The sequence below is a fragment of the Sphingobacterium sp. 18053 genome (assembly GCF_902706145.1).
Lineage (GTDB): Bacteria > Bacteroidota > Bacteroidia > Sphingobacteriales > Sphingobacteriaceae > Sphingobacterium > Sphingobacterium paramultivorum.
The window spans coordinates 115,344-346,029 of sequence record NZ_CACSJW010000007.1; the positions used below are offsets into that span (position 1 = coordinate 115,344).

A 230,686-nucleotide genomic window follows, 5' to 3' on the forward strand; every position below is an offset into this window, starting at 1 on the left:
CAAAGAATCTGTGAAGAACAGCATCTTCGCTTCTGCTGAACGTTTGAACAATTACCTGGAGACCCCTAACGCTGAAATTTTAGCCAATGACCCATTGTATAAACTTTCTTCGGCCTTACTTAACAGATACCGTCAAGTAGATCCTAGCTGGAAAACACAAGATGACAAATTTGAAGGTGCTTATCGTAAATATGTCGCTGGGGTATTGGCTTCGAATCCAAAAGGCAAATTCTATCCAGATGCGAACAGTACGTTACGTTTAAGTTACGGTTCGATCAAGGGCCTACCACAAGATCCCCGTAACGATGCAGACAAAAACTTTTACACAACGTTAAAAGGTACTATTGCGAAGTACAAAAAGGGCGACGAAGAGTTTGATTTACCACAACGTTTGATGGATCTGTACAATAATAAGGACTATGGTCGTTATGCAGACAAGAAAGGATATCTACCAGTGAACTTCCTAAGTGACAACGACATAACAGGCGGAAACTCAGGTTCACCCGTAATAAATGGCAACGGTGAATTAATTGGCCTAGCTTTTGATGGTAATATTGAAGCTATGGCTGGTGATGTGATCTTCGACCACAAGCTACAACGTACAATTTCAGTTGATATCCGATATGTGTTATTTATCATCGATAAATTTGCAGGAGCAACCAACATTATTGACGAACTTAAGATTGTTGAATAGTTTTTTTTAAGCTTTTTCGATAAAAAAAAACGAAATTTATTTTCTATTTGATTCGTTTTTGTATATTTAAGGAGTGTTTAGGAAAAACCATAAAAACTAAAATTATAATTATAAAAAAATGGAAAACTACGTAAAATTAAAAGAGTTAGTAGCTTCTATCGAAGCTGATGCAGACAAGTTCTTCAACAATGGTAATTCTGCAGCTGGTACACGTGTACGTAAAGGATTACAAGAAATCAAAACCTTAGCACAAGAACTTCGTAACGAAGTTACTTCTAAGAAAAACGACGGAAAATAGTTTTTTCGAAGTTAAACATAAAAAAGGCCTTTCAAATGAAAGGCCTTTTTTGTTGGTTTTTACAGAAATGTACAGGCTATCACCAAATTGTAAATCTTAATACCCAGGTAATCACCGAAAGAGGCCTTCAGTTTATCATAAACCTGCTGCCTTGTCAAGGGTCTATCTTTCTTCTTTAACAAGGTAGCCGATGAAGGGTTTACGGCTCCCAACTCCACCTTCGTTGCAAACATATTGTAATGCAGCTCTGGAACCGCCAAACCAAGAATCATCCCCGGTAGTCCATTAAAGGCCGAAGGACCTCCCGAAACAGGGATTTGATCCGTATAAAAAGCAACGGCATAGATGGAATCCAATACAAGTCCATTGGCCCTACGGCAGGGGTAACCTGCGATTTCACGGTATTCATTCGTGATTTTCCACTTGATCTTTAATGTCGAATCTGCCACGACAACCCGTTCCCCCCCTAACTCAAAGACAGAATTAAATGCTTTACTCTTCAAATTTTGGTAGCCACTTATCCCAGACTCAAAAATACCAGACCGCATCAGCCCGCTAACAACGTCCGAATACTCTTCAGCAATATGCTCATAGAGGACCTCATCATTGGAAAATGTCAGTTTCTTTTTCAACACCTGGTTTTCGGGAATCTGCCCGATCATTTCTTTGATGGAGTTACGTGTATCCTCGTCTTTTGCATATGTTGCATAGCGTTTGAGCAGGTTTTTAAGAAACACGGTTTTGTCATAGGTAATTGTTCCTTGCGTAGGAAAATAAGCATATTGTCCAAAAGCTGTGGCTCCCCAGAAAAAGAACAGCAATAGGACGAGTAAATTTTTGATATCTTTCATTTTATTTCGATTTTACGAGCATTTTATTTATTTCCCAAGTGAGCTTAACCATATAATATCTGCTGATTGTGTTGTATCGGCGTTCGGTCAGTAGTGTCCCGTTTTGACTTCTGTCAAAACCCACATTCTGTTTGAGGAGGTCATTAACCATAAAGGTCAATTCAAGCTTTTCATCTTTTCGGAATTTTTTTGATAATGCGGGACTCAGCACAAATCGTTCAAATTTTTTACTGTACACCGCTGTAGGAGCCTGATAATTGTAGCTAAAATCTGCCCGCACAATAAATTTAGCCGGAAGAAAGTACTTTAGGTTTCCCTCAGATGAAAACGTAAATCCCTTACTATCTTCCATTGCACCAATGGAATTGTCTTGTATAAGATAGCCTGGAGACAATTCAATACCAAAGTCCAAGCCTTTGGTTGTCGATCGCTGTAGACTATAATTCATCCCATAACGCTGCACTTTGGCATTCGCCAAAACAGTATTGACATAGTTATAATTGTTGCTGAAAGATACCGATGGACCGCCACCATGTCTCAATTGAATTTTTTTCCATAATTTGCCGTAATACATTGGCCTGATGCTAATTTGATTATTGCTATTATGATTCAAATTTCCCCAAACAAATGTCGTCTTACCCAATGAATCAATCGTTGTATTTTGCACTAAAGCATTGTTTGTACGTGATGCACTTAAAAAGATACCTATAAACTTATCTTCCAATACGGAATACGTTCTAAAGCTTAGATTCAAATTATTGGTGTAGGATGGTTTCAAATTTTCGTTACCTAGATATTCATTCAAAGGGTCCAAATTCGACCGGAGTGGCTGGATCTGATTTAAAGAGGGCAAACCATTGGTACCCTGATATTCTAGATTGATCGATTTATTTTTCTGTATTTCATAATTAACATCAACCACCGGATTATACACAAAAAATGATCGTGAGAGTCTCGAATTCTCCATGCGGTTTAATTGCGACAGATTACTGTTCTCGAACTTATTCGAGACATTGACCACCAACTTTTCCAGAGGCTTGTAATTAATAGCAAGATTATACGTGTTTTTTGTCGTTTTGTATAAGAAATCATTGCTATACAAACTATCTAGTCTATCAAAACTACCGGTATTCTGATTTTTATCGAAAGACCTAACTGCGTTGTTATTTCTGTTGAAATTCAATCCATATTCGAAAGAAAGGATAATCTTTTTTGAAATCGGTTCGGAATAAGCAAATTCACCCCCCGTGGAAAAAGAGCTATTTTTCACAAATTTCTTCTGGTCGAGAGTCGAATCTCTTTCAACATTCCCTAATTTGTAAAATCTAAGTTTAGAAAACAAATCTTGCTCACCATCCTGTTTATTGCCCGATGTAAAATAGTTGAATGATAACGAACGGCCTTTCTTTTTAAAACGTCTTACATAGAGTGCAGAGGCATTATACTGTTCGGATCTAGAATCGTTCTTAAACTTTCGCATGTTATCGTTGATCTTTTGATCAAATTGATTTACAGTAGTTGATTGTGTCTCTGAAGAACTATTATCATGTCTTTTGTTTGCACCTGCCCAAACCGTTAAATCCGACATGGAATCGACCTTAAATTCATATTTCAAACCAATATTATGCTTTCTGTTCTCATTTGACGCCAATGTGCTGCTATTGCTAGTCAATATCGTGTCGCGTGCCGCATTTCGCGTGAACACGTTGCGATCCAAATCAACATCAGACCGGATATGCTTATAGTCGATCCGCCAAGCATGTTTTTTGTTAGCGGTTTTATCTGAATATAGAAATCCCGTATTCAAGGACTTAGGAATACCTTCACCATTAAAATTATCGCCTCTATCGTAATCACCCCCCATGCTTGATACCTCCTCATAACTGAGCCCGCTCTTGCCGGTATTACTTGCAATCAAATAAGCCGAAGCTTTAAACGATTGATTAAAATAGTTCAAAAAGCCCTGTCCAGCGTAGAACTTATCACTACCTCCACCGACATCTACTTTGCCGAATATTCCGCGTCTCGCTTCCTCTTTTAGCTTCACGTTGATTGTCTGTGTACGTTCACCATCATCAATTCCTGTTTTCTCAGCCTTATCAGACTTCTTTTCATAGACCTGAATTTTATCAACCATATCAGAACGAATATTCCGGCTTACTAAAATGGGATCGTCACCAAAGAACTCCTCCCCGTCAACAAGCATTTTCTTTACTGTTTTTCCTTGGGCAGTAATTTTTCCAGAGGCATCGACGGTAATCCCAGGTAAGACTTTCAACAAATCTTCAACTTTAGCGTTTTTTTCCACTTTAAAACTTCCGGCATCATATTCCGTTGTATCGCCCTTGATACTAATAGGCACCCGTCCCATAACAATGACTTCCTCCAGCAAGGTTGTGCTGCTGGTCATTCCAATAGACATGTTATTGTAATGCTGCCCTGGCAAGATCTCCGCGTAATATTCACCATACTTCGGATAGGTGACAATGATAAAATATTGTCCAGTATCAGGCCGCTCAAGAGAGAACTTACCATTTTCATCCGAACGGGCAAAATTGGTCAAAATGGAATCTTTGGCTGTTAACAACATAATTGTTGCATTATGCAGCTTAAGCTGATCTTTTACATCACTGATTTTTCCTTCAATCCGGGATTGAGCATGAACTATTCCGCATAAACAGAATAAAATAAGTAAAAGTAGTTGCCCCACTCTTTTCATAATATGGTTTGGATAGTATATAATTATATAAATAATAACATTCGTGCACAAAACTAATATTTTGTTTCAGTTAATTTAAGTTTATCTCAAAAAAAATACACGTAATAAAAAGACATTAAAAAACAACACAAAAAACTGTTTAACAGCACAATACAAATTAAAAACCATAAAAAAAGCTCTTCTTTTGAAGAGCTTTTTTATCTAAACAGTTAGAAATACACAACATATTGTGTGAACAGCATGCTGTGATTTTTATAAATTGCCAAGTTCCATAATAAATTGAACAGTTTCTTTATTCATGTGTTGAGACAGCACACCTGTAATCTGATCTGTCATGGCCTTTCTTGTCATTCGTTTTACCTTTGTATTCTCAAATTTCTTTTTGTCCATCACAACTGTGTTGCTGAGTTCGACTTTTGTTGCAAAATAGGAAACGTGCTGACTAGGTACGACCAAGCCTAAAATCATTCCCGGAAGACCATTGATGGACTCTGGGCCACCACTAATAGGAATTTCATTGCAGTAATATCCAATGACATAAATGGAGTCCGGTGTAATACCATTGGCTCTCCTGCAATTGTAGCCAGCGATCTCACGGTATTCATCTGTGATTTTCCATTTGACACGTTTCATGGAATCCTGAACGATAATTTTTTCACCTACAATATCATTGTATCTCAAAAAAGATCGGTTAGACATATTTGAAAGTGTTGCTGCATCAAAGTCTAGCGCAAGCATCATAATATACTGCTTAATCTCTGCATCCAGGCTCTCGTCTTTTACCGACTCGAACAAAGTCTCCGTGGTATTGAATTTCATTGACTTCTTTAACACGGCACTTTCTGGTAATCTCGGTATTATACGCTCAAAAAACTGTTTTGAGTTATCATCGGCCTTAGCGATGAATTTTTTACTTACGATGTTCTTCATATACATCGTCTTATCGTAGGAAATAGTTCCCGATCGACCAAACAACGTATACTGTGCTTTAAGACCTAAGGCTGAACAACAGAAGAAGATAAAAAAGATATATTTTAACATTGTATTTCGCTTAATATTTTATAAAAACATTTTTGTAAAATCCCATGATAGTTTAAGCATATAATATCTGCGTATCGTATCATATCGACGTTGCGTAAAGACAGAAGTCGATGCCGAACGACTAAAGCCTTTGTTTTGGTTAAGAACATCGTTGATCATAAAATCCAACACCAACGATTCATTTTTCAGGAATTTCTTGCTTACACCCGGATGCAACAAAAACTGCTCAAACTTCTCATCAAAAGCTTTGGTGGCCGCCTCGTAGGAGTAGGTATAATTGGTATAAACCTTAAATGTTTTGTTGAAAAAATACTCCACACTTCCGTTGGAAGCGAATACAAAACCATTACTGTTGGTATTGCGTTCCAAACTTGATTTCATCAAACGATATTGTGGACTAAAGTTCAGGTCAAAATTTAAACCTGTCTTGGTATCTCTTTTGAAATTATACGTAAAATTAAAGTTCGTCGTATTTACTTTATTCAACTGGTGATTGAACATATTATAATTATCACTCATATTCACATAAAACTGTGGCGAGTTGGAAAGGCCAAGTTTTTTGCTCAGCTTGAAATAAACTCCAGACCATACGTTCAGGGAAGTATTTGTCTTACCATCAACATTATTCCAAGTATATGTATTGATTCCTTTTAGGGTATCAATATTCTGCGTAATCGGGTTCTTTTCGGTAGAAATATTACCGCCGACATAAACGTAATTCCCGGTCAAAACACGGAACGAATTATAGTTCAGATTTAATGAGTTTCTAAACGATGGTTTTAAGTTTTCATTTCCCAAATAGCGATTAATCTGGTCTGAGTTATCCAAGATCGGTTGGATCTGGCTCAAAGAAGGCAATTGATTTTTGCCGGTATAGTTCATCCATAACCCCTTAGTTTTTGTAAAGGAATAGCCTGCACTTACATTTGGATTATACGTAAAGTAACTTCTTGTAATCCCCTCGCTTGTATAGTTATTGAACTGTTTCAATTTGTCATTATTGAAATTATTAGCCACAGTGAACTTAAATTTTTCAGTTGTATGAACTATGGCCAATTTGTACCTATTGCTGCTTCTATCAAAATCATAGTTATTACTGAAACGACGATCCAATTGAGTATAATTTCCCTCTCCATCAATATTGAAAGACTCCACAATGGAACTACTATTACTTTGCTCAATTCCTGTTCCCACAACAAGGTTCCAAATTTTGGATAAGGGTTCGGTATAGGAAATTGAAGCGCTTAGCACATCACTTGTATTGTTACGTACCTTACTTTGATCTGTAGTTGAATCTGTTTTTAAGCTATAATTTCGCAGGTCGGAATTCAAATGTCCAGTACCTTTCATCTCATTTCTTTTCCATTGACCATCAAATGTAAAAGAACGTCCCTTTTTCTTGAATTTATGCGTAAAATAAGTACTAAAATTGAACTCGTTGATGTTATTTTTCACCAATTCGCGTGTATTCTCAGCAATGGTTGTATCTGATTTTTGGCCAAATTGGTAAGCTTCACGCTTGTTATCTGACCAAAGATTCTTTCTTGATGCCCCCCCTCGTATGGTTAAGAGATTTAACGAATCTAATTTCAGATCATATTTCAGATTGGCACGATGCTGGTCATTTTCAGAATCTACATTCTTCACTGATTTGTTATTGATCAAACCGGTCATAATCGTTTCATCATTTCCATCACTGCTCAATCTTCCATATTTATAGTTAATGTTGACTGTATGTTTATCTTTATCAAATTTATCCGAGAAGTTAACGCCCGAATTTATAGCCTTAGGTACACCGATAACCCCTTGCCCAGAAAAAGGATCCGTAAAATTAGACCAGCTCATCGATCCATCATCACCATAGGACACACCTGAATCACCACCATACTTTTGTGCATCCTGCCAGTTCATGCTCGTGGTACCATTATTACCGAAAAGCCCATAAACTGATATTTTCTGCGATCCCTTAAACTTGTTCAACATCAATTGCCCCATATAGTAGTCGTCGGTTCCACCGCCAAGAAGCGCTTTTCCGAACATGCCATTTTTAGAGCCTTCTTTTAGCTTTACATTGATCGTTTGCTCACGCTGACCATCATCCACTCCTGTTCGCTCTGCCTGCTCAGATTTTTTCTCGTAAACCTGAACTTTATCCACCATATCCGATCGGATATTTCGTGTCACCAGTGTCGGATCATCACCGAAAAATTCCTCACCGTCTACCAATACTTTTTTGACTGTTTTACCTTGTGCAGTAATCTTTCCAGATGCATCAACCGTGATGCCAGGCAAAGCTTTCAACAGGTCTTCAACCTTGGCATTCTTCTCAACTTTAAAACTGCCGGCATCATATTCTGTGGTATCACCTTTAATTGTAATTGGGATGCGTCCAGTAACGATGACTTCTTGTAATAATGTGGCTGTATTTGTTAGACCAATAGCCAATTTGGAGTAATCCACACCAGATTGAATCTCCGTATAAAAATCGCCATACTTGGGATAACTCACAATCAGCACGTAAGCTCCTGTATCGGGCTTGGCTAAGGAAAACAGACCATTTTCGTCAGATCTCGTAAAGCCTGTTAATATGGAATCTTTAGCGGTCAACAGCATAACTGTTGCGTCTGATAACTTTAGTTGGTCCTTTACATCACTTATTTTTCCAGCAATCTTGGATTGACCCGAAGCCAAACCAGGAATAGCAAAAATGAAAAATAAGAGAATTTGTAAAACTCTTTTCATAAAATTGTTGGATAGTAAATTAATATCAATATAACATTAGTAGATAAAGCCAATGTTTTGTTACAGTAAATTTAATTTTATTTCTTAAAAAACGGATTTTGGTTCATAGTTCCCCATTCGAGCAAAATAAGAGGTCCTTTTTACAGAAGCTCAGATCCGATGTATTCATACAAAAGATCTTCACTATGCTTGATAGTCCCTCTTCTGTTGCATATTGATCAAACGCCACAACTGAAGACAGAAAAAGCATATCAAAACAGCAAAAGATAACTGGCCACCAATCGCACTATAATTTTTAAGATCCGGGGCTATGTCTGCAACTTGAATTTTGGCCATCAGATAATTATTGAACATCATGCCACAAACAGTCCCAAGAAGAAAAAATGTAATCGCATACTTTTTATTTGACAGGGCTTTCTCTTTATCTTTCTCGAGCGCAGCGATACCGTTCATGATACGTTGTTCAAAATCGTCAAATGGCATTTCTATTTTACTCATTTGCATAACTTTTTTGAATTTTTCCTGTTCCTTATCCATAATACTCCGCTTTTTTAATTAACTGACTTAAAATGATCTGCATATTTTTACGGGCCCGGTGCAAGATCACTTTTGTATTCGCTAATGTCCAGCCCATAATTTCTTTAATTTCATCCATCGACTGTTCTTCGAGATAGAACAACCGTAATGCAACAGACTCGCGAGCGGGCAAAATAGTGAGTGCATCGTTGATCATTTCTTTTCTTTCGTGATCGATTATCTCATCCAATACGGAATCTTCATGCGACATGTCATGGTGGGATAGATCAAAATTGACCAACTCCAGTTTCTTATGACGAATGGCATTAAAAGCAACATGTACAACAATTCGGTAAAACCAGGTACTAAATTTCGATTTCCCTTTAAAGGAAGACAGCGATTGATAGCATTTTATAAATGCATCCTGAACGACATCTTCTGCCAAATGCTCTTCCTTTACAATAGAAAGAGCGACAGAAAATGCCATATCCCTATACGTTTTTATAAAATAACGATAGGATTCCACATCGCCTGATAGAACTTTTCGAATATAGATTTCATCCATTGGCGGGTTAAATATCGCGTTTTTTATCCAATCGGTTAGCAATTATCATTGCAACACCCGCAGAAATAATCAAAATTGAGACGGCAAGTGAATCTGGCAAATCAGTATTCATGTAGTTATCCAAAATTCCCACAATGAATAATCCTATTCCTATACCAAGCACCAAAATCCCAGGCTTTTGCCAATCTAGTGACTCTCTTTTCTTATTTTCACCCGGAATCTGTACAGCCATACTCCGATACCGCATAATAAAATAAACACACAAGGTGATACATGTAAATAGTCCGATTCCTAAAATGGCTCCTACTGATTGCTTTTCCATAATTATTTGAATTAGTTTTTACATTAGTCACAGCCATTCCTGAAAAGGTTACAACAAATTGAGTTAAATGTCTCGATTTGTGTAAATTTGTTTCAAACACAAACAATATGCAAAACATTAAAGAATATGTAGAAGCAAACAAGCAACGTTTTTTGGATGAGTTGTTTGATTTATTGCGTTTACCATCAGTAAGTGCCGATCTTAAATTTAAAGGAGATGTTGAAAAGACTGCTGAATTTGTTGCTCAGAAATTGCGTGAAGCCGGAGCCGACAATGTAGAAGTTTGTCCTACCGCTGGTAATCCAATCGTTTATGGAGAAAAAATTATCGATCCGGCACTTCCTACAGTGTTGACATATGGTCATTATGACGTACAACCTGCTGATCCATACGAATTGTGGGATACCCCTCCTTTCGAACCGACGGTCCGTGATGGCAAAATTTATGCACGTGGTTCTGCCGATGATAAAGGTCAGTTTTATATGCATGTAAAAGCCTTCGAATACATGATTAAAAATGATGCATTAGCATGCAACATCAAATTTATGATTGAAGGTGAAGAGGAAGTGGGCTCAGTCAATTTGGGTACATTTGTTAAAGAAAATACTGAAAGACTGAAAGCTGATGTTATTGTTATTTCTGACACATCGATGATCAGCATGGCTCAACCATCGTTAGAAACTGGCTTACGTGGACTTTCTTATGTTGAAGTTGAAGTTACGGGGCCTAATAGAGATTTACACTCCGGCGTATATGGTGGAGCAGTAGCCAATCCGGCGACGATATTAGCAAAACTGATTGCATCATTACATGACGAAAACAATCATATCGCTATCCCTGGATTTTATGATGATGTTGTCGAATTGACTGCTGAAGAACGTAAAGCATTAAATGAAGCACCTTTTGATATTGAAGAATACAAAACAGACCTGGGCATCCAAAATATCTGGGGGGAAAAAGGATTCACGACATTAGAACGCACCGGTATTCGCCCAACCTTGGAAGTAAATGGTATATGGGGTGGTTATATCGGTGAAGGCGCCAAAACGGTATTACCTTCAAAAGCGAATGCAAAAATTTCAATGCGTCTTGTACCAAACCAAAACTCTCACCGTATTACGGAGCTTTTCAAAAAACATTTTGAATCTATTGCACCAGATTATGTGAAAGTAGAAGTTAAACCTCATCATGGTGGTGAACCTGTCGTCACACCGACCGACAGTGTTGCTTACAAAGCAGCAGAAAAAGCCCTCCATGACACCTTTGGTGTTAAGCCTATCCCAACGCGTGGTGGTGGTTCAATCCCAATCGTCGCTCTTTTTGAAGAAGTATTGGGTTTAAAGACTGTACTTCTAGGCTTCGGTCTGGATAGTGACAACCTACACTCTCCAAATGAAAAGTATGGTATTGAGAATTACCTTATGGGAATATCAACAATTCCTTTATTTCATAAATATTACGCGGAACTAAGCAAATAATTTAGTTTTTCATTAGATAAAGGGTTATTTTTAAATTTTAGAAATAACCCTTTATCGTTTTATGGATTTTGATTTTCGTTTAATTGTATTTTACACTGCGGCTCAGCACCTTAATTTCACCAAAACGGCCTCGGCCCTTTTCATCTCACAACCAGCCGTAAGCAAAAACATCCAAGAACTAGAAAAGAAACTTGGCGTACCACTCTTCGAAAGAAAGGGCAACAATCTTAATTTAACTGATTCAGGTCAGATTCTCTATAAATATGCCCAACAGATTATCAATCTATATAATCAGGCGGGTCAAGAAATACAGGAATTGCAGGAAGGGCGAAAAGGAAATCTCGTTTTAGGAGCCAGTACAACCATCTCCCAATATGTTTTACCCGCTCTACTTGCCGATTTTCTATCCCAATATCCCAACAACCGTATCCAGTCTTTTCAATCCAATAGCCGCAGTATTGAGGAGCAGCTTGTCGACAAAACATTGGATTTAGGTATCACCGAGGGGTCTACCGACAACCGGGCGCTGAAATACATTCCTTTTATGAAGGATGAGTTAGTTTTGGTCACAAATAGCCAAAACCCACTATTAGCTCAATTAAAAAATCCAATACTATCCGATATCACGCGCTTACCTTTGGTACTACGTGAGCAGGGATCGGGTACACGAACAATTATTGAGAATGCACTAAAAGATAACAGCATTAATCTATCCGAAGTACAGATAGAAATGATCTTGCCTTCAACAGAGAGTATCAAAGGCTACCTTGCACGTCGCAACAGCTTTGCTTTTTTATCTATTCATACGGTGCAAAAAGAAGTGTTAAATAATCTATTGACCATTGTTGATATTCCACAATTGACAATAGAACGTTATTTCTATTTTACCCATTTATATGGAGGACTTGCCGGTACGCCCAACCAGTTTCTGCAATTCTGTCTGCGGCAAAACTTCAAGTTATAACCAAATGTTATATCTCATAAACAAACTTCGTTTTAATTCCAGATTTGAGGCGGCTAGATTTGTACAAATGAATTAGCGTAATGGAATATAAAAAACTAACAGATTATTTAAAGGCACTCAGCTGGATCATTGTAGCATTGGTTATTACATGTACGACCTTATGTGTATTTCCACTAAAACATGAGGAAAACAAAAAGCAAACAGATTCTCTTGAAATGCGCAACGACTCGCTTATTACGCACGTTTCGCAATTTAAGGAAATCTCATTCAAAGATAATCCCGAAGGTGAAATGGCCAGTTATGGTGAAAAGCTAATCAAAAATACATACGATTATTTCTATGATGGGGAGGTCAAAATCGGCAACAAGCTTGCCTGTAGCAGCTGCCATCTCAATGGAGGCACAAAGGCTTTTGCTGCTCCCTACGTCGGGCTCACCAATGTCTTTCCAACCTATATTGGACGAGAAAATAAGGTTGAATCACTTGAAGAGCGCATCAATGGTTGTTTTGAGAGAAGCATGAACGGCCGAGCCATTCCTGAAAATAGCAAGGAAATGAGAGCCATTATCACCTATATTAAAAACATCAGCATAAATACAGTTAATAAAGGTCGGTTGGCAGGCCAAGGATTTATAAAAATGGATATTCCCAACCGTTCGGCGGACTTGAAACATGGTCAATTGGTCTTTGAGAACAAATGTACAAGTTGTCATGGAAAAGATGGTCAGGGGCTACTACAAACAGCGGGAAAAGGATATCAATATCCACCCTTATGGGGAAAAGACAGCTACAATGACGGCGCTGGAATGGCACGATTACTGACCGCCACACGTTTTATCAAAGCTAATATGCCTTTGGGCGCAACTTATGATTCACCTCAATTGAAAGACGACGAGGCCTATGATGTCGCAGCATACATCAATTCTTTCGATAGACCTCAAAAAACAAACAAGCAATTGGACTATCCTAATCTAAGCAAAAAACCCAAAGATAGCCCCTATCCACCTTATGCCGATAACGTTAGTATAGAACAACATAAACTCGGACCTTTTAATTTTTAAACATAAATACCCCATTAAATCAATAATAAATATGAAAAAACAATTTACAATCGCTTGCATTTTAGTAGCGATAACGACTATTCAAGCGAAAGCACAGGACAATAAATTGTTGCTCAATAACCATCAATACAGCGGTGCTGTTGCTAAGAAAAAAGCGTATAAAGCCATCTATCAGCTGGACAGCAATGATCCAAAAACAATTGAAAAAGCAATCCGTAATATTAACAATGTCTTGAAAGACCCACGGTTAAAAGGACACTTACAGGTTGAGTTGGTTGCATTTTCCGGTGGTACCGAAGCTTACCTAAAAAAGAACAGCCAATACGAGAAACCTTTGAAAGACCTCGTCGAGAAAGGCGTTATCGTAGCGCAATGCCTGAATACGTTGGAAGAGAAACATATTGCCAAAGAAGAACTATTTGATTTTATAGGCTATGTTCCTAGCGGAAATGGTGAATTAATCTTAAGAGCAAATGAAGGTTGGGTTATCGTTAAACCATAAGTATAATGAAGAATTTTCTACTGCTTGGTCTAACAATAGCATTATTGGGAGCCCAGGAAATTAAGGCACAAGAACATCGTTTTGACCCACCCTGGAATAATCCACCAGAATCGGCTCTAAATTTTACGGTACCCGGGATAGACAATATTCCAGATTTATATGGTGATATCGAGAATCCGCAGCTTACCGTTTTTTTCGCGGGCAATCAATTTATGGTTGTCGATGATCTACTTGCATCATTCAAAAAAGAATACCCACAATACGAACGTATTTTTGTTGAAACCCTGCCGCCAGGCATTTTAGCTAAACAGATTAAAGGCGGATCAATCACGATAGGCAATCTACGCATTACGCATAAGCCCGATATTTACACAGCGAGTAAACGAGCGATCAACGAGATGGCAGATTACTTCAGTCATACACAGGTTTATTGCTACAACAATATCTGTTTGATGATTCCAAAAGGAAATCCAGGTAATATCAGAACATTGAATGATCTGGGGAATGACAAAGTTCGTATCAGCATGCCTAATCCCCAATGGGAAGGAATTGGGGAGCAAATCAAAGCATCCTATAGAAAAGCCGGGGGCGAACAACTCGTCAAGAAAATCATGGATGATAAGGTCAAAGATGGCAGCACTTATCTGACCAAGATCCACCATAGGGAGAGCCCCATGCGTATATTGTATGGACAGGCAGACGCAGCTCCGGTTTGGGCTTCTGAAGTCGTTTACCAAAAACTAATTGGCCATCCAGTTGAAGGGATCACCATTCCTGATGCACAAAATACAACTGCAACTTACGTTGCTGCAAAGCTTAAAAACGCACCCCATGCGCAGGCTGCAGATGACTTTTTAAAATTCATGGACTCGCCAACAGCCAAGAATATTTACAAGAAATATGGTTTCACAGTAGACTAAAAAAGAAAATGGATAATTAATTATCCATTTTCTTTCTTTACTTTAGGTCAAAATTAGTTGACTTGTATGATCCTATTGCTCAAAAAACTCCATCGGTATTGGTATTTTATCAGCGTTCTACTTGTTTTTCTTCTGTTTTTCCCTTATATCTATTTTTTAGCACGGCGTCCCGAAAAAAACTATGCTAGAATCGCCCGTATGCGACGCTGGGTATCAGTTGGTGGTTCGGCCCTAGCTGGTGTATTTTTTAAGGTGAGCTATGAATCAAAAATAGATTGGAACCGTTCCATGGTATTGTGTCCCAATCATACTTCGGTCTTGGATATAACAGCCCTCACCTATTTGTGCCCAGCTCCTTTTTCATTTATCGGAAAAGCTTCATTGCTTAAAAATCCGGTTACACGTATTTTTTTCAAAACAATAGATATCCCGGTCACAAGAAGAAGTAAAGTCTCTTCTTTCAAGGCCTTCCAACGTGCCAATGAACTCGTCCGAAATGGCACAAGTGTCGTTATCTTTCCAGAAGGAAAAATCGATGATGGTTTCCCTCCACAGATTCACGCATTTAAATCCGGAGCCTTTCGAATCGCTATTCAGAATGACGTTCCCACAGTACCCATTATCATAGAAAATGCCTGGGATATCTTTTTCGATGACGGCTCGAAAAGAGGATCTCGGCCGGGAATAGTTAAAATACATGTATTCAACCCGATAGAGACTAAAGATTTTAACGATGATAATGCATCAGAACTAGAAAAAGTTGTATATGACAAAATGCATTCCTATTGGATTATGAAGAATAAATCGTATTTTCATAACCTAGAGAACCTCCAAAAAATATGTCAGGAAAGATCTTAATCGAAATCAAGGATATTGCTAGAGAATACCAAATTGGTGCGGAAACAATTCATGCCTTAAGCTCCGTTACACTCAACATCCATAAAGGAGAATTTGTTGCCTTAATGGGGCCATCAGGATCAGGCAAATCCACGTTAATGAACATTCTCGGTTGCTTGGATACACCAAGCCGAGGAGAATACATCCTCAATGGGATTAATGTGAGTGACATGACTGACGATGAACTCGCCGAAGTAAGGAACAAAGAAATTGGGTTTGTCTTTCAAACTTTTAACCTATTACCAAAGAATACAGCACTTGAAAATGTTGCACTTCCCCTAATTTACGCGGGCTATAATAAAGTTAAACGAGAGGAAAAAGCCACTGCAGCGTTGGAAAGTGTCGGCTTAGGGCATCGTATGGATCATAGACCTAACGAACTCTCGGGAGGACAACGACAACGCGTTGCTGTTGCAAGAGCATTGATCAACGATCCTTCCATTATACTTGCCGATGAGCCAACAGGAAACCTTGACACCAAAACGTCCATTGAAATTATGGGCCTACTGGAAGAAATTCACTCCAAGGGCAATACCATTATTCTAGTGACACATGAAGAGGATATCGCATTACATGCACACCGTATTGTACGCATGCGAGATGGCTTGATCGAAAATGATTATCCAAACCCTGAAATCAAATCAGTGTCACCAAGACTTGATGCGTTAAACGAAAAGGGGAGTGATTTTGAGAATATCTAAAAATATTATAACTCTAAAAATCAATAACTTACATTAATACAGCAAAAATAACACGTGATTTACTTGCTTAAGTTAAATTAAATCATAGTTTTGCGAAAATAGAGAACTTAAATTGTTTTTATATGTATTGGACATTAGAATTAGCTTCGCATCTAGAAGATGCACCATGGCCAGCAACAAAAGATGAATTAATCGATTACGCTATTCGTTCGGGTGCACCTGTTGAGGTGATTGAAAACTTACAATCTCTTGAGGACGATGGTGAGCCATATGAAAATATCGAAGAAATTTGGCCCGACTATCCAACAAAAGACGATTTCTTCTTCAATGAAGATGAATACTAAAAAATAAAAAACGCCTTTATTCAAAGGCGTTTTTTATTGAAGGCATCGCCCTCTTTTCGGAGACAACTCGATACGGATTATACCGATTAGCTCCCGAAGGTTTTTATTCCCTAGTTTTAATCTATTTTGATGAAGCTAAGTCTTACAGATATGAAGATAAAATTAAAGCTATTGTTGTTTATGTTTATTGGCTGTATAGTCAGCCAAAGCCTATTTGCTCAGGAACAACAAACTTCCAATGAATATATTGTTGTTTTAAAAAGGTTTGTTCAACGTTTACATGATCCGAATCTAGCTACTGATATTATGCTAAGTCAAGATCTAATAACATCAAAAAAACTGGATGAAGATTTACAGGAATACCTATTGGCAAGCATCGATGAAATCAGGATAAATGTACAGAGCAAGGATATCAACCAACTGGAATATCTTAGCTTTGCTCAAGCAGGAAGAAAAGAAACAAGTGATATCGATCTCGAAGGTATTGATCCACAACAAGTCTACTTTGTCAAATACCTCAAGCGTTTTGTATTTGCGGCAGTCATTCGTGATAGAAAAATTGCTTCTTTTACATTAGTCTCCAAAGGTAATAATAAGGCCCATTTTGTATTCTATTAGTTTTCATCGCCCCTATTTTATCAGACGCCGGCTCTTAGAATCCTTAAATATCACGCTTAGTCTTACATAAATGCACGCTCATCAGGTTTTATTTTACAGTATATTTATGAGCAATATTAAGCCAATGATGCTTTCTTAAAAATTTTTCAATAAAAACACTTGCATTTTATAATTCTATCAACCATATTTGTATTAATAAAAATAACAATGATAACAACTGTATCAAATAAAGCTTGGTGGTGGCACAACGAATAACGTTGTGGCAAACTCCTATTGCATTATTTGATTGATACGTCAAGATATGATGGGCTTGCCTAAATAAGGTAAGCCCTTTTTTTATTTAAATTACCATGAAAGAAATTTTAGCGCATTTATTTGAATACAAGACATTTTCTCGGCAAGAGGCCTACGAGATTCTAACCAACATTGCCATGGGCAAATATGACAGTCACCAAATTGCGGCATTTATGACGGCTTATGGTATGCGCAGTATTCGCGTTGAAGAGCTTGGAGGGTTTAGAGATGCGATGTATGATTTATGCCTCAAGCTGGATTTTAACGGTTATGATTTAATTGACCTTTGCGGTACAGGTGGGGATGGTAAAAATACCTTCAATATCTCGACAATAGCATCTTTTATCACTGCTGGGGCTGGTTACCATGTCGCAAAACACGGTAATATCGGGGTATCTTCGAGCTGTGGTTCATCCAATGTCATGGAATATTTAGGCTATCAATTCAGCAACGATAAGTCTGAACTACAACGCCAGCTTGATGAAGCCAATATCTGTTTCCTACATGCACCATTGTTTCACCCTGCCATGAAAACCGTTGCTCCGATACGTCGTGCATTGGGTGTTAAGACTTTCTTTAACATGCTGGGACCATTGACAAATCCTTCCAATCCTAGATTTCAGTCTGTTGGTGTATTTAGTTTAGAATTAGCAAGACTGTACGGTTACCTATACCAAAATACCAACAAACAATATTCCATTATTCATGCTTTGGACGGTTACGATGAGATATCCATGACCGGTGATTTTAAGGTAATCAACAACCAAGGAGAGAATTACTACAACATGGAAGAGCTTGGTTTTACCCCAGTCTCAGCTCAGGAGTTAACGGGAGGTGAAACTATAGCAGATGCCGCCCAGACATTCTTATCTATATTGAACAATCAGGGTACAGATGTGCAGAACAATGTTGTTTTGACCAATGCCGCATTTGCAATTAAGACCTTTAATCCCGAAAAATCTTTTGGCGACTGTTTTTATGAAGCTGAAAGTTCATTAATGGGAGGTAAAGCTTTGCGCAGTTTCCAAAAACTAATCAAAAAATAAAATGGCGATCAAAGTAAAAGTTTGTGGCATGAAATATCCCGACAATATAACCGCTGTAGCCTCATTGGGCATCGATTATATGGGATTTATATTTTATGATCAATCCAAACGTTATGTTGGTCAAAGCTCCTCCTCATACATTAAGGATCTTGACAGCCTAAGTAAGGTCGGAGTTTTCGTCAATGCCAGCCTTTCAGAAATTCTAGATAAAATAACTGAATTCCAACTAAATGCAATTCAACTGCATGGAAATGAATCTGCAGAATTCTGTCTTGAATTGAAAGAAAAATCAGCAATTACCCTCGTAAAAGCCTTCGGAATCGATCAAAACTTTGACTGGATACAGCTGGATCCTTACGCTAAAATTGTGGACTACTTTTTATTTGATACCAAAAGTAGTTACTATGGTGGTACAGGAGTACAATTTGACTGGTCCCTATTGGACCAATACAAACTTACTACCCCCTATTTTCTCAGCGGCGGTTTAGATCCCGAAAATATCAAAACAGCGCTAGAAAGAAATGATCCACGGCTATATGCACTGGATTTAAATTCAAAATTTGAAGTAGAACCCGGCTTAAAAGATATTGAGCTATTAAGTCACAGTATAAATACTATTAAAAAATGAGTATATATCAAGTCAATGAAAAAGGATATTATGGTCCCTTTGGAGGAGCCTATATCCCTGAGATGCTCTATCCAAATGTGAAAGAGCTACGTGAAGAATATCTCAAAATTATCGAAGAAGAGAGCTTTCAGGAGGAATTTAACCAACTGCTCAGCGATTATGTCGGACGCCCTTCTCCATTATATCATGCCAAGCGTCTTTCTGAAAAATATGGAACTACGATTTACTTAAAACGGGAGGATCTTAACCATACCGGAGCGCATAAAATCAACAATACCATTGGCCAAATTCTATTGGCGGAACGCTTGGGTAAAAAGCGCATCATTGCCGAGACAGGCGCAGGACAGCATGGCGTTGCCACAGCTACCGTTTGTGCGCTGAAAGGTATACAATGTGCGGTGTACATGGGAGAAGTTGATATTCAACGTCAAGCTCCAAATGTAGCACGGATGAAAATGATGGGTGCCGAAGTTATTCCCGCAACATCGGGCTCCAAAACGCTAAAAGATGCGACCAATGAAGCTTTGCGAGATTGGATCAACAATCCTGTCGACACCCATTATATCATTGGGTCTGTTGTGGGACCACACCCTTATCCCGATATGGTTGCTCGCTTTCAGTCTATTATTTCTGAAGAAACGAAAAAACAACTATTAGCAAAAACAGGAAGAGAAAATCCAGATATAGTATTGGCTTGTGTCGGTGGAGGCTCCAATGCGGCAGGTATGTTCTATCATTACCTCGATGAAGAATCGGTTCAATTATATGCAGTAGAGGCAGCTGGCCACGGTGTTGATTCAGGCGAATCCGCTGCTACAACAGCATTAGGAAAAGAGGGCGTTTTACATGGAAGCCGATCTATACTGATGCAAACAGCGGATGGCCAGGTCATAGAACCTTACTCCATATCCGCAGGACTCGATTACCCCGGTATTGGCCCTCAACACGCTTGGTTATTCAAATCCGGTAGAGGGAACTATGTCAGTGTGACTGACGACGAAGCGATGCATGCAGGTCTTGAGCTTACCCGACTAGAAGGTATCATACCGGCTATTGAGAGTTCTCATGCCCTGGCTTATTTGGGAAAAATACCTTTTAAAGGTGATGAGACTGTCGTTGTCTGTCTTTCTGGACGTGGTGACAAGGATCTAGATAATTATATGAAATACTTTGATTTTTAAGGCATGAATACAATTGAAAAAAAAGAAGGTACTCCCCTTTTATCGATATATTTTACAGCTGGATATCCAACATTGGACAGCACAATAAGTATTGCCAAGAAATTGGAAGAAGCTGGCGCGGACTTTTTGGAAATCGGTTTTCCTTACTCCGACCCAGTGGCAGATGGGCCTGTCATTCAGCACAGTTCAGAAGTCTCTTTGGCAAATGGCATGACCGTAAAAAAGTTGTTCGATCAATTGATTGACCTCCGTAAACATGTTAGCATTCCCGTATTTTTGATGGGCTACTTTAACCCTGTGCTCCAATTTGGTGTTGAAAGATTCTGTGAAGAATGTAAAAATGTAGGTGTAAACGGTGTCATTATACCTGACCTACCCATGGATGAATACGAAGAACTTTACAAAGAGACGTTCGAGAAAAATGGGATTGCAAATATATTCATTGTAACACCGCAGACTTCTGAAGAACGAATCAGAAAAATAGACAGCCTTTCCAGGAGCTTTATTTATTTACTTTCTTCCAATGCAACGACGGGTAAAACACTTGATGTTGGAGACGATACAGCTGCTTACTTCAAGCGGATACATGATCTCCAATTAAAAAACCCATTGATCGTTGGTTTCGGTATCTCCGATAAACCTACCTTTCAAAAAGCAAGTAAGCATACGGCGGGTGCCATTATAGGTACAGCATTTGTCAAACGGCTAAAAGAACCGGATTATCTTACACAGATTCCAGCATTTATCGCGTCTATCAAAGCTTAATATGTCGGCTAGAAATTAGCAAAGCGTTAATTTTTTAATAAGAGTTCGGTCTAAAGTCTTTTTTCTTGGATCGAACTCTTATTTTTAAGACAGTTTTCGAAAATGTGTTTTTTCGAAAGAAAAGAACTTTGCGGCCTTGATCAACCAAGCAATAGGCAGCCAATCAAATCAATACTGATATAACCATGGATACTCGAAGAGATTTTTTAAAGAAAGCGGCTATGCTTGCTGGGGGAGCTTCTATCTCCCATGTTATTCCATCCGCTATTGCGAAAGCGATGGCTATTAATCCAGCATTGGGCAGCACGTTTTATGATGCCGAACACGTTGTTTTATTAATGCAGGAAAACCGTTCATTTGATCATGCCTTTGGAACACTGCGTGGTGTAAGAGGCTTCAATGATCCTAGAGCTATCCGTCAACCCAATCGGAATAAAGTCTGGTTTCAGACACAAAAATCCGGTGAAACATTTGCTCCCTTCCGATTGGATATCAAAGATTCAAAAGTCACCTGGATGGGTTGTCTCCCGCACAACTGGACCGATCAAACAGATGCTCGCAATAAAGGCAAGATGAACAAATGGTTGGATGTAAAACATTCCGGATTTAAAGAATTTTCGAATCTACCGTTGACTATGGGACATTATAGTCGCGAAGATATTCCATTTTACTATTCTCTCGCGGACTCTTTCACAATCTGTGACCAACACTTTTGTTCGAGCATCACCGGCACAAATCCGAATAGGCTTTATTTTTGGACAGCCAATATCCGGGAAAATCTTACAGGAAAGGCCTTAGTTTGGAATGGAGACTCCGAGTTTAGCGGGAAAGCAACATGGACAACTTTCCCCGAACGCCTTTCGGAACTAGGCGTAGACTGGAAAATCTATCAAAATGAAATTTCTTCGAGTAGCGCTGGCTATAGTGGTGAGGCAAACAGCTGGCTCGCCAATTTTGGTTGTAATCCGATGGAGTACTTCCCCCAATATCAAGTCAAATATCATCCACGCTATCGTCAGCTCCTGACATTAAAAAAAGAAGATCTCGAGCGCAAAATTAGCGAAACAACAGCTGCCGAAGCACTTGAAAATTTAAAGAAAAATCTCAAGCATATTCAAGAAGAATTACAGCTATATACAGCCGAGAACTTTGAAAAGCTCGATGAGCGGACAAAAGATATTCATCGCCGTGCTTTTGTTAACAACAGTGCACAACCCGATTATATGGAATTAGAAACAATGCATTATCAAGAAGGGGGGCAACAGCGCGAGTTACAGATCCCTAAAGGAGATGTCCTGTATCAATTCCGAAAAGATGTCGAGGAAGGTAAACTTCCAACCGTATCATGGCTGGCTCCACCGCAGCTTTTTTCTGACCATCCTGATTCCCCTTGGTTTGGCGCATGGTATGTTAGCGAAATCATGGACATTCTTACCCAAAATCCAGAAGTTTGGAAAAAAACAATTTTTATCCTTACATATGACGAGAACGACGGGTATTTTGACCACTTTGCACCCTTTACAGCTCCAAATCCGGATGATACAGAAAGCGGAAAAGTATCAGCGGGAATCAACCCTGGGTTAGAATATGTACGCCGTGATGAGCAATATTATCCTGAAAGCGGAAGAGAAAGCAATATCGGTCTTGGCTATCGTGTACCGATGATCATTGCTTCACCATGGACCAGAGGCGGTTGGGTCAATTCGCAAGTGTTTGACCATACCTCCAGTTTACAATTCCTAGAGAAGTTTATTAACCACAAAATCAAGAAAGATATAAAAGAAACCAACATCAGCAGTTGGCGGCGTACAGTTTGTGGAGATTTAACTTCGGCATTTAGGCCTTACCATGGCGAAACCATGAACAAACCTATTGTACTAGAACGGGAGCCTTTTATCCAAGAGATTCACCAAGCCAAGTTCAAAGGCCTTCCCATGGGCTTCAAAGCGCTCAGCGCAATGGAGATCAAACAAATAGAGCAAGACCCCAGCAGTTCACCCTATTTCCCAAAACAAGAAAAAGGGCTCCGGGATTCATGTATCCTTCCCTATGAACTTTATGTGCATGGCGAATATCAATCCGAAGGGGATTACTTGGTCACATTTGAAGCTTCAAATAAAATTTTTGGCAAACACGCTTCGGGTTCACCTTTTACAGTCTACCATGCTGCTAGCTACAAAGGAGAAGTTGGAACCTCAAGAAATTATGCTATTTCTCCTGGAGATCGTGTAACGGACCAATGGTCGCTAGACGCCTTCGACAAAAAAATGTACCACCTCGAAATCTATGGCCCAAATGGATTTTATCGAGCGTTTAAAGGTGACACAAACAACCCAGAGTTAAAGATCCGCTGTACCTATGAAAAAAGTAAAAATGAATCAGCGTTTACTGGGCGTTTATCTTTTTCATGTACAAACAATGGGAAAACAACTCAGCAACTTGTTTTTGAGGATATCAGTTATGGAAAAGAAAAAAAGAGTCTGCAACTTAAAGGTGGACAATCCATTAGGATACATTTTGATTTGGCTAAGCAAAATTTTTGGTATGATTTCCGCCTCACCTGCACTGGTTTTCTAAACTTTGAGGAACAATATGCGGGTCGTATCGAGATTGGAAATGCGGGAAAAAGTGACCCTCTATTAAGCCGATAAACAAAACGAATGGGAGCATTTAAAAAATGTTCCCATTCTTATAATGTCTTCCTTATAACATCTTCCTGGAATAGGTAAATTTCAGGAATTAAATTACATATGCTGTTATCCGATAAAGTCCTCCGAAAAAGATCGAACACACTGTACTATTCCTGTATACGACGAACCAGATGATAGAATCCCTTGTACAATAGAATTGCCCCAACAATTAAAAAGATAGCTAACAAATACGAGCTGACCGGATTGATAAATAATAAATACATAACTCTGGTAATTTTTGGTTTTTCATTTGTTACTACAAGTTATAACATTTATCCAAAATATTACAAAAAAAAATTACATATTTTCTTTATTTTTGCTTCGATGAAGAAAATTGCACTATTTATTGGCTTATTTTTCTATTTGCTCGCAGCAAGTGGTGCCTCACTGCATCTTCATTTTTGCCAAGGGGAAACAAAAAGTGTATCATTATCGGAAAGCCATAATATGGCCTGCCCTCTTTGTGCCAAGTCTGCAAAAAAACAGCAGAACCACTGTCATGAAACAGGAAGCTGTAAAGATGTTAAGATCGAAGCACAAAAGGTTGATCACTTCAGCCGAGTAACACAAAATCTTGATTTTAACACTTTTTCTCCCGCAATAGTTACGCTTCATTGGATACTTAATTATTATCATTTCTCTGGGGAGGAGGACGATTTTTCTAAACTAAAGTATACCGATTTTGCGAGCGACAATAGACAGAACCCGCCTGTTTTTATTCTCAATCAAAATTTTAGAATTTAATATCACCTCTTTTCACCGAACACAGTTCATTTTCTTGAATTGACCAAAGTCCAGTATAGTTTTTATATTTCGTGAGAACGGCAGACCGTCATTCCCAGCATTGATCTTTCCGTAGCTTGTCACGGAACAAAAAACAGTGGATTTTAAATCATTCAGCAAAAATAGTAGAACTGAAAAAATAAATCCGTACCCCTTGAATGTGGTTGCGCGGTATCATGAAGGTAAAAATTAAATGCTAGTTGAAGCGAATACTCTTAATTAAAATGATGAATCAAATTTTCAAAAAAATATATACGACAACCATTCTATGCTTATTTTTTCTGGCATTTGTACAGGCACAGACCGACAGTACGAGGACTCTTACCGTGGCTGGAAATTGTGCCATGTGTAAAAAACGTATTGAAACTGCCGCAAAAATGCATGGCGTAGAAACGGCTGTTTGGAATGCGGGAGACAATTTATTGCAAATCAAATATAACCCCAAAAAAGTTCAACTGGAGGCAATCAAGAAAAATATTGCTCAAGTTGGTCATGATGTAGACAACTTGGTTGCCACTGATGAATCCTATGCTAAACTCCATGAATGTTGTATGTATCCGCGATTGGAAAATGGCAAAATACCCGAAAAGAAAATTGTAACAACCGATAACCATGACCATCCACATACAGTTACCGGTGTTGTAGTTGAAGAAAACGAAAAGGGGGATCTTAAACCCATTATTGGTGCCAATTTACACTGGGCCAACCTTCCAACAAAAAACACAAGGACAAACGAAAATGGTGTTTTTAAATTGGACCATAAAGAAGGGTTCAACAAATTAGTTGTAAGTTATGTAGGAATGAAACCTGACACCATCACGGTCAAAGATCTTCATGAAGTCATCATGATTACAGCAAAGGGAAATGTGTTGATGGAAGTCGAGGTTAAAGGAACACGACGCTCAAATTACATCGACCGTATGACACCTGCACGACTGGAAGTTCTTACAGGAAAAGAGTTATTCAAAGCGGCATGCTGTGATTTAAGCGAGAGCTTTGAAACCAATGCCTCCGTCGATGTCGTCAGTGCTGATGCTGTAACAGGCAGCAAACAGATTCAAATGCTAGGCCTTAGTGGTATTTATACCCAATTAACCGTTGAAAATTTACCCGGACCTCGTGGGCTCGCTTCTCCTTTAGGGTTAAATTCTATTGCAGGAACATGGATTGAATCAATTCAAATCGCGAAAGGTATCGGTTCCGTAGCCAACGGTTTCGAAAACATGGCCGGGCAGATCAACGTCGAATTGAAAAAACCTCAAAATTCAGAAAGATTGTTTTTTAATGCCTATGCTAACAACATGGGACGCACAGATGTCAACTTAAATCTTTCACAAAAAATTGGCCAGCATTGGTCCACTGCTGTTCTGTTGCACGACAATTTCATGTACAACAAATCCATGAACTTTAGTCACAACGGGTTTAGAGATGTGCCTGTTGGCAATTTATTCTCTGGTGTCAACCGTTGGTTTTATGAAAATGGAAAAGGACTTATGGTACAATTTGGGGTAAAATATCTCAATGACGACCGTACAGGCGGGCAGATTGATTTTAAAGAAAAGACAGATAAGGGTACAACGAATCGCTATGGTTTGGGGTTTGATATTGAACGTGTAGAAGGTTTCGCTAAAATTGGTTATGTGTTCCCCGAAAATAAGCACCGCAGCATAGGTCTCCAGCTTGCAGGATCAAATTACAATCAAAAAAGCTATTTTGGACTCAATAACTACAATTCGGACCAACAAAATGGGTATGCTAACCTCTTATTTCAAGATATTATCGGCACAGTCGCTCATAAGTATCGCGTTGGTGCCTCCATTAATTATGACAATTACAATGAGTGGTATTTAAAAGATCAAAACTTCAAAAGGAAAGAAGTGGTTTCGGGAGCATTTGCAGAATATACCTATAGTCCATCAGAAAAATTTGATGCCATTCTTGGTCTCCGTCAAGACTACAATTCCCTATATGGTTGGTTTACAACACCACGCATCCATTTACGTTATGCACCGATTGTGGGAACAACGGTTCGAGCTAGCTCAGGAAGAGGTCAACGTACAGCAAATATATTTGCAGAGAATACGGCCGTCTTGGCAAGCAGTAGAAAATTGGTTATTCAATCGCCTAATATATACGATAAAGCTTATGGCCTACAACCTGAAGTCTCCTGGAATAGCGGAATAGCGATAGACCAAAGTATGCGGATCTTTGGACGTGAGGCTTCGGCATCCGTTGAATTTTTCCACAACAGCTTCTCTAACCAGGTCGTGGTCGATTACGAAAATCCCCGAGAGATCAATTTTTACAATTTGAATGGGAAGTCTTTCTCCAATAGCTTGCAAACAGAATTTCGCTTTATGCCAGCACCACATTTTGAAACGAGATTGGCCTATCGCTTACTTGATGTCCAAACTGATTTTGAAAGTGGCAGAAAGACCAAACCGCTATTGGCCAAACACCGTGGTTTTGTGAACCTAGCTTATAATCACCATTCTGGCTGGAGTGTAGACTATACGTTGAATGTTGTTGGACAAAAACGCATTCCGTCAACAGCAGAGAACCCCGTTGAATATCAAATGCCTACAGCATCAAAAGCTTATGCGACCATGAATGCGCAGATTAGCAAAACTTTTGGGAAAGAGAAAAACTTCACTGTATATGTGGGCGGAGAAAATCTGTCTAATTATTTCCAAAATATGCCAATACTTGCAGCGGATCAACCCTTTGGAAACTATTTTGATACTTCAATGCTTTGGGGACCATTAACAGGACGCATGTTCTACACTGGGGTTCGTTATTTCATCAAATAACAGCTCAGCTAAAAAAATCAAGGAATAATAAAAAAGCGGCTTTTGCCGCTTTTTTTACATTAACTTTTTCAATTCTTGATAAAGCTTTGCCGTCGGCAATCCGACCACATTATTATATTCTCCCTCTATTTTTTTTACGGCGATTAAACCGATCCATTCCTGTATTCCATAAGAACCCGCTTTATCTAATGGTGAAAATTTAGTAACATAATGATCGATTTCATCCGCATCTAATTCGTAAAAATAAACAGTTGTCGTTTCGACGAAAGTACTAATCTTACCCTCCCATGAGATCGCTACAGCAGTCAACACCAAATGTTTCTTACCAGACAAGTTTGTTAGCGTTGCTCTGGCTTCCTGTTCATCTTTGGGTTTACCTAAAATTTCGCCCTTATCCGATACGACAATAGTATCAGCACAGATAACCAAACAATCGTCTTTATCCCCAAATGCCTCCGCTTTACAAATAGCGATTTGGCGAACGACCTCAGCAGCGGATAAATTCGGATCCACGTATTCTGCCGTTTCCCGAACGTCGACTTCAAATGTCAGCCCAAGCCCTGCTAACAGCTGTTTTCTCCGTGGAGATTGAGACCCTAATATAATTGTTCTATTTTTTAGATTTTTCAACATCCTTATATACTTTTTACTGTTTCATCCTCATACCAATTGCCTTGTACTTTCATGACCTTTTCGATCAATTCACGCACAACTCCCTTTCCGCCACAAAAACCAGACACATAATGTGAAATTTTCTTGATCTCTTCTACTGCATCTGCCGGAGAAACAGCTACTCCAACAGACTTCATACAGCTAAAATCAGGGATATCGTCACCGATGTACATCAACTGATTTAATTCAAGCTTGTAATCATAAGCAAGTTCTTTCATTTTAGACAGCTTGTCAGTAACTTTTGAATACACTTCTTTGATTCCCAAACCTTTCATCCGCTGCTCGACCCCCTTCGAACCTCCCCCTGTGATAATAAAAATAGGATAGCCTTTCTTGATCGCCAACTGCATAGCATAGCCATCTTTTATATTAAATGTACGTAACTGATGCCCTTCTTCATTAACTTGTACAGTACCATCAGTCAATACACCATCTACATCCAATACAAATGCTCTTATCGATTTAAATTCGGTCAATACCATAAAAATTTATTTTTGTAAAAGTAAGGCATTTCGAGTAATAATTCGCGTAGCGATACTGATCTAATTGACAGGGCCGTCAGATAATTATTCAGTTAAGCCAAAATATCATTTGTGTGTCACAACATAGTTGTATTAGCAACTTATTCTCAAAAATATTTGGATGCTACTGTATATTTACCGTATCTTTGTAGAAGATAATTAAAGGTTATCTCGCTATGAAACACTAACAGCAAGCAGTCAGAAGAGTTATTTACTTGAAGCTTGCATAAGATTTAAAAAAACAATCATTTTTAGTTTTCACGGCACAACACGGCAACTAATTTAGTTTAGAAGCCCTTAAAAAGTCTTTTCATAATTTAGGTTTATAATTGGTTAGTAACGAACCCTGGTGCCCATCATCAGGGTTTTGTTTTTATAAGCATTTTTTCTTCTTCTATTTAATAGACTTGACCGAACCATCTCCCTACCAACATATAGCTAAGAACAATTTTCAATCAATTTTTAGACAGTGATCAGTCACTGATTATTCAGTCTACACTGAGTTATCACTGAACAATCACTGAACAAACACTGAACAAGTACTGTTAAAAGGCCTAATTTGATCACTGCTTGATCCCTACTTGCTGCAACTCAGAATTAAAAGACAAAAAATGCTATGAGCTACGCTTACGTAACAAAAAATCGCTATTGCGCGGTAATCGATTATTTTAGGATGCCCCTTGACTGTTTATAGGTTTGTTTCTATTCTGACTTTTGATTATTTTAGGAATAGCAAGTTTTTTTGTTATTTTACATATATCTTTTTCCCCAGGTACCATCGAAACACAATACCTACAGAAAAGTAAACGATAAACTCATTCTAACATGGATCGAAAAAATTATAGAAAGCAAATTACCATAGGAGTGATAATTTCTTTTTCGCTTATCTTCCTTTCAGCCCTATATTTTTTCATATCGCTGCATCATAACTTAAATAACGAGCGAAGTATTGTTCGTGTTGCCGAAAATAGATTCAATATCATTAATGAAATTAAATCAAGTGTAGACGAGGTAAATGACATCAAACTTGATTACCTGAATAAGAAAGACGCTTCGCTATTTATTCCTTATAAAATGGAATTAAAAAAAATGGATGAACTGTTACGATCTTTAAGTCTGAAAGATGATTTTTACCATGTTCAACCAAATAGCACTGAAAACATCCGTAAAGATATTGTTGCATTTTATGACTTTGAGCAGGATATCGATCATACAAAGGAAACTCAATCCATATCCCATAATATTCACGAGCGAAAGGCCTCAATATTAAATCAGATCGATCTAATGTCGAGAGACCTATTAGACCAACGGGCAAAAAGGTTAGAACAGTCTCGAAATGAACTGCAACTTGCCCAGTACATTACTTACCTTTTCATCGCCATTGGCTTAAGTGGGTTCTTCTATATTCTCGCTAAAATTTCCTCAATCTCTAGATTTCTGAGGTCTACAGTGAAAAGTCAACAAGAATCCAATAACCGCCTCCAACTATTGCAAGACCAGACTAACAGTGATAACTGGATTTTGAATGCTATTAACGGTATCGACGAACAGTTACGCGGTGATTATACAGACAAGAAAATTGCTGAAATAAGCCTACATGCTATTGCTTCCACGACAAAAGCATTAGGTGGGACTATTTATATTTTCGATGATAACTATCAGGAATATCAGCTATGCCACAAAATTGGCATTTCCTCCACACAGTATATCAAACGAACGTTTAAGGAAAACGATGGTATTTTGGGCGAAGTCGCAAACAATCATAAAGTCGTTAAAATAAAAGATATTGACCACAAGCACCTTATCTTAGAGACCTCATTATCTGATCACTTAGAAGCTGAGATTTATATTGTACCCTTCTCTTATGAAAGCCATTGTGTCGGTGTTATGGAGATTTGTTGCCCCATTATCAATGAGAAGGACGAGCAACTGCGATTTAACTTCTTGGATAAAGCAAAAGATAACATTGCCGTTATCATCAAAGTAGCCCAAACTCATGGAAAGCTTGCCGATCTTTATGAGGAACTTCAACAACAAACGGAGGAATTAGAGACTCAACAGGAGGAATTGAGAACAACTAATGAAGAGTTAATCCATAAGACACATTTGTTGGAGGCTTCTGAGGAAGAGCTTCGAGTACAGCAGGAAGAACTTATCCAAACCAATAATGAGCTGGACGAGAAGGCAAAATTGCTCTTTGCACAAAATGAAGATCTGGAAAAAGCCCGTCAGGCCATAGCCCAAAAAATAGAGGAAGTAGAGCTTTCTAGCAAATATAAATCTGAATTTATGGCCAATATGAGCCATGAATTGCGGACACCACTTAATAGTATTCTCATTCTTGCCAAATTACTTCAGGATAACAAAAAGAAAAACCTCAGTGAGGACCAAATAAAATATGCTTCTGTTATTCATAGTGCCGGCTCAGATCTACTACATTTAATTAACGAATTGTTGGATCTGGCAAAAATTGAATCGGGCAAAGTCGACGTCCAAAAAGAACGTATCAACACGAACTATCTTGTCAATTATATTAAAGATTTTTTCAGTGATACCGCAGCGTCGAAAAATATTCACTTCTTACTCGATGTCGACGTAAATGCACCGCAGGAATTCATTGGTGATGAACATCGTATACAACAAGTCCTCAAGAATTTATTATCGAATGCGTTTAAATTTACGGGTGAAAAGGGCGAGGTCTCTTTAGCAATAAAAGCTGAAGCAGAAAATCTTCTTTTTACGGTTGAAGATAGCGGTATTGGCATTGCTCCTGAAAAACAAGAGCTAATCTTTGATGCTTTTAAACAGGAAGATGGTTCAACTAGCCGTAAATATGGTGGCACTGGTCTCGGCCTATCAATATGCCGTGAAATTGCTAGCTTATTAAAAGGGAAAATAACCTTATCCAGTAAGGTTGGTGAAGGTAGTATCTTCACCTTCAGTATCCCGCTAGAACAGGAGATTCAAATTTCAGTCCCGAAAGTAACATCTATCGAAAAAGAAAGTAATCCGCCAACGCAAATTCCGAAGGAAAATCCTATAGTCGAAAAAACGAAGTCGATCGACAACGATGGAAAACACAATAAACTTCTCATTATTGAGGATGATTTTATTTTTGCAGATATTCTAAAAGACTACGCCGAACAAAATGGCTACGATGTATACATCAGTTATGATGGGCAAGATGGTTTACAAAAAGCACAAAATTTACGACCTGCCGCAATTATCTTAGATATTATGTTGCCTAAAATGGATGGTTGGGAAGTTCTTCGTAACCTCAAAAAAATTGACAGCACCAAAGAGATCCCCGTGCACATGATGTCGGCAGGAACATTTTTACATGATGAACCTATTTCTGCAGGAGCCATCGGGTTTATGGCTAAACCTGTGTCAGAAGACTCTTTGGCTGAAACATTCTTAAAAATAAAAGCATCGACTAGTCATCCATTGAAAAAAATTCTGCTGGTGGAAGATCAGGAAATTCAAAGCGATTTTATCAAACAATCTTTAGAAGAACAACATATTCAGATATTTCAGGCTTTCAATGCGAGACAAGCCCTCGATTTATTAGATCAAGAGAAATTGTTTGACTGCATCATTATGGATCTGAATCTCCCTGACAAATCAGGCATTGAACTCCTGAATGAAATCAAATCGAACAATCAATTTAAGGATTTACCCATTATCATCAATACGGCAATGGAACTCACAACAGAGCAGACTTCCGAAATTTTGCATCACAGCCAAGCGATGGTCCTTAAGTCAGCTAAATCAAATAATCGTCTGATTGATGAAGTTAATTTATTCTTAAATAAAATTCGCGGCAATAAGCACGAATACACGATGTTCAATCACTCAGGATCCTCTGTAATTGCGGAAAACAATTTAGCTTTCAAAACAGTATTACTGGCAGATGACGATATGCGGAATATTTTTGCCCTTAGCACGGCGTTTGAAAGCTATGATATGAACATTGAAATTGCCAACAATGGTCAGGAAGCTTTAGATATTCTTGAACGGAATAAACAGATTGACCTTGTTTTAATGGATATCATGATGCCCGTTATGGATGGTTATGAGGCTATCGAAAAAATTAGGGCAAACAAGAAATTTGCAAACCTTCCTATTATTGCTGTGACAGCGAAAGCAATGAAAGGTGATAGAGAAAAAACAATTGCTGTTGGAGCAAACGATTATATTAGTAAACCGGTTGATGTTGACAAATTAATATCCCTAATGCGCGTATGGCTGAGTTAACCGATAAAATAGTAGCAATGATAAGTTTTGAAGAGTTGGAAGAAGTTATTGATATAGTAAAAAATCTCCACGGCTATGATGTGTCCGGCTATACAAGAGCTTCTTTAAAAAGACGTGTGACTAGAATAATGGAACTTAACAAGCTCAATCTACAGGAGCTAAAGTCCAATTTGATCAATCAGCCCGGATTCAGCACCTATTTCCTACAGGAAATTACAGTCAATGTGACTGAAATGTTTAGGGATCCCGATTTTTATAAAGCTGTAAAAACGGATGTATTTCCCTATCTCGCAACTTATCCACATATAAAACTCTGGAGTGCAGGCTGTTCTACTGGCGAAGAAGTTTATTCGCTGGCCATATTGTTAGAAGAAGCAAATCTTTACCAACGTGCGTTTATTTATGGTACCGACATTAACAGCAAAGTGTTAGAAAAGGCAAAACGCGGTATCTATTCTCTTGCAAAAGTTAAAGAATACTCGGAAAATTTTATTAAAACAGAACCAAAATACTCATTGTCGGATTATTATACAGCGATGTACAACGCCGCTACCATTAATAATAGTCTGAAAAAAAATGTCCTTTTCTCCATGCATAGCTTGGTGTCCGATGGCGTTTTTAATGAATTTCAACTGATTACCTGCCGTAATGTATTGATCTATTTTGATACTGAACTGCAAAATAAAGTCCTGGATTTATTCTATCATTCTCTTTGCCATCTGGGCTTCTTATGTTTGGGAGCGAAAGAATCTTTAATCAACTATAAAGACGCTGCTAAATTTAAGATCGTAAACAAAAAACAGAATATTTACCAAAAAATTGGGTAGTAGGTGATGGAAAGAAAAATTCTTTTGTTAGCGGGGTCTGCAGGTGGGTTTAGTGTCATTCTAAATATATTAAAGTCATTGGAACGACCAATCCGCATACCCGTTATTGTCATTGTACATAGAAACCCTAAATATGCTTCTAGTATTGAGGACACGCTTTCCAAAGCGCTTGTTCAAAAAATAAAAACTGCAGATGATAAGGAAGCGATAGAAGATGGGACTATTTATTTTGCCCCTGCTGGCTATCATCTTTTAGTTGAACCAGACTATAGCTTTTCTTTGGATATCTCGGAACCTGTTCAATACTCAAGACCATCAATTGATGTGACTTTTGAATCCGTGGCCGAAATATATAAAGAAAATTGTACGGCTATCTTATTCTCTGGAGCGAATCAGGATGGTGCACAGGGATTATTAATGATAAAAAGATACGGCGGGACGACTTTTGTACAAGACCCTGCGACGGCTGAAGTTCCCATTATGCCTGAAGCAGCTATTCAACTCGATGCACAGGAACGCATTTTGAGCATTCAAGAAATTAAAGACTACATCAAGCAATTGACTTAAAATTGTATTTAGATTTGCTATAATGAAGAAGATAAATATATTGATTGTCGATGATAAAATTGAAAATATTATCAGTCTTACAGCACTGCTGGAGGATATCGAAAATATAAATATAGTGACGAGCACAGATCCCAACGAAGCTTTAAAAATCTGTTGGAAAGAGGATATTGACTTAGCGCTCGTTGACGTGCAGATGCCAGAAATCAATGGTTTTGAATTTGTTTCCTTCCTAAAGAAGAATCCAAAAACAAACCATATTATCCCCATTATGGTAACAGCGATTTCAAAAGAAGACAAATACCTCATTCAGGGACTTAATAGCGGAGCTGTGGATTATCTATATAAACCGCTTAACCCGGAAGCAACCATCGCGAAAGTAAAATCTTTTGTCCAACAATTATTGATACAGCAGGAAATTAAAGAGAAAAACATTGCTTTAGAAGAATCAAAACAGGCCATTCTCAAAGCTAAAGAAGAGGCCGATCTTGCCAGAAAGTCGAAAGAAACCTTTTTAGCCAATATGAGCCATGAGATTCGTACGCCTATTAATGGCATTATGGGCATTACACAGATGCTAAAAAACTCCCAGCTCACTTTTGAACAAGAAAACTGGATCAATAAACTGGATTCTGCCTCACAAAATCTGCTGACCATTATCAACGACATATTGGATCTCTCAAAAGTTGATTCGGGCATGATGAAGCTTAATATGGAGTCGACATCAGTGCACGATATTACAGATGATCTAAACAATCTCTTTATTGATAAAGCCAACTATAAAGGGCTCAATTTTTCAATTGATGTAGACGATCGGATCACAAGTTATTTTCTGACAGATCCATTACGGTTGAAACAGATATTGACCAACTTTATTTCCAATAGTTTTAAATTCACCTCCGAAGGTTCTGTTGTATTAAAAATTCAGCTCCTAACAGAAGATAACCATAACATCTGTTTACGGTTTCAGGTTATAGATACAGGGATCGGCATCGTAGAAGACGCCCTGGAAAAAATATTTATTGCGTTTGAACAGGGAGAAGATAGTATCACCAAAAAATTTGGCGGTACAGGATTAGGTCTTGCGATTGTAAAACGTATTGCTGCACTGCTCAACGGTCGGGTTTTTGCTTCAAGTGAATATGGTAAAGGAAGTATATTTTCCTTTGAATGTACTTTCGACAAAATCAAAGACAAACCGGTAGAGAAAGCAACGCAGGTACTCTATACAGAATTACCCAAGTTCAACTTTCCGATGATCCTGATTGCTGAAGACAATGAATTAAACAGTTTTATGCTGGCAAATATCCTGAAGAGCTGGAATTGCGAAATCACTTTGGCGACCAATGGCCTCATTGCATTAGAAGAAATCAATAAGAAAAAAATTGATCTGGTGTTTATGGATGCCCATATGCCACTCATGAGTGGTTTTGAAGCGATCAAGGAAATACGTCGAAACACTAATCCGTTAATCGCAAACATGCCGATTATTTCCATTTCAGCCTCTGTGCTCCAAGCCGAACAACAGGAAGCGCTCGATGCCGGAGCCAATGAAGTTGTCGGAAAGCCATTCGATCCTATCAAATTATATAAAACAATTGATACTTTATTGTCAAAATTGAAATGATAGTTTCAATTTATCAATGAAATCATTAATTTTAGAACATAAACAAGATGTTTTGATGTTATTTCTCATGAACGCGCATCCAGAAAGGAATTACGTTCGTCATAACTTCATCACTAAACCGCTAAAGGCTGCGGAAATGCCTACAATAAATAAAAGATAAACAAACAATCATTCAAATGAAAAAACTTTTTATGATACCAGCAGTTGCAGTTGCTTTATCAATTGCGTCTTGTGGTGGAAACAGTGACAAGTCTGAAAAATCAACTAGTACAGAAGCGACAACTTCAACCGAAAGCCAAGCAACAGAAACAGTGCCTGGTATTGAAAACGTAGCTATTTCCAACAGCTTATCTTTAGAAGGTAACGATCAAATGAAATATAATAAGGATTTATTCCGTGTAAAAGCGGGTGAGCCAGTAGAATTATCTTTCAAAAATGCAGGTACTATGCCAAAAGAGTCCATGGGACATAACGTAGTTATCCTAAAACCAGGTGTTGACCTTCCAACTTTTGGTGCTGAGGCTGCTGCAGCTGCTGCAGACGAATATATTCCAAAATCAGCTTTATCTTCAATTGTTTCCCACACAAAATTATTGGGACCTGGAGAAACTGATAAAATCACTTTTACACTTGAAAAAGGAGTTTATACGTTTATTTGTAGCTTCCCTGGTCACTATGGTGTCATGCAAGGAAAAATTGTTGCAGAATAACAAATAAGTAAAAAAGGATATTCAAAATATGAATATCCTTTTTTCGATTTATACCCCACTAGCACCGATTCATTGTTCCACAAGGTGCATAATTTCCATTCTTTTATCAAAAAAATGTAAAGTAAGGATCTTTGGTCACAAATCTTAAGTTTTGATTTCCTATCCCATTAATAATCATTAAATTTGTGGTACAAAAAAATAAAACGTAATCAATGCAATACGACGTAATTGTAATCGGAAGTGGTCCAGGCGGATATGTAGGAGCTATCCGTTGTGCCCAATTAGGATTAAAAACAGCTGTTATTGAAAAATATAGCACATTTGGTGGTACTTGTCTTAACGTTGGATGTATTCCTTCAAAAGCGCTTTTAGATTCTTCGGAGCATTACCACAATGCTGCGCACAATTTTGATGCATTCGGCATCAGCTTGAAAGACCTGAAAGTAGACATGGCAAAAATGATTGCTCGTAAAGACGATGTCATTGGCCAAAATACTGCTGGTATCACCTTCTTATTCAAGAAGAATAAAATTGACAGTTTTCAGGGTGTGGGTTCATTTGTGGACAAAAACACCATCAAAATAACGAAAGCAGATGGTTCTACAGAGCAGATCACTGGTAAAAATGTAATTATCGCAACGGGATCGAAACCGACTTCATTGCCTTTCTTACCTGTTGATAAAAAAAGAATCATTACCTCAACCGAAGCACTTAACCTAAAAGAGATACCTAAACACCTTATTGTCATTGGTGGCGGTGTTATTGGTTTGGAATTAGGCTCAGTTTATGCTCGTTTGGGTTCAAAAGTTTCAGTTGTTGAATTTGCAAAATCTATCATCGGTACAATGGATGGTGGCTTAGGAAAAGAACTACAACGTGTTTTGAAAAAATCGTTGGGCATGGAGTTCTATTTAGGTCATAAAGTGACTGGAGCTTCCGCGAAAGGTAAAGTTGTAAAAGTAACTGCTGAAGATCCAAAAGGACAAGAAGTAACTTTAGAAGGTGATTATTGTATCGTAGCCGTTGGTCGTACCGCATATTCTGAAGGCTTAGGATTAGAAAATATCGGCATCACAGTAGAAGAAAGAGGTAAGAAGATCCCAGTTAATGCCCATCTGGAAACAGCTGTACAAGGTGTATTTGCAATTGGTGATGTGATCACTGGAGCAATGTTGGCACACAAAGCTGAGGACGAAGGTGTATATGTTGCTGAATATATCGCAGGTCAAAAACCACATATTGATTATAATTTGATTCCAGGTGTTGTTTATACTTGGCCTGAAGTTGCTTCTGTTGGAAAGACTGAAGAGCAACTTAAAGAGGCAGGTGTAAAATACAAAGCTGGATCATTCTCTTTCAAAGCTTCTGGTCGTGCAAAAGCATCTGGTGACACCGATGGTTTTGTAAAAGTACTGGCAGACGCGACAACTGACGAAGTATTAGGTGTACATATGATTGGTCCTCGTGCAGCAGATATGATTGGTGAGGCAACCGTAGCCATGGAATACCGTGCATCTGCAGAAGATATCGCACGTATTTGTCATGCACACCCAACCTATACTGAAGCAATCAAAGAGGCGGCACTAGCAGCTACAGCAAACAGAGCAATACACGCTTAGGCGATAAATATCGAATATTCAAGGGGGAAAAGGAAACTTTTCCCCCTTGTCATAAATACCTATATACGATGAATTTTTATACAAGAAAATGGGTCAAACCCGAAGACCTAAATCCCAATGGAACATTATTTGGAGGAACACTACTGCGATGGATTGATGAAGAAGCGGTCATTTATGCTATCGTTCAATTAGGAAATCCCAAAGTGGTTACGAAATTTATTTCAGAAATAAACTTTGTAAGCTCAGCCAAGCAAGGCGATATTCTCGAACTGGGTATTGAAGCGATTAATTTTGGAACAACATCGTTAACGATGCGCTGCGAGGTCCGCAATAAAATATCCAGGAAAACAATTCTATCGATCGATAAATTGGTCTTTGTAAACCTGGATGAGGATGGTAACTCCGCTCCTCACGGAAAAGATAGCATTACCTATGCTTATATGGGGATTGAGAAGACAGGTAGAGATGATTAAACATCTCCCCTGTCTTTATAAATTTAGTATATCCACTCATTAGCGACGGAAACACTTATTCGTCTTATATACTGGTATTCTTTTAATCTATCCTCTACCCAATTCCTTGCGGAAATTCAGCTATTAGAATTTTAGAGAAAAAGACTAAGATTTTTGTCTTTTTCCCTCGATCTCTTTTTTAAGATCTAATTCCACCCAAAAGCCAAAAATAGGGATCAAAGAAGCCAAGAAATATTTCACGGCCTTTAATATAGGCCACTTGTATTCTACAGTTGACATGATCAGCATGACGACGAAGATAACGACAAAGAAGCCATGAATGGAACCGGCTATTTTGACTGCTTCGGGGATTCCCGCAAAATACTTCAACGGCATAGCAATAAAAAACAAGCAAATGGTGGAGATTGCTTCCCACAGAGCGATCTGTCTGAATATTCTTAACATAATGATAAACTGTGTATTGTGAATTTCAAAAATAAGACTCTAAATACGGTTTATCTATTATTTTTCCCCCTTTTACCAAGATGTGACATTGACCTAGAAACAGCGACAGTGTTTTATCAGAAACCGCCAATTTTACAATAAATAGTTCATATTCATCAGAAAAAATGCGTACTTTTGAATGAATATATGCTTCACATATTTTGTCATTTGAAGCTATAACACTCAACTACAGAATATTTATTTATATGAATTACGACATCATTGTAATCGGTAGTGGTCCAGGCGGGTATGTTGCTGCCATTAGAGCCGCTCAGTTAGGGTTCAAAACAGCGATTATTGAACGCGAATCATTAGGCGGAATCTGTCTAAACTGGGGCTGTATCCCTACAAAAGCATTATTGAAAAGTGCTCAGGTATTTGAATATTTAAACCATGCCGCTGATTACGGCATCAATGTTCAAGGTGGTGAGGCTGATTTTGACGCTATTGTCAAAAGAAGTCGCGGGGTTGCTGAAGGAATGAGTAAAGGTATTCAGTTCTTGATGAAAAAGAATAAAATCGACGTCATCAATGGAACTGCAAAAATTAAAAAAGGTGGTAAAATCGATGTGAAAGCAGCAGACGGTTCTACTAAAGAATATTCGGCAAAACATACCATCCTAGCGACTGGTGCACGTTCACGTGAATTGCCTAATTTACCTCAAGATGGTAAAAAAATTATCGGCTACCGTCAAGCAATGACACTTCCTAAACAACCAAAATCTCTAGTTGTTGTTGGTTCAGGTGCTATCGGTGTTGAATTTGCTTATTTCTATAATGCAATCGGAACAAAAGTAACTATCGTAGAATTTATGGATAGAATCGTTCCTGTTGAAGATGAAGAAATTTCAAAACAATTAGAGAAAAGCTTAAAGAAACAAGGTATCACCATCTTAACGAAGTCTGAAGTTCAATCCGTTGACACAACAGGTGAGTTGAGCAAAGTTTCTATCAAAACAGAAAAAGGCATTGAAGTTATCGAAGCAGAGATTGTATTATCGGCTGTTGGTATCGCTCCAAATATCGAAAATATCGGCTTGGAAGAGGTTGGTGTAAAAACTGATCGCGGCCGCGTTGTTGTAGATGATTTCTACAAAACAAACATCGAAGGTGTATATGCTATCGGTGACATCGTTAAAGGCCAAGCCTTGGCTCACGTTGCCTCAGCAGAAGGGATCACTTGTGTTGAAAAAATCAAAGGTCTACATGTTGAACCTATTGACTACAATAATATCCCTGGCTGTACATATTGCTCCCCAGAAATTGCTTCTGTAGGTTATACCGAAAAAGCGGCGAAAGAAGCCGGCTATGAAATTAAAGTTGGTAAATTCCCATTCTCAGCTTCAGGAAAAGCTTCAGCTGCTGGTGCGAAAGATGGCTTTGTTAAAGTTATCTTTGACGCTAAATATGGTGAGTTTCTAGGCGCACACCTTATCGGAGCCAATGTTACAGAAATGATTGCAGAAGTTGTTGTTGCCCGCAAACTGGAAACAACAGGTCATGAAATGATTAAAACGATCCATCCTCACCCAACAATGAGTGAAGCGATTATGGAAGCTTGTGCTGATGCTTACGGTGAAGTCATTCACTTGTAGTATTAAAACAAATAAAAGTAAAAAGGGGAAAATCTAACGATTTTCCCCTTTTTACTTTTATGACCGAATGGATAATAGCGATTACATAACCAATCGCGACTTAAAGACGATTTGTTGATCGACAATTTCGGTGTTGTCAATGCGTTCAAATAAAATTTCAGCCGCTTTACGCGCTTGCATTCCCGGAAATTGCTCTATGCGTCCCATTGGCGGATTTTCCATATATTGCCATAACGGATAGTTCGCATAACTAATAAAGAAAATATCTTGATTTAAGACAAGCCCCTTTTGTCTGGCCGCTTTCATCAAATCAAGTGTAACAAAGTCATTAAAAGATATAATTGCAGAAGGTCGCTCAGACATTGCGAATATACTATCCATAGCCTTTTCATTTCCTTCCGTACTCAGGTCTGTTTCGATGATATTCTTTTCTAGAATATCCATCCCATTCCTTTTCATGGCAGATAAATAAGCTACTTTTCGATCTTCACTAGCCGGCAAGGTTTTCGGCCCATTTACAAGTGCAATAACTTTATGTCCACGCGCTACGAAAGCATCCACAGCTTCGTTCATACCCGTAGAAAGATCGCTTTGTACTTTATTGATATTGGGTAAACTAGGCACACAGTCAAAGAAGACAATCGGGATACCAGACGCTTCCAATTTCTCAATGAATTCTAAATTGGTCGTCTTTTTACCTATAGACATCAAAATCCCATCGACACGATGGTTTTTAAATGTTTTTAAGATCTGCTCTTCACGCTCGGGGTCATCCAGTGATTGTCCCATCAGCACAGTATATCGATGTTCTGATGCAACATTTTCAATTTCACTAATGGCGAAAGAAAAAAACGGTTCAGACAGACTCGGTAAAATAACAGCAATCGTAAATGTTTTACGCTGCTTGAAGAATATAGCCGTTTGATTGGGTTCATAATTCAATTCTTCGGCCATTTTTTTTACGCGCATTGTTGTTACCAATCCAATACTAGGATGATCATTCAATGCTCTAGAAACCGTCGAAGGACTGATTTTCAGCTTCTTGGCAATTTCTTTAATCGTGGCAGGCTTGTTCACTTTATTCATAAATCCAAGGGCTTTATATAAAAATAGGGCTTTTATATCCCTAATCATAATTTTTTTTCAACAATATTGACGACGATTTTAATGACAATTATTGTTGGTAGATTAAACAAAGATACTTACTGTAAACTTAGTCTACAAATTGAATTGCGGTCGTTTCTACGGTAAACTCATGGGCAAGGAACTCCAGTGGTTCAATTCCCCTAAAAACGAGTTCATCCAGAAAGTAAACTTTTATCTCATCCCCATATTCACCCCAATCCACAAATTTAACTTTATTGAGTTGTTCTAGCGGATTTCCTTTCGTCAAAATACAAACATGTTTATCTGCGGCTTTTAACTGCCTAAACAGCGTATTAATATGATCAAACAAATGTAACCGTAGCGGCAAAATTGCATTGACATGAAGCCGCTCAAAATTCTCCTTATATTTTTGATCAAATCCAAAAGTTTGCTGCGCATGTTCGAACAATAAATTCTCACCCTGATGCTCAAGGTGATTTTTCATAAATTGAACCAAATGTGCTTGAGCCGGAACAGTCTCTGTAAATTCTATAAAATTAGCAAAAAGATAATATACTTGAAGTAAGTAATCCCTTTTAGGAAAAACAACATCATCTAATTCAAAAACATATACCTTTTTTTCTTCTGGGAACATCATGATATGTAAAAGCTTAAAATTAAGAGCTGTGTCGACATTGTTAAAACCTTAATGACACTGGCCACAAAAATAAGATTCTATTTGGATACACAGATTAACGCTAAATCCTCGCCTGAATCCGAAGCAACAAACAAGCCATCCAATGATCTTTCGAAAGTCGCCGAATCCAATAAACTGTTGCCCTTTGACAGGAGTCTATAAGGCAAATCAGCAGGCGGATTTTCCATAACAGGAATAGTTTCAAGCAGATCTTTATCGGGGACAAGAACTGAAATCTGATATTCCTCAAATAAAACTTTGGCTGTGGACAATGGTTCCAGCTCAAAACCACCTAAAGGCAGCACATAATCAACCTCTTGGTCTAAACTTAATTTGAGTATCTCATGTGCAAAAGTAGGAAGAAGACCTTTTGGAATTTTGGCATATTTCCCTGATGCTAAAAGCAATTCGGGAATATCTTCTGAACTTGCATATAATATTTCGAAATCAGCCCCAAGTCTTTTAGCGATACGCATCGCCAAAGGTCTGGTTCCGAAAGTTATTAGTATTTTCTTCATTAAAAATATAATTATAATCTGGATTACTGTTACACAACTAACCCATCGCGCATATGAATCGTTCGGTCCGAAATTCGGGCAAGCTCCTCATTATGGGTAACGATAATAAAGGTCTGCTGAAATTTATGTCTAAGATCAAAAAACAATTGATGTAAAGCCGCTGCATTCTCTGAGTCAAGATTACCCGAAGGTTCATCTGCCAAAATAATGGAAGGATCGTTGATCAAAGCACGAGCCACAGAAACACGTTGTTGTTCGCCGCCAGACATTTCAGCAGGCTTGTGGTCAATGCGATGAGAAACCCCCAATAATTCAAGCAATTCTTTTGCTTTAGCTTCCGCCTCGGACCTCCCCTTTCCCTGAATAAAAGCTGGAATACATACGTTTTCCAAGGCAGTAAATTCAGGCAGCAAATGGTGAAATTGAAAAACAAAACCAATATGTTCATTTCGGAAAGCACTGAGCTTTTTAGCATTCAATTTTTGAACATCAACACCATTGATGGAAACCGTTCCCTGATCTGGCTTATCCAAGGTACCAATGATGTGCAACAGTGTACTTTTACCAGCTCCTGAGGCACCAACAATACTGACGATTTCCCCTTTTTCAACAGCGATATCAACACCTTTCAAAATCGGTAATGACCCATAAGCTTTGTGAATTCCTTTGGCATGTAACATCATAGGACAAAGATAAATAAATTTACGATACCACGTGTTTGAATAAATAAGCTGTTATTTCTCTATTCCAGCCATTTTATTTTGTCTAAATGTCAAAAAATAGATAAAAGAGCAACTTATCCCTTGTCTTATCCCCCAAAAAATTATATTTTTACGCCAAATATTTTTGCAAATGAACATTCACGAATATCAAGGAAAGCAAATACTAAAGAGCTTTGGTGTGCGCGTACAGGAAGGTATCGTAGCAGATACTCCAGAGCAAGCTGTGGAAGCGGCCAAAAAAATGAAAGAAGACTACAATTCTGATTGGGTTGTTGTTAAAGCTCAAATTCACGCTGGTGGCCGTGGTAAAGGTGGTGGTGTCAAGTTAGCTAAGAACTTAGATGAAGTCAAACAAAGAGCAACTGACATCATTGGTATGCAATTAGTAACGCCTCAAACTGGACCTGAAGGTAAAAAAGTAAACAAAGTTTTGGTAGCTCAAGACGTTTATTATCCAGGCGAGAGCGAAACAAAAGAATTCTACATGTCTGTATTATTAGACCGTGCTAAAGGACGTAACATCGTTATGTACTCTACAGAAGGTGGTATGGACATTGAAGAAGTGGCAGAAAAAACACCACACTTGATTTTCAAAGAAGAAATCGATCCAAAAGTAGGCTTACAAGGATTCCAAGCACGTAAAATTGCTTTCAATCTTGGTCTTTCTGGTGCTGCACACAAAGAAATGGTAAAATTTGTTGCCGCTCTTTACAAAGCATACGATTCTACAGACTCTTCTATGTTTGAGATCAATCCGGTATTAAAAACTTCAGACGACAAGATCTTAGCAGTTGATGCGAAAGTAAATCTTGATGAGAACGCATTGTACCGTCACCCAGATTACGCTGCTATGCGTGATGTAACTGAGGAAGATCCAACGGAAGTTGAAGCTGGTGAATCAAACCTAAACTATGTTAAATTAGATGGTAACGTAGGTTGTATGGTAAATGGTGCTGGTTTAGCAATGGCTACAATGGATATTATCAAAATAGCTGGTGGTGAACCTGCAAATTTCTTGGACGTAGGTGGTACTGCAAATGCTGAAACTGTAAAAGCTGGTTTCAATATCATTTTAAAGGACCCTAACGTAAAAGCGATCTTAATTAATATCTTCGGTGGTATTGTTCGTTGTGACCGTGTTGCTCAAGGTGTAATTGATGCTTACAGCGAAATCGGTAACATCCCTGTTCCAATCATCGTTCGCCTTCAAGGTACGAATGCTGAAGAAGCGAAAAAATTAATTGATGAGTCCGGTTTACAAGTTTATTCTGCAATCTTATTGAAAGAAGCTGCTGAATTGGTAACGAAAGTATTAAAAGGTTAATTCCTTTAATCATCATAACAAAAAGCGCGGATTAGAAATAATCTGCGCTTTTTGTTTCTACTCCTCCTATCGTTCGCCACACAGACAAAAAGTTCTCTTCTTAGCAAACCTATATTCATCGCAAAACGAGCTGTGTGCCATTTCCCAATCTTTGAGTTTTCACCTGTCTTTATTTCAAAATATATCTCCTCTATGCGCTATAATGAACCATCATGAAGTGAATTAAATCAACATTTATAACCAATAAACCAACAGAATAGCTTATTTTTGTATTGCTTTTTTGACAAAGCATCTTTTACAAGTCAATCTCCAAAAATTAAGATGGAACACACAAGAATAAAGGAACTATTGAATGCCACAGAATTTGGCAAAGAGGTCGTTGTTAAAGGTTGGGTAAGAACTTTCCGCAACAATCAGTTTATAGCAATCAATGACGGTTCGTCAATCAATAATATTCAAGCAGTTGTCGATTTTGAAAATACACCTGAGGATATCTTAAAACGTATCACCACTGGAGCAGCAGTTCGCGTAAAAGGTCAGTTGATAGAATCACTGGGTAAAGGACAAAAAGTTGAGGTTAAAGCTACTGAAGTAAGTATTATTGGCGACTCTGACCCCGAAAAATATCCATTACAACCCAAAAAGCATAGCTTAGAATTTTTACGTGAAATTGCGCATTTGCGTTTCCGTACCGGAACATTCAATGCGGTATTCAAAGTGCGTAATGCTTTGGCATTTGCTGTACACAAGTTTTTTCAGGAAAACGACTTTGTCTATATGCATACGCCAATCATCACAGGTTCGGATGCGGAAGGTGCCGGAGAAATGTTTCAGGTTACAACCCTGGATTTAAAGAATCCTCCACGCAAAGAAAATGGAGATATCGATTTCAAAGAAGACTTCTTTGGAAAACCGACGAACCTTACTGTATCGGGCCAATTGGAAGGGGAACTTGGTGCCATGGCATTTGGAAACATCTATACGTTCGGTCCAACATTTAGAGCGGAAAACTCAAATACAACACGTCACTTAGCCGAATTTTGGATGATCGAACCTGAAATGGCTTTCTATGAATTAGAAGACAATATGGACTTGGCCGAAGCTTTGCTGAAATATGTGATTAAATACGCTTTGGAAACCTGTCCAGAAGAAATTGAGTTCTTAACCAATCGTTTATTGGAAGAAGAGAAATCTAAGCCTGCTGCAGAACGCTCAGAATTAAATCTTGTTGAGAAATTAAACTTCGTATTAACAAACGATTTTGAACGCGTTACCTACACAGATGCCGTTGAAATATTAAAGCGTAGCAAACCAAACCAAAAGAAACAATTCAAATATTTAATTGATGATTGGGGCGCTGATTTACAATCTGAACACGAACGCTATTTGGTTGAAAAACACTTCAAGAAACCTGTTATCTTAACAGACTATCCGCGCGAAATCAAGTCCTTCTATATGAAGCAAAATGAGCCGGATGCGCAAGGAAGAAACACCGTACGTGCCATGGATATTCTTTTCCCAGGTATTGGTGAGATGGTCGGTGGTTCACAGCGTGAAGAAAATCTTGATCGCTTACTCGATCGCATGGCTGAAGTTGGTATTCCTGCTGAAGAAATGGAGTGGTTCTTGGATACGCGCCGATTTGGATCGGTACCACATTCAGGATTTGGCGTAGGTTTCGAACGCCTCGTTTTATTCACGACGGGAATGACCAATATCCGCGACGTCATTCCATTCCCACGTACGCCGAAAAACGCAGAATTTTAATATAAAGAACAACAGCCAAAACAAAATATTTTGGCTGTTGTTCTTTTAGATATAGCGTATCTGAATGCAGATAATAACCATTGCCCTATTGACATCCTACAACAGGGCCTGAGATTAGACCTAATTCAGGTACTTAACAAAAATAGAAAATGCTCATTAAAATATATAACGACAATCCCAACCCCAAGGCAATAGAACAGGCGGTTGATATTCTTCGCCGTGGTGGTGTAATTATCTACCCTACCGATACTGTATATGGTATTGGCTGTGATATCACGCAACAAAAAGCCATAGAACGAGTATGTGAAATTAGAGGTCTAAAACCAGAAAAGGCTAATCTATCATTTATATGCTATGATTTAACAGATATTTCGCAATACACAAAATCCTTCGATACCTCCGTATTCCGTGTATTAAAAAAAGCCCTGCCTGGACCCTTTACTTTTATTTTTAACGCAACAACTAAAGTCCCTAAGCTGCTAAGTTCCAAAAAGAAGACTGTGGGTATCCGTGTGCCAGACAATAATATTGTTCGTGAAATTGTTAAACAATTAGGCAACCCTATTGTGACAACCTCCATTCACGATGAAGATGAAATTATTGAATATTCTACTGATCCCGAATTAATTCACGAAAAATACGAAGATCTAGTTGATGCTGTTATAGATGGCGGTTATGGCGATAATGTCGCATCTACCGTGGTTGATCTTACAGAAGGAACTTTTGATGTTATTCGTGAAGGAAAAGGTGATTTGGAGCAATTCCTATAAAAACCAACTTTCAATAGAAATTCCCCATATTAACCTATTTGCAAAATTCCCTCCAGCAGCATTGTTGGTAATTTGTGCATAAATTACTCCCACCAACATACTTATTAACAAAACAAGCCACTTATTAACACAATAAATGTTAATAAGTGACTTGTTGACATATGCATATTAGCATAAAATGTGTATAAGTAGCCACTTATCAACACCATATTGTTAATAACACAAAGCGAAAGGATTCAAAAAAATAACAAATTGTGTAAAACTAGGGGGTTATACACATAAAAATGTGTATAAGATGGCATTCATCGACAAATCCGTTAAATAGCATGTTTATAAAAAAACTATACTAACAGATCCCTGTGGAAAGTTAAGAACCATACTCCACCCGCCTTTTTATCGCCATGTTGAAAAGGTCAAATCCGCGCTTTGTTTCTATAAGGAGTTTTCCCAGAAAAGGAACCAACAATCCAGAAAACAATTCACCTTGGACAAATCTAACTTGTGTAGCGCCCACTTGCTCTAACCTAAAATAATGCTCACCATCAAAAATACCTGGAAAGAATAAATCTCCTTTCCAGCGCAGCTCGTTATTCTGTTCAATAGAAAGGAATTTTGGATTCATTTTGATCTTAAATCCGTTTGGTTGTTCTAAAAGCACTTTGCAGCGTTTTCCTACTACCGGTTGCTTTTCAAACCGTTTGATTGTTGGGCTCCATTGGGAATAAGCCTTAAATTCACTTAATACCTGCCAAACCTCTTCTGCTGTTGCATCAATGAGAATACTCGTTTCAATCTTTTTCATTTGTCTTCTTTTTATCGTTGAAACGACAAAATAGCTCAAACTCCTTCACCTGTCTTCAAATAACGATAAAGCGTATGTGATGCTATTCTAGTTTCGTCTTAATTTCAATTATTACAACTGCAAACAAACTACTCCAAGCTTAATATGAACCGTGTAAATGTATAAATACATAAATTTTTGGTTACGTGCTCCATTAAGCAAACTGTTCGTTAACAGCTACAGGACAAAACTAGAAAAAGACAGACAGCTCGCTCTTGACTTTTATCAAGAACTTATTTTTGCTCGAATACGACTCAGGGTTTCTGGGCTCATACCCAATACGGAGGCGATATATTGAAGGGGAACTTGTTGGAATAATAATTTATGTTGTTCAAAATATTGGACATATCTTTCTTCAGCAGTTAGGCAAATAAAATCCGAGATTCGCTGTTCCATGGTGCAAAAGCATTTTGCTAAAAAAGCCTTCTCAAATTTATTCCATTCCACAATTTCCGATTCCATTTTCTGGTAATCGGACTTTGACAAACGGTATACCGTACAATCGCTAATGCATTGGAAATTCCATATGGAAGCCCTGTCAAAAATGAAAGAAGCAAGATCTGTCACAAAATGATTCCTTGTACCTATCCATTGCGTAAACTCTCCTTTTTTTGACCAAGCATATTGACGGATTAATCCGGATTCTATCACAAACAGATTGGAAGAGTAATCGCCCGCCTTGATCAGATATTCACCTCGTTTTAATTCAATACGCTCGAAGTTTGAGAAAAGTTTTAAGGCACTAGCCTCAGAAATAGGGAAAAAATCTCGAAAGAGTTGATCTAACATGAAAGGAGGATTTATAAAATCACGACTTCTTCAATAATGACGTGACCTACATATTCATTTACCCTTCCTAGAATTTGTCTTCGCATAAGCGCCAATTCATTCTTAATAACAGCAGACTCTACACGTACGAACAGTTTTTTATCACGAACATATAGCTGCTGCGTGCGATTAGCAATAGCTTTACCAATCAATTGAGGCCAAACAGATGCGATCGAAGTTTCATCAAATTTCCTTCGTAGTTTATAAGCTTCAAGAAGACGCTCAACCCCCTCCTTAATCGTCATATCGTCGCTTGACCGAATGAATTCTAGGCTTTTTTTAGTTTGCTTCTTATACATTGACTTGTCCTCCTTCAATATCAAATATACGAACAGGTCGGCTGATTTCGTCAAAGATTCGCTGAATTCTCATGGAATCTGTATCCGTCAGGAAAATCTGTCCAAAATCATCTTCTGAAACCATCTGCATCAATTTATGTGTACGGCGATCATCAAGTTTATCAAAGATGTCATCCAAAAGAAGTAAGGGCTTAAAACCCTTTTTCTGCTGGAGATAAGAATATTGTGCAAGCTTCAGAGCAATTAGAAAAGATTTTTGTTGGCCCTGAGAACCAAACTTCTTCAAGGGCATTCCACCGTGAATGGTAAAGATCAGATCATCTTTATGTATTCCTTGCGTTGTGCGTTCCAGCATACGGTCACGTTCCAAATTCTTCTCTAAAATATTTAGAAACGAATCTGTCATTAAAGGCGATTCATATTGTAATTGAACAGACTCTGCATCCTCGGTGAGGAACTGATAGTGTCGGTCAAACTCCGGCTGAAATTCCTCCATAAAAGACCTTCTTTTTTGAAAAATAATATTTCCAACTTCTTCAAGTTGAAAATTGAGAATTTCGATTAGGCCAAGATCCAATACACTGGTTTGACGTGCTTGTTTAAGGAGACTGTTACGTTGGGCTAAAAACTTATTATAAATAATTAGGGTATCTAAATATTTATTATCTGTCTGGGAAATCACATTATCCACAAATTTTCTGCGCTCTTCACTCCCATCTGTTACGATGATGCTATCATTTGGGGATACCATGACCAAAGGAAATAAGCCGATATGATCAGCCAGTCGGGGATAATCCTTTTTATTTTTTTTAAATTGCTTTTTCTGATTTTTTTTAAGACTACAAGAAATGAAATCACTAATTGATTCTTTATCAAATTCACCCTGTACCATAAACCAGTCATTGCCTGATTTGATATGCTGCGAATCAATTGGATTGAAATAACTTTTACAGAGTGATAAATAGTGAATCGCATCCAAAAGATTGGTTTTACCAACACCATTATTCCCTGTAAACGCATTTACCTCGGGGAGAAATTCCAAAGATGATTCCGAGTAATTCTTGAAATTTAGAACAGAAAGTTGCTTCAGCCACATAGCACAAAGATACGCTATTTGGATTGCTAAAAATTATTTTATTTCCTCAAAATCCACAAACTCACCTGCGGTTTCAGTCCCTTTGCGTTCAGGGCTTTCTTTCGGTGGAATGTAATCGACATGTACCTTCCCTTCGGGCTGAGACCTTTTACTTTCCTGTTGTCCTTGACCATTAAATTCATAATAAAATGTACCGCCTGATCCTTGGCTACCGTATGCTCCACCTTGCTGCTGCGCTTTTTTCATCAACTTTTCAGCTGCTTTACGCATTGCAAATGGTAAAAATAATCTAAATAAGAATCTTACTACAAAGTAAACAGCGAATGTAATAAGTATAAATTTTAAAAATGCCATAGTTAATTCGTTGCTATTTTCTCAAATTTAACCAATAACTCGATAAACTGTTGTCTTTAAATTGTCAGATAAGAATTTATTAACAAATTTTAAGACTTTCCTAATCGCCCTTTTGTTTCCAAAATAATTCGATAGAGCTCTTCCTGGCGCTGTGTTCCCAACACATAGGTAAGACCATCTTTATCTGTTAAAAAAACAGCATTTTTACCTCCAGCGAAGAATTTAATCTTTCCTTTTGTATGCAGATTATAAACAGGATTATTGAAAAAGAATGTGCTATAAGGCGCCTTTTCTATTTTTGTAATAGAGGCAAGATCGATTTTGACGACCCGAGTAGACCATAGTCCACTAATAAGTATATGGTCTTGAAATACTTCCGTACGGAATAATACCATATACATCATGACAATAGACGTGATGATAATACCTACTCCTACAATAAAGAACAATTGGCTCGATATCAAATGGTCTAAATTCAAATAAAATGCCGTAAAGCAAAAAAGTACGAGCACTAAACGCACGCTTATCCAAACACGGTCACGACCTAAATATTGATTTTCCGAATAGAGTACACCTTCTTTCATTTACTTAAGATTTAGCTATTAATTTGGAGACTTCGCACCATTGTTTCTTACTATTTGAACTCATCAATAGTATCATTTTTGCTTTTACAGATTTTGCATCACCCAGGATCCTTCCTTCATTTTTAGCATCAACAATTTTTCTTGCTAATCAGTTCTGCAAACTAAAGTAAGGACTTTTTTTGTATTGGTGGTAATTTTATAACGATTGTCCATGCGATAATTGGCTACCCATAGAATATCTCCATTTCCATTTACCACGATCGGAATATTTTCCTTTTCAAATAAGCTGATCTTCTTATTGATAAAAAAATCACTCAACTTCTTGCGCCCTTCCATACCTAAAGGATAAAAGCTATCACCAACTTTCCAGGATCGAATCGTGAGCGGGAAAACTAAAACATCATAATCCAGCTTTGCAACCTCACTCGCTTTGACAATAGCTAGATCTGCAGAAACATCGGCATGAAAACAATAGTGTTTCCACTCCACAGTCGAGGTTTCGGAGGTGATTAAAGCCTCATCGGGAGAAATAAATTCCTTTTCACGAATAAAAAGTTCATTTCTATCCAAGAGCATATGGTAGGCATCGGATTGAAAAATACGCCCAGACTCTCTTGACCAAGCTTGTTGAAGATCACTTAGTACCGGCTTTGAGAAATTAAAAGCCGAAAACAACTCATAGAGCAAAGGCAGATTATCCATATAGGGTTCCAGATCTTCTTTCCGAACTCCCCAACCCTCATCTATAGGATAAAACAGTTTTCTCCGAATGGGCTCCACAAATTGCTGCAACAGCTGGTAAGATTCCTTAAAATGATTGATATTCTGCTCGAAGACCATCTCAAAATCTGGCTGAAGTTTTTTAAAATGTGGGATGATATCAATCCTTATTTTATTACGCGCATATTTTGTTGAAAAGTTGGATTGATCGTCTCGATAAGCAATCCCATACATATTAACAAAATGTTCAATTTCGCTTGCCTTCAGAAAAAGTAGTGGCCGAATGATGCGTTCTCTGATAGGAAAAATACCCTGGAGTCCTTGGAGACCGGTTCCACGTGAAAGGTTCAGGAGTACCGTTTCGATATGATCGTTCAGATGCTGAGCTACTGCAATTCGATCGAACTGCAGCTCATGTCGCAATTTCTCAAACCAAGCATAACGAAGTTCCCGTGCAGCCATTTGAATCGAAATCTGATGGTCCTTTGCGTAAACTTTCGTATCAAAGTGCTTCACGTATATTGGAACATTATTTTCCGTTGCAAATTTTCGAACTAACGCTTCATCCTCGTCAGATTCTGCCCCCCTTAATTGAAAATTACAATGTGCAATAGCAATCGTATACCCTGCTTTCGCAAATAAATGTGCCATTAACATCGAGTCCTTTCCCCCACTCACCGTAAGCAATATTTTATCACGAGGCATCAACAAATGCTCCTTTTCAATATAGCCCATTAGTCTTTCCAGCACATTCATATAACAAAGTTACGGTATATTTTGTCCGAATGATAAATTCAAGTCTTAAAATTTGTGAAATCCAGTGAAGTAGCAATTAAAATCCATATTTTTGCCCTTGTGAAACAATACATTTATACACTTATTGTATTTATTTTAACTGGCTTGTCGGTCCAAGCACAGAAACAGGATGAGCTAAAGCTTCTTTCATCATCCCATATTATTACTGGAAAAGATGGCAATATCCTCTTTTACCGTCCGGTCTATGAACATGTGGGCTCAACGCTATCATCAGATAGTGGCTATTTACATAAAGACAACATTGGCCGACAATTTTTTGAAGCCTTTGGAAATGTGATCATTACTCAACCCGACGGTACGCAGATATTTTCCAATAAATTACACTATGAAGCGGCCATGCAGCTCGCTACACTTACGGGCGCTGTACGAATGGTCAGCACCAGTGGCTCTATACTGACAACCGATCACCTTGTCTATAATATGCGAAGTAAAATTGGTAATTATTACAGCGGTGGGCGTATTCTATCAGGAAGCGATACAATTACAAGCCAGCGAGCTACTTATTTCGAAAATACAGGGGAATCTTATTTCAATCAAAAAGTTGTCGTCCGATCAACCAATGTAAAAGTCTACACGGACTCCATGAAATATAATGGTAATACACGCATTACTGATTTCTATGGGCCTACCAATATCAAGGGAAATAAAGGGGAAAACCTGTATACTGAAAAAGGCCGATACCATATGGCAACGGGCCAGGCTTATTTCTCTAAAAACAACCTCTACACAGAAGGAACAAAGTTTCTTAAGGGAGACAGTCTTTTCTACGATAGACAAGTGGGAATCGGTAAAGCCGTAAAAAATGTGGTCTTTGTTGATACCTTAGACAAATTTTACGCCTATGGTGGATTTGGTTTGTACAACGGGGGGAACGAATCCATTACAATGACGGACAAACCCCTGATCATTTCGGTCGTCAAAAAAGATTCAACACAGAAAGATTCTGTATCTTCTTTGTCCCCTGTCCAACAAAAATCGGAGAAAGAGCTAAAAAATGAAGCTAAAGAATTGAAGAAGATTGAAAAAGAACAACACAAAGATGACCTCAAATCAAATAAAACCACATCCGAAGTTGTTCTAGAAGGAAAGGAACATCCAGATAAAAATATCAAAAGCGGCAATAATAAACCACTTAAGGCTGATTCACAGGTAGATTCTGTTTTTATGACAGCCGACACTCTCTTCTCACAGATGATATTTCGTAGAGATTATATTGCAAAAGATTTTAAATTGAATCGTGAAGGTGGGGCTATTGAGGATGACAATGAGGTCGACTATGGTGACCAGGATTCCAGCTCAACAACAGTTGATTCCACGGGTACATTAGAAAACATAAAAGATAACCTTCAAAAGGGAATAGACAGTTTGCCTAAAAAAGACAGCGGCAAACCTGTTCTTGAAAAGAGCATTAAAAAAGTACAGGATACACTTACAAATAAGAAACCGATTGCAGCAAAGAAAACACCAGCTATTATCGGTGATCAAAACAAGATAGAGATTGAAAAAAACCTCAAGGCCGATAGTGTATTGCGTAAAAAAGCGATCATCCCGAAAGGCGGTGAATCCGATAAACTGATGGGAGCAGCTTTAAAAAATGCCCAACAGGGTAAACGGGATTCTCTCGCTCAGGATACGGCCAAAACACGGATTATAAAGGCATACTATAATGCCCGATTATTTAAATCGGACTTGCAAGCTGTAGCAGATTCTATGTATTATGGTATGCAAGATTCCATGTTCAGACTGATGGGAAAACCAATGATGTGGGCCGAAAACTCACAAATATCCGGAGATACCATATTCTTACAGGTAAAGAATCAAAAATTGGACAATTCGCTGCTCGTCGGTAACGCTTTCATGGTAAACGCAACAAGCGACTCATTGAAATTCAATCAGATTAAAGGTCGGAAGATTACCAGCTTTTTCACCAATAATCGTATGGAACGTCTGTTTGTTGATGGCAATGCTGAAAATATCTTCTACAATATTGATGAAAAGACCAATATAACCACTGAACTTATCCATGATCGAAGCAGCCGCTTCAAGATCTTAATGGAAGATAATAAGCTGAAGGAATATGTATCTATTCGGAAAGTGGATGGCAAAGTCTATCCTATTGCTGAAGTCACGGCCGACAAGGAGTTTCTTCCGAATTTCACCTGGCGCCCCGAAGATCGACCTAAATCAAAAGATGATTTATTAAATCGAAAAAGGGATCTTTCAAAAGCGTCATTTACGGTTCCGGCGGCACCAGAAGGTGAAGAATCTGGAACAATGAAGTCTATTAAGAAAGGCGATAAAACAACTACCCCTCAAAAAGGTGCCGCCAAGAGAGCTGATTCGAACGAAACGATCGAGAAAGAAAAAGAGGTGGACGCTACAAACAATAAATCAAGCGCTGTCACCAAAACAGCTAAGCCATCTGAAACAACGGATAAAGCTAACGCTACGAAAACAAGTGTAAAGACCGCAACTGACAAAGTAGCTGCAAATTCCGACTCAACAACTAGTAAATCAGCGATAATACCTGCTCAAGATAGTACCCAAACAAAGGTAAAAGCTAAATAATAGCAGAAGTCAACAAAAAAGGAAGCGCAAAACAGATTGTTTTGCGCTTCCTTTTTTATTCAAGGCTTCAGCCGATCCTATCAGATTACGATCCCTCCCGAGTAAATCGGAAGCTCCTGCTTCTAATCTAATTGAAAGAAATATTAACCTATTTTGTTTTTAAGTATTCAGCGAGTTTGCCTACAGCAATCGCTCGATGGCTAATGCTATTTTTTTCCGCAGCTGTCATTTCGGCAAACGTTCTATCATAACCATTCGGAATAAAAATGGGATCATAACCAAAACCATCAATACCCTTACGCTCTTCAATAATTTTCCCCTCGATACTTCCTTCAAAAAAGTGCTGCTGCTCATTCAAATATAATGAAATAACTGTTTTGAATCTCGCTGTACGATTGGGGTTATCGCCTAAATTTTCAAGGACAAGATCAATATTCTTTTCCATGTCCCTCGATCCGGAATAACGTGCTGAATAAACTCCAGGTTCACCATTTAATGCATCAATTTCCAAGCCTGAGTCATCTCCAAAACAATAAAGACCATATTTGTTCACCAAATAGTCCGTTTTCTGCTGGGCATTTTCCTCAAAGGTCACTCCTGTCTCTGGAATATCATCGTTACAGTCAATATCATTTAAACTTTTAATTATAAAAGCACTCCCCACGATCGCTTGGACTTCCTCCAATTTATGGGCATTATTGGTTGCAAATACAAGTTCTAGCATCTTCTTCAAATTTAGTTTTTTGTTGTTCTTTCGCTTTATCGACAGTACTCCTCACTTTGCAGCGGGCTACGATCTTTGCATGAAGTCACACCCCCAAAAATAAGCATTACGATATATATATTCTGTAATAAAACTTATATTTGGCAGCTATTAACCCAATAAAAAATAATGAAAGAGTTTTCTTTAGCAGTTCGTCTACTGCTTACCTTAGCGATGGTGTCGCCAAGCAGTTCATTTGCACAAAAAATGAAAGCTCTTTCTGGAGATTTTGATTTCGTCGGGATACCCAATTCCAATGACAGAATAGCTGAGGGTTACGCTAAAACTGCAAAGTCCCTTGCCAAATTAATAACAAAGAAGATTAAATAATAGATGGGGTTTAAGAGCTTACATTCCCTCTTAAATCCCAATTTTTATTCATAACAAGTATCTGATAAAAATCAAGAAACAATAAAGGTCTTAAATTCGTTCCAGAACAGCTTCTTTTTATTCACATCGACAAACATCTCTTCAAAACTGAACGTATTAAAAACTGTTGCAATACGGCCTTTCATGTAGGCATTATGTTCAATAAATGGAAGTTTCAAAGACGCGGGTTCCACACCCAACAATATAATCTTAGTTGGTTGGAAAAACTGCATAATGCGCTTAAAATCATTCGGGTTATGGGAATTTGCCAAATTGAGTACCGCAACGGTCTCTTTGGTCAATTTCAAGGCACCAATTGTTTTTTCAAAAGCGTCCAATGCAGCTGGAGAAAAGTAGGGATATTGCTCGTAGCGTAAAATAAAAAGTACTCCCTGATCCTTATTTCCTTGATATATAAATTCACCACCCAATACCTCCAGATGGTTAACAGTATCGCCGTCCCTGCCGGTCTCAATAGCCACAGCGGCCTGCTCCGCACCTACCCCTACTGCCACATACGAGGTATCCTTCGTTGTCGATGATGCTTGTACAACAGCTGTTTGTGCATGAGCACTGTTCTCCTCCTGTAAAGGATGTGCAGACAGATCGGCTTGAAAATCAAAACCATTTCCAAAGATTGTTTCATCCATTAAGGTCTGAAGTGCAACGGGATTATCTGTTGTAAGATTGCTCATCGGGAAAAGAAATATTAGACAGTAAAGATAAAGAAGAAAAAGAGAAAAGAAAAAGGAGCGAAGAATCGCTCCTTTCTATATGTCAAAAAGATTAATGACCTAAGATATACGAGAAAATTAATGGCGCAACGATCGTCGCGTCAGATTCTACGATAAATTTAGGTGTATCAATATCTAATTTGCCCCAAGTGATTTTCTCGTTTGGAACAGCACCAGAGTAAGAACCATACGAAGTTGTTGAATCCGAAATTTGACAGAAATAAGCCCAGAAAGGTACTTCTTCCCATTCAAGATCTTGATACATCATCGGAACTACACAGATTGGAAAGTCGCCAGAGATACCACCTGCGATTTGGAAAAATCCAACACCCTTACCTGCCGAGTTGTTACGGTACCATTCTGTCAAGTAAATCATGTACTCGATACCCGATTTTACTGTACTTGCCTTCAATTTACCTTTGATCACATTGGAAGCGAAGATATTACCTGTCGTTGAATCTTCCCATCCCGGACATACAATCGGCAAATTTTTCTCAGCCGCTGCAACAATCCAAGAATCTTTCGGGTCGATCTCATAATATTGTTCTAATATGCCTGAATTAACAACCTGATAAAGAAATTCATGTGGTAAGTAACGCTCGCCTTTAACCTCAGCAGCATGCCAAACATCTTCAAGATGTTTTTGCAAACGACGAAAAGCTTCCTCTTCCGGAATACAAGTATCTGTAACACGATTATAGTGATTATCCAACAGCTCTCTTTCTTGCTCAGCTGTCAAATCTCTATAATTCGGGATTCTTTTGTAATGTGAGTGTGCGACAAGGTTCATCACGTCCTCTTCCAAATTAGCACCAGTACAAGAAATAAAGTGTACTTTATCTTGACGGATCATTTCTGCCAAAGAAACACCCAATTCAGCAGTAGACATTGCACCTCCCAAAGAGATCAACATTTTTCCACCATCTAATAGATGTTCCTCGTAACCTTTTGCAGCGTCTACTAATGCAGCTGCGTTAAAGTGACGGTAATTATGCTCAATAAATTGAGAAATAGGTCCTTTTTGAGTACTCATGATATTTTCTAACTTTTATAAAATAATAAGTACCGCAAAGGTACTGAATATAATCTATTTTCGTCCCAATAGAGATTCAAAACGCGTATAGACCACATTTTTTTAACAAATGTAAAAAGAATGGTATTCCAATGCTGCGATTATAAACGTGACACTTCTCCTTCAATTGAAGTCTGTTTGACCTTTTGCTTTTTATAAAGGCCAAATGTATAGTTAAAATTTAGGCCAATAATTCTTGAATCGACCATTGTTTTAGAATAAATGTTGAATCCCTGTCCCAAAATCTCTCGTTTCAAAACACGGCTATGAAACAGATCCCGTACTGTCAGCGTAAGACTTAACGCATTCGAAAATTGCTTATTGACCGCCAGATGCATTTCATATAAAGGTTTTATAACTGTCTGTGCATAAAGCACATTAGTTCGGTATGAGTTTATCCAATTTACAGTCATTTGATAAGGTAAATTTAACTGCATCATAAGATTACTCTGAAAGGACCAAATCCCCCGATTGATCAGAAGATCATTCAACTCCGTTGGTATATTTTTATAATGTATATATTGAATCTGACCAAAACCATAGAGCATCAAATTTTTAACAATGGATTTTCCCATATTCATCGAGATAGCAGCACTCTTAACACCGGCAATATTCTGATAGGTTTGCGTATAATTTTGCTCACTAAGCTGATGGACCATGGAGATATAATTTCGATGATTGATCAAAGAAAGTCCAATATTCCATTTTTGACCATGAACATATTTAAGATCCATATTATCTGACAATTGAGCAGAAAGCTGCGCATTACCCTGATAGGTTGTGCTTGGATCGAAAAAGAAAATGGAAGGGTTCAGATCTTGATAATTAGGCCGTGATATTCTTCGCCCATACGCGACCTGTACCGCTTGACCATTATTTTCAGCTATTCGATAAATACCAAAAACGGTCGGGAATAGATTGAACATTTGCTTCCTTCCACTCGCTTTTCGATCTATGTAGTCAATTTTCGTCTGAAATTGTGCGTATTCAGCACGTACACCTAATTTAATCTCCCATTGCGCAAGTTTTAGTTGAAAATCCGTATAAATCGCTTCCAGGTATTCGGTTTGTTTAAAAGTATTTTCTAGGCTATCATCGTCGGCCATTACATACTCTTTTTCCCCTTTTTGATAATGTCCATACGATTGACGTTGGGACCGACTCGCCTGAAAGCCTGCTTCCATAGAAAAGGACCCGCTAAGTTTCCGTTGAAAATCACCCCTAATACCAAAAAGATCAACAGAGAACGGGTTATTTGAGCGCAAAAATTGCTGCTGCTCTTGCTGGTCAGAAAAAAAAGGTACTGTCCTTGTCTTCAAGTCCTGTTTCCTAATGCTGCTGTAACGCAAATAATCAAAATCGAACTGAAGCGCTTTATTCTTATTTTCCCCAGCAAAATCATAGTGAAGATTTATACTATTTCTATGCAGCGGATTTCTCAGGTTACTCGTTGAAGCAGTGGATTGCTTCAATGTTCCATCGGCTGAAAAATCATTTTGATAGACACCTATCTCTTTATAATTATTACGAAGATAATTCCAGTTCAGTTCAACAGACGACTGCTTGTCGATCCGATAATTCATGCCCAAACGACCATTTAATTCCTGTGTGTTATTCGTTTCCTTATTCAGCTGTCCGATCACATAATGAACATTTTCACTATACGCAAGTTCACGCTTGCGGTCAACATCAAAATAATTCGAAGAGCGTGCAACGGAAAAACTGGAGTTTAAGGACCATCTCTTCATTCCATACTGAAGGCTCACGCCATTATTATACTTCCAAAGCCTACCCTTTGATGCACCTAAAAAAACATTTCCTTTTAGACCTTTCAGTACATCCTTTTTTAAACGAATATCAACTACCCCACCAGCCCCCTCCGCACTCCATTTCGCAGGTGGTATAGTCATGAGATCAATGCTCTCTAAAGAGCTTGCCGGTATAGATTTTAAATAGCCGACCAAGGAAGTTCCGGTTAGATAGGTCTGCTTGCCATTGATGGTAATCAATACGCCCGTTTTTCCCTGTAACGACAAGTTACCTAATTCGTCTACCTCTATACTCGGAATGGCATTTAAAACAGCGAAAGTATTTCCATTCAATAAAACGGGGTTGCTGCCTGGTCGAATACGGACCCGGTCCAAAAGCTGCTGTTCGAGAGGCCTTGCCCCCTCTACAAGCACTGTGTCTATCCGTCTTGAATCGGATCCATTATTCCGCAGCATCGTACTGTCAGTTAATTGTTGTTTAGTTTTGGGAACCATTTGCGCCAATAACAGACATGGCAATGCCATGGATAACCATAAGAGTATCCTAAACTTCATGATATAAACGAAAATTAGTGCTTAGTATTCGAAACTTTGATCTATAGCGTGGGCTAGTTTATTGACAAAGTCAGGTTTCACATTTTTATCAATAGCATTGATGTTATCCAGCTCAAGGAGAAGCGCCGGTATTTTAGCACAACGTAAAATCGCTAGCTTTGTATTTATCGCCGGAGCACTCGCAGCCAGTCCATTCTGTTGCAACATTTGTCCCAAACTAAACGCAAATTTGCGGTTAAGCTCTTCTAGCATCGTATGATTAACCCCCGACTGATATAATATTCGAATAGGAAGAGATTCTTTGTCTTTTACATTGTCGAAATGGATCGATAACAATAAATCCCCTTCAAAGTTCGATCGGTCTCTGAGTAATTTATATTCATCAGCAGTCCTTGACAACACTACTTTGTACCCTTTGCGCTCCAGCTCCTGTTTCAAAAGCAAACAGGTTTCCCAGGTCAATGATTTTTCTTCCAATCCGAAAGATGAAATCCCCCCAGTGTCTTTCCCGCCGTGTCCGGGGTCAAGGATGATCGTTTTAGACGGATTCTTTTTCCCATTTAAAGATGCGGAAAACCAAACACTCTTCGGGGGATTAATAAAAGAGTAAAATAGCAGTAAAAGGCCTAATAAAGGAACGGTCAATACATATTGCCATCTATTCTTTTTAGAGGAAGGTTTTGCCATCATGGCCTGAACCCGTTCGACCAGCTCATGCCTATTGTTAAATAAACTGCTCTGCAATCCAGCAGGACAGGCCTGCTGTGTTAAAGTCAGTAGAAAACGGGCATAGCTGCTGTTACCATATCGATTGGCCAACACCTCATCAACCTGATATTCATGCACCAAATACAGCTGTCTACGCATCCAATAAACAAATGGATTTAGCCAAAAAAGGCAACGAAAAATTTCTATAAACAATTTATCCCAACGATGTTTAAAAACAATATGCTGGCTCTCATGTTCAAAAATTAATTTTCCATCTGGCGTATCAAGCTGATCTTCTTCCATAACAATTACATGCTGAACTGAACAATTTGCATAATGTCCAAAGGGAGCAACCATCGTAAATCCTTCAAATTTATACTGACTCAGCTGTCCAATACGACGGCCTAAGCGGATATAGCGTAACGCAAATCGGCATAACAAAACAAAAGATACAAGTAGATAACCATAAGCAATGCCAGATCCAATCGAAAAGGAATGCCAGTAAGAATCGACCATTTCTGTTTCAGATACGAGATCACCCGAAGCTCCTATCGAATGAGCAACTGTGTTCGATTGTTCAAAAGCGAGCACTGGACTTGTCGGCGAAAGAAATAGTTCGCCCAAACGTACAGTTCCAAATGGCAGAAGCAGACTCAACAAACATAAACCCAGGATAAAATAACGGTTCCATTGAAAAAATGAAAGCTGTCTGAATACCAGAAAATAAAGAACTGCCCCGATTACCAGACTGCAGTTAACTTCTAATAAATAATAAAGTAAGCTATTCATGATCTTCGTGTTTTTTGATGAGTTGTTCTATTTTCTGAATATCCTCCGCCGAAAGCTTCTTTTCTTTTACCATAAAAGACAGTAAGTTTTCAACCGAATCATCAAAATAATGATCGAGCACTCTTGAGAATGATAACTTTCGGTATTGCATCTTCGAAATCAAAGGATAATATTGATAAGTCTTTCCGAAGGCTCTATAACCTACATACCCTTTCTTTTCCAATATTCTTACAATCGAGGAGATTGTATTATAGGGTATGGAACTACTTGGATCCAAATACTCAATAATATCTTTGACAAAGACCTCTTTGAGCTTCCAGATCACCTGCATGACTTCCTCTTCTTTTTTTGTTAATTCTTCCATAATTCGATACGTTGTTTATACTAACATAAAGTTATAACTTATTTTTCAGTTTTACAACTTAAAAATAAGTTATAAAACTGAAAAATAAGTTTACAGAAGATATTCAATCAAAAAAAAGCTATTAAAACCTACTTTTTCAACAACTTAGAGAAAAACAAATAGGCCGCCACCAAAAAAATAACGATAATAATCAGGACAATAATCTCTTGTGTCCCTATTCCCCAGTTCATACTATTCATAATTTTTTTTCCAATTTAAATGATCCATTTCTCGCATTGATCTAAAAAAGTTTGGTCTATATCTGCGCCGATTCCAATGTGGTCTGAGATATGTATTTTGTATCCGTCATATTGAATACCGCCGATAACAGGATCCTCCAGATGGCCAACCATACAAGTGTCTAGATCAAAAAACTTGACATTCGGGGCAGCGTAAGCGAAATGTACTTTAGCAGCCAAAGCCAAGCGAGATTCCAGCATCCCTCCGATCATACAAGTAATGCCGTATTCCGCGGCAATATGATTAATTTTTAAGGCCTCTTGAATACCTCCTGATTTCGAAAATTTAATATTGATATAATCGCAAGCATCAGCTTTACAGAGACGCTCTGCGTCATGGTGAGAATAAACAGATTCATCCGCCATCACGGGAACAATAGTTTCTGTGCGCAATTGTGGTAAATATTCGTCATCCCAAGTACGCATTGGTTGCTCACAAAATTGTATCTTAAAAGGTTCCAGCCCCTGCAAAGCTTCTATTGCCCCTGCATAAGACCAGCCTTGATTTGCATCAACTCGAATAGGCATTTCGAATCCAACAGCCTTACGTATTTCACGAATACGGGCAATATCCGTTTTTGGCTCCTTCCCCAGTTTAACTTTAAACATGACCGCACCTTCCTCCTGTAAACGCTTTGCCTTCAGCGCCATCTCTTCCGGAGATGCAATTCCTAAAGTGATATCTGTCGTAATCTCTCGTTTTGTTCCCTTTAGAAACTGATAAAGCGGCAGACCAGCATGTTTGGCGGCCAAATCATGCAAGGCCATATCAAAAGCCGATTTGATCGTTTTGTTACCGGCAATATACAAATCCAATTCAGCCAAACGCTCTTCTATGGCCAAAGGATCGCGCCCCTTCCAGATCTTTGCAAAATCTCTTGCCAGAACTAAGCAAGTATCTTGTGTTTCTCCAACGATCATCGGAAAGGCAGAACATTCACCCACACCATATATATTGGCATCGGTATATATACGTATAAAAGTATTTTGCGCATAGTCCATTGTCCCTGTCGCAATGACAAAAGGTTCCATAGGAATGCTTAATCGATAAATTTCAATTTCAGTTATTTTCATCTCATTCTCTTTAGTTAAGCCATGTCGATACAGCATAAAAGGATATGCAATACTTTGCCTAATTTATATATATTCTCGCAATCTTGGGATGCTTTTTCCATATCCCACAAAAAAATATTGCCAAATGTTGCATTATTCAGCTACGCATCAAACTGTATTAACAGCCACGAATACCAAATACAATATCAGCAACAAAACACTTCAAAAGAAATGATAAAATCAAATTAAACACATTTTCATTAGAATATTTACAATATTTACGTTTTTTATTCCTATATTAGCAATGTATAATATTTGAAAAGGAAAGATGATTCAACAAAGACCGAAAACGGAGGGCCTCTACGACCCTAATTTTGAGCATGACGCCTGTGGGGTAGGCTTTGTCGCCCATATAAAAGGGAATAAATCACACGCACAAGTAAAAGATGCATTGACCATGCTGGAAAATATGGAGCACCGCGGTGCTTGTGGCTGTGACCCAGAAAGTGGTGACGGAGCAGGTATCATGATCCAGCTTCCCCATGAATTTTTATGGGAAGAATGTATCAACTTGGGTATACAACTGGAAGAGCCAGGTTATTATGGCACAGGTATGGTCTTTCTTCCTAAAGAAGAAGACATGAACAAAATATGTCGGGATTTGATTGAGGAAGCGGCAGCAGAAAGGGGTATGAAATTCCTTGGCTACCGTCCAGTACCAGTCAATCGTGAAGGTATTGGACCAACAGCGCTCAGTGCAGAACCTGAAATTGTCCAATTTTTTGTCAGCAGACCGGACGGCGTTTCAAACACTGAAGAATTTGAACGCAAACTTTTTGTACTACGTCGCCTGATCATTCAAAAAGTTAAACAACAACAAGAATATCCTCTCCCTCTTTACTTTGCATCGCTTTCTTGCAAAACAATTATTTACAAAGGTCAATTAACAACATACCAGGTCGGAACTTATTATCTTGACTTACGCGATCCTCGTGTGGTATCTGCTTTTGGCTTAGTTCACTCGCGCTTTTCCACCAATACCTTCCCTTCATGGTCGCTCGCTCAGCCATTCCGTATGCTGGCACACAATGGCGAGATCAATACGTTGACAGGTAACCTGAATTGGTTTTATGCAGGTATGCGCGCTTTATCATCACCCTATTTTACGGAAGAAGAGATGGAAATCTTACTTCCAATCGTTGACCGTGGTCAGTCCGATTCGGCCTGCCTCGACAATGTAGCGGAACTTCTTTTACACAGCGGCCGTAGTCTCACCCACGTCATGTTGATGTTGGTCCCTGAAGCTTGGGATGGCAATACACAAATGGACCCTTCAAAACGTGCTTTCTACGAATACCATGCAACGTTGATGGAGCCTTGGGATGGTCCTGCAGCACTCTGCTTCACCGATGGTAAGCATATTGGCGCTACATTAGACCGCAACGGCTTACGTCCACTACGTTATGCCGTAACCTCAGACGACCGCGTCGTTGTTGCTTCTGAAGCGGGAGCACTTCCGATCGAGGAGTCTACCATCATCAAAAAGGGCCGTCAACAAGCAGGCAAGATTTTTCTTGTCGACATGGAGCAGGGCCGTATCCTTACCGATAACGAAGTAAAAGATCAGCTGATCAACCAGCAGCCCTACAGCGATTGGTTGGACAATTACAAAATCAAACTGGAAGAACTGGAAGAACCTCGTGTAACCTACACCTATCTTTCCAAAGATTCCGTTTTCAAATATCAAAAGACATTTGGTTTCTCCCGCGAGGACCTGGAAACCATCCTGACTCCAATGGCATTGACAGGGTACGAACCGACAGGCTCAATGGGGTCCGATGTTCCGCTGGCCATTCTGTCTGATCAACCACAGCATATTTCAAGTTATTTTAAGCAATTTTTTGCCCAGGTAACCAACCCACCAATCGATCCGATTCGCGAACGCTTGGTCATGAGTTTAGCAACATTCATCGGTAATGCAGGCAATATCCTGATCGAAGACAAAAAATTCTGTCACTGTGTGACTTTGCCGCATCCGATCCTGACCTCCAAAGAACTGGAGAAATTGCGCTCGATCGATACAGGATTGTTCCAAGCAAAAACCATTCAGTCTTATTTCCGCTCAGATGGTAAACCTGGATCATTGGAAGCAGGTCTGGAACGCTTGTGCCGTTATGCGGATGATGCCGTACGTGATGGTTTTGAAGTCTTAATTCTTTCAGATCGTGCGATCGACTCCAAACATGCAGCTATACCTTCATTACTTGCTGTTTCAGCGGTCCATCACCACTTGATCAAAACAGGTAACCGTGGTGCTGTAGGTCTCGTGGTCGAAGCCGGTGATGCTTGGGAAGTGCACCATTTTGCCTGCCTATTGGCATTCGGTGCCACTGCGATCAACCCTTATATGGCATTGGCGAGCATCCGTACGATGAAGGAACAAAATACCTTAGATACAGAGCTCACTTGGCCAGAATTATCCAAAAACTACGTCAAGGCCGTCAATAATGGTTTGTTGAAAATTTTCTCCAAAATGGGGATCTCCACATTGCAATCCTACCACGGAGCACAGATCTTCGAGGTACTCGGCATTGACAAATCTGTCGTTGATAAATTTTTCTGCGGAGCAGTCTCACGTATCGGCGGCATGACATTAGATGATCTTGCCAAAGAAGCCCTCTCAAAACACTGGCGTGGATTTGAAAAAAGCCGTACACCGCAAAATCTATTGCCAGAAGGCGGTATTTACCAATGGAAACGCCGCGGTGAAGGCCACCTTTGGAATCCCGACACGATTCACCTATTGCAACAAGCCTGTCGCACAGGAGACTACGCAACCTATAAAAAATATGCGCAGAAAATCAATGAGCAGAAAGAACATATGTTTACTCTTCGTGGATTGTTGGACTTTGCAAAACATCGCAATTCTATTCCATTGGAGCAAGTAGAACCTGCTAGTGAAATTCTAAAACGTTTCGCAACCGGAGCGATGTCCTTTGGATCAATTTCCCACGAAGCACATAGTACCCTTGCCATCGCCATGAACCGCATCGGTGCAAAATCGAACACTGGTGAAGGTGGAGAAGATGAATTGCGTTATCAACCGCTTCCAAATGGAGATTCGATGCGCTCAGCAATTAAACAGGTTGCCTCGGCTCGTTTTGGTGTCACGTCCAATTATCTGACACAAGCGGACGAACTACAGATCAAAATGGCCCAAGGTGCCAAACCGGGAGAAGGAGGTCAATTACCTGGTCCCAAAGTGGATGCCTGGATTGCAAAAACCAGACACTCTACACCGGGTGTCGGTCTGATTTCGCCACCACCCCACCACGATATTTACTCCATCGAAGATTTAGCCCAGCTGATCTTTGACCTAAAGAATGCTAACCGTCAAGCAAGAATCAACGTAAAGTTGGTCTCTAAAGCAGGTGTTGGTACCATTGCTGCCGGAGTTGCGAAGGCCCATGCCGATGTCATTCTTATTGCAGGTTTTGATGGCGGTACAGGTGCATCTCCAATCAGTTCAATCAAACATGCTGGACTGCCTTGGGAATTAGGCCTTGCAGAAGCGCATCAGACACTTGTTAAAAACAAATTGCGCAGTCGTGTCGTGTTACAAGCGGACGGCCAGGTAAAAACAGGTCGCGACATCATCATCGCTACACTATTGGGCGCTGAGGAATGGGGCGTATCTACAGCAGCATTGGTTGCCGGCGGCTGTATCATGATGCGTAAATGCCACCTGAATACATGTCCTGTAGGTGTTGCAACCCAAGATCCAGAACTGCGCAAATTATTCTCTGGAAAACCAGAAGATATTGTCAACTTATTTACCTTCCTCGCGGAGGAAGTCCGGGAAACAATGGCTTATCTAGGCTTCCGTACCATCAACGAAATGGTGGGAAGAGCTCAATTCTTGAAAAAACGCGAGAATATAAACCATTGGAAAGCTAAGAAAATTGATTTCACAGACATTCTATATGTGGAACGCAACGAGCCTGGACAATCGTTATACAATACCGAAGAGCAGGATCACGGTATGGCCATGATTTTGGATTGGGGCCTTCTAAAACAGTCAAAATTGGCTTTAGACAGCAAAACTCCTGTATTTGGCACCTTTAAGGTCAAAAATACAGACCGTACGATCGGAACAATGTTGTCCAATGAAATTTCAAAACTCTATGGTTCTGAAGGCCTACCTGACAATACCATCAATTTTAAATTTGAAGGTTCGGCCGGACAAAGTTTCGGTGCATTTTCAACAAAGGGTCTTTCATTTGAATTACAAGGTGAAGCCAATGATTATGTTGGAAAAGGACTATCAGGAGCTCAGTTAGCAATCTATCCAGTTGCAGAAAGTGCTCTTGTACCGGAAGATAATATCATTATCGGTAACGTTGCGCTATTTGGAGCAACATCCGGACATCTATTCGTCAACGGACAGGCCGGTGAACGCTTTGCCGTACGTAACTCAGGTGCAACAGCTGTAGTTGAAGGTGTTGGTGACCATGGCTGTGAGTACATGACTGGGGGCCGTGCGCTGATCTTAGGGGCAACGGGTCGTAACTTTGCGGCCGGAATGAGCGGTGGTATCGCATGGATCTACGACATTAACGAAGATTTCCGCGAAAACTGTAATCAGGAAATGGTCGACCTTGATCCATTGGAAAGTGAAGACGAAACCGCAATTATCGCCTTACTGAAACGTCATATCTTGCTCACCAATAGTCGTAGAGCAGATTTCATTCTACAAAACTGGTCAAGAGAAAAAAATAAATTCATTAAGGTATTCCCAAGAGAATACAAAAATGTCATTCGTCAAAAATTAGTTGAAGCATAATATAGGAAGCACAGATCATGGGAAAAATTACAGGTTTTAAAGAATTTGAGCGCGTGCTTCCAACAAAAGAAGCTGTGGAAGGTCGCGTACAGCACTTTAAGGAATTCAATAAAGGGTATTCGGAGAACGAGCTCAATAAGCAGGCCGCGCGCTGCATGGACTGCGGCATTCCATTTTGTCATTCAGGTTGTCCACTGGGCAATGTCATCCCCGAGTTTAACGATGCCGTATACGATGGAAAATGGGAAGAGGCCTATCAGATTTTGTCCTCCACCAATAACTTCCCTGAATTTACAGGTAGAATATGTCCGGCACCATGCGAATCAGCCTGTGTACTTGGCATACATAGTACTCCGATCACTATTGAGGAGATCGAAAAACATATTATTGAGATTGCTTTTAAAAAGGGTTATGTCAAAGCGCATAAAAGCTATTTAAAGACAGGCAAACGCGTCGCTGTAGTGGGCTCTGGTCCAGCAGGACTAGCGGCTGCCGCTCAGCTCAATAAGGCTGGTCACGATGTTATCGTCTTCGAACGTGATGACCAGGTTGGAGGTTTACTCCGCTATGGTATTCCGGATTTTAAATTAGAAAAATCAGTGATCGATCGCCGTGTCAATCTCATGAAAGAATCGGGAATAGAATTCAAGGTTAATACAGAAGTTGGCAGAGACATAAGCTTTTATGAATTAAAAGCTTATGATGCAGTTATATTGGCCACTGGCTCAACCGTTCCTTGGCACATGCAATTACCGGGACATGAAGCTAAAGGCATCCATTTTGCCATGGACTTTTTGACCCAACAGAATAAAGAAGTAAGTGGAATTGCGGTCGAACAAGACCGTATCTTGGCAACAGACAAACATGTTGTTGTCATCGGTGACGGTGATACCGGATCAGACTGTATTGGTACATCCAATCGTCATCGTGCAAAAAGTATCACACAGATTGCCCGCAAACCTACACCATCTAAACAACGTCTAAAGAACAATCCTTGGCCGATGGACAAGCTCACATTCGGAACCTCCTCTTCCCAAGAAGAAGGCTGTGAAAGACTTTGGGCTACGGAAACGCAAGAATTTATTAAAGATGAAGATGGCCATATCAAAGCTATAAAAATCAAAGAGGTTCAATACGAAGTTGATGAATTTGGAAAAAGAACCCGCTTAGGAGAATCCGAGATCCGTGAAATACCGGCAGACCTCGTATTATTGGCTATTGGTTATCAACATACTGAACATATGCTCTTAGAACAGTTAGGTGTTCGTGTAGATGAAAAAGGAAATATCCTTGCAAATGACAAAGACTACCAAACGACAATTGATAATATCTTCACTGCCGGAGACTGCCGCAAAGGCCAGTCGCTTGTTGTTTGGGCCATCTCCGAAGGACGCGAATGTGCTCGAAAAGTCGATGAATACCTAATGGGGTATTCAGAGCTTGAAAGTAAAGACTTCCTGACGACAATAAATGCATAAAAGTAGGTCGCACTCAACAGAGAGGTCGTACCAGTGATACGCCAAGCCACCGTTTAATCTTTAATAATAAGGAGAAAAGCTTGGACAGTATAAAATCATAAAAAGGGTCCGCTGAGAATTCAACGGACCTTTTTTATAGTCAGTAATTAGTCCCTATTTCAATGGGTCCTTAAGCTGAACAAAATAAATACTGTTTTTGTCTACAGTCTTTATATAAGGCAATATTTTCGACTCATAGAAGCCTTTTCCAGTCACCCCAAAATCATCATCATTACATACCGCGATCATGAACGGATTAATGACAGCCAAGCCCCCTGCTTTATCATGCGGATACAATTCCTTGATGTCAGTCATTAAATCGGCAACCAATGTCTTATTGACTGGTTTAATATTATATTTTGCCAATGTAGCTGCGTCTTTGAGTTCCTCGACAGTTTTACCGTCAAATAATTTCCCAGTTGCGGTATTATTCGCATCCGAGATATCTGTTGCGCCAGAAAGATCAATTTTATAAATTTTCTTAAATACAGTAGAGCGAGTTGCTTCTGTCGCGTATTCCCCATCATGTTCCAATACAATAAATGTTGAATTGCTCACGGCAGCAATTTCACTTACAGCCTGCAAATCGGTACGCTCCATCATATAGACATACTGTTTCGTGGCGCCACTCGCAATATCGAGCGTAACAATACGGATTGCCAACGAATTTTTAATCGCATCTTTAGATGGATTATACAGCGGAAATTGCATGATTCCGACCAGTGTTTTACCGTCAGGCGTAAGCGTCAATCCTTCCATTCCGCGATTAGGACGACGTTTGGCAAATACCAAAGGCAACTTTTTACCCGTAGACCAAGGGTTAATCCGTTCGATTTCTTTTCCCGAAGCGTCAAAATGAACGATATGTGGTCCGTATTCGTCACTGACCCACCAAGAACCATCCGCCGCTCTCGCTAGCCCCTCTGAATCGATTCCATCCTCACTTTTTCCTAGATCTTTACCATCAACCCCCAATGCTTTTTCTCCAGAACCACCCTTCCCTTCAGGATTTGGCAGGCCATTCAATTTCACACCATCTTTATTTTTCAATTCGATAACAGATTCCAATGTTAGCGTATTTTCCTTTAATCTGAATTTACCAATCTGTGGTGCAAATGCCGGAGTAGCAAATACTTTACTATCACTTTCTGTCCCATCAATATTTGGTCCCCTATCAGTTAAAAGATAAAATATAGATTTATCAGTAGGATCTTGGACCATCGAAGACCCATAGCCTCCATTATACACTTTTACACCATTAATATCACTTAATACTTTTGGGTCTGTTGCTATTGCCTTTTGCGGATAGGTCAGTTCTATCGGGTCAGTAATCTGCGACACATCATCTTTACTACATGAAGCACACAATAGGGCCATTCCGAGTACACTATATATTTTTTTCATCTGTACAAATTTTTCAAATAATGTTTACTGCTGTTCAGGTTTATTCGAATAGCCAAATTTTATTCCTGTCGCCTTGCATATCTGATAAAACAGTACGGTTAGTTTAAACAATCTATGCTTGGTTGGCTGTCCGAATACTGATGCAAACATAATTGCCAGATATTAGCCAATCATTAACATAAGTTTAAATAAACTGCATCTCTCGTAAAAAAACATCCTATAAAAATTAAATACCCTCGGTTATGGAATTTTGAATTTTCCTGCATCACTAGAAAAATAAATAGCTAATTGTGCAGCGAATCAACAGTACATTCTCTGCCCTCACCTACTAAATATAGAAAGATGAAAAAGATCATAGTTGCCCTTTGCATAATTTTGGTATTTTCTAATGTGGATACGAAATCTCAGATCAGAACTACACGCGAAATACCCAGCTTAAAAATTAAAAATGACGATGGCCAGCAAAACAAGGTGATGTTGGCAGACCTAAAAGTAGATGTCGTCATCTTCGGAAATATAGCCAAAACGACGATGACAATGGTCTTCGACAATAAGACCAATCGCGATCTCGAGGGCGAGTTGACATTCCCTATGCCCGAAGGTGTCTCCGTGAGCGGCTACGCCTTAGATATAAACGGCAAATTACGCCAAGCAGTTCCAGTCGATAAAAATAAAGGAACCGAAATATTTGAAAGTATAGAAACACGCCGGGCCGATCCGGGTCTATTGGAAAAAGTCGAAGGAAATAATTTCCGAACTCGAATTTACCCATTACCAGCGAATGGGAAGCGCACCGTTCAGATTAGCTATTCGGAAAATCTGACAACAGAATCCGATCAGGCTCGTTACTATCTTCTACCCTTAAACTATACGTCCCCCATTGAAAATTTCGCCTTGGATATCCATGTCTTTCAAGACACACATAAGCCAGATTTCACAGAAAAACCAGACGGTTCTTTGGCATTCTCACAACATAACAGCAATTACACAGCTTCTTTACATAAACAACAGTTTAAATCCCAACGAAATTTAGTTATTCAACTGCCGACAGACAACAGGGAAGCATCAGGCCTATTTCAAGCAAATGGCGATAAAACCTTCTACTTTCTTGCCAATGCAACGGTAAACTCTACAAAACCTGCTCAGAAAAAATGGGGACACAGCATTGGAATTATATGGGACCGTTCGCTCAGCAGTAAAAATAGAGATATAGAAAAGGAACTCACACTATTAGATCTCTTTTTTAAAGAAAACCCCAATATGACTGTTGATCTGGGCTTATTGGACATCCGCTTTGTAAAAGGGCATACGTTTCAGGTAAGACAAGGTAATTGGAATGATCTCAAAAACTACATCAAAGGAATTGATTACGATGGCGGTACAGACTATAGCCAAATAAAGGCAGGTGTAATACAGGCCAGCAATTACCTGCTGTTTAGCGACGGCCTTTCTACATTTAGTCAAAGTAAAATGAGCCTTGACAATCCAGTCTATTGCATTACTTCATCCAGTGGATCGGACTATGGTGTTCTAAAACAAATTGCCCAAAAACATATTGGAAAGATGATCAATTTAGCCAATACCTCAATAACTGAAGCTTATCATAAGCTAAATACGATAAACCTGATTTACCTGGGGATAAAAGAAAAAAATGATTTTGAGGAAGTTTATCCTCAAAAAGGCTCCGCAATACAAGCCAATTTTTCTATCGCAGGCTTAGGGAAACGCCCCGGATTGAAGCAGCTCACAGTACTTGTAGGAGATGGGCAACAAGCACCACAAGAGATTAGTATAGCTCTGCAGCCTGACCATGGTGAAATTGACCTACAGCAGATCTGGGCACAAAAGAAAATTGAAGCGCTGGATCTTCAATACGAAGACAATCGTGAAGAAATTGAAACCCTTGGTAAACAGTTCGGTATTGTTACCCGAAATACCAGCTTAATTGTACTGGAAACTGTAGAAGATTACATACGTTATGCAATAACTCCACCTGCCGAATTGCTTTCCGAATTCAATCGGCTCATAAAAGAAGAAAGCATAGCAAAGGAAGAACGTGTAGCAGACTTGTTGGATCAGGCTCAAGACATTACCAAACAGCTTCAGTCCTGGTGGAATACCGATTTTCAGCAAAAAAAGAAATACCCAAAACGGAATAAGTCGCTTCAATCTGCAGATTATATGGCTGTCGAAGAAGAACTCGCTCCAAATGTTGTTGTTCCACCCATTCCGTCGCGCCCCACAGCTAGTCCTGCAGCTCCCACGCTAGCCTTAGAATCGCGTTCATCTGACGGAACCTTAGCGAAAAGCATCTCGGCAACTAGCAATTCAAGCACTGCCCATGCAGCAACCAGCGAATTGGCGAGGGCGGCCGCATCTGAGGACGTTCTTCAGGAATTCGCTGTTGTTCAATCCTTAGAAGGACGTATAGCTGGCCTACAAACGGCAAGCAGCATTAACAACATACGTGGAAAAATCAGCATCCCCGAAATTAAAGAAGACCAGGCCTATTTACAGGACCTTATTCAATCCAAAGATCCTTACAAAAGCTATCTCCAACTTCGGAATCAGTATATGGGAACGCCAACTTTTTATTTTGATGTCGCAAACTTTTTTTTCAAAAGAGGAGATCGAGACAAAGCCTTACTCATTTTAAGTGCACTTGCAGACTTACAAATTGAAAATGCAGATCTCTACAAAACCATCTCTTATAAGTTACGGGAATGGGGCGATTACGACAATGCACTATTCATTACAGCTAAGGTATTAAAATGGCGTCCAATGGATCCACAAAGCCACCGCGATTATGCCCTTGTCTTACAAGACAAAGGTATGTTCAAGGAAGCACTAGAACAATTATATGGGATTTTGACCCAGAGCTACTCCCCGGAAGCCGCCGACCGCGATGACGGTATTGAAGAAACATTGGTTATGGAAATCAATAATCTCATTAAAGCAAACAAAGCTGCAAGCTCCACAGTTACCGTGAACAAAAAATTAATTGCGGATCTACCCGTTGACATTCGTGTTGTCGTCAATTGGAATTCACAAAACACCGATATAGACCTTTGGGTAACTGATCCAAATCAAGAAAAATGCTTTTATAGTAATCCAGCCACAGGGATTGGGGGTCGACTCAGCAATGACTTTACTGGCGGCTATGGCCCTGAACAATTTTTATTGAAAAAAGCACTAAAAGGAAAATATAAAATTGAAGTTGATTTCTTTAACGATGGTTCCCTGACGCTAGCAGGTCCAGCGGCTGTTATGGCTGAAATCTATACCTACTATAGTAGTGGAAAGCAAGAACGAAAAATCGTTACAATCTATCTTGACCGCAATAAGGAGCGCAATATTGGGATTGGCGAATTTTCATTCCAGTAGATTACCAGAGACAGTGAAGTCAATAAATTGACTTCACTGTCTCAATTAATGCAATTTACGAATAACCAGATCCTTTTGTCTATTCTCTAATTTGGTTTTTACATAAGGGTAAGTAAATACTGCTCCTAAAACGATACAGGCTCCAAGATAAAATCCGCCGCTCATGGTCTCCTTTTGCCCAAATATCAACATCGCCAACAGAATACCATAAACAGGCTCCAGGTTGGTTGTCAGCGCAACAGTAAAAGCAGATAATTCCTTCATGACAGCAACCCCCATAACATAGGCCACCGCCGTGCAAACCACACCTAACAACAGCAGATAAATTAAATCTTGCTGCCCCAATTTCATTTCAGCATTGAAATCTCCTGTAAACAACATCAATATGCTGATCCAGAAGCATGCCCCCATCATTTCATAGAACGTAATCAGGGTTGGGCTCGATTTTTTAACCATGCGCGCATTAGCTATAGAAAATATACTCGCGCAAAACGCACAACCAAGCCCCGCCAATAGACCAACGAGGTAATGTGTTTCAAAAGAAAAGATCGTATAAATACCGATGATAATTACCAAACCAACTACAATATCCAACAGCGCAATGCGCTTTTTATTCACAATAGGCTCCAATATCGCAGTAAATAAAGTCACCGAGGATAGTGTAACCAATGTCACTGATACGGTAGATACTTTGATTGAATAAAAAAATAATACCCAATGCAGCCCAACAACGGCCCCCACCATAAAAAATTGGAGAAATTGTTTCCTCGAAACTACAATCGATTGTTTGGTTACCAAGAAATAGATCAGCAGCGTGATAGACGCTATTGCAACACGATACCACACTAAATGAAGGGCAGATACGGAAATTAGGCTACCCAAAATTCCGGTAAATCCCCAAATAAGTATTGTTAAATGCAGAATTAGAATATTCCGATTTAATTGAATTTTAGTCATATTCTCTAGAATACATTTGTATAGAAATGATGAGCACTACCTATTATTTCCCTTTATAAGGCAAGCTCACTGAAGTTATTGAAAACTGAACAAAAAATTATTTTGGCGCTTTTATCGCCAGGTATAATGCTACCAAAAAGAAGGTAACATTCGGAATTAATACGGCTATCAACGGTGGCAGTCCCCCTTTCAAAGAAAACATAGTTGCAAACTGTATAAAGACGATATACGTAAAACTTAACGCGATACCAATACCAAGACTCAATCCTATCCCCCCACGTACTTTCTTGGATGACAGTGCAACGCCCATCAAGGTCAGTACAAAAGCTGAAAATGGATACACATAACGCTTATATTTCTCAAGTAATAAATCGTTCATAACTCCGGTTCCCCTGATCTCCTCCTTATGGATACGAATATTTAATTCGCGTGTATCCATGGCGGTAAACATATTATCACGCACCTCAAAATCCGAAGGTTTCATATCCAAGGTTGTGTCTTTAACGGCTCCTTTGTCCATGCGTTCATGTAGTCCATTAATAATACGATTGGTATACCCTTCGATCTTCCATTTTGTCGCCACCGAGTCCCACGTAATACGGTCAGCCATCATTTTCTCCTTGAGGGTATCCCCTTTGAAAATTTCAAGTACAAAGCCGTATCCTGTTTTGGTTGTATTATCAAAATTGTCTATATAAACATAGCTGTTTTTGTCCAATTGCATGTGGGTAGAAACCCTCGAGTTATCCTTGGGTGGCTTTACGTAGATATTTTCAAAATCAACCTTCATCTTATTGGTATTCGGAATAATAAAGATGTTGAATACCAAAGAAATGCCAAAGATTAGGGTTGCTGCTATCATGTAGGGACGAAGCAAACGGTTAAAGCTATACCCGGCGCTTAGAATCGGGACAATTTCAGTTTGATCCGCCATCTTGGATGTAAAGAAAATAACCGCAATAAAGTTGATCAGCGGACAAAGAAAGTTTAAGTAAAAGGGAATAAATCCAGCATAATACTCAAAAATAATCTTATCGAGGGGTGCATGATATTTTAAAAAATCATCCAATCGTTCGGACACGTCAAAAACCACCATGACAACAGTAAATATCGCCATAGTGAATAAAAAAGTACTTAGATACTTTTTGATAATGTAACGATCGATTAACGACAGCATTTTTTTACTTGAGCTATTTAGTTTTACAAACGTTGATCCAATATTTTCACCATTTTGTTTTTCCAATCGTAGAAAGTTCCATCAATGATTCGCTCCCTAGCCTGATTAACCAACCAAAGGTAAAAATGTAAATTATGTAAAGAAGCAATTTGTGCCCCAAGAATTTCTTGCGATTTAATCAAATGCCTTAGATAGGCTTTCGAATAAAATTGATCTGCATGCAGATCACTCTCCGCTTCTATTGGTGAAAAATCGTCTTTCCACTTTTCATTTTTGATATTGATAATACCATTTTGTGTGAAAAGCATACCATTTCTAGCATTACGGGTTGGCATAACGCAATCGAACATATCCACCCCTAAAGCAATATTTTCAAGAATATTTACCGGTGTTCCTACCCCCATAAGATAACGTGGTTTGTCATACGGTAAGATATCACAGACAACTTCGGTCATAGCATACATTTCTTCCGCAGGTTCGCCTACCGATAATCCACCTATCGCATTTCCTTCGCGGTTAAACGAAGCAATAGTCTCCGCAGATTTTATTCTTAAATCTTTGTAAACAGATCCTTGAACAATTGGAAACAAAGTCTGATCATACCCATAAAGCGGATCTGTGCTATCAAAACGATCTACACAGCGTTTCAGCCAACGATGGGTCATATCCAAAGAACGACGTGCATACCCATAATCACATGGATAAGGCGTACATTCGTCAAATGCCATAATGATATCCGCACCAATAATACGTTGCGTATCCATTACATTCTCTGGTGTAAATAGATGTTTCGACCCATCGATATGGGAACGAAAAGTAACTCCCTCTTCTTTGATCTTACGTACTTCTGTCAACGAATACACCTGATAACCACCAGAATCTGTTAAAATAGGTCGATCCCAACCATTGAATTTATGCAATCCGCCGGCTTTATTCAACACATTCAACCCTGGACGTAAATAGAGGTGGTACGTATTACCCAGAATAATCTGCGCTTCAATATCGTTCTTCAATTCATGTTGATGAATTGCTTTCACTGTACCTGCCGTACCAACAGGCATAAAAATAGGTGTTTGAATGGGACCATGTGCAGTTTCGACAACACCTGCACGTGCTTTTGATAACTTATCTTGTGCTTGTAGCGTAAATTTCATTAATATTTTTCCTCTGAGACTATTTCTATTTTAAAGGATGATTTGCCATGGACATGGCGATATCGGCATTTGGAGTAAAAAAAATTAAAAACTCATTTTCAACTAGTTGCAACTTAAAAAGTCGTTATAGCTTTCCTAATTTCCACCCAAGCTCGGATTCATCCCTAGAATACGTTGCAAAAATACTATAAAAAGATTTGCAAACAGGATGTTTCAAAAATAAATTATCATTTTTCCCCTATAAAAAAGTTACGGAAAGCACTTATCTTTGTGAGCTATGCTTGACCTTCACGTATTTTTGGCCAATCTTCCATATATTGCTTTCGGAGTATTGGGTCTTTTCCTATTGATACAATTGTACTACATCTTATTTGTATATAGTAAATTGAGTAGTTATCAAATTGAACCTGTACAAGAAGGAACTGAATTCCCACCGCTATCCGTTATTATTTGTGCGCACAATGAACAGGATAATATTCCTGAATTCCTTCCGAGTATACTGAATCAAGACTATCCCAATTTTGAAGTAATTGTTGTCAATGACTTCTCGACAGACAATACGCCTTGGATATTGCATGATTTCGAAGCAAAATATCCCCATTTAAAAATTGTGGATATCAAAGAGCATATTCGCTTGAAACATGGTAAAAAGTTTGCCGTTAGTATGGGTATCAAAGCATCAAAGCACCAGACACTGGTGTTTACCGATGCGGATTGTGCGCCACAATCCGATCAATGGCTCAAAGAAATTGCAGCAGCTTTCAGACCAGAAACAGAAATTGTACTAGGCTATTCTCCTTATTTTAAGAAAAAGAGCTTGCTAAATCTATTGATTCGATTTGAAACCAGCCATACCGCCATGAGTTATTTCTCCTATGCACTAAAGGGAGATGCCTATATGGGAGTAGGGCGTAACATGGCTTACAAAAAAGACCTTTTCTTTCGTAACAAAGGATTTGCTGCCCATATGCATATTAAATCGGGTGATGATGATCTATTTGTCAACCAAAATGCAAATCCGACCAACGTTAACATTGCACTGGCAGCCGAATCCATTGTCTATTCGGAACCCAAAGCGACCTGGAGGAGCTATTACAAGCAAAAAGCAAGACACTCAGGAGCCTCTACTATTTACAAAAAGCGACATCAGCGCATGCTGGGCACCCAGCTGGTATCGGCAGTCTTCTTTTACATAGCACTTATCGCAACAGCGATTGCCTTTCCAATGTACTGGTATGTTCCTGTTACAGCCTACCTCCTAAGGCTGATTGCACAATGGATAATATTTGCCAACATCTATAAAAAACTAGAAGTAAAGGAACTGATTTGGTGGCTGCCTTTGGTAGACTTCATCTACTATTTCTATATTTGCATCAATGGCATCTTCAGCAGAAAAAAGAAAAAAATAAGCTGGAAATAATTCACTTTTAAAACATGAAGCTTTGAATCCAACAGTTAATATCATCTATAACTATTTTCCAAAATTAACGGATATTCAAAAAGAACAGTTTGCAAAACTTGCCGACCTCTATACATTTTGGAATAGCCAAATCAATGTCATTTCACGTAAAGACATTGATAGCCTCTACCTGCACCATGTGTTACACTCGCTAGGTATCGCTAAATTTGTCCAAGAGCTTACGCCAGGAACACAAATTTTGGATGTGGGGACCGGAGGAGGCTTTCCAGGTATCCCAATGGCCATTATGTTTCCTGAAGTCAAATTCCATTTGGTCGATTCTATCGGCAAAAAAATTAAAGTCGTACGCGAAGTTGCGGCTGGGCTCGGTCTCCAAAATGTCGAAGCAGATCATATTCGCGCAGAACAACTCGACGACAAATATGATTTTGTCATATCACGTGCGGTGACAAGACTTGGAGAATTTACGCCTTGGATACAGAATAAATTCGCAAAAAAAGATAAAAACGGTATCCCTAATGGAATTCTTTACTTAAAAGGCGGAGATCTCTCCGAAGAGATCAAAGAATCTAAGCTCAAAGCAGAATTACACCCGCTTTCGGGTTACTTTAAAGAAGATTTCTTTGATACAAAATACCTGGTATACGTACCTATGTAGTTAAAGTTTGGCATTACCCATAGGAAACTGAAGTCGCCTATGGATAATGTCTACAGAATCGAGGTAGTTCGTTAAACACTTATGGATATAAGCGATCTTCTCATAACGATCATTCTCACGAAGCCACTTTAAGGAAGGCTCATAGTATATCCTAAATTTGCGCAAAGAATCTCCCGACAGCTTACTGTATTCCCCTGTCAAAGGATACCATTCCTCGCGAATCAGATCCTGTTGGTATTCTTTTTCAAACTGACGTTGAAGCTTCCTCGAATTTCGTCCCTTTCGACTGAATTTATTGTAAAGCTTGTTCAGATTAACAGCAATTCCCCCCTGATGAGGCAAGGTCACCATATTTTTCGTATCACCCCAGAAAAAGATCGACTTATACTCCTCCTTTTTTTCTTCCCATTTATCCGCTGCTGATTTACGTTTGATCGAAACAGTATCCAAACGTAAAGTATCGTTTTGACTTCCTTTTTTCCCAATGGTATCCTGATGATAAAATTCCGCTGGATGGGCAAAAAGTCCCTGCCGATAAAATGAAAAGTAGACACAGAAAAACAATAAAGATAGAAATCCGATACGTACCATATTTATAATTGATAAACCAAAATAACCAACTATAAATAAAATTAAAAAGTATTTAACTATCTTTAACTTAAGGAACTAAAGACCTAATTCCTTTTTAATTTCTAGGCCAATTAGATTGACTTCTTCATCCATACCGAACATAGGAAGTTCCGTTTCTGGATTCAGTTTCAACCAGTTTGTATCATTGTCTTTAATAATCTTTACGTATTCCACACCATCCTTAAAAATAACATACGTATCTTCTTCCTCAGGGAAAACAGAATAAACTATATCCCCCAATTCGATATCAAAAGGTTCTTTCATTTCCATAGTTAAAATATCATTAATCGTTCAAAGTTACCAATTCCTCTTCTTTCTTTCCAAAATTGACCAATATTTCATCCCACGCGATCTCAAATAAGCTCGGGAAAATTGCATTCATTCCATAACAATCCGCGGGTATTCCAGCAAGCACGTGATCTCCTCCGATTAAGAACTTCGCAATTCTACTAAAAATACAAGAAGCCTGAGCAATTCTAACAAAAAGTACAACAGCTAGTTATATTTTTCATATATTTAGATAAACCCAATTATGAAACTAATTTATCCCATAGCTTTGACGAAAATCAAGGGGATTGGCCCTAGAACAGCGCGTCACATCATTGACCAAGGTCACGATTTAGCGGACTTATTTGCGTACTCAAAAAAAGATTTGATGCAAATTCTTGGGATACGTGAGCCAATCGCCGAAGCAATATACAATAAAAGCTATATGTCCGCCTGTGAAAAAGAACTCGCTTTTATCGAAAAACATCAGATACAAGCGTTATGGCTGGAAGACGAAAATTACCCCAAAAGGCTGCGGCAATGTGAAGACGCTCCGCTTGTTGTCTATTATAAAGGGAACCAACCACTCAACAGCGCAAAAGTTATTAGTATCGTTGGCACTAGACATGCGACCTATTATGGCCAGAAAATATGCGAAGATTTGCTAGAAGCCATGAATTGTACCAAAGACACCTTGATTGTTAGTGGTCTTGCTTATGGTATTGACGCTTTAGCACATCGCAACGCACTAAAAAATAATATTCCAACCGTTGCTGTATTAGGGCATGGTCTCGATCGAATTTACCCTGCATCTCATCGCGAACTTGCCACAAAAATGCTAGACCAAGGCGGTTTATTGACAGAATTTACATCCAACACATTACCTGAGCGCAGTAACTTTCCTATGCGCAATCGCATCATAGCCGGTATGGCAGATGTCACCATTGTCGTAGAAGCTGCAATTAAAGGGGGCGCATTAATTACCGCTGAAATTGCCAACAGCTACAATCGCGATGTATGCGCCTTTCCAGGAGCCGTTTATGAAAAAAGTTCTGAAGGCACAAACTACCTCATCAAAACCAACCGTGCTCATATGATTAGAGGTCTTCAGGATCTCGAATACCTCATGAATTGGGAAATCAGCACAAAAGCCGTTGACCAACAGCTTAGCCTTCCTTTGACACTGACAAAAGACCAACAACTCCTTTTTACACTCATTCAGCAAAAGGGACAATTAGAAATAGACCACATGATTGACCTCACAAAATGGCCACAAAGTAAATTGGCCTTAATCCTATTGGAACTTGAAATGCAGTCACTCATTCACGCCCTACCTGGAAAACGGTATAAAACTGCCGGACAGACGGAAATTCAAAAAAATTAGCTCATTTCATAGCATGCACCAGCGCCGAAATGCTATTCGGAGCGCAATAAAAATTCACAATTATACCCAACCAAAAACCAAGAATTAATGAACGAAAACAATACAAAAAGTATCTGGAAAGTCATCGGAGCTTCCTCCATGGGAACACTAATCGAATGGTATGACTTTTTCATTTTTGGCAGCCTATCCATTGTAATTTCCACCAAATTCTTTCCAGCTGAAAATCCAACAGCAGCTTTTCTTTCAACCCTAGCCACATTTGCCGCAGGGTTTGTTGTCCGACCATTTGGCGCCCTATTTTTTGGGCGACTAGGTGATATTATCGGTCGAAAATATACGTTTATGGTTACTTTAATGCTCATGGGCGGAGCAACATTTCTCATAGGTTGCATCCCCAGCTATGAAAGTATTGGTTTTTGGGCACCGCTGCTCGTGTTGATCCTTCGTCTCTTGCAAGGTCTTGCCCTAGGAGGAGAATATGGCGGTGCAGCAACTTACGTCGCCGAACATGCCCCATTGGGCCAGCGGGGCTATTGGACATCATGGATACAAACAACAGCTACTTTTGGCCTTTTCATATCACTCGTTGTCATCCTCCTTACTAAAGGCTTTCTCAGTGAATCACAATTTGATTCTTGGGGATGGCGGGTTCCTTTCCTCCTATCTTTAGTCATGGTATATGTTTCCTATCTTATTCGTAAGAAGATGAAGGAATCACCCGAATTTAGCAAGGCCAAAGCGGAAGGAAAAACAAGTACAAATCCGCTAAAAGAAAGCTTTGGCAACCGCTACAACCTCAAATTTGTGCTGCTCGCACTTTTTGGTGCAGCCATGGGACAGGGCGTTGTTTGGTACACCGGACAGTTTTACTCGATGAGTTTCATGAAAACGGTCATGCACCTTCAATCTGACCAGGCCGATACCATCCTCGGCATCGCATTACTCTTGGGAACTCCATTTTTTGTTGTATTTGGGTGGCTAAGTGACAAAATTGGACGAAAATGGATTATGCTCGGTGGGATGTTACTTGCCGTATTGACTTACCGCCCGATTTACGAATCCATGTATCAACTTTCCAATACAGAACAGAAAGTCAAGGTGAACGAAACAACGGAGGTCCCCCTTGGACCGCAAACAACAGAAATCATTTCGATCATCAAGACTCAATATGAGGACCAGACGGAAGTTACTAGAGCCAGCATGATACATCAGTCAGGAAAACTCAAAGGACAGCCAATGACCAAAACCACAGTCCATCTTGCAGGCAAGAACTATATGCTGCTCGTCTTTCTGATCTTTATACAAGTGATTTATATTACAATGGTGTACGGGCCCATCGCGGCATTTCTTGTTGAACTATTCCCTGTAAAGATCCGGTACACATCCATGTCCTTACCCTATCATGTTGGAAATGGAATATTCGGCGGGCTCCTTCCTGCGGTATCGACATACTTAACGACAAATGCTGAAGCATCCAATACCCCACAATTCTATCTTGCAGGTTTGTGGTACCCTATTATCATTGCCATTGTATGTTTTATCATTGGTAGTATCTATATCAACAACAAATCAACTCCCGCAACACATGAATAATCTCAAAAAATTCCTCGGCATACTTTGGATCGTTTTAGCATTGTTTACTGCTTATTTCTCCATTTTTGAACTGGCCCTGCCAAAGATTTCAACGGGACATCAGGAAGATCTCGTTTTTGGCATCATTATCCTGTGCATCTTGACACCCATAATCTCCATTGGACTCGGCTTATTCGGCTATTATTCCCTATTGGGCGAATACAATCAAGAAAAAATGTAGTCCAAAAAATGAGATCGCCTTTGAATAAGGGAAATTAGACTATTAAGCCTATTCAAAGTCGATCTCATATACGCCAGATTATTCTACTTCCGACGTTTTCAAAAGAACAATTACAGCCAATGGACTTCGTCAAGCACTTATTTTACGCCATTTTTAGCTGGTTTACACTGATACCAACTATTTTTCACCATAAAACAGTACGATGAGCAGCTACTAAATACAATTTATTACGATGATAATCAGCAGCATAAGATAAAATAGCATTTTTTCTTTCCTAAAACTGTTTTTTTTTCTACTTTTGTGGCGGGTAAGTCTTCTACGACCAGCTCCCATTGACTCCCCCAGGTTGGGAACAAAGCAAGGGTATTTGGTTGAGCGGTGCGATAGGAGTAGCTTACCCTTTTTTTATGCCCATTTTTTTGACTAATCCTCCGGTCAAAAATTCAATTCTAACCTAATAATCAGCTAAATATCTTATATATCCCAATTGTTACCCGCATTTCCCTTATTTATAGAAGCCCTGTTACACAAGGAGTTTTAATCGCTTGGCATGTACATTCAACACAATTATAATTGTATATAAAAGCAAATTTATATAAGTTTGTAATCGAATAAGAACTATCGTATGAGTTGGTTTAAAAGAGAAAAAGCTGGTATTAGCACAGCTACCGCTAATAAAAAAGAAGCACCTGATGGTATGTGGAACAAATGTCCCACATGTAAAAAACCATTGTTGCATCTTGAACAAGTAGAAAACGACTATGTTTGTCAATATTGTGGGCACCACTTAAGAATTGGCTCCAAAGAATATTTTTCAATTTTATTTGACAATAACGAATTTACAGAACTATTTCCTAATCTAAATTCTGGTGATCCATTAGAATTTTTCGATTCAAAGCCATACCCTGAACGTTTAAAGGAAAGTCAAGCCAAAACAGGCCTGAAAGATGCTTTACGTTCTGGCCATGGAAAAATGAATGGTCAAGACATCGTTATTGCTTGTATGGACTTTAGTTTCATCGGCGGATCAATGGGATCTGTCGTTGGTGAAAAAATCGCGCGTTCGATAGATTACTGTATTGAGCATAAAATTCCATTTATGCTAATCTCCAAATCAGGAGGTGCACGTATGATGGAAGCCGCATTTTCATTAATGCAAATGGCTAAAACTTCGGCTAAGTTAGCGTTATTGGCAAAGGCAGGACTTCCTTACGTTTGTTTATTGACAGACCCTACCACCGGAGGAGTTACAGCATCTTACGCGATGTTAGGTGATGTAAATATCGCAGAACCGGGAGCATTAATCGGATTTGCAGGACCGCGTGTCATTAAAGAAACAATTAAAAAGGATCTTCCAAAAGGATTCCAGACTTCAGAATTTGTTCTTGAGCATGGATTTTTGGATTTCATTGTCGACCGTAGACAGTTAAAAGACAAAGTAGCTACTTATCTTAAATTAGTGGGATAATCGCCTTCAAAATAGAAAAGAAAGCGGTGCCAGGAATATTCTTGGCACCGCTTTCTTTTTTGAAAGTGTCTATTTTATCGGCTAGAAAGCATCTTCAATTCAGCTCATAATTGTTGTGCCTGTGACCTTATAAGGCTTTTATGGCAGGGTTGAATAGGCCATCTTTTTAAAGATATCGCCAAAAAGCCCATATTTTTCTTTTGGACAAATAATCTGTTTCGCCCTCCCTGTCATACGCTTCCCGCTCAAAAGAAATACGCCGGTAGGCTTTATCAAAATCTCCAAATTGAATAAAATGAACGGCAAATTCAATGAGATACCATATATAAAAAAAGAGAATACCTAATTCAAGCGCCTGTCGCAAATGTATACGCTCATGACGAATCAAGTCGTCCTGCTGTTTAAAGAAGGTATTTTTCAGAAAGATAAAAGGATAAATAGTAATTGCATTGGCTTTTCCAAAAGAGAAGAAATTCGTCCAAAATTTGCTAACTATAATCATATATGATGTCTAGACCGTTTTCAAACTAGTCAAACTTAGAAAAATTTACCTTTATACACAATTATTATTGGCTTCTCATGAATTGCACGATATCCCTCTCGTTCAGTCCCTAATCAGATAAGAGATCGCAAAAATTTCTTTTTGAATTGGAATTTTTATTAAGTTTGCTATAGATTAATCGTGAAGATATGCCGTACAAAGAGCGTGAAATAAATAAATTGTATTATACAATGGGAGAAGTTACAGAAATGTTTGATGTAAATGCGTCCCAAATACGTTTTTATGAGCGTGAATTTGACATTCTACAACCTAAGAAAAATAAAAAAGGCAATCGCTTATTTACGCAAGAAGATATTGCCAATTTAAAGATCATCTTCAATTTGGTTAAAGATAAAGGTTATACACTACAGGGTGCACGTGATTACCTGCGTGACAACAAATCTGAGGCAAAAGAAAATCAACGTGTTGTAGATTCATTGGAGCGGTTGAAGAACTTTCTTCTTGAAGTTCGTGATTCACTATAGTACCTGAGAAACTTCTTTTTAAAACTCCTGCAATAGGAAACTTTCCATCGTTTTGACCAACTTCTTCCCGTCTATCCGAGGGGGAAATTCTTTCGATTTATAGAAGAAATAAGATAACGAGCTGACACATTTTACAGCTGAAAATCATATATTTATTTTAATATCAGTAATAGCGTTATTTTATAAATATAGCCATGAAAGCCCCCCATCACCTTACATACCCACGCCCTGATCTTACAGACCTATTTACAGGACCTTTATCAAAAATATATTAGCAACAACAGATAATAGCACAATGACCATGCAGACAGCATCTATTTTTCAAAACGTCACATTTCAGGACAAAAAACCCAAAATGGACCTCCTGCTAGAAACCAATGGCAGCAAAGAATATCGCTTGGCTTTTGCAGAAGGGCAATATCTAAAGGAGCATAAAACAGCTGCATCAATTATTGTAGAAATTGTCGAAGGCAATATTGATTTTGGCGTTAACGGAAGCAAAATCAGTCTAACAAAAGGCATGTTAGTGACATTAGAGCCGAATGTACCGCACGATCTCTTTGCCATTACCCAAAGTATAGTCCGGCTGTCTATTCATAAAAAAGACTAAAGAAGAGTCTTAGGTGACTTAACGGTCTTTGAGTTCAATAACCTCCAGGTTCTCAATTTTATCTTTATTGATATCAAACCGCATTAATGTCCTTACTTTGTGCCAGCCCTGCTTACCTGCCGCCCCAGGGTTGAGATGGAGACAATGGATCTTGGGGTCGAAGATAACCTTTAGGATATGTGAATGTCCGGTAATAAATAATTTAGGTGGATTTTTCATCAATTCCCCTTTTATGCGTGCAGCATATTTCCCTGGATAACCACCAATATGTGTCATAAAGACGTCCACTTCCTCACACCTAAACCTCAAATCTTCTGGAAATTGTAAACGAATTTCTTGACCATCAATGTTTCCGTATACTCCGCGCAGTGGCTTAAAAGCTGCTAACCGATCCGCAACATCAGGATCACCAAAATCGCCCACATGCCATATCTCGTCGCAGGCTGCAAAATGAGTAAATACAGCTTCATCTAAAAAAGAATGTGTATCTGAGAGTAATCCGATCTTTGTCATCACTTAAAAAGCTAAAAAATAAGGTGCCAAGGCATTTCGATAAGCTTCTGAATAAATACCCTTGGCGGCATAAATAACAAACGCCCGTTTAGCGGGTAGTTCGACATGTAAGCGTTCAAATGTAACGATTTTCCGAATGGCCGGTTCCCCTTCAAAGGAGCTTATTTGTACTTCACTGGAACAGTATAATCCCCTTTCCGCTGAAATTTTAGTCAACGTTTCCGCTAATGCCGTTGGAAGGATCAGCACTAATTTTCCCCGATCCGATAAGCGTAAAGCAGCGAAATCCAACAGTTCAGCAAAAAAATCCAGATCGGTATGACGCGCCAGCTTCTTGCGTTCATCCGGATTATGTAATGAATCTGTATAAAAGGGTGGATTTGATACGATCAGATCATAATGCCCTTGTACATCCATTTGTTGAAAGGAGGTAGCATGCAGCTCTAAACGTTCCTGGAAAATGGAGTTACGGAAGTTTCTGTCTGCCATCGCAGCAGCCAAAGGGTCAATTTCGACAGCCTCTACCCTACTGTCTACGAGCCGTTGAGCCAACATCAATGCAATGACTCCAGTACCTGTACCTACATCCAGTACCCGGTCCACAGGTTCTACTTCCAGCAAGGAAGCCAGCAGTACGCCATCTGTGTTAATTTTCATTGCACAGTCAGACTGATCAACCTCAAACTGTTTAAACCGAAATATCGACGCCATACGTCAAAGATAAAACTTTTAGAACCTTTGGTACAAACAAACCAGTGTATCCTGCAATTTATTTGCTAATTTAGTCAGCAACAAATCTATATAAGCCATGAATATCCGTCAGCTTGCTCTTATGATATTGATCATCATTGGTGTGCTTCCTACAAAACTATTGCATGCACAAGAGAATTGTGACCGGCATACAGCTGAAATACTTCCCTTATTAACAAAAACATTGAACAACAATGACTTTGACAAAATTGATCCTTTACTCAATAGTATACAAGCTAGCTGTGGTACCAACGAGTTTGTACAGCGTTTACGTATTCTTATATACATCATTGAAAAAAAGAATACCTCAACAGAGATCAAACATTATGTAGACAATCAATTCGATAAAAATTTTCTACAAAGACTGGATGCGGCAGACCAGGACGATTTTTCAACACAATACGAACAGCATAAGGAAAAATACAATTTCGTGCCATTAAGGCATCCACTGGACGGCCTCATAAAAGTAAGAGCCAAAGCCCTGCTTGCTTCCGATAGTTATACGTTAACCGATCAGGAAAAAACTATTTTAGAGCTTTTTTCAGATACTGAAGTTGCCAATGCCGTACAAGACCAACAAGCTAACGAACAAGATAATCAACAGCGGTTTCCAGCCCCCAAAGTGTATAGAGATAGACAGAAAGCCAAACTGGGCTATGTTCCGTCAATCGGCGTAGTCACCCCACTTGGCGGAGCCAACAAAATTTTCGGAACCAACATAAACTTTGGATTTATGCTGATGAGCTCGCTGGAAAGAAAATTTATTTTCGAAGGTGGCTTCAAGGTGCGCATCAACTCAAACGACCGCAATATTGATTACAATTACGAGGGCTCCAATGTTTCGGTCAATTCTTCAGCGACAGCATTTATGGGCGGTACTGTAGGTTACAAAGTTTTTGACAACGACAAATTTATACTGATTCCAAAAGGTATTCTCGGCATAGATATTACAGATACCGGCATCACAGAAAGTGCCTATTCCTCTGGTTATTATGATCCGGATGGTTATTATTATGATGGTGGATACACCGATCGTATGGTAACCATCAATAATGTGCACCTAGGACTTGGTCTCGCATCCCTATTTCGCATGAAAAACCAAAAGTACATTGGTTTCGAACTCGGCTATCATTACACGCCTTATGATGCAAGCAGTAAGGTATTGATCCCGATACAGGCAAATTACGGAAGCTTGGAGCTATTCTTCAGATTTTAAGCAAATAGCCCTCAAAAACCTGATGACTTCGCAGACACCAACAGTAATAAAAGCGAGCTGAAGGTTCTTTCTGACCAATAAGATCAGACACTTTCAGAAAAAAAATACGCCAGATGATGTCTGTATTAAAAAACATCATCTGGCGTATGTAAATCGAAAAAACAAATTCCGCTTGAGATCAATTGCCCAAGCCCAAGGGAAGATTTAATTCTTTAAAAGGCGTTGTATCTCATCCAATTTCATTAATGCTTCAACCGGAGTAAGCGAATTAACATCCAGGTTATTCAGCATATCCCTGATCTTATTCAAGACAGGATCATCAATAGAAAACATCTGCAATTGGTAGGCCTGTTTCTGGATTTTGCGCATGCTATCTTTAATCTGCTCACCACCTGTGCGCTCCTGCTCCAGCCTTTTCAAAATTTGATTGGCCCGATTAAGCAACTTTTGCGGCATTCCAGCGAGCTTTGCCACATGGATTCCGAAACTATGCTCTGAGCCTCCTGGAACAAGTTTACGTAAGAAAATAACTTTGTTATTAACCTCCTTCACCGTTACATTATAGTTTTTTATACGATCCAGCGAAGTAGTCAGCTCGTTTAATTCATGGTAATGCGTGGCAAACAAGGTTTTTGCCTTAGCAGCAGGATGATTATGCAAAAACTCAGCAATAGCCCAGGCAATAGAAATACCGTCATAAGTGCTTGTACCACGACCGATTTCATCCAAAAGAATAAGACTGCGGTCCGACAAATTATTCATGATGCTCGCGGTTTCATTCATCTCCACCATAAACGTAGATTCACCCGAAGAAAGATTGTCCGAAGCGCCTACACGGGTGAAAATTTTGTCAACCAAGCCGATTTTAGCCTCTTTTGCCGGTACGAAGCAACCAATTTGCGCCATTAACACGATCAATCCAGTCTGACGGAGCAACGCTGATTTACCCGCCATGTTAGGGCCCGTAATAATAATAATCTGTTGTGTTTTCGGATCTAAAAAAGTATCATTGGTAATATAATCCTCACCTATTGGCAGGTTTCTTTCGATGACAGGGTGTCTTCCACCTTTAATATCCAAAATCTTGCTCTCGCTGACTTCGGGTTTTACATAATAGTTTTTCTCCGCTACAACAGCAAAGTTAAGCAGCACATCCAACTTAGCTATGAGCTGGGCGTTGAGCTGAATAGGTTTGATGTATTCAGCAATGGCAACCAATAGTTCAGCATATAATCTATTCTCAAGCGCTTGGATCTTCTCCTCAGCACCGAGAATCTGTTCTTCATATTCTTTAAGTTCCTCCGTAATGTAACGTTCAGCATTCACCAGTGTCTGTTTACGGATCCACGTCGTCGGAACCTTATCTTTGTGTGTATTTGTGACCTCCAGATAATAACCGAAAACATTATTGAACGCTATTTTTAAAGAAGGAATCCCTGTTAGCTCCGCTTCCCTTTTTTGGATCTCAAGCAGATAATCTTTACCACCAAAAGCGATCTTCCGCAAGCGATCCAATTCAGGGTCCACCCCTTCCGCGATTACACTCCCCTTATTGATTGCGACAGGAGGTTCCGCCTGAACCTGTTGCTCGATTTTTTCACGTATAACAGCACATGCATCTAACTGATCTGAGATTGTCCGAAGAGCATCAGCATCTTTACGATCTGTAAGTTCCTTCAATTTCTCAATAGCATATAATGCGCGCTTCAATTGCACAATTTCCCGCGGATTCGCTTTTTGCAGTCCGATCTTGGAAATTAAACGTTCCAGATCTCCCACCTGCTTGATCTGACCAATCAGTTCATCCCGTAAATCACGGTTAGTGAAAAAGAAATCGACCACATTCAATCGCTCCTGAATACTCTTTTTGTCTTTCAGCGGCATCACGATCCAGCGCTTGAGCAGACGCGCTCCCATTGGACTGGACGTTTGATCCAATACATCGGATAGCGTAACCGCATTTTCATTCAACGAACCGATTAATTCCAAATTACGAATCGTAAAACGATCCAGCCACATAAAACGGTCCTCTTCAATACGGGAAAGCGTAGAAATGTGCTGTAGATTACGGTGCTCGGTTTCATTGAGGTAATGCAATGCTACACCAGCAGCAACAACTCCTGCTGTCATGCGGTCCACGCCAAATCCTTTCATCGAGGAGACTTCAAAATGCTTCAATAGCGTTTCAGTGGCATAATCACCCGTATAAGGCCACTCGTCAAGAAAATAGGTGTAATATTGTGATCCAAACTGCTCTGTAAACTCCTTGCTCTGTTTTTTTGAAAGAATAATTTCTCTCGGTTTAAAGCCCTGAAGCAATTTATCTATATAGGCCACGCTACCTTGAGCAATCAGAAATTCTCCTGTTGAAATATCTAGGAAAGAAATACCGATTCGCTCCTTTTCGATAAAAATTGATGCTAAATAATTATTCGATTTCTGTTGAACAATATTGTCACTGTAGGAGACTCCGGGCGTCACTAGCTCGGTCACACCACGCTTAACGATTGTTTTTGTCGTCTTCGGATCCTCCAGCTGATCACAGATTGCCACCCGTTGGCCTGCACGCACCAGTTTCGGAAGATAGGTTTCCAAGGAATGATGGGGAAAACCAGCCAATGCAGTTTCCGATTCCGAGCCATTGCCACGCTTCGTCAAAACGATGCCCAAAATCTGGGCAGCTTTGATCGCATCCTCACCAAATGTTTCGTAAAAATCGCCAACACGGAACAACAACAACGCTCCAGGATACTTAATCTTGATCGCATTGTACTGTTGCATCAATGGGGTCACTTTCTTTTCTTTTGCCAACTTTTAAAATCAATTTTTATGAAGCGTAAAAATAGGATAATATCGTCGCTTTGGCAAACGATACACTCAACTTCTCGACAAAATCATTTCCATTAAACAAGAATATAAGCTAAGTTTGTATCCGAAAAAAATTAGTCATGGCCATCAAAAGATCTGGTAAACAAAATACGTCCAGCAAACAACAAAATACCTTCAAAAAAACATCCTTCAACCCATTGAAGTACATAAAATCTCCTATCCTGCGCATTGCGACACGGGTAGTCCTCTATTTTATTGGTATTTCACTCTTTTGGGTCATTAGCCTGCGGTTTATTAATCCTCCCATCACTTGGTTGATGATTCAACGTGGGTTTGAGCTAAAAGAACAGGGCAAGGGATTTAAACTGGAAAAAAACTGGCTGGATTACGATGAACTTTCGGACAACCTAAAGTTAGCAGCCATCGCAGGAGAAGATGCTCACTTTATGACACACTGGGGATTCGACATGCAAGGAATTCAGAATGCCATTAAAAAAAATGCACAGGGAAAGAAATTACGCGGCGGAAGTACAATCAGTCAGCAGGTAGCCAAAAATGTTTTTTTATGGCCTGGCCGCTCCTGGTTAAGAAAAGGCTTCGAGACCTACTTTACCATTCTTATCGAAACATTCTGGAGCAAGAAACGCATCCTTGAAGTTTATCTCAATGTGATTGAAATGGGACAGGGAGTTTATGGTGCCGATGCGGCAGCTTCGTATTACTTTAGCAAAACAGGCAGCAATCTTTCCAAAAAACAAGCCGCCTTGATCATAGCCATATTGCCAAACCCAAGAGAATGGGATGCGCGTAACCCTTCTGCTTATGTCAATAGACGTGCAAATGCGATAGCAAAATATATGCATCATTATACTATTCCTGAATAAGCGAAACTATCGCTGTTCGGCGGATCGATCAGAAGAGAAGCAATACAGATCTATAGATCAAAAAGAAAGGCCATATGTAACTATGGCCTTTCTTATATAAAATGGTTTTACAACCTATCTAAAAAGTCGTTTATGCCAGCTTTGATGGAAGGGTATTACCCAAGCGTCTTCCATTTGATGCTCATGGGTAATGGTATTATCAAATACTAAGGTATTATCGTTGATGGTACCGTCTGCCAATAACTTCTCAAATCCGTCACGGTTAACCACGCCTATTCCCTGATCCGCTTTATAAGCAAATTGCATTCGATCAAATAGTTGAATACCGTACTTGGATTCAACTCCTTTTAAAAATCGAACCGAACTATCAATAGAACAACCTGATGCAGCCGCGACCTCCTCATCCACCTTAAGGATAATAAAAAGATTATCCCGCAATTCTGCGGAAGCAGAAAGTGGCTTTCCATGTACTTTCCACTGTTCGGCAAAAGCTTCCAGGTCAGTAACAATCTCCTGTCCCTCTGTCGCCGTTAACAGGCGATCTGCCTGATAAATCCAGATACGCTTCATATGTGAATGATTTTTTACAGATCCATCTAGCCGATACGAATCAACTGATTAATCCTATACTGTTTATACTCCCAGATACATGGAATATAGTCTCCATCGCATCCAATTTCATTTAAATATTAAACCAGATTCAACAAATCGAATCCGGCGTGCCATTGTACTTGATCACAATACCCTGACCCTCAACTCTTATCACTAACCAATATAATACGGAGAGATCATTAAATAAACGATCACCCCAGTAACAGCCACATAAAGCCACATGGGATAAGTGATACGGGCAAGCTTTTTATGACGCTCATAAGAACCCGATATACCTCTAACAAATGTAAAGAGTACAAAAGGGATGATGATAATGGAAAGCAAGATATGCGTGATCAAGATAAAGAAATAGATCGGTCTCATAATTCCTTCACCGCCATATTTCGTTTCTATTGAAGTCATGTGATAAGCGACATACATCGCCAGAAAAGCTAAGGAACAAGCAATACACATTTTGATCAAACGCTCATGCAAGGGCTTATTGCCCCTTTTTATCGCAGCCACGGCCCAAAAAAGCAATACAGCCGTAATCCCATTGATAGCCGCGTAGATAGGAGGCAAAAATGTTAGCGGTTTTACATCATAACCCAGCTTTTGTAAATTCACCGTAAAAAGGATAGCAACCACTATCGGTATAACAATCGATAGCAACCAAATCCATTTACTATACTTTTTTTCCTTGTTAAGACTCTCTTCCATGATATAATTACCTCTTTTGTTCTATTGTAGCTGGATGGTTTCGGATTTCCTCGACCAATAATAATTTAATTTCATCCTCAAGGCGGTCAACATCTGTTTTGACATTGATGTCATACATCCCTCTTATCCGTCCTTTTGTATCGAGTAAAAGATAACTAGACCCAATAATAAATGGTTTGCTGCCTTCATTGTTGACAAGTGCATCCTGTAACAAACTCTCTCGGGCAAATTTAAAGATATCAACAGAAGGATCTGTCACAAAAAACCAAGATTTGGTCCAAGGTTTGTAAACTTTCGAGTATTTGGCTAACACTTCTGGTGTATCGTATGCCGTATCAACCGTAATTGAATACAAGCGGACCTTCTTATTCTGAATAAATCGATTAGCGATTTGATCTAAACGCTTAATCATCGTCCTCGATAATGAAGCATCTCTAGAATACATCAGATGGACGACAGAAAGTGTTGTATCATTGTCCAATAGATGTACCTTATTACCATCGTAATTCACAAAATCAACCGGGGGTACAGTATGGTAGATGGTGTCGGGAATATCACGTCCCCATTTACGATGAGTGGTTCCCGGAACCTCTTTCTTCCCAAAAATTGGCAAAGAAGCGTAGCTATTCGAGCCACTTTTATTTAGTATAAAATATAAAAATCCTGGCAGTAAAAGAATTACAGCCAGGATCAATATAGTTTTAATACCTTTCTTTTGTCCAGTATTATTATCCATTCACTTTATCTATTTATTTGGAAATATTTGATGTTCTTGGAATGCAGAAGCTAAATGGCCTCCTTCAACTAGCATCAAAACAATAAAATAAATAATAAAAATAAAGACGATTCCTACAGTGACAATGAAGCTCGATTTCTCGAATTTCAAGTGCATAAAGAATGCAATGATATAATAGGCTTTAACTAAAGTAAGTATAATGTAAATTGAATTAACCAATACCCCTTTAGACAGAATTTGCCAGTGGTGAACGAAGCCTAATGCGATTAAGAACTCTAGGCAAGTAAGGGCCAAAAGTACTCCAAACACTCTCCATATAGCCTTTTTATCCAACCCACCTTCGTGAGCGTGCTCTCCGTGAGCGATATTATCTTGATATTGTGACATAGCTTTTGTAATTAAATTGTTTTACTAAACAAGGTAGAAAAGTGTAAACACGAATACCCACACTAAATCCACAAAGTGCCAATATAGACCTACTTTTTCAATCATTAAATATGACCCTCTTTTTTCAAAAGTATTATTTAAAGTCATGCACAAAATAATGATGTTCAAAATAATACCAACAGTTACGTGGAAACCGTGGAAACCAGTAATTGTAAAGAATAGGTTTGCAAACTGAAGTGCTGATGTATACGACACATCTCCCGTAAAGAAATGGCTCAATTTTTCAACAACATTTCCGCCTTCCATATGTGTAGCAATATCAGTAGCAGGATTACGTCCGAACCAAAAGCCTTCGTGGTGCAAATGCGTCCACTCTAATGCCTGACAACCAACGAAACAAAGACCACCTAAGATTGTCCATAACATCCATTTAACAACCTCATGCTTCGAATTACGATGTCCAGCTTCAACCGCCAACACCATAGTTACTGAAGACATAATCAAAATAAATGTCATCAAACCGACAAATACTAAGGGTTGTCCCCCGTCAGTAATTCCTGGAATAGATTGAAAAACCTTATCAGGATCCGGCCATACAGCGTGTGAAAATCGTTGTGCGCCATAATAAACCAAAAATGCAGAAAATGTGAAGGCATCCCCTACCAAGAAAAACCACATCATGATTTTTCCATACTCTAAGTTCCAAGGTGATTTTCCACCATTCCATGGACCAGTTTTTACCTTATCCAATTGCGATACTGTTGTACTCATTGTTTACTATTATTGATTCAAAAGTAAGAAAACATATATATAAATCCATAAAAGATCGAGAAAATGCCAAAAAATACTGGCAAGATCCATGCGGAAAAGATTGCCGTCTTTAGGAAGTTTGTTAATTCCTATAATCGCGCCAATCAAAACGATCAACCCCGCAATAATATGCGCCAAGTGCATCCAGATAAAAACGTAAATAAAAGATTGCGATGCATTGTTATTCACAAAATAAACACCCCTATCGATCAATACATTCCAAGCATGAACTTGCAAGGCAAAAAATACAACTCCCAAAATAAAAGTTGCTATCAAAAACAACCGCTGTTTGGAAGACTCGCCATTTTTAGCCGCTCTATGTGCTAAAAACATCGTTAGACTACTAACCACAATCACCAAGGTACTATATAAAAGTGCATTTGGCAATAGGGTCTTAATCCCTTTGTCCACGCCGCTCGCTGTATATACAATGAAACCACTGGATAACGCAGCAAACATCATGAACATACCCAACATACCCAACCACAGGTTGAACTTTTGGGCTTTTCTCTGTACTAACTTCTCGTCAGTTTGTGCTTGTATATCTAACATTATTTCAACGGAATAAAGTTAAGCAATAATACGAGTTGTGTCACAGGCAAATAGATAAATGAGGTAAACATCACTTTCTTCGCTGAAGGAATATCACAATTCTTAAACAGCAAATAACCGTAATAACCAAACATTATTCCACCGACCACGGATACAATCGTAAACCAAATCCCACCAAAGCCAAAATGATAAGGTATAAAACCTGCAGGTATCATAAACAAACCTGAAATGAATACCATAAAAGCAGATATCTTATCACGTTTTGTCGTCGGCAATAAGCGAAAACCTGCTAATTTATAGTCATCATCCACAACCCAGGCAATTGCCCAGAAATGCGGAAACTGCCATAAAAACTGAATAGCAAACAACACAAAGGGAATAATAATAATTGCCGCTTCGTTATGTCCACTATAGTAGGCTAAATCGTCTTGCGAAAAGGCTGCATAATATCCAATTAATGGCGGAAATGCACCCGGAAACGCGCCGACAAACACTGCTATTGGTGATTTTCTTTTTAATGGTGTATAGATAAATGCGTAAAGAAGGATACAGAAAACAGACAGCAGACCAGCGACAAAATTTAAACGAACAAGCACCAAGGTTCCTAAGATGCCCATAAAGACACTCAATACCAAAGCCTGTCCTGTTGTCATGCGGCCTGATGGCAACGGTCTGTCCTCCGTACGTTTCATCAGTTTATCCAAATCCTTTTCAATGATCTCATTAAAACCATTAGCGGAACCTGTCACCAGAAAACCACCTATAGTCAACAATAACCAATTGAACCAGAATATATCACCCTGTTGTTTTGATCCTATCAGAAAAGCAATTGACGCAGAAAATACGACCGTCAACGTAAGTCTCAACTTAACAAGCTTTTTGAAATCTGAAATAAATTCTTTCATAACTAAAAGAGACCTCCTACTATCAGTGTAATTAAACACGTACTTTTAAACATAAACATCCCGAATTCCAAGATTAGTGCCTTTGCTTGTTTAACAATAACAACAGGTAGAACTGTGCCCCAAATAGAAGCGTCGCTACCACCAAATGCGTTGTCTGTGCAAATGCAGGTATTGCAAATCGAGCTAAGATAATTCCTGATAGCATTTGGATACCCACTAGAATCAATGCGATTAAAGCAAATTTATATTGCTTAGAACCCGTATTAAAACTCGTGCGGACCAAAAAGAATAATACAATAACTAAAATCAAAGAACAATATGCCAACCAGCGATGTAACTCAAACTGTTGACCAATAGTTGTTATAAAATCAGTCCGGGCTATCGTTGAACCGGTTAATAAATCAACCTCCTCACGAACTCCCGTTCCGACAATTACTTGTGTTAGCATCAATAAAATTGAAGCAATGGCAAGTCCTTTTAATATACCCAAAGAACGATTGACCAGTAAGGTCTTGTTTCGCAAAGTAACTGCTTTGAAATATGTATAAATACTAATACAAACAATTACAATGGCTAAGAGCATATGTACCGTAATAATCCAGGGCATCAAATTGGTCGATACAACGATCGATCCCAGCCAAGCCTGAAGTACTACAACAAAAAGATTAATCACTGACCAAACAACGATCGAGCTTTTTGATTTTAAATAGGTGAAAGAATAAATAGCTGTAAATAACAAACAGAATCCGGAAACAACGCCTACCAACCGATTGATATATTCCGTCCAAGTTTTCGCAACATTAAACTCTTCATGCTGCAAAATACTCTTATCGGTACGGAGCTTGTAAGCCATTTCCTTATCCCCGAAAAATTCTACAATTTTCGCGAAACGTTCGTTCTTCTTTGCTCTTCCTTCAATATAATGCTGTTCATATCCTTGAGGTAATTGGGAGATATCTGTTGGAGGAATAATACGGTTAAAACATCTAGGCCAATCTGGACATCCCATTCCTGACCCTGTACTCCGAACAACTCCCCCAGCAATAATGACCAAAAACAATACAATTATCGTTATAAAATTGGTCTTTATAAATCGCTTCTCAGCTGCTGGAAACATAATACTACCCCTACCTCTTAAAATACAAACTTCTATAAAATAGAGTAGGAATCCCTACTCTATTTTATAAGATTTTATTAGTCTTTTCTACCATTTTGAGCATTCCATTCTGCCTGGATACGCTCAGCTTCCTCGTCTCCTTCGAAATCATGAGGCAAATTAGAGCTCATTGTTTCAGAGAAAGGAACACTTTGAGGAATAAAATCCTCACCATGACCTGGCTTACTGTAATCGTAAGGCCAACGGTGTACAGTTGGAATCTCTCCTGGCCAGTTACCATGGATATGCTCTACCGGAGTAGTCCATTCCAACGTGTTTGACTGCCAAGGGTTTTGTGGTGCTTTTTTACCGAAGAAAATCGATGTAAAGAAGTTCCACAAGAAAGCTATCTGACCTAAAGCGGCGATGATTGCAGCCCAAGTTACCAATTTGTTTACAGAAACCCATTTCGCCATGAAAGCAAACTCAGTAAATGCATAGTAACGGCGAGGCACACCATCGATACCCATAAAGTGCATTGGGAAGAATACCATGTAAGCACCAACGAAAGTCAACCAGAAGTGTAAATAACCCAATTTTGTGTTCATCATACGACCGAACATCTTAGGATACCAGTGGTAAACACCACAAAGCATACCGAAGATTGACGCCGATCCCATTACCAAGTGGAAGTGGGCAACAACAAAATAGGTATCGTGTAAGTTGATATCTAAAGCCGCATTACCTAAGAACAATCCTGTCAAACCACCAGAGATAAAGAATGATACCAAACCGATAGCAAACATCATCGCTGGAGTGAAACGGATATTACCTTTCCACAACGTTGCAAGATAGTTAAACGCTTTTACAGCAGAAGGAACCGCGATAATCAATGTTGTAATCATAAATACACCACCCAAGAACGGGTTCATACCTGTTACAAACATGTGGTGACCCCATACGATAAACGATAATACGGTGATACCGATCAACGAATAAACCATCGCGTGGTAACCAAAGATTGGTTTACGTGAGTTGGTTGCAATAACCTCAGAAGTTAAACCTAAAGCAGGCATAACAACGATATATACCTCAGGGTGACCTAAGAACCAGAACAAGTGTTGGAACAAAATTGGAGAACCACCTTCGTTAGGTAAAATTTGTCCTTGAACAACAAGATCCGACAAATAGAATGACGTACCAGCAGCACGGTCAAAAATCAAAAGAACAACCGCCGAAACCAATACTGGGAATGACAACATACCCACGATAGCAGTTAAGAAGAACGCCCAGATTGTCAAAGGCATTTTCCATAAGTCCATTCCTTTTGTACGCATGTTCAAAATTGTACTTACATAGTTAATACCACCGATCAACTGTGAAGCAACAAATAGAACCATACTCACCAACCACAACGTCATACCTGTTGCAGATCCAGCGATTGCTGTAGGTACAGCCGATAGTGGCGGGTAGATCGTCCAACCAGCAGAAGCAGGTCCACTTTCTACAAAGAACGATGCAACCATAATCACTGATGCTACAAAGAACAACCAGTAAGATAACATGTTCATAAAAGGAGATGCCATATCGCGTGCTCCGATTTGATATGGAATCAATAAGTTACTAAAAGTACCTGATAGACCAGCCGTTAACACGAAGAATACCATAACGGTACCGTGAATGGTTACCAAGGAAAGGAAAAACTCCGGTTTTATACGACCACCTTCAGCCCATTTACCCAAGAATACTTCTAATATAGGGAACTCTTTATCCGGCCATGCTAATTGGATACGGAATAATACTGATAAAAGCATCGCAAAAACTGCCATGATGATACCAGTGATCAAGAATTGCTTAGCAATCATCTTGTGGTCACCCGAGAAGATATACTTTCTGATGAACGACTCCTCGTGATGATGGCCGTGCGAATCGTGATGTTCAGCGCTATGCGATATTACTGTACTTGACATATTCGATTTTATATTCAAAAATTCTTAATTAGTTCAAAGATGCTGTAACTTGTACGCTATCCTTTTTTACGTTAGCTGTTTTACCGCTGAACTCTTTTTGCAAATCCTCAGTAAAATATTTGTTTTGCTTAGCTAACCATTCTTTATATTTTTCCTCAGTTACGACAACCACTTTCTTTTGCATATTGTAGTGACCAGATCCACAGATCTTGTTACACAACATCACAAAGTCATAATTATAATCACCCAAACGATCACGCATCTCTTCTGTTGTTACAGTAGGTGTGAATTGGAAATAGTTGGTCATCCCCGGTACCGCATTGATTTGAACACGGAAATCTGGAATAAAGAAAGAGTGAATAATATCTTTTGAAACGATATGGAAACGTACAGGTTTATTTACAGGTAACCAGATTTCAGATCCTTGAATATCATCCCAAGAATTTTTATCATTAAAGTCAATACCGTACGGGTTCGTTGGCGTAGTCATTTTATAATTACGTTTACCAATAATACCGTCCGAACCAGCATAACGTACATTCCATTGGAACTGCTCGCCCAGTACTTCAATTTGTAATGCTGATTTTTGAAGATCCTCAGGAATATTTGTGATTGATCTCCATGTAAAGAAACCGAACAATACCAATACTGTCAAAACAACAGCAGGAACGATTGTCCATAATTTCTCGATCGCATTATTATGTGGGTAATAATAAGCTTGGCGTTTTGCACGCATGCGGTACAAGAATGTAAATGTCATCAACAAGATGTGTGTGATAACCAATACAAATGTTGTAATTGCTGTGGTAATGATAAACATTGTATCAATACGCTCACCGTGCTCAGTTACTGCCGATCTCCAATAAGCGGCTCCCCAGTGTACATATGACCAATATACACCGTAAAGGAATACAACCAAGAAAATGAATAACAATGCAGATTGAAACGTGTTATTCGCAAACGGATTGTATTTACCGTTCATCTTTCTTGTCAATTCATAGATCGAAAGTACTTTACCGATAACGGCAACAACTGTACATATAACCAAGAATAACAAGACATAATATGTGAAGTTTTTATAAACCTGAGGGTCTATTTGCTTCACTTCTTCAACAGCAGGAGCAGCAGCACTAGCTTCAGTAGAAGAACTAGCAGATGCAACAGCAGCAGTACCTGCTGCCGCTGTTGTATCTTTTGCAACCGAATCCGTTGCTGCAGGGGCAGCTACTGCTGTAGTCGCCGCTTTAGCAGAATCAGATGCTACTGTATCTTGTTGACTTGCAAGGATAGGAGTCGCAAAAAGCAATCCTAGTGCAAGCACAAAACCCGAGATGGATTTGAATCTATTATTTAATTTAAAGCTCATTTCTTTTATAACGTTTTTACGTAACCTTCCTTTAAAAGTGAAACTATATCTGGTGATGCAAACTCTCATCCAAGAAAGGATGATTTTTAGGCACCAATGCTTGTTTGCTCAATTTACTCATCACTAAAAAGATGAACAAACCTAAGAAACCAAGTGCAGTTCCGATTTCAATGATACCAAATCCTCTATGTTCAGCAACAGTACCAGGCATGATCATGATATAATAATCTAGCCAGTGACCAGCCAATAATAGAATCGCTACGAACAACATCACGTTTTGTTTACGTTTTGCATCGCGATCCACTAATAGTAACAATGGTGCCACAAAGTTAATGATAATACTCAACCAAAACCAAGGTTTGTATTCAGGTTCCCAACGTTTGTAGAAATAAACTGTTTCCTCTGGAATATTTGAATACCAAATCAACATGAATTGTGCAAACCAAACGTAAGTCCAAAAGATGGAGAAACCGAACATCAATTTACCCAAATCGTGTAAATGATTTTCGTTTACCCAGTTCATATAACCAGCTTTCTTCAATACAACAACGATGATCGTGATACATGAAATACCGCTTACCCACATTGCTGCAAAGTTATACCAACCGAACATTGTCGAAAACCAGTGTGCCTCTAAAGACATTATTGTATCGAAAGACCAGATAGGTGTAGTAAAACCGAAGATAACTAAGAAGATCGCCGACAATTTGAATGACTTTTTATAAGAAGTCAATCCGCCTTCCAAATCTTCTTTATAAGAAAGTTTCGCAAAAATAACGGCAAAAATGCTATATGTACCCATAAATACGACCTGACGGATCAAGAAGAATGGAACATTTAAATAAGCAGATTTACCTGCGATAATAGGGTCAAAATTTGTACTATGCGGATCAGTGATACCGTCTGCATTCCAGTGATGATATAAGTTATGTGTGGTTAAACCTAAACCTACAATAACCAATAAAATCAATGAAGCAATTGGTAAAACACCCGCCATAGCCTGAGGTATACGTACCAAACCTGCAGACCATGCAGATTGTGTTACATATTGCAAGGCAACAAAGAATGTTCCAGCTGCGCATACACATGTAAAGTAATAACCCATCAATAACAAGTTGGCATAAGTACGCTCTACAGTAACGTGATCGCCCGAAAGCAACCCGAAAGCTACAGCAGCTACGCCTAGTACAACAGCGACAATACTGAACATTTTAGCTTTGCCAGCAAACTCGTATCGCTCGTTGAAATTATAATCGTGATGATGACTGTGAGTTCCCATTTATATATCTGATGTTAGATTATTTCTTTTGTAATTCGTGAACATACATAACAACTTTCCATCTCTCCTCTGGAGACAATTGAGATGCATGTGATCCCATGGAGTTGTGTCCGTAATAAATTGTATGGTAAATTTTACCATCAGTCAAGTCAGCCATCAAACCACCTCTTGAAGAGCTCGCCGCATCTGTTCTATGATAAGATGGTGGCGGAGGAAAGTTCTCTAATTGACGAGTGCCCCTTGAATCAGTCACGCTACGATCTTTCGTGATAGGACCATCACCTTTACCTTCTACTCCATGGCATATAGAGCAATAAGTTGTGAACAAAGCTTTACCTTTTTCAAGATTCTCGGCATTTACGACCAAAGGACTTTTTGCTTCTCTTCCTGCGCGTTCATAATCCTCTAATGTATTGGCGTACTCAAAACGAGTGAAACCAATTGGATCTGTACCTTTAGGAGGTGCCTGTGCTGTTTTTCCATCAGCAAAATTCGCATTAGGTTGATCCGGATTGAAAGCAAGCGGATCGTACATGTTACGAGAAAACTCTAAACCTGTACTACGAGTTGTTTTGTCACCACAAGAAGAAACAAGTGCTGTCAATGCCACAGCTGCGCATAGCGTTCCAAGTAAATTCTTCTTATTCATAGCTAACATATTTTCTATCATTGTACTTAACTTCAACAGCGCCAGCTTCTTTCAATAAGCTATCGATCAAAGCGTGATCTGTATTTTCATTGGCATCTACTGCAAGGATGAAACGATCATCTGTTGCTCTCAAGTCCATTACACGAGGTGCACGTCCTGGAAATAAGTGGTTACGGAAGAAAAACGTAGCAACCATACCCAAGGCACACAATAAGATAGTAACCTCAAATGTAACCGGAACAAAGTTTGGCATACCAAATGATGGTTTACCACCGATATTCATCGGCCAATCGTATGCCATTGTATAATACAACAAACTAAAACCCAATGTCGTTCCTAATGCTCCAAAGCAAAATGCTGCGATAGGCAAGCGAGAAGGTTTCACACCTAACTTCGCTTCGATGCCGTGAATAGGCATCGGAGTAAAGCAGTCGTAAATACTTATATTATTTGCTTGCAATTTGTCGATCCCATGCATCATTTCATCGGGATCCGCAAAACTACCTATTATATATTTTGTATTGCTCATTGCTGATTATTTTCTAACTGATAATTCTTTAATCTCTTCTTCTGTCACTGAATCATATTTCTCTAATGACTCTTGGAAGTACTTAACTTGTTCCTCAGGGAATGCGCCTTCTTGAGCCAATTTAGTTTTATGTTGTAATGAAGATGATTTCAACAACAATTTCACTTCGGCGATAGCGATACCCGGTAAGAAACGTAAGAACAATAAGAATAACGTAAAGAATAATCCAATTGAACCTACAAAGATACCTACGTCTGTCCAAGTTGGGTAGAACATTGCCCAAGATGAAGGCAAGTAATCACGGTGCAATGAAGTCACGATAATTACAAAACGCTCAAACCACATACCGATGTTTACAACAATCGATAAGATCCATGAGATTGGAATACTTGTACGGATTTTTTTGAACCAGAATAACTGTGGAGAAATTACGTTACAAGTCATCATTGACCAGTAAGCCCAAGCGTACGGACCCAACATACGGTTCTCGAAAGCATACATTTCGTATTCTGAACGAGAGTACATTGCGATAAACAACTCAGTCAAATAAGCTACACCCACGATAGAACCTGTCGTCATGATAATGATATTCATCGACTCAATGTGGAACATCGTGATGTAGTTCTCAAAGTTCATTACTTTACGTAAGATCAACAATAAAGTCTGTACCATCGCGAAACCAGAGAAGATCGCACCCGCCACGAAATATGGAGGGAAGATCGTCGTATGCCATCCAGGAATAACCGAAGTTGCAAAGTCCATGGATACGATCGTGTGTACAGAAAGTACCAGCGGAGTAGAAATACCTGCCAAGATCAATGACACGATTTCAAAACGTTGCCAAGTCTTAACTGAACCATTCCATCCGAATGATAATACAGAATAGATTTTTTGTTTTAATCCAGTAGCACGGTCACGAATTGTCGCGATATCCGGCAACAAACCACAGTACCAGAATACCAAGGATACTGTAAAGTAAGTTGAGATCGCAAACGCATCCCATACCAAAGGAGAGTTGAAGTTTACCCAAAGTGATCCAAATTGATTTGGAAGTGGGAAAATCCAATAAGCCAACCAAGGACGACCCATGTGAGCTACAACGTATGTAGCCGCACAGATTACCGCAAAGATCGTCATCGCCTCTGCAGAACGGTTGATTGAATTACGCCAGTTCTGGCGGAAGATTAATAATACAGCTGAAATCAACGTACCCGCGTGACCGATACCTACCCACCATACGAAGTCGGTGATATCCCAAGCCCAGCCTACAGTTTTATTCAGACCCCAAGCGCCGATACCTGTCCAAAAGGTATAACTAACGCTAACTACCCATAATAAAGCACCTAATACAGCAACGGTAAAACCAATCCACCATGCTTTATTCGGTTTATTTTCAACCGGTAGTAAGATATCATCCGTAATTTTTGCATACGTAATGTCCTTACCGGTCATTAATGGTTCTCTTAATATTGATTCGTTATGCGATGACATAGTATTTTTATTTCAAATATTGTACAAGATTACGCCTCAAAAGTGTTTCTAACTTTTGTCATATAACCGATACCCGGTTGAACATTGATTTCCTCAAGTACGTAATAAACACGCTCGTTGCGTAATGCTTTAGATACTTCTGATTCTGGATCATTTGCATCTCCAAAGATGATTGCATTTGCAGAACATGCTTGTTGACAAGCCATTTGGATATCGCCATCTTTAACTTTGCGATTTTGAATCTTAGCTTGCAATTTACCTGCTTGAATACGTTGGATACACATTGAACATTTCTCCATTACCCCACGTGAACGAGTAACAACATCTGGATTCAATACCAATTGTGTGAACTCATTGTTCAAGTAGTTGTCAAAACGTGAATCATTCCAGTATGCAAACCAGTTGAAACGACGAACTTTGAAAGGACAGTTGTTCGCACAGTAACGTGTACCAAAACAACGGTTATATGCCATATGGTTCAAACCTTCTGAAGAGTGTACTGTCGCCAATACTGGACAAACCGTTTCACAAGGTGCGTGACCACAGTGTTGACACAACATCGGTTGGTGAACAACAGTGATATCTTCGAAATCTAAATCAGCCGAAGCTCTTGCAATTTCTTTCTCTTTTGTAAGATCTTGATCTTTTCCTTCGATCGTATAGTAACGGTCAATACGTAACCAGTGCATTTCACGACGACGGCGAACCTCATCACGACCTACAACAGGAATATTATTTTCAACGTTACAAGCAACGATACAAGCACCACAACCTGTACATGCGTTCAAGTCGATCGCCATCACCCATTTGTGACCAGGTTGCTCATATTTGTTCCACAAATCGTATGTTTTGTGATTATCTGAAAAACGTCCTGCCTCAGAGTTAGGATCTTTCAAATAATTCGCAAATGTCGTTTCACGGATAACGTTACGACCCTCGATCGTGTGGTGTGTTTGTGTTTGTGCCAATTGGTAAGTACCAGACGCTTTCGCTACAGTTGCTTTAGCAACACCTTGTACTGTACCATTGATGATAGAAGCAAAAGGGAATGCGTTTTTACCAACTTCATTACCTGCTTTACCAACTTTTGTACGGCCGTAACCTACAGCAACTGAAACTGTTCCTTGTGCTTGACCTGGTTGTTGTACAACTGGCAATTCCAATTCAACACCATTTGCTTTTACAGTTACTTTACCATCTTCACCCAAACCTAATTTCTCAGCATCTTTCGGGTTAAGAGCAGCATAGTTATCCCAAGTTACTTTAGAAACCGGGTCAGGCAATTCCTGCAAGTAAGCATTGTTTCCATAACGACCATCGCGAAGTGCAGAAGGCTCGTAAAGTTTCAACTCAAACTCACCGGTAATTGCTTTGCTTGATGCTTCAATTGCCGAAGCTGCTGCTGCAGCATTTCCTGTAAATGCAGGAGCTGTTGCCGCTTTAGCACCTTTATATTCAAAACCAGTTTGCAATATAGCATCCCAGTTTTTCGTAGAACCCGCTAAGATTTGTGTAGACCACAAGTTCTTAACGAAGTTGTACATATCTGTATCATTTCCTGCCCAAGTCAACAAGCTTTGTTCAACTTGACGTGTTTTGAAAACAGGATTGATTGTTGGTTGAACGATAGAGAACAAACCTTCTTTTGGATTCGCATCACCCCAAGATTCCAAGAACGTACTTGCTGGAGCAATCGCTGTCAATTCAGAAGCTGTTTCATCCGCACGTTGCGAAAATGATAAGGTGAAAGGAACTTGTTTCAACGCTGCTTTTACATCATCTGCTTTGAAGTAGTCATACACCGGGTTGCTATTCAAGAAGAATGCAACACCAACTTGACCTGATTTCGCTGCTGCTAAGAAAGCTTGGAACGAAGAATCCGAACCTTGGTATTGTTTAGAATAGTTATCCAAATCGATGATTGTACCGTAAGCACCTAATGCAACGTTGATTGCATTAACTAATACCTGTACATTGACATCGTTAGAACCAGCAACAACAACTGCTGCGCCTTTGTTGTTTACCAATTCTTTCGCCGCTAGAGCGACACCTTTTTGTGCCTTTTTGTTTGCAGTAGCACCAGCCAAAGACTGACCAGTGATCGCATTATATAAAGCAACCAATGTAGCTCCTTCTTCCGAAGGTTTGATTGCAATACGTGCATCCGCATTTGTACCAGTCATGGAAAGACCAGACTCAAATTGCACGTGACGTGACATTTTTCCGTTTTTCAACGATTTATAATCACGGTTTTTAGCGTATTGTTGTGTATGCTCCTCACCTGCTAACCAAGTTCCTAAGAAATCAGCTGCAACTGAAACAATCACATTTGCTTTTTCAAAATTATATGAAGGTACAACAGCTTTACCAAATGAAGCTTTATTCGCCTCAATAATACCGCTGTAAGAAACAGCATCGTATTGTACATGGTTAACTGTTGGGAATTTCGTTGCAAAAGCAGCGATAGCCGCCAACGTCGAAGGACTGTTTACGGTGTTAGAAACGATCGTAATTTGTTTACCAGAAGATGCTGCTGCATTCAAAGCTTTAACAACTTCCCCATCCAATTTAGACCACTCAACATCTTGACCTTTCAATTGTGCCTGTTTCAATTTGGACTCATCATATAAATCCAATACAGAAGCAGCAGTTGTTGAATCCAAACCTTGGTTCAAACCAATTGCATTCGGGTTAGGCTCAACATTGATCGGACGACCTTCACGAGTTTTAACCAAGATACTTTGACCGTTGAACGTCGAAGCATAATAGTTAGGGATACCTGGAGTTACCTCTTCAGGTTTAATCAAATAAGGAACTGCCTTATGCACAGGAGTACGGTTACAAGCCGCTAAAGAAACAGCACCCAAACCAAATCCTAATGCTTTCAAGAAGTCACGGCGAGGAGTTTTAGTACTCAAGCCAGCTTCGTTTAATACATCTTCTACAGGAATAGATTCGGCAAACTCACCCTTGCTTCCTTCAACGAAAGCAGGAGTTTGATTTAACTCTTCCAAACCTTTCCAATATTTTTTATTGCTATCCATTTAAGCTGTATATAAGATTGCGTATTTCAAATAATTATTAATAGTGACACTTACCACACTCAAGACCACCGATCATGGCTGCAGTCATTTTCTCACCTTTCTTAATTCTTTCGTGTGCTTTAATCAAATCTTCATAGTATTTATTGTCCGATTTGATATCTGTCTTTTTGTGACAATCAACACACCATTTCATCGTCAATGGAGAGTATTGGTATACTTCTTCCATATTTTGGATTGGACCGTGACAAGTTTGACACTCAACACCAGCTACCACAACGTGTTGTGAGTGGTTGAAGTAAGCAAAGTCAGGTAAGTTGTGAATACGAACCCATTGAATTGGTTTCGGATTGTTACCGTAAGTACGCGTATCAGGATTCCAATCCAATGCACGATAGATTTTAGCAATTTCCGGAGAAATTTCACCATCATAATGCTCTGAAGCAGTGATTGTATTGTGACAGTTCATACATACGTTGGCCGATGGAATAGACGCATTTTTAGATTTAAATGCTCCACCGTGACAGTATTGACACTCAATTTTGTTAACACCAGCGTGGATTTGATGAGAGAACTTAATTGGTTGAACCGGCTGATAGCCTTGGTGAACACCAACGTTCCACATGGTCTTCCAACCACCTACAGCTAATAATGCAACCAACATCAAGACTGTAAAGCCAACCAACTTCTTGTTTTTAACGAATGCTTTCGCAAACTTCACAAAACGTTGGCTATCTTCTGGCTCTTGTTGCGCAGCAATAGCTTCTTGGTTTTTAGCAATAACATTTTCTAAGGTACGGATCACACGATTCAACACCACGATAACCACTACAGCCAAAACAACAACTGCGATCAAGCCCAAAATCATGAACATAGATGCGTTATCATCTTTAGCAGCGGCACCATCTTTGTTTGGATCTTTCGGTTTCTCCTTAGAAGCATCTGTGATATACGCTAATACCGACTTGATCTGATCGTCAGATAAATCAGTAAAAGAAGTCATCACAAGCTTGTTGTTCTCTTCGAAGATTTTAACTGCATCAGCATCGCCAGACGCAATTAAAGCCTGAGAGTTCTTGACCCACTTGATTAACCAAGCTTCGTCTTTCGTCTCTGGAATCCCCTTTAAAGCAGGACCAACCACTTTTCTGTCAATGGCGTGACAGGATGTACACTTAGATTTGAAGATTTTTTCACCTTCCTTGACATCTTGCGCATGCAACGTCGTAACGGCAAATAATAGCATCAAACTCGTTGACACCACCCTCGCAAGGCTTCCCAAAACGGATGAGATAGTTCTCATATTTAGCACTTTATACTATTTATTTGTGAATGTAAAAAATTAACTCCCATGGTTAAAGGAGCCACTACCCCCCTAACAATGCCACAAAAGTATGATTTATTAACAAATCGCTGACAATTTTGTGACCTTTAATATCAATTTATAATCATTCTAAACAAATGGGTTTAAACTAGGATAAAACAACATTAAACTATTAAAGTGGTCCCATCGCTACAACTTTTCATTTGGATAGCTATTCAAATATAAGACAATTCCATGACAATTTAAAATACCTAAATTCGACTATCACTATGGACACAAAAAATTTTTTTTCGTCTTTATTTCCGTAACTTTATCAAGATGAATGGAGCCCCGTCCAGGATCGAGTCCCGGACCAAAAATTAAAGGGCCAAGACTAAACACACGACAATCATGGAAACAAACAAAGAATACAACCCATTAAGTAAAGAAGAGGAGTACATTATTATACATAAGGGAACTGAACGCCCTTTTACCGGTGAACTTTTGGACAATAAGCTCAAAGGAACTTATATCTGCCGTCGTTGTGATAGCCCACTATACCGTTCGGAGTCGAAATTTGAATCTGGCTGTGGCTGGCCAAGTTTTGATGATGAAATTCCCGGGGCAATTACAAGGATCACGGATGCCGATGGTCGCCGCACTGAAATCCTGTGTAGTAAATGTGGCGCGCATTTAGGCCATGTATTCCTGGGAGAAGGCTTTACGACAAAAAACACGCGTCACTGCGTTAATTCTATTTCAATGAAATTTGTAGCCGATACTACGAAGTAACTTTCACTTTAGTCGACTCACGAACTTTCAGTTCACAAGGCAACACCATTCTACGTGTTGCTTTTATTTTACCCTGAAGACGCAGCAACAAAATATTGATCAGATTCTCAGCAATATCCTTGATCGGCTGCGAAACAACCGTAATAGAAGGTTCGACCAGCTTAAAAACCGTATGGTCGTCAAAAGCAATCACCGCCGGCATCGTAAAATTAAATTTTTTGGAAGCCTTCAAACCCGAAATCGCCAGATAGTTCGTAGAGAACAAAACGGCATCCAGCCTATTTTCACAGATAAACTCCCGCAAAGATTCCATTGCTTCCTCATCCGAAGCATCCATCTGAATCTTTTGAATAAAACTTTGCTGCTTATTATTATCCATAGCCTTCATATAGCCATCTGAACGCTCCTTCATTTGAGTCTGATCCGAATAGAGCGATACAAATCCGATACGTCTATAGCCCTGTTGACACAAATGGTTACTGGCATCAAAGGCCCCTTGAAAATTATCCGCACCAACATAGTCTGTTTCAAGATCCGGAAAATAACGGTCGAAGAGCACAACCGGAATATTATTCTGTTGCAACTGCTTTACTGTATCTTCCAAACCATCGGAAGGTGTAATAATAAAACCATCTACCTGCCGATCGTAAAACATCTGGATTAACTCCTTCGCTTTTTCCACATCATTGTTGGTACTACAATAAATAATACGATAGCCCTGCTCATAGACCTTACTTTCGATCAGACGTGCTATATTCCCAAAAAAAGGATTGGAAATATCTTCGATAATCAAACCCAAAATCTTCGTCTTCCCTGTGCGGAGACTTTTCGCCAATTCGTTGGGCTTATAGCCGACCTTTTTGACATAGTCCAAAACCCGCTTAGTCAAAGCCTCACTAATACGCTTTTCTTTTGCCTTATCATTTAAAATAAAGGACACAGTAGTTACAGAAATCCCCAACGCCTTTGCGATATCACTGATCAGAATACGTTTCTTCATGTAGTAGTAGTAGGTTTGTTAAGTTTTTTATTACGAAGATTACTAAAGTAAAAAATTTAACGACAATTTACTAAAATAATAATAAAATTGCGCTAAAAGGTTTTATTTACTAATTTTAAGCAGTTTTCAAATACCCGAACAAAACCTATGACAGGAAATAAACTACTCAAAACAGTGTTGGGCACACTAATTTTGCCATTTTGTGCGCAAGCCCAGCAAAATCTTACGCAATATGTCAACCCCTTTATTGGGTCAGCGGATCATGGTCACGTCTTTGTTGGTGCAAATGTACCTTTAGGTGCTGTACAATTGGGACCTACCCAAATTCCACAGATTTGGGACAAGTTCAACGGATGGGATTGGTGCAGTGGATACAATTACAAAAGCCAGGAAATTTTGGGTTTTACCCATACCCACCTGAGCGGAACAGGTATCGGTGACCTCAACGACCTCATGATTGTTCCAGCCAACGGAAAATTACAATTAACGCCAGCGGAATTCAATAAAATGAATACAGGTTATGGTTCTTCCTTCAAAAAGGAAAATGAGGTTGCCAAGCCAGGATTCTATAGCGCTTATTTAGATGACTATCAGGTACAGGCCAATTTGACGGCTACCGAACGTGTTGGCTATCATCAATATCGCTATGAAAAAACAGATAATGCACATATTTTAGTGGACTTAGGTTACCATATCAATTGGGATAAACCGACAGACACCTACATTAAACAGGTTAACGACTCGACCTTTGTTGGTTACCGCTTTTCAACAGGATGGGCAACTGACCAAAAATTGTATTTTGCGATCAGAACTTCCCAGCCGATACAAAAAGTAAGATTTTTCGACGGTAAAGAAGAAAAATTAGGCCAAACAACATTTAAAGGACAGGCGATCAAAGCAGCTTTATTCTTTGATGCTGTTAAAAACAAAACCATCGAACTCAAAGTTGGTATCTCTCCCGTAAGCTCGACCAATGCCCTGAATAATATCAATGCAGAGATTCCAAGCTGGAATTTTGAAAAAGTAAAGCAAGAAGCCGATCAACGTTGGAACAAAACCTTAAATAAGATTCAATTTGAAGCCGACAAAGATACGAAGACCATCTTCTATACCGCATTATACCATACCTACTTCGCTCCTACCATCTTTAACGATGCAAATGGCGATTATTTAGGAACTGACAAACAAGTATACGAAAAACAGGATTTTGTCAACCATACCGTATTTTCGCTTTGGGACACCTACCGTGGGCTTCACCCTTTGATGACCATCTTGGAGGACCGTAAAATCAACCAGGATTTTATCAAGACGATGTTGGCTATCTATCAACAACAAGGTAAATTGCCAATGTGGCACTTACAAGGCAATGAAACCAATACCATGGTGGGCCTGCCTGCGATTCCAGTGATTGCAGACGCTTTCTTAAAAGGAATTATTGACGAGAAAGATTATCCTTTGGTTTGGGAAGCTGTTAAGACCACAGCTATGGGCAATGATCACGGCTTGAAATATGCCCGTGAGCTGACTTACATTCCTATCGACAGCATGCCTAATGAGTCTGTAGCATGGGCATTAGAGTATGCGATTGCCGACTTTGGTGCTTATAAAATTGCTGAAAAGCTAGGTAAAACAGAAGACGCTACCTATTTCAAAAAACGCTACAAACTATATGAGCAGTATTTTGACAAAGAAGTAGGTCATTTCGTCGGTAAAAAAGCCAATGGCGAGTTCCGCAGACCTTTCGACCCGCTAATGGCCAAACACCGCGAAAATGATTATTGCGAAGGAAATGCATGGCAATATACCTGGTTAGTACCTCAAGATGTCAAAGGTCTGATCAATCTTTTCGGTGGTGAGGAGAAATTTTTGAAAAAACTGGATTATTTTACGACCATGTCATCGGATCTTGGTGGTGAAGCTTCTCCAGATATTTCAGGACTAATCGGCCAATATGCGCAAGGTAACGAACCAAATCACCATATCCCTTACTTATATGCTTATGCTGGACAACCTTGGAAAGGTGCAGCCTTAGTACGTAAAGCGATGACGGAGTTTTACACAAACAGTCCAGCTGGTCTATGTGGCAATGATGACGTCGGACAAATGAGCGCATGGTATGTGTTCTCAGCAATGGGCTTCTATCCACTGAATGCAATGAGTGGTGTTTATGTCTTCGGCTCTCCGATGATGCAACATGCGAACATCAATTTACCAAATGGCAAAACTTTAGCTATCGATGTTAAAAATCAAAGCAAAGCAAATCAATACATTAAATCGATCAAATTGAATGGTAAACCTTATGCTAAATCGTTCATTACACATGCACAGCTTTTAGAAGGCGGACAGATGGAAATCGAGATGAGTGCTACGCCAAACAAAAACTTTGGTAAAAACAAAGCCGATTGGCCATCAAGCATTGACAATAATTAACTGAAAAATTGTCAGTAAAACATTACTGGATTAATATTTGTTAATACCTTAATAACATATTTAAGGAGAAACAAAACATGGCAGATTACAAAAACATCAATATACAAGATATCCCCGATGGAGGTGATAATCCAAAAGACTTCTATGAAACTTTCAAAGAGCGCTTAGAAGACTTAGAAACATTTCCAAAGGACTATACGTATAAATTTATCTTACCAAAAGATCAGGACCACTTCAATCAAATCCAGAGCATATTTGATGAAACAGGTGCTCAGTTTGATTTTAAGGATTCCAAAACAGGTAAGTATACTTCAATTACGGTAAACTTGAACGTAAAAGACGCCGATCAGGTGATCTACTTCTACAAAGAAGTAGCGAAGATAAAAGGTGTTATCATGTTATAAAACCACAAAATCAGGCTGTCAATTCGACAGCCTGATTTGTTTTATCCCCCTTTCAAGATTAATTCAGACTCTACTATACAAATATTACTTTTTATAATAGAGAGGTTCTCTAAGAATTATTTCTACAGTTCCCCCCTCAATACAGATCTTTACCTTTGAAAAATCACGCCGATTGTCCAAGACACTATGATATATCATCTGCTTCTTGTAAAAGATCAACATAGAAGCATTATATACTTGGCCCCCTAATAAACTGTATGTGACCGATTGTCTTACCTTATTCAATTAACTTTGATAAAAAATTTGTGAAACGCCCGCAAAGCAGTATATTTATCCTCTTAGTTTATTATATTTTATGAAAAGAATTTTATCGGCTATCCTATTATTGGGAGCAGCTCGAATTGCCTATGCGCAGACCTCACTTGACAAGGACGTCGAAGGCGTTAAATCTAGAAAAGGTAGTTTTGTTACTGAATTGAACTTCAATCCATTTAAAGGAAATCTGAGTCTAAACAATGCACTAAATCAGATCAAAGGGCGGTATTTTGTTCAGGATGACCTTGCTTTACGTTTGGGAATTGGAATCAATGTGCTCGATTCTGCAGCGAATTATGGAAATCCCTACGGCACAAATGGTTATTTTAACTCCAACACAAAAAAAAGTACAGGATTTGATGTCAATTTTGGTATTGAAAAACATTTTAAAGGAAGTTCCAGACTGTCTCCTTACATTGGATTTGACCTCTCCATCGGCTCTAAAAGTAGTAAACAGGAACTATCTACCAGCGCATATACGATGAACCTAAAGAATGCCTGGATGGAAGTTATCTATCAGCAGACCAACAATGGCTATTATTCTTCTATGCAATTAGTCCCAAATGCTTATACAAGATTTGGTGCCTATGCCGTTGCCGGATTTGACTTTTATGTTTCCAAAGGCCTGTTTGTTGGCTATGAGTTTAATTTAGGTTATTTACAGACAAAGTATAAAAAGCCTGATATCACAGTAACGGGAACTGACCCTGGTTATGGCTCTTATATCTCGGAAAACAAAACCAAGACGTTTAAGAGCTCATTGGTGAATGGTCTGAGAGTAGGATACGCATTTTAAAAACAATAAACTTACTGATCATTATGAAAGGGATTAAAATACTGTGTATTGTTTTTATTTCATTATTTGGACTATTTTCATCGTGTAAGAAGGATGACTTTACGCCTCCAGCTATTCAGACATTGTCGGTTAAAGCTCAATCGTCGACTTCATTTGAAGTTGTTGGTAATATCGCTAAAACGGGGAGTGAAGGGATAGAGGATTATGGATTTATTTATAATACTAGCCAGGAAATAGGAGAAAACAAGGGCATAAGAGTTTCCTTGGGAAAAGATGCTAAAGAAGGAGAATTTCGTAAACAGATTAGGGTTGACGGCACATTACCGTACTCCTACAACAATACGGTTTGGGTACGCTCCTATTTACGGGACTCCAGGGGCACTGTTTTTGGCACAATGCTTAGTGTCAATCTTCCTAGCCCTTCTATGGGAGACATTACACCGAAAACGGCCATGTCGGGCGAAGTCGTAAAAATCACAGGTACTTTTTTCGATGCGACAGCAAACAATACCGTTGTTACGATTGGTAATATCAAAGCAAAGACTATTTCAGTAAGTCCAACTGAAATAAGTGCAGAGGTACCAAGTGGTATACAAGCCAGCCACGGAAATTCTGTCAATGTTTCTATTCAGATTGGATCTACTCCAGCCGGCAATAGCTCTTTCCAGATATTCGCGAATTTTAAGGATTTTTCTCCTAAATCCGGGACTGTGGGCTCAGAATTAAAATTCACAGGCGATAATTTACCTGATTATTTTGGCAATTCAAATATCCAGGTTGAAATGGGAAATCAACTCATTAATCCTTCGTACTATTACGGAACCATAAATGTACCCTTCACAGCCAAGGAAAACTCAGATCTTGCGATAACCATTAATGGAAAGAAAAAAGTGCTGGGAACATTTAAAGTAACTCCACCAGTAATCAGCGAAATATCACCCGAATCCGTTTATCCAGGACAATCTATTATGCTTCGTGGGACGAACTTCCCGCCAATTAATGACGGCGGCGAAGGCCGCCCTTTAGTGAAATTAGGTGCAGGAAGCTATGGTGATGTATATTTCTATGATAAAGGAACATACACTTACAATGTTCCAGATAATATAGCAGAAGGAGATTATTCCCTTTACCTAAAGATGGGGCCGCACGAAGTACAAGCTCCTAAAAAGTTGAAAATTTTGGGCTATTCAGCCACGAACTTTTCTCCTAAGTCTGGTAGTTCGCTTCAGCTGATCAATATCTCCGGAAATTTTATTGCCGGAAATTGGTATACGGTGTATTTTGGTTCTGTACAAGCCGGTGGAACTGCAACTTCTCCGACGAATTTACAGGTAACTGTTCCTTATGGAATGAGCGAAGGTAATGTTAAGATTAGCGTTGAATTCCCAAATAAAAAAGTAACCATTCCTGGCGATTTTGAGATCGTTGGCCCTTCGTTTACTTCCTTTAGTCCGACATCTGCGGTACCAGGAACCGTGTTAACGATCAAAGGTTCGGGCTTTGTTCAAGCTTACGACACCATCGTGAAATTCGGTTCAGTTGCTGTAGCTCCTAATAGCGTAACGTCGAATACAATCTTAGTTACCGTACCTTCAAATGTATCTCCAGGTGCAATGAAGCTAACGGTAGTAACAGCAGGGCAATCTGTTGCACATAAAGATAATTTTACGCTATTGGACAAATAGCATTCGATTTAGGAATTCCCTACTATTAACTCGGATCATTATAAAAACGAGTAGATCAGAAAGCAAATCAGGCTGTCAATTCGATAGTCTGATTTGTTTATTGGTCTAACAGTTCCTGCTTCACTAGATCTTCTCTGTCAACCAACTTCTCAACTGCTACCTGATCAAATAATTCTTTGGGAACTTTCAGTTTCAAAAGATAATATATTGGACGCCCCGAGCGAATACCCGGCTTCCATTTCTGCTGCTTTCTTAAAAAATCAAACAATACAAGATCTCTTGCAGCATCTTCCTTCTCCACTAGGGATCCGTCTTTTACCACAAGCACCTCAAATACATGGTCAGCATATAACGTTTTCTTCAGCTTTCCTTCGTTCATAGTTTCTTTCAAATAGTTTAGCCAACGAATCTTAAAGCCGCTCATTCCATCCCTTGGCTCTAGAAAAATATCAACCGCGCTAAAAATTTTTGACGTATCGCTTATTTTTGGCACCTGTGCCGCAACAGGAACAGATAGCAGAAGTGTGAAAAGGAAAGAATATAATCGGATCGAATTTAAGAGCATATAATTAAGTTAATCAAATTTAATTTAGGATACAAAAAAAGCCCGCTTAAAGCGGGCTTTTCGTATCATTTGAAAAGATAAACTTATTCTTGGCCAGCACCAGCTACAGGAGCTTCACCGGTAGGTTTATCCTGCTTTGGTTTGTCTTCTTTTGGAGGACGAGGTAATAACGCTTTACGCGAAAGCTTCATTTTACCTTGTTTGTCGATATCCAACAATTTAACCGTTACTTTATCACCTTCTTTAAAGATACCGTCCATTGTTTCAAGACGTTTCCAGTCGATTTCAGAGATGTGCAATAAACCATCTTTACCAGGCATGATTTCAACGAAAGCACCGAATGGCATAATTGATTTCACTTTACCTTCGTAAGTTTCACCAATCTCTGGTTTAGAAGCGATTGCTTTAATACGACCTACTGCATCATCGATAGCCGCTTTATTATCTGCGAATACTTGAACAACACCTTTGTTATCAACTTCTTCGATCGAAATTGTAGCGCCTGTCTCACGTTGCATCTCTTGGATAATTTTACCACCCGGTCCGATTACAGCACCAATAAATTCTTTATCGATCAACAATTGAACGATACGAGGTGCATGTGGTTTGTAGTCTTCACGTGGAGCAGAAATTGTTTTCTTCATCTCACCTAAGATGTGTAAACGCGCTTCTTTTGCTTGATCCAAAGCTTGCGTCAACACTTCCCATTTCAAACCATTGATTTTTAAGTCCATTTGACAAGCAACGATACCATTTTCTGTACCAGTTACTTTAAAGTCCATATCACCTAAATGATCTTCATCACCTAAGATATCCGATAAGATCGCATATTTACCAGTTTTCTCATCAGAAATCAATCCCATGGCAATACCTGAAACTGGCGCTTTCAATTTTACACCGGCATCCAAAAGTGCTAATGTACCAGCACATACAGTTGCCATAGAAGAAGAACCATTTGATTCAAGGATATCAGAAACAACACGGATAGTATATGGATTCTCACTGTCTGCAGGAAGTACCTGTTTCAATGAACGCATTGCTAAGTTACCGTGACCAACTTCACGACGGCCTGGACCTCTATTAGGTCTTACCTCACCTGTAGAGAATGCAGGGAAGTTGTAGTGAAGAATAAATTTGTTATAACCGTTGATAAAAGCACCATCGATCATTTGCTCATCGTCTTTAGCACCTAAAGTAACCGAAGTCAATGCTTGTGTTTCACCACGTGTAAATACAGCCGAACCGTGTGCAGCAGGCAAGTAATCCACTTCAGACCAGATCGGACGTACAGTACGTACATCACGTCCATCTAAACGCATACCTTCATCCAAAACTAGGTTACGGACAGCATCATACTGAACATCGTGGAAATATTTTTTAAATAAGAATGCCGTGTCATCATCCAATTCCTCTGGCATTGTTGCTCTGTACTCTTCTGCGATTTTTGCGAAGTTTTCAGAACGGTCATGTTTTGCAGAAGCAGATTTTGCAATAGCGTAAACCTTATCGTAAGTAGCTGCAAAAATAGCATCTCTCAATTCAAGGTTTTCAGGCTCATGGTTATACTCACGCTTCACAGTTTTGCCAACTAAGTTAGCCAATTCTACTTGAGCAGCAACTTGTTTTTTGATGGCTTCATGAGCAAAAGCAATCGCTTCTACCATCTCAGCTTCAGAAATTTCTTTCGCTTCACCTTCAACCATACCGATATCTTGTGCAGAACCAGCAACAATAAATTCTAAAGTTGCTTTTTCAAGTTCAGATAATTTTGGATTGATCACCAGTTGACCATCAATCTTTGCTACGCGAACTTCAGAAATTGGTCCATTGAAAGGAATATCAGAAACAGCAATAGCTGCAGAAGCAGCCAAACCTGCTAAAGCGTCAGGCATAATATCTTTATCTGCAGAGATCAAGCTGATTGCCACTTGTGTATCTGCGTGATAGTTTTCAGGGAACAAAGGACGTAATGCGCGGTCTACCAAACGCGAGATCAATACCTCATAATCCGATAGTCTAGCTTCACGACGTAAGAAACCTCCTGGAATACGGCCTGTTGCCGCATATTTTTCTTGATAATCTACAGAAAGGGGTAAAAAATCAACGCCAGATTTCGCTTCTTTAGCTGAAACAACTGTTGCAAGCAACATCGTATCACCTTGTTTTAATACTACAGCCCCATCAGCCTGTTTTGCCAATTTCCCTGTAGACAATTCGATCTGGGTGCCATTACCCATATCGATGGTCGTTTTAATTTCGTTGTAATTCATTTAATCTTGTTTGCGACATGCTTTTCATCTTGTTGGCAGCATGCCAATATTTTAAATACATTAGATTTCAGCACAAAGGTAAATTAAAATATTAAGATTAATGCAATTAACAGCAGGCTAAATCATCAAACCATCGGAATACGGCAGCAACTGCCTTAATCTGTCAAGCAATGAATCGATTGAAGTTCCCTCAAGTTCTCTTATCTCTCGAAAAAGGCTTACAAAGACCTATCAGTTGTAACGGTGGATTTAACCTATTGCGCAGTATAAGACAATAAAAACAAGTATAAGACATAGTTATCATTTTCGGAGATTCCTCGGAGCTTCTTCGGTACTTCTTCGGTACTTCTTCGGTTGGTAGCGAAGAAATAGCGAACAAGCTCCGAGGAAAAAGCGATTAAATAACGACTAAATAGTGAAACTGAAGTAAGGGACAACTAGCCCAATCTCGTCCGCTAACCTAAGGAAGTCCTGAACTACGACAAAAGCCATGACGAACAGAAAACGACCATGCTGATGCGAAAAGTCCTATAACAATTCGGGCACGATAAGCACAATAAAAAAAGCCATCCAAAAATTGGATGGCTTTCTTAACACCTTTGTATTAAAGCTTATTTGATAATATCACGTAAACCTAGACCTTTAATGATCGCACGGTAACGGTTGATATCTTTTTTGTAAAGATAAGCTAATAATGAACGACGTTTACCTACTAACATTTGTAGGGCACGTTGTGTACCGAAATCTTTTCTGTTTTTTTTCAAGTGCTCAGTTAAGTGAGCAATTCTCTTAGTGAATAAAGCAACTTGACCTTCAGTAGATCCTGTGTTTGTAGCTGATCCAGCAAATTCTGCGAAGATTCCAGCTTTGTACTCTTTACTTAAATACATTTCCTGAATAATATTAAAGCGTTAAAAATTTTATTAATTGGCTGCAAAGATAGTAAAAATCTTTGAGTGCCAAAATAATTTAACAAGCAAAGATCCAGCTGATGCTACACCTTTACATAAATTTTCTTTTTATCCAACCAATAGCAGATTACCCACATCAACGTCAGGAAACATAAGGAATATACAAAAGAGCCTACTTCCGGTATCCCGGGGGCTTTCGCACAAACGTATTTATAGAACCAGGCAAAAGCGTCGAGGTATTTTTGCGTGCCATCCTCTTTTACACCATCAGGAATACGGAACAATCCCAAAAAGCGTGGTAGAATACCGCTCAAGACAAAGATGAATAACGGATTTTTACCAAAAACATCAAAAAACTGTGTCAATTTATTTTTGACACCCTGCACTTCAATAAACCAGATCATACCACCGAGTGTCATGGTTGCCAAACCTGTTGTATAGAGCACGTAGGAACTTGTCCATATTTTTTTGTTGATCGGAAAACCCAAGGCCCATATCCAAGCCAATACGACCAAAATAAATCCGGTCACAAACATCCCTGCCAGCAATTTAAAATGGGGCTCATGCGAGGCCGGCACTTTGGACCAAAGCCAATCCACCTGACCTTGCTTTTTTATAAATACACCAACTAAATAGCCAAAGACGACCTGAACAATTGTCGGTAATGTGCTCATCAGCCCTTCTGGATCAAATGGCACCCCTTCCCCTTTGTAAACATGCGGTAAACCTAGGATTGCTATATCATACTTTGTACCGAACCAGCCCTCCAAGCTATAGGGATCTGTTCCTCCGGCTATTGCACAGATTGCCCAATATAACAACAGTATGATTGCCGAGATCCAAATAATCGTTTTCTCTTTAAAATAATAAGCTAAAATCGAAGCAAAACAGTATGCAACTGCGATGCGTTGGAGTACACCGAAAATCCGAATTCCCCGGCTCGGATCAGTGCCATCAACCCATTGTTTAAAAATAAGCTCCGCACCATCCCATTTCACAAAAGGCCACCAATTGATGAAAAGTCCAATCGCAAAAATCAAGATCGTCCGTTTAATTACTTTTTGCCAAAATACTGTAGGCCCCGCCTCCTGTAAACGAGGTATAACAAAAGACATGGCATTACCCACTGCGAAAAGAAAGAAAGGAAAAACCAGGTCTGTAGGTGAACATCCATGCCATTCTGCATGTTTTAGCGGTGCAAACATATGAGCCCATGTCCCCGGATTATTCACCATAATCATCAGTGCCACAGTAGCTCCACGAAAGACATCCAAGGAGTAATAGCGTTGTTTCATAATCAGATTGTATAATTAAAAGGTAAATATAACGTATTTGCCCTTCATTTTTATGCGTAATCCACAATTTAATGGCATAAACAGGAAAACTTAACGACAACTTTGTTACAATAACAAACGTTTGCATTGGCTTATTAGTCAAAAAAGGGATACTTTTTAAAATTGTTTAAAAAGTATTTGGAACTTACTTTTTTTTTAATATATCTTTAACAAAAGTTTAACCAACTTTATGAATTGTACCAAATACCAATGGAAAAAGATATACTGAAGAACCTCTATTTTGATTCAACGCTGTCCATAGCAGAGTTGGTAAAAAAGCTTTCGAAAAGTACGCCATCCATTACCAAGGTGATCAATCGTCTTTTGGAAGAAAAGATCATTGTTGAATGTGGATTTGCAGAATCTACTGGCGGAAGACGACCTATTCAATTTGCGCTCAACCCGTCCTTGGATTTCTATATATTAACGATCTCTTGTGACCAGCATTTTTCGACATGCACAATTACCGATTTAACTCAAAAGATAATATTAGAGCATAGGGATATACCGTTAGACTTAAATTCCGAAGAGTCTTCAGAGCTCCTTTTATCCGAAATTGACCGAATTTTAGCATCTTCAACAATTTCATTAGATCGGATTATAGGTATTGGAATTAGTATGCCTGGTTTTGTTAATTCAGAATTGGGCGTCAATGAATCATATATCAATACGCATCCTTTGTATGAAATAAAAAGCAGGATTGAAAAAAAATATAAACTGACAACAATCATAGAGAATGATTCTCGCTGCATAGCCATTGCAGAGAAAGAATTTGGGGCTGCGAAATACATTGAGCACTCACTTATTATTAATCTAAACTGGGGAGTTGGATTGGGAATTATCATTAATGGAACTGTTTTTAAGGGCGAATCAGGTTTTGCTGGAGAATTTAGCCATATCCCTCTTTCCGACAACAACACCTTATGCTCCTGTGGTAAACGGGGATGCCTTGAAGTTGAAGCATCATTGGATGCAGCCATTCGAAGTACGGAGAACGATATTCAAAACAATGAGTATTCGATTTATAGTACGTTTGTAAAGAGTAATCTAAACAAAATAGATGCGCTGATCGAAGCGACTCATGTTGGAGACCAGATTGCGATTAACAATATCGGAAAAATAGGTTACATGCTCGGTAAAGGCATATCAACGCTCATCCATATTCTTAATCCAAAACAAATCATTGTCAGCGGAAGAGGAGCGGAATTGGGTCGTATTCTGAATCCTCAAATACAAATTGCCATTAATGAATTTTGCATCCCCGAAATTGCAAAGACAACACAGATTCAAATGTCGGAATTAAACAAACATGCTCAAATAAAGGGTACTGCCGCTATCGTCGTGGAAAACCATATCAACAGAATCCTAACTAAATAATTATTTATAAATTAAACACTTAAAAATGAGTCTATTCTACAAAAAAACAGCTGGATTAGCTTTGTGCACACTCTTCAGTGCAACATCGCTATTTGCACAGCAAGGCATTTCTGGAACAGTTTCAGATGCCAAGGGGCCAATTGCAGGTGCTACTATTTCCGTAAAGGGAACAAATAGAGCTACCCAATCGACTGCAAGTGGGGCATTTAATATACAAGCTGCACAAGGCGAAACATTACGTATTTCACTAATAGGCTATAAACCTCAGGAAATTGTGGTTGGAACAACTAAAACGATTAACGTATCCTTGACAAGCGATGAATCAACTTTGGGAGAAGTGGTCGTTACAGCAATGGGAGTTAAACGTGAAAAAAGAAGTCTTGGTTATTCATTTCAAGATATACAAGGTACTGCATTGACAGATGCCAGAGAAAATAACATAGCCAATGCACTAGCGGGCAAGGTTTCCAGTCTTCAGGTTGTTAAAGGTTCAAACGGACCTTCATCATCTTCGAAAATTATTCTTCGCGGATTCAACTCCATTACCGGAGACAACCAACCGTTAATTGTTGTCGATGGGGTGCCGATGGATAATTTTGCAGGCGCTAAAAACAATGATTTCTGGAATCCGTCAGCAGATATGGGAAGTGGATTAGGAGACTTAAATCCGGAAGATATCGAGAGCATGTCTGTCTTGAAAGGCGGTGCTGCTTCTGCGCTTTATGGATCACGTGCATCTAATGGGGTTATTTTAATTACAACCAAAAGTGGTAAAGCAAAAGATGGCGTAGGAATTTCCTATTCAACCATTACGGGCATCGAAAATATCTTTATGACGCCAAAATTACAGAGTGACTTCTCTCAGGGGGATGGCGGTGTCTACGGTAAATTAGCCACAGGATCTTGGGGAGAAAAAATAACTGGGCAGGAAGTTGAGTTATGGAATGGAACGAAAACAAATTTAAAAGCCTACGATAATATCGGTAATTTCTTTAAAACAGGATTCAATACCACCCAAAACATCAATTTTCAACAGGCTGTTTCCGATAAAGTCAATGTATATTCATCAGCGACTTATTTGCATGATAACAGCAAATCTCCCGGCCAAAAACTAAACCGCCTAAATTTAATTAATAGAGTAAATGCCAAATTTGGTCAGCGCAATCAGTGGACTACCGACGTAAAGGTACAATACATGCGCAATATGGCCTATAATCGTGCAGTTGGTGGTGTGAATGGTGGTAATTATTATTCACAGTTATTAACTTTCCCAAGAAGTTTGGACATTACGCAATTTAAACCTGGAATGGATGAATTGGGTGTGAAACAAAGTTGGTATTTGGAAGATTCAGGAATTAACCCTTATTGGGCGGCCAACAATAAATTAAGTCGTGATACCCGTGATCGTTATTTGATGAACGCTACTGTAAAGTACGACTTTAATGATTGGTTAAGTGCTGATGTACGTGTGGGTTCTGATAACTACTCGACAAAATACGAAGATAAAACATATACAGGATCTCATATAAACAATTCGTATGGTACAGGTACAGACAAGTTTTATGAGAACAATTATATCGCAAGTTTACAGGCAAGAAAAGACAATCTATTCGGTAAATGGGGTGGTAGTGCCGCAATTTATGGACAGATCATGGACCGTAGCCGTACTTCCTTAAGCGCTAGTGCAGGCAATTTAAGGGTACCTAATCTATTTACTATTGGTAACAATATTGGCAATCCTGGTATTACTGAAAGTATCAATAGAAAACAGATTAATTCCATTTATGGTAACATTGACATCAATTATGATAATATTTGGTATGTTAGTTTCACAGGAAGAAATGACTGGACATCGACTTTACACCCAAATCATAACAGTTATTTTTACCCTTCTGTAAGCACCTCATTTGTCCTCTCCGACCTGATCAATAAATCTGGAAGCATGCCTTCTTGGTTCAACTTTGCAAAGGTGAGAGCATCTTATGCAAGAACAGGTCGCGACATGGACGCATACCAATTATATAATACTTATATCATTGGTAATGACCCTAATAATAATACAACTGCATCCAAACGAGATGTTCTTTATGATGAGAACGTAGTTAATGAACTTCAAAAATCAATTGAAGTAGGTTTAGAGACTAAATTTTTCAACAATCGAGTTGGCTTGGATTTAACATATTATAAAAACAACTCAACAAATCAATTGATTGATATCCCAATGAACAACCTATCTGGATACAGAGCTTTCAAAGCCAATGCAGGTAATATTCTTAACGAGGGATTTGAAATCACATTAAACGCCGATGTAATCAGAAAAGAGAATTTTAGATGGAACCTGAATGCCAATGTTTCTCGCAATTTCAATAAAATTCTTGAATTACACCCTGAATCCAAACGAATGACATTGGGCGGCTATGACAATTTCGCAATATATGCAGCTGAAAATCAAAGATATGGTGCTATATTCGGAACAAAATTCCTGCGCGTTGAAGATGCAAACAGCCCTTATAATGGACAACTTATCCTAAGCGGTACAGGTTTACCACAAGCGAAATCTAATGAAGCAGAGCTTCTGGGTGATCAGACTGCACGTGCCCTCGCTGGTATCACCAACTCTTTCACTTATAAAAACTTCGGATTAAGCTTTCAAATCGATGGCAGATTTGGTGGAAAATTCTTCTCAGGAACACAGCGTGCACTACAAGCTAGCGGTTCTTCTGCCGAAACAGTTGTTAACGGAAGTCGGGATAAATTTGTTGTTGATGGAGTTATCCTAAAAAATGGTGCATACGAAAAAAGTACAGTCGCAGTTACGCCACAAGATTATTGGACAACTGTATCTGGAGCTAGCGGCAACTTAGGTATTACTGAACAAAATTTATACAATGCAACCAATGTTAGGATTAGAAATTTGCAATTAAATTACTCTATCCCTAAAAATCTATTGAAATCATCCATTGTTAAAAATGCAAAAGTAGGTGTATCAGTCAATAACTTAGCAATGCTAAAAAGTTACGCAAATGGGGTAGATCCAGAATCCACTTATGCGATGAGTTCAAACGCTGTTGGATTTGAAAATTTATCATTTCCAACCTCACGTTCTTATTTCTTAAACCTATCTATTGGCTTCTAATCTGAATTATCATGAAAAATACACTATCAAAAATAGCGCTAGCAATATTATTAGGAAGCGCAGCTACCTCTTGTACAAAGCTTGAGGATATTAATATAGACCAAACTGCTGCAAATGATCAGCAAGTCAAACCAGAATATTTTTTGAACAACTCCATTATCGGAGCGCAACAAGATCCCGGATTAGCTGAACGTTTATTTATTTACTCCTGGAAAACCGCTGCACACCAGCAATACTTTAATTTTATCAATATTGGACAACAAAGTGATGACTTTAATTCACTCTATTGGTCAAGTATTTCAGGTTGGTTGAATAATGCCAATGCAACCATCGAAATTGCAGATAAGAAAACACAAAATGGTACTGCTGCAGTTTACAATCAAAACATGGTCCAAGTGGCCAGGATATGGCGGGCATACTTATTAAGTGAGTTGAGCGACAATTTTGGACCAATACCGACTAAAGGGTTTCAAGGAGTTAATCCACAGTTTGATTCTGTAAAAGACGTTTATTATTATCTATTGACTGAATTAAAAGATGCTCAATCGAAAATCGATCCAGCTGTCAGCAATTCGGGTATTGAAAACTATGATGCCGCTTACGGTTTCAAATGGGACAATTGGATCCGCTATGCGAACTCAATGCGTATGCGTTTGGCAATGCGCTTATCAGAGGTTGATGCAACGAAAGCAAAAACTGAATTTGAGGATGCTGTTAAAACGAATAAATACATTGAAACAGCTGCACAAAACTTCGGCGTGCAGGAAAAAGACGGTTGGGATCCACTAACGGGTGTAATGAGCCGTTCATGGAATACACAACTACTATCTGCTACATTAAACAATATATTTATTGGGTTGGGTGGCATCAAAACTGCTGATCAGTTTACAGAAACCGAAGTTTTAAGCAAAATCAAAAACGAAGACGATTTTGGTATCCGTTACCTGGATAACTTCTCAACTATGTCAAATGACCCAAGCCAAGGTTATTACCTAGATGGGATTCCAAATAAAATGGATCCAAGAGCATACAAAGCTTTCTTTATTCCAGGTCATACATCCGATCCACAATATTGGACCGATGCTAGCAATCAGGATGCCCAAATCAAAAAACCGGACGGCACTACACTGAATTTTAAAACTTCATACACATGGAATGCGTTTACGTCAGGTACATGGGGAGCTAAATCGTCGAATATTGTGCTTAGAGCACAAAATGGTCGTATTCCAGGCATGATCAAAAAGTTCAGAACAAGCACGCAAAAACGTTTATTCTTCGCTTCATGGGAAAGTTATTTTTTGATTGCCGAAGCGGCTTTGAGAGGCTGGAACACCCCTATATCTGACAAAGTTGCCTATGAAAAAGGTATTTCAGAAAACTTTAACTACTGGGAAGTATCTTCTTACCTCGGTCAATACTTAGCATCAGAAAATTACAACCGTGTGGGAACTTCAGTAAAATATGATCATACAACGGAGCCTGCTGCGACATTCAATGTCAAGTACAAAGACGGTTATACTAATGCTACAGGAACTGCCGCAATCAAGTATCCCGAAAATACGATCTATAAAAATGGAGCAATCAAGAATGATAAGTTAACAAAAATTATCACGCAAAAATATATTGCCTCATTTCCATACTTATGCCTTGAGGCATGGAATGACCAACGTCGTTTAGGCCTTCCTTTCTTTGAAAACCCTGCTGTCGAAACAGCCATCGCAACAATGCCACAATTGACAAGTGCAAATTATACAAAAAACCAAGTAGATTTCTTTCCACAAAGAACGAGCTATCCTTCATCATTTAGAAATGCTGATCAGGCAAATTATGATAAAGCGGTATCCTTATTAGGTGGATCAGATGGCGTATTTACACCTCTATGGTGGGCCAAACAAAAATAATTTCTTTATAAAGATAGAAAAGCCGGCCTTGAGCCGGCTTTTCTAGTTTACAACAATATTGATCAGTATATTTGTTACAATTACACTTATTATTAATTCAAAAGAAGCGCCCCATTCCCTTAAAAATAAAGAATCTATCAAATTCTTTTTAAATTTTTTAAAAAGAATTTGGAACTTAAAATAAAGTATCTATATCTTTATTTATAAACTAAAAATAAACACAGAAAAACTCAACTGCTGCACACCTAAATTAAGTAGAGCAATTGAGCTAAAAACCAACTACCAATGATATTAAAAAGTACAATATCATTATTGAAAACATTAAAAACCAAATAATTACTCATTAATGAAGCTTAAGTAGAAATGGTCGTAGAGATTTTAAGGAATTTGTATTATCGGCCTATGCAACCGATTGCAGACATTGCGAACTCACTTTCACGAAGTATACCTTCCGTCACCAAACAAATCAACGAACTTCTTTCAAAGAATATCGTAGTTGAGAAAGGTTATGCTGCATCGACAGGTGGAAGAAAGGCTATGCAGTATATGATTAATGAAGATTTAAGCTATACAATCGTCAGCCTATCTATCGATCAATTCTATACAGCAATTACCTTATCAAACCTTAAAGGGGATATCATCTCATCGTTAGAAAATCTTCCGGTCGATCTTAGAGATCCTGATGCGGCAAACGTACTATTAAAAACCGCAGATCGTTTTGTTTCTACAAATAACATTGATTTAAAACAAGTTATCGGCATAGGGATTAGCATGCCGGGATTTGTCAATTCAGAAACAGGGCTAAATGAATCCTACAACAGTGATTCCCCTTTATATAACATAAAGGAACTCATCGAACAAAAATTTAACGTGCCAGCAGTAATTGACAACGATTCACGCTGTGTTGCCTGGGCTGAAAAAAAATTTGGAAATGCACAAGATTCCTCGCACTCCCTTGTCATTAACCTTAATTGGGGGGTAGGTTTGGGTATTCTTATTAATGACGACATCTTTAAAGGAACTTCTGGTTTTGCTGGCGAGTTCAGTCACATCCCTCTTTCCGACGAATTAACACTATGCTCTTGCGGAAAGAGAGGCTGCTTAGAAGTGGAAGCTTCTGTTAGCGCTGCCATCCGTAATATTGAAAAGGATATAAAGAACGGCGAATACTCTATATATGAAAAACTTGTAGAAGAATATGACAACAAAGCTGAAGCTCTTATTGAATCCGTTCACATTGGTGATCAGATAGCAATCAATAATATCGGAAAAATTGGGTACTTACTAGGTAAAGGAATATCAACGTTGATACATATTCTCAATCCGAACAAAATTATCATCAGTGGTCGTGGAGCGGAAATCGGTTATATCCTTGCGCCTCATATTCAAGTTGCAGTAAATGAATATAGCATTCCTAAAATATCGAAGAAAACAAGCATTGAGATGTCCGACCTCCACAAAAGAGCGCAGCAACTCGGCACAACAGCATTAGTCATAGAAAAATACATCACAAACATTATTAACTAACGTTTTACACAAATACCTAAAACATGAGTCTATTTTACAAAAAAACTGCAGGATTGGCGTTATGTACACTTTTCAGTGCTACATCGCTTTATGCGCAGCAAAGCATTTCTGGAATAGTTTCAGATGCTAATGGACCAGTCTCTGGCGCAACAGTTTCCGTTAAGGGAACAACCAGAGGTACTCAAACAGGCGCCAATGGGTCTTTTACAATTCAAGCTTCACAAGGTGAGGTCTTACGTGTATCCATTGTCGGATACAAGTCCCAAGAAATAGTGGTTGGTACCTCAAAAACAATAAACATAAAATTAACAGAAGATGCTTCTGCTTTGGAAGAGGTTGTCGTAACAGCAATGGGTATCAAGCGTGCCCCAAAAGAGCTGGGTTACGCAATGAGTACCGTTGACTCAAAAGAATTAACAAAGACCGGATCTCCCAACTTTGCTGGAGCATTATATGGAAAAGCACCAGGAGTCCGCATTTCTGCAGCACCGGGGGGAGCAACTTCGGGTATTAACATCAACATTCGTGGTACAAACTCCATTACTGGAAACTCCCAACCTTTGGTCATTATTGACGGAGTTCCGATGCGACAAACGTCTTTCAACAATTCAGATTATTGGGGTGACCAACGTGCTAGAGGAAATGGTCTAGAAGACCTCAACCCTGAGGATATCGAAAACATTAGTATTTTAAAAGGTGCTTCCGCAGCAGCTTTATATGGCTCTGAAGCGATGAATGGGGTTGTATTGGTAACGACCAAATCTGGAAAAGCTGGAAAGGGATTTACAATTGATTTCAATGCGACCTACACGCATGATCAAATAGCTTATTTACCTAATTTCCAAGATGTAAGAGGCCCAGGATATTCAAAGGCTTACCAAGATGACAAGCAATCCGACGATATGTTTCAATATTATGGAAATAATCTTGCTGTAAATGGTGTCAATAGAGGTGTAATGAATTCAACGGTCAACTTCGGACCTTTATTCGATGGTAAAGATATTATCTCTTGGGATGGTAAAGTTCGTCCATATTCTGCTCAAAACTCCTATAATAAATTTTTCAACAATCCCAATAATAGCATTTTCAATTTAGCAATTGGCAATACATCAGAAAACTCAAATATTAGGTTCTCTTTGACTCGTCAAGACAACCAAATGACCGCGTTAGAATCTTATAATAAGAAAAACATCGCCAATTTAAATGCAAGTTTCACCTTGTGGAAAAATTTCAAAAATGATGTTGTCGTAAATTTCATTAATCAGCATACGCATAATAGACCATTTTTGACCGACCGTCTAATTAACAACTTTGGTGGGATGATTTCCACATTTGACAATCCAGAGTGGTACTTCGGTAAATATCAGACTAGCTTAGGATATAAATATGTAATTGATGCAGCAGATGCTCAAAGCCTAACTCCAGCGGAAAATATACGTTATAATGGATACCGTGGCGATGTTTTGGAATATGTCTGGAATTCTAAAGCAAAACAATATGATGAATACTCAAATCGCTTAATTGGATCATATACTGCAACTTGGAATGTCACCAATGATCTATCATTACGAGCACGTGTTTCAGCAGACGTCACCTCCTTAAAGACCGAAGATAAGCAGCCTAACGAAAAACCGCTATTATTTGGCAACTCTGGATTCTTCTCATTAGGAAATCAAAATGCAAATATCTATTATACCGATTTATTAGCTACTTATAACAAAAATATAAATAAAGACATCAAAATCGGTGTCGTTGGTGGTTATACAGCTACAAGGTCAGAAGATGTCTATGTTCAAAATCAAACAGAAGGTGGATTGACGGTGAGAAATTGGTATGATGTCAATGCAACTTTAAATTTAGCAACGAGAAACGACAAGTACAATTATAGAAATCGCATGCTAAGAGATGCATTATTTGGAACTGTCAATTTCAATCTTAAAGAATTTTGGAATGTGGAAGGAACAATACGTAGAGAGCGAATTTCAACTATGCGCCCAGATAATAATGTGCTCTATTATCCGTCAGTAAATTCAAGTTTTATTCTTTCTGACGCCTTCCATTTACCAGAGTTTTTCAACTATGCAAAGCTTCGTGGTTCTTGGGGGATTGTAGGTAACTATCCGGATATCTATAAGAGCGCATTGTCTTACACACAAAAGACTTTGGGATCACAAGTTGACGGTGGCGCATCTGTTATCTACACAACAGTGCCGACAACAGAATTTGGAAATGAAAACATCAAACCAGAAACTAAAAATGAGATAGAATTTGGTTTGGAAACTAGAATGTTGAATGGACGATTAGGATTTGACATAACCTATTATAATGGGTTGATCAAAGATCAAATTTTGAATTATACATTACCAATCAGCACAGGCTCTAACTCAATCCTTGCCAATGTGGGTACATTAAGAAATACAGGTTGGGAGTTTGCAATCAATGGAACTCCGATTCAAAAAGAGAATTTCAAATGGTCTACTACGTTGAATTTCTCTATGAATAAAAATGTCGTCAAAGAATTGCCTGGCAATACAGGAACATTATTATTGAGAGATTATGATGGTAATGCTGCTCAGCTTGTAGCCAACGTAGGACAGTCGATGGGTGATATTATGGTTCGTCCTATTAAAACAGATGAAAACGGCAACAAAATTGTATCTGCTAATGGTATGTACGAAATCGATGGAGACCGTTGGATAAAGGCTGGAAATGCTATGCCAAAAGCAGTAGGAGGATTCATAAATAACTTCAGCTATAAAAATTTCAATTTAGATGTTTTGATGGATTTTAGACTTGGAGGTAGTGTCATGCCTACTGGTATAAACTGGATGACAAGTAGAGGTCTAACAGAAGAAAGTTTAAATTACATGGATGCTGCACATGGTGGGCTAAGCTACTATCAGACAAAAGATGCAAGTGGCAATATCATCGGGGTAGCTACGAGTGGCAATACTGGACCTAATGGTGAAACTGTTTACCACGATGGTATGTTGATGGACGGAAAACTCGCTGATGGAACAAACAACAGCAATATTATCTCTCAAGCAACCTACTATAATGGCACTTACAACTGGGGAGGTCCTCAATACTCTCAATCGAGATACGAACTTTATGTCAAAAAAAATAATTACATAAAAATGCGTGAGATTTCGCTAGGCTATCGTCTACCTGCCTCTGTAGCTTCCAAATTAAAAGCAAAAAATATACAGCTCTCAGCATTTGGACGGAATCTATTCTTCATTTATAGATCGATCAAAGATATAGATCCTGAACAAATGACAGGTGGTTCTAACTGGATCAATAACGTTTCTAATGCAGGTACATCGCCAGCAACTAGAACCTATGGTTTAATGCTACGCGCTAGCTTCTAAATTTTACGACAATGAAAAAACAACTTTTTATTTGTGGCCTATTGGCAGCATCCATATCGACAATAACATCTTGCAAAAAAGATTCATTTGGAGAATATTATGAAAATCCGGGAAAAGTTTCTGAGTCTACGCCAGAAAAGCAATTTACAGGAATGATCTATGACTTTAGAGCATTAATCATTCCAACATATGGAAATTATTTTATCACATTACGCCCTACAATTAATTTATATATACAGAATCTAGGATCCATAAATCAAGCGAATCAATTAGTTCCGGGCTCTGCAGCAATCGAAGAACGTTGGAATAAATATTACGCAGGCTTAGCACAATATAAAGAATTTGTTCGCCTATATGAGGCATTGAGTGATGAAGACAAAACTCAAAAACGTTCAATGGCGTTGGCAGCAAAGATTCTATTTTACGACCAAACACAACAAATGGTAGATTTGGTCGGTGATATTCCGTGGACGGAAGCTGGTAAATTGATGGGCAATGGGGGAGATTATACAATTTCCTATCCAAAATATGATAAAGCAGAGGATATCTACACAACGATGTTGGATGACTTAAAAGCGATTAGTACAGAACTTAATTCCATAACTGTTCCACAAACTTTTGCATCGACCTTTAAAACGCAGGATCTAATTAATAATGGTGATCTTACGTTATGGAAAAAACACTGTAATTCACTTCGTTTGAGGATGTTGACGCGCGTATCTGAAAATTCTCAATTTTCTGCTAGAGCGGCAACGGAACTAGCTCAAATCGTAGAAAACCAAACAACTTTTCCACTTATTCTAACAAATAGTGAAAATGCACAATTGGATATTTTCAATACAAGTTCAGATATTAAGTCCGAGGATATTAAAGGTGCTTTTGAAACTGATGGTTGGTATTCGAACATAGCAAGTAAATATATGATCGATGAAATGAATAAAATCAGCGATCCAAGACGTCAGCTATTATTTGAAACAGGATCAACAGCGAATGGTGTATACATCGGTCTTGATCAAAGTGCCCCCTCTGCAGAACAAAATATTTTAGTTAGAGGAACAACTTTAAGCTTCTTACATCGTAACACTATTTCACGTAACAGATTTCTTCCCGGTCTGTTGGTCACTGCATCGGAAGTTAATTTTCTCTTAGCAGAATACTATAGCAGACACAATAACAATGCTGCAGCTAAAACTGTATTCGAAACAGCACTCAAAGAATCTGTCGATCTGTATACAAAAATTAGTCAGAAAAGTGATGATGCCACTATCGCTAAGGCTGCGGTACCTACTGCAACACAAATTACTGATTTCGTAACCGCTGTAAATTGGGATAATACTACGAATAAAATCCAATTGATCGCTACGCAAAAATGGCTACATTTCAACCTTTTTCAGGCTGTACAAAACTGGTCAGAGCAACGTCGTTTGGACTATCCGAAGTTTACAATCCCTACATTTACTACCGATAGACAGAAAACTGTTCCTGTTAGGTTGACTTTGCCACAAACAGAAGCAACATACAATGCAAAAAATTATGAGGAAGTAAAAAGTAAAGATACGCCAGACACCAAACTTTTCTGGGACGTTAATTAACGTATAAACTACATCTATCTATAAGAAGGCCACCTAAGGTGGCCTTCTTTTTATCATTTTCACTATCTTTATCCATGCAAAAACTAAAAACCATTATATCCACTGCGCTGATTGCTTCAAGCGCAACACTAGCGTTTGGCCAGGCACACAACGTATCTAATGGCTATCAAAAACCGACTGATCCCTTAGTAATTGAAAATCTCGAACAATGGCAAGATATGAAGTTTGGTCTTTTCATGCACTGGGGTACCTATAGTCAATGGGGAATCGTTGAAAGCTGGAGTATCTGTCCTGAAGATGAAGGCTGGACCCAACGCAAACCCGAACATGGTAAAACTTATTTTGAATACCTCAAGAACTACGAAAATCTACAGACCACCTTTAATCCTACGGATTTCAATCCACAAAAATGGGCCGATGCCGCGAAAGCTGCCGGCATGAAATATGTCGTCTTTACAACAAAACATCACGATGGATTTGCCATGTTCGATACCAAAGAATCGGATTATAAAATTACATCCTCCAAAACGCCATTTTCCACAAATCCAAAGGCAAATGTGACCAAAGAAATCTTCAATACCTTCCGCAATGACGGTTTTAAAATTGGGGCCTATTTCTCCAAACCGGACTGGCACTCCGATTACTACTGGTGGTCATACTTTCCGCCAAAAGACAGAAATGTAAATTATGACCCTAAAAAATATCCGGATCGTTGGCAAAAATTCAAAGACTTTACCTACAATCAAATCAACGAGCTGACCTCAGAATATGGCAAAGTCGATATCCTCTGGTTGGATGGTGGCCAGGTGCGCCCCTTAGAAACCGTTGACAAATCTGTTGACTGGCAGCAAACAATCAAAATGGATCAGAATATTGACATGGACCGCATTGGTGGCATGGCAAGGAAAAATCAACCCGGCATTATCGTTGTCGACCGTACAGTACCTGGAAACTGGGAAAATTATGTTACACCTGAACAAGCGATCCCTGAACATCCCTTGGATATTCCATGGGAAAGTTGTATCACCATGGGTAATTCGTTCAGCTATGTGCCCAACGATCAATACAAGCCGACAAAAAAGATTGTTGAAACATTGGTAAAAATTATTTCCCGCGGTGGAAACTACCTATTGAACATAGCCCCTGGCCCAACAGGAGATTATGACCAGGCAGCATACGATCGCTTGAACGAACTGGCAGCCTGGATGAAAATCAATCAAACGGCAGTGTTTGCAACACGTACGATTGCTCCATATCACCAAGGTGACTATTACTACACAAGAAGCAAAGACAGTAAAGTGGTCAATGTATTCCATCTTTCTGAAGGTGATACTTACCAACAACCCAATGAATACGTCTTTCAAGTACCTGATAATTTTAGCGTAAAGAAAATCGCTATTTTGGGTCATAAAGGTAAATTGGACTGGTCTCAACGTGGTAACCAAATTACCTTAAGAAGCCCCAGTACACGATTTAGTTATGCTACTGCAATTCAATTGCAAAGCAAATAATATAAAATTCCGTTGGATATAATCCAACGGAATTTTATCATTTAACAAGGTCATTATTTACCGATCACCGCCTGAATATCTCAATATTCCCAAAGCCTCTGCTCAGGAATAAGAAAATAAGTCATCAACAAACTATGGGGTTTTTAGAACCTTAAATTCCAATGAAAAAAATCAACCTATTTCCACTATTTATCCTTCTTTTTCTATCCTCATGTACAACGTATAAACCTCAGATCCTGGTATCAGAGCAAATTTTTAAAACAGGCCAGGTTCCATTCCAACAATGCCATGCTTCCACGATTCAAGTCATCGGAAAAGACAGTTTATTGGCAGCCTGGTTTGGTGGTACACATGAATCTAACCCCGATGTTGTCATATGGAGTTCACTATATAGCCATGGACAATGGCAGCGTCCTGTACAGATTGCAGATGGAATCCTTGCTGACAACCGCTTTCCAACATGGAATCCTGTCTTCTATCAATACCCGCACAGTGACACCCTATCTTTGTATTATAAAATAGGACCCAACCCCAGAGAATGGAAAGGCTATGTCAAACATTCGCTGGATAAAGGAACGACCTGGTCTGCAGCGCAGCAATTGCCTGAAGGTATATTGGGGCCAATCAAGAATAAACCACTCACCTTGACAAACGGACTGATTCTCTCCCCTTCCAGCACGGAGTCCAAAGAAGAAATTTGGAAAGCACATCTGGAAATCAGCAGCGATCATGGCCGCTCCTGGTCCGTCAGCGCAATACGCCCCGATACCAGTATCCAGGTTATTCAGCCAAGTGTGATCCAACATACAGATGGACGCATTCAGGTGCTCTGTCGAAGTAAAGAAAATAAGGTGATGGCAGCATTCTCAACAGATCAAGGCCTTACCTGGGGATCCTGGCAAGCCACAAACCTGCTCAATCCCAATTCAGCTACCGACGCCATTCGTTTAAATAATGGTTTATTTATTATCGTCTTCAATCCGGCCATCGCTGGCAACGACTGGTGGGAAGGACGCACAAAACTGCATGTCGCCATATCAAAGGATGGCTTACAGTGGAAAGATGTCCTAACCCTTGAAAATGGGGTAAAGAACGATGAGTATTCTTATCCGACAATTATTCAGGACACAAACGGTCTTATCCACATCACCTATACCTGGAATAGGAAAAGTATCAAGCATATTGTGCTCAGGTAGCTTTCTTGAACAGAAACAGCGCCAGTAGATCCGACTAAGACACCATGCTATCGGTACAGTAAAAAAGAGATTGTCTAGCATTTAATATAAATCGCTGTGGGTCCAATATTCAAAATAATACAGCAGTTTGAAATGATACAGTAGGTGGTTTCAACTCGCAAGATAAAAAATGGGGCGGTCCAAAAAAACTGGACCGCCCCATTTCATATTTTTGTCAAGGATTAATAATCCTTTGTTAAAACCGTTTCTCCCTTCAACCGGATATCATCGGAAGATGCGCCGACCAAAAGTTTAAACCTGCCTTTTTCTGTCTTCCATTCGTTACCTGCATTCCAAAGTTTGAGGTCCTCCTTGGTCAATTGAAAAGAATAACGTTCTTTCTTTCCTGCGGCAATGTTTTTACGCTCAAACCGCTTCAACTGCATAACAGGTGTCACGACCGAACTTACTTCGTCCACAACATATAACTGAGCGACCTCATCGCCCGCCAATTTGCCGTTATTTGCCACGTCGAACGTCACCATACATACAAAATCATTGCCATTCTCCTTCAGAGAGACCTGTAAATTGGAGTAATCAAAACTACTGTAGCTCAACCCATAACCAAAACCATACAATGGTTTGGCCGACATTTCCACATAATCGTGATGTTTGGGTTTTGTATGATTGTAATGTACAGGAAGCTGGCCGACCGAACGAGGTACCGAAATCGGTAATCTTCCAGCCGGATTATAGTCACCGAACAATACATCGGCAATAGCCAGGCCGCCTTCTTGTCCCGGATACCAGGCATTCACGATCGCAGGCACATGTTCAGCTGCCCAATTTAAGTTCAATGGTCTTCCCATAATCGTAACAAGTACAACTGGCTTTCCCGTCGCCTGTATCGCTTTCAGCAACTTGATCTGATCGCCCATCATATCCAGAGAAACGCGATCAAATCCTTCTCCGCTCTCCATATCACTTACCGTATTCGGATCAACATTGGCTGCTCCAGTTGCTTGATACGACGTTTTAAAATCACGTGCACTCGAACCACCCAGGACTAAAACCACCGCATCGGCCTGCTTTGCAGCTGCGACGGCGGCAGCAATATCGGAATTGCTTGTATCACGGATCGCACAACCTTTCACATAATCAACCTTGGTACTGTTACCAACTGCCGCCCGTATTCCGGTCAAGAGGGTCTGAACTTTTCCCTCAGCTTGTGGAGCAGTATAATCGCCCAGCTGATTATAGGCATTGTCGGCATTCGGTCCTATAACGGCTATTCGTTTCAACGATTTACTTAAGGGTAAGATATGCTGATCGTTTTTAAGCAAAACAATTGACTCGCGGGCCACCTGTCTTGCCACCGTTTTATTTTGTGCCGTAGCGACTTTTTGGGCTATCAACTTTTCATCCACATAGGGATGATCAAAAAGCCCCAGATTGAACTTCATTCGCAGTACACGGGCCACTGCTGTATCAAGAACTGCAGGTTCAACGAGCCCCTGTTGGACAGCCTTAAGCAGATTTGAACCGTAACCAGTCCCGCTTAGATCGACATCCAATCCGGCATGTATACTTTGTGAAGCCGCTTCTTCTGCAGTCTCTGCAGTTGCGTGCCCTCCATTGAGTCCTGATATACTCAATAGATCCGATACGACAAACCCCGTAAATCCCCAGTCTTTACGTAGAATGTCATTCAGCAACCAGGGATTGGCAGAACAAGGAATACCATCAATACTGTTATATGCTGTCATTACCGACCCAGCTCCTGATTTTACAGCACGCTCAAAAGGCGGCAGAAAATACTGTCTCAGGCTTCGTTCTCCAAACGATACGGACTCACCATTGTGGCCGCCATCTGGAGCAGCATAGGCTACAAAATGCTTTAAAGTTCCTATTATTTTATCGCGCTCACCTAACTTCTCACCCTGAAAACCACGGATCATTGCAGTTCCCATCTGACCGATCAGATAGGGATCCTCCCCATAGGTCTCTTCAGTACGCGACCAACGTGGATCTCGTGCTAAATCTAATACAGGACCGTAGCCGTTTTTACCACCCACAGCATAAGTCTCCATGGCGATTGTTGATGCCATATCCTGAATCAACTGTGGGTTCCATGTACTCGCTTGTCCGATCGCCGTAGGGAATACTGTTGCACCAATCGCCATATGTCCATGTGGCGCCTCCTCAGACAACAGCAATGGAATCCCTAGTCGAGTACTATCCACCATATAACGTTGGATCGCATTTGTAGCACGCGCAGCTTCTACAGGGCTCAGGCCATTCAGCAAGGTTTTCTGTGTCCAAGGATCGGCACGTAAGGTTGCCCATAATAATCCGATATGCTGTTCTTTTACTGCCTTTCGCAATTTATTGCTGATTGTAACCTGCTTTCCGTTTTTACTATACATTTCCCAGCCCAGCAATTTGCTCAATTGCCCGACTTTCTCTTCCACAGTCATTCTTCCCAATAGATCACTTACCCGTTTTTCAATTGGTAACGTACTGTTCTTATAGGGCAATTGCTGGGCTTGAAGTTGTGGGCAGAGCAATGTCGTCATTGCCGCCATAAGTAATATACGGACTTTCATAAGTGGATTATTATTTATCTAGTTTTCTTCATTAATTGGATCCGGTTTTATTATTTCACATTATCTATGCAACCGGTTTCCAAACCACTAAATTAACGATTTAGCCTAAATAATCAAGTTAAATTTTGATTCCTAATTCTTTTAATAATCATAGGGCGGCAGCATTGGTTTGAACAGCGTTCATCTAAGCAACCTAACATAGGGTCTACTTTATGTACTGAAGTAGAGGAGAGCAAATGGCAAACATCCACGAAATTCATTCTTGCACGTTGGGCAACAACAAAACAGCTAGACAAAGAAAAAATTAATGTGAAATATTCAATTGCAACTTCATCAAAACAGAATTGAACAAAAAAATAAAGACGGCAAGCCGTCTTTATTTTGAATGTTAAAGGAAATATACTACTTATTTTGTTGCAGCCGTTCGCTTACCTTGAAAATAGAATTCAATTGGTAGTACGTATGCTGCTGGATTATTATTGCGCGAAATTAATATGAGCTGATCAGCATCAAGCTGTACCTCATAACTTTGGTAAGGATCACTATCAGCAAACTTGATACTTTTCTTCTCTTTATCATAGGTAAATGCGCGATGCTGTAGTTCAGCAAAAATCAAACTTTCAAATGTTAGCTTATCATCCCCACATAGTTCTTTACCACGATTGACAGTGAACTTATTCGCTGGTTCAGCAAATGTAAACGTATACACATTATCCTTTTCACAATCTTTCGGTTTATGCTTCAATTGCTCGTCTGTCGTCCCTTTCGCAGACACGATAGGGCTCCATTCAAAACTTTCCAGCTGTTTTTGAACATCCATAGGTGCAGTCACTTCATTTTCCTTACTGCAGCTCGTCAGTAAAAAGAGAATAGCAAAACTTCCAGTAAATAATTTATTCATTGTGGTTTCCATTAGTTATATCTTGAATGACGATCATTTTACCAATATCGCTACAATAAAATCAAGCATTTTTAACTAAACAGATAAAAATAGACTAAGAGCCGGAGAGCACTTCGCGCCACAAACTAGGATGATCTGTTTGAATAAGACGTACAAAAGGATATTTCTCCAAAAAAGACCGATATGCACTCTTTCCTTCCCGTTCAGCTTTTTCATCATATTCCCCCAAACTATTCATCCAAAAATAAATGCCCTGTTGGCGCAATGCATTAAGTTTTTCGGTATCAATAAATGATTCATCAAGATGGACAATTGAAGTTAATTTCATCTTCAGTATGGACGTTAGATCCTTCATATTACGTGCCCTCGGAAAAAGCGTAATCGTTGGATTTAGTTTGTAAATCTTGGGCATGTCTTTGTAATCGTAAAGAAAAAACAGTACCTGGTCTTCCATCCCCTCCTGTTCAACAAGCGCATAGGTTTTCTTAATAAACTCCTTGCGTTCTTCTTTAAAATCGAGATCAACAAGGATTTTTCCCTTTGCAACGCGCAAAGCTTCCGATAGGGTTGGTATAACATGATCCGAGGCTTCACCATTAGCCTTTTTGCGTAAGTGAAGCTGTTGAAGCTCGGCATAGGTCTGTTTGGCGACCTCTCCTTGCCCGGTTGTCGTCCGATTGACTGTTTTATCGTGCATCAGCACAAGTACACCATCTTTGGTTGCCCTTACATCTACCTCTACCACGGAAGCCCCCTGCCGAATGGCCTCTTCGATAGCAGCAATTGAATTTTCAGGTTGCTCCAGATGAGCTCCCCGGTGTGCGGCAACGTGTAAACTTTTTTGATCTAATTTTTTTATTAAATCGTTCGACTGAGCATATAAGTGGGTTGTAGAACTTACTATCATACTCAACAAGATAGTAGAAAATAAAATCTTTTTCATTGCTGTATAGCTATTTTTTTGCAATCTCTTTTTGTTATACCTTTGAAACCGGCGATCTCGCCGCAGTTACATCTTAATCGCCTCATGGATTGAATCCTGCACCTATATTGACGGAAAGTAATCCGGTTTGAATGGATCACCTTCCGTCTATGTAGTTCTACCTTTTCGACAACTCGAATGAATCAAACAACTGCCCATTCAGCTTGTAGCTTGAAAAATACAGCCTATTATCGGTCAGCTTGATCACCTGATACAATTGCGTTTGTGACGTTGCAACTTCCATCCAGCGTTCAGAATCAGATTCGTACATCTTAGGCCCCGCTACAGACAGGAGATAGACAGGCCGCTTTTTACCCAGCCCGCCACGAGCGTAGGTATGATCGTGGCCCTGAAGGACCAAATCGACACCATATTTCTCGAAAATAGGTTTGAAACGTTCTCTCAAGATGGTATTGTCACGATTTTTTGCCGTAGAGTATACGGGATGGTGCATGACAACAATGTTCCATTTTTTTGGTGATGAAGACAACACTTTCTCCAGCCACTTTTCCTGTATCGCTGCTGCAGTAGAGTCGAGCATAATCAATTGAGAATTTAGGGAGATCATACGTAGATCCTGATAATCGAGGTAGTAAACAGCGTCTTGCATACCCTCAGGGCCATTCCTCGGCAAGTTGAACTGTACTTTCCAATGCGGGTCAAGTACAAGCTTCCCAAGCGAGTCGCGACGGTACTCGTGATTACCCGGTGTTGGAACAGCAGGGATCATCTGATGAATAAATCCTGCTGCCTCATGCCATTCCGCCCACTCCTCGTCTGCATTCGAACGATTGATCAGATCGCCCGCGTGAACAATAAAGCGTGCATTCGCTTCCTGCTGGAAAGCACGCCGAATGGCACGTGCCCAGCGTGAACGTAAGTCGTTCTGTGCATCACCCAAATAGATAAATGAAAACGCGCCTGAACGCTCCGCAGTCCTAAATTGGTTCCAGGCACTCCAATTGCTGCCATCTCCAACGCGATAGGCATAAACTGTACCGGGTTTCAGGTCACGGAAGGTTACCTGTCCATAAGCATCCTCTTGCTGTCCTCGCTCGAGCGGTAGCGCTGTTCCATTTATTGTAATCGCGCTTTTTTCAAGTTCTGGATTGCTCTGTTCTTCAGTAATCTGACCAATTATTTTGGTCCTATCCGCATTGATCCGCCAAGAAACAGACTGCGTACTGCTGGGCTCATCGGACCAGGTCAACGTAATCCGGTCAGGTTGTTTGGCTTTATTATCCGTCTGGCTTTTCCCTTCCAATAAAGTACAGCACAGTACTACAGCAAGAAGAATATGTTTGATTTTCATTGTGATATTGATTTTATAAGCGATTTGATTACTCTATTTAATAATTTTTAATTACTAATTACCAGGGCTTGTTTGTTCCTTGCAATAACCAAGGTTTTGACCAGGCACTATTTTCATTGTCTGCCTGTGAATACGCTGTCTTTTCAATACGTTTCAAGGCCTCCTCTGCATTTTTTTGATTCACACTCATTTCAGTTTGCATATAAGGTACACGAACAGGAAGCTGTGTACGAATGGCTGCGGGTCCCGCCTTTAAAGCGGGGTACCCTGTGCGACGATAATCAAACCAGGACTGTGCGGCAGTTGACCAACTGGCGATCCATTTTTGTTCGATGATCTGCACTTGCGTATTTTCAAACGCCACACCTTTCTGACGGATATAGTTGGAATAGTCTGCGCCCTTTCCCCAGCTTGCCAACGATTCCTGTATAGCACGCTCATAATAGGTCTTGGCTGACTCAGGCAGCCCCCATCCTTTCCAGGCTGCTTCAGCCAAAATAAAATTAACTTCGGCAGCAGAAAGCAAGCGTGCTTTTAACAAACTTCCCTTCGCCGAACGATAGCTATCATTCAGGTAAGAAACATGCGGATTGATCGAGGTCTGCCCGGGCGTTGGATTGAGGTTGTAGGCTGAAGGGTTTTTAGATACACTTGGCGGCAGTCCAACATACTCCTTATCAGTATCCATGGGAACACCTTTGACGACATCCGGTGATACAATCCGAACACCATTGACGATCTTATCTGTACCTGCGGGCTCGTTGCTGCGGATCTCAATGGGTATGTCTACCTTTCTGGCCCAAACCGCCAAACGTGGGTCGCCAAGTTCCTGTAGTCGGTCGACCAATGTTGCACACATTTTCATTCGTCTAAAATTACTTCCACTGGCATCATACACCGTATTTGACGGCCAGGAGTCATTTGCATTATTTCCAACAAAATCCATCAATACATCATCGGTGGTACTCGTAATAATTGGAAATTTATCGGGATTGGCAACAATACTTTCAATCCCCTGTTTGGCAAAGTCAGCAGACTTTGCTGAAATACGCATATAATACCGTAATGCCAAAGAATTGGCAAAACGACGCCATTTGGAAGCCTTTCCGCCAAAGTAAACATCCGCATTCGCCAGCACCTCATAGGAACCATCGGGGCGGGATAGAAGTTCATTGGCTTGTTTCAACTCCTCGATAATTCCCTTATAGATCATTTCCTGACTATCGTATTTCGGAAAATTATATACAGCATCTCCCAGTTCCGCTTTTAAGGCATCGGTATAAGGAGCATCTCCCCAGAGATCAGTCACCAATCCGAATAAGTAAGCGCGCATCACCAGCGAAACTCCCTTATGGAAATCCAGCCCCAATTTCTCCGCACGTTTACGCATAAGCTCATTGTCACGTAGAAAACCATAATAGGCATCCCAGCTCAGAATCCCTCCTGTCCATTCGTAGTCATTATGTGAATTGAACCATGCATCAAATTGGGTGTGCTGCATAACTCCGCCAAGATCTGAGAAACTCAATTCGTTGTATTTTTTCGCTGTTCCTGTCAATATGGTCGGCAATAACAGATTGGGATTGGCATCTTCCTCACTTACACCGTTCGGATTGATATTAAGTTCGGTCAGATCTTTACAAGCTGAAATATTCCATACCATCCCAAGGCCTACTACAGCCATGGTGAATCTCTTCAACTGATTTTTCATTTATGTCGTATATTAAAATGTCACATTTACTTTAAATCCAATAGGCATTGACCAAGGGGTAACGTTGTAGCGCTCAATCCCCTGTTTAAATCCAACACCAGTTTCTGGCTGGAAGGCCATTTCCGGATCTATACCTACTTTTGCTTTGGTCCATAAGATCAGGTTACGGGTATAGACTCCCACACTGCCATTCTCTATTCCGAGACGTTTCAGCCATTTTCCTGATAAATCATAGCTAAAGGACAGTTCCCGAAGCTTGATAAAAGAAGCATCAAATGTCGCTGCATTCATAAAATCCCAAGGGTAATTGTCTGAATAAGCGATATATTTTGTTCCTTCACCACCAAGATTCTCTGTATAACCTGTGATATTACCTTTATCATCATATTGTGCGATAACACCAGGATTAAACACCCCAAAATTGCCAACAAGACCACCAACACTGATCGGATAACCACCATACTCTTCGCCTGGTCCTCCAACAATGGGATACCTATTGCCTTGCACGCGAACAAGATTGTTATCGACCAAATAATTGCGTAGCGTTTCGCCTGTCATCCCATTGGGGTTGATCATTTGGTCAAGAAAACGTTGCGTGGTTAGATTCGATTCGAAATAGCGATAGGTCTGCGACATAAATTTCCCTCCAAAGCGCATATCTGCGGCAATATTCATTGTCCATTTTTTATAGCGAAGACTTGACTGTAGGCCCATCGTGAAATCGGGATTAAAATTTCCGATTTTGTTGCGGCTATTATTGATCCGTACAGCCTGCCAAGAACCATTTTTATTGAGAATAGGAAAACCATAATACGGCGACGATTGATCCTCTACGGTCACTAACTTGGAATCGTACAGATCCCCGATCTCTTCCCCGACATAGGTACGTGCCCCACCCCGACCGTCGGTCCAAAAGGTATAGAATTCTACACCATCAGAAAGCTCATCGATACGGGTACGATTGCGATGCCAGTTGACACCAACGTCCCAGGACCAATTTTCCTTGGCAATAGGTCGCCCGGAAACAGCAAGTTCAATACCGCGGCTGCTTAACAGTCCGGCGTTGATATTTTTCGAATTGAAACCACTTGATCCGGGAAGTGTTGTTGAAATAATTTGGTTTTTGTTCTCCAGCTTATAGTAGGTTCCTTCAAACTTCAGTCGATTATTCCACATACCCAGATCCAAGCCAAATTCGTAAGATGTGGCAATTTCGGGCTTCAGATTAGGAACCAAGAGTGATCCCGAACGTGTTAGCCGCAACACGTCACCCCAGCTACCTGGATTACTCAGTACATTGGAGAGATTATAGGGATAAGTATCATTTCCTACACGTGCAATACCCGCTCTCAGTTTTGCCAAATTGATCGTTTTAGGCAAAGAAAACACCTGGTTAGCCAGCACACTTAGGGATGCCGAAGGATAGAAATAGGATCGATTGTTCACAGGTAAGGTGCTGGACCAGTCGTTGCGCCCAGTCACATCTAAATAAACCATATCCCTGTAACTTAGATTGATCAGTCCGTAAACACTGTTTATGGCTCTTTCAGAAATTGTACTGTAGAAATCCAAATTTAATGGACTGATATTGGCCAATGTGTAGAGTCCCGGCGTGATTAATCCAGCGCCATTCTTTGAGGTATTTTGCACGGATTTACCACGATTATACCGCAAATTTCCACCCAGTGATCCTGTGATCTGAAAGTCGCTCATCTTCTTTGTATATGCCGTCAGAAAGTCGATATTCTGTTCCATATTCATCAGATTAACAATCCCATAAGCACCTCTGGGTTCGTTGGTATAACTGTAAGGGATTTTTGTTTCCCTGTTTTCCCAATAGATATCCGTTGCGTACCGAATCATGGCCGTCCAATCTTTTTTGATGGTCCAATCTAACCGTAAGTTTCCAAAGACGCGGTCTCTTGTAAAAGCATTATTCACTCCATAAGCAAGGAAATACGGGTTATTGTGGTTGCCAATAGACTGTGAACGCTGTTGGATCTGCTCCTGCCCTGGCAACCAATAATCCTGTAAGTCCAGAATATTGATGTGAGGTGCAACTTCATAGGCCGCTTGCATCGGATTGGTTCCCCGATTTCCTGCAGGCCTATTGTTGGAGTTATTTCTACTGGCATCTAGCGAAAGTCCCAATGTCAAGCTATTGCGAAGGCGCATGGTCGAATTGATATTCAAGGTGTTTCTGAACAGATCCGAATTGGGGATAATCCCCTTATTGGCCATATTGGAATACGAGAAACGATAGTCCAGTTTTTCGCTTCTGTTGCTCAGGGAAATCCCATTGGTACTTGTGACCCCAGTCTGGACAAAGTTTTTGATATTATTTGGGTACGCTTTTAATTCCGTAGGAATGGGCTTACCGTTCTCGTCAAGTGGGCTATTCCATTGGACAGCTTTATACCCCTTATCCAGTGCAGGGCCTACCATAACACTAGACTCCTCCTCAATAACTAAATTGCCGGGCAGGTCGCCTGGTCGCCATGGCAAGGTACCGCTTGCAAATTTGTTATGCAATTCAATAAATTTATACGGAATATCAAATACTGTGTTACTAGTCACAGCAATGGTCATCTTCTCCGCATTCTTACCACTTTTGGTTGTGATCAGCACCACACCATTACCTGCACGTGAGCCGTAAAGCGCAGCTGCACTTGGCCCCTTCAAGATGGAGATATTGTCAATATCTTCGGGATTGATATTGGCAATTGCATTACCATAATCCACTTTGTTGTCGTCACCGATCTGACCAATATTATTTAAACTATTCATCAAGGGCACTCCATCTACGACAAATAGCGGCTGGTTGTCTGTACTTAACGATGATGCCCCACGAATCACCATATTCACGCTTGAACCAGTGGGCCCTGTAGAACTAATCGAAACCCCGGGTACTCTACCTGCCATACCAACCAGAAAGTTATCATTATTGACCCGATTGATATCCTCACCCTTAATTTTACCGACAGCATAACCGAGGGAACGATCCTGCCGTTTGATGCCCAATGCAGTCACGACCACTTCATCCAATTCGTTGTCATCTTCTTTTAAGACCACCTGACGTATACCTGCTGTGTTGGCATCGAGCTTGAGATCGTTCAACTCTTTTTTTTCATAGCCAACATGGCTTATCAGTACATCATATACGCCGGCAGCTAATCGAATAGTCACTTCACCTTTGGCATTCGACAAGGCGCTCTGTCCACTCAGTGGAATATGTACAGAAGCTCCTCCAATAGGTTGTTTTGTGCGATCGACAAGCTGCAATTTCAAATCATAAGACTCTTGTTTACTCGTATTTTTTACAAGGACAATACCCCCGGATACTCTTTTCGACTTGATGTTGGTCCCGTTCAGGATATAGGCAAGAACTTCCTCGAAGCTCACATTCTGGAATTTTTTTTCGGCAATTAAAATCCGATCTAATTGGAGCATACTCCGATCGTAGCCGATCGCTTGACCTGTTTGTTTTGACAACTGCAGTACCGCCTGCGCGGCGTTACCACTAGACAAATGAATATTGATATTATCCCAGTAAGCGTGATTGACCTTTTCCAATCCCCCAGCATGGCTATTGGTTACAGCACAAGAGACCATAGCGCAGAGCGCAAGCTTTGTCGCAAGGCCGGTAAGCTTAATTATTTTATACATATATTTGTATGAATGTTTTAAACATGAATATTCAGGTGCTCACTGGTCGATTTAGCGGTTTGCCAGATGAGCACTTTTCCTGAGCAAATAAATTATGCTGTTCTACCCCCTACAGCTTATTTGTATAAGATTATTTCATTTTTCTCCCTCCTAAATTTGATTTGATGAATATTGCAAACGATATTCAGCACCTGATCTAATGACTGTACATGCGGTATCATAAGCGAATAATTGAATGTATCTGTATTCAGATTTTCGGTAAGCAACACAACACCGAAGCGGTTATAGATTATTTCTTTCAGTTCCTTGAAGCTGATGTTATTCAATTGCATACCGCCTTGTATCCAAAGACTGATGTAAGCTGCATCGCTATCGAAAGTTTCAAAATCATTTTTAGCTACGCTATACCGGACGGCCTTACCTGCTGTAAGAATATGGTTTGCTCCATTTTTTGCATTTAGAACACTCACCCGCCCAGTTTTAACTTCGACGGTGACATGTTTAGTAGACATCGAATTGTTGACGTTGAATGATGTTCCTAGGACTGCAACAGAGACGCTGCCTGTTTCTATCTTAAATGGATGTAAAGTATCCCGTCTGACCCGAAAGAATGCCTCCCCCCGATCTAAAAAGAATCTTCTATTTGATGCAAAATTCTTACGATCGTAGCGGATACGTGTATTTCCGTTTAAAAAAATGGATGTGCCATCAGGTAACTGAATTTCTTTCAATTCGCCCGCATTCGTAACCGTTTCCGTCAGTAATGCGACCGTTTCTGTACGCTTCCGAGAAAGCGACATCGGGTTGTGCTGTAAAAATAGCAGACCGATGCCTCCTAGGACCAAAATAGCCGCTGCTGCAGAAAGCCAGGAGAATTTTCTGATCGGTATGTTGGGCACCTTCTTTGCCCTCGCAGGCTCTTCAGTTATCCCTACACGAATAAATAATTCTTGTTTGATTTTTTCCCGATGATTTGCATCTATAAAAGGTGAAATGTCGTCGTTTGAAATAGACTCGTACCAGTCGTCAACATGGCCTTTTTCCCCTTCAGTCAATTTCCCCCCGAGATAATCTGTTATGATAAGTTTAAAGCGTTCTAAATTCACCTGCATTAATTTTTATACTAATACAGATCAAAACGGGCAAAGTACTTTAATTAAATATGTTCTTTATATTAAATAATCATAAAGGAGATAGCTACCCGCAAGCAATAAAAATACAGAATCGTGGTTGGCAAATCTTCTTGTCAATTCGTACCGCATGATCTTTTTGGCCTCTGACAGGTAGTTTTTAACGGTCTGTTCCGCCAGATTGAGTTCCTTGGCAATTTGTGTTATTGAATAATTGTCAGAACGCATTAGATAGACTGCTTTCATCAATTTAGGCAATTTGTCTATCGAATCATCCACAATAGCCTCCAGCGCCTTATACCTGGCAAAGGCCTGGCAATCCAAATTGGAAAAAGCTTCCATGCGTTCCATTGATTTCTCCAGGACCTGTTTTCGTACACGCTCCGAGGCGTAGTAATTCAGTATTTTGTTTTTGAGGGCTTTGTGGAAATAGAATTTTATATCGGAGTATTCAGTACTCACGAGCAATCGTTTTTCCCAGATATGGATAAATACTTCCTGCACGAGATCCTTAGCCTGATCCTCTTCCCGAAGATGACGAAAAGCGACGGTGTATAGATCCTCCCAATACCGCTCAAAGAAATAAGCAAAGGCAATGGGGTCACCTTCTTTAAAACGCAACACATAGTGGTTATCTACATTGGCTTCGGTAGTTTTCACCTAACAAAGATAGGTTCGTCAGATTATCAAAATGTTAATTTTTCGGGAAGCTTTTATTTGAATGTACTCTACTATTTGAATAAACTGCGCCATTTGAATGCACTCCACCATTTGAATGCACTCCGCCTGGCATTTGTAAAAAAACGTCCCAAAAATTGTTAATAAACATGTTAACTTTCTAGTATAGAGCAGATCTTTTGTTAAAAACGTAGCGGACTTCCTATTTTTTTACAATTAGGCATTTAGGGTAAAATAGCCCAACCAAAATGTTAACAACAATGTTAATTAACTTGTAATCAACAACCTTTATGTTAATAACTACTTATCAGTAAAACCTATAAATTTCATGTAATGACATGTTAACAAAAGTTGAATCATGCATATTCGTGGGGTGAAAAACAAAAAATTCGGTAAAAGCTAAGGGTAAATTGAAAGTCGGCTGTCATAAAGATAAAAACTAATCTTTTATGAAACTATCGCCAATCTTACTCATTGGATTATCGCTTCAAGCAGGGTTTACATTCGCCCAGCAACCAGCATCGCCAAAGCAAAAAAATCAGGTTGTGACCGAAACTGTCAAAGGAACCGTGATAGATAAAAATACCAGACTACCGCTTACAGGTGCCACAATTGTCATTTCATCCAGTGATGGGACAAAGTCTGTAAGTACAGACGCACAGGGCATATTTCGGCTGCAGCAAGTTCCGGTTGGGCGTCAACAGCTTCAAGTTCGCATGGCTGGATATAAACCAGAAGAATTTACGGAATTACTGATCACCAGTGGACGGGAGAATATGGTCAATGTGGAAATGGAGCCGCAAATAAATGCATTAAACGAAGCTGTCGTCTATGCCAATGCCGGAAAACAACCGCTCAACCAGATGGCAATGACGAGTGGACGTTCCTTTTCTCCTGAGGAAACGAATCGTTATGCAGGAGCTTTTTTTGATCCCGCCCGTATGGCACAGAGTTTTCCAGGTGTTGCTGCCGGCGGCGATGACAATGAAATTATTGTTCGCGGAAATTCCCCAAAAAGCTTGCAATGGCGGCTTGAAGGTATCGAAATTGTAAATCCCAATCATTTTGGAGCCGAAGGCGCTGCAGGCGGCGGAATCAGTATGCTCAATACCATGGTATTGGGAAAATCTGATTTCTATACCGGTGGACTTGCCGCGGAATACAGCAATGCAACAGCAGGTGTTTTTGATCTTAGGTTCCGTAAAGGAAATACCGACAAACGCGAATACACATTCAACGTCGGAGTCCTGGGCGTAGGAGCAACGTTAGAGGGGCCTTTCAAAAAAGGAAGTGACGCATCCTATTTGATTAGTTACCGCTATTCTTCATTGAGTCTACTGGAAAAAGTAGGTGTAAAAGTTTCAGACACTGGCGTCCCAAAATATCAGGACCTTTCTTTTAATTTTGTATTTCCCACAAAAAAAGCCGGAACCTTTTCCTTATTCGGTATAGGTGGCTTGGGGAAACTTCAACAAACTGCCGAGCGTAATTACGAAAAATGGGAGGAACGAACAGATGCCCAGGATCTAAACTTAAAGTTCAACGCGGGGAGTGCTGGACTAAAACATCAATACATTGCAAACGACAGATTATATTTCACCAATATTGTTTCCATGTCCCTTAGCCGTAATTCCAATAGCACAGATACATTAACACGGGACTATATTTCCAGCCTCTATCACAAGGACAAATTTACGAATACGGCTCTTCGCTATGCGGGTACGCTTAACTATCGCGCCAACAGTAAAAACACGATTAGAGCGGGCTTAAATGCAAGTTTATTACACTATGACCTCTATGCGCTGTCCTACGACACCGAGCTAGCGGCATTGAAAGAGCGGATTGATGAAACTGGGAATACAAGTACTTATGATGCTTTTGCACAGTTAAAAACAGTTTTGAACGACAAAATAACGCTAAATACAGGAATACATGCAAATTACTTCGCCTTGAGCAAGAGCTGGTCTATCGAGCCAAGACTTGGCCTAAACTGGCGTGTTACCACAGATCAAACGATCTCCTTTGGGACTGGTCTATATAACCGACTGGAGCCCTTGGTCTACTATTTTGCCAAAAGTAGCGATCAAACAAGTCTTGAGCCAAACAAGCCTCTTTCGCCAACGAAATCTGCCCAGGCTGTTATTGGCTACGAAAAGAACCTAAGCAGAACACTCCGGTTTAAGACAGAAATCTATTATCAGCATCTTTATGATGTCCCAGTATCTACCGATTCCGACATCAACTTCTCCTTACTCAATGTATCGGATATTGCAGCTATTGGTACATCAAACTACCGTCAGCTTATCAATAAAGGAACCGGCAAAAATTACGGCATTGAGCTGACGCTTGAGAAGTCGTTGAGTAAGGGCTATTACTTCATGGCAACGACCTCCTTCTTTGATTCCAAATTCAAAGCACGCAATGGCAAAGAATATAATACCACATTCAATACACGTTATGTAGGAAATTTACTGATGGGGAAAGAATGGACCGTGGGAAAGAGTAAAAATAATCTATTCGGTCTTAATGCCAAATTAATTTATGCCGGGGGAAGAAAGTACTCTCCTGTTCTGGAAGAAGAATCGCTTCGTCTGGACGAAGAAGTTATTGACCAAGATCGCATCAATACACTGACTGCCGATCCCTACGTACGTGTTGATTTCTCATCGAGCTATCGGGTTAACCGCAAAAAAGTAAGCCATCTGTTTATTTTGGATATTCAGAATCTACTTAATAGAGAGAACACTGTGGGTATACACTATAATTTCAGCAAACGCATCATTGAACCCCAAAAATGGACTGGTATTATTCCAACCATTAACTACCGGATTGAATTCTAATACGCAATAATAGCAAGTACAACGAAAAGATTTATTTCCAATCGTTTGTCTCCAGACACCAGCCGCTGAAGACAAACGATTGGATTAATGAGACGAGCTCATGCTTCCAACAACGCTCTTAATTATTCGCTGTTTTTAAGTTACTAAAACCGATAGCCAACTGAAATACCTAAGGCGGTTACGTATAGCATCCACATTTGAAAAGGCAACTCCGGCTTTTACATTCCATTTTGTCTGTGCATAGCCTGCATATGCTCCAAGTGACAGATACAACAATAACGCGTTTTTTTTGATATTCATCATTTGATATTCATCATTTGATATTCATCATACGAAAAGAAATAGGCTTACATAATTTCCCTATTAAACGATAATTTCATACAGACGCTACACTGACCTTTGAACTATTGATCCAAATACTACGAGCAGTCTTACATTGCTAAACAGATATTAACCAAAAATCTTTCGGTTTTTAGGATCGCTGTTACGAAAACGATTGCGAGAAAACGTCCGTATTGTTCTCTATCAATACTGTAAATTCACTTCACAGAAAATTCATTTTTCAGACCAATTAAATCTAAAAGCCTATGATCAAGATCAAGAACACATCCGTTTCGAAGAATCGTTGGATGTATCCGGCAATACCATTATCCTGCTTGTTGGTCGTATCTAGCCTGACAACACAAGCGACTCCATTTGCACCTGTTAAAACAAACAGCAAGCTTTCACTGGCCATGCAGCAGACAACCATTCGGGGTAAGGTGGTAGACAAAGATGGCAAAGGCATCGCCAATGTCACCGTTCAGATTAAAGGAACGAATCTAGCAACATCGACCAATGCAAGTGGTTCATTCGAAATCAAGAGTCAGCAGAACGACGCAACATTGATTTTCACGAGCATCGGTTATAAAAGTATCGAAACTAAGGCGCAAGCTGGCAGCCCGCTTACGATCACCTTGGAGAATGAGTCCAAGGGACTCGACGAGGTTGTTGTTGTCGGTTTTGGTACACAGAAAAAAGAAAATGTAACCGGTTCGGTCTCTTCCATCCAGATGTCCGAGGTTGTGGAAAGCAGACCTGTAACCTCCTTGTCAGCTGGTCTAGCTGGACAGGCGCCGGGATTATATGTTAATCAGGGCTCAGGCAGACCGGGCAGTGATGGGGGAACACTACGTGTTCGTGGACAGGGAACACTCAATAATGCCAATCCTCTTGTCGTGATCGACGGTGTTATTGGCGACATGAACCTGATCAACCCGCAAGATGTTGAAAGCATATCTGTTTTAAAAGATGCAGCTTCGGCATCAATTTATGGTTCAAGAGCCGCAAATGGCGTTATCCTCATTACAACCAAAAAGGGTAAATCGGAGCAATTTAAAGTTATTTACAACAATTATTTCTCGAGTCAAAAACCATCCAATACCATTGGAATGGTTTCCAACTATGCCAACTATATGGAGCTGATCAATGAAGGCTATCGCAATGGCGATCCAAATGCTAAGCCCATATTTTCGCAGGAAAAAATCGACCTTTGGCGCCAGGACGCTGGACAGGATCCATTGAAATATCCCAATACGGACTGGGTTTCGGATCTTTTCCAGAACAAAATCAGCCAAAACCACAACCTTTCCTTTACCGGAGGTAGTGACAAAATCAAATTCTTTGGCTCCTATGGTCTCCTCAACAACCCTGGGATCATCGAACAGGCAACCTATAAACGTCATACCGGACGTATCAATCTAGAAGCTGATGTAAAACCCTGGTTAACGTTGGGAGCCAACATCAATGGTGTCGTTTCCAAAACAGATATTGGGACCAACATCATCGATGATGTATTTACTTTTGCCGCAGCAAGTACTCCAGGAATGGTACTGCGTGCTCCAGATGGAAGATTTGGTTCGCCAAACAATCCGGAAGATGACCCGCAGTCCAACAACGTACTTCACCGCCTTTATGCGCAGAAAGGTAACATCAACAAAAACCGCTTCGTGTCGCGCTTCTACGGAAAACTGAAACCCATTGAGGGACTTTCCATCGAGGGATCATACACCTATACCTATGATGATGATTTCGTCTATTCCCAACCCGTGTTCAATGACCGGTGGAACTTTTTGACAAATACAATTGCCTCAGCGGGTACAGGCCGTTCGTCGGTAACTAACGAATCAATCAAATCCTACCGCTATTACATGGATGGAATTGCCAAATATAAAAACAAGCTCTTTGAGAAACTGAACTATGAAGTCATGGTCGGTGCCAGCCAGGAGTATTTTAAAGATGGCTGGTTTGCTGCATCCAAACTCGATCTTGTAGATCCGTCCCTGACCGTTCTGAATGCGGCGACTATGGATGCCTCAGCTTCCGGCAATATCACCGATTGGGCTATGCGTTCGTTTTTTGGCCGGATCAACCTATCCTGGGATGACAAATATTTGTTGGAAGCCAATCTACGGACAGACGGTTCATCACGTTTTATGAGCGGAAAAAGTAGATGGGGAACTTTCCCTTCAGCGTCCTTTGGCTGGAAAGTTTCTTCAGAAGATTTCTATGACATCAAATGGATGCCCAGCTTGAAATTCCGCGCATCGTATGGCGCCTTGGGTAACAATGGAACCTCCGATGAATCTTTCCGGAAAAACGCCAACATCAACAATTATGAATATCAAGCGCTTTATAATCCGACAAACTATGTGTTAAACAACCAGCTCTACGTAGGTTTTGCGCAGACCGTATTGAGTAATGCACTTCTGACTTGGGAAAACACCTATATCCTGAATGCTGGTTTAGATTTTGACCTTTTCAATTACAAACTAGGGGGCTCGATCGATGTCTTCAACAAAGTAACAGACAACATCTTAATCAACCTACCCGCTCCGCTTGTCGTTGGAAATGCAACAATACCACGCACCAATGCAGCGAAAGTACGCAATAATGGTGTCGAGCTGAATTTGACTTACCGCGATAAAATTGGCGATAATTTTAAATTCAACATTGGCGGTAACTTTACCTTTATTGACAATAAAGTGGTCAAGTTTAAAGGCAATGACAAGTCTATCAGCGGTTCCAATTTACTTCAGGAAGGTTATGCCATCAATACCCAATATATCCTGTTGACAGACCGCATATTACAGACAGATGCTGATATGCAGCTCGTGCAACAGATGATCGATAATGCGCCAATCGACCCAAACACCAATCAAAAAGTCAATCCATTCGCATCCTATGGTACACCTAAAAAAGGGGATCTCTTGTATAAAGACACCAATGGCGACGGCGTCATCAACGACAATGACCGGGTCCCGGTAGGTCATGGTACAGCGCCACGGATGACCTACGGTTTTAACATGGGATTCGATTATAAAGGTTTTGATTTCTCGGTCTTCTTGCAAGGTAATGCAGGCAACAAAGTCGTGTGGACAGACGGTTATTACACACCTACTGTTCGCTGGGGCTATCAAATCAATCAGGAAATTGCTGATGGCCGATGGACTGAAGGCGCAACAGATGCAAAATTTCCGCGATTGTTGCCTTATACCGATACAAGAAACACCAAAAACAGTGATTTCTGGTTACAGAACAAGGCGTTTATCCGCGTAAAAAATATCCAGCTGGGCTATACAATTCCGAACGATATCACCAAGCGGATACAGGTACAAAACCTACGCGTCTTTGCTTCGCTGGAAAATTTCTGGACCATTACCAAATATAAAGGTTTCGATCCGGAGATCAGCGGGACCAACTATCCAACAATGAAACAGGCCGTTTTTGGAGTTAGCTTATCCTTTTAAGAAGAAAGGTGTGCGACAGGGGATATGTTCCCTACCTGTAACAGATAAATTATGAACAAAAGTTGAATAGGGCTTTTAATTAATTAAACCTCATGAAAAAGATTTCACTACTCATAGCCGGATGCATTGCTTTATCATCTTGTTATAAGCTTGATACCAACCCCTACAGTCAGGTAAGTGCTAGCACATTCTGGCAGAATGAAGACCAGGCCTTAGCTGGCGTACTGGGCTGTTATAACGACTTAAAAAAAGAAGCCACCTTTGGCTTGCAATTTTCTTACGATGGACTTACCGATATCGGTCTGGGCTATGATCCTCCGGGTTTGGGCGAAGTAATCAGCGGTACTTTTACGGACCGTTCGTCAATTATTGTGGATAGATGGCAAGCGGGTTACGATCTTATCCAACGTTGTAATCATGCAATCGCGCATATCCAGCCTATGACCATAGACAAGGCCAAACAGGAGGTCTTTATTGCAGAAGCGAAGTTCTTACGGGCGCTCATGTACTTCCAGCTCACCAATCTATATGGCGCATTGCCGATATACGATGAAACTGTCGACTTGAATAAAGATTTTGCTGATCTTAAAAACAGTCGGTCTTCGGTAGAAGATGTCAATAAGTTTATCCTCAATGACCTGAACTATGCAATTGAAAAATTGCCGGTAAGCTATGATGCAAAGTATTATGGCCGGGTCACCAAAGGAGCTGCGTATGCTTTGAGAGGGAAAGTAGCCCTTTACAATAAAGATTGGGCGGGAGCAATCCGGGATTTTGAAGAGATTGTTTACAACAAGACCAATACCTATGGCTATAGTTTAAGCACAAGCTACTCGACCTTATTCACCATGGATGGTGATCAATCGCCGGAGATGATTTTTGCCATTCAGAATATGGGTGGTACGGGCTTCCCTTATGGTATGCCCATGGCCTTCTATATGGGAACGCGTTCAACCTTTGGTAGTGACTGGAACAACTGTATGCCGAGCACACGCCTTGCAGACCGTTACGAAAACCGCGATGGAAGCCCCTTTAACTGGAATGATTATTTCCCCAACTATACAACGGATAATGCGGTCAAAAAACAGGCGATGGAGTCTACGCAATCTGGAGGCACGCTTACCAAAGTACCAGATACAGCAAAACTTCGTCAGATCTTTGCCAATCGCGATCCTCGGATGAATCAAACCTTGATCGTACCTTATTCGCATTACTTAGGATGGAATGCCAACAAAGAAAGAGATATGCAGCTGATATTGGCAACCGGTGTAAACGAAAACTTTGGTCAGATCCGCAACAATCGGGGTTGGTACACCTATCTATGGCGGAAATTTGTTCCTGAAGGGAACCTAAAAGGCGCCATTACCGATCGTGCACATACACCGATCAATTTCCCTATTATACGTTTGGGCGATGTACTTTTGATGCTTTCCGAAGCGTACAACGAGTCCAATCAATTGGACAAAGCGATTACTGAGCTTAATAAAGTGCGTACACGTTCTAAAATGCCAGCGCTAAATAGTGGCAGCTCATTTTTGGTTGTCGGTAGCAAAGCCGATATGAGCAAACGTATCCAGCACGAACGGGCCGTAGAACTAGCAGGTGAAGGATGGCGTTATTTTGATCTTAAGCGCTGGAACCTTTTGGAAAGCCTCTCCAAAGACTACATCGAAAAAAGTATTACCGGAGACAATCTCGTTACGCGTGGTTACCAAAGCCGTCATAAGCTTTGGCCAATACCAGGGCAAGAGATTGAAATGAACCCGGCATTACTACCACAAAATCAAGATTGGTAATTATGAGAATTTATTTAATCCTACTATTTTTCCTTAGCAGTTTTTCTTTCCAAAGACTGCTAGGGAAAGATTTGAACCTGCTAACAGGAGCTTTTAAACAGGAGAACCTGAAAGCCAGCCTAAGCATTGACAAATCTTGGGTTCCCTACCCGGCTTATTCCGACCGTTTAGCCTGGGATAAGCTGATGGCTCCCTTTAAAGAGCGTATTATAAAAAAGGGGAACGAAGCGCTTAGCTACCAATGGCAGGTCGTCAAAGCAACCGACTACCTTGAATATGAGCGTTCAGGCAACCGCAGCATAATGGAAAAGCCAATGAACGAAAATTGTACTGCGCTGACCAACCTACTGTTGGCGGAGCTTGCAGAAGGACAGGGGCGCTTTGTTGACCAAATCCTAAACGGCAGTTGGCAATTGACGGAAATGGCAACATGGTCTCTCTCGGCACACCTTGGGGCCTTTCAGTCCAGTAAGCGATCATTGCCGCAAGAGCGCACACAAGTAGTCGATCTGATGGCCGGTGATGTAGGCTCGCTCCTCTCCTGGGTTCATTATTTCTTCCGCGATACATTCAATACGATAAACCCCGAAATCAGTACCCGTCTAAAACAACAGATCCAACAACGCATTATACAGCCCTATTTGGATCGTAACGACATGTGGTGGCAGGCATTTGAACTCAAGGAAGGACAGTTGGTCAATAACTGGAATCCATGGTGTAACTTTAATGTTCTTACGGCCTTGCTTTTGGTTGAGGACAATACCGATATACAACTGGCGGGAATTTATAAGACAATGTCTTCTGTGGATCGCTTTATCAATTATGTCAAAACAGACGGTGCCTGCGAAGAGGGTCCCTCCTATTGGGGCCATGCTGCGGGCAAACTGTACGATTATTTAAAAATACTTTCGCTGGCCACCAAGGGCAAGATCAATATTTTTGATAAACCTGTAATTCGCGATATGGGCGAGTACATTGCACAATCCTATATTGGCGGAGATAAATGGGTAGTTAATTTTGCCGACGCTTCGGCAAAAGGGGGCGGCGACCCACTATTGATCTACCGTTATGGACAGGATGTCAATAGTAGCGAGATGATGCAATTTGCCCGATATATGGAAAATACCGGCGACAAAACTGCAAATTTCAAACCTTCAAGGGATATTTTTCGCGCCTTCGAAGACCTGAGATGCTATCCACAACTAGAGCGTGTTACCGCTGCGCTCCCTCAAAATAATGCGAAGTGGTATCCGGAAACACAATTTATATATCTCAAAAAGGGTCCGTTTTTCTTTGCCGCCAAAGGTGGTTTCAATAATGAAAGTCACAACCATAACGATGTCGGGAGTTTTATCTTATACAAAGATCAACAACCACTGTTCATTGATGCCGGTGTCGGCACCTATACCAAAAAGACCTTTAGCGATGACAGATACAGTATCTGGACGATGCAGAGTGCTTACCATAATGTTCCGATGATCAATGGAGCCGACCAATCTTTTGGAAAGGAATATAAAGCTGAAAATGTAGCATTTCTGCCTGCACAAAATAGATTCCAACTTGATATTGGAAAAGCATATCCGAAGTCGGCGAATGTTGAACACTGGAATAGAAGTTACACCCTCGTACAAAACGGGCTGGACATTCAGGATGAGTTTAAAATCACAGGTCCTAAGCAGGCCAATATTATCCATTTTCTGGTTGCTCAGGAACCAAAAATTGGCAAAGGGGAAATCCGCCTCAATAATGGGCACGCAACCCTACACTTTGATGCCGGACAGTTCACAGCGAGCTATGATGTCATTCCTCAGGATGACTCCCGTTTGAGTCAGGTATGGGGTAAGGAACTCTATCGTATCAAACTCACCGCTAAAAGCATCAAATCCGCTGGAAAATACACCTTTACGATTCGCCAAGAGGCTATAAAATAAAAAGAATCGAGATTATTATGTAACTTACTAAGAATATAAGCCGTTATGAAAAAAAGAAAACCTGGTCTAAAAGCACTTTTTGTGGTCACATCCAGTCTGATTGCACTGAGTTTTACAGATCAAAAACCAAGCTTTATTGACACAAGTTTTAAAGCTGCAGAAAAACAATATCAATTTTTAGAACAAGCAGCAGAAAAGCAGCACAAATTTCCACGCACATTGAGTCCTGCAGGAAAACTGGTAGGGACAGACGAATGGGATTGGACCGGCGGTTTCTTCCCAGGGTCACTGTGGTATATCTACAACCATACCCATAATAAAGAGACCGAAGCTGCGGCGATCAAATGGACAGAGGCGCTTGAAAAAGCCAAAGACCTTGATCAACATCATGATATTGGTTTTGTGATGTATTGTTCCTATGGCAATGCCATTAAATACCTCAAAGATCCCAAAAAGGTTGCCGCTTACAAGGATATCCTCATCCATTCGGCCAATACTGCGCTTAAACGTTATAATCCGCAGGTGGGCGTCATCAAATCATGGAACGAGAAGAAGTCCTGGGACGGCAAGACCCTATGGAAATATCCAGTTATTATCGACAACATGATGAACCTGGAAATGCTGTGTTATGTGTCCGACTTGACTGGAGACACCAAATATAAGGATGTGGCTATCAGTCATGCCACCCAAACCATGAAAAACCATTTTCGTAAAGACTACAGTACTTACCATGTTGTCGATTACGATGGTAATGGCCATGCTATCCACCAACAAACGAACCAAGGCTATGCCGACAATTCAACCTGGGCACGCGGTCAAGCCTGGGCTATTTATGGATTTACCATGATGTACCGGGAGACCAAAAAACCAGAATTTCTTAAAACGGCAAAAGCGGCGGCGAAGTTTTACATGACCCATCCGAATCTTCCGAAAGATAAAATTCCGTATTGGGATTTTAATGCCGGAAAGCAGGGGTATAAATCGGATGCTGATTTTTCTTCCTTGAAATTGAATTTTGTACCGCGCGATGCCTCAGCTGCAGCCATTGTTGCTTCTGCACTGATTGAACTCTCAACATTGACCACTGGCACCGAAAGCAAATCCTATTTGACATTTGCTCAGGAAAGCCTGCAAACACTATCAGGAAGTACCTATTTTGCCAAATATGCAAGCAATGGCGGTTTCTTATTGCAGCATAGTGTGGGTAGCTTACCCCATCATTCGGAAATCGATGTTCCACTGACCTATGCAGATTATTATTATCTGGAAGGTTTGACACGGTTGGAGCAGCTCAAAAAATAAAAATACAAAGGGGAGATATTAAATATCTCCCCTTTGTATTTTTATAAGCTTTCCAATTGAATCTGGATTATTTCTTCCCGATCGCGATTCGGTTACTTACAGTACTTCCGGCGTATTCGCCCTGCGGAAGCGAAACCTCCAACGATTGATTTACACGAAGCTGTTTATTGACGAGCAGAACCTTCACTGTTTTGGCTCTTTGCAGTGGATCTGCCACATCAAGCTGCATGCTAGTTGCTTCTCGTAGGTTCAATTGCATGATAGCAGGTTGATCGAGCTTTATAGACCAATCGCCAACTTGGTAGGTTCCTGCTTGATAACAAACAATTTGTAGAATCCGGCTCCCTTTATGCTCCACGGCCTGTATATCTGGTGTATTCTGCCAAATCCTTAGCTCCCGCATTGTTTTTGTATCAACAGTTTTAGTGCCAGGCACAACAATATAGGCATAGCTCGCATTGTTCGGAGCAACAGCATGATCAAACCAAAGCTTGAAGACCTTTCCATGTACAACATCTTTGGAACGGGAACGGTTAATCCGGTACCAGGAACCAACCTGATCTTTGGTTGTCAATCCGACGTTCATAGCTGCTGGAAAATAATACAGAACATTGTTATGGGTTATAAAATCGCCTTCTTTGACGGATCTCTGTACTGAATCGAGCGCAGACATTTCCTTTCCATTCCAGACAACGGGTCCATTCAGCCAAGTTTGGTTTAAGGTTGTTACCACAGCTTCTGGCGCAGCACAATGAATCCCAGCACCCAAACAAACAATTTCCCGATCGAAAAAGAACCAGGCTTTTTGAGCCTTGACCCCATCGTACTGGACCGACATAGCTGAAGCCCCTGTCTTATCGTTGCTTACGCCGCCCGCAAAGTTATTTGCAGCAAGTGCTCCCCATTGTTCTTTCAATTCCAGGTCGCCTAGATAATCTCGTGTTGTCGTTCCAGGAATTTTATCCCATTCCCATACGGGCATAATATTATAATATTCGGGTCCAAATACCTGAATATTGGTCACACCATCTGACATATTGCGCCCAAGAACGTTTTCTCCATTTCCAGACTCCGATTTATTGGTACGGCTACTGGCCAATCGAACATTAAAATGGAATTGCTTACGCAGATGAGTCGTGTAGTCAGCTTTCCAGTAATGCCGGTGGGCCTCGATATTCTCAGCGTCAAAAGGCTGGACGCTATCTAGTTTCGCTAGCGCTTTATTCCAAATGGCATCTTTGGCGGGATCAATCAACTTCATTTGTTGTAATATGGCCGTTTCCTGTGTTTTTTCCAAGATATTGGGGCGTGAGATCCCGCGACCATGTACATTAAAATCGATATAGCGCGAACGAATAATTGGCAGGTAGGTTGCTGTAAGAAAATGTTCAAAAAGGCCGAGTCTCTTCATGTCTACAGCATAAGGTGTCTCGCGCACATAGGCCATAACTTTTGAGATCCCCTTCAGAAATTCCTCCCCATAGCCTGCAATGTATAATTGAGGGCCATGTTGTAAGTAAGAGAAATCGTATTGCAGTCCTTCCTTGCCATTCACGAGCTGTATCGGAAAAAGCAGCTGCTCCATAGCAGCAGCTAAAAGATTTTCATCTTCCAAGATCAATGCACGATAAAAATAGTGCATGGCAATATCACTTTTATTCGCCCCTGTTTTTGTGTAAGGATCACCACGCTTCATCAGCTCAACAAGTGGAGTCTCTAGTGTAGTAGGAATTTTTTCCTTTCCAAATTTCATCAGAATAAGACAGACACCGATGGCTTTTGGCGAAGCGATCTCGTTATGCCACCAATTTGAAGACTCAAAACGATTATTTGCCCAATATTGCGCGGCAAGCAGGATTTTATCGTAAAGTGATTTTTGCTGATAAGATGCACTTTGTGGAGACACATAGGCGACAATAAGTGTCCTTAACCGATCCAAGTGTTCTCCCGGAGGCCAAAGCGATATTGACTTACTGCTGTAATCGATATCTGCCCAAGTACCGTCAGTACGCAGTTTATTACATAGGCTTAACGTTTTATCTGCATTTGGCAATGGGCCACTTAACTCATCATCGTATACATGCTTTTTAATACGCACAAACGTATCACTGTTCTGCGCCTTTGCCGTAACCAAGGCAAAGCACAATAAAAATAGGATTAGTCCTTTCATCTGTTTTTAGTATTCATTACTTAAGGATATTGTCGTTCTGCGGCTCGTCCGACGACATCCATCCGGTGTTTCATCAGTTGATTTTGATCATTATCCAATACGGAGCTCAGCCATTTGGGATTCTCCAGTCCCTTTTCCCATTCCGTCAGTTTATGCAGCATCTCCTTTACATGCTCAGGGTATTTAGCGGCCAGATTATGCTGTTCCCGAAGGTCATCCCTAAGATTGAACAATAATATCGGATCATCTTTAACCACAATCAGTTTCCACTCTTTGTGTCGCACAGCACGTGCAATCCCTCGACGCCAGAATAAATAGTCGTGTCCATTTTTCACATCCTTATAGGAAGAGAGTAAACTGATGCCATCGATTTGCTGACCCTGGATTTTCTTCCCTTTTATTGCGTCGATGCTGGTAGGTAAAATATCCATTCCCGATACCATGGCATCTGATGTTATCCCTTTCGGTAGCTTGGCTGGCCATTGCATGATAAGGGGAACCCGAATTCCACCTTCCCATTTCGATCCTTTTAAACCACGCAATTGTCCATTGTCTGCGCCATTATTTGTTGCCGCACCATTATCATTCATAAAAATGATTAAGGTGTTTTCATAAAGTCCTTCTTGCTTTAAATGTTCGATCAGACGTCCAATATTTTCATCCATATTATCCAGCATAGCCAAGTAAGCACGTCGCAATGGATCAGCTACATTTTTATACTTATCAATAGTCTTCAGGGGTGCTTCGACGGGTGTATGCACAGCATTGAAAGCTAAATACATAAAAAAAGGCTGGCTTCGATACTGTTGAATATACGCAATTGCTTTATTGGTCAATGTTTCAGTCAAATAATGAATTGAGTCTTCGGGGACTATACGTCGATCGTCATAAAGCAGCTGCGTTGGCTTCACGGCTCCATGGATTGGGAAGTAAGGCCGGTCACCACCAATAAAACCATAAAAATGGTCAAACCCACGTTTCAATGGATTAAATTGTGGACCATCCCCCTGATGCCATTTGCCAATCGCTACAGTTTTATAGCCGTTATACTTCATGAAGTCAGCAATGGTGGCTACCTGCGTATCCATTCCGATATCTTCCTGTGCGACACCCGCAGTCGGGCGTTTCGAAATATTATGTTCAAAACCAAAGCGCTGCTGGTAGCGGCCAGAAAGTAAGCCCGCCCGAGAAGGAGCGCATACTGAAGCTGAGGCATAGGCCGACTGAAAACGCACGCCATTTTTCGCAAGTGCATCAATATTTGGAGTGTAGACCTCCTTACCGCCGTAACAACCAAAATCATCGTAACCTCCATCGTCGCTCAGGATGACAATAACGTTAGGATGTTGCTGTCCGAATACAGGAATCCCAAACCTAAAGAGTATATTCACAAGAGTTAATATACTATAGCAAGTAAATCGGTAGATCATAACATTAGATTTATCCTTAAATGTATCGTTAAATGTATAGGATTTTTTGTTAAAAAACCGCAAACGATTTCGTTAGGCTATTTTTAGACGATTAAAAATAAAGGTCAGAGATGAAAACAGATGAAAAAAAATTGGTCGGTACACTTGCTCATTTTTTGGTCAGTGATTCGGATGGCACTGCATTAAGGTCATTTTTGTGTTCATTGACCTATCAGCCCAGTACCATTAGAACCGAACTCGTTCAATTGTTGAACAAATGGCAAAACAAAGCTGCTGGAACAGTTTTTCTTGGGGAGGATCTCTGGACGGATTTTAAGCAACTTGTGGGGAGCAATCCCGATCTCGGCGTGGCTGTGATTGATGGCTGTAACATCAACGATATTGCAAGTTTTTACGAAGAAATCAATGCCGTCTACATGTCCAGCGAAAGCTGGAAGATAGGAAGCCTAGACGGCTTTGACGACCTGCTTTACGGTGGATTTGGGACCTTCAAAGACGCAGCTTCACATTGCATTGTTTGGAAGGATATTGCACACAGCAGGACGTCATTGGGCGTTGAAACAACTTTGGCGTATTATCAAGGTAAACTTGGAGCAGAATCACCGTTCAATCAAACGCATTTTCAAAAGAAACTCGATGAGCTAAAAGCTGGTCGTGGAGAAACCTATTTTGACATTGTGGCCGACATCATCCAATCGCACCGCAAAGTAACCTGGATTTACAACGGGTATCCTCAGCACAAATCGGTATATTTATAATAACTAAACTTAACATATGAAGCATCTTATCCGCCTAGTTTTCCTGCTCCTATTCTTCCAACAAATTGCACAGGCCAGTGAACGGCTTAAGGTTGCTGTTGCAGGGCTCAACCATGACCACGTATTCTTGCTTTTAAATTTATATAAGGATAAAAAAGTCGATATTATCGGTATTGCCGAACCGAATCAAACCTTATCAAACAAAATACGAACGCAGTATAATTTACCTGACGCAATCTTCTATCATGACTTACCCAGCTTATTGAAACATGTCAAACCGGATGCGGTACTTGCCTACAATCCAACCGATGAGCATATCCGCGTCGCAGAGACCTGTCTCCCGCTTAAGATCCCTGTAATGGTAGAGAAGCCCCTTGCTACGACTCTTTCTGACGCAAAACGTATTGCATTTTTGTCAAAACAGTTCGAAACACCCTTTTTGGTAAATTACGAAACGACCTGGTATAAAAGTAATCAACAGTTGAAGCAGCTGGTCGACAAGGGTGAAATTGGAAAAATCACACGCATACTTGTAAAAGACGGGCACGAAGGACCTAAAGAAATTGGCTGTAGCAATTACTTCCTCGACTGGCTTACTGATCCGAAAAAAAATGGTGGCGGTGCCGTGATGGATTTTGGTTGTTATGGTGCCAATCTGATGACCTGGCTCAAAAATGGAGAAAGGCCAATTTCAGTGACAGCCTTTACACAACAGCTCAAGCCAGATGTTTATCCAAAGGTAGACGACAATGCCACCATCATACTAAGCTACCGTGACGGCAGCACAGGTATTATTCAAGCTTCTTGGGCTTGGCCATACAGTGTTAAAGATCTGCAGGTTTTTGGCACAAAAGCTCAGCTCTACGCTAAAAACGATAAAGAGCTTCTAAAATACAAACAGCAGAATGATCCACCTACAAATATAACGACTACGGTCCCCTATTTTGAGAACCATATTGCCTATCTGGAACAGGTTCTGAAAGATGCCATGCCACCAGAAAATGATCTCGGATCGATCAATAATAATGTCACTGTGGTCGAAATCCTGGAAGCGGCAAAACGCTCGGCTAAAGAAGGAAAATCCATTGTTTTAAAATAAAAAAGGTCCGTAGCTTGCACCGCTACGGACCTTTTTCATGCCTTCCCATAAGCCATATACAACCCCGATCTGCTCAGTTAATAGATTAGCAATCGGCCTAGTTAGTCGACTAGGGGTCTAAGGGTTCATCAGGATCGATTGTATAGGCCTCTTCTTTTGCCTTGAACTCGATGATCACATCTGAAATTCGTTTACCCAATGTATAGGGAATATACCCCAATTCACGCATACAACGATCGCCCATCTTTTCCACCGCATCAATGTGCACTTTACTACTGTTAACGATGGCGTATTTATCTTTCGGAAAACCATAATTCAACAGAATACGTGCAGTATTACGCAAATTTGTGGTCGTATGCCTTGCATGTGGATCAATCAATATTGCCGCTTCAGGTACTCCCATAACCTCGATCAGATACTTTTTCATTTCTATTGCCTCAATAAAGCGAGTCTTATAGGGATGTACTTTACCGCCAGACAACACAATAAAAGGGGCTAGTTTTTCAAAGTAGCTTCGGGCTGCCATTCGCGCACGTAACATTCCACCAGGACTAATAGGCTGTCCATACACCTCGGGGCCTGCACCTAAGGTCAGCAACAGACTATAGGGATAGCTTGCGAAGTCGGTATTTTTGACCGCTTCGTAAGCTTTCTTGTTTTCGAGTTCAATCAGCGGCTCCAGTTGTGCCGCGTCCCATCGCTCATTAATTTCCAACAAGCGTACAGCAGTCATCATGGTCAAAAAAAATGCCGTTTTATGTGTTGGAATATCTTTGCGGATGTCTTGGCGAACATCGTCCAAAAGATGAAGGTAGGCCGCACGTCTTACATCGAAAGAGATCGAATCTATCTTGGGGTAATTGGGACTTTTGCCTCCTCCATAGACGTCCACCACATAATTCATTGCTTTTAAATCCTGTTTCAAGGCTTTCATAAAATAGGCCTTTGCCGTTTCATGATGCAACACACCATAGGTCATTGATGGAATAAGATTAGCCTGAACAAGCTGGTCCAATTTCTTGTTATGACCAATTTGCTCCGCCAACTGCTCTGCCAACAGGTCAATTTCGTTATCCTGCCATTTGAAGGCATTCAAATAGCACATGAGATCAGGACAACTGGCGCTGTTGTTAAAACGTTCGAACCGTTTTTCCAACACCTGTGCTACCGGCTTGGAGCCCACGAGCTCCTGTATAAGGGCAGGATCTTTTAAGAGCAAATAGGATGCATAATAATTCTTCTTGATCAGCCAATCCTGTGGACCAACAGGCATATTGTTTACTTGACCTTTGGAAATATGCAGGCAGCATATTCCCAAGGTAAGTAACAAGATCTTTCTGATATTTTTTATCATATCTATTCAATTGCAGATTAATAACCGGGGTTTTGATACATACGTGCCGGATCCAGCTTGTATTCATCAAAAGGAATTGGATAGTATCTATCTTTTGTCGAGATATTGGAGATTTTAGCATTTCCATAATCAGCCTGGCTCTTCGTTTTGAAATAAGTCACCAGTTCTTGTGCATTATAATTACGGATCAAATCAAACCAACGTTGGTTTTCAAATGCCAGTTCTACACGGCGTTCATGCAATATGGCCTCCTTTAAGGTTGGATATTTACTACGATAAGCCGTATTCAACATGGAAGTAGCATACGAAGGCAATCCTGCACGTTCACGTACTTGATCCAAAAGCGCGATAGCTTCCGCATCTTTACCCAAGTGATATTTTGCTTCTGCCAACAACAGCATCACATCGGCGTAACGGATCAAGATCCAGTCGTTTCCGCCCCAACCATTGGTACCGGCAGCGTCACTATTATCTCTAAATTTGGTTACAAACCAATCGTTAACCTGTGTATTCGCTGCAAACTTTACCGAGAAGCCTTTTCGGATATCGTCTTGCTCATAATCTTTAATCAGATCTAGTTTTGCTACCTCACCAGCACCTGTTGAATTGTAGCGTGAGTTGATGGTCTCTCCTCTCGCCTGGTAATTACGGGCAATACTCGAGCTATAGTTTTGGTCACCTTGTTTGTACTGAATCTGAAAAACAAGTTCTTTACAGCTATTCTTCTTAGTCACATCGAAAACATCCGCATAGGGGATTTCGTTCAGTTTGCCAAAAGTTCGCATTTGGTAGGCCGCATTGAGGTACTGTTCTGCCTTCGCAAAATTTTCTGCACTCCCCGACGTCTGCGTTGCTCCCAACGTTAAGTATACTTGACCCAAAATTGCATTAATGGCCGATTTAGATGCTCTGCCAATGACGTAATCTTTCTGTATATTGGGAAGATTGCTGGACAATGCCTCCGTCAAATCCTTAATGATCTGTTCGTACACAACCGACTCTTTTTGCCGAAAAGCCAATTCATTTGCTTGCTCTTTACTGGTCACCTGTACCGTAGATAATGGAATATCTCCGAATTTACGCACCATATGGAAATATAATAATGCACGAACGAATTTCGCTTCCGCAATATAACGTCCTTTTAATTCTGCACTTGTAAAGGTTACATCGTCGACATGTGATAGAACCACATTACAGCGGCTGATTGCCGCATACATAGCCGACCAATGAGTCTTTAGATAGGTATTACTTGGCAGCAACGAAAAGTCATTGAATTGGAATGGCTCCCCAGCGTTGGATTGGTTATCATTACGTCCACTATTATCCGAACGTTCCTCGTTATACAATGTACTGGATTCACCGATCGTACTTCCCGAACGAAGGGACTGGTAAAGACCGTTAACCGCCAAGAGCACATCATTTTCTGACTTAAAGTAATCATCGATCGTAACGGCGTTGGGATTTTTCTGATTTAAAAAATCTTTGGTACATGAAGACAATGCCAACAAAACAAAGGGTAATATATATCTTTTTTTCATCCTGTTATTTTTTTATTTTTCATCAGCCCACGGAACGGCAAAGAGCAGTCTGTAGGACTATTTTTACAATACTGGAGCTATTAACACGGGGTTTTCCTTGATATTCCTATGCACAATAGCTCCTCGATCCTGCTATTAGAACGTTACTTTCACACCAAGGTTATATGATCTCACCAATGGATAAAGCCCATAATCCACACCTGGAGTCAGGTTGCCGCGTTGATTATAATCCGGTTCCGGATTGTAGCCTTTGTATTTAGAAATCGTAAATGGATTGTCCACTGTCGCGTAGACTCTTACCCCAGAAAGTGTTAGTTTTTCTGCTAGGCTTTTGGGAAGATTATAACCCAAAGCAATATTTGTCATACGCAAGAATGAACCGTCCTGCAGATAAAAATCGGAAAGACGTGTACTGTTACTTTGCGTACCGCCACGCGAGGCACGGTAGACTTTACCATTTCCCGGATTTTGAGCCGAACGGTAGCGTTGTGCGACATCCGCATACTGATTGCCGGAACCTTCCATATTGTAGAGGTAATAATCATAGCCATCCAGCACTTTATTCCCTTGGGAGCCATTAAATGATGCGCGTAGATCAAATGCCTTATAGCGTGCGTTGACGGCAAAGCCATAGGTAAAATTAGGATGCGGATTGCCGATCACACGTTTATCGGCGTCATTGACGATACCATTGCCATCTACATCTTCAAAATAAAGATCTCCAGGTTGTAGCGGAGTTGTTGAAGCCGCTGAAGGTGCGACAGTTTTATAGTTTTCCTCTGTTGCAACCCCCAGAACTTTAAAACCATAGAACATACCAATTGGACTTCCTTCTTGTGTAATATGCGTTAAGTAGGAGCGTTCAGCACCATTCGTCAAGATGGTAGAAGCCCCACCAAGATCGAGCACTTTATTTCTGTTGACATTGATATTTCCACTGAATCCTAATTCAAATTCATTTTTGCGAATCAGTGTTGCATCAATCTGTAGATCAAAACCTTTATTCTGCACCTTCGAATTTGGCAGATTGGTCAAGATCGTTGTTGATCCAGATACAGCGGAGAGTGGCTGGTTGAATAATAAATTGAAGGAACGGCTCAGGTAGAAGTTGGTCATAATGTTGAGGCGGCCTTTCAACAAACCGAGATCAAGACCGGCGTTGTATTGCGAAGTTGTTTCCCAGCTCAATTTTGGATCGAGTAGATTGCCTGCCGTATAAGAGGTCTCTACTTTATCCCCAAGGATCACACCCGCTGGTGAGTTGATCACGGATATCGCATTGTAATCACCAATATTATTATTTCCACTACGACCCCAGCTCGCTCTTAGTTTGACTGTCGATTGTTGCCCTAACCAATCCGTATAAAACTCCTCTTTGGAGAGGGTCCACCCGGCTGAAACCGATGGGAAAGTTCCCCATTTACTGTTCGGTCCAAAGCGCGACGAACCGTCTGTACGAATGGATGCCGAAAGGAAATATTTCGAATCAAAGCTGTAATTTACGCGGCTGAAATAAGACTGGAGCGTTGTTATACGTTTGAACGTATCGTCTTTTAGCAATTGGAAATTAGAAGGATCGGCTCCCTTATCTGTAATTTCCCCAATTGCATTATTATTAAAACCGTTGGCTCTCACACCTTGATAATCGTAATCTGTTCGTTGAGCCGAATAGCCCAATAAAGCGGATACCTGATGTTTACCACCAAAGGTCTTGTTATAGTTTAGCGTTGTTTCCAGCAATTTGTCCAATTCATTTTTTGTCTTGGCATCTGCATAGGCAGCAGAAATTGCCTGCGGTGAAAACGGTTTGTTGTTTCCATCGGATATACTTGTCGGACGGAAATAATCATACTTCTCGTCATAAGTAGACAGTCCACCGTTTACTTTTAGATTTAGGCCGTCAATAATGGAAAAATCAGCAAAGGCGTTGTATAGCCCCCTCTTTCCACGACGGTTGTTTTTAATCTCAGTAACATAAGCCAATGGGTTTTCAGGGTTCTGGATACCGTAATTATTCGCCGAAAGATCGGCCATCAGGTATTTGGCATAGGTTCCATCTTCATTATAAACCGGCAGTGTCGGCAGATAGATTAAAGCTGCCATAGACGGACTTCTGTCGTAACGGCCTGTCGTCACCTCGTTATTGTCGTTATATGTAAACGAAACATTTGCGCCGACGGTCAACCTCTTGCTTACTTTGCTATCGATATTGGCACGAAAATTAAAGACTTTTTGATCCGTCCCAAGCATGATCCCTTGTTGATTCTGATAAGATCCACTTAGGAAATAGCGATTTTTTTCGTTACCGCCATACGTAGAGAGATTATGACGTTGGAAAGGAGCATTACGGTATAAGGCATCCTGCCAATCCGTATCATATTTCGCTTTTTTTGCTGTACCGGACGCAAAGTCATAGTAGTCTTCAGGAATACTTACTGAACCGGCATTTCCGACATTGGCGATACGCGTTTTATTATCATCAAAGCGTCTACTATCACTCCAAGCAATCCCTTTCGTAGCCAGAAGGTCTTTATAGGAATTGTTACGACCATCAATCAAAAGATCAATAAACTGTTCCGAATTTAAAACATCGATTTTCTTGGAAAGTTGACCAAAGCCCCCCAATACTTCGTAGTCCACATTACTTTTACCTTCCTTGCCACGCTTGGTCGTAATCAATACAACACCACCAGCGCCACGAGATCCATAGATCGCTGCAGAAGCGGCATCCTTTAAAACATCGATAGACTCAATATCATTGGGGTTGATATTTAGATTGTTCCCTGCTGGATAACCATCAATAACGTACAATGGATCCGAACCAGCATTGATCGATCCCATTCCGCGAACACGCATTTTGGTCCCATCGTATGGAGCACCACTTGTTTGCATCACCTGTACGCCCGCTACTTTACCAACCAATGCCTGGGATAATTTTGGTGCGCTCAAATTAAGTTCCTCGGCCTTAACGCTAGCGATCGCGCCAGTGACGTCCGACTTTCTGATCCGCTGATATCCGATAGAGATGGTCACCTCTTCCAGTGTGTTTTCATCGGTCTGTAGAGAAAATATCTGCCCATTGGATTGGGTAACAGCTTGCACAAGTCTGCTATACCCAATAAAAGAAATACCCAGGTTATCACCCATTTCGGCTTCGATCTGAAAATTTCCTTTTTCGTCAGACTGAACAGATTTTTTACTTTTCAAATTTTGAACGGTTGCTCCTGCGACAGCATTTCCTTGGGCGTCAACGACACGGCCTTTAACGATCCCCTGTGCATACGTAAATTGTGACGTGGTTAGTGTGAGCGATTTGGCTTGAACAGCGGGTGAGCTCGCTGCAATGGCACATAACAACCAAAAGACATTGTTGGCTTTAAATTTCATAAGTAGCGCATTTGATTTATGGGTACAAGATTACAAATGCTATATGAAGGTAGGGTCAATAAAACATTAACAGTTTTTAACTAAACCGAGTTAGCAAGCTACGGAAGCTTAACAAAAAGGTAATACGAAAAAGGCGACTGTGTACTCAGCCGCCCTGCAAAATAGCTATAAATATATTAAAAAAGTGCTGCGGAAACCTCGTATCAACTAACGCGTTTTTTTGAACGTATAAATCTCCGTAAATTTCCCCCGCCGCCCGGAAGGCTGGACAAGATAATACGTCACATGTATGGTCTTAGTTGCTGGATCATAATAGTTATTTGCCGTATTGTCGATCTCGCCATACCGTCCACTACTATTGGTACCCTGTCCATAATAGTTTGCCACCCCTGTGACCTTATTCGTTGCATTGTCAAACGTGAATATCGGGCTCCAATTGCCGAAATATGAATTTGATCCCCCTGCGTTAAAGTAATAGGAATGCGGAGAACTACCGTTATTGAAGGTTGTATAATTAATTTCACTGGTATTACCTGTGAGCGTAACCAGATTTGCGGTCTGTGGATAGATTCCCGTGAATGCAGCATTAACATAGTCCTGATAGGTTCCTGTGACCTCATAAATACCATCGTATTTATTTTTTATCGACACCGCATAAACCCCTTCGGCATAATTTCCGCTGATCTTTCCTCCTGTCGCAGACTGGATCTGAACGCCAAGCGCATAGGATTTGGTAAAATCGATGGCAGTAAAACGTGGAGGATAAATTTTAATATTCAAGATAGCTTCTTTTGCCCCTTTGGGGATGATAACATCATAAGTGTCCACAGCATATAAACGAGTAGGCAATGCTTCATATTTAGATTGCCAGGCCAGGTTGTATTTTTCAACAGAGCCGTCGTTTATTTTCAAGGTTAGCTTCAGCTCTTCTGTGGCACCCTGTGCACCTGTCAACTGAACTTTTACAGGCAGCGTCACAACGTCCAGGGCTTCAAAAACAGTCGTCACAGCACGGGCAATTGCCGTACTGCTTGTCCGTGCTGGAAGTACAAGCTGCACGATACCTGAACTTCCACCATCTTCAAAGACACCTTTTTCTTTCACGCAGCCCCAGAGCGTCATACTCAAGGCGACAGCTGCCACGCCTAATAGTGATTTTTTATTTATTTTCATTGATTTTCAAGCTTTAGTTGATGATGTTGATCAATTGATATCCCAAAAGATTGGATCCGAAAATCCATTCGTCAATTTGGGAACGTTCGCATTTAAATTTATTTCAGTCTGTGGATAAAGATTGCGTATTGGAAGTTTATCTGTACGGGGCGAACCCGATTGGACTGATGCAAATGTTTCCGTGGCAACTTGCGAACCATTGACAATTTTTGGATATCCTGTACGGCGAAATTCGTTCCAGGCCTCATGACCATGGAAAAAATTCAAAGCAATATATTTCTGCGTGATGATAGCCTCCAACCGTTGTGCGGTTGTGGTAGCCAATGCGTAATTGACAAGATAATTTGTACTATTTTCTGTTTTATAATTCGCAGCATCGTTAGCAGGTACCTGTCCTGTTGCTAACGCGTTAGTCGCATTCTTTTCCAGATAAGTAAATGAAGCTAAAATGCCTTTTTCGAAGTTGGCTGATGCCGAGCCACTAAGCTCGTGCCCATATAGAGCTGCCTCGGCCAATAAGAAATATGTTTCCGAAGCAAGAAATATAGGTAAACCTGCGGTACGTCCTTTCAATACACCTAGGGCATCTGCACTTCCTGTTCCAACATACCAGACATAGTCATCAGAATTGGGATTATTAACTTCATCGCCGAGCTGACCGATGGATGTATTGGGGAAATTTCGGAACGTAAGCTTGCCCCGTTTTTCATCGGTTATTTTACGACCGTCATAGAAGGTAAACAGATATTTAGAAGGCACATAATAATTGGCTGCCGTCGAAATTGAACCAGCAGTTGAGCTATGAAAAGTTGCAAATAGGGGGTTCTGTGTTGCCGTGGCCTGATATCCGGGATCTACGAGTACATCATCGATCAGAAATCCATCCGTCGAGAATTTACTAAAAGCCGATTGGACAAAGCTGTCAATAGAAGTGCCTCTTGCCCGCACCAAAAGACGCAATTTAAGGTTGTTAGCAAACTTAATCCAGTTATCGAGATTACCAGCAAACACCGGATCGGTCTTTTTCGATAAACTCCGGTAATTTAGATCACCTTTATACTGCTTAATATCCGCGATAATTGCATCGAGCTCGGTAACCAAAGCTTGGTAAACGACTGCATCATCGTCAAACTTAGGAGCCAAGTTGTTATCTCCTTGGAGCGCTTCCGTGTAAGGAACATCTCCGTAGGCATCGACAAGCAACTGATAATTGAATACTTTAAAAATGCGCGCTATATCACCAAAAAATTTATACTCGGGACTTTTTTGTGCATAATTGATAATAAACTGATAATCGCGAAGATTGTTGAACACATTGTTCCACAATCCAACGTTGGTATTGGATGTAATGTTATAGGTATATGTATCTCCATAACCGCCAATTCCGCCACCTGGAAGCTGATATCCAACCAAAAATGCGCCATAAGAATGATAGCTAACAATATTGGAAGCTGTGCTCGCGATCGCCTGCGTCAACACCAGGTCGGGTGTTATGGTCGCTTCGGTTGCCGCATTGGGATTTTCATTGATATCCAATTGCGAGCAAGAAGATAGTGCAATGATTATCCCAAGAGACAATATATTTTTCAAATGTAATTTTTTCATTGAGAATAAGTGTATGATAGTTCACTAGTTAAAAAGTAAGTGACAGTGTAGCCCCAAAATAGCGTGTAGGTGGAGTCTGCCCTGTCGTCGAGACCCCTATGGCATTGTTATCATTGGCACTGTAATCGGGGTCGGTATACTCGTTGGATTTAGGGGTAAATAGCAAAAGATTACGTCCTTGGATGCTGACCGAAGCAGCTTTAACACCTTTTAGGCGAGAAAGGATACGCTGTGGTAAGCGGTAGGAAAGCGAGGCCTCGCGCCATTTCCAATAATTACCAGAAATCACATAATTGCTGTACACACCTCTATTGTATGTGCCCGAAGTCCAAAATCCAGCTCCACCGTCTGAAACTGTAATATGATCATTAGTTACATATTGACCACTGGTAGCATCTAAATAAGAGGAGTTTGGAAAGACAAACGCCTCCCGGTTGTAGTAGGCACTTCGAGCCGATGACCCGCCAAAATCAAGCGTGCTACCGAGGTCTATAGCGGCAAATTTGTACCCACCACGATATTCAAAAAGGGTGCTGAAAGAGAAATCCTTCCAGCGTAAAGAAAGGTCAAGGCCCAGACGGTGCCGTGGTGTGGTATTGCCAAGTATCTTACTTTCAGAAGCCACGGAAGGGTAACCTGTATTTGCATCGACGATGACACGGCCCTGTTCATCACGAGCATAATCTGAAACGATGATCTGATTCACCTCCAGGCCCTTCTGTCCATAGATCACACTACTTCCATTAATAGAAATACGATCTAGCCCGGGGTAAAGATCCTGTAAGATGTTTTTATTGTGCGTATAGTTTCCGCCAACTGTTAGTTGGAAATCCCTGCTACGAATAGGCGTGATATGCAAAGCGGTTTCGATCCCCTCGTTCGTTACTTTACCCGTATTGACATAAAATTGAGAATAGCCGGAGGAAATCGCTATCCCGGCAGGAATCGCCTGTCCTGTTGTTCCTGTATGATAGTACGTGATATTTGCATCAATGCGGTTATCCCACAATCTAAAATCGGTACCAAACTCAAACCCTGTAGTAATCTCTGGTTTTAAATTAGATGAAATAATGCGGCTTCCCTGAGAAAAGAATGTTCCGCTACTATATCCTGTAACTGAGGAGAAGGTAGGTACCAGCGAGTAAGGATCCACGTTGACATAGCCAGTGCGCGACAGACCACCTCTCAACTTCCAGTAATTGACAATCGAATTGTCTTTTAGTTGCTTAAAGGCATCCGTTGGAATGAAAGACAAGTCTACAGAAGGGTAGAAATAAGATCTATTTGCTTTGCTGAGGACTGATGTCCAATCGTTTCGGCCTGTAGCATGTAAGAAAAGGTAATCTTTGTATCCGACCAAGAGGTCACCCCATACCGCAAATGTACGTGCCAGGGTATTCGATTCGCTGGCGCCAGCTTCCCCGATTCGGTTGGACACATTGTAAAGCCCTGGGATTTCAAGACCCGATGCCGAAACAGCTACCGATTTATATCGTCGGCTAATAGCAGTACCGGTCAGATTAAAATTGAAAGAGAAGTCATTGACATCTTTTTTTATCCCTATCTGAAGATCATGGTTGATACGGGCACTGTTATATTCGGTGTCCGAAACACCACCCGCTAAATTGGTACGTCCAATAGTATTGACAGAATAGCTCGAATAAGTCTGTTTGGGTGAAACAGATTTTGTATCATACCATCGGTTGGAAATTGAGGGTCTATAGGTAAACTCTAACCAAGTTGTCGGACGATACTTTAATTCGATTTTGGCTGTCAGATAGCTGTTTTTTGTTTTCGACCGATAATTATCCGCTGTCCAATAAGGATTTAAGTACCAAGGATTGTACCAGCCATCAGGTGTCGCAAAGGGATTATTGACATAGTCTTTGTAGCTCAATAATGGAATATTGGCTGGAGTCTGTGTTAACTGCGTATAAATGGAGCTTGTCGCTGAGGTAATATCATAAAAGTTCTCGACATAACTCGCTGAATAATCCAGATTCAGATTGGGATAAAAAGCTCTTGTACCGTTTAAACGAAAAGAGATCCGGTTGTATTTATCGCCGGGAGTTGTTCCTCGACCGGTAAGATATTGACCGGCGATGTATTGCGAAGATTTATCATTTCCGGAGGAGATCGAAAGATCAGTTTGGTTATTGCGGCCGACATTCCAAAAATCAAAACGATCATTACGTGCTGAATAAGTACCATATTGCTGTTCCCCATTTTCCAGCGGATTACCGATCGCAACGGTAGACCCGTCGAAAGCAGGACCATACTGTTGGTTTTCTTCGGGGTTGTAGATCTGTGTACCCGAAGTGGATCCTGCACCAAACTTATCCTGTAACTTCGGAAAGAAACTGATTTCTTCCAACGTAAAGGTATTACTCAAGTTGATCGCGGTACGTCCCGCCTGTCCTTTTTTCGTTGTAATGATTAACACCCCATTGGATCCTTCAGCTCCATACGCAGCAGCACCTGAAGCTCCATTCAGAACCTGTACATTTTCTACATCTGCAGGATTAATATTGTTGAGCAGATCACTGCTCACAACAGCATTATCCAACACGATTAAAGCTGTATTGTCGCCCAATAAAGATCTGTTTCCTCTAAGCACCAACCGGTAATTAGGGTTCACACCACTGCTGATCTGATTAATCTGCAATCCCGGTACCTTCCCCTGAAGCCCCCCAGCAATAGTCGGTGATTTCCCTTGGGTGAGATTTTCGCCGGTGACCTGCGTTGTTGCATAGCCCTGCTCGCGGGGAGTCCTGAGAATCCCCCCTGCTGATACCACAACTTCATCCAATACAGATTCCTCTTTCAGTAACACAACATCCAACGATGATCGTCCTTTTAAATCAATGTGACGGACCTGATAGCCTATGAAGCTAAATATAAGTTTTTCGGAAGCAGCGACACGGATGCTATATTGACCATCTCTACCTGTTTGTGTGGCCTCCTTCGTATTCTCCACCCGGATAGAAACTCCAGCCAAAGGAGTACCATCCGGTGCAGATACAATTCCGCTGACTTTACGAGAAGACTGTGCCTGAACATGGATGACAAAGAGGATCCCCAACAAAAAATAGATTAATTTTTGTTTCATTGTAATTTTCGATTAATAAAAGTGTAGCATGTCACACAGGGACAAGGCAATGCCCTAGGGGCATTTGCTCAGCATCCCTTTTTGCGACAAAAAATATAACAACATGAGGTAAACCCCATATCGTCAATAAATAAAATAGAGGGAGTAGTTTAGACCTACATATATGGAATAGGCATGCACATTCGTGCTTGGGAAATATAGACTGAATCAACAACATGCACTGTCGTCGTAGCAATGGATTTTTTACGGGATAAAATCGATAACTGTCTTTTCATAAATTCTGTATGTTTACTGTTTAATCAACGATATATTTAGAAAGTTGGAGTTCCAAATCTTCACCACGAAGGTTTTTGGCAATTATTTTTCCATTGGGATCGATCAGAAAATTTTGAGGAATCGATCGGATATTATAAAGCTTAGCGACCTGGTTATCCCAAAAATTAAGATCCGAAACCTGATCCCACTCTAATTTATCATCTGCAATAGCCTTTAGCCAATTGTTCTTTTTGCCAGGTTGATCTAAAGATACGCCGAGCACGGTAAATTTTTTGTTTTTTAGGGCATGATAAGCTTTTACGACATTTGGATTTTCATGACGGCAGGGACCACACCAACTTGCCCAGAAATCCAACAACACATATTTACCTCGATAATCAGCAAGGGAAATATTTTTACCTTCTGGGTTAGCTTGCGTAAAAGCCGGAGCAATCTGTCCGATCGACGTCGCTTTGGTTTGATCAATCTGTAGTGCAAAAGCTTTTCCTTTTTCTGAATGACGTATTTCTGGACTGAGCTGTTTGAAATATCGATCCAGGTCCTCAGCTTCGGGAGCATAGCCTACGACCTCTGCAATACGGTCTAGGCTGACGAAAGAATTGGGATTCTCTGAAATAAAGGTTTCCAGGATTTTTTTATTCTCAAGCTGATAGTTTTCGCTGAGCTGTTCGATTTCCTTTTTGAATTCGGGGGAGTTTCGTTGCTCTTGGCTTGCCGAAAAATATTTTGTATTCAGCGCATCACGCAAAGGGGCATTTTTTTCAAGCCGCGTCTTTAATTGGCTAAGCTCCGTATTTGTCTTTCCTCCTTGAACCGATGGATTTTTCAATGAATCGGTAGACTGAACCTTGATCGCTGTGTTTTCAAGATAGAACGTCAGACTTTTTGAACGTTGCGCTAAGGCCAGTGTTTTACCTATCGTAAGGCTAGCTATTGTCGGATCGGCAATCGTATAATTGAATTGAAATGTTCCGTTTGAACCGATGATAACCGAATCGGCTATGCGTTGTGTACCATTCCGATAGCTCAGAAAAGCTTTGTCCTGCGTTGTATAGCCAGTCACTTGACCGTTTAGCAGGGCAGTTTTATGCTGCGCCATAATCGCTGTAGAGAAAGTGAGCGATGCAATCAATGTAAATACTTTAGTCATATGTTTATTTTTTTTTAAAAACTACCAAATAAGTAGACTATTCAAAAATAAGTGGTTTGACTATTCATTTCCAACAGTTAGGTAGAAAATATTCCTATATTAAATGGTGCTATGAACATTTAATACGCCTTAGCGGGAAAGATTTTTCGAGGAGGTAACAGTAGTTTTGAAATAAATAAAAATAAAGACTACCATATAAGTAGATTATATTTTCAAATTACTTATCTTTGGCTATACCAAACCCTGTGTTCACATTAATTTGAATTGTACTAACCATGAGCAATGTTACATCACAAGAAATTATCAAAGCCGTTAAAGAGCGTAGGAAATATCTCAAGATATCACAACGGGCAATGGCTGAACAGCTATATATTTCCTTAAAAGCCTATCAGAACCTTGAGATTGGAACGACAAAGATAGACATTGAACGGCTACAGCAAATTGCGGATATATTACAAACGGATATGAATAGTTTGATCAATCCTCCGACAGCTCAGATAAAGGGAGAAAAATTACCCTTAGCAAATGAAAAGCAGCTTTTACGGGACAAAGAAAGTTATATTTCTTATTTGGAGGAAAGTTTACAGTTTTACAGAAATCTTATTAAGGAGAATAATCTGATGTAGCTAAAGAGCTTCAAATTAGAAAAGGTATGCTTGACATTCTTTATGAAATTCATAGACCACCTAGCGCTTTCGTATGGTGACGCTATAAATCTGGAAGATCATCAAAGCCAGGGTTGCAGCAAAAAGAATATTGCCGATCAATTTTAGAGGATCAAATTCATGGTATCCGACCTGCTCATTAAGATCTGGGCTATAGCCGCTTCCTTCCCTATAAAATGTCCAGGGAAATCCTATCGTCAAGTTGCCGTCAACATCAAGTTGATTATGATAGAAACAAGCTGTCAAAATAGCAAAAACACCAATAGTACCAATAAAAACTTTTACATAATACTGGTACTAATGATGTTTTTCGTTGTTCAGGTTTTGCATGCATGATTAAATATAGCAATTCATTTTGATTGCATGTTATAATCACTATCGTTGCCCTATTAATGACTAGTTAGGTTTAAACATTTTGATCGTCGTATTTTACAAGATTGATCAAACTTAACATAGCATTATGCTGTATGTGTTGTTTTATCTCTCACCATCATTAATTGAATTTCTCATGTCCCATCTTTCTATCAACCGGATAAAAAGAATACCTTCCTTCCACATTTCTGACGACCAACCTATTTTGCTGAATGAGTCCATACAGCACATTTTTCAAATGCCTTGGATAAATCTGGAGATGAACCTGCCCCGTTTCCTTAACTTTCCGAAACAGTTGCCAAGGAGCTGCGCCATGCACAAAGAATTCCAGATCCAATAGCCCTTCAATCTTTTGGCGCACATGTAACATCGCATCCGATTCAAGCTGGATATCCTTTTCAGCTTTCCATTCCTCAAATTGCAATGCAATTGAAGACTTTTTTTGAGAGACAAACTGCCAAGGAATTTCAATAGAATAATGCCATCTGACCTCGTCCTCTTCAATATGAAGACGGACGAGACGTTCTTCGGTAACTTCATATCTTTCGCGATGGAATTCCATCGGTTCAATGCATGAGCTCATGTATATTCGATCCAGCAAGATCGATTCCTGGGTCAAAAAACTTCGTACCTGATACATTTTTTCAAAGTCTAAATATGCATGATCAGGTCTACCAACCAAGAACGACAGTTCTTCAGGCCTCCAGCCCTTTTCTATCCTCCGTTTTAGATAGGTGTACCATAGTTGAAAATCGTGCGAATACATCATTCCTCCAAAAGATACCTTTAGTCTAGATACTTTTTTCATCATTATAGTGTACAATTGGTTATTCAAATAATTTAAGCAGCTCATCTTTACTGATCGATTTCATTAGATTGGCCTCATCTAAAATCAGTCCTTCGGATATTCGTTTTTTACTTTCTTGAAGGGATAAGATGTGCTCCTCAACGGAATCCCGACAAACAATCTTATAAGCCATCACATGCTTTTCTTGCCCTATTCGATAACAACGATCTATCGCCTGTGCTTCGGCAGCAGGATTCCACCAGGGGTCCAAAATATAGACATAGTCGGCAGCCGTTAGATTTAATCCTGTTCCTCCCGCTTTAAGGCTGATGAGAAACACACGGCATTCGTCCTCGTTCTGAAATCTTTCGACCGCATTTTGCCGCTGATCTTGATTCATCTTACCATCAAGGTAGGCATAAGCTATTCCCTTATTTTCGATTCGTTGAGCCACCAGCTTAAGCATGGAAGTATACGCCGAAAAGAGAAGAATCTTATGATTTGGAGCTACTTCATCCATGATATCATCAATAAAATCCAATTTAATAGATTCATGACCGAAGCCGCCATCTTTCATCAGAATGGGCGAGTTGCAAAGCTGCCGTAGTTTTTGCAGCGCCTCGATCGCCCAAAATTTGGATTTCGTGGAATCAGCGTTATTCAGATTATTTTCAATCTCTCCCTTGAATATTTTTCTGACCTTATCGTATATTTTCCTTTGCTCCGGAAGCATATCCATATACAGAATTGTTTCGGTCTTTTCAGGAAGGTCCAAAGCAACCTGTTTTTTTGTACGCCGAAGAATAAAAGGTTGGATCATCTTTTGGAGGCCAAGGACGGTTGCTTGCGCTGTATTTTCATCTTTGATCCCCCGATAGGTGTTATTAAAATTGCCATAAGTTCCAAAAAAACCCGGGTTGACCATACTCATTTGTGCATAGATATCCTCCACGCCATTTTCAATAGGTGTTCCTGTCATCGCTATGCGATAGCAGGATTTTAGCTCAGTAAGCGATTTAAATCTTTTTGAATTACGATTTTTCACCGCCTGCGACTCATCTAAAATCATGTAACTAAAGGACTGGGATTTAAGAAAATCAAGCTCCATCATAACTGTTCCATAGGTTGTAATCAAGATGGATTCGTTCTCTATTTCTGTGACTTCCCTCCTTTTTTGTCCATGATAAATAGCTGTCCGACGATTTGGGGAAAATTTCTTAAATTCTGCCAGCCAATTGAATAGCAGGGAATTGGGTACAATAATAATTGAGGGGGCTGCCTTTGGATTATTTTGATAGAAATATTCCAAAAGCGTTATTGCCTGTAAGGTTTTCCCTAATCCCATATCATCAGCCAAGATACCGCCCCATTGAAAATCGCTTAAGAATACCATCCAGCTAAACCCTGCCTGTTGGTAAGGGCGCAACTCTGCCTGGATCTCTTTCGGAACATCCAACAAGGCTATTTCATCCGTATTCAACAGTTTCTTTCGACGTTCCGCTAGGCTATTTTGAATAATACGGGGATCAATTCGATCCAGCAGTGTTTGGAAAGATAGCAATTGGGCTGAAGTGAGTTTAAGACAGTCGGTTTCAACAACCGCATAATTAAACAGCACATCAAATAATGCTTTATCTGAGGCTTTGATATATCCGAAAGATTTGTCCGCCAATTGAATGCTACTGTAGTCGTTTACGATCTTTTCTTCAAACTCTCCCGGTAAATAGATCATAGTTCCAAATTTGAAAATCATGTAAATGGAAAATACATTATTGTCCTGACGAATATCCAATACTTCCCATTTCAGTTGGTGCGGCAGCAAATAAGCTCCCTTTGAAATATTGTTCAGTATAGTTTTGTACCCCTTGCTCTTACATTTTTTTATAAATTCATACAGTCTATTTCTGTTGCTATACCCCTGCCATTCCAAGCGCTTAACCATCCTATTGCTGCAACTTTTCAAATTTGGCAACTGTGCTTCAATAAAGGTATTAAACTCATTCTCGCCAACAAGATCTCGCTCAGTATATAGGCAGGTTCCATTTTCCGATTTTAAAATCAAGTTTCCTCCATATGGAATTACATATTCTTCCTTTTCACTCAGCATAGCTTTCAATTCGAAATTTAAATGATCATCGTCGTCTTTCTCCACCACAACCTTAAATTGCGGCACATGATGAGCGGTATTAGAAATAAAAACTGTATCCTTGTTTAAAGGTTCAAGGTCTATATGAAGGGATGTTGACAATGGAATCAACATACGCGTAAAGAAGTCTTCATAGTCCCTCTTTAACACCGTTATTTTAGTGGAAATACTGTGAAAGAAACGTAATAGAAACTCCTTTTGTAGATTATCAACAAAAAGACACTCATCTTCATTTAGATTGATAAAGAAGAAATTGGACCGACATTCGGATGTATAGTCTTTCAACTCCTCTCCTTTGTAGACAAGAATTAACGATAGAAGCAGGTGATCGCTATATTCTTTCAAATGAAATTTCAGGCTAAGATCATCGCCCGCCAAAATCACATTCCGATAAGTTGTACGATATTTGGATGGATATTTAAAGTTTTCAATTGTGGTTTTAAAATTATTCCTATCGACAAAGGCAACACGTAATCTTTGATCCGATTTTCCTTCCAAAAGTTTACGCCAAGCACTGACGATAAAATCCTTCTCCACATGATCAAAGTCATTTCGCAGGTTATCTTGTTCCCTATCCCTTATTTGTCTTTGTGGACTTTTGGAAAAGGCTAAAATCTTACGACATAAATCGATTTTTAAGACATCACTATCAGCAAAATTCGCCAACTCATTACCAAATTCTCCTAAATAATTTATCTTACTGTCTATTTCAAAAGGTATTAAAAAGGGCAGTCCGTCCACCTGACGCTCACTAGGAATAACATACATAAAATCCGGGAAAGGCGCCCCATGCTGTCCCAGCCATCGATTTTCAGATGCTGCATCTAGCAATTCCGATTCAAGCTCCTGGTGGTCGAAATAATTATATACCTGACCAAATTGCTTATGGTTTTCAATACAAACCTTATCATTGCGGTAATATAGTCTAGAAATACCCAATTGAAAGAACTTATGCTGACTTTCGGGCAGGATGGCAATGTCTTTTGCATATAAATCATGTAAGAATTTATTACTGAGTAAAAACTTACGATAAAGCCCAATAATTACATAATCACACAGACTATCATGATGCTTTTTACAATCACACTTAACCTTCAATCCGATTTCTTTGATCTCGAGATCAATTTTGAGATATTTGTTTTTATAATTTCCGTCTCTTCTTAGAGAAAGTGACCATTTAAACTTGTTGACTTTGATTATCCTAACGCTGTAACTATAAAGACGGAAATCTTCCAGTGGTATTTCTCCTTTATAGAGCTTAAGAAAGTAGTCTGATGAAATATAAAGATCCTCCCGGTTTTCCCAGGGAATAATAAAGCTATTCTTCTCTTTGTCAGGTATAATCGGAGCAACATCTGTTGCTAGCCCCAGATTTTCAACATTATTTCCCATAGATCCTTCTTTAGTGCTTATTGAAATTAACCTCCGATTTCAGCTCCATATACCGTATGCTCTGACCACAGAGATCGACAAAGAAATCTGTAATTTCTCTCGCTTTTGACCTAAAGTAGTCCATATCAAGCTGAGCTAATTGTGAAGGAAGCTCATAGACCCGCCCTTTCATCTGTTTTAATAACTCTGCATTCAATATTTCTTCTATATCAGCTCTGGTTGTAAAAAACTCTTTCACTTTTTTATCACAGATACAGGTCCAGTCTACCAGATCGGCTATAGTCACATTCATTGGGGCATAACCGATCCGGAGGTAGAGATAACTGTATAGTCCAATTGAAGTCAATTGATTTAAAAATAATACAGCCAATTGTGGACTAGCAAGTCCTTCAAAAGCAAATACACCTAGCAGATCCTGCATGAGTTTTGAATTGCGTGTCCATGAAATGGATGTCTTAAACAATGTATCATGCCAATTGACAGGAGAAACGGAATATGTTGGCTTATAACTCGGACGACGGTAAACAACAACAGATTCATTCCAGATGGTATGGGAGAAACGGCTGCCCAGATCCAGTTTTGTTGCCAGGAAATCTGTACTCATAAAAGCTACAACTGCAGTAACTCGACCATAAACGATTTTTCGAAAATGACAGTGACCTATTTTCTTTTTTATTACTGCAAGGTAGATTTCTGCCTTTTCATTTTCCACCGCAGGAAAATGAAAAAGTCCTTTTCCATGTGCATCGCTTACGTAATAATTGAGCAGCATCATTTGTTCGGGATTATTCTCCTGACGAATCTGAGCCAGCACATGAAGTATATCTGCCTTATACCGCTCCGGCCAAGGAAATGCATGAAACTGCGAGGTCGTGGCATTCGATAATGTAGTCTCCTTCGCCGCCAGATTACCTACTGCAACTTCGACGTTTTTATTTGCGACTTTTTGTTCCGCTATTGCCAACAATTTTTCATAGCCCATTTTAAGGCCTTCCATAAAACTCAAGTACAGCTGTTCAATTGTATGAAGAACAAACTTGCAATGCTCATAAAGCCAGGAGGCATCAAAGGCGGAGATTTCGAGGTCCTTGTTTTGTTTCACCGCATCAAAGGCACTGTCCAATAATCTAAAACGTTTCTTTTCTTCCTCATCCTTTCCGACAAGGGACTCCCTTAACATGGAAAAATGCTCATTGAGGCTTTTAATTCTGTTATTAACATGATGTACATTATTGGCTTTTCCGTCAATCATTAGCTGTAAAAAACGCAAGTGGTTTTCCATACTTTGATGTAACATAAATACAGCCCTTTGATAGTTGCCCTGTTGACCAAATGTTTCAGCCCCCTGTAAGAAGCCCGCTGAAATAGGTAAGAGCTTCTGGTAATATTCATCAGCTATTTCTAGAACACTTTTTAGCTCTTTCGCTTGAAGGGGTGGGCTCTTTTTGCTACCAGCCTGATGAACGGTATTTTTAGGTAGGGAGGCATAGGAATAATACAGACTCCCCACTTTGACTTTACTGAGCATTTCAGCAATTGGCACCAGCTCAAAGGAAATATTCTTCTGGTCCATTAAACATAATTCCACAATAGGCTTTAAGACCTTCGGTGAAAGCCCGCTCACATGCTTGAGCGCCAGAAGCAAATGATAATACTCCTGACCGAGAAACTGATATTTAAAAAGATAGGCACGATCGAGATCCATACGCTGAGAAAGCCGATCGATAATTAATTGGCTATTAATTTCCATACTAAATGATTTAAGATTAAAAATTTGGCACAATAAATTACCCCAACAGATCAGACTGTTACAGATCATTATTGCAAATAATCAATACTTTATTGTAAAAAAAACAGTATTACAACCAAGGAGACTAAAGAGGGGTTAACACATTACTACATATAGACGTTCGCCCCTTGGCTTTTCAGGAAATACCAGCATTTAAATCAACATGTATTCAAATCATTCATTTAGCGAAAAAGTGTTTCCCGTCGCTGGCAATATAGACAGATAAAACACTTTGTTTTCCCATTAAAAGAAAAACAAAATAGAATACATTAATATAGTTTATATATACAAATATATAAATAAACAAAACCAAATCAAAATATTATTTATCATTAAAGTTTTAAATAAAGGATATCGGCCTGTACATAAACACACGACCATTTATTTCCGGCTTTTACAAATTATAAATATATGCTGCGAATTGTAAACAACTCACGAATCAATTATATATTTCTACTATTTTTAGGCTATTCAATTATTAAGCTATAGAGAATACGCTATTTCTTAAATTGCATTAATTTTAACAACCATATCCATGACCAATACCAAATTATTCCTCATCTTTTGTCTTGTTTTCTTTGTTCGACCAATATATGGTCAAACCACCTGCAACTGCTCACAGTCACTTAAGCAATTAATTATAAAAATAGAGAGCGAGTACCCTGGTTTTCCAGAAAAAACCAAGCAGAATAAGGACCTGTATCAAGCTAAAAAAAATATATTAACGAAGAAAAGCTTGCTGGTTTCAAATGGGACCTGTATGCAACTTTTGCAGGAATATCTTGACTTCTTCCACGATGAACACATTGTCTTAGATGATCTTTCCAAAAAGAAAAATGCTCCACAGACAAGTACCGAAACCCCAAAGGCAGAACCAGAAGAGGAAATAAGTTCAAAATCGATCAGTCCCGATATATTTTATATTAAGATCTCAAGCTTCGGGTATGAAAACATAGCCCCTTTCAAAGAGCTGATCGAAAAAAACAAAGAAAAGATCGAAAGCAGTAAAGGACTTATTATAGATGTACGAAACAACGGTGGTGGAACGGACGATGTATACCAGCCGCTGTTGCCTTACATCTTAACTAATCCCATCCGGATTATGAGTGTTGAGTTTTTTGCGACACAAACCTTAGTCAATGGTTTGCGTGATTATGCCATCAAGAATATCAAGCAGGATTCTCTGAATGAAGTAAAGAGAATTGACGAAGATCTGCGGGAATACAGGGAGAATATCGGAAAATTTGTACTGTATGGTGACAAGAAGGTGATCATAGATACGATTGTCCTTAATAAAAAGAGTCCGCAACAGGTCATTATCCTAGCCAATAGAAATGTAGCCAGTTCAGCGGAGAATTTTTTATTCAGTTCCCGCCAGAGCAAAAAAGTAAAAATCATGGGAACCCCGAGTATGGGCGCCCTTGATTATGGCTCTATACGTGAGTTCAAATTTGGTTGCGACAACTACCAGCTCCTTTTGCCGACCTACCGATCTACTCGACTACCACAATATCCAATTGACAATATAGGTATACAGCCAGACATCTATCTGGATGAATCTATTACAGACTGGATCGATTTTGCGGTGCGTTACATCAATGAATAATCAATAATTGCGATAAAGTATAACGTTGGCGAGTATGAAAAATATCTTAAAAATGGGAATAATAAGTGCTTTGATAGGTCTGCTCTTTTCCTGCAAAGAGCAAGTGAGTCCTTTGTCTGAAGATTACTACAAAAAGAGCGGTGCGATTTATTTTATACCGGGCGGAAACGGCTTTGAACGAGGTTCGAGAAAGATGGTTGCCGATCTGGCAAGTTTTGCTGTGATCAAAGAGGTCTATGCCCGCGATAAAGATCACGTCTATTTTATGGGATGCCCGCAAGAGCTGGTCGATGTAAAGACCTTTCAACTGAAAAACAACATTCCAATCGATCAGGAGCATGTATTCAAGTTTGAAGGTTTTGCTTCGGCTACTTCAACGTGCAATCAAAACCAGCTTACAATTATCGAAGGTGCCGATCCTGCAACGTATACAACGTTATATCATCACCTTCCAGCACTAGCTAAAGATAAAGCACATTACTTTTATAGGTATCAACCGCTGAACGTCGACTATGCTTCATTCAACGTAGTTAACAGTAATTTTGTAAAAGATAAAAATCAGCTTTTCGTAGTAACAGACAAGGCGATTCTTCCGCTCCACTATAAAACAGAGAACGTTAAGGCTCTCAATATAGCCTATCTACTACTGAATGACCGAATACTGCTCTACTACGAGCCTTATCAAAACATCGGCATACTGGAGATCGAACTTCCCTCGTCAAACAACATAAAATTCCTTAATGATAAGACAGTAATCATTGACCAATTGGTGATTATCTTGGGTAAGAAATTTGAATATGCAGCGGTGGATGCCGAAAGTTTCGAGCTATTGGAAGGGGCAAATGGAAAAGTCCTTTGGTCGCGCGACAAAAATCATGTCTATTACGAGCAACAATTATTTGCCGAAGCAGATCCGAAAACCTTCGAGGTTCTCAAGTTCGCTGTAGCAAAAGACGCGAACCACATTTTCATTGGAAATAAAATATTCAATGGCCCTGATGTAAAAAGCTTCAGAAAGGTTGATAAGTCGCGAGTAAACCATGATTTCGAAGATGACCTGGGCAACAAATACTGGTACCAAACCAACAAAGGGGAGGTTATTTTGGTTCCGGTTACTAAAAAGTGATCACACTAATCGGCTCAACAATAAGCAAAATTTGAGCCGATTAACCAATTTAATCGGCTCGACCCCAAAATTAGCGCTACTCCTTCCCGATATCATCTGTCCAATCAACGGTTAATATTACACGCCAACAGGCTATAACTTACAATATACCGCATTCCATTTCACTTTCATTACACTAAATCTCCCTTGATTGCCGTCAAGATAATCACTGAAATCGGCTATTTTTCTAAAGCTTGTTTTCCACTACTTTAGCTTCGAAACCAACGCGTTTCAGAGCGTGTACGATTCGCATTCGGCCTCGATCAACGAGAGCAATTGCAATAACATGCGAGCTGCAAACAAGTAGGTCCAATTTATAGAAAAAAAAGGATGATCAAATCATTATTGCTAAGTATAACAGCTATGCTATGTATCACAGCATGTGCACAGGAATCCGCCATAATCACAAAAAATGACCGGGTTAAATGGATTCCCTATCAAACCAAAAATAAGCAGTTTGTCTATGTCGACAGCGCATTCCATAAGAAGCTATCCCAAGAGTTCCATTGGGCTCAGCCTTTCACGTCCACAGGATATGCACTGGTAGCCAATGAAAAGGATCAAACGGGGATCATTAACAGCAAAGGTGAATTTATCGAACATTATTCCGACGCAGATTTACAGCTCTTAGACCTCGAACAGGTGACTCTCGTAATGAAACGCCAGGAATATGAAAAGAAATTGCCCTTCTGGAAATGGGACTGGAATATCCTAAGCAGTTATATCAAGAAAACAGCTACTTATGTCAAGCTCGAAATACGGGTATTGGAAAGTAATCAGGTCCTGCTGAAAAAAGATATTCCTTACGATGAGAACGAGTATAACCTTGCAACTTACCCCTTAGGCGACAAGCACCTGATCCTCAACGGGAACCTGTATCTGCTAAAAGATCAAAAACTTAAGAAAATAGAAGAACACATTGAAATGCCCTTGGAAAACGGACGTTATATTCCAGCATCAGCAAACAGTTTTGCCATCCTTGATATCCAAAGCAAAAAACCGGTTTTATCCGCTTTGACAGGCATAGACAAAATAGACCTTCTTTGGAAAAATGAGGCCATACAGCTCGATTCCATCAATCAGGAGCGCTACAGCCCAGCAATCCCCAAACTACTAAAGGACAATAATACAGGCAGCATATATGCCTTTCCACAATACGACAAAGCTTTTCCAAAACAAATTAGACAAGCCAATGCTACACAGATTGCCTTTCTAAAAGAAATATCCTTAGTTTATTCGGTGACTAATTCGCCCTATTTTATTCTAGGCAGATTTAACTACGATCATGCCATCTGGGCTTATGATTGGCTATATATAGATAAAGATGGCAACTTATTGGACACCATCAAAGCCCCGAATTTCTATATCCTGGATCAGGTGGGTAATTTGGTCTGGCCAGACAAACACATGTTACTCACCTCAAATGCCATGAAGAAGAAATGGAAGACCGGAAAAATAAAATACATCGATTCATCAGAAGATCTTTATTTAATTGATGTAAAACGAGGTGATCTGGAACCTACAAAAGGCCTATGGAATTCAAGTGCAAAGACTTGGGATATAAATCCCGATTTCGAACATATTGAAACCTTAGATGGTAAACGACAAATCTTCGCATTACAGGAACATAAAGATGGTCGCTATACTTTATACAACAATAAGACAAAACAACGAATCGGCAACAAAAGCTACATGACCATCAATCCAAACGGTTGGGTACAGCATAAAAATGAACACAATCAGAATGAGAGCTATTTTATAGACATCGCTACAGGCGAGGAATATAAAGAATAAAAATATACCGCTCAATTTCAGCAGAAATCCCCAAGATTAATTTATAACAGACAAAATATACTCTTTAAGATTTATTAACTTTAAAGGAATACTGAGTTATTAGCTTTGTCCAATTAAAACTGATCTTGTGAGCGAATTATTGATAGCATCATTAAAGCAAGGTGACCACTTTGCCATGGAACAGATTTTTAATCTGTATTGGGAAGCCATATTTGATGCAGCTTTTAAGAAAATAGGTGACGAAAATGTGGCTCAGGACATTACCCAGGAAATCTTCATTTCGCTGTGGGAAAACCGTGAGCAGGTCATCATATCCGGTGGCCTTGCAGCCTATCTACATGGGGCTGTAAAATTCAAAGTAATCAACCATTTTCGGAATACGACAGTTAAAGATGGACACAAAGCCGAACTAGCGACTTTAATGAACCAACAATATGCTGATTCAGCGGACGACCTGCTGATCCTAAAAGATGCGCAGCAAAAAGTTGAAGAAGCTTTAATGCAGCTTCCCGAACGTATGCGGCTGGTCGTCACAATGAGCCGCAAGCAAGAAAAATCAATCAAGGAAATTGCGAGCGAGCTGAATGTATCGGTACAAACCGTCAAGAATCAAATTACCTCGGCCATGAAACTGCTCAAAAAAAGCCTCTCTTAGGCAGTTCCTACATTTTTTTGAGTGTTAACAATAAATTAATATACTCCTAATATTTTCGACTAGTACCAATTCCCATTTGAAGTGACATGTATTCAAATGATGGAAGAAAAAGCAAAGCAGCTACTGCAAAAATATTTAAATGGAGAGGCCAGCGCCGCCGAGATTAAACAAGTCGAAGATTGGTACGCCCAACTGGATAACGCATCAAAAAAAATTCCGCAGGAACGCAAAGCAGCACTGCGCGAACAATTATTGGCCAATATCCAGTCCGGTATTTCAGAAAAGGAAAGTAAACGAGCTCCCCTGCCGTATTCACCTGTATTCAAAATAGCGGCCGCTATTTTAATGATTGCTTCCATAGGACTTCTTTATTGGAAAGTAAATAATCAACCTATCGCACCATCTTCGCAGATCGTCACGACAACCCTTGCAGGTGAACATAAAAAGATTGTATTGGCAGATGGTTCGGAAATTATCATGGAACCATCTTCAAAAATCAGCTATCCAAGTAAGTTCAAGGGAAATATCCGTGAAATAGCACTTACCGAGGGGGAAGCTTTCTTTGATATTGCCCACGACGAACAACACCCATTTCAGGTACAGCTTGCATCCAAGCTAGCGGTTAAAGTATTGGGTACCTCCTTTCGGATAAGAGCTTATCAGGCTTCCGACCAAGTCGAAGTCACCGTTGCTACCGGTAAGGTGGCGGTACAGCAACAAGATAAAATCTTGGGTATATTAACCAAAAACCAAAGTCTACGTTACAGCAAAGAAACCGCACAATCTTCACGTAGCGTAGTAGAAAAAAATACAGCTGTCGCCATAGCGTTTGATGGAACAAATCTACAAGAGGTCGCAAAAAAACTGGAATATATCTACAACATTGAAATTATCTTAAAGGATACATCGCTTACGTCTCTAAAAACAACAGCCACATTCAATAGCACACAAAATCCGGCCGAAATACTGGATATCATCTGCAGCCTGCATCACCTAAAGTACAGTACGATTGAAAAGGATAAAGTATTTAAAATCCACAAATAATGTCTAAAAATTTACCTAAAACATCTTAGTCACCATGCGTAATTCATTACCTAATTATTACAAAAAAATGAAAACACCTGCATTCAAGAGAGAATTCTCTTTTTACCGGATCATGAAGTATCCCTGCATCGCATTTTCGATTACTTCAGTATTCTGCAGTTCATTGATGGCCTCCCCAAGCATGGCCCAACGTTTGGACAAAAGCAGTGTAAACATCAAAATAAGCAAGGGCGAAAAACTCGATGTGATTCTCCACAAAATCGAGAGTCTTTCGGGCCTTCATTTTGTTTACAATCCCGATCTATTGCAAGAACGGAACACAGTCTTAAGCGGCAGCTTTAAAACTGAACCCGTTCGCTCTCTCTTGAATAAGCTTGGAATCAATGCAGTGGAAAAAGAGGACTATGTGATCCTGAACACGCAAGCAAACATCAAGGCAGACCGCATTGTTACCGGTTTTGTAAGAGATACAACAGGGACTGCAATTGCGGGTGTTTCTGTAAAAGTAGTGGGTACGCAGGTAGGAACCACAACAGATACAAAGGGTGCATTTCGAATCGAGGCTGGACCACAGGCCGTACTTTCTTTTTCGATGGTCGGATTCCATTCTAAAGATGTTTCTGTTGGTGAAAATGAAGTTATAAATGTAACGCTAAGCGAAGAGCGTTCGACCCTATCCGAAGTTGTTGTTGTTGGTTATGGAACCCAGAAAAAAGAGACACTAACGGGTGCTATAGGTGTGGTTTCCCTTGATAAATTATCCTCACGATCGGTAAACAGTGTCGGAGAAGTATTGGCTGGAAAATCTCCTGGTGTCATTGTGACAAACGAAGGTGGCGATCCAACTTCGCCTCCTCGCATTAATATTCGGGGTGCCGGTGGTATAAATGGTGAAAATGTACTCTACGTTATTGACGGTTCGATTTTCTTAGGTACACCACAATTAAATCCCAACGATATTGAATCCATTTCGGTCCTTAAAGACGCGTCGGCAGCAATCTATGGAGCGAGAGCTTCTGGTGGTGTGGTATTGATCACCACTAAAAAAGGGAGAAAAGGACAGATGCAGATCAGTGTCGATGCCAAAATCGGCCAACAAAGTGCATGGCGTAAATTACAGCCTTTAAATGCGGAACAACGCGCTGAGGTAGCAGCAACGGCAGCAAAAAATGGCGGAACAGCCATTTTACCAGCTTTCGATCCAACAAAATATCCAGATGGGCTTGTCACAAAAACCAATTGGATGGATGAAGTATTTAGAAATGCGACATTGCAAGATTACAATGGTGCAATAAATGGCGGAAATGAAAAGTCAAATTTTTACTTGAGCTTCAATTACCGTAAAGCAGAAGGTATTGTACTCAATACAAAAACACAACGTTACAACTTCAGGATAAACTCAGAACATCAAATTACACCGTGGTTAAAAGTAGGTGAAAATCTATCCTACAGCAATACCAATGGAAATGGCGCCAATACGAGCAGCGACTATACTGGGGCGCTATTGTCGGCTATTTATTATCCAACCAATGGAACGCCCTACAATGCTGATGGGAGCTTTGCTGGTTTGCCAGGACCTTTCCCTGGCGACTATGGTGATATCATTAACCCTGTCGCAGAATTGATGCGCATAGACATTAATAATCCTGTCAGTGTCCTGGTTGTAAATCCATATGCCAATATCCAATTAGCAAAAGGCCTAACGTTCAGATCTAACTTAAGCATTACCAAATCGAACATTAAATATAAAAGCTTTACACCAAAACGTCCTGAAATAGGGAAACCCGTTTTGAGCAATAGTCTAGTGGAAAGAGCGAGTGACGCAAATGATATCCTTGCCGAACAAGTGCTAAATTATAAGACTAAATTTGACGTTCATCAACTTGATTTGACTGGTGGTTATAGTTTTCAAAAAACCAAAAGTAGTTATTTGAATGCTTCGGGTACCGGCTTTGACGACGAATCCAAACAATACAGATACCTGAATAACGCCAATACAATACAACCGTCAGAAAGTGGTTATGGAGCCACAGCACTTTCGTCTCTTTTCCTACGAGCGAACTATAATTACAATGAAAAATACCTACTATCCTTAATTGGCAGAAGAGATGCTTCATCCATAATTCCATTAAAAGAAAATAGAGCGCGGTACTATTATTCAACATCTGCTGGATGGGCTCTACACAAAGAAGATTTTTTGAAATCTGTAGAATGGTTAAACGAGCTTAAATTAAGAGCTAGTTACGGTAAATTGGGTGGTCTAGCCAACCTAAATCCACTGGATGTTAACCCTCTTCTTATTCGTGCCGATGCCTATTTTGGTGAAAATCCAAAACTACAAAATGGATATGCTCAGAATGTGTTACCCAATATGGATATGCGATGGGCCGAAAGTAAACAAACCAATATAGGTTTAGATCTTGGAATTTTGAATGGATTGAGCTTGGTAGCAGATTATTTTGTCAAAGAAACAAATAAGATGATTTTAACCAAACCTCTTCCGGGAACAGCGGGCTTGAGCACACAAACGATTAACGGGGGTTTAGTAAAAGATAAAGGTATTGAACTAGGGTTAACTTATAGTAGTGCTAAAAATAAAGATTTTTCGTACTCTATTAATGCGACGCTAACCAAATTAACCAACAACGTTCAAGAATTGGCTCCTGGATTGAACAATATCGCAGTAGGTACTAATTTTAGAAATGAGCTAGCTCCGTTGACAATTACTGTTGGCCAACCTCTTTACAGTTACTACGTATTAAAGACGGATGGTATCTTCCAGAGTCAGGCAGAAGCTGATAACTACAAAAATGCCAATGGACAAAAAATTCAACCCAATGCAAAAGCGGGCGATTTCAAATTTGTAGACATCGATGGGAATGGTTCGATCGGACCAGAAGATCGCTATTACGCCGGTAGTGCATATCCTGATTTTTCTTACGGTCTGAGCTTCAATGCGAATTACAAAAACTTTGATCTCAATATTTTTGCACAAGGTGTACAAGGGAACAAATTATTTAACGCCATCAAAAGAACAACCTACAGCGCGAGCGGTCCCTCATACAACAAATTAGTAGGAATCCTAGATGCATGGTCACCAGAAAACCCGAATGGGAAAGTGCCTATTATCTCCAGTTCAGACGCCAACGGAAACTTTAATGCATCAGATTTCTATATTGAAGATGGTTCTTTCCTTCGTATCCGAAATGTCACATTAGGTTATACACTACCAAAATCTTTGACTGACAGATATAAACTTGGAAACGTGAGAGTCTATGCGACTACGAACAACTTATTTACGTTTACAAAATACACTGGTTTTGATCCAGAAATTGGTATGGATAACAATGGACTTGATGTCGGACGTTACCCACAAGCCCGCAGCTTTATCTTCGGTCTAAATGTCAATTTTTAATATTAGCAGAATGCCAATGGGATCTAAACGAAGGTTACTTCTTACAAGGATTATTTAGTTTAAGATCTTATCGATTATTAAAACGAGAAAAATAAAAATGATGAAACCGAAAAATAAAAGTTGTCATTCACAGACGGAAGACTTTACCCAGGTTTTATCAGTCATTAAAAAAATAAAACGATGAAAACGAATATCAAATACCTTGCAATAGCAGCAGTAGCACTTTTTGCATCGTGCGACAAACAGTTGGATATAACGCCTGAGGGTTCACCTTCCGCTCAGAATTTTTGGAAAACCGAACAGGATGCCATCAAAGCGGAGGCTGGTATGTATGAAAAATACAATGAAGAGGATTATTACGGTCGTGGGATGTTTTGGTTTATTAATGCCAGTGACGACATGGTAACGGGACGTAACAAACCGGAAGCCGATAATATCAAAAACTTCAACCGCAATTACATCGGTGGTGGTTATACCGAATCTCAATGGAGCATGCGTTATGCGATTATAAAAAGAGCTAACGATATTATTATTAATGTTCCCAATATAAGCATGGATGAAGCTCGAAAAAAACAGATCATTGGCGATGCCTATTTCAATGCCGGTCTGGTTTATTTTCAATTGGCAGCAAACTATGGCAACGACAAGGCAGGTGTGCCTATTGTTAAACCTGAAACAGATGCAACCGTACCCGTACCCCGTGCTAACAATGTCAACGAGAACTATGACTACATTGCTTCTTTATTTCTAAAAGCAGCAGAAAACCTTCCGTATTTCTCAGATATGAATGCTTCGGATTACGGTAAAGCGCACAAAACTGCTGCATGGGCTTATTTATCAAAAGTATATCTGTACAAAAAAGATTATACCAATGCTGTGAAGTACGCGGATATGGTGATCAGTTCGGGCAAACATGATTTATTGACCAATTTTGTGGATGTGTTTAAAGCGGCTAACAACTGGTCCAAAGAATATATCTGGTCGGTGGTCTGTACACCAAATGGCGGTGGTACTGGCTGGGGAAGTAAACTTCCCGGTGTTATGCTCACCAACAAGGCTTGGGGAATCTACAATGGCTGGGGCTACTATCTACCGACAAAAGAACTGTATGATTCTTTTGAATCTGGAGATCTACGCCGTGAAGCGACGATATTGAAACCTGGGGATAAATTCCAGTTTTTTGGCAATGAACGCACTTTCACAAAAGACGGAGGCGCTACATCCAATTACCAATTCAAGAAATACATGGAGCCGTTTTCTTATAAAGACCCTATTCCAACACATGTCAATCCAAATGGCGATAACGGAACAACAGACCTCAATGTACCATTGATGCGTTATGCCGAAGTATTATTGATTAAAGCTGAGGCAGCCATTAATTTAAATGGGGCTGGGGCCGGTGATACTGAATTAAATAAAATTAGGAAGAGAGCTGGTTTAATAGCAAAGAGCGGAATGACTCTTGTAGACCTAAAACGTGAGCGCCGCAATGAGCTTGCTGGTGAATGGGCAGACCGTCACCGTGATTTGGTCAGATGGGGCGATGCGCAAGCTACCTATGCCAAACCTTTACACGATTTCGATGGTGCTGTAATTTGGCCGGCTAGAAATTTCAATCCGCAAGTACATGATGTTTGGGCAGTTCCGCAACGCGAGATCGACAACAGTTCCGGTGTCATTAAACAGAATGCAGGATGGTAAAAAACAATAAATTAATGTGGCTGCTATTTGCCGGCCTAAGCATTCAGTCAGTTTCTGCACAACAGAAACTGACTGCCAATGCAGGTCATAGCCACAATGATTACAAACAACAAATCCCGCTGTTGGAGGCTTACTATGCTGGAATGGGCTCTATCGAAGCGGACGTCTTCTATCGCAATGGAGAGCTTTACGTCGCCCATGAAAGCAGCGAAATCAAACCAGGGAAGACGTTAAAAAAACTTTACATCGACCCTTTAATTGCTTTCTTTAAGGAGAACGGCAATAAACCTTATGCCAAACCTGAGCAGACCTTACAGCTCGTGATTGATATCAAAGAAAATTACGAACAGGTATTGTCTAAATTGTTGGCCGATTTGAAGGGCAACGAATCTATATTCGACCAGCAGAAAAATCCTTCCGCCATTAAAATTGTCGTCAGCGGTGAAATCCCGCCGCCGGAAAAGTTCGACAATTATCCATCGATGATTTATTTTGATGGCCGGCCGGAAAAAGATTATACGCCGGCACAGCTCAAACATATTGGGATGATCAGTCAGGATATTAAACAGTATTCTGTCTGGAATGGCAAAGGGACGCCTACTCCACCCGACCTTGAAAAGATGAAATCTGTGATAGACAAAGCGCATAAATTGGGTAAACCTTTTCGTTTCTGGGCAACCAAAGACAGTCCCAATAGTTGGAAAGAACTTGGTCACATGGGGGTAGACTGGATCAATACAGACCATCCTACTGCGCTTAAGAATTTCTATTTAAACAACGCTAAAGTCGAATACGCAAATCCAAAGGCCTACGTTCCCTATCAGCCAACCTATAAAAATGATGGCGCAACAAGTAAGGTCAAAAATGTTATTTTACTTATTGGTGATGGAATGGGCTTGGCCCAAATACAAGCAGGTTTAAGTGCCAATTTTGGTCAGTCCAATATCATCAATATGAAACATATTGGTCTTTCGCGCACCGAAGCATCCAATTCGGATTTTACCGACTCCGCTGCGGGCGGGACAGCTTTGGCTACTGGACATAAAACCAATAATCGGTATATCGGTGTGGATGCCAATGGCAAACTGATCAGCGCTATACCAGATACGCTGGCGCAACATGGGATCAAAAGTGGTATCATCAGTGCGGGAGATATTACAGATGCTACTCCGGCTGCATTTTACGCACATCAGATCGACCGAACAATGTCACAGGAAATTGCGGCAGATTTCAAAAATAGCCATGTGGATATCTTAGTTGGATCCCGTCGCGAAAGCTTCCTCAACAACAAGGATAACACGCTGATGAAGCAACTGACCGAAAAAGGGTATCAGCTTCAGCAAAATTTAGACGACTTTGAAAAAGCGACATCGGGCAAACAGTTGGTGCTCCTAGCGGATTCTGCGACAAGAAGAATACTCGATGGACGGGGAGAAATGCTAAAAAATTCCCTCTCAAAAACGATTCAGCTTTTGTCTAAAAATAAAAATGGCTTCTTTATCATGGCCGAGGGTGCACAAATCGACTATGGAGCCCATGCCAACGATCTTCCCTATGTTGTCACCGAGCAACATGACTTTGATCGGCTTGTAGGGGAAGCCCTAAAATTTGCGGACCAAGATGGTGAAACACTAGTCATTGTCACTGCAGATCACGAAACTGGCGGACTTTCCCTATTGGATGCCAATTATAAAAAGGGAACTGTTAGGGGTAATTTCAGTAGCGATGACCATACCAATATTATGGTACCTGTCTTTGCTTATGGACCAGGTGCGCAAAATTTTATGGGCATTTACAACAATACATCCGTTTTTAAAAAGATTATCCAAGCCTATAACTTGAAATAATCGCTTTAAAGTTTTCATACAACATGAAACCCCTTAGTTTAAATACGAGGGGTTTTCACTTTTTCACCGACTACATTCCATAGTTTACAACCACTCCAAAATCCAATTTAAGGATTGATGTTCGATTTTTTGCCTATCTTGTAAGTCAAAAAAAAAGAACAACCTTTATGATACCATCAATCAAGCGACTACTGATTTTGTCATTATTGCTATTCAGTATTTCGGCCAAACTATTTGCACAAACTTCTGAAAAAGCCTCTTGGTTTAAAGATGCCCGCTTTGGCATGTTCATTCATTGGGGACTATACAGTGCGGCTGAAGGCATGTGGAAGGGTGAACCTTTACGTTATATGAATAACTATGCCGAGTGGTTAAGATATCGCAACCGCGTTTCCAAAGAAGAGTACGGTACTTTGGCAAAACGTTTCGACTGGAGTAAAATAGATCCTGAGCAATGGGTTCTTCTAGCAAAAGAGGCTGGGATGAAATATATCATCATCACCGCCAAACATCATGATGGTGTTGCCCTTTGGGACACAAAAGTTGGTCATTATAGCCTCCCAAAATTGAGTGGTTCCAATCGGGATGTCATCAAAGATATCGCAGAGGCTTGTAGAAAGCACGGCATGAAATTAGGTTTTTATTATTCACATTGGATTGACTGGGAACATCCATACGGCTGGAACCATCAACAGGAGCTGTCGGGACATGTTACCGATGCTCAATACAATCAATATTGGCAGGAAAAAGTTATCCCTCAACTTCGCGAACTGATGACTAACTATGGCGACATTGCATTGATATGGTTCGACATGTGGATCCCTTATCAAAAGTCGATCATTAAAAAAGAACAATTACTGCAAGTTGTCAAACTGATCCGTGAACTACAGCCTAATTGCCTGATTAATTCACGTCTAGGTCTTCCTACGGATGCGGAGAATGTGGATTTTGAAACATTAGGAGATAACCAATTTGGCAGCAATTACATTAACCATCCATGGGAGACACCGGGCACCATCGCGCATTCATGGGGTTACAACGGTCAGGAGAATGAATGGAAATCAACCAGTCAAATTTTCCAGTCATTAATCTCCAATGTAAGTCTCAACGGGGGCTTCACCTTAAATATCGGGCCACGTGCCAACGGAACAGTTCCCTACGAAAGTGTCAGTCGTCTGCACGAAGTCGGAGATTGGCTAAACAGCTATGGAGAGGGCATCTATGGCAGTACCGGCCTTGATCTAAAAAACAATCATTTCGATTGGGGTTACCTAACGACCAAAAAAGAAGGACAAAAAACAGTCGTATATGCGCACGTCTTTAATTGGCCCTTAGATCATACACTTCGGATTACAGGAATCAAATCGACCCCAGAACAGGTTTCACTAATGAAGGGAAGTGTATCTACGGCACTAAAATTTGATCAAAGTCTCAGTCTAATCCATATCCAATTACCTGACGCGCAACCTGACCACTATGTTTCAGAAGTTAAATTGACTTTTAACAGTCCGCTGGAATTGGACAAAAATACAATCTCGGAATCAACCTTTGGTGGCTTTTCGTTGAAATCAACCAATAGCCTCAACCAAGGGCTCAAAATTGTACGCTATAACGGCAAAAATCCAACGCATGCGATCCTGACGGATGATACGAAGATCGATTGGGAGGTAACCATCCCTGAAGCAGGCGTCTACTCACTCGATTTCTCAGCACATAATCCCAATAAACAAAACAGTGTTTTTGAAGTCAGTACTGCCAATCAGCTGCTGAAAGGAAGTTTTGCTCCTACAAACAAAATGGTGGTCGAGCCCAATGAAAACAATTACACAGAAGAATTTGTCGAAAACCGCATCGGCAAATTTAAATTCGATAAGCCCGGAAAATATATCGTAACCTTTAAAAGTAAAGAATTACAGCCACTTTGGTTTAACTGGATGTGGCTCGAAAAAATTAAGAATTAAACATAAGTCCTTAGGTACAGAAGATGTAAAATACCAGCAAGCAGATTACTATGCACACATAACAATCTGCTTGCTAGTAATTTATACAAAAAGTTACATATTTTAATATTTATTTATTATTTTGGGGTAAAAGTTACCAATTTTGCAAATAGGGGCTGATAGGCCACTTATGCTTATAAATGAGAAAATTAACCCTAAACATTGTTGGATAATGCATCTGCAACGGGACTCTTTATCTATGCTTTCTGACCAAACTGTAAATACAAGGTTGGAGGGATTAATCACGACCACCGATGATGGCACTATTCTACTGTTTAACAAACGCGCACAAGAGCTTTTAGACCTCGAAAGTACGTCAGATACCAACAAACTACATGAATTAATTACGTTTTATACAGCTGATGATCTTTCAGAACTATCGCCTACAGAAACGCCATTTTTTAGTGCTCTTTCCAAAAACCAAAACCAAAATGAAATTATCCTAGGACGAAAAAAGGATCAAGAGTTTAGATGGTATCAATTCAATGTTCATCTTATTATAGAAGACAATAAAAAAGGTCTTTTAATCTCATTTATTGATGTATCGAAATTGGTCAACAAAAATCGTGTCCTAGAAGATAAACAACACCAACTTCAATTGCTTGTTGCCTCATTGAATGATCTTGTATTTGAAGTAACCGATACTGGGGTATTTAAAAACTACTGGACCAACAATCCGGATCTATTGTTCTATACGCCAGAAGAATTTCTAAATAAGAGCCTCACGGAACTCTTTCCACCTGATCTTGCAGTGCCCGCTCTTCAATTAATACAAAATTCATTAAAATTGGACCGCGAACTTAAGATGGATTTTCAATCCAATTTAAAAGAGCACAAAGACAAATGGTACCGTTTACAGATTAAACCTATACATAGGGCCCTGAACCGGGTAGCCCTGGTTATTTCCGACATTACAAAACAAGTCGAGTCCAATGAAAAGAGTAAATTTAATGAACACAAGTTTAATCAAGCATTTTATTTATCTGGTCTGGGAATCTCGTTGACAAGCCTCGAAGGTTACTGTATAGAATCCAATAACATGTTAACCAAAATTCTTGGTTATTCTCATGAAGAAATGTCGACAACCAAGTTTACTGATAGAACACACCCAGACGATATAGACAAAGATGTTGAACTTAGAGAAAAACTTGTCAGGGGCGAAATCGAAGCATTTACGCTTCAAAAACGCTATCTACATAAATTAGGGCATTTTGTATGGTGTTCTGTAACGGTTGCGGCAGTTTTTGATAATGCCAATACCGCACAATTTCTGATCGTCCAGGTGCAAGATATTTCAGAATCAAAAAAGAATATCGAAATCCTAAAAAGGCAAAAGATTGAATCGGATCTAGTCAAAATAGATCTTGAAACCAAAATACGACAACTAGAAGAATTTGCTAACATCCTCGCTCATGATCTAAAGGGCCCACTCAGCAATATACAGATGCTTATTGACGAAATCAAGGTAACGGATGATGAAAAAATAAAGGCTGATTTTATGAACCTTCTGCATATTAGCAGTGACAACCTGAACGAAACATTACATGATTTGGGGGGTATACTTGATATCAAATCAAACAATTCACTGATTTACGAGCAATGTAATTTTCTAGACGTATTCAAAAAAGTGCAACAGCAATTTATGGAAGAAATACAGCAAAAAAATGCGACTATTTCCATCGAATTCAATGTAAAAGACATTTATTATCCCAAAATTTACCTCGAAAGTATCTTAAGCAATCTCCTGAGTAATGCACTCCGATTTACGGCAACAGATAAAGCCCCTAGGATCGAAATACATACACATTTGGAACAAGAAGGAACGTTATTAACGGTTAAAGACAACGGGCTGGGTATTAACCTGCCAAAATACAAATCTGAGCTGTTTATGTTTAAAAAGGTTTTTCACCGTGGATTTGAGACTAAAGGTGTCGGGTTGTTTCTCATTAGATATCAAATCGAATCATTGGGCGGAAAGATCGATGTACAAAGTAAAATCGATTCGGGTAGTACCTTTTATGTCAAATTTTTAGAAAAAGCATATAAAGATCCGCTGATACAACTATAATAAAAAAATAGTGTTCAATCCTGTTCGTAGAAAATGACTGCTACGATCCTGGACAGCGTGATATCACAAGTAAAAGAGTAAAAGAAAAACTGCAATGTCAATCAACAACAAAGATGAGGTTTATTGACACGATGAAAACAATTATTAATCAAAAAGACCATGACTCCTGAAACTAAAAGAACGATCATTCTCATTGATGATAATGCCATTTTACGTACTATTTTCGGTCATATGCTACAGGGATTTACCGAATATGAGATTGACTTTCATTCCTTCAAAAATGCACTGGATGCATTGGATTTTTTGGATAACAATGACATCAGCCAGTCGTTGATGCCACCCATACTCTTTGTGGATATCAATATGCCATTTATGACTGGTTGGGAGCTAATGGATGTACTTGAAAACAGGACCGACTTCATCAAACGAACCAAGATTTTTATTGTCAGTTCCTCTACGAGCAAAAACGATCAGGAGCAACTGGCTAATTATCCTTTTATAAGCGGTTTCATTCTGAAACCTTTTGGAAAAGAATCTATTTATGAAATTTTGAAAAAAATCGATTAAAAAAAGCCCCCCAAACTTTATTACTTAATTATTGGGGGGCCTTTTATTTTGACAACTTATTGTTGTGGACAGCGGACAGCCACTGTCGTTATTCTTTTTGAGCGATTAAATTGCCTGACACTTATCTGCCAACCAATTTTTTTCCTCAACAGTAAGATGAGTCGATAATTGATCAAATACCCACTGATTATAGTTATTTAGCCAGGCAATATGTTTCTTATCCAATAAGGATTTTTCGACTAAATCGGTTGCGATATAACATATTGTTAGTGTCTCAAAGTCCAGAAATTCTCCAAATTCGGAAGATCCTGCTTTACGGGTCAACACGAGGTTCTCAATGCGAATACCATGTTTGCCGACGCGATACAATCCAGGCTCTATCGAAGTAATCATACCTGGTTCAACAGCAACATCTATTGCAGCTGCATTGAACACTTGTGGACCTTCATGTACGTTCAAGAAGAAACCGACACCATGTCCCGTACCATGCCCATAATTGCGTAATGTTTCCCACAATGGACGACGCGTAATTGCATCGATCTGATAGCCCCGTGTTCCAGTAGGGAAAATGGCCTGAGAACCTTCTATTGTTCCCTTGAGTACAAGCGTATAATCCTCTTTTTCCTCCTGCGTAAGGCCTCCAAGCGTTACCACTCTTGTAATATCCGTTGTACCTGTAGTATATTGCCCCCCAGAATCTACCAATAGTAAACCTTTAGGCTCTAGTGCATAATTCGATTTTTCATTAGCCGAATAATGCGGCAGGGCACCATGATCCAAATATCCCGCAATTGTCGTGAATGAGACGTCAACAAAGCCATCTTGACTTTCGCGAAATCCACGTAATTTGTCAGCAATAGATAATTCAGAAAGCTCACCAGAGGAGACATTCTCTTCCAACCATTTGAAGAAACGAGTCAACGCTATACCGTCTTTTACAAATGTATGGCGGTTATTTTCAACTTCAACCTTATTCTTAATTGCTTTTAAACTCGTCGAAGGGTTTATTTTCTCAACAATTTTAACCTGTTTAGGTACGCTGTCGAAAACAGCAAAACAAGTCCGTTTGGGATCAATTAAAATTGAAGTAATATCTAATGTAGGAATCGTTTTAAAAACATCCTCATAAGCTGCAATATCCACTCCATAGCCTTTCAGTTCTTCCGTTGCCTGAGTTGTCAACTTCGAAGGTTCGATATAAAGCGTTGCTTTTTCTGCTGTAATCAATACAAATCCCAAAACAACAGGATTACAAGGTACATCCTGACCACGGATGTTTAATAACCAGGCCAGGTCATCCAAAGATGAGATCAGATGAGCCTCCGTTCTGTTCTTTTTCATCTCCGCGCGGACAGCTTCAATTTTAGAAACTGTTGACTGCCCCGTAATATTTTCGTCCAGCAGGTAGGCCTGTGCCTTAGGCAGCTCTGGTCGTCCTTCCCATAATGATGACAACAGGTCAACATGACCATCTACTTTAATCTCCAAAGGCTCCAAAGTATTCTGAACAGATTGAGCCACCAATAAAGAAGCGAGATTGCCATCAAAAGCAACCTTAGCACCAGCACCCAACTGCTCGCCCAACCAATCTGCATACTCCGCTGCGCCCTGCACTTTCAATTTCACCAATTCAAAACCTGTTCCTGCCAATTGCTCCACTGCTTGGACAAAATAGCGAGAATCGGTCCAAAGGCCGGCAAAATCTTGTGTGATTGCCAACGTACCTGCTGACCCGGTAAAACCCGAGGCCCAGGCAATGCATTTATAACGTTCCGGTAGATATTCACTGATATGAGGATCTGAAGATGGAATGATATATCCATCGATTCCCTGAACCTTCATCGCCTCACGAATGGCAGCTAATTTTTCGATATGCTTCATGTCGTCTATACAATTTTATGCAAGTTAGGATTTTTTAGGGTCGAATGCCTAACTTTAAGCCAAATAAAACAAACGAAGTACAGCGAACGCTTTTCCCTTAAAATAGGCTGCGTTCAAGTCATCATGATAAATCCAATGGAATATCCATGATTGCCAGCACGAATAGAGATAACCGTGTTTACAAACTCATTGAAGATAAACTGGGATATACCATAGGACGATAAAAAATATTATATATGAACCAATTTCTGCTAAGTACCATTGCTTTTTCTACTTACGCGTTAACGACCGTTACCACTCCATTATTTGCGCAGGATCTTCGCAGTAAAATTCAGGATGCTTTTACGCAGTTTCAAAATCAGGAAAGCCTCAGGAATGGTTTGAGCTCACTGATAGTTTTCGACGGAAAAACAGGCCAGACTGTATTCGCGGCAAATGAAAATATCGGACTAGCAACCGCATCCACCATGAAGGTAATCACTTCGGCGACGGCCTTGGACTTCCTGGGCAAGAATTTTCAGTTCAAAACAACCCTGTATTATACAGGTGAAATCGACGAGAATGGTGTGTTAAACGGAAGTATTATTGTGACAGGCACGGGAGACCCCACCCTTGGCAGCGCTCGCTATCCGGAGACTCAGGCAACAACGATACTGAACAAGTGGCTTACAGCGATCCAAAATGCCGGTATCAAAAGTATTAATGGCGCTATTATCGCCGATGATCGGCTTTATAATGGGAACCAGCTTCCGGGTGGCTGGATCTGGACTGACATGGGTAACTACTACGGCGCGGGGATTTCTTCGCTCAATTGGTGTGAGAACGCTTTTGGCATCAATTTTACCCCAAGTAATAAAATTGGCGCCAAAGCGGAGATCCTTAGTTATACAGCCCAAGTTCCCTATCTGGAAATTATCAATGAAACAACCACTGGTAAATCAGGAAGCGGCGACAATGTATACGCCTATGCTGCCCCCTATTCAACCAAGATATTTGTGCGTGGTTCGTATGGCCAGGATCTCAAGAAAACAATTGAGCTCTCCTCTCCCGATCCGGCTTACGATCTCGCTTATCAATTAAACGAAGTCTTAAACAACAACGGTATTGTTGCCAGCGAACGACCTGCTACTGGGGCAAAAATGGATTCAGTCGATGTTTCAAAAAAACAAACCCTGGATATTCACCTATCCCCAACCTTAGATAAAATTGTCTACTGGTTTAACCAAAAGAGCATCAATCTCTATGGAGAAGCTCTATTGAAAGCGATCGCTTATACAACAGCGGGTAAAACGGGCACCGACGATGGCGCCTATTATATCCAAAAATATTGGAATGCCAAATTAGGCATAAAATCCAGTGAGCTCAATAGTATGGATGGTTCGGGACTATCGCCTCAAAATCGAGTGACCACATCAGCGATGAATAAGATTATGCAGTATGCACAAAAACAAAGTTGGTACCCTGCTTTCTACGAAAGTCTTCCCACCTATAACAATATGAAGATGAAAAGTGGAACAATCGGCGGCGTACTTGGTTATACAGGTGTACATACCAATAAAACAGGACAGTCATTTACCTACACTTTACTGGTTAACAACTATTCTGGGTCGGCCTCCAGCATGCGTCAGCAAATGTTTAAACTGTTGGATGTCCTGAAGTAACATATTATTGTCTAATTATAATAAGATATTGGCAAATATTTCCAATTATCAAAAAGAATGATAGATTTGTAGCCTTAAATTAATAAAATCGTAATGAGTAACACTAATCGTAAACAGGCAGCGTTAAACTACCACGCAATGGGTAGACCTGGTAAAATAGCTGTTGTTCCGACCAAACCAACAAATTCGCAAAGAGACTTATCATTAGCATATTCTCCAGGTGTAGCGGAGCCATGTTTGGCTATTGCTGAGAACAAAGAAGATGCTTATAAATATACCGCAAAAGGAAACCTCGTTGCTGTTATCAGTAATGGTACCGCAGTATTGGGCTTAGGCGATATCGGCGCCCAAGCTGGTAAACCAGTCATGGAAGGTAAGGGTTTATTATTCAAAATTTTTGCCGACATTGATGTATTTGACATCGAAGTGGACACCAAAAATGTGGATGAGTTTGTCAACATCGTCAAAGCATTGGAGCCTACTTTTGGAGGGATCAACCTGGAAGATATCAAAGCACCGGAATGTTTTGAAATCGAACGCCGTCTAAAAGAAGAAATGAACATCCCAGTGATGCACGATGACCAACATGGTACGGCAATCATCTCAGGTGCAGCATTGATCAACGCCTGTGAAATTATCGGTAAAGATATTTCAAAAGTAAAAATCGTCGTCAATGGTGCTGGAGCAGCTGCAATGTCGTGTACAGCAATGTATATTTCAGTAGGTGCTCGCAAAGAAAATATTGTGATGCTGGATAGCAAAGGTGTAATCCGTACTGATAGAGAAAATCTAGACAGTATGAAAGCACAATATGCAACAGATCGCGATATTCGCACCCTGGCAGATGCTGTAAAAGATTCGGATGTATTTATCGGTCTATCGGCAGCAGACGTCATGTCGGCAGAGATGTTGTTATCGATGGCTCCAAACCCAATTGTATTGGCAATGGCAAATCCAAATCCTGAGATTGCTTATGATTTGGCGATGGCAACACGTAACGATATTATCATGGGTACAGGTCGTTCAGATTATCCCAACCAAGTAAACAATGTATTGGGTTTCCCATATATCTTCCGTGGTGCTTTGGATGTACGTGCAACAGCAATTAACGAGGAAATGAAAATTGCCGCAGTGCGTGCAATTGCAGATTTGGCGAAACAACCTGTTCCAGAAGAAGTAAATCAAGCCTATAACACGAGTAATTTAAAATTCTCGGAAGAATATATCATTCCAAAACCTACTGATCCGCGTTTGATCACTGAAGTTTCCATGGCTGTTGCAAAAGCTGCCATCGCATCAGGTGTAGCAAAGACCGTAATCGAAGATTGGGATCAATACAGCGATGCCCTACGTAAACGTCTTGGTAAAGATGATGCGATTATGCGCAATTTGACTATGGCTGCTAAAAGAGATCCTAAACGTGTTGTCTTTGCAGAAGCAGACAATTACAAAACGTTGCGTGCGGCACAGATTGTTAAAGAAGAAGGCATTGCGATTCCAATTCTTTTAGGTAGAAGAGATAAAATCGAACGTTTAATCAAAGAATATGCTTTTGAATTGGATGGTCTTGAAATTATCGACCCAGTTGCTGAAGTTGACAACGAAACGGAGCGTTCGAAGAAATTTATTGAACATCTTTACATCAAAAGACAACGCCGTGGTATATCGAAATACGATGCCCGTAAGTTGATGTACGACCGTAACTATTTTGGTGCCTCTTTAGTGGAATTTGGCGAAGCTGATACCCTAATTTCCGGTATGACCAAAAATTATGCAAATACAATCCGTCCTGCATTACATGTAATCGGTGCTAAACCAGGCAGCCGTGTCGCAGGTATGTATATGATGTTAACTAAAAAAGGACCAATCTTCATGGGTGATACAACCGTAAATGAAGACCCTACAGCACAAGAATTAGCAGACATTACCCTGTTACTAGATAAAGCTGTGAGACGCATGAACATTCAGCCACGTATTGCATTACTATCTTACTCTAATTTTGGTTCAAGTGAAGGAAAAACGCCAACAAAAGTGAGAGCGGCAGCGCAGATCCTGCACGATCAACATCCAGAGATTATTGCTGATGGTGATTTACAAGCAAACTTCGCCTTAAACAGCGAAATGTTGACAGCAAACTTCCCTTTCAGCTGCTTAAATGGAAAATCTGCGAATACACTCGTATTTCCTAATTTGGAGTCCGGAAATATCGCTTATAAATTATTGCAAGAAGTTGGTGAAGCTGAGGCTGTAGGTCCAATCCTTTTGGGTATGAACAAACCAATTCACGTATTGCAATTGGACAGCTCTGTGCGCGAAATCGTCAATATGGTTACCATTGCCGTAGTAGATGTACAAGCACATCTTAAAAATTTATAGAATAGCTTAAAATCTTCCTATATTCGTATACTATGTACGAATATTTCAATGGAAAATTAGCATATAAAGCCCCCACTCATGTTGTTATCGATGTGAGTGGGATTGGTTATTATGTCCACATCTCTCTCTATACCTTCTCCCAAATCAAGGATCAGGAAAATTGTAAACTATTTATTTCATTTCAAGTTCGGGAAGATTCACACACGCTTTATGGCTTTGCGACAGAAGGCGAGAAAAAATTATTCGAAAATTTGATCTCTGTTTCCGGTATTGGCCCAAATACAGGCCGTATGATCCTATCGTCAAACACACCGGATGAGATCCAGTCTGCCATCGTCAATGGCCAGGTTGCCCTAATTCAAAAGATTAAAGGAATCGGCCCTAAAACAGCACAACGTCTTATATTGGAACTTCAGGATAAATTAAAAAAACAGGGCTTCGAAGCCTTGGCATCACCTATCCAATCCCAATCTGTGCCAGAAGAAGCTTTATCAGCGCTGGTTATGCTCGGATTCAACAAAGCCGCGGCAGAGAAGGTGTTAAATACCATTTTAAAGACCGAAAGCAATCTTTCCGTAGAAGATATGATCAAATTAGCACTGAAACGACTTTAATGCATAAACATTTGCTGAACATATCCGATATCAATCATTGGATGATGAATACATGTTGTTAATGCTGTAGCGTAAAAGATATAAAGGAACCTTCGGGTTCCTTTGTCATTTCCCGAACCTCAGTTTTGCTACAAATCGGTCGCTATTCACAGTGCTTCAAATATAAAGCATCAAAACAATATATCCATAAATTATAAGGAGCTAATAGGGGCTTTATAGGGACCTCATTCGGACCTTATTCGGATAAGCCCCTATAAGATCCGTTTAACATACCTATAAATTAAGTCGTAATAACAGATTAAAAATGGCTGTCGTCAGAAGATGGTCCAAGGTTGTTATCTCCTCTATCGCTTCAATCGTCTAAATCAGCCGCCTGCACAGCAAATGATATTTATGGGTAGATCATCCGGCCATAAAAAGAAAAAACAGTTAAAAAGCACATTTTTTTTACGCGAATTTAGATCGCATTCCTCGAAGTAAAATGTCAGCTTTAACAGGCTAAACAAACGATTGATCTACTTCAAACAGGCTATTACCCAAAACACTTCTAAGTGCCCAAGAACACTTTTAACAGTGTTTTCATACCCTATTTGTTACATTTTCTCTTTGCTAAAACGTATTTATTCACCTATTTTTAGGACTTCTTATTTCAGTTATAATCTCACGCATGAAGAAACTATTTTCACTTGCGCTGGCTCTAAGTGTAGGAGCAGCAGTATTTGCGCAAGAAAAGAAAGATGCTACCTTGAACATTGTGCCATTACCGCAACAGGTTCAAATTAAAAATGGCACGTTTAAAATCAACGCTAACACCAAAATCGCCTTTGATAGCGAAGAGGACAAAAAAGTTGCAACGCTGTTTCAGGATTTCCTAAAAAGCAACTACAATCTCAATTTATCAGTAGTGAAATCAGCGAGCAGCAATACGATCTATTTCTCCTCCAAAAACGCAAAATCCACTAATGCTGAAGCGTATGAACTTAACATAAGTTCGGACCGCGCAACTATTAGCGGAAAAGCTGCCGGTCTATTTTATGGTATGCAATCGTTGATCCAACTGCTACCTGTAGATAAAAAGGCCAGCATAGAAATTCAACAAGCTTCAATCCAGGATGAACCGCGTTTTGCCTATCGTGGATTACATCTCGATGTTGGCCGTCACTTCTTTCCTGTAGAATTTGTAAAAAAATACATTGATATTCTGGCATCTTACAAATTGAATACGTTTCATTGGCATTTGACAGACGACCAAGGCTGGCGTATAGAAATCAAATCACATCCAAAATTGACTCAAATTGGCGGTTACCGCAAGCAAACACTGCTGGGTAACTACAAGACAGATGGCGATTATGACAACACACCTTATGGTGGTTTCTATACCCAGGACCAAATCAAAGAAGTGGTTGCTTATGCAAAAGCTAAATATGTAACGGTTATACCCGAAATCGAGATGCCAGGGCATGCACTAGCAGCACTTTCGGCTTATCCAGAATTGGGCTGTGGTGATAAGCCAGGACCTTATACAGCTGCTCAGACTTGGGGAGTGTTTGACGATGTTTTCTGTGCCGGAAAAGAAGAAACATTCAAATTGTTAGAAGATGTAATTGATGAAGTCATTCCCTTATTCCCTAGCGAATATATCCACATCGGTGGTGATGAGTGTCCAAAAACAAAATGGAAAACATGTCCATTTTGTCAAAAAAGAATCAAAGACAACAACCTCAAAGATGAACATGAGTTACAGAGCTATTTTATCCAACGTATGGAAAAATACATCAATAGTAAAGGTAAACGTATCATTGGATGGGATGAGATCTTAGAGGGCGGTTTAGCGCCTAATGCGACTGTCATGAGCTGGAGAGGCGATCAAGGTGCAATTGATGCAGCCAATCAAGGTCACGATGTGATCATTACGGCAAACAGCTATGGTCTATATTTTGATCACAAACAAGGTCCTGATCAAAACAGAGAACCTTTAAGTATCGGCGGACTTTCCACATTGAGCAAAGTATATTCGTCTGACCCAATGCCTAGCAAAATTGCTGAGAACAACAAAAAACACGTTTTAGGTGTACAAGCAAATATTTGGACAGAGTATATTGGATCATCCAATAAAGTCGAATTTACAGTGCTACCGCGCGTTTTAGCGCTTTCTGAAATTGCCTGGACTCAGCCAGAGAAAAAGAACTGGAAAAATTTCTCAGAACAGCGTGCAGCAAATCAGCTGGCTAAACTTGACCAAACCAATACATTCTATCGTGTACCGGAAGTATATGGCATAACAGATACCACCGTATATGCTTCGGAATATACGATCAGAGGTTTGAAACCATCTGTTGAAGGGGCCAAAATTTATTACACATTGGACAACTATGATCCTTCAGAATTGGATTTAGAATATACAGGTCCAGTGAAAATTACGGTTCCTAATAGCAAGGAACGTGTTTTCAAAGCCGTTGTTGTAACGCCTTCCGGCAAAAGAAGCAACTACATTCGGGTGAACATTATCAACACCAAGAAATAATAACATTTGCCTGATGCGAAAGCGCTAATATTCTGTTAACTTTGAACAGCGTATTAGCGCTTTTTCATTTCATGCAGGTTGGAACGCAATATGCCGTGAAGCCTTCCGGACAGGCAAAACATGCTTGGCAATTGTAATCCTGATAGCAAATGCATGATTATTTTTTTTACATAGATTTTTATGGCAGAGGATTTACAAATAGCTAAAGGTAGCAAAGAAGAACAATATCAAAATTTACTTCCTCAGATCGGAGGACTATTGCAAGGCGAACCTAATCAAATTGCCAATTTGGCTAACATCGCTGCTGCACTGAAAGAACAATTCAATTTTTTCTGGGTTGGTTTCTATCTTGTGGATGGAGACGAGCTCGTATTAGGCCCTTTTCAGGGACCCGTTGCATGCACACGTATAAAAAAAGGTCGTGGCGTATGTGGGGGTGCTTGGGCACAGGAAAAAACATTGATTGTTCCTGATGTGGAGCAATTTCCGGGACACATTGCCTGTAGTTCGCTCTCGCGGTCCGAAATAGTGCTACCCGTTTTTAAACAGGGACAGATTATCGGTGTGCTGGACGTTGACAGCAGTGAATTAAATAGTTTTGATGAAGTCGATGAGAAATACCTTACGCAGATATTACAGCTTTTAGACAACGAATAGGTAAGCTCCACAACTGAAAAGTGAAATAGCGTAAGTATCGGTCTAGATTTGAAAAACGAACCGTATACTTACGCTATTTTTTTATAATTCAAGCTATCGACACCTGTTAATCCAAAAAAACATCCGATCGATACCTAAAAACCAAATCCTACCTGTAAAGTAAAACGGTGCAGATCATATTTTTTATCCATTTGTGTTGTTCCATACCCTATGCTAGTGTCTGGTAAGTTTGGCGAGGGACGCGTATAAGTATCCTTTCGGCTATAGTGCTGATACCGGTATCCCGTTGCCAAAGACCAATATTTCGCTGAATTCTTAAATTTAAAGCGCCAACCCAGCTGTGGATTTACCAACAAGCCGCCCTGATATTCATATTTTAAATTGCTCTCGACTAGATTTTTATTTAAGAAAGCAAAACTATAGCCTAAATCCAATCCTGTAAAAAAACTACGTTTTCTGTCAGGGAATTCCACATAATTCACTTTGGCTGAGAGTGGTAAAAACCATTTTGATCCTTCATTGTTTACAGGATACCTATCCACCCCTGTATTTAAACCCAGAGCTATATTTTCATGGAGCTGCACCCCATGGAATGTATGCAGGCCAAATCCAGATTCGAGAAAGGCAGGGCCATAAGTAATAACCGAAAATTCATTATGATTTGTATATTTTTTTGTTTGGGCATCAACAGTTAAATACCCGAGAAGAGCCAAAATGGCAATCGAAAGTCTTTTCATATCAGAATAATGAAGTTCTTGAAATAGTTTCTTAATTGGATCTAATAACAGGAATAATGCTCAATTCCTTCAATTTGGCCTTATTGCTATAATCATATTGATGTACACCTTTTTCTCCAACAACGATCAACGATTTTGGTCCAGCGATAACATCTAGGCCCATCAGATCTTTGTGAGTTTCTAAAAGCTTATTACCTATTTGGCTAACATCACTGGCATCGAATGACTTCAATCCGAATTTTCCATCACAGACATATAAGGTTTTGTCTGCTAGCGCCAGGCCATAGGGATTCTCCAAAGTGAAGGTATTTTTCAACATCGGTTTTGTCAAATCTTGGATATCGATAACTTCCAACAAATTTTGTTGTCCACCACATACCACGCCTGCACGTAAAGTTACAAAGGCATATTTCTCATTGACAACGACAGGATCACAGGCACGAATATGTGCATAACGTGACAGTTCTACGGGAGCAGATGCCGTCGTGATATCATAAATCACCATGCCTGTATTGGAACCGATAAACAGGCTATTTTTAAAGGGAAAAATTGTTTCGATACCAGGGCCTATTTTGATATCCTTTACATAGGCCGGTTTACTTGCATTCTGTACGTTAAAAAGGTGTAATGTCGTTTGATCTACAGCATAGAGGTGTTTATTCGCAATGGTAAATCGCGCCATGGATCCGCCCTGTCCTGATCCCGAATTGGTCTCGTTATAGAGAGGTTCTTTTCGGTCATAAGGTGAATATTTATCTTTTTGGCTAAAGCTTACGAGGCTATCTCGGAATCCTGTAATGATGCGATCGGCAGTGTTATTGAAGTAATCCATTTGAAGCAACATCTTAAACACATCCTTATTCCGTGTCAATAATTTGGGAGATGCAGGGTTTTCGAGATCGAAGGTCAATAGATCTGTAAAACTATCAGCATATAGCTTTCCATCTAGAACCGCAAGATCCACATTGCCAGGGATGCTCAAGAACGATATCGCCAGAGGTTTTGACGGATCTACATTATTAAAAATATGAATACCTTTCCCCGGCTCATTAATAAACAAGTAATCTTGATAAATATAGATCTTTCCAGTTTGAACAATTGTCGTAGGGCTGCTTACGGGATTAGCTTTAGCCCGTATACTTTCCATTGTTTCGAATATGGGCACTCGAGTCAGATACATTCCTTTACTTTCGATTTTATCACAGCTCGAAAGCGCTATACAGCCTAATAAGATAAGCCAAATTCTTTTCATAAAATATAACTATAAGGTCAATTAAATTTATAATTACCATAGTTAACGATATAATTATGAATTCGCTACAGAGGAAATCTATTTTTTTATCTGCTCAGTTAGTCCGTACCTTCTGCCCAATCTTTTATAAATGAAATTCCCAGACTTTTACTAATTTGTCGTCACCGACACTAAAGAAATATTGTCCATTTTCGGACCATGCTCCTGCATTTACAGATAAATGATGGCCATCTTGCATCTTCTCGCGGCTCATATTTTTCAATAGTGCAAAATCGGCTGTGGACCAAAATTTCAACGATTTATCGCGACTGACAGTTGCAAAAACTGGCGCTTCAGGATGGGGATATATTCCGTATACGGTAAAAAGATGAGGTACAAAGGAAAAATTAGTTGTCAATTGATTTGGATCTGAAATCACCAATTGCGCATCCCTTCCACCGCTTAGCAATTTATTATGGATAAATGCCAGCGACGTAGCGGGCATACTATGCAATTTTGAATCATTAATAACATGAAAGTCAGCACTGTCCAACATATAAACCTTTCCATCTTTATCGCCCAATGCTATTCGTCCAAGTCCTTCATCAATTGCAATTGCTCGAATTGTTGTTGGGGATATACGCTTCTCGTAAATACTTTTATAAGTTTCCAAATCAATGACATACAATGTCCCCTCTTCACCTACTGCCAAAAGCTCATTTTTCCAGGACATATAAGCCAATGCAAAAATAGCTTTGGTGCTCAGTTGTATGCTTGCTACAAGCTTTTGCTCTTCAACATGTACAAAAAGCAGCTTGCCCTCGCGCAATGCTATGGCCAGAATCGGCGTACCCGTTATCAACCGTAAAGCGTAAACCGATGAACTTACCGCGCAGAGAATACGCTTAAATGCATTCTGCTCAATATCCCATTCGACAACGCCCTTATCGTTACCAGCCGTAAAAAATGTATGCGTATAATAGCCCTTTTCTACACAAAAAATAGGGTTTTGATGTCCTGGTAATGTCGATTTTAATGTAATATCCATAGTAATTTCGCTAAAACTCTTTCTCTATCCGGATCGCATATTTTACGCCCATTTTTTATGCTGTAGGGCTAAATTCTCCGCTGATCAAGCTATGCATCCAGTAAAGATCAATACAGCAATACGTATTGTTAGCACGTAGAAACAAGAAGTGCAGTATATCCACAAATATACTGCACTTCTTAGATTATTTTGTCATCTTAGCTTAAAGCCTTCTCCCGGCTTCGGATTTTGTTCAACGGTAATGCCATTTTCCAGGTAATGCCATTGTCCAAATACCTATTGATGTCTGCTCTCGAGGTTTTTCGCAATTGTTTCTAGAGAAAATCCTTTCTCACGCAACAATACGATCAAATGAAACAGTAAGTCTGAAGTTTCATTGATAAAATCAGTATCTGTTTCTGTCAATGCTGCAATTACTGTTTCTACGGCTTCCTCGCCAACTTTTTGGGCAATCTTATTGATACCGCGAGAACGCAGACGATTGACATAAGATTCGTCAGAAGGATGTTCATAGCGATGGTTGACAATACGCTCTAGCTCCAACAGAAAGTTTTGGTTGAAGTCTGTACTGAAACAGCTTCTGCTCCCTGTATGACAGGTTGGCCCCATTGGTTCTGCTTTGATCAAAACAGTGTCCTTATCACAATCAACATGGATGCTTTTTACATTCAAAAAGTTTCCACTCTCCTCTCCTTTTGTCCAAAGGCGATTTTTGCTTCGGGAGAAAAACGTAACACGTTTTTCTGCTTGTGTCTTCTCCCAAGCTTTCTCGTTCATATAGCCTAACATCAACACTTCCAACGTTTGGAAGTCCTGCACAATCACTGGAACGAGGCCGTCACTTTTTGCAAAATCTAACATGATTTTAGTATTTCAATTTTTAATTATTTTCGAAGAGCCATGAGCTCTGTTTTAACTTCTCAGGATTTCAATCAGCAAGTTTATGGCTTACTTCTCCTTGATCAATCTTGTTTCCTATCTTACGACAATTCCATTTTGACGCAAGGTAGCTTTAAGATCGGGAATCAATATTTCACCATAATGGAAGACCGATGCCGCCAGGGCAGCATCCACGTTAGCTTGCTGAAAAACATCCACAAAATGCTGTTGATTACCAGCTCCGCCAGAGGCAATCAGTGGAATATGAATCTGGTCGTTTATTGTTTTTAAAAAACCATTGTCAAAGCCATTTTTTGTTCCGTCATGATCCATTGACGTCAGCAGGATCTCTCCTGCTCCACGTTCCTGCGCTTCAAGTATCCAATCTGCTGTGTTCAATTCCGTCTTGATACGCCCGCCACTCAGATGGACAAAATTCTGCCCTTCGATGGATCTAGTATCCACAGCAACCACAACAAACTGCGCACCAAAAGCTGCCGCCATCTGATTGATAAGAGCGGGGTTACGTACCGCAGCGGAATTGATGGAAATTTTATCTGCACCTGCATTCAACAGGATGTCAGCATCTTTGATTTCATTGATACCACCGCCGATTGTAAAAGGGATATTCACCTGACGTGCGACCGCTTTGACTAAATCAATTGTCGTTTTACGCTCCTCATGTGTCGCTGTAATATCCAGAAAAACGAGTTCATCAGCCCCTTGTTGAGAATATTCATAGGCCAATTCAACGGGATCACCCGCATCGCGCAGATCCACAAAATTGACTCCTTTTACAGTCCGCCCATCCTTGACATCCAAACAGGGAATTATACGTTTTGCCAGCATTTTAAAATCTGATTAACGATTTTAAATTCCAATCTTTGATTTCATCGATCGAGATTCTATTTTCATAGATTGCTTTACCAACGACAACAGATTCTACACTGCCCAATTCCTGAAGTTTCTGAATATCATCCATTGAACTGATCCCGCCAGAAGCAATTAACTTGATAATTGGAGAATGGTTTAACAACTTTTGGTACAATTCAACGCCTGCACCGCCCAATTTACCATCTTTACTAATATCGGTACATAAGAACCTAAAGAATCCTAAAACCAAGCATTTATCAATATATTCGATCAATTTGATTGGAGAACTTTCCAGCCACCCGGAGTATTTGATGACTTCATCCAAAACGTCAATTGCTATAACGATGTGGTCGGCATATTTTACTTTACCTTCGTTCAATGTAGCCAGTTCCTCCAAAAATGAAGGATTTGTGATTGCCTGTGTTCCGACAATAACGCGATAAACACCCGCATCTACCAATTCTTTAACCTTCTCTATGCTTCTAACACCACCGCCATATTGAATCTTCATATCCGTCTTCTGGATGATATCAAATAAATAGGCCTGATTGCTGAAGTCTCCTTTTGCACCATTTAAATCAATGATATGGACGAGTTCCGTACCATTTGCACGGTAGGTTTCGATTTGCTCTTCTAAACTAATCGCATACGTTGTAACGTCATTGTAGTTACCCTCTCTCAAACGGACAACTTTTTTGTCCAAGACGTCTATTGCTGGAATGATATACATAGTCGAATATTTTTAATCAATTTGAATAGTTGAAAAATTGAGCAACAGCTGCTCTCCTGCTTTTCCAGATTTCTCTGGATGGAATTGTACGCCAAAGAAGTTGTCTTTAGAAATTGCAGCCGAAAAAGGCTGTCCATAGACACATTTTGCCGCGGTATATGTCGCATCGAATTCGATAAAGTACGAGTGGACAAAATAAAAATAAGTCTGATCTTTAATATGTGCAAATAAAGGACTATTTGCTGGCACGGAAACACTATTCCAGCCCATATGTGGTACTTTACCCGACTTTTCGACATCAAAATGTAACGTCTTCAAAGGAAATAGCTTTAACATTTCGGCATTTCCTTCTTCTGAAAAAGCCGTCAGTAATTGCATACCAACACAAATCCCCAATACAGGCTTTTTTAGCTTTTTGATATAAGGCACCAATCCTGATTCCTGTAGTTTGTCCATTGCTGCGCCAGCATGCCCCACTCCAGGAATGATGATACGATCGTATTGATCGATATCATCTGCGGTATTGACCATACCATAGGTAAGCCCAACACGATCCAGTGCCGCTGTCAAAGAGAAAATATTCCCCGCACCGTAATTAATAATTCCTATCATCTTACAATACTCCTTTTGTACTTGGCAATTGCATATGGTCGGCATCGCGTCTTACCGCCTTCTTGATAGATTTAGCAAAAGCTTTGAAGATCGCTTCGATCTTATGGTGCTCATTGTCACCTTCCGCTTTAATGTTTAAATTCGATCGTGAAGCATCTGAAAACGACTTAAAGAAATGGAAAAACATTTCCGTAGGCATATCGCCAATCTTCTCCCGTTTAAATTCCGCATCCCACACAATCCAGTTGCGACCACCAAAATCCAATGCAACCTGAGCCAAACAATCATCCATTGGCAAAGTATAGGAATAACGCTCAATTCCACGTTTGTCTCCTAAAGCCTTCAAAAAGACCTCGCCCAGTGCGATACCCGTATCTTCGATGGTATGATGTTCGTCGATATGAAGATCCCCTTTCGCCTTAATGGTCAAATCAAGTGCTCCATGTCTAGCCAATTGATCCAACATATGGTCGAAAAACGGCAATCCCGTTTCGATATCAGACTTACCCGAACCGTCCAAATTCAACTGAATAAAAATATCCGTTTCATTGGTTTTACGATGATGTTCGGCAGTGCGCGTACCCAATTTAAGGAATTCATACACCGTCTTCCAATCTGTTGTCTCTAAAGCTATAACAGTTGGATCTATCGCAAGGTTTTCCAAAACACCTAATTGATCGTTAGCACGCAGCCAAATTGCCTTTGCGCCGAGGTTTTGTGCTAATTTAACATCATTCACACGATCGCCGATGACGAAGGATTGGCTCAAATCGTATTTCGACGTATCAAAATAAGCTCCAAGCATACCAACTCCCGGTTTTCGGGTTTCCGCATTCTCGTGTGGAAAGGTTTTATCAATATGTTCCTCGGCAAACACTACTCCTTCTCCTGCAAACGTATCAATCACAAAATGATGGACTGGCCAGAAATTCTCCTCCGGATGGGAAGACGTTCCTAAACCATCTTGGTTGGAAACCAAGATCAATTCGAAATCCAGCTCCTTTGCGATACGTGGAAGATACTGCAAAGCACCAGGATAGAATTTTAATTTGGTAAAAGAATCGATTTGTTCGTCTTCAGGTTCCAAAATTAATGTTCCATCGCGGTCTATAAACAGTACACGTTTTAAGTTTTCAGGCATAGTATTATTTATTGATTTGATTAAGTTTTTCTAACAATATTTGATTTTCGGCAGGCGTTCCAACAGTGATCCGCAGACAGCCTTCACATAATTCGACCTTGGATCTATCTCTAACGATAATTCCATACTGAACTAGATAATCGTAAACTTCACGTGGCTGCTCCATCTTGACCAAAATAAAGTTGGCATCAGAAGGTGTAATATGCTGCACATAGTCCAGTTCAAGCAATTCACGCACGAGTTTCTCACGCTCTGCCACTGTCTCCTTGATCCAGTCATTGACTTGATCAACCTGATCTAAGGCTTCCAACACAATATCTTGTGTAGCCTGATTAATGTTGTATGGCGGTTTTATTTTATTGTAAACAGCTATAATCTCTTTACTGGCAAAAGCCATGCCCAGGCGTAGGGCCGCAAGCCCCCAAGCTTTAGACAAAGTCTGCAATACCACTAGATTGGGGTATTCAGCAAGTTCTTGCGTAAATGACTTGACAGCAGAAAAATTAATATAAGCCTCATCCACAACAACAAGCCCCTGAAAATTATTCAAGATCGTTTCAATATCCTGACGACGGATTGAGTTTCCTGTTGGATTATTTGGAGAACAGATAAAAATCAGTTTAGTATGTGCGTCTATTGCATTGGCAATACCATCCAAATCCAGCTGGTAATCAGCAGTAAGGTTTACCTTTTTGAAAGCAACATCATTGATGTTCGCAGAAACTTCATACATCCCGTAAGTTGGCGGAACTAATATGACATTGTCAACACCAGGGGTACAAAATGCACGGTATAAAATATCAATAGCTTCATCACTTCCATTTCCCAAAAAGATATTCTCTGATGGTACACCTTTTATTTTAGAAAGTTTGGCTTTAACTTGATGTTGGAGAGGGTCTGGATATCGGTTGTAATCATGGTTTAAGGGGGATCCAAAAGGATTTTCATTGGCATCAATCAATATGGATGCCTCCCCTTTAAATTCATCTCTTGCGGATGAATAAGGTACGAGCTTCTTAATATTTTCCCGTAGTAGGTTGTTTAAGTTGAATGGATTATCCATTATAAAAAAATTAGAGCCGTAAACTTAGATAAATTGTTCATCATATGCAATATAATAAGCAATTATTCATAGGTCTTAACCCATTCATCGTTGGGATGTAAGAGAAAATTCAAAAAAAACTAAACGGAAAACCATCTACCTTCCACAGAGAGTTCCGTGTTTGGGAATACAGTTCTCGCTTCTTCCAACAGGGGATTTAAATCTCTGTACCGAGCTGAATAATGACCTAATAGCAACTTCTTTGCGTGAGTTTCCTGGGCGATTTCTCCAGCTTCCAGCGCTGTTGTGTGAAACGTCTCTTTTGCGCGATCAACCATATCGTGCAAGAATGTAGACTCATGATACATCAGATTAGCCTTTTGCACATAAGGCAGATATTCTGGCGTCCGTACGGTATCCGAACAATACACATAACTGCGCGATAAGGGGGCAGGAAGGCTCAGGTCGTCTGCACGATATACTGTACCGCTTTCATCGACGTAATCAAATCCTTTTTTGATCATCGGAAAATAGGCGGTAGGTATATTTAATTCCTGTACAACATCGCCAAGCAATGTTCGCGCGCGGGGTCCCTCATCAAAACGAAAGCCAGTACAGGAAATACGATGCTTTAATGGAAAAGCACTTACTTTTAATGTTCTGTTTTCAAAAATAACGCCAGGCTGTTCCGGTGAAATCGGATGAAAAACAAGATTATAGCGTAAGATAGTCTCGGAATGCAAAAACTGCACGTCTAAAATTTCCTTTAACGCAGGTGGGCCATACAAATGGAGATCACTTTTTCGGCCGACAAGGTGCATTGATGAAAGCAGCCCCACCAAGCCCAAATAATGATCCCCATGCAGATGGCTAATAAATATATGTGCTATGCGATTGCTTTTGATACCGTATCTGCTGAGTTGCATCTGTGTGCCTTCTCCACAGTCGATCAAAAACAATTGCTCATTAAAGTTCAACACTTGGCTAGTCGGATGACGATCAAACATTGGCGTTGCCGAGCTATTTCCTAATATCAGAACTTCAAACTTCATATTAATCCTCAATTGTCCCCCGATACTCAGATTCCAATTCGTGTGCAAAGATTAAATCCTCCGCAACCTTTAAAGATGGTGCTATTTTCAGCGATTTATCCAAATGCGATACACGAACCATATCCATTAACGTTGGACAAAGATTAACCAAAATAAATATGCCACCAACAGACTGACATAAACGATGGGCAAGCACGCCTAAACGGATACCTACCTCGTCCGTTTGCTTAACGTGGATCATATCCAAAACGATATTCCGTTGTCCAATCGTATTCCGCAACAAAAACTCCCCTTTGAGTTTAGCGGCATTATCCGCGTCAATCACATCGACATGAGGTTCTATGACAATATAGCGATCGTGCTTATCAATGGTATACTTCATTAGTCTATCTCCTTTGTTTGAGGATACAATGTACTAATAATTTAGCGTTTTCAAGGCGTTTGCCACATTTCTTTCCACACGTTCCAGTACGTTTTCCTGATCTGGGTACACAAACTTCTCTCCGACGATATGCTCGTATAGCTCAATATAACGTTCAGAAATGGAAGCCACGATCTCATCGGTCATCTCCGGAACGACCTGACCGTCTTTCCCTTGGAAGCCGTTTTCGATTAACCATTTGCGAACAAACTCCTTCGACAATTGCTTTTGTGACTCACCTTTATCCTGGCGTTCCTGATAGCCTTCTGCATAAAAATAACGGGAAGAATCTGGTGTATGAATCTCATCGATCAGCACAATTTTGCCGTCTTTTTTTCCAAACTCATATTTTGTATCCACCAATATTAGCCCTCTTTGCGCCGCAATTTCAGTTCCTCTTTGGAACAACGCTTTGGTATATTGCTCCAATTGAACATAATCTTCCTCGCTTACGATACCTTTTTTCAAGATATCGGCACGTGAAATATCTTCATCATGTCCAACAGCAGCCTTTGTTGTCGGTGTAATAATTGGCTCAGGCAATTTGTCATTTTCTTTCAGTCCTTCTGGCAATGCCTCACCACATACTTCACGTTTGCCTGCAGCGTATTCACGCCAAGCGTGTCCCGACAAGTAGCCCCTAATAACCATTTCTACTTTAAACGGCTCACACATTTGACCGATAGTTACACTTGGATCCGGAACAGATACAACCCAATTTGGAATAATATCAGCCGTAGCCTTTAAAAATTTGGCCGCAATTTGATTCAACACCTGCCCTTTATAGGGTATAGGACGTGGAAGTACCACATCAAATGCCGAAATACGATCTGAGGCAACCATCGCCAAATAAGTATTGGCAATCGTATATACGTCACGTACTTTTCCCCTGTAAAAAGCAGTCTGATTGTCGAAATTGAAATTTGTTTCTTTTATAGCATTCATGTTCAAAGTAAAATTCAAATGTAAGTAATTGTTCATTTATGACTGCGTTTAATGGCATTCATAGATGCAGCGCATTGATTTAAGAGCTCGCTCTGCTCGATTTGCCTTTTAATATTAAATATCACCATACGCTTCGAGGATGCGGCGAACCAATTTATGGCGAACCACATCTCCACCACTGAGGTGGATAATGTCTATTCCTTCGATATTCTCCAATAAACGAATCGAAGTAGATAATCCAGATTGATTTTTTTTCGGTAAATCTACCTGTGTCATATCACCTGTAACGATAAATTTTGCCGTTGGCCCCATACGGGTCAAAAACATCTTCAGCTGCATATCCGTTGCATTCTGAGCTTCGTCCAGAATCACAAAACAGTTATCAAGTGTTCGTCCACGCATAAACGCTAAAGGGGCGACCTCAATGGTCCGATTTTCCAGATAACCTTTTAGCTTCTCCGCTGGAATCATATCGTCCAACGCATCGTAGAGCGGTCTCAAATAGGGATCTACCTTCTCCTTTAAGTCGCCAGGTAAAAAACCGAGATTTTCGCCGGCCTCTACGGCTGGTCTTGTTAGAATGATTCTTTTGATTTCTTTATTTCGAAGTGCTCGAACAGCTAATGCAACCGCTGTATAGGTCTTTCCTGTACCCGCCGGTCCGATAGCAAATAAGATGTCATTTTTCGAAATACTATCCACCATCTTCCGCTGGTTGGCCGTACGTGCACGTACAATAATACCATTAGGCCCATAAACGATCGGTTCGGATCCAAAGGCTGCATGTTTGGCCGCAAGTTCTTTTTCTTGTTGAACAGCAGAACCTGCACTTGCTCCAAGGAGATTTTCAAAATCCAATAAAGTAACGTTGTTAAATTTCTCCAGATGAGCCATGACTTCCTTAAACGATTGCTCAAACAGATCTAATTCCTTCGCGTCTCCCAACACTTTCATTTCACTTCCGCGAGCTACAATCCGCAGTTTTGGGAATTGCTTCTTCAAATAATCGAAGTGCTCATTGTCTGCTCCCCATAATATGGGCAAATTCAGACCATCTAATGCAATTAGTAATTCGTTCAAATTTTATCCTATTTAGAATTAATTAGATTGTAGCCATTACACAATATCGTTCCTGTATAATACTATTCAAAATTAACGTATTCTAACGAAACAACCAAGAAGATACAGCGTACAAACGACGATGATTTAGAAGCTTATGGAGACAGACCACAAAGGGACACAAAGATTTCATTATACATAAAATCTTCGCTATGTTTGTGTATATCAATCGAAAAAAGACCGATTCAAAATAAGTTATCCAATTAGCTTTATAAATCATCTGATAAATAGTAATTTTGTCCACTATTTAGATAAATATAAGGGTATATTTAAGGGAATTCGACAGCAATTCGATCTAGGATTTAGATTATAATGGCAGTAATTACATTAACAACAGACTTAGGACACAAAGATTTTTATCAAGCCGCGTTAAAAGGTAGTCTTTTATCGCAGCTGTCCGGTGCCAATATTGTTGATATTACCCATGAAATTCCCGCGTTCAACATCCCTCGTGCGGCCTTTGTATTAGGTAACGCTTATCATTATTTCCCTAAAGGAACTGTACACATTATCGGAATTAACACTTTGTTTCATGAAGAATCGAAATATATCGGCATGAAATACAACGATCATTATTTCGTCGGGGCCGACAATGGTATTTTCAGTCTATTGCTGAATGGCAATGAACCACAGGAACTCTATGAGCTCAACTTAATGCAAGACCTTCGGTATCTTCACTTTCCGCTTGCAGATATCCTTTCTAAATCCGCTTGTCATATTGCCAAGGGGGGCAAACTGAAAGAAATCGGGACTTCAATGCAACAGCTCATCGAAAAAGTAACTTTGCAGCCTATC

General features: G+C 39.9%; 176 protein-coding genes and 1 other RNA gene (2 of these 177 only partly in view). 83 read left to right on the forward strand and 94 right to left on the reverse strand.

Annotated features, from left to right (window positions below):
* Both GVK91_RS17425 and GVK91_RS17430 read left to right on the forward strand, forming a co-directional pair.
* Positions 1-694, forward strand: partial view of a S46 family peptidase gene (locus GVK91_RS17425; RefSeq protein WP_159730488.1) — the final stretch only. Its footprint begins 1,445 nt before the window's first position; 694 of the gene's 2,139 nt are visible here — the last part of the coding sequence; the start codon falls outside the window, past its left edge; the stop codon is at positions 692-694.
* 118 nt (positions 695-812) lie between these two features.
* Positions 813-992: a histone H1 gene (locus GVK91_RS17430; RefSeq protein ID WP_153847224.1), complete on the forward strand. Its 180-nt coding sequence runs from the start codon at positions 813-815 to the stop codon at positions 990-992.
* A gap of 59 nt (positions 993-1,051) precedes the next feature.
* Here the strand turns inward: GVK91_RS17430 and GVK91_RS17435 are convergent, their stop codons facing one another.
* The 7 genes from GVK91_RS17435 to GVK91_RS17465 all read right to left on the reverse strand — a co-directional run bounded on the left by GVK91_RS17435 (position 1,052) and on the right by GVK91_RS17465 (position 9,748).
* On the reverse strand, positions 1,052-1,843 hold the full coding sequence (locus tag GVK91_RS17435) for a GLPGLI family protein (protein WP_153847225.1): 792 nt from the start codon (positions 1,841-1,843) through the stop codon (positions 1,052-1,054).
* Position 1,844: 1 nt separating this feature from the next.
* On the reverse strand, positions 1,845-4,562 hold the full coding sequence (locus tag GVK91_RS17440; RefSeq protein ID WP_159730490.1) for an outer membrane beta-barrel protein: 2,718 nt from the start codon (positions 4,560-4,562) through the stop codon (positions 1,845-1,847).
* Between the two features lie 252 nt (positions 4,563-4,814).
* Positions 4,815-5,603, reverse strand: a complete 789-nt coding sequence (locus tag GVK91_RS17445; RefSeq protein WP_153845992.1) for a GLPGLI family protein — start codon at positions 5,601-5,603, stop codon at positions 4,815-4,817.
* A gap of 18 nt (positions 5,604-5,621) precedes the next feature.
* Positions 5,622-8,345, reverse strand: a complete 2,724-nt coding sequence (locus GVK91_RS17450) for an outer membrane beta-barrel protein (RefSeq protein ID WP_153845993.1) — start codon at positions 8,343-8,345, stop codon at positions 5,622-5,624.
* A gap of 183 nt (positions 8,346-8,528) precedes the next feature.
* The gene (locus GVK91_RS17455; protein ID WP_182983273.1) at positions 8,529-8,843 is read right to left on the reverse strand and encodes a hypothetical protein; all 315 of its coding nucleotides are present in this window, start codon (positions 8,841-8,843) and stop codon (positions 8,529-8,531) included.
* 31 nt (positions 8,844-8,874) lie between these two features.
* A complete protein-coding gene (locus tag GVK91_RS17460; RefSeq protein ID WP_159730492.1) occupies positions 8,875-9,426 on the reverse strand; it encodes an RNA polymerase sigma factor in 552 nt (183 codons plus the stop codon).
* A gap of 7 nt (positions 9,427-9,433) precedes the next feature.
* Complete coding sequence (locus GVK91_RS17465) at positions 9,434-9,748, reverse strand: hypothetical protein (protein WP_153845996.1); 315 nt, start codon at positions 9,746-9,748, stop codon at positions 9,434-9,436.
* Between the two features lie 107 nt (positions 9,749-9,855).
* On the opposite strand from GVK91_RS17465, the gene GVK91_RS17470 reads away from it, so the two are divergent.
* The 16 genes from GVK91_RS17470 (at position 9,856) to GVK91_RS17545 (ending at position 27,430) form a co-directional block, all read left to right on the forward strand.
* Complete coding sequence (locus GVK91_RS17470; protein ID WP_153845997.1) at positions 9,856-11,226, forward strand: dipeptidase; 1,371 nt, start codon at positions 9,856-9,858, stop codon at positions 11,224-11,226.
* Positions 11,227-11,287: 61 nt separating this feature from the next.
* Complete coding sequence (locus GVK91_RS17475; RefSeq protein ID WP_153845998.1) at positions 11,288-12,190, forward strand: LysR family transcriptional regulator; 903 nt, start codon at positions 11,288-11,290, stop codon at positions 12,188-12,190.
* Positions 12,191-12,270: 80 nt separating this feature from the next.
* Entirely contained in the window at positions 12,271-13,251 is a 981-nt protein-coding gene (locus GVK91_RS17480; protein ID WP_153845999.1) for a c-type cytochrome, read from the forward strand.
* A 31-nt stretch (positions 13,252-13,282) separates the two neighbouring features.
* Entirely contained in the window at positions 13,283-13,753 is a 471-nt protein-coding gene (locus GVK91_RS17485) for a DsrE family protein (RefSeq protein WP_153846000.1), read from the forward strand.
* A 5-nt stretch (positions 13,754-13,758) separates the two neighbouring features.
* Positions 13,759-14,673, forward strand: a complete 915-nt coding sequence (locus GVK91_RS17490; protein WP_153846001.1) for a substrate-binding domain-containing protein — start codon at positions 13,759-13,761, stop codon at positions 14,671-14,673.
* Positions 14,674-14,739: 66 nt separating this feature from the next.
* A complete protein-coding gene (locus GVK91_RS17495; protein ID WP_159730494.1) occupies positions 14,740-15,531 on the forward strand; it encodes a 1-acyl-sn-glycerol-3-phosphate acyltransferase in 792 nt (263 codons plus the stop codon).
* A complete protein-coding gene (locus tag GVK91_RS17500; RefSeq protein WP_153846002.1) occupies positions 15,513-16,271 on the forward strand; it encodes an ABC transporter ATP-binding protein in 759 nt (252 codons plus the stop codon). The genes GVK91_RS17495 and GVK91_RS17500 overlap by 19 nt, the downstream gene beginning before the upstream one ends.
* A 122-nt stretch (positions 16,272-16,393) precedes the next feature.
* Complete coding sequence (locus GVK91_RS17505) at positions 16,394-16,615, forward strand: DUF2795 domain-containing protein (protein WP_028072584.1); 222 nt, start codon at positions 16,394-16,396, stop codon at positions 16,613-16,615.
* Between the two features lie 150 nt (positions 16,616-16,765).
* Positions 16,766-17,233: a hypothetical protein gene (locus tag GVK91_RS17510; RefSeq protein WP_153846003.1), complete on the forward strand. Its 468-nt coding sequence runs from the start codon at positions 16,766-16,768 to the stop codon at positions 17,231-17,233.
* A 350-nt stretch (positions 17,234-17,583) separates the two neighbouring features.
* Positions 17,584-18,573: an anthranilate phosphoribosyltransferase gene (gene trpD / locus GVK91_RS17515; RefSeq protein ID WP_153846004.1), complete on the forward strand. Its 990-nt coding sequence runs from the start codon at positions 17,584-17,586 to the stop codon at positions 18,571-18,573.
* Position 18,574: 1 nt separating this feature from the next.
* A complete protein-coding gene (locus tag GVK91_RS17520) occupies positions 18,575-19,201 on the forward strand; it encodes a phosphoribosylanthranilate isomerase (protein WP_153846005.1) in 627 nt (208 codons plus the stop codon).
* The gene (trpB, locus tag GVK91_RS17525; protein ID WP_159730496.1) at positions 19,198-20,382 is read left to right on the forward strand and encodes a tryptophan synthase subunit beta; all 1,185 of its coding nucleotides are present in this window, start codon (positions 19,198-19,200) and stop codon (positions 20,380-20,382) included. Before GVK91_RS17520 ends, trpB begins: the two co-directional genes overlap by 4 nt.
* Before the next feature lie 3 nt (positions 20,383-20,385).
* Positions 20,386-21,147 (forward strand): tryptophan synthase subunit alpha, encoded by a 762-nt coding sequence (gene trpA / locus GVK91_RS17530; protein WP_159730498.1) that lies wholly within the window; start codon positions 20,386-20,388, stop codon positions 21,145-21,147.
* A gap of 185 nt (positions 21,148-21,332) precedes the next feature.
* Positions 21,333-23,798: a phosphocholine-specific phospholipase C gene (locus tag GVK91_RS17535; protein ID WP_159730500.1), complete on the forward strand. Its 2,466-nt coding sequence runs from the start codon at positions 21,333-21,335 to the stop codon at positions 23,796-23,798.
* A 183-nt stretch (positions 23,799-23,981) separates the two neighbouring features.
* Positions 23,982-24,581 (forward strand): hypothetical protein, encoded by a 600-nt coding sequence (locus tag GVK91_RS17540; protein WP_153846009.1) that lies wholly within the window; start codon positions 23,982-23,984, stop codon positions 24,579-24,581.
* 263 nt (positions 24,582-24,844) lie between these two features.
* Complete coding sequence (locus tag GVK91_RS17545) at positions 24,845-27,430, forward strand: carboxypeptidase-like regulatory domain-containing protein (protein WP_159730503.1); 2,586 nt, start codon at positions 24,845-24,847, stop codon at positions 27,428-27,430.
* A 54-nt stretch (positions 27,431-27,484) separates the two neighbouring features.
* Here GVK91_RS17545 and GVK91_RS17550 read toward each other — a convergent pair whose 3' ends face one another.
* Together GVK91_RS17550 and GVK91_RS17555 are read right to left on the reverse strand one after the other, a co-directional pair.
* Positions 27,485-28,063: a nucleoside triphosphate pyrophosphatase gene (locus tag GVK91_RS17550; protein WP_153846011.1), complete on the reverse strand. Its 579-nt coding sequence runs from the start codon at positions 28,061-28,063 to the stop codon at positions 27,485-27,487.
* 2 nt (positions 28,064-28,065) lie between these two features.
* Positions 28,066-28,584, reverse strand: a complete 519-nt coding sequence (locus GVK91_RS17555) for an HAD family hydrolase (protein ID WP_153846012.1) — start codon at positions 28,582-28,584, stop codon at positions 28,066-28,068.
* An 864-nt stretch (positions 28,585-29,448) separates the two neighbouring features.
* Between GVK91_RS17555 and GVK91_RS17560 the strand changes: the two genes are divergently transcribed.
* The 7 genes from GVK91_RS17560 to GVK91_RS17590 all read left to right on the forward strand — a co-directional run bounded on the left by GVK91_RS17560 (position 29,449) and on the right by GVK91_RS17590 (position 38,700).
* The gene (locus GVK91_RS17560; protein ID WP_153846013.1) at positions 29,449-32,880 is read left to right on the forward strand and encodes a response regulator; all 3,432 of its coding nucleotides are present in this window, start codon (positions 29,449-29,451) and stop codon (positions 32,878-32,880) included.
* 17 nt (positions 32,881-32,897) lie between these two features.
* Positions 32,898-33,707, forward strand: a complete 810-nt coding sequence (locus tag GVK91_RS17565) for a protein-glutamate O-methyltransferase CheR (protein ID WP_159730505.1) — start codon at positions 32,898-32,900, stop codon at positions 33,705-33,707.
* A gap of 6 nt (positions 33,708-33,713) precedes the next feature.
* Positions 33,714-34,274 (forward strand): chemotaxis protein CheB, encoded by a 561-nt coding sequence (locus GVK91_RS17570; RefSeq protein WP_200845652.1) that lies wholly within the window; start codon positions 33,714-33,716, stop codon positions 34,272-34,274.
* A gap of 22 nt (positions 34,275-34,296) precedes the next feature.
* Positions 34,297-35,898: a response regulator gene (locus tag GVK91_RS17575; protein WP_153846016.1), complete on the forward strand. Its 1,602-nt coding sequence runs from the start codon at positions 34,297-34,299 to the stop codon at positions 35,896-35,898.
* A gap of 176 nt (positions 35,899-36,074) precedes the next feature.
* Positions 36,075-36,608, forward strand: a complete 534-nt coding sequence (locus GVK91_RS17580) for a plastocyanin/azurin family copper-binding protein (protein WP_075991088.1) — start codon at positions 36,075-36,077, stop codon at positions 36,606-36,608.
* 212 nt (positions 36,609-36,820) lie between these two features.
* The gene (gene lpdA / locus GVK91_RS17585) at positions 36,821-38,227 is read left to right on the forward strand and encodes a dihydrolipoyl dehydrogenase (RefSeq protein ID WP_159730507.1); all 1,407 of its coding nucleotides are present in this window, start codon (positions 36,821-36,823) and stop codon (positions 38,225-38,227) included.
* Between the two features lie 68 nt (positions 38,228-38,295).
* A complete protein-coding gene (locus tag GVK91_RS17590; protein WP_153846018.1) occupies positions 38,296-38,700 on the forward strand; it encodes an acyl-CoA thioesterase in 405 nt (134 codons plus the stop codon).
* A 144-nt stretch (positions 38,701-38,844) separates the two neighbouring features.
* Here GVK91_RS17590 and GVK91_RS17595 read toward each other — a convergent pair whose 3' ends face one another.
* Positions 38,845-39,144, reverse strand: coding sequence for a DUF3817 domain-containing protein (locus GVK91_RS17595; RefSeq protein ID WP_046674086.1), 300 nt, complete (start codon positions 39,142-39,144; stop codon positions 38,845-38,847).
* A 245-nt stretch (positions 39,145-39,389) separates the two neighbouring features.
* On the opposite strand from GVK91_RS17595, the gene lpdA (GVK91_RS17600) reads away from it, so the two are divergent.
* Positions 39,390-40,778 carry a dihydrolipoyl dehydrogenase gene (gene lpdA, locus GVK91_RS17600; RefSeq protein ID WP_159730509.1) on the forward strand — a complete coding sequence of 463 codons (1,389 nt, stop codon included), beginning with the start codon at positions 39,390-39,392 and terminating at the stop codon, positions 40,776-40,778.
* Positions 40,779-40,859: 81 nt separating this feature from the next.
* Here lpdA (GVK91_RS17600) and GVK91_RS17605 read toward each other — a convergent pair whose 3' ends face one another.
* From GVK91_RS17605 to GVK91_RS17620, 4 genes are all read right to left on the reverse strand, one after another.
* Positions 40,860-41,864 carry a LacI family DNA-binding transcriptional regulator gene (locus GVK91_RS17605; RefSeq protein ID WP_120333605.1) on the reverse strand — a complete coding sequence of 335 codons (1,005 nt, stop codon included), beginning with the start codon at positions 41,862-41,864 and terminating at the stop codon, positions 40,860-40,862.
* A 127-nt stretch (positions 41,865-41,991) separates the two neighbouring features.
* Complete coding sequence (locus GVK91_RS17610) at positions 41,992-42,522, reverse strand: HAD family hydrolase (protein WP_153846020.1); 531 nt, start codon at positions 42,520-42,522, stop codon at positions 41,992-41,994.
* Between the two features lie 77 nt (positions 42,523-42,599).
* Positions 42,600-43,079, reverse strand: a complete 480-nt coding sequence (locus GVK91_RS17615) for a hypothetical protein (protein WP_153846021.1) — start codon at positions 43,077-43,079, stop codon at positions 42,600-42,602.
* A gap of 29 nt (positions 43,080-43,108) precedes the next feature.
* Positions 43,109-43,759 carry an ABC transporter ATP-binding protein gene (locus tag GVK91_RS17620; RefSeq protein WP_182333244.1) on the reverse strand — a complete coding sequence of 217 codons (651 nt, stop codon included), beginning with the start codon at positions 43,757-43,759 and terminating at the stop codon, positions 43,109-43,111.
* Positions 43,760-43,931: 172 nt separating this feature from the next.
* Between GVK91_RS17620 and sucC the strand changes: the two genes are divergently transcribed.
* The 3 genes from sucC to GVK91_RS17635 all read left to right on the forward strand — a co-directional run bounded on the left by sucC (position 43,932) and on the right by GVK91_RS17635 (position 47,662).
* Positions 43,932-45,125 carry an ADP-forming succinate--CoA ligase subunit beta gene (gene sucC, locus GVK91_RS17625; protein WP_153846023.1) on the forward strand — a complete coding sequence of 398 codons (1,194 nt, stop codon included), beginning with the start codon at positions 43,932-43,934 and terminating at the stop codon, positions 45,123-45,125.
* A 321-nt stretch (positions 45,126-45,446) separates the two neighbouring features.
* Positions 45,447-46,892, forward strand: a complete 1,446-nt coding sequence (gene asnS, locus GVK91_RS17630) for an asparagine--tRNA ligase (RefSeq protein WP_088160265.1) — start codon at positions 45,447-45,449, stop codon at positions 46,890-46,892.
* Positions 46,893-47,041: 149 nt separating this feature from the next.
* Entirely contained in the window at positions 47,042-47,662 is a 621-nt protein-coding gene (locus tag GVK91_RS17635) for an L-threonylcarbamoyladenylate synthase (RefSeq protein ID WP_120333498.1), read from the forward strand.
* A 367-nt stretch (positions 47,663-48,029) separates the two neighbouring features.
* Here GVK91_RS17635 and GVK91_RS17640 read toward each other — a convergent pair whose 3' ends face one another.
* From GVK91_RS17640 to tilS, 7 genes are all read right to left on the reverse strand, one after another.
* Positions 48,030-48,464 carry an SRPBCC domain-containing protein gene (locus GVK91_RS17640; RefSeq protein WP_153846024.1) on the reverse strand — a complete coding sequence of 145 codons (435 nt, stop codon included), beginning with the start codon at positions 48,462-48,464 and terminating at the stop codon, positions 48,030-48,032.
* 264 nt (positions 48,465-48,728) lie between these two features.
* Positions 48,729-49,292, reverse strand: coding sequence for a Crp/Fnr family transcriptional regulator (locus tag GVK91_RS17645; protein ID WP_153846025.1), 564 nt, complete (start codon positions 49,290-49,292; stop codon positions 48,729-48,731).
* 11 nt (positions 49,293-49,303) lie between these two features.
* Complete coding sequence (locus GVK91_RS17650; RefSeq protein ID WP_227550177.1) at positions 49,304-49,576, reverse strand: DUF721 domain-containing protein; 273 nt, start codon at positions 49,574-49,576, stop codon at positions 49,304-49,306.
* 46 nt (positions 49,577-49,622) lie between these two features.
* Positions 49,623-50,726, reverse strand: a complete 1,104-nt coding sequence (locus GVK91_RS17655; RefSeq protein WP_153846026.1) for a DNA replication/repair protein RecF — start codon at positions 50,724-50,726, stop codon at positions 49,623-49,625.
* A 33-nt stretch (positions 50,727-50,759) separates the two neighbouring features.
* Positions 50,760-51,080, reverse strand: a complete 321-nt coding sequence (locus GVK91_RS17660) for a DUF4834 family protein (RefSeq protein ID WP_088160261.1) — start codon at positions 51,078-51,080, stop codon at positions 50,760-50,762.
* 89 nt (positions 51,081-51,169) lie between these two features.
* The gene (locus tag GVK91_RS17665) at positions 51,170-51,664 is read right to left on the reverse strand and encodes a hypothetical protein (RefSeq protein WP_153846027.1); all 495 of its coding nucleotides are present in this window, start codon (positions 51,662-51,664) and stop codon (positions 51,170-51,172) included.
* Between the two features lie 144 nt (positions 51,665-51,808).
* Entirely contained in the window at positions 51,809-53,140 is a 1,332-nt protein-coding gene (gene tilS / locus GVK91_RS17670) for a tRNA lysidine(34) synthetase TilS (RefSeq protein ID WP_159730511.1), read from the reverse strand.
* 99 nt (positions 53,141-53,239) lie between these two features.
* Between tilS and GVK91_RS17675 the strand changes: the two genes are divergently transcribed.
* Entirely contained in the window at positions 53,240-55,768 is a 2,529-nt protein-coding gene (locus tag GVK91_RS17675; protein WP_235032948.1) for an OstA-like protein, read from the forward strand.
* Between the two features lie 148 nt (positions 55,769-55,916).
* Here GVK91_RS17675 and GVK91_RS17680 read toward each other — a convergent pair whose 3' ends face one another.
* Positions 55,917-56,492: a non-canonical purine NTP diphosphatase gene (locus tag GVK91_RS17680; RefSeq protein WP_153846030.1), complete on the reverse strand. Its 576-nt coding sequence runs from the start codon at positions 56,490-56,492 to the stop codon at positions 55,917-55,919.
* A 168-nt stretch (positions 56,493-56,660) separates the two neighbouring features.
* On the opposite strand from GVK91_RS17680, the gene GVK91_RS17685 reads away from it, so the two are divergent.
* Positions 56,661-56,861, forward strand: a complete 201-nt coding sequence (locus GVK91_RS17685) for a hypothetical protein (RefSeq protein WP_159730513.1) — start codon at positions 56,661-56,663, stop codon at positions 56,859-56,861.
* A 71-nt stretch (positions 56,862-56,932) separates the two neighbouring features.
* Here the strand turns inward: GVK91_RS17685 and GVK91_RS27520 are convergent, their stop codons facing one another.
* From GVK91_RS27520 to GVK91_RS17715, 6 genes are all read right to left on the reverse strand, one after another.
* Complete coding sequence (locus tag GVK91_RS27520; protein ID WP_235032949.1) at positions 56,933-57,595, reverse strand: hypothetical protein; 663 nt, start codon at positions 57,593-57,595, stop codon at positions 56,933-56,935.
* Between the two features lie 91 nt (positions 57,596-57,686).
* Entirely contained in the window at positions 57,687-58,667 is a 981-nt protein-coding gene (locus tag GVK91_RS17695) for a deoxyhypusine synthase family protein (RefSeq protein ID WP_159730515.1), read from the reverse strand.
* 140 nt (positions 58,668-58,807) lie between these two features.
* A complete protein-coding gene (locus GVK91_RS17700; protein ID WP_159730517.1) occupies positions 58,808-61,030 on the reverse strand; it encodes an outer membrane beta-barrel protein in 2,223 nt (740 codons plus the stop codon).
* Positions 61,031-61,051: 21 nt separating this feature from the next.
* Positions 61,052-62,527, reverse strand: a complete 1,476-nt coding sequence (locus GVK91_RS17705; protein WP_159730519.1) for a M56/M15 family metallopeptidase — start codon at positions 62,525-62,527, stop codon at positions 61,052-61,054.
* Positions 62,520-62,891 carry a BlaI/MecI/CopY family transcriptional regulator gene (locus GVK91_RS17710; protein ID WP_120333506.1) on the reverse strand — a complete coding sequence of 124 codons (372 nt, stop codon included), beginning with the start codon at positions 62,889-62,891 and terminating at the stop codon, positions 62,520-62,522. The genes GVK91_RS17705 and GVK91_RS17710 overlap by 8 nt, the downstream gene beginning before the upstream one ends.
* A 254-nt stretch (positions 62,892-63,145) precedes the next feature.
* The gene (locus tag GVK91_RS17715) at positions 63,146-64,243 is read right to left on the reverse strand and encodes a mandelate racemase/muconate lactonizing enzyme family protein (protein WP_159730521.1); all 1,098 of its coding nucleotides are present in this window, start codon (positions 64,241-64,243) and stop codon (positions 63,146-63,148) included.
* Positions 64,244-64,550: 307 nt separating this feature from the next.
* On the opposite strand from GVK91_RS17715, the gene gltB reads away from it, so the two are divergent.
* A complete protein-coding gene (gltB, locus tag GVK91_RS17720) occupies positions 64,551-69,065 on the forward strand; it encodes a glutamate synthase large subunit (protein ID WP_159730524.1) in 4,515 nt (1,504 codons plus the stop codon).
* A gap of 17 nt (positions 69,066-69,082) precedes the next feature.
* Positions 69,083-70,543, forward strand: coding sequence for a glutamate synthase subunit beta (locus GVK91_RS17725; protein WP_153846039.1), 1,461 nt, complete (start codon positions 69,083-69,085; stop codon positions 70,541-70,543).
* A gap of 153 nt (positions 70,544-70,696) precedes the next feature.
* On the opposite strand, the gene GVK91_RS17730 is transcribed toward GVK91_RS17725, so the two are convergent.
* The gene (locus GVK91_RS17730; RefSeq protein ID WP_200845654.1) at positions 70,697-71,986 is read right to left on the reverse strand and encodes an esterase-like activity of phytase family protein; all 1,290 of its coding nucleotides are present in this window, start codon (positions 71,984-71,986) and stop codon (positions 70,697-70,699) included.
* A gap of 342 nt (positions 71,987-72,328) precedes the next feature.
* Here GVK91_RS17730 and GVK91_RS17735 point away from each other — a divergent pair, with 342 nt between their 5' ends.
* On the forward strand, positions 72,329-75,370 hold the full coding sequence (locus GVK91_RS17735) for a VIT domain-containing protein (protein ID WP_159730526.1): 3,042 nt from the start codon (positions 72,329-72,331) through the stop codon (positions 75,368-75,370).
* Between the two features lie 45 nt (positions 75,371-75,415).
* Here GVK91_RS17735 and GVK91_RS17740 read toward each other — a convergent pair whose 3' ends face one another.
* The 3 genes from GVK91_RS17740 to tgt all read right to left on the reverse strand — a co-directional run bounded on the left by GVK91_RS17740 (position 75,416) and on the right by tgt (position 78,658).
* Complete coding sequence (locus GVK91_RS17740) at positions 75,416-76,327, reverse strand: DMT family transporter (protein WP_153846041.1); 912 nt, start codon at positions 76,325-76,327, stop codon at positions 75,416-75,418.
* 97 nt (positions 76,328-76,424) lie between these two features.
* A complete protein-coding gene (locus tag GVK91_RS17745; protein ID WP_153846099.1) occupies positions 76,425-77,501 on the reverse strand; it encodes an LptF/LptG family permease in 1,077 nt (358 codons plus the stop codon).
* A gap of 26 nt (positions 77,502-77,527) precedes the next feature.
* Positions 77,528-78,658, reverse strand: a complete 1,131-nt coding sequence (tgt, locus tag GVK91_RS17750; RefSeq protein ID WP_153846042.1) for a tRNA guanosine(34) transglycosylase Tgt — start codon at positions 78,656-78,658, stop codon at positions 77,528-77,530.
* A 277-nt stretch (positions 78,659-78,935) separates the two neighbouring features.
* On the opposite strand from tgt, the gene GVK91_RS17755 reads away from it, so the two are divergent.
* On the forward strand, positions 78,936-80,078 hold the full coding sequence (locus tag GVK91_RS17755; protein WP_159730528.1) for a glycosyltransferase: 1,143 nt from the start codon (positions 78,936-78,938) through the stop codon (positions 80,076-80,078).
* A 22-nt stretch (positions 80,079-80,100) separates the two neighbouring features.
* Complete coding sequence (gene rsmG, locus GVK91_RS17760; protein ID WP_159730530.1) at positions 80,101-80,736, forward strand: 16S rRNA (guanine(527)-N(7))-methyltransferase RsmG; 636 nt, start codon at positions 80,101-80,103, stop codon at positions 80,734-80,736.
* Here rsmG and GVK91_RS17765 read toward each other — a convergent pair whose 3' ends face one another.
* Both GVK91_RS17765 and GVK91_RS17770 read right to left on the reverse strand, forming a co-directional pair.
* Positions 80,737-81,327: a hypothetical protein gene (locus tag GVK91_RS17765; protein WP_153846045.1), complete on the reverse strand. Its 591-nt coding sequence runs from the start codon at positions 81,325-81,327 to the stop codon at positions 80,737-80,739.
* 75 nt (positions 81,328-81,402) lie between these two features.
* Positions 81,403-81,636: a hypothetical protein gene (locus GVK91_RS17770; RefSeq protein WP_120333516.1), complete on the reverse strand. Its 234-nt coding sequence runs from the start codon at positions 81,634-81,636 to the stop codon at positions 81,403-81,405.
* A gap of 262 nt (positions 81,637-81,898) precedes the next feature.
* Between GVK91_RS17770 and dprA the strand changes: the two genes are divergently transcribed.
* From dprA to accD, 5 genes are all read left to right on the forward strand, one after another.
* Positions 81,899-83,017, forward strand: coding sequence for a DNA-processing protein DprA (gene dprA, locus GVK91_RS17775; RefSeq protein ID WP_159730532.1), 1,119 nt, complete (start codon positions 81,899-81,901; stop codon positions 83,015-83,017).
* A gap of 87 nt (positions 83,018-83,104) precedes the next feature.
* Positions 83,105-84,610: an MFS transporter gene (locus tag GVK91_RS17780; RefSeq protein WP_159730534.1), complete on the forward strand. Its 1,506-nt coding sequence runs from the start codon at positions 83,105-83,107 to the stop codon at positions 84,608-84,610.
* On the forward strand, positions 84,603-84,830 hold the full coding sequence (locus GVK91_RS17785) for a DUF6814 family protein (protein WP_075991056.1): 228 nt from the start codon (positions 84,603-84,605) through the stop codon (positions 84,828-84,830). Before GVK91_RS17780 ends, GVK91_RS17785 begins: the two co-directional genes overlap by 8 nt.
* A gap of 305 nt (positions 84,831-85,135) precedes the next feature.
* An RNA gene (gene ffs, locus GVK91_RS17790) (signal recognition particle sRNA small type) lies at positions 85,136-85,233 on the forward strand.
* A gap of 222 nt (positions 85,234-85,455) precedes the next feature.
* Entirely contained in the window at positions 85,456-86,298 is an 843-nt protein-coding gene (gene accD / locus GVK91_RS17795) for an acetyl-CoA carboxylase, carboxyltransferase subunit beta (RefSeq protein WP_159730536.1), read from the forward strand.
* A 166-nt stretch (positions 86,299-86,464) separates the two neighbouring features.
* Here accD and GVK91_RS17800 read toward each other — a convergent pair whose 3' ends face one another.
* Complete coding sequence (locus GVK91_RS17800) at positions 86,465-86,800, reverse strand: hypothetical protein (protein ID WP_159730538.1); 336 nt, start codon at positions 86,798-86,800, stop codon at positions 86,465-86,467.
* Positions 86,801-86,988: 188 nt separating this feature from the next.
* On the opposite strand from GVK91_RS17800, the gene GVK91_RS17805 reads away from it, so the two are divergent.
* Both GVK91_RS17805 and GVK91_RS17810 read left to right on the forward strand, forming a co-directional pair.
* Positions 86,989-87,324, forward strand: coding sequence for a MerR family transcriptional regulator (locus GVK91_RS17805; protein ID WP_046674120.1), 336 nt, complete (start codon positions 86,989-86,991; stop codon positions 87,322-87,324).
* A gap of 301 nt (positions 87,325-87,625) precedes the next feature.
* A complete protein-coding gene (locus GVK91_RS17810) occupies positions 87,626-87,934 on the forward strand; it encodes a cupin domain-containing protein (protein ID WP_120333520.1) in 309 nt (102 codons plus the stop codon).
* 18 nt (positions 87,935-87,952) lie between these two features.
* Here GVK91_RS17810 and GVK91_RS17815 read toward each other — a convergent pair whose 3' ends face one another.
* Complete coding sequence (locus GVK91_RS17815; RefSeq protein ID WP_159730560.1) at positions 87,953-88,447, reverse strand: metallophosphoesterase; 495 nt, start codon at positions 88,445-88,447, stop codon at positions 87,953-87,955.
* A gap of 3 nt (positions 88,448-88,450) precedes the next feature.
* A complete protein-coding gene (locus GVK91_RS17820) occupies positions 88,451-89,158 on the reverse strand; it encodes a tRNA1(Val) (adenine(37)-N6)-methyltransferase (protein ID WP_159730562.1) in 708 nt (235 codons plus the stop codon).
* A 97-nt stretch (positions 89,159-89,255) separates the two neighbouring features.
* Between GVK91_RS17820 and GVK91_RS17825 the strand changes: the two genes are divergently transcribed.
* A complete protein-coding gene (locus tag GVK91_RS17825; protein WP_159730564.1) occupies positions 89,256-90,413 on the forward strand; it encodes a hypothetical protein in 1,158 nt (385 codons plus the stop codon).
* Between the two features lie 204 nt (positions 90,414-90,617).
* Here GVK91_RS17825 and mutS read toward each other — a convergent pair whose 3' ends face one another.
* The gene (gene mutS, locus GVK91_RS17830) at positions 90,618-93,224 is read right to left on the reverse strand and encodes a DNA mismatch repair protein MutS (protein ID WP_159730566.1); all 2,607 of its coding nucleotides are present in this window, start codon (positions 93,222-93,224) and stop codon (positions 90,618-90,620) included.
* A gap of 137 nt (positions 93,225-93,361) precedes the next feature.
* Between mutS and mtgA the strand changes: the two genes are divergently transcribed.
* Positions 93,362-94,126: a monofunctional biosynthetic peptidoglycan transglycosylase gene (mtgA, locus tag GVK91_RS17835; RefSeq protein ID WP_159730568.1), complete on the forward strand. Its 765-nt coding sequence runs from the start codon at positions 93,362-93,364 to the stop codon at positions 94,124-94,126.
* A 114-nt stretch (positions 94,127-94,240) separates the two neighbouring features.
* Here mtgA and GVK91_RS17840 read toward each other — a convergent pair whose 3' ends face one another.
* The 16 genes from GVK91_RS17840 to GVK91_RS17915 all read right to left on the reverse strand — a co-directional run bounded on the left by GVK91_RS17840 (position 94,241) and on the right by GVK91_RS17915 (position 111,551).
* Positions 94,241-94,696: an ABC transporter ATPase gene (locus tag GVK91_RS17840; RefSeq protein WP_159730570.1), complete on the reverse strand. Its 456-nt coding sequence runs from the start codon at positions 94,694-94,696 to the stop codon at positions 94,241-94,243.
* Between the two features lie 195 nt (positions 94,697-94,891).
* Positions 94,892-95,437 (reverse strand): DUF420 domain-containing protein, encoded by a 546-nt coding sequence (locus GVK91_RS17845; RefSeq protein ID WP_159730572.1) that lies wholly within the window; start codon positions 95,435-95,437, stop codon positions 94,892-94,894.
* A 7-nt stretch (positions 95,438-95,444) separates the two neighbouring features.
* A complete protein-coding gene (locus tag GVK91_RS17850; protein WP_159730574.1) occupies positions 95,445-96,173 on the reverse strand; it encodes an SCO family protein in 729 nt (242 codons plus the stop codon).
* A gap of 9 nt (positions 96,174-96,182) precedes the next feature.
* Entirely contained in the window at positions 96,183-96,560 is a 378-nt protein-coding gene (locus GVK91_RS17855; RefSeq protein ID WP_070563563.1) for a cytochrome C oxidase subunit IV family protein, read from the reverse strand.
* Positions 96,561-96,584: 24 nt separating this feature from the next.
* Positions 96,585-97,331 carry a cytochrome c oxidase subunit 3 gene (locus GVK91_RS17860; protein ID WP_153846056.1) on the reverse strand — a complete coding sequence of 249 codons (747 nt, stop codon included), beginning with the start codon at positions 97,329-97,331 and terminating at the stop codon, positions 96,585-96,587.
* Positions 97,332-97,340: 9 nt separating this feature from the next.
* On the reverse strand, positions 97,341-97,922 hold the full coding sequence (locus tag GVK91_RS17865) for a cytochrome c oxidase subunit 3 (protein WP_070563556.1): 582 nt from the start codon (positions 97,920-97,922) through the stop codon (positions 97,341-97,343).
* Positions 97,922-98,827: a heme o synthase gene (cyoE, locus tag GVK91_RS17870; RefSeq protein ID WP_070563553.1), complete on the reverse strand. Its 906-nt coding sequence runs from the start codon at positions 98,825-98,827 to the stop codon at positions 97,922-97,924. The genes GVK91_RS17865 and cyoE overlap by 1 nt, the downstream gene beginning before the upstream one ends.
* 73 nt (positions 98,828-98,900) lie before the next feature.
* Positions 98,901-99,944, reverse strand: a complete 1,044-nt coding sequence (locus tag GVK91_RS17875) for a heme A synthase (RefSeq protein ID WP_070563550.1) — start codon at positions 99,942-99,944, stop codon at positions 98,901-98,903.
* Positions 99,945-100,021: 77 nt separating this feature from the next.
* Positions 100,022-101,893: a cbb3-type cytochrome c oxidase subunit I gene (locus GVK91_RS17880; protein ID WP_182330148.1), complete on the reverse strand. Its 1,872-nt coding sequence runs from the start codon at positions 101,891-101,893 to the stop codon at positions 100,022-100,024.
* A gap of 28 nt (positions 101,894-101,921) precedes the next feature.
* Entirely contained in the window at positions 101,922-103,259 is a 1,338-nt protein-coding gene (locus GVK91_RS17885) for a cytochrome c oxidase subunit II (protein ID WP_153846058.1), read from the reverse strand.
* Between the two features lie 43 nt (positions 103,260-103,302).
* The gene (locus GVK91_RS17890; RefSeq protein WP_153846059.1) at positions 103,303-104,538 is read right to left on the reverse strand and encodes a quinol:cytochrome C oxidoreductase; all 1,236 of its coding nucleotides are present in this window, start codon (positions 104,536-104,538) and stop codon (positions 103,303-103,305) included.
* Between the two features lie 19 nt (positions 104,539-104,557).
* Positions 104,558-105,208, reverse strand: a complete 651-nt coding sequence (locus GVK91_RS17895) for a cytochrome c (protein WP_088160228.1) — start codon at positions 105,206-105,208, stop codon at positions 104,558-104,560.
* Positions 105,180-105,716 carry a DUF3341 domain-containing protein gene (locus GVK91_RS17900; RefSeq protein WP_153846060.1) on the reverse strand — a complete coding sequence of 179 codons (537 nt, stop codon included), beginning with the start codon at positions 105,714-105,716 and terminating at the stop codon, positions 105,180-105,182. Before GVK91_RS17900 ends, GVK91_RS17895 begins: the two co-directional genes overlap by 29 nt.
* A gap of 6 nt (positions 105,717-105,722) precedes the next feature.
* Positions 105,723-107,207: an NrfD/PsrC family molybdoenzyme membrane anchor subunit gene (nrfD, locus tag GVK91_RS17905; protein ID WP_046674137.1), complete on the reverse strand. Its 1,485-nt coding sequence runs from the start codon at positions 107,205-107,207 to the stop codon at positions 105,723-105,725.
* A gap of 29 nt (positions 107,208-107,236) precedes the next feature.
* Positions 107,237-110,251, reverse strand: a complete 3,015-nt coding sequence (locus GVK91_RS17910) for a TAT-variant-translocated molybdopterin oxidoreductase (protein WP_153846061.1) — start codon at positions 110,249-110,251, stop codon at positions 107,237-107,239.
* 37 nt (positions 110,252-110,288) lie between these two features.
* The gene (locus GVK91_RS17915; RefSeq protein ID WP_159730576.1) at positions 110,289-111,551 is read right to left on the reverse strand and encodes a cytochrome c3 family protein; all 1,263 of its coding nucleotides are present in this window, start codon (positions 111,549-111,551) and stop codon (positions 110,289-110,291) included.
* A 411-nt stretch (positions 111,552-111,962) separates the two neighbouring features.
* Here GVK91_RS17915 and GVK91_RS17920 point away from each other — a divergent pair, with 411 nt between their 5' ends.
* Entirely contained in the window at positions 111,963-112,343 is a 381-nt protein-coding gene (locus GVK91_RS17920; protein WP_088160225.1) for a methionine-R-sulfoxide reductase, read from the forward strand.
* Here GVK91_RS17920 and GVK91_RS17925 read toward each other — a convergent pair.
* Positions 112,333-113,343: a LacI family DNA-binding transcriptional regulator gene (locus GVK91_RS17925; RefSeq protein WP_153846063.1), complete on the reverse strand. Its 1,011-nt coding sequence runs from the start codon at positions 113,341-113,343 to the stop codon at positions 112,333-112,335. The two genes, GVK91_RS17920 and GVK91_RS17925, sit on opposite strands and share 11 nt — an antisense overlap.
* Positions 113,344-113,490: 147 nt before the next feature.
* Between GVK91_RS17925 and GVK91_RS17930 the strand changes: the two genes are divergently transcribed.
* The 4 genes from GVK91_RS17930 (at position 113,491) to GVK91_RS17945 (ending at position 118,973) form a co-directional block, all read left to right on the forward strand.
* Positions 113,491-115,773 carry a GH92 family glycosyl hydrolase gene (locus GVK91_RS17930; RefSeq protein ID WP_159730578.1) on the forward strand — a complete coding sequence of 761 codons (2,283 nt, stop codon included), beginning with the start codon at positions 113,491-113,493 and terminating at the stop codon, positions 115,771-115,773.
* 77 nt (positions 115,774-115,850) lie between these two features.
* Positions 115,851-116,177 carry a DUF493 domain-containing protein gene (locus tag GVK91_RS17935; protein ID WP_153846065.1) on the forward strand — a complete coding sequence of 109 codons (327 nt, stop codon included), beginning with the start codon at positions 115,851-115,853 and terminating at the stop codon, positions 116,175-116,177.
* A gap of 355 nt (positions 116,178-116,532) precedes the next feature.
* Positions 116,533-117,288 carry a hypothetical protein gene (locus tag GVK91_RS17940; RefSeq protein WP_159730580.1) on the forward strand — a complete coding sequence of 252 codons (756 nt, stop codon included), beginning with the start codon at positions 116,533-116,535 and terminating at the stop codon, positions 117,286-117,288.
* Between the two features lie 23 nt (positions 117,289-117,311).
* Entirely contained in the window at positions 117,312-118,973 is a 1,662-nt protein-coding gene (locus GVK91_RS17945) for an IPT/TIG domain-containing protein (protein WP_159730582.1), read from the forward strand.
* 97 nt (positions 118,974-119,070) lie between these two features.
* Here GVK91_RS17945 and GVK91_RS17950 read toward each other — a convergent pair whose 3' ends face one another.
* The 4 genes from GVK91_RS17950 to GVK91_RS17965 all read right to left on the reverse strand — a co-directional run bounded on the left by GVK91_RS17950 (position 119,071) and on the right by GVK91_RS17965 (position 124,014).
* Entirely contained in the window at positions 119,071-119,538 is a 468-nt protein-coding gene (locus tag GVK91_RS17950) for a hypothetical protein (RefSeq protein ID WP_159730584.1), read from the reverse strand.
* An 83-nt stretch (positions 119,539-119,621) separates the two neighbouring features.
* Positions 119,622-121,808, reverse strand: coding sequence for a polyribonucleotide nucleotidyltransferase (gene pnp / locus GVK91_RS17955; RefSeq protein ID WP_159730586.1), 2,187 nt, complete (start codon positions 121,806-121,808; stop codon positions 119,622-119,624).
* Positions 121,809-122,419: 611 nt separating this feature from the next.
* A complete protein-coding gene (gene rpsO, locus GVK91_RS17960; protein WP_159730588.1) occupies positions 122,420-122,698 on the reverse strand; it encodes a 30S ribosomal protein S15 in 279 nt (92 codons plus the stop codon).
* 104 nt (positions 122,699-122,802) lie between these two features.
* Complete coding sequence (locus tag GVK91_RS17965) at positions 122,803-124,014, reverse strand: acyltransferase family protein (RefSeq protein WP_159730590.1); 1,212 nt, start codon at positions 124,012-124,014, stop codon at positions 122,803-122,805.
* Between the two features lie 249 nt (positions 124,015-124,263).
* Here GVK91_RS17965 and GVK91_RS17970 point away from each other — a divergent pair, with 249 nt between their 5' ends.
* The 8 genes from GVK91_RS17970 to GVK91_RS18005 all read left to right on the forward strand — a co-directional run bounded on the left by GVK91_RS17970 (position 124,264) and on the right by GVK91_RS18005 (position 139,664).
* Positions 124,264-125,430, forward strand: a complete 1,167-nt coding sequence (locus tag GVK91_RS17970; RefSeq protein WP_159730592.1) for an ROK family protein — start codon at positions 124,264-124,266, stop codon at positions 125,428-125,430.
* 25 nt (positions 125,431-125,455) lie between these two features.
* Complete coding sequence (locus GVK91_RS17975) at positions 125,456-128,566, forward strand: SusC/RagA family TonB-linked outer membrane protein (RefSeq protein WP_159730594.1); 3,111 nt, start codon at positions 125,456-125,458, stop codon at positions 128,564-128,566.
* Between the two features lie 11 nt (positions 128,567-128,577).
* Positions 128,578-130,467: a SusD/RagB family nutrient-binding outer membrane lipoprotein gene (locus GVK91_RS17980; RefSeq protein ID WP_159730596.1), complete on the forward strand. Its 1,890-nt coding sequence runs from the start codon at positions 128,578-128,580 to the stop codon at positions 130,465-130,467.
* Between the two features lie 402 nt (positions 130,468-130,869).
* On the forward strand, positions 130,870-131,994 hold the full coding sequence (locus GVK91_RS17985) for an ROK family protein (RefSeq protein WP_159730598.1): 1,125 nt from the start codon (positions 130,870-130,872) through the stop codon (positions 131,992-131,994).
* Between the two features lie 23 nt (positions 131,995-132,017).
* On the forward strand, positions 132,018-135,365 hold the full coding sequence (locus GVK91_RS17990) for a SusC/RagA family TonB-linked outer membrane protein (RefSeq protein WP_159730600.1): 3,348 nt from the start codon (positions 132,018-132,020) through the stop codon (positions 135,363-135,365).
* Between the two features lie 11 nt (positions 135,366-135,376).
* Positions 135,377-136,957, forward strand: coding sequence for a SusD/RagB family nutrient-binding outer membrane lipoprotein (locus tag GVK91_RS17995; RefSeq protein WP_159730602.1), 1,581 nt, complete (start codon positions 135,377-135,379; stop codon positions 136,955-136,957).
* A gap of 74 nt (positions 136,958-137,031) precedes the next feature.
* Positions 137,032-138,468, forward strand: a complete 1,437-nt coding sequence (locus tag GVK91_RS18000) for an alpha-L-fucosidase (RefSeq protein WP_120333537.1) — start codon at positions 137,032-137,034, stop codon at positions 138,466-138,468.
* Between the two features lie 161 nt (positions 138,469-138,629).
* Positions 138,630-139,664, forward strand: coding sequence for an exo-alpha-sialidase (locus GVK91_RS18005; protein WP_235032950.1), 1,035 nt, complete (start codon positions 138,630-138,632; stop codon positions 139,662-139,664).
* Positions 139,665-139,885: 221 nt separating this feature from the next.
* On the opposite strand, the gene GVK91_RS18010 is transcribed toward GVK91_RS18005, so the two are convergent.
* The 8 genes from GVK91_RS18010 to GVK91_RS18045 form a co-directional block, all read right to left on the reverse strand.
* Entirely contained in the window at positions 139,886-142,249 is a 2,364-nt protein-coding gene (locus GVK91_RS18010; protein ID WP_200845655.1) for a glycoside hydrolase family 3 N-terminal domain-containing protein, read from the reverse strand.
* 406 nt (positions 142,250-142,655) lie between these two features.
* Entirely contained in the window at positions 142,656-143,150 is a 495-nt protein-coding gene (locus tag GVK91_RS18015) for a hypothetical protein (RefSeq protein WP_159730604.1), read from the reverse strand.
* A gap of 94 nt (positions 143,151-143,244) precedes the next feature.
* Positions 143,245-144,093 (reverse strand): glycerophosphodiester phosphodiesterase family protein, encoded by an 849-nt coding sequence (locus tag GVK91_RS18020; RefSeq protein WP_159730606.1) that lies wholly within the window; start codon positions 144,091-144,093, stop codon positions 143,245-143,247.
* A 157-nt stretch (positions 144,094-144,250) separates the two neighbouring features.
* Positions 144,251-145,444, reverse strand: a complete 1,194-nt coding sequence (locus tag GVK91_RS18025; protein WP_159730608.1) for a metallophosphoesterase family protein — start codon at positions 145,442-145,444, stop codon at positions 144,251-144,253.
* Positions 145,445-145,502: 58 nt separating this feature from the next.
* A complete protein-coding gene (locus GVK91_RS18030; RefSeq protein ID WP_159730610.1) occupies positions 145,503-147,155 on the reverse strand; it encodes a SusD/RagB family nutrient-binding outer membrane lipoprotein in 1,653 nt (550 codons plus the stop codon).
* Between the two features lie 12 nt (positions 147,156-147,167).
* A complete protein-coding gene (locus GVK91_RS18035; RefSeq protein WP_235032951.1) occupies positions 147,168-150,821 on the reverse strand; it encodes a SusC/RagA family TonB-linked outer membrane protein in 3,654 nt (1,217 codons plus the stop codon).
* A 116-nt stretch (positions 150,822-150,937) separates the two neighbouring features.
* Positions 150,938-151,927, reverse strand: a complete 990-nt coding sequence (locus GVK91_RS18040) for a FecR family protein (protein ID WP_159730612.1) — start codon at positions 151,925-151,927, stop codon at positions 150,938-150,940.
* Positions 151,928-151,990: 63 nt separating this feature from the next.
* On the reverse strand, positions 151,991-152,611 hold the full coding sequence (locus GVK91_RS18045; RefSeq protein WP_159730614.1) for an RNA polymerase sigma factor: 621 nt from the start codon (positions 152,609-152,611) through the stop codon (positions 151,991-151,993).
* Positions 152,612-153,078: 467 nt separating this feature from the next.
* Between GVK91_RS18045 and GVK91_RS18050 the strand changes: the two genes are divergently transcribed.
* Positions 153,079-155,469 carry a TonB-dependent receptor gene (locus GVK91_RS18050; RefSeq protein WP_159730616.1) on the forward strand — a complete coding sequence of 797 codons (2,391 nt, stop codon included), beginning with the start codon at positions 153,079-153,081 and terminating at the stop codon, positions 155,467-155,469.
* A 135-nt stretch (positions 155,470-155,604) separates the two neighbouring features.
* On the opposite strand, the gene GVK91_RS18055 is transcribed toward GVK91_RS18050, so the two are convergent.
* The gene (locus tag GVK91_RS18055; RefSeq protein WP_159730619.1) at positions 155,605-155,772 is read right to left on the reverse strand and encodes a hypothetical protein; all 168 of its coding nucleotides are present in this window, start codon (positions 155,770-155,772) and stop codon (positions 155,605-155,607) included.
* 284 nt (positions 155,773-156,056) lie between these two features.
* Here GVK91_RS18055 and GVK91_RS18060 point away from each other — a divergent pair, with 284 nt between their 5' ends.
* The 4 genes from GVK91_RS18060 to GVK91_RS18075 all read left to right on the forward strand — a co-directional run bounded on the left by GVK91_RS18060 (position 156,057) and on the right by GVK91_RS18075 (position 164,286).
* The gene (locus GVK91_RS18060) at positions 156,057-159,257 is read left to right on the forward strand and encodes a TonB-dependent receptor (RefSeq protein WP_159730621.1); all 3,201 of its coding nucleotides are present in this window, start codon (positions 156,057-156,059) and stop codon (positions 159,255-159,257) included.
* Between the two features lie 92 nt (positions 159,258-159,349).
* A complete protein-coding gene (locus GVK91_RS18065) occupies positions 159,350-161,053 on the forward strand; it encodes a RagB/SusD family nutrient uptake outer membrane protein (RefSeq protein WP_159730623.1) in 1,704 nt (567 codons plus the stop codon).
* Positions 161,054-161,055: 2 nt separating this feature from the next.
* Entirely contained in the window at positions 161,056-162,984 is a 1,929-nt protein-coding gene (locus GVK91_RS18070; protein ID WP_159730625.1) for a heparinase II/III family protein, read from the forward strand.
* A gap of 45 nt (positions 162,985-163,029) precedes the next feature.
* Entirely contained in the window at positions 163,030-164,286 is a 1,257-nt protein-coding gene (locus tag GVK91_RS18075; RefSeq protein WP_159730627.1) for a glycoside hydrolase family 88 protein, read from the forward strand.
* A gap of 67 nt (positions 164,287-164,353) precedes the next feature.
* On the opposite strand, the gene GVK91_RS18080 is transcribed toward GVK91_RS18075, so the two are convergent.
* Positions 164,354-166,456, reverse strand: coding sequence for a polysaccharide lyase 8 family protein (locus GVK91_RS18080; RefSeq protein WP_159730629.1), 2,103 nt, complete (start codon positions 166,454-166,456; stop codon positions 164,354-164,356).
* Between the two features lie 20 nt (positions 166,457-166,476).
* Positions 166,477-167,886: a sulfatase-like hydrolase/transferase gene (locus GVK91_RS18085; RefSeq protein ID WP_159730631.1), complete on the reverse strand. Its 1,410-nt coding sequence runs from the start codon at positions 167,884-167,886 to the stop codon at positions 166,477-166,479.
* A gap of 110 nt (positions 167,887-167,996) precedes the next feature.
* Between GVK91_RS18085 and GVK91_RS27525 the strand changes: the two genes are divergently transcribed.
* Both GVK91_RS27525 and GVK91_RS18095 read left to right on the forward strand, forming a co-directional pair.
* Positions 167,997-168,644: a hypothetical protein gene (locus GVK91_RS27525; protein ID WP_235032952.1), complete on the forward strand. Its 648-nt coding sequence runs from the start codon at positions 167,997-167,999 to the stop codon at positions 168,642-168,644.
* A gap of 16 nt (positions 168,645-168,660) precedes the next feature.
* Positions 168,661-169,743 carry a Gfo/Idh/MocA family protein gene (locus GVK91_RS18095; protein ID WP_153847093.1) on the forward strand — a complete coding sequence of 361 codons (1,083 nt, stop codon included), beginning with the start codon at positions 168,661-168,663 and terminating at the stop codon, positions 169,741-169,743.
* A gap of 109 nt (positions 169,744-169,852) precedes the next feature.
* Here GVK91_RS18095 and GVK91_RS18100 read toward each other — a convergent pair whose 3' ends face one another.
* The 7 genes from GVK91_RS18100 to GVK91_RS18130 form a co-directional block, all read right to left on the reverse strand.
* On the reverse strand, positions 169,853-171,097 hold the full coding sequence (locus GVK91_RS18100) for a YdcF family protein (RefSeq protein ID WP_235032953.1): 1,245 nt from the start codon (positions 171,095-171,097) through the stop codon (positions 169,853-169,855).
* A 17-nt stretch (positions 171,098-171,114) separates the two neighbouring features.
* A complete protein-coding gene (locus tag GVK91_RS18105) occupies positions 171,115-172,635 on the reverse strand; it encodes a RagB/SusD family nutrient uptake outer membrane protein (RefSeq protein WP_153847094.1) in 1,521 nt (506 codons plus the stop codon).
* A gap of 135 nt (positions 172,636-172,770) precedes the next feature.
* Positions 172,771-176,022: a TonB-dependent receptor gene (locus tag GVK91_RS18110; protein WP_153847095.1), complete on the reverse strand. Its 3,252-nt coding sequence runs from the start codon at positions 176,020-176,022 to the stop codon at positions 172,771-172,773.
* Between the two features lie 207 nt (positions 176,023-176,229).
* On the reverse strand, positions 176,230-177,195 hold the full coding sequence (locus GVK91_RS18115; protein WP_159730634.1) for a DUF1735 domain-containing protein: 966 nt from the start codon (positions 177,193-177,195) through the stop codon (positions 176,230-176,232).
* A 30-nt stretch (positions 177,196-177,225) separates the two neighbouring features.
* Positions 177,226-178,800 (reverse strand): SusD/RagB family nutrient-binding outer membrane lipoprotein, encoded by a 1,575-nt coding sequence (locus GVK91_RS18120; protein ID WP_159730636.1) that lies wholly within the window; start codon positions 178,798-178,800, stop codon positions 177,226-177,228.
* 28 nt (positions 178,801-178,828) lie between these two features.
* Complete coding sequence (locus GVK91_RS18125; protein WP_153847098.1) at positions 178,829-181,909, reverse strand: SusC/RagA family TonB-linked outer membrane protein; 3,081 nt, start codon at positions 181,907-181,909, stop codon at positions 178,829-178,831.
* 295 nt (positions 181,910-182,204) lie between these two features.
* The gene (locus GVK91_RS18130) at positions 182,205-183,335 is read right to left on the reverse strand and encodes a TlpA disulfide reductase family protein (RefSeq protein WP_159730638.1); all 1,131 of its coding nucleotides are present in this window, start codon (positions 183,333-183,335) and stop codon (positions 182,205-182,207) included.
* Positions 183,336-183,610: 275 nt separating this feature from the next.
* On the opposite strand from GVK91_RS18130, the gene GVK91_RS18135 reads away from it, so the two are divergent.
* Positions 183,611-183,961, forward strand: a complete 351-nt coding sequence (locus GVK91_RS18135) for a helix-turn-helix domain-containing protein (RefSeq protein ID WP_153847100.1) — start codon at positions 183,611-183,613, stop codon at positions 183,959-183,961.
* Between the two features lie 532 nt (positions 183,962-184,493).
* Here the strand turns inward: GVK91_RS18135 and GVK91_RS18140 are convergent.
* Genes GVK91_RS18140 through GVK91_RS18150 form a run of 3 tightly spaced genes read right to left on the reverse strand, consistent with a single transcriptional unit; the run spans position 184,494 to position 190,447 of the window.
* Complete coding sequence (locus tag GVK91_RS18140) at positions 184,494-185,183, reverse strand: hypothetical protein (RefSeq protein WP_159730640.1); 690 nt, start codon at positions 185,181-185,183, stop codon at positions 184,494-184,496.
* A gap of 16 nt (positions 185,184-185,199) precedes the next feature.
* Positions 185,200-188,697: a DEAD/DEAH box helicase gene (locus tag GVK91_RS18145; protein ID WP_159730642.1), complete on the reverse strand. Its 3,498-nt coding sequence runs from the start codon at positions 188,695-188,697 to the stop codon at positions 185,200-185,202.
* Between the two features lie 10 nt (positions 188,698-188,707).
* Positions 188,708-190,447, reverse strand: coding sequence for a hypothetical protein (locus tag GVK91_RS18150; RefSeq protein WP_153847104.1), 1,740 nt, complete (start codon positions 190,445-190,447; stop codon positions 188,708-188,710).
* 799 nt (positions 190,448-191,246) lie between these two features.
* Here GVK91_RS18150 and GVK91_RS18155 point away from each other — a divergent pair.
* The 11 genes from GVK91_RS18155 (at position 191,247) to GVK91_RS18205 (ending at position 208,348) form a co-directional block, all read left to right on the forward strand.
* Positions 191,247-192,092, forward strand: coding sequence for a S41 family peptidase (locus GVK91_RS18155; RefSeq protein WP_159730644.1), 846 nt, complete (start codon positions 191,247-191,249; stop codon positions 192,090-192,092).
* A gap of 34 nt (positions 192,093-192,126) precedes the next feature.
* Positions 192,127-193,218 carry a DKNYY domain-containing protein gene (locus GVK91_RS18160; RefSeq protein ID WP_153847464.1) on the forward strand — a complete coding sequence of 364 codons (1,092 nt, stop codon included), beginning with the start codon at positions 192,127-192,129 and terminating at the stop codon, positions 193,216-193,218.
* A 369-nt stretch (positions 193,219-193,587) separates the two neighbouring features.
* Positions 193,588-195,051 (forward strand): hypothetical protein, encoded by a 1,464-nt coding sequence (locus GVK91_RS18165; protein ID WP_159730646.1) that lies wholly within the window; start codon positions 193,588-193,590, stop codon positions 195,049-195,051.
* Positions 195,052-195,178: 127 nt separating this feature from the next.
* Positions 195,179-195,706: an RNA polymerase sigma-70 factor gene (locus GVK91_RS18170; protein ID WP_112373850.1), complete on the forward strand. Its 528-nt coding sequence runs from the start codon at positions 195,179-195,181 to the stop codon at positions 195,704-195,706.
* A gap of 96 nt (positions 195,707-195,802) precedes the next feature.
* Entirely contained in the window at positions 195,803-196,750 is a 948-nt protein-coding gene (locus tag GVK91_RS18175; RefSeq protein ID WP_159730648.1) for a FecR family protein, read from the forward strand.
* Positions 196,751-196,784: 34 nt separating this feature from the next.
* Positions 196,785-200,165 (forward strand): TonB-dependent receptor, encoded by a 3,381-nt coding sequence (locus GVK91_RS18180; protein WP_235032954.1) that lies wholly within the window; start codon positions 196,785-196,787, stop codon positions 200,163-200,165.
* Positions 200,166-200,345: 180 nt separating this feature from the next.
* Positions 200,346-201,866, forward strand: a complete 1,521-nt coding sequence (locus GVK91_RS18185; RefSeq protein ID WP_153847467.1) for a RagB/SusD family nutrient uptake outer membrane protein — start codon at positions 200,346-200,348, stop codon at positions 201,864-201,866.
* Entirely contained in the window at positions 201,860-203,713 is a 1,854-nt protein-coding gene (locus GVK91_RS18190) for an alkaline phosphatase (protein WP_153847468.1), read from the forward strand. The genes GVK91_RS18185 and GVK91_RS18190 overlap by 7 nt, the downstream gene beginning before the upstream one ends.
* Before the next feature lie 167 nt (positions 203,714-203,880).
* Positions 203,881-205,674: an alpha-L-fucosidase gene (locus GVK91_RS18195; protein ID WP_235032955.1), complete on the forward strand. Its 1,794-nt coding sequence runs from the start codon at positions 203,881-203,883 to the stop codon at positions 205,672-205,674.
* A gap of 211 nt (positions 205,675-205,885) precedes the next feature.
* Positions 205,886-207,781: a PAS domain-containing sensor histidine kinase gene (locus GVK91_RS18200; RefSeq protein ID WP_159730650.1), complete on the forward strand. Its 1,896-nt coding sequence runs from the start codon at positions 205,886-205,888 to the stop codon at positions 207,779-207,781.
* 159 nt (positions 207,782-207,940) lie between these two features.
* Entirely contained in the window at positions 207,941-208,348 is a 408-nt protein-coding gene (locus GVK91_RS18205) for a response regulator (RefSeq protein ID WP_153847470.1), read from the forward strand.
* 105 nt (positions 208,349-208,453) lie between these two features.
* Here GVK91_RS18205 and GVK91_RS18210 read toward each other — a convergent pair whose 3' ends face one another.
* Positions 208,454-210,229 (reverse strand): aminopeptidase P family protein, encoded by a 1,776-nt coding sequence (locus GVK91_RS18210; protein ID WP_159730652.1) that lies wholly within the window; start codon positions 210,227-210,229, stop codon positions 208,454-208,456.
* Positions 210,230-210,465: 236 nt separating this feature from the next.
* On the opposite strand from GVK91_RS18210, the gene dacB reads away from it, so the two are divergent.
* The 5 genes from dacB to GVK91_RS18235 all read left to right on the forward strand — a co-directional run bounded on the left by dacB (position 210,466) and on the right by GVK91_RS18235 (position 218,061).
* A complete protein-coding gene (gene dacB, locus GVK91_RS18215) occupies positions 210,466-211,890 on the forward strand; it encodes a D-alanyl-D-alanine carboxypeptidase/D-alanyl-D-alanine-endopeptidase (RefSeq protein ID WP_159730654.1) in 1,425 nt (474 codons plus the stop codon).
* A 93-nt stretch (positions 211,891-211,983) separates the two neighbouring features.
* Entirely contained in the window at positions 211,984-214,266 is a 2,283-nt protein-coding gene (locus tag GVK91_RS18220; RefSeq protein ID WP_153847473.1) for an NADP-dependent malic enzyme, read from the forward strand.
* A gap of 32 nt (positions 214,267-214,298) precedes the next feature.
* Positions 214,299-214,880 (forward strand): Holliday junction branch migration protein RuvA, encoded by a 582-nt coding sequence (gene ruvA, locus GVK91_RS18225; protein ID WP_153847474.1) that lies wholly within the window; start codon positions 214,299-214,301, stop codon positions 214,878-214,880.
* Positions 214,881-215,547: 667 nt separating this feature from the next.
* Complete coding sequence (locus GVK91_RS18230) at positions 215,548-217,404, forward strand: beta-N-acetylhexosaminidase (RefSeq protein WP_153847475.1); 1,857 nt, start codon at positions 215,548-215,550, stop codon at positions 217,402-217,404.
* Positions 217,405-217,584: 180 nt separating this feature from the next.
* Entirely contained in the window at positions 217,585-218,061 is a 477-nt protein-coding gene (locus GVK91_RS18235; protein WP_153847476.1) for a GAF domain-containing protein, read from the forward strand.
* Positions 218,062-218,195: 134 nt separating this feature from the next.
* On the opposite strand, the gene GVK91_RS18240 is transcribed toward GVK91_RS18235, so the two are convergent.
* From GVK91_RS18240 to GVK91_RS18300, 13 genes are all read right to left on the reverse strand, one after another.
* Entirely contained in the window at positions 218,196-218,798 is a 603-nt protein-coding gene (locus tag GVK91_RS18240) for a hypothetical protein (RefSeq protein WP_159730656.1), read from the reverse strand.
* Positions 218,799-218,829: 31 nt separating this feature from the next.
* Complete coding sequence (locus tag GVK91_RS18245) at positions 218,830-220,050, reverse strand: LVIVD repeat-containing protein (protein ID WP_159730658.1); 1,221 nt, start codon at positions 220,048-220,050, stop codon at positions 218,830-218,832.
* Positions 220,051-220,174: 124 nt separating this feature from the next.
* The gene (locus GVK91_RS18250) at positions 220,175-221,077 is read right to left on the reverse strand and encodes a WD40 repeat domain-containing protein (protein ID WP_153847479.1); all 903 of its coding nucleotides are present in this window, start codon (positions 221,075-221,077) and stop codon (positions 220,175-220,177) included.
* 276 nt (positions 221,078-221,353) lie between these two features.
* Complete coding sequence (gene hisIE, locus GVK91_RS18255) at positions 221,354-221,938, reverse strand: bifunctional phosphoribosyl-AMP cyclohydrolase/phosphoribosyl-ATP diphosphatase HisIE (protein WP_075990989.1); 585 nt, start codon at positions 221,936-221,938, stop codon at positions 221,354-221,356.
* Between the two features lie 114 nt (positions 221,939-222,052).
* Positions 222,053-222,805: an imidazole glycerol phosphate synthase subunit HisF gene (hisF, locus tag GVK91_RS18260; RefSeq protein ID WP_153847480.1), complete on the reverse strand. Its 753-nt coding sequence runs from the start codon at positions 222,803-222,805 to the stop codon at positions 222,053-222,055.
* A gap of 1 nt (position 222,806) precedes the next feature.
* Positions 222,807-223,559 (reverse strand): HisA/HisF-related TIM barrel protein, encoded by a 753-nt coding sequence (locus GVK91_RS18265; RefSeq protein ID WP_075990987.1) that lies wholly within the window; start codon positions 223,557-223,559, stop codon positions 222,807-222,809.
* A gap of 12 nt (positions 223,560-223,571) precedes the next feature.
* The gene (hisH, locus tag GVK91_RS18270) at positions 223,572-224,171 is read right to left on the reverse strand and encodes an imidazole glycerol phosphate synthase subunit HisH (RefSeq protein ID WP_159730660.1); all 600 of its coding nucleotides are present in this window, start codon (positions 224,169-224,171) and stop codon (positions 223,572-223,574) included.
* A gap of 1 nt (position 224,172) precedes the next feature.
* Positions 224,173-225,312: a bifunctional histidinol-phosphatase/imidazoleglycerol-phosphate dehydratase HisB gene (gene hisB, locus GVK91_RS18275; protein WP_153847482.1), complete on the reverse strand. Its 1,140-nt coding sequence runs from the start codon at positions 225,310-225,312 to the stop codon at positions 224,173-224,175.
* A 4-nt stretch (positions 225,313-225,316) separates the two neighbouring features.
* A complete protein-coding gene (gene hisC, locus GVK91_RS18280; RefSeq protein WP_120333585.1) occupies positions 225,317-226,375 on the reverse strand; it encodes a histidinol-phosphate transaminase in 1,059 nt (352 codons plus the stop codon).
* 119 nt (positions 226,376-226,494) lie between these two features.
* Complete coding sequence (locus tag GVK91_RS18285) at positions 226,495-227,406, reverse strand: ribonuclease Z (protein ID WP_159730662.1); 912 nt, start codon at positions 227,404-227,406, stop codon at positions 226,495-226,497.
* 1 nt (position 227,407) lies between these two features.
* Positions 227,408-227,788, reverse strand: coding sequence for an STAS domain-containing protein (locus GVK91_RS18290; protein ID WP_075990983.1), 381 nt, complete (start codon positions 227,786-227,788; stop codon positions 227,408-227,410).
* 33 nt (positions 227,789-227,821) lie between these two features.
* Complete coding sequence (locus GVK91_RS18295) at positions 227,822-228,772, reverse strand: phosphoribosylaminoimidazolesuccinocarboxamide synthase (protein WP_153847524.1); 951 nt, start codon at positions 228,770-228,772, stop codon at positions 227,822-227,824.
* A 114-nt stretch (positions 228,773-228,886) separates the two neighbouring features.
* Positions 228,887-229,852, reverse strand: coding sequence for a PhoH family protein (locus tag GVK91_RS18300; protein WP_153847484.1), 966 nt, complete (start codon positions 229,850-229,852; stop codon positions 228,887-228,889).
* Between the two features lie 351 nt (positions 229,853-230,203).
* Here GVK91_RS18300 and GVK91_RS18305 point away from each other — a divergent pair, with 351 nt between their 5' ends.
* On the forward strand, positions 230,204-230,686 hold the 5' portion of the coding sequence (locus tag GVK91_RS18305; protein ID WP_046672337.1) for an S-adenosyl-l-methionine hydroxide adenosyltransferase family protein. It continues 306 nt past the right edge of the window; 483 of the gene's 789 nt are visible here — the first part of the coding sequence; it begins with the start codon at positions 230,204-230,206; its stop codon lies off the right edge, out of view.

What these genes read in the sequence shown, in the direction of transcription:
- GVK91_RS17845 (WP_159730572.1), bottom strand. Translation starts at nt 95,437, where the DNA reads ATGGAAGAGAGTCTTAACAAGGAAAAAAAGTATAGTAAATGGATTTGG.
- GVK91_RS17975 (WP_159730594.1), top strand. Translation starts at nt 125,456, where the DNA reads ATGAGTCTATTCTACAAAAAAACAGCTGGATTAGCTTTGTGCACACTC.
- GVK91_RS17555 (WP_153846012.1), bottom strand. Translation starts at nt 28,584, where the DNA reads ATGGTATTGACCGAATTTAAATCGATAAGAGCATTTGTATTGGATGTA.
- GVK91_RS18130 (WP_159730638.1), bottom strand. Translation starts at nt 183,335, where the DNA reads ATGACTAAAGTATTTACATTGATTGCATCGCTCACTTTCTCTACAGCG.
- GVK91_RS18095 (WP_153847093.1), top strand. Translation starts at nt 168,661, where the DNA reads ATGAAGCATCTTATCCGCCTAGTTTTCCTGCTCCTATTCTTCCAACAA.
- GVK91_RS17450 (WP_153845993.1), bottom strand. Translation starts at nt 8,345, where the DNA reads ATGAAAAGAGTTTTACAAATTCTCTTATTTTTCATTTTTGCTATTCCT.
- GVK91_RS17575 (WP_153846016.1), top strand. Translation starts at nt 34,297, where the DNA reads ATGAAGAAGATAAATATATTGATTGTCGATGATAAAATTGAAAATATT.
- GVK91_RS17495 (WP_159730494.1), top strand. Translation starts at nt 14,740, where the DNA reads ATGATCCTATTGCTCAAAAAACTCCATCGGTATTGGTATTTTATCAGC.
- trpD (WP_153846004.1), top strand. Translation starts at nt 17,584, where the DNA reads ATGAAAGAAATTTTAGCGCATTTATTTGAATACAAGACATTTTCTCGG.
- GVK91_RS17510 (WP_153846003.1), top strand. Translation starts at nt 16,766, where the DNA reads ATGAAGATAAAATTAAAGCTATTGTTGTTTATGTTTATTGGCTGTATA.
- hisIE (WP_075990989.1), bottom strand. Translation starts at nt 221,938, where the DNA reads ATGTTAGATTTTGCAAAAAGTGACGGCCTCGTTCCAGTGATTGTGCAG.
- GVK91_RS17770 (WP_120333516.1), bottom strand. Translation starts at nt 81,636, where the DNA reads ATGGAAATGAAAGAACCTTTTGATATCGAATTGGGGGATATAGTTTAT.
- GVK91_RS18175 (WP_159730648.1), top strand. Translation starts at nt 195,803, where the DNA reads ATGATGGAAGAAAAAGCAAAGCAGCTACTGCAAAAATATTTAAATGGA.
- GVK91_RS17710 (WP_120333506.1), bottom strand. Translation starts at nt 62,891, where the DNA reads ATGGAAGAATTAACAAAAAAAGAAGAGGAAGTCATGCAGGTGATCTGG.
- GVK91_RS18115 (WP_159730634.1), bottom strand. Translation starts at nt 177,195, where the DNA reads ATGAAAATAAATAAAAAATCACTATTAGGCGTGGCAGCTGTCGCCTTG.
- GVK91_RS17565 (WP_159730505.1), top strand. Translation starts at nt 32,898, where the DNA reads ATGATAAGTTTTGAAGAGTTGGAAGAAGTTATTGATATAGTAAAAAAT.
- GVK91_RS17635 (WP_120333498.1), top strand. Translation starts at nt 47,042, where the DNA reads ATGCTCATTAAAATATATAACGACAATCCCAACCCCAAGGCAATAGAA.
- mtgA (WP_159730568.1), top strand. Translation starts at nt 93,362, where the DNA reads ATGGCCATCAAAAGATCTGGTAAACAAAATACGTCCAGCAAACAACAA.
- GVK91_RS17880 (WP_182330148.1), bottom strand. Translation starts at nt 101,893, where the DNA reads ATGTCAAGTACAGTAATATCGCATAGCGCTGAACATCACGATTCGCAC.
- GVK91_RS17965 (WP_159730590.1), bottom strand. Translation starts at nt 124,014, where the DNA reads ATGAAACAACGCTATTACTCCTTGGATGTCTTTCGTGGAGCTACTGTG.
- GVK91_RS17455 (WP_182983273.1), bottom strand. Translation starts at nt 8,843, where the DNA reads ATGAGTAAAATAGAAATGCCATTTGACGATTTTGAACAACGTATCATG.
- lpdA (WP_159730507.1), top strand. Translation starts at nt 36,821, where the DNA reads ATGCAATACGACGTAATTGTAATCGGAAGTGGTCCAGGCGGATATGTA.
- GVK91_RS17925 (WP_153846063.1), bottom strand. Translation starts at nt 113,343, where the DNA reads ATGAAGAAACGTATTCTGATCAGTGATATCGCAAAGGCGTTGGGGATT.
- GVK91_RS18210 (WP_159730652.1), bottom strand. Translation starts at nt 210,229, where the DNA reads ATGAAGCATATCGAAAAATTAGCTGCCATTCGTGAGGCGATGAAGGTT.
- GVK91_RS17885 (WP_153846058.1), bottom strand. Translation starts at nt 103,259, where the DNA reads ATGAGCTTTAAATTAAATAATAGATTCAAATCCATCTCGGGTTTTGTG.
- GVK91_RS17910 (WP_153846061.1), bottom strand. Translation starts at nt 110,251, where the DNA reads ATGGATAGCAATAAAAAATATTGGAAAGGTTTGGAAGAGTTAAATCAA.
- GVK91_RS18035 (WP_235032951.1), bottom strand. Translation starts at nt 150,821, where the DNA reads ATGTATAAAATAATTAAGCTTACCGGCCTTGCGACAAAGCTTGCGCTC.
- GVK91_RS17685 (WP_159730513.1), top strand. Translation starts at nt 56,661, where the DNA reads ATGAAAGAGTTTTCTTTAGCAGTTCGTCTACTGCTTACCTTAGCGATG.
- GVK91_RS17590 (WP_153846018.1), top strand. Translation starts at nt 38,296, where the DNA reads ATGAATTTTTATACAAGAAAATGGGTCAAACCCGAAGACCTAAATCCC.
- GVK91_RS18070 (WP_159730625.1), top strand. Translation starts at nt 161,056, where the DNA reads ATGAGAATTTATTTAATCCTACTATTTTTCCTTAGCAGTTTTTCTTTC.
- GVK91_RS17485 (WP_153846000.1), top strand. Translation starts at nt 13,283, where the DNA reads ATGAAAAAACAATTTACAATCGCTTGCATTTTAGTAGCGATAACGACT.
- GVK91_RS17680 (WP_153846030.1), bottom strand. Translation starts at nt 56,492, where the DNA reads ATGCTAGAACTTGTATTTGCAACCAATAATGCCCATAAATTGGAGGAA.
- GVK91_RS17545 (WP_159730503.1), top strand. Translation starts at nt 24,845, where the DNA reads ATGATGAATCAAATTTTCAAAAAAATATATACGACAACCATTCTATGC.
- GVK91_RS18120 (WP_159730636.1), bottom strand. Translation starts at nt 178,800, where the DNA reads ATGAAAAAATTACATTTGAAAAATATATTGTCTCTTGGGATAATCATT.
- hisH (WP_159730660.1), bottom strand. Translation starts at nt 224,171, where the DNA reads ATGATAGGAATTATTAATTACGGTGCGGGGAATATTTTCTCTTTGACA.
- GVK91_RS18265 (WP_075990987.1), bottom strand. Translation starts at nt 223,559, where the DNA reads ATGTATATCATTCCAGCAATAGACGTCTTGGACAAAAAAGTTGTCCGT.
- GVK91_RS18110 (WP_153847095.1), bottom strand. Translation starts at nt 176,022, where the DNA reads ATGAAATTTAAAGCCAACAATGTCTTTTGGTTGTTATGTGCCATTGCA.
- GVK91_RS17520 (WP_153846005.1), top strand. Translation starts at nt 18,575, where the DNA reads ATGGCGATCAAAGTAAAAGTTTGTGGCATGAAATATCCCGACAATATA.
- GVK91_RS17610 (WP_153846020.1), bottom strand. Translation starts at nt 42,522, where the DNA reads ATGATGTTCCCAGAAGAAAAAAAGGTATATGTTTTTGAATTAGATGAT.
- GVK91_RS17815 (WP_159730560.1), bottom strand. Translation starts at nt 88,447, where the DNA reads ATGACAAAGATCGGATTACTCTCAGATACACATTCTTTTTTAGATGAA.
- hisC (WP_120333585.1), bottom strand. Translation starts at nt 226,375, where the DNA reads ATGGATAATCCATTCAACTTAAACAACCTACTACGGGAAAATATTAAG.
- GVK91_RS17620 (WP_182333244.1), bottom strand. Translation starts at nt 43,759, where the DNA reads ATGTTACATGCCAAAGGAATTCACAAAGCTTATGGGTCATTACCGATT.
- GVK91_RS17445 (WP_153845992.1), bottom strand. Translation starts at nt 5,603, where the DNA reads ATGTTAAAATATATCTTTTTTATCTTCTTCTGTTGTTCAGCCTTAGGT.
- GVK91_RS17990 (WP_159730600.1), top strand. Translation starts at nt 132,018, where the DNA reads ATGAGTCTATTTTACAAAAAAACTGCAGGATTGGCGTTATGTACACTT.
- GVK91_RS17615 (WP_153846021.1), bottom strand. Translation starts at nt 43,079, where the DNA reads ATGAAGAAAATACTAATAACTTTCGGAACCAGACCTTTGGCGATGCGT.
- GVK91_RS18285 (WP_159730662.1), bottom strand. Translation starts at nt 227,406, where the DNA reads ATGAAGTTTGAAGTTCTGATATTAGGAAATAGCTCGGCAACGCCAATG.
- GVK91_RS17805 (WP_046674120.1), top strand. Translation starts at nt 86,989, where the DNA reads ATGCCGTACAAAGAGCGTGAAATAAATAAATTGTATTATACAATGGGA.
- GVK91_RS17605 (WP_120333605.1), bottom strand. Translation starts at nt 41,864, where the DNA reads ATGAATAAAGTGAACAAGCCTGCCACGATTAAAGAAATTGCCAAGAAG.
- GVK91_RS18185 (WP_153847467.1), top strand. Translation starts at nt 200,346, where the DNA reads ATGAAAACGAATATCAAATACCTTGCAATAGCAGCAGTAGCACTTTTT.
- GVK91_RS17890 (WP_153846059.1), bottom strand. Translation starts at nt 104,538, where the DNA reads ATGGGAACTCACAGTCATCATCACGATTATAATTTCAACGAGCGATAC.
- GVK91_RS17580 (WP_075991088.1), top strand. Translation starts at nt 36,075, where the DNA reads ATGAAAAAACTTTTTATGATACCAGCAGTTGCAGTTGCTTTATCAATT.
- GVK91_RS18015 (WP_159730604.1), bottom strand. Translation starts at nt 143,150, where the DNA reads ATGAATAAATTATTTACTGGAAGTTTTGCTATTCTCTTTTTACTGACG.
- GVK91_RS17930 (WP_159730578.1), top strand. Translation starts at nt 113,491, where the DNA reads ATGACAGGAAATAAACTACTCAAAACAGTGTTGGGCACACTAATTTTG.
- accD (WP_159730536.1), top strand. Translation starts at nt 85,456, where the DNA reads ATGAGTTGGTTTAAAAGAGAAAAAGCTGGTATTAGCACAGCTACCGCT.
- sucC (WP_153846023.1), top strand. Translation starts at nt 43,932, where the DNA reads ATGAACATTCACGAATATCAAGGAAAGCAAATACTAAAGAGCTTTGGT.
- GVK91_RS18135 (WP_153847100.1), top strand. Translation starts at nt 183,611, where the DNA reads ATGAGCAATGTTACATCACAAGAAATTATCAAAGCCGTTAAAGAGCGT.
- GVK91_RS27525 (WP_235032952.1), top strand. Translation starts at nt 167,997, where the DNA reads ATGAAAACAGATGAAAAAAAATTGGTCGGTACACTTGCTCATTTTTTG.
- gltB (WP_159730524.1), top strand. Translation starts at nt 64,551, where the DNA reads ATGATTCAACAAAGACCGAAAACGGAGGGCCTCTACGACCCTAATTTT.
- GVK91_RS17550 (WP_153846011.1), bottom strand. Translation starts at nt 28,063, where the DNA reads ATGTTGAAAAATCTAAAAAATAGAACAATTATATTAGGGTCTCAATCT.
- GVK91_RS17640 (WP_153846024.1), bottom strand. Translation starts at nt 48,464, where the DNA reads ATGAAAAAGATTGAAACGAGTATTCTCATTGATGCAACAGCAGAAGAG.
- GVK91_RS17850 (WP_159730574.1), bottom strand. Translation starts at nt 96,173, where the DNA reads ATGGATAATAATACTGGACAAAAGAAAGGTATTAAAACTATATTGATC.
- GVK91_RS17995 (WP_159730602.1), top strand. Translation starts at nt 135,377, where the DNA reads ATGAAAAAACAACTTTTTATTTGTGGCCTATTGGCAGCATCCATATCG.
- GVK91_RS17895 (WP_088160228.1), bottom strand. Translation starts at nt 105,208, where the DNA reads ATGATAGAAAATATGTTAGCTATGAATAAGAAGAATTTACTTGGAACG.
- GVK91_RS18145 (WP_159730642.1), bottom strand. Translation starts at nt 188,697, where the DNA reads ATGGGAAATAATGTTGAAAATCTGGGGCTAGCAACAGATGTTGCTCCG.
- GVK91_RS18140 (WP_159730640.1), bottom strand. Translation starts at nt 185,183, where the DNA reads ATGATGAAAAAAGTATCTAGACTAAAGGTATCTTTTGGAGGAATGATG.
- GVK91_RS17800 (WP_159730538.1), bottom strand. Translation starts at nt 86,800, where the DNA reads ATGATTATAGTTAGCAAATTTTGGACGAATTTCTTCTCTTTTGGAAAA.
- hisF (WP_153847480.1), bottom strand. Translation starts at nt 222,805, where the DNA reads ATGCTGGCAAAACGTATAATTCCCTGTTTGGATGTCAAGGATGGGCGG.
- GVK91_RS17940 (WP_159730580.1), top strand. Translation starts at nt 116,533, where the DNA reads ATGAAAAGAATTTTATCGGCTATCCTATTATTGGGAGCAGCTCGAATT.
- GVK91_RS17650 (WP_227550177.1), bottom strand. Translation starts at nt 49,576, where the DNA reads ATGACGATTAAGGAGGGGGTTGAGCGTCTTCTTGAAGCTTATAAACTA.
- trpA (WP_159730498.1), top strand. Translation starts at nt 20,386, where the DNA reads ATGAATACAATTGAAAAAAAAGAAGGTACTCCCCTTTTATCGATATAT.
- GVK91_RS17470 (WP_153845997.1), top strand. Translation starts at nt 9,856, where the DNA reads ATGCAAAACATTAAAGAATATGTAGAAGCAAACAAGCAACGTTTTTTG.
- GVK91_RS17970 (WP_159730592.1), top strand. Translation starts at nt 124,264, where the DNA reads ATGGAAAAAGATATACTGAAGAACCTCTATTTTGATTCAACGCTGTCC.
- GVK91_RS18105 (WP_153847094.1), bottom strand. Translation starts at nt 172,635, where the DNA reads ATGAAAAAAAGATATATATTACCCTTTGTTTTGTTGGCATTGTCTTCA.
- GVK91_RS17595 (WP_046674086.1), bottom strand. Translation starts at nt 39,144, where the DNA reads ATGTTAAGAATATTCAGACAGATCGCTCTGTGGGAAGCAATCTCCACC.
- GVK91_RS17655 (WP_153846026.1), bottom strand. Translation starts at nt 50,726, where the DNA reads ATGTGGCTGAAGCAACTTTCTGTTCTAAATTTCAAGAATTACTCGGAA.
- GVK91_RS17900 (WP_153846060.1), bottom strand. Translation starts at nt 105,716, where the DNA reads ATGAGCAATACAAAATATATAATAGGTAGTTTTGCGGATCCCGATGAA.
- GVK91_RS18000 (WP_120333537.1), top strand. Translation starts at nt 137,032, where the DNA reads ATGCAAAAACTAAAAACCATTATATCCACTGCGCTGATTGCTTCAAGC.
- GVK91_RS17535 (WP_159730500.1), top strand. Translation starts at nt 21,333, where the DNA reads ATGGATACTCGAAGAGATTTTTTAAAGAAAGCGGCTATGCTTGCTGGG.
- GVK91_RS18205 (WP_153847470.1), top strand. Translation starts at nt 207,941, where the DNA reads ATGACTCCTGAAACTAAAAGAACGATCATTCTCATTGATGATAATGCC.
- GVK91_RS18155 (WP_159730644.1), top strand. Translation starts at nt 191,247, where the DNA reads ATGCAACTTTTGCAGGAATATCTTGACTTCTTCCACGATGAACACATT.
- GVK91_RS18195 (WP_235032955.1), top strand. Translation starts at nt 203,881, where the DNA reads ATGATACCATCAATCAAGCGACTACTGATTTTGTCATTATTGCTATTC.
- GVK91_RS17705 (WP_159730519.1), bottom strand. Translation starts at nt 62,527, where the DNA reads ATGAATAGCTTACTTTATTATTTATTAGAAGTTAACTGCAGTCTGGTA.
- GVK91_RS18085 (WP_159730631.1), bottom strand. Translation starts at nt 167,886, where the DNA reads ATGATCTACCGATTTACTTGCTATAGTATATTAACTCTTGTGAATATA.
- GVK91_RS17465 (WP_153845996.1), bottom strand. Translation starts at nt 9,748, where the DNA reads ATGGAAAAGCAATCAGTAGGAGCCATTTTAGGAATCGGACTATTTACA.
- tgt (WP_153846042.1), bottom strand. Translation starts at nt 78,658, where the DNA reads ATGAAATTTACGCTACAAGCACAAGATAAGTTATCAAAAGCACGTGCA.
- lpdA (WP_159730509.1), top strand. Translation starts at nt 39,390, where the DNA reads ATGAATTACGACATCATTGTAATCGGTAGTGGTCCAGGCGGGTATGTT.
- GVK91_RS18055 (WP_159730619.1), bottom strand. Translation starts at nt 155,772, where the DNA reads ATGATGAATATCAAAAAAAACGCGTTATTGTTGTATCTGTCACTTGGA.
- GVK91_RS17570 (WP_200845652.1), top strand. Translation starts at nt 33,714, where the DNA reads ATGGAAAGAAAAATTCTTTTGTTAGCGGGGTCTGCAGGTGGGTTTAGT.
- hisB (WP_153847482.1), bottom strand. Translation starts at nt 225,312, where the DNA reads ATGCCTGAAAACTTAAAACGTGTACTGTTTATAGACCGCGATGGAACA.
- GVK91_RS18080 (WP_159730629.1), bottom strand. Translation starts at nt 166,456, where the DNA reads ATGAAAGGACTAATCCTATTTTTATTGTGCTTTGCCTTGGTTACGGCA.
- GVK91_RS18010 (WP_200845655.1), bottom strand. Translation starts at nt 142,249, where the DNA reads ATGAAAGTCCGTATATTACTTATGGCGGCAATGACGACATTGCTCTGC.
- GVK91_RS17700 (WP_159730517.1), bottom strand. Translation starts at nt 61,030, where the DNA reads ATGAAGTTTAGGATACTCTTATGGTTATCCATGGCATTGCCATGTCTG.
- GVK91_RS18235 (WP_153847476.1), top strand. Translation starts at nt 217,585, where the DNA reads ATGGCAGAGGATTTACAAATAGCTAAAGGTAGCAAAGAAGAACAATAT.
- GVK91_RS17840 (WP_159730570.1), bottom strand. Translation starts at nt 94,696, where the DNA reads ATGAAGCGTATCTGGATTTATCAGGCAGATCGCCTGTTAACGGCGACA.
- GVK91_RS17740 (WP_153846041.1), bottom strand. Translation starts at nt 76,327, where the DNA reads ATGACTAAAATTCAATTAAATCGGAATATTCTAATTCTGCATTTAACA.
- GVK91_RS17660 (WP_088160261.1), bottom strand. Translation starts at nt 51,080, where the DNA reads ATGGCATTTTTAAAATTTATACTTATTACATTCGCTGTTTACTTTGTA.
- GVK91_RS18245 (WP_159730658.1), bottom strand. Translation starts at nt 220,050, where the DNA reads ATGAAAAGAATTTGGCTTATCTTATTAGGCTGTATAGCGCTTTCGAGC.
- GVK91_RS17500 (WP_153846002.1), top strand. Translation starts at nt 15,513, where the DNA reads ATGTCAGGAAAGATCTTAATCGAAATCAAGGATATTGCTAGAGAATAC.
- GVK91_RS17875 (WP_070563550.1), bottom strand. Translation starts at nt 99,944, where the DNA reads ATGTTTCCAGCAGCTGAGAAGCGATTTATAAAGACCAATTTTATAACG.
- ruvA (WP_153847474.1), top strand. Translation starts at nt 214,299, where the DNA reads ATGTACGAATATTTCAATGGAAAATTAGCATATAAAGCCCCCACTCAT.
- GVK91_RS17460 (WP_159730492.1), bottom strand. Translation starts at nt 9,426, where the DNA reads ATGGATGAAATCTATATTCGAAAAGTTCTATCAGGCGATGTGGAATCC.
- GVK91_RS17945 (WP_159730582.1), top strand. Translation starts at nt 117,312, where the DNA reads ATGAAAGGGATTAAAATACTGTGTATTGTTTTTATTTCATTATTTGGA.
- GVK91_RS17920 (WP_088160225.1), top strand. Translation starts at nt 111,963, where the DNA reads ATGGAAACAAACAAAGAATACAACCCATTAAGTAAAGAAGAGGAGTAC.
- GVK91_RS17665 (WP_153846027.1), bottom strand. Translation starts at nt 51,664, where the DNA reads ATGAAAGAAGGTGTACTCTATTCGGAAAATCAATATTTAGGTCGTGAC.
- asnS (WP_088160265.1), top strand. Translation starts at nt 45,447, where the DNA reads ATGGAACACACAAGAATAAAGGAACTATTGAATGCCACAGAATTTGGC.
- GVK91_RS17915 (WP_159730576.1), bottom strand. Translation starts at nt 111,551, where the DNA reads ATGAGAACTATCTCATCCGTTTTGGGAAGCCTTGCGAGGGTGGTGTCA.
- GVK91_RS18190 (WP_153847468.1), top strand. Translation starts at nt 201,860, where the DNA reads ATGGTAAAAAACAATAAATTAATGTGGCTGCTATTTGCCGGCCTAAGC.
- GVK91_RS17980 (WP_159730596.1), top strand. Translation starts at nt 128,578, where the DNA reads ATGAAAAATACACTATCAAAAATAGCGCTAGCAATATTATTAGGAAGC.
- GVK91_RS17505 (WP_028072584.1), top strand. Translation starts at nt 16,394, where the DNA reads ATGTATTGGACATTAGAATTAGCTTCGCATCTAGAAGATGCACCATGG.
- GVK91_RS18160 (WP_153847464.1), top strand. Translation starts at nt 192,127, where the DNA reads ATGAAAAATATCTTAAAAATGGGAATAATAAGTGCTTTGATAGGTCTG.
- cyoE (WP_070563553.1), bottom strand. Translation starts at nt 98,827, where the DNA reads ATGAAAGAATTTATTTCAGATTTCAAAAAGCTTGTTAAGTTGAGACTT.
- dprA (WP_159730532.1), top strand. Translation starts at nt 81,899, where the DNA reads ATGAAACTAATTTATCCCATAGCTTTGACGAAAATCAAGGGGATTGGC.
- GVK91_RS17780 (WP_159730534.1), top strand. Translation starts at nt 83,105, where the DNA reads ATGAACGAAAACAATACAAAAAGTATCTGGAAAGTCATCGGAGCTTCC.
- GVK91_RS18290 (WP_075990983.1), bottom strand. Translation starts at nt 227,788, where the DNA reads ATGAAGTATACCATTGATAAGCACGATCGCTATATTGTCATAGAACCT.
- GVK91_RS17785 (WP_075991056.1), top strand. Translation starts at nt 84,603, where the DNA reads ATGAATAATCTCAAAAAATTCCTCGGCATACTTTGGATCGTTTTAGCA.
- GVK91_RS17820 (WP_159730562.1), bottom strand. Translation starts at nt 89,158, where the DNA reads ATGGCGTCGATATTTCGGTTTAAACAGTTTGAGGTTGATCAGTCTGAC.
- GVK91_RS18005 (WP_235032950.1), top strand. Translation starts at nt 138,630, where the DNA reads ATGAAAAAAATCAACCTATTTCCACTATTTATCCTTCTTTTTCTATCC.
- GVK91_RS17560 (WP_153846013.1), top strand. Translation starts at nt 29,449, where the DNA reads ATGGATCGAAAAAATTATAGAAAGCAAATTACCATAGGAGTGATAATT.
- GVK91_RS17490 (WP_153846001.1), top strand. Translation starts at nt 13,759, where the DNA reads ATGAAGAATTTTCTACTGCTTGGTCTAACAATAGCATTATTGGGAGCC.
- pnp (WP_159730586.1), bottom strand. Translation starts at nt 121,808, where the DNA reads ATGAATTACAACGAAATTAAAACGACCATCGATATGGGTAATGGCACC.
- GVK91_RS18060 (WP_159730621.1), top strand. Translation starts at nt 156,057, where the DNA reads ATGATCAAGATCAAGAACACATCCGTTTCGAAGAATCGTTGGATGTAT.
- GVK91_RS18250 (WP_153847479.1), bottom strand. Translation starts at nt 221,077, where the DNA reads ATGGATATTACATTAAAATCGACATTACCAGGACATCAAAACCCTATT.
- GVK91_RS17765 (WP_153846045.1), bottom strand. Translation starts at nt 81,327, where the DNA reads ATGGTACGTATCGGATTTCTATCTTTATTGTTTTTCTGTGTCTACTTT.
- GVK91_RS18075 (WP_159730627.1), top strand. Translation starts at nt 163,030, where the DNA reads ATGAAAAAAAGAAAACCTGGTCTAAAAGCACTTTTTGTGGTCACATCC.
- GVK91_RS18125 (WP_153847098.1), bottom strand. Translation starts at nt 181,909, where the DNA reads ATGAAACAAAAATTAATCTATTTTTTGTTGGGGATCCTCTTTGTCATC.
- tilS (WP_159730511.1), bottom strand. Translation starts at nt 53,140, where the DNA reads ATGAATGTGCTGGAAAGACTAATGGGCTATATTGAAAAGGAGCATTTG.
- GVK91_RS18100 (WP_235032953.1), bottom strand. Translation starts at nt 171,097, where the DNA reads ATGATAAAAAATATCAGAAAGATCTTGTTACTTACCTTGGGAATATGC.
- GVK91_RS18180 (WP_235032954.1), top strand. Translation starts at nt 196,785, where the DNA reads ATGCGTAATTCATTACCTAATTATTACAAAAAAATGAAAACACCTGCA.
- GVK91_RS17440 (WP_159730490.1), bottom strand. Translation starts at nt 4,562, where the DNA reads ATGAAAAGAGTGGGGCAACTACTTTTACTTATTTTATTCTGTTTATGC.
- GVK91_RS17730 (WP_200845654.1), bottom strand. Translation starts at nt 71,986, where the DNA reads ATGAAAAAAATATATAGTGTACTCGGAATGGCCCTATTGTGTGCTTCA.
- GVK91_RS17435 (WP_153847225.1), bottom strand. Translation starts at nt 1,843, where the DNA reads ATGAAAGATATCAAAAATTTACTCGTCCTATTGCTGTTCTTTTTCTGG.
- GVK91_RS17950 (WP_159730584.1), bottom strand. Translation starts at nt 119,538, where the DNA reads ATGCTCTTAAATTCGATCCGATTATATTCTTTCCTTTTCACACTTCTG.
- GVK91_RS18200 (WP_159730650.1), top strand. Translation starts at nt 205,886, where the DNA reads ATGCATCTGCAACGGGACTCTTTATCTATGCTTTCTGACCAAACTGTA.
- GVK91_RS17755 (WP_159730528.1), top strand. Translation starts at nt 78,936, where the DNA reads ATGCTTGACCTTCACGTATTTTTGGCCAATCTTCCATATATTGCTTTC.
- GVK91_RS18065 (WP_159730623.1), top strand. Translation starts at nt 159,350, where the DNA reads ATGAAAAAGATTTCACTACTCATAGCCGGATGCATTGCTTTATCATCT.
- GVK91_RS17935 (WP_153846065.1), top strand. Translation starts at nt 115,851, where the DNA reads ATGGCAGATTACAAAAACATCAATATACAAGATATCCCCGATGGAGGT.
- GVK91_RS27520 (WP_235032949.1), bottom strand. Translation starts at nt 57,595, where the DNA reads ATGAGCAATCTTACAACAGATAATCCCGTTGCACTTCAGACCTTAATG.
- GVK91_RS17430 (WP_153847224.1), top strand. Translation starts at nt 813, where the DNA reads ATGGAAAACTACGTAAAATTAAAAGAGTTAGTAGCTTCTATCGAAGCT.
- trpB (WP_159730496.1), top strand. Translation starts at nt 19,198, where the DNA reads ATGAGTATATATCAAGTCAATGAAAAAGGATATTATGGTCCCTTTGGA.
- GVK91_RS18025 (WP_159730608.1), bottom strand. Translation starts at nt 145,444, where the DNA reads ATGAAAATCAAACATATTCTTCTTGCTGTAGTACTGTGCTGTACTTTA.
- GVK91_RS18020 (WP_159730606.1), bottom strand. Translation starts at nt 144,093, where the DNA reads ATGAAAAAGATTTTATTTTCTACTATCTTGTTGAGTATGATAGTAAGT.
- GVK91_RS18295 (WP_153847524.1), bottom strand. Translation starts at nt 228,772, where the DNA reads ATGAATGCTATAAAAGAAACAAATTTCAATTTCGACAATCAGACTGCT.
- rpsO (WP_159730588.1), bottom strand. Translation starts at nt 122,698, where the DNA reads ATGTATTTAAGTAAAGAGTACAAAGCTGGAATCTTCGCAGAATTTGCT.
- GVK91_RS17985 (WP_159730598.1), top strand. Translation starts at nt 130,870, where the DNA reads ATGCAACCGATTGCAGACATTGCGAACTCACTTTCACGAAGTATACCT.
- GVK91_RS17735 (WP_159730526.1), top strand. Translation starts at nt 72,329, where the DNA reads ATGAAAAAGATCATAGTTGCCCTTTGCATAATTTTGGTATTTTCTAAT.
- GVK91_RS17475 (WP_153845998.1), top strand. Translation starts at nt 11,288, where the DNA reads ATGGATTTTGATTTTCGTTTAATTGTATTTTACACTGCGGCTCAGCAC.
- GVK91_RS18030 (WP_159730610.1), bottom strand. Translation starts at nt 147,155, where the DNA reads ATGAAAAATCAGTTGAAGAGATTCACCATGGCTGTAGTAGGCCTTGGG.
- GVK91_RS18165 (WP_159730646.1), top strand. Translation starts at nt 193,588, where the DNA reads ATGATCAAATCATTATTGCTAAGTATAACAGCTATGCTATGTATCACA.
- GVK91_RS17715 (WP_159730521.1), bottom strand. Translation starts at nt 64,243, where the DNA reads ATGAAAATAACTGAAATTGAAATTTATCGATTAAGCATTCCTATGGAA.
- GVK91_RS17725 (WP_153846039.1), top strand. Translation starts at nt 69,083, where the DNA reads ATGGGAAAAATTACAGGTTTTAAAGAATTTGAGCGCGTGCTTCCAACA.
- GVK91_RS17645 (WP_153846025.1), bottom strand. Translation starts at nt 49,292, where the DNA reads ATGTTAGATCAACTCTTTCGAGATTTTTTCCCTATTTCTGAGGCTAGT.
- GVK91_RS17860 (WP_153846056.1), bottom strand. Translation starts at nt 97,331, where the DNA reads ATGAGTACAACAGTATCGCAATTGGATAAGGTAAAAACTGGTCCATGG.
- GVK91_RS17810 (WP_120333520.1), top strand. Translation starts at nt 87,626, where the DNA reads ATGCAGACAGCATCTATTTTTCAAAACGTCACATTTCAGGACAAAAAA.
- GVK91_RS17855 (WP_070563563.1), bottom strand. Translation starts at nt 96,560, where the DNA reads ATGTCACAATATCAAGATAATATCGCTCACGGAGAGCACGCTCACGAA.
- GVK91_RS17695 (WP_159730515.1), bottom strand. Translation starts at nt 58,667, where the DNA reads ATGAGTACTCAAAAAGGACCTATTTCTCAATTTATTGAGCATAATTAC.
- GVK91_RS17825 (WP_159730564.1), top strand. Translation starts at nt 89,256, where the DNA reads ATGAATATCCGTCAGCTTGCTCTTATGATATTGATCATCATTGGTGTG.
- nrfD (WP_046674137.1), bottom strand. Translation starts at nt 107,207, where the DNA reads ATGTCATCGCATAACGAATCAATATTAAGAGAACCATTAATGACCGGT.
- GVK91_RS18050 (WP_159730616.1), top strand. Translation starts at nt 153,079, where the DNA reads ATGAAACTATCGCCAATCTTACTCATTGGATTATCGCTTCAAGCAGGG.
- GVK91_RS17865 (WP_070563556.1), bottom strand. Translation starts at nt 97,922, where the DNA reads ATGTTAGATATACAAGCACAAACTGACGAGAAGTTAGTACAGAGAAAA.
- GVK91_RS17480 (WP_153845999.1), top strand. Translation starts at nt 12,271, where the DNA reads ATGGAATATAAAAAACTAACAGATTATTTAAAGGCACTCAGCTGGATC.
- GVK91_RS18230 (WP_153847475.1), top strand. Translation starts at nt 215,548, where the DNA reads ATGAAGAAACTATTTTCACTTGCGCTGGCTCTAAGTGTAGGAGCAGCA.
- GVK91_RS18240 (WP_159730656.1), bottom strand. Translation starts at nt 218,798, where the DNA reads ATGAAAAGACTTTCGATTGCCATTTTGGCTCTTCTCGGGTATTTAACT.
- dacB (WP_159730654.1), top strand. Translation starts at nt 210,466, where the DNA reads ATGAACCAATTTCTGCTAAGTACCATTGCTTTTTCTACTTACGCGTTA.
- GVK91_RS18220 (WP_153847473.1), top strand. Translation starts at nt 211,984, where the DNA reads ATGAGTAACACTAATCGTAAACAGGCAGCGTTAAACTACCACGCAATG.
- GVK91_RS18150 (WP_153847104.1), bottom strand. Translation starts at nt 190,447, where the DNA reads ATGGAAATTAATAGCCAATTAATTATCGATCGGCTTTCTCAGCGTATG.